This window comes from Aeromicrobium sp. SORGH_AS_0981 (assembly GCF_031453195.1).
GTDB lineage: Bacteria > Actinomycetota > Actinomycetes > Propionibacteriales > Nocardioidaceae > Aeromicrobium.
Genome location: NZ_JAVIZD010000001.1, coordinates 1,622,551 through 1,849,288 on the forward strand (window position 1 = coordinate 1,622,551; position 226,738 = coordinate 1,849,288).

General features: G+C 72.1%; 214 protein-coding genes, 4 tRNA genes and 4 pseudogenes (1 of these 222 cut by a window edge). 165 read left to right on the forward strand and 57 right to left on the reverse strand.

Features of this window, described 5'->3' with window-relative positions; all coding sequences use genetic code 11:
• The 3 genes in view from QE370_RS08330 to QE370_RS08340 are tightly spaced (each overlapping or abutting the next) and all read right to left on the reverse strand, a layout consistent with a single transcriptional unit that may run on beyond the window.
• A protein-coding gene (locus QE370_RS08330) for a Na+/H+ antiporter subunit D (protein WP_286689977.1) crosses the window boundary here: on the reverse strand, positions 1 to 1,443 show its 5' portion. Its footprint begins 165 nt before the window's first position; 1,443 of the gene's 1,608 nt are visible here — the first part of the coding sequence; its start codon is at positions 1,441 to 1,443; the stop codon falls past the left edge of the window.
• Positions 1,440 to 1,859 (reverse strand): Na(+)/H(+) antiporter subunit C, encoded by a 420-nt coding sequence (locus QE370_RS08335; protein ID WP_067854384.1) that lies wholly within the window; start codon positions 1,857 to 1,859, stop codon positions 1,440 to 1,442. Before QE370_RS08335 ends, QE370_RS08330 begins: the two co-directional genes overlap by 4 nt.
• Positions 1,856 to 4,768 (reverse strand): Na+/H+ antiporter subunit A, encoded by a 2,913-nt coding sequence (locus tag QE370_RS08340; RefSeq protein ID WP_309634074.1) that lies wholly within the window; start codon positions 4,766 to 4,768, stop codon positions 1,856 to 1,858. The genes QE370_RS08335 and QE370_RS08340 overlap by 4 nt, the downstream gene beginning before the upstream one ends.
• An 88-nt stretch (positions 4,769 to 4,856) precedes the next feature.
• Between QE370_RS08340 and QE370_RS08345 the strand changes: the two genes are divergently transcribed.
• From QE370_RS08345 to QE370_RS08390, 10 genes are all read left to right on the forward strand, one after another.
• Positions 4,857 to 5,924, forward strand: a complete 1,068-nt coding sequence (locus tag QE370_RS08345; RefSeq protein ID WP_309634075.1) for a zinc-dependent metalloprotease — start codon at positions 4,857 to 4,859, stop codon at positions 5,922 to 5,924.
• 12 nt (positions 5,925 to 5,936) lie between these two features.
• Positions 5,937 to 6,872 (forward strand): tRNA lysidine(34) synthetase TilS, encoded by a 936-nt coding sequence (tilS, locus tag QE370_RS08350; RefSeq protein WP_309634076.1) that lies wholly within the window; start codon positions 5,937 to 5,939, stop codon positions 6,870 to 6,872.
• An 85-nt stretch (positions 6,873 to 6,957) separates the two neighbouring features.
• Complete coding sequence (gene hpt / locus QE370_RS08355) at positions 6,958 to 7,515, forward strand: hypoxanthine phosphoribosyltransferase (protein ID WP_253027098.1); 558 nt, start codon at positions 6,958 to 6,960, stop codon at positions 7,513 to 7,515.
• Between the two features lie 181 nt (positions 7,516 to 7,696).
• Positions 7,697 to 9,739, forward strand: coding sequence for an ATP-dependent zinc metalloprotease FtsH (ftsH, locus tag QE370_RS08360; protein WP_253027097.1), 2,043 nt, complete (start codon positions 7,697 to 7,699; stop codon positions 9,737 to 9,739).
• 103 nt (positions 9,740 to 9,842) lie between these two features.
• On the forward strand, positions 9,843 to 10,418 hold the full coding sequence (gene folE / locus QE370_RS08365; RefSeq protein ID WP_067854402.1) for a GTP cyclohydrolase I FolE: 576 nt from the start codon (positions 9,843 to 9,845) through the stop codon (positions 10,416 to 10,418).
• A gap of 13 nt (positions 10,419 to 10,431) precedes the next feature.
• Positions 10,432 to 11,325 (forward strand): dihydropteroate synthase, encoded by an 894-nt coding sequence (gene folP, locus QE370_RS08370; RefSeq protein WP_396127811.1) that lies wholly within the window; start codon positions 10,432 to 10,434, stop codon positions 11,323 to 11,325.
• Positions 11,315 to 11,764: a nuclear transport factor 2 family protein gene (locus tag QE370_RS08375; protein ID WP_253027096.1), complete on the forward strand. Its 450-nt coding sequence runs from the start codon at positions 11,315 to 11,317 to the stop codon at positions 11,762 to 11,764. The genes folP and QE370_RS08375 overlap by 11 nt, the downstream gene beginning before the upstream one ends.
• An 11-nt stretch (positions 11,765 to 11,775) precedes the next feature.
• On the forward strand, positions 11,776 to 12,153 hold the full coding sequence (gene folB, locus QE370_RS08380) for a dihydroneopterin aldolase (protein WP_253027095.1): 378 nt from the start codon (positions 11,776 to 11,778) through the stop codon (positions 12,151 to 12,153).
• Entirely contained in the window at positions 12,150 to 12,713 is a 564-nt protein-coding gene (gene folK / locus QE370_RS08385) for a 2-amino-4-hydroxy-6-hydroxymethyldihydropteridine diphosphokinase (RefSeq protein ID WP_067854409.1), read from the forward strand. Before folB ends, folK begins: the two co-directional genes overlap by 4 nt.
• Entirely contained in the window at positions 12,713 to 13,201 is a 489-nt protein-coding gene (locus tag QE370_RS08390; protein ID WP_253027094.1) for a DUF3180 family protein, read from the forward strand. The genes folK and QE370_RS08390 overlap by 1 nt, the downstream gene beginning before the upstream one ends.
• Here QE370_RS08390 and QE370_RS08395 read toward each other — a convergent pair.
• The 3 genes from QE370_RS08395 to ilvA all read right to left on the reverse strand — a co-directional run bounded on the left by QE370_RS08395 (position 13,198) and on the right by ilvA (position 17,404).
• Entirely contained in the window at positions 13,198 to 14,202 is a 1,005-nt protein-coding gene (locus tag QE370_RS08395; RefSeq protein WP_309634077.1) for an IS481 family transposase, read from the reverse strand. The genes QE370_RS08390 and QE370_RS08395 overlap by 4 nt on opposite strands.
• A gap of 203 nt (positions 14,203 to 14,405) precedes the next feature.
• Positions 14,406 to 16,082, reverse strand: coding sequence for a DUF885 domain-containing protein (locus tag QE370_RS08400; RefSeq protein WP_309634078.1), 1,677 nt, complete (start codon positions 16,080 to 16,082; stop codon positions 14,406 to 14,408).
• Between the two features lie 32 nt (positions 16,083 to 16,114).
• Complete coding sequence (gene ilvA / locus QE370_RS08405; RefSeq protein ID WP_309634079.1) at positions 16,115 to 17,404, reverse strand: threonine ammonia-lyase IlvA; 1,290 nt, start codon at positions 17,402 to 17,404, stop codon at positions 16,115 to 16,117.
• 172 nt (positions 17,405 to 17,576) lie between these two features.
• Between ilvA and QE370_RS08410 the strand changes: the two genes are divergently transcribed.
• The 4 genes from QE370_RS08410 to QE370_RS08425 are packed head-to-tail and all read left to right on the forward strand — an operon-like array spanning position 17,577 to position 20,573.
• Positions 17,577 to 18,485 (forward strand): DUF2520 domain-containing protein, encoded by a 909-nt coding sequence (locus QE370_RS08410; RefSeq protein ID WP_309634080.1) that lies wholly within the window; start codon positions 17,577 to 17,579, stop codon positions 18,483 to 18,485.
• Positions 18,482 to 19,330 carry a pantoate--beta-alanine ligase gene (gene panC / locus QE370_RS08415; protein ID WP_309634081.1) on the forward strand — a complete coding sequence of 283 codons (849 nt, stop codon included), beginning with the start codon at positions 18,482 to 18,484 and terminating at the stop codon, positions 19,328 to 19,330. The genes QE370_RS08410 and panC overlap by 4 nt, the downstream gene beginning before the upstream one ends.
• A 2-nt stretch (positions 19,331 to 19,332) precedes the next feature.
• The gene (panD, locus tag QE370_RS08420; RefSeq protein ID WP_253021694.1) at positions 19,333 to 19,800 is read left to right on the forward strand and encodes an aspartate 1-decarboxylase; all 468 of its coding nucleotides are present in this window, start codon (positions 19,333 to 19,335) and stop codon (positions 19,798 to 19,800) included.
• Positions 19,797 to 20,573 (forward strand): type III pantothenate kinase, encoded by a 777-nt coding sequence (locus tag QE370_RS08425; RefSeq protein WP_253021696.1) that lies wholly within the window; start codon positions 19,797 to 19,799, stop codon positions 20,571 to 20,573. Before panD ends, QE370_RS08425 begins: the two co-directional genes overlap by 4 nt.
• A 795-nt stretch (positions 20,574 to 21,368) precedes the next feature.
• Here the strand turns inward: QE370_RS08425 and QE370_RS18190 are convergent.
• A pseudogene (locus QE370_RS18190) lies at positions 21,369 to 22,400 on the reverse strand (DUF222 domain-containing protein); the annotation flags it as partial.
• A gap of 154 nt (positions 22,401 to 22,554) precedes the next feature.
• Here QE370_RS18190 and QE370_RS08435 point away from each other — a divergent pair.
• The 3 genes from QE370_RS08435 to QE370_RS08445 all read left to right on the forward strand — a co-directional run bounded on the left by QE370_RS08435 (position 22,555) and on the right by QE370_RS08445 (position 23,957).
• Complete coding sequence (locus QE370_RS08435) at positions 22,555 to 23,346, forward strand: TetR/AcrR family transcriptional regulator C-terminal domain-containing protein (protein WP_309634083.1); 792 nt, start codon at positions 22,555 to 22,557, stop codon at positions 23,344 to 23,346.
• Between the two features lie 143 nt (positions 23,347 to 23,489).
• Positions 23,490 to 23,663: a CsbD family protein gene (locus QE370_RS08440; protein WP_309634084.1), complete on the forward strand. Its 174-nt coding sequence runs from the start codon at positions 23,490 to 23,492 to the stop codon at positions 23,661 to 23,663.
• 120 nt (positions 23,664 to 23,783) lie between these two features.
• Positions 23,784 to 23,957 carry a CsbD family protein gene (locus QE370_RS08445; RefSeq protein ID WP_309634085.1) on the forward strand — a complete coding sequence of 58 codons (174 nt, stop codon included), beginning with the start codon at positions 23,784 to 23,786 and terminating at the stop codon, positions 23,955 to 23,957.
• A 99-nt stretch (positions 23,958 to 24,056) separates the two neighbouring features.
• Here the strand turns inward: QE370_RS08445 and nhaA are convergent, their stop codons facing one another.
• Positions 24,057 to 25,889 carry a Na+/H+ antiporter NhaA gene (gene nhaA / locus QE370_RS08450; protein ID WP_309634086.1) on the reverse strand — a complete coding sequence of 611 codons (1,833 nt, stop codon included), beginning with the start codon at positions 25,887 to 25,889 and terminating at the stop codon, positions 24,057 to 24,059.
• A 108-nt stretch (positions 25,890 to 25,997) separates the two neighbouring features.
• Between nhaA and QE370_RS08455 the strand changes: the two genes are divergently transcribed.
• The gene (locus QE370_RS08455) at positions 25,998 to 26,840 is read left to right on the forward strand and encodes a hypothetical protein (protein ID WP_309634087.1); all 843 of its coding nucleotides are present in this window, start codon (positions 25,998 to 26,000) and stop codon (positions 26,838 to 26,840) included.
• An 85-nt stretch (positions 26,841 to 26,925) separates the two neighbouring features.
• Positions 26,926 to 28,455, forward strand: a complete 1,530-nt coding sequence (lysS, locus tag QE370_RS08460) for a lysine--tRNA ligase (protein WP_309634088.1) — start codon at positions 26,926 to 26,928, stop codon at positions 28,453 to 28,455.
• A gap of 6 nt (positions 28,456 to 28,461) precedes the next feature.
• Here lysS and QE370_RS08465 read toward each other — a convergent pair whose 3' ends face one another.
• Positions 28,462 to 29,391, reverse strand: coding sequence for a TauD/TfdA family dioxygenase (locus tag QE370_RS08465; protein WP_309634089.1), 930 nt, complete (start codon positions 29,389 to 29,391; stop codon positions 28,462 to 28,464).
• Between the two features lie 152 nt (positions 29,392 to 29,543).
• Here QE370_RS08465 and QE370_RS08470 point away from each other — a divergent pair, with 152 nt between their 5' ends.
• Positions 29,544 to 30,038, forward strand: coding sequence for a hypothetical protein (locus QE370_RS08470; RefSeq protein ID WP_309634090.1), 495 nt, complete (start codon positions 29,544 to 29,546; stop codon positions 30,036 to 30,038).
• 120 nt (positions 30,039 to 30,158) lie between these two features.
• On the opposite strand, the gene QE370_RS08475 is transcribed toward QE370_RS08470, so the two are convergent.
• Positions 30,159 to 31,805 (reverse strand): putative PEP-binding protein, encoded by a 1,647-nt coding sequence (locus QE370_RS08475; protein ID WP_309634091.1) that lies wholly within the window; start codon positions 31,803 to 31,805, stop codon positions 30,159 to 30,161.
• A 145-nt stretch (positions 31,806 to 31,950) separates the two neighbouring features.
• Here QE370_RS08475 and QE370_RS08480 point away from each other — a divergent pair, with 145 nt between their 5' ends.
• From QE370_RS08480 to QE370_RS08535, 12 genes are all read left to right on the forward strand, one after another.
• Positions 31,951 to 32,742: a DeoR/GlpR family DNA-binding transcription regulator gene (locus tag QE370_RS08480; protein ID WP_309634092.1), complete on the forward strand. Its 792-nt coding sequence runs from the start codon at positions 31,951 to 31,953 to the stop codon at positions 32,740 to 32,742.
• The gene (locus QE370_RS08485) at positions 32,739 to 33,707 is read left to right on the forward strand and encodes a 1-phosphofructokinase family hexose kinase (protein ID WP_309634093.1); all 969 of its coding nucleotides are present in this window, start codon (positions 32,739 to 32,741) and stop codon (positions 33,705 to 33,707) included. Before QE370_RS08480 ends, QE370_RS08485 begins: the two co-directional genes overlap by 4 nt.
• Positions 33,708 to 33,792: 85 nt before the next feature.
• Positions 33,793 to 35,838: a fructose-specific PTS transporter subunit EIIC gene (locus QE370_RS08490; RefSeq protein WP_309634094.1), complete on the forward strand. Its 2,046-nt coding sequence runs from the start codon at positions 33,793 to 33,795 to the stop codon at positions 35,836 to 35,838.
• Between the two features lie 27 nt (positions 35,839 to 35,865).
• Entirely contained in the window at positions 35,866 to 36,123 is a 258-nt protein-coding gene (locus tag QE370_RS08495) for an HPr family phosphocarrier protein (RefSeq protein ID WP_309634095.1), read from the forward strand.
• Between the two features lie 222 nt (positions 36,124 to 36,345).
• On the forward strand, positions 36,346 to 38,859 hold the full coding sequence (locus tag QE370_RS08500; protein ID WP_253026947.1) for an ATP-dependent Clp protease ATP-binding subunit: 2,514 nt from the start codon (positions 36,346 to 36,348) through the stop codon (positions 38,857 to 38,859).
• A gap of 109 nt (positions 38,860 to 38,968) precedes the next feature.
• Entirely contained in the window at positions 38,969 to 39,271 is a 303-nt protein-coding gene (locus QE370_RS08505; RefSeq protein WP_067854467.1) for a hypothetical protein, read from the forward strand.
• A gap of 364 nt (positions 39,272 to 39,635) precedes the next feature.
• Positions 39,636 to 40,058, forward strand: a complete 423-nt coding sequence (locus tag QE370_RS08510; RefSeq protein WP_253026946.1) for a hypothetical protein — start codon at positions 39,636 to 39,638, stop codon at positions 40,056 to 40,058.
• 6 nt (positions 40,059 to 40,064) lie between these two features.
• Positions 40,065 to 40,247: a hypothetical protein gene (locus QE370_RS08515; RefSeq protein ID WP_253026945.1), complete on the forward strand. Its 183-nt coding sequence runs from the start codon at positions 40,065 to 40,067 to the stop codon at positions 40,245 to 40,247.
• Between the two features lie 194 nt (positions 40,248 to 40,441).
• Positions 40,442 to 40,714, forward strand: a complete 273-nt coding sequence (locus QE370_RS08520; protein ID WP_309634096.1) for a hypothetical protein — start codon at positions 40,442 to 40,444, stop codon at positions 40,712 to 40,714.
• A gap of 124 nt (positions 40,715 to 40,838) precedes the next feature.
• Entirely contained in the window at positions 40,839 to 41,252 is a 414-nt protein-coding gene (locus QE370_RS08525) for a hypothetical protein (protein ID WP_253026943.1), read from the forward strand.
• A 419-nt stretch (positions 41,253 to 41,671) separates the two neighbouring features.
• Positions 41,672 to 42,208, forward strand: coding sequence for a hypothetical protein (locus QE370_RS08530; RefSeq protein WP_253026942.1), 537 nt, complete (start codon positions 41,672 to 41,674; stop codon positions 42,206 to 42,208).
• Between the two features lie 419 nt (positions 42,209 to 42,627).
• Positions 42,628 to 43,101, forward strand: coding sequence for a hypothetical protein (locus QE370_RS08535; protein WP_309634097.1), 474 nt, complete (start codon positions 42,628 to 42,630; stop codon positions 43,099 to 43,101).
• A gap of 41 nt (positions 43,102 to 43,142) precedes the next feature.
• Here QE370_RS08535 and QE370_RS08540 read toward each other — a convergent pair whose 3' ends face one another.
• Positions 43,143 to 44,042, reverse strand: a complete 900-nt coding sequence (locus QE370_RS08540; protein ID WP_309634098.1) for an A/G-specific adenine glycosylase — start codon at positions 44,040 to 44,042, stop codon at positions 43,143 to 43,145.
• Between the two features lie 47 nt (positions 44,043 to 44,089).
• Between QE370_RS08540 and QE370_RS08545 the strand changes: the two genes are divergently transcribed.
• On the forward strand, positions 44,090 to 44,854 hold the full coding sequence (locus tag QE370_RS08545) for a hypothetical protein (RefSeq protein WP_309634099.1): 765 nt from the start codon (positions 44,090 to 44,092) through the stop codon (positions 44,852 to 44,854).
• Between the two features lie 509 nt (positions 44,855 to 45,363).
• Here QE370_RS08545 and disA read toward each other — a convergent pair.
• The 4 genes from disA to QE370_RS08565 all read right to left on the reverse strand — a co-directional run bounded on the left by disA (position 45,364) and on the right by QE370_RS08565 (position 49,510).
• Positions 45,364 to 46,431 carry a DNA integrity scanning diadenylate cyclase DisA gene (gene disA, locus QE370_RS08550; protein ID WP_309634100.1) on the reverse strand — a complete coding sequence of 356 codons (1,068 nt, stop codon included), beginning with the start codon at positions 46,429 to 46,431 and terminating at the stop codon, positions 45,364 to 45,366.
• Between the two features lie 29 nt (positions 46,432 to 46,460).
• Positions 46,461 to 47,861, reverse strand: a complete 1,401-nt coding sequence (gene radA, locus QE370_RS08555; protein WP_309634101.1) for a DNA repair protein RadA — start codon at positions 47,859 to 47,861, stop codon at positions 46,461 to 46,463.
• A gap of 172 nt (positions 47,862 to 48,033) precedes the next feature.
• Entirely contained in the window at positions 48,034 to 48,672 is a 639-nt protein-coding gene (locus QE370_RS08560) for a VOC family protein (RefSeq protein WP_286689726.1), read from the reverse strand.
• Between the two features lie 79 nt (positions 48,673 to 48,751).
• Entirely contained in the window at positions 48,752 to 49,510 is a 759-nt protein-coding gene (locus QE370_RS08565; RefSeq protein WP_253026524.1) for a hypothetical protein, read from the reverse strand.
• A 62-nt stretch (positions 49,511 to 49,572) separates the two neighbouring features.
• Between QE370_RS08565 and QE370_RS08570 the strand changes: the two genes are divergently transcribed.
• From QE370_RS08570 to QE370_RS08580, 3 genes are all read left to right on the forward strand, one after another.
• On the forward strand, positions 49,573 to 50,484 hold the full coding sequence (locus tag QE370_RS08570; RefSeq protein ID WP_309634102.1) for a Ppx/GppA family phosphatase: 912 nt from the start codon (positions 49,573 to 49,575) through the stop codon (positions 50,482 to 50,484).
• A gap of 2 nt (positions 50,485 to 50,486) precedes the next feature.
• Complete coding sequence (locus QE370_RS08575; protein WP_309634103.1) at positions 50,487 to 51,272, forward strand: sugar phosphate isomerase/epimerase; 786 nt, start codon at positions 50,487 to 50,489, stop codon at positions 51,270 to 51,272.
• A 128-nt stretch (positions 51,273 to 51,400) separates the two neighbouring features.
• Positions 51,401 to 52,048, forward strand: a complete 648-nt coding sequence (locus tag QE370_RS08580; RefSeq protein WP_309634104.1) for a LysE family translocator — start codon at positions 51,401 to 51,403, stop codon at positions 52,046 to 52,048.
• A gap of 12 nt (positions 52,049 to 52,060) precedes the next feature.
• Here the strand turns inward: QE370_RS08580 and QE370_RS08585 are convergent, their stop codons facing one another.
• On the reverse strand, positions 52,061 to 53,014 hold the full coding sequence (locus tag QE370_RS08585; RefSeq protein WP_253026532.1) for a bile acid:sodium symporter family protein: 954 nt from the start codon (positions 53,012 to 53,014) through the stop codon (positions 52,061 to 52,063).
• 57 nt (positions 53,015 to 53,071) lie between these two features.
• Here QE370_RS08585 and proC point away from each other — a divergent pair, with 57 nt between their 5' ends.
• The 6 genes from proC (at position 53,072) to QE370_RS08615 (ending at position 58,059) form a co-directional block, all read left to right on the forward strand.
• Positions 53,072 to 53,929: a pyrroline-5-carboxylate reductase gene (proC, locus tag QE370_RS08590; protein WP_253026534.1), complete on the forward strand. Its 858-nt coding sequence runs from the start codon at positions 53,072 to 53,074 to the stop codon at positions 53,927 to 53,929.
• Between the two features lie 9 nt (positions 53,930 to 53,938).
• Positions 53,939 to 55,171: an acetoin utilization protein AcuC gene (locus QE370_RS08595; protein WP_253026536.1), complete on the forward strand. Its 1,233-nt coding sequence runs from the start codon at positions 53,939 to 53,941 to the stop codon at positions 55,169 to 55,171.
• Between the two features lie 184 nt (positions 55,172 to 55,355).
• Positions 55,356 to 55,541, forward strand: coding sequence for a helix-turn-helix domain-containing protein (locus QE370_RS08600; RefSeq protein ID WP_067861267.1), 186 nt, complete (start codon positions 55,356 to 55,358; stop codon positions 55,539 to 55,541).
• A gap of 66 nt (positions 55,542 to 55,607) precedes the next feature.
• Positions 55,608 to 55,709, forward strand: coding sequence for a 30S ribosomal protein bS22 (locus tag QE370_RS08605; RefSeq protein WP_012359487.1), 102 nt, complete (start codon positions 55,608 to 55,610; stop codon positions 55,707 to 55,709).
• A gap of 5 nt (positions 55,710 to 55,714) precedes the next feature.
• On the forward strand, positions 55,715 to 56,704 hold the full coding sequence (locus QE370_RS08610) for an NAD-dependent epimerase/dehydratase family protein (RefSeq protein WP_253026538.1): 990 nt from the start codon (positions 55,715 to 55,717) through the stop codon (positions 56,702 to 56,704).
• Positions 56,701 to 58,059 (forward strand): 1-acyl-sn-glycerol-3-phosphate acyltransferase, encoded by a 1,359-nt coding sequence (locus QE370_RS08615; protein WP_309634105.1) that lies wholly within the window; start codon positions 56,701 to 56,703, stop codon positions 58,057 to 58,059. Before QE370_RS08610 ends, QE370_RS08615 begins: the two co-directional genes overlap by 4 nt.
• 67 nt (positions 58,060 to 58,126) lie before the next feature.
• Here QE370_RS08615 and QE370_RS08620 read toward each other — a convergent pair whose 3' ends face one another.
• The 3 genes from QE370_RS08620 to QE370_RS08630 form a co-directional block, all read right to left on the reverse strand.
• Complete coding sequence (locus QE370_RS08620; protein ID WP_309634106.1) at positions 58,127 to 59,224, reverse strand: DUF5667 domain-containing protein; 1,098 nt, start codon at positions 59,222 to 59,224, stop codon at positions 58,127 to 58,129.
• A gap of 100 nt (positions 59,225 to 59,324) precedes the next feature.
• Complete coding sequence (locus tag QE370_RS08625) at positions 59,325 to 60,023, reverse strand: sigma-70 family RNA polymerase sigma factor (RefSeq protein WP_253027476.1); 699 nt, start codon at positions 60,021 to 60,023, stop codon at positions 59,325 to 59,327.
• 96 nt (positions 60,024 to 60,119) lie between these two features.
• Positions 60,120 to 61,001, reverse strand: coding sequence for an HAD family phosphatase (locus tag QE370_RS08630; RefSeq protein WP_067854522.1), 882 nt, complete (start codon positions 60,999 to 61,001; stop codon positions 60,120 to 60,122).
• A gap of 157 nt (positions 61,002 to 61,158) precedes the next feature.
• Between QE370_RS08630 and QE370_RS08635 the strand changes: the two genes are divergently transcribed.
• The 7 genes from QE370_RS08635 to hemB all read left to right on the forward strand — a co-directional run bounded on the left by QE370_RS08635 (position 61,159) and on the right by hemB (position 68,882).
• Positions 61,159 to 62,727 (forward strand): AMP-binding protein, encoded by a 1,569-nt coding sequence (locus QE370_RS08635; RefSeq protein ID WP_253026312.1) that lies wholly within the window; start codon positions 61,159 to 61,161, stop codon positions 62,725 to 62,727.
• On the forward strand, positions 62,724 to 63,062 hold the full coding sequence (locus tag QE370_RS08640; RefSeq protein ID WP_309634107.1) for a glutaredoxin family protein: 339 nt from the start codon (positions 62,724 to 62,726) through the stop codon (positions 63,060 to 63,062). The genes QE370_RS08635 and QE370_RS08640 overlap by 4 nt, the downstream gene beginning before the upstream one ends.
• Before the next feature lie 182 nt (positions 63,063 to 63,244).
• A complete protein-coding gene (locus QE370_RS08645; RefSeq protein ID WP_253026310.1) occupies positions 63,245 to 63,934 on the forward strand; it encodes a redox-sensing transcriptional repressor Rex in 690 nt (229 codons plus the stop codon).
• Positions 63,931 to 65,241: a glutamyl-tRNA reductase gene (locus QE370_RS08650; RefSeq protein ID WP_253026308.1), complete on the forward strand. Its 1,311-nt coding sequence runs from the start codon at positions 63,931 to 63,933 to the stop codon at positions 65,239 to 65,241. Before QE370_RS08645 ends, QE370_RS08650 begins: the two co-directional genes overlap by 4 nt.
• The gene (gene hemC, locus QE370_RS08655) at positions 65,238 to 66,197 is read left to right on the forward strand and encodes a hydroxymethylbilane synthase (protein ID WP_253026306.1); all 960 of its coding nucleotides are present in this window, start codon (positions 65,238 to 65,240) and stop codon (positions 66,195 to 66,197) included. Before QE370_RS08650 ends, hemC begins: the two co-directional genes overlap by 4 nt.
• On the forward strand, positions 66,194 to 67,867 hold the full coding sequence (locus QE370_RS08660; RefSeq protein ID WP_253026304.1) for a bifunctional uroporphyrinogen-III C-methyltransferase/uroporphyrinogen-III synthase: 1,674 nt from the start codon (positions 66,194 to 66,196) through the stop codon (positions 67,865 to 67,867). Before hemC ends, QE370_RS08660 begins: the two co-directional genes overlap by 4 nt.
• A 1-nt stretch (position 67,868) precedes the next feature.
• A complete protein-coding gene (gene hemB / locus QE370_RS08665; RefSeq protein WP_309634108.1) occupies positions 67,869 to 68,882 on the forward strand; it encodes a porphobilinogen synthase in 1,014 nt (337 codons plus the stop codon).
• 574 nt (positions 68,883 to 69,456) lie between these two features.
• Here the strand turns inward: hemB and QE370_RS08670 are convergent.
• Positions 69,457 to 70,704: a lytic transglycosylase domain-containing protein gene (locus QE370_RS08670; RefSeq protein WP_253026300.1), complete on the reverse strand. Its 1,248-nt coding sequence runs from the start codon at positions 70,702 to 70,704 to the stop codon at positions 69,457 to 69,459.
• A 212-nt stretch (positions 70,705 to 70,916) separates the two neighbouring features.
• Here QE370_RS08670 and hemL point away from each other — a divergent pair, with 212 nt between their 5' ends.
• From hemL to QE370_RS08705, 7 genes are all read left to right on the forward strand, one after another.
• Complete coding sequence (hemL, locus tag QE370_RS08675) at positions 70,917 to 72,230, forward strand: glutamate-1-semialdehyde 2,1-aminomutase (RefSeq protein ID WP_309634109.1); 1,314 nt, start codon at positions 70,917 to 70,919, stop codon at positions 72,228 to 72,230.
• A gap of 40 nt (positions 72,231 to 72,270) precedes the next feature.
• On the forward strand, positions 72,271 to 72,927 hold the full coding sequence (locus QE370_RS08680) for a histidine phosphatase family protein (protein ID WP_067854547.1): 657 nt from the start codon (positions 72,271 to 72,273) through the stop codon (positions 72,925 to 72,927).
• 3 nt (positions 72,928 to 72,930) lie between these two features.
• Complete coding sequence (locus QE370_RS08685; RefSeq protein WP_309634110.1) at positions 72,931 to 73,515, forward strand: TlpA disulfide reductase family protein; 585 nt, start codon at positions 72,931 to 72,933, stop codon at positions 73,513 to 73,515.
• Complete coding sequence (locus tag QE370_RS08690) at positions 73,512 to 74,258, forward strand: cytochrome c biogenesis protein CcdA (RefSeq protein ID WP_309634111.1); 747 nt, start codon at positions 73,512 to 73,514, stop codon at positions 74,256 to 74,258. Before QE370_RS08685 ends, QE370_RS08690 begins: the two co-directional genes overlap by 4 nt.
• Positions 74,258 to 75,946, forward strand: a complete 1,689-nt coding sequence (locus tag QE370_RS08695) for a cytochrome c biogenesis protein ResB (RefSeq protein WP_309634112.1) — start codon at positions 74,258 to 74,260, stop codon at positions 75,944 to 75,946. Before QE370_RS08690 ends, QE370_RS08695 begins: the two co-directional genes overlap by 1 nt.
• Positions 75,943 to 76,875, forward strand: coding sequence for a c-type cytochrome biogenesis protein CcsB (gene ccsB, locus QE370_RS08700; protein WP_253026978.1), 933 nt, complete (start codon positions 75,943 to 75,945; stop codon positions 76,873 to 76,875). Before QE370_RS08695 ends, ccsB begins: the two co-directional genes overlap by 4 nt.
• A gap of 151 nt (positions 76,876 to 77,026) precedes the next feature.
• The gene (locus tag QE370_RS08705; protein ID WP_309634113.1) at positions 77,027 to 77,962 is read left to right on the forward strand and encodes a DUF559 domain-containing protein; all 936 of its coding nucleotides are present in this window, start codon (positions 77,027 to 77,029) and stop codon (positions 77,960 to 77,962) included.
• Positions 77,963 to 78,060: 98 nt separating this feature from the next.
• On the opposite strand, the gene QE370_RS08710 is transcribed toward QE370_RS08705, so the two are convergent.
• Entirely contained in the window at positions 78,061 to 78,336 is a 276-nt protein-coding gene (locus QE370_RS08710; protein WP_067854565.1) for a PLD nuclease N-terminal domain-containing protein, read from the reverse strand.
• A 122-nt stretch (positions 78,337 to 78,458) separates the two neighbouring features.
• Between QE370_RS08710 and QE370_RS08715 the strand changes: the two genes are divergently transcribed.
• A complete protein-coding gene (locus tag QE370_RS08715) occupies positions 78,459 to 78,725 on the forward strand; it encodes a DUF4229 domain-containing protein (RefSeq protein WP_067854568.1) in 267 nt (88 codons plus the stop codon).
• On the forward strand, positions 78,706 to 79,791 hold the full coding sequence (locus tag QE370_RS08720; protein ID WP_253026980.1) for a PLP-dependent cysteine synthase family protein: 1,086 nt from the start codon (positions 78,706 to 78,708) through the stop codon (positions 79,789 to 79,791). Before QE370_RS08715 ends, QE370_RS08720 begins: the two co-directional genes overlap by 20 nt.
• A 6-nt stretch (positions 79,792 to 79,797) precedes the next feature.
• Here QE370_RS08720 and QE370_RS08725 read toward each other — a convergent pair whose 3' ends face one another.
• Complete coding sequence (locus QE370_RS08725) at positions 79,798 to 80,313, reverse strand: metallophosphoesterase family protein (RefSeq protein ID WP_309634114.1); 516 nt, start codon at positions 80,311 to 80,313, stop codon at positions 79,798 to 79,800.
• A complete protein-coding gene (locus QE370_RS08730) occupies positions 80,310 to 81,200 on the reverse strand; it encodes a 1,4-dihydroxy-2-naphthoate polyprenyltransferase (protein WP_309634115.1) in 891 nt (296 codons plus the stop codon). Before QE370_RS08730 ends, QE370_RS08725 begins: the two co-directional genes overlap by 4 nt.
• Before the next feature lie 49 nt (positions 81,201 to 81,249).
• Between QE370_RS08730 and QE370_RS08735 the strand changes: the two genes are divergently transcribed.
• Together QE370_RS08735 and QE370_RS08740 are read left to right on the forward strand one after the other, a co-directional pair.
• Complete coding sequence (locus QE370_RS08735; RefSeq protein WP_309634116.1) at positions 81,250 to 81,456, forward strand: hypothetical protein; 207 nt, start codon at positions 81,250 to 81,252, stop codon at positions 81,454 to 81,456.
• Complete coding sequence (locus QE370_RS08740) at positions 81,438 to 82,499, forward strand: AMP-binding protein (protein ID WP_309634117.1); 1,062 nt, start codon at positions 81,438 to 81,440, stop codon at positions 82,497 to 82,499. Before QE370_RS08735 ends, QE370_RS08740 begins: the two co-directional genes overlap by 19 nt.
• Before the next feature lie 115 nt (positions 82,500 to 82,614).
• Here QE370_RS08740 and QE370_RS08745 read toward each other — a convergent pair whose 3' ends face one another.
• Positions 82,615 to 83,268, reverse strand: coding sequence for an SDR family oxidoreductase (locus tag QE370_RS08745; protein ID WP_253026985.1), 654 nt, complete (start codon positions 83,266 to 83,268; stop codon positions 82,615 to 82,617).
• Positions 83,269 to 83,394: 126 nt separating this feature from the next.
• On the opposite strand from QE370_RS08745, the gene QE370_RS08750 reads away from it, so the two are divergent.
• From QE370_RS08750 to QE370_RS08775, 6 genes are all read left to right on the forward strand, one after another.
• Positions 83,395 to 84,324, forward strand: coding sequence for an o-succinylbenzoate synthase (locus QE370_RS08750; RefSeq protein ID WP_396127832.1), 930 nt, complete (start codon positions 83,395 to 83,397; stop codon positions 84,322 to 84,324).
• Positions 84,321 to 85,922 carry a 2-succinyl-5-enolpyruvyl-6-hydroxy-3-cyclohexene-1-carboxylic-acid synthase gene (gene menD, locus QE370_RS08755; protein ID WP_309634119.1) on the forward strand — a complete coding sequence of 534 codons (1,602 nt, stop codon included), beginning with the start codon at positions 84,321 to 84,323 and terminating at the stop codon, positions 85,920 to 85,922. The genes QE370_RS08750 and menD overlap by 4 nt, the downstream gene beginning before the upstream one ends.
• Before the next feature lie 95 nt (positions 85,923 to 86,017).
• Positions 86,018 to 87,646, forward strand: a complete 1,629-nt coding sequence (locus QE370_RS08760; RefSeq protein WP_309634120.1) for a GMC family oxidoreductase N-terminal domain-containing protein — start codon at positions 86,018 to 86,020, stop codon at positions 87,644 to 87,646.
• Positions 87,643 to 89,187, forward strand: coding sequence for an aldehyde dehydrogenase family protein (locus QE370_RS08765; protein WP_309634121.1), 1,545 nt, complete (start codon positions 87,643 to 87,645; stop codon positions 89,185 to 89,187). Before QE370_RS08760 ends, QE370_RS08765 begins: the two co-directional genes overlap by 4 nt.
• Before the next feature lie 161 nt (positions 89,188 to 89,348).
• Positions 89,349 to 89,555 (forward strand): hypothetical protein, encoded by a 207-nt coding sequence (locus tag QE370_RS08770; RefSeq protein WP_309634122.1) that lies wholly within the window; start codon positions 89,349 to 89,351, stop codon positions 89,553 to 89,555.
• Between the two features lie 43 nt (positions 89,556 to 89,598).
• Positions 89,599 to 92,463 carry an AAA family ATPase gene (locus QE370_RS08775; protein ID WP_309634123.1) on the forward strand — a complete coding sequence of 955 codons (2,865 nt, stop codon included), beginning with the start codon at positions 89,599 to 89,601 and terminating at the stop codon, positions 92,461 to 92,463.
• A 3-nt stretch (positions 92,464 to 92,466) separates the two neighbouring features.
• Here the strand turns inward: QE370_RS08775 and QE370_RS08780 are convergent, their stop codons facing one another.
• Positions 92,467 to 93,735 carry an isochorismate synthase MenF gene (locus QE370_RS08780; RefSeq protein ID WP_253026652.1) on the reverse strand — a complete coding sequence of 423 codons (1,269 nt, stop codon included), beginning with the start codon at positions 93,733 to 93,735 and terminating at the stop codon, positions 92,467 to 92,469.
• A gap of 32 nt (positions 93,736 to 93,767) precedes the next feature.
• Here QE370_RS08780 and QE370_RS08785 point away from each other — a divergent pair, with 32 nt between their 5' ends.
• From QE370_RS08785 to QE370_RS08870, 18 genes are all read left to right on the forward strand, one after another.
• Entirely contained in the window at positions 93,768 to 94,460 is a 693-nt protein-coding gene (locus tag QE370_RS08785) for a demethylmenaquinone methyltransferase (RefSeq protein WP_067854595.1), read from the forward strand.
• A gap of 453 nt (positions 94,461 to 94,913) precedes the next feature.
• Positions 94,914 to 96,143 (forward strand): MFS transporter, encoded by a 1,230-nt coding sequence (locus QE370_RS08790; protein ID WP_309634124.1) that lies wholly within the window; start codon positions 94,914 to 94,916, stop codon positions 96,141 to 96,143.
• Positions 96,144 to 96,253: 110 nt separating this feature from the next.
• Complete coding sequence (locus tag QE370_RS08795) at positions 96,254 to 96,628, forward strand: helix-turn-helix transcriptional regulator (RefSeq protein ID WP_253026648.1); 375 nt, start codon at positions 96,254 to 96,256, stop codon at positions 96,626 to 96,628.
• Between the two features lie 164 nt (positions 96,629 to 96,792).
• Positions 96,793 to 97,152, forward strand: a complete 360-nt coding sequence (locus tag QE370_RS08800; RefSeq protein WP_067861288.1) for an NADH-quinone oxidoreductase subunit A — start codon at positions 96,793 to 96,795, stop codon at positions 97,150 to 97,152.
• The gene (locus tag QE370_RS08805) at positions 97,152 to 97,706 is read left to right on the forward strand and encodes an NADH-quinone oxidoreductase subunit B family protein (RefSeq protein WP_253026646.1); all 555 of its coding nucleotides are present in this window, start codon (positions 97,152 to 97,154) and stop codon (positions 97,704 to 97,706) included. Before QE370_RS08800 ends, QE370_RS08805 begins: the two co-directional genes overlap by 1 nt.
• The gene (locus tag QE370_RS08810) at positions 97,706 to 98,476 is read left to right on the forward strand and encodes an NADH-quinone oxidoreductase subunit C (protein ID WP_309634125.1); all 771 of its coding nucleotides are present in this window, start codon (positions 97,706 to 97,708) and stop codon (positions 98,474 to 98,476) included. The genes QE370_RS08805 and QE370_RS08810 overlap by 1 nt, the downstream gene beginning before the upstream one ends.
• Before the next feature lie 166 nt (positions 98,477 to 98,642).
• Complete coding sequence (locus QE370_RS08815; RefSeq protein WP_309634126.1) at positions 98,643 to 99,980, forward strand: NADH-quinone oxidoreductase subunit D; 1,338 nt, start codon at positions 98,643 to 98,645, stop codon at positions 99,978 to 99,980.
• Complete coding sequence (gene nuoE / locus QE370_RS08820) at positions 99,977 to 100,813, forward strand: NADH-quinone oxidoreductase subunit NuoE (RefSeq protein WP_309634127.1); 837 nt, start codon at positions 99,977 to 99,979, stop codon at positions 100,811 to 100,813. The genes QE370_RS08815 and nuoE overlap by 4 nt, the downstream gene beginning before the upstream one ends.
• The gene (gene nuoF / locus QE370_RS08825; protein WP_309634128.1) at positions 100,806 to 102,116 is read left to right on the forward strand and encodes an NADH-quinone oxidoreductase subunit NuoF; all 1,311 of its coding nucleotides are present in this window, start codon (positions 100,806 to 100,808) and stop codon (positions 102,114 to 102,116) included. Before nuoE ends, nuoF begins: the two co-directional genes overlap by 8 nt.
• The gene (locus tag QE370_RS08830; protein ID WP_309634129.1) at positions 102,113 to 104,608 is read left to right on the forward strand and encodes an NADH-quinone oxidoreductase subunit G; all 2,496 of its coding nucleotides are present in this window, start codon (positions 102,113 to 102,115) and stop codon (positions 104,606 to 104,608) included. Before nuoF ends, QE370_RS08830 begins: the two co-directional genes overlap by 4 nt.
• Positions 104,605 to 105,858, forward strand: a complete 1,254-nt coding sequence (nuoH, locus tag QE370_RS08835) for an NADH-quinone oxidoreductase subunit NuoH (protein ID WP_309634130.1) — start codon at positions 104,605 to 104,607, stop codon at positions 105,856 to 105,858. The genes QE370_RS08830 and nuoH overlap by 4 nt, the downstream gene beginning before the upstream one ends.
• Positions 105,855 to 106,445: an NADH-quinone oxidoreductase subunit NuoI gene (gene nuoI, locus QE370_RS08840; RefSeq protein ID WP_309634131.1), complete on the forward strand. Its 591-nt coding sequence runs from the start codon at positions 105,855 to 105,857 to the stop codon at positions 106,443 to 106,445. Before nuoH ends, nuoI begins: the two co-directional genes overlap by 4 nt.
• Complete coding sequence (locus QE370_RS08845; RefSeq protein WP_309634132.1) at positions 106,442 to 107,323, forward strand: NADH-quinone oxidoreductase subunit J; 882 nt, start codon at positions 106,442 to 106,444, stop codon at positions 107,321 to 107,323. The genes nuoI and QE370_RS08845 overlap by 4 nt, the downstream gene beginning before the upstream one ends.
• A complete protein-coding gene (nuoK, locus tag QE370_RS08850; protein ID WP_083516221.1) occupies positions 107,320 to 107,613 on the forward strand; it encodes an NADH-quinone oxidoreductase subunit NuoK in 294 nt (97 codons plus the stop codon). Before QE370_RS08845 ends, nuoK begins: the two co-directional genes overlap by 4 nt.
• A gap of 9 nt (positions 107,614 to 107,622) precedes the next feature.
• On the forward strand, positions 107,623 to 109,518 hold the full coding sequence (gene nuoL / locus QE370_RS08855) for an NADH-quinone oxidoreductase subunit L (protein WP_309634133.1): 1,896 nt from the start codon (positions 107,623 to 107,625) through the stop codon (positions 109,516 to 109,518).
• Positions 109,515 to 111,095 (forward strand): NADH-quinone oxidoreductase subunit M, encoded by a 1,581-nt coding sequence (locus QE370_RS08860; protein ID WP_309634134.1) that lies wholly within the window; start codon positions 109,515 to 109,517, stop codon positions 111,093 to 111,095. Before nuoL ends, QE370_RS08860 begins: the two co-directional genes overlap by 4 nt.
• The gene (gene nuoN, locus QE370_RS08865; RefSeq protein WP_309634135.1) at positions 111,095 to 112,705 is read left to right on the forward strand and encodes an NADH-quinone oxidoreductase subunit NuoN; all 1,611 of its coding nucleotides are present in this window, start codon (positions 111,095 to 111,097) and stop codon (positions 112,703 to 112,705) included. Before QE370_RS08860 ends, nuoN begins: the two co-directional genes overlap by 1 nt.
• A 25-nt stretch (positions 112,706 to 112,730) precedes the next feature.
• Positions 112,731 to 113,717 carry a polyprenyl synthetase family protein gene (locus QE370_RS08870; RefSeq protein ID WP_309634136.1) on the forward strand — a complete coding sequence of 329 codons (987 nt, stop codon included), beginning with the start codon at positions 112,731 to 112,733 and terminating at the stop codon, positions 113,715 to 113,717.
• A 24-nt stretch (positions 113,718 to 113,741) separates the two neighbouring features.
• Here QE370_RS08870 and rarD read toward each other — a convergent pair whose 3' ends face one another.
• Entirely contained in the window at positions 113,742 to 114,653 is a 912-nt protein-coding gene (gene rarD, locus QE370_RS08875; protein WP_309634137.1) for an EamA family transporter RarD, read from the reverse strand.
• A gap of 124 nt (positions 114,654 to 114,777) precedes the next feature.
• On the opposite strand from rarD, the gene QE370_RS08880 reads away from it, so the two are divergent.
• From QE370_RS08880 to QE370_RS08895, 4 genes are all read left to right on the forward strand, one after another.
• Positions 114,778 to 115,362 carry a class I SAM-dependent methyltransferase gene (locus tag QE370_RS08880; RefSeq protein ID WP_309634138.1) on the forward strand — a complete coding sequence of 195 codons (585 nt, stop codon included), beginning with the start codon at positions 114,778 to 114,780 and terminating at the stop codon, positions 115,360 to 115,362.
• An 18-nt stretch (positions 115,363 to 115,380) separates the two neighbouring features.
• A complete protein-coding gene (locus tag QE370_RS08885) occupies positions 115,381 to 116,109 on the forward strand; it encodes a TIGR02206 family membrane protein (RefSeq protein ID WP_309634139.1) in 729 nt (242 codons plus the stop codon).
• A gap of 81 nt (positions 116,110 to 116,190) precedes the next feature.
• A complete protein-coding gene (locus tag QE370_RS08890; RefSeq protein WP_253026024.1) occupies positions 116,191 to 116,550 on the forward strand; it encodes a hypothetical protein in 360 nt (119 codons plus the stop codon).
• A gap of 125 nt (positions 116,551 to 116,675) precedes the next feature.
• Entirely contained in the window at positions 116,676 to 117,044 is a 369-nt protein-coding gene (locus QE370_RS08895) for a hypothetical protein (RefSeq protein WP_309634140.1), read from the forward strand.
• 19 nt (positions 117,045 to 117,063) lie between these two features.
• On the opposite strand, the gene QE370_RS08900 is transcribed toward QE370_RS08895, so the two are convergent.
• From QE370_RS08900 to QE370_RS08910, 3 genes are all read right to left on the reverse strand, one after another.
• Positions 117,064 to 117,555, reverse strand: coding sequence for a YajQ family cyclic di-GMP-binding protein (locus QE370_RS08900; protein ID WP_253026026.1), 492 nt, complete (start codon positions 117,553 to 117,555; stop codon positions 117,064 to 117,066).
• A 93-nt stretch (positions 117,556 to 117,648) separates the two neighbouring features.
• The gene (locus QE370_RS08905; RefSeq protein WP_309634141.1) at positions 117,649 to 118,134 is read right to left on the reverse strand and encodes an SRPBCC domain-containing protein; all 486 of its coding nucleotides are present in this window, start codon (positions 118,132 to 118,134) and stop codon (positions 117,649 to 117,651) included.
• 1 nt (position 118,135) lies between these two features.
• Positions 118,136 to 118,510: a helix-turn-helix transcriptional regulator gene (locus QE370_RS08910; protein ID WP_253026030.1), complete on the reverse strand. Its 375-nt coding sequence runs from the start codon at positions 118,508 to 118,510 to the stop codon at positions 118,136 to 118,138.
• 126 nt (positions 118,511 to 118,636) lie between these two features.
• Between QE370_RS08910 and QE370_RS08915 the strand changes: the two genes are divergently transcribed.
• A tRNA-Tyr gene (locus QE370_RS08915) sits at positions 118,637 to 118,718 on the forward strand.
• 90 nt (positions 118,719 to 118,808) lie between these two features.
• Here the strand turns inward: QE370_RS08915 and QE370_RS08920 are convergent.
• Positions 118,809 to 119,675 carry an alpha/beta hydrolase gene (locus tag QE370_RS08920; RefSeq protein ID WP_309634142.1) on the reverse strand — a complete coding sequence of 289 codons (867 nt, stop codon included), beginning with the start codon at positions 119,673 to 119,675 and terminating at the stop codon, positions 118,809 to 118,811.
• Between the two features lie 55 nt (positions 119,676 to 119,730).
• Here QE370_RS08920 and QE370_RS08925 point away from each other — a divergent pair, with 55 nt between their 5' ends.
• Together QE370_RS08925 and QE370_RS08930 are read left to right on the forward strand one after the other, a co-directional pair.
• Positions 119,731 to 120,096: a MerR family transcriptional regulator gene (locus QE370_RS08925; protein WP_253026034.1), complete on the forward strand. Its 366-nt coding sequence runs from the start codon at positions 119,731 to 119,733 to the stop codon at positions 120,094 to 120,096.
• A gap of 65 nt (positions 120,097 to 120,161) precedes the next feature.
• On the forward strand, positions 120,162 to 121,766 hold the full coding sequence (locus tag QE370_RS08930; protein ID WP_309634143.1) for a RecQ family ATP-dependent DNA helicase: 1,605 nt from the start codon (positions 120,162 to 120,164) through the stop codon (positions 121,764 to 121,766).
• Positions 121,767 to 121,845: 79 nt separating this feature from the next.
• On the opposite strand, the gene QE370_RS08935 is transcribed toward QE370_RS08930, so the two are convergent.
• On the reverse strand, positions 121,846 to 123,267 hold the full coding sequence (locus tag QE370_RS08935) for an AMP-binding protein (protein WP_309634144.1): 1,422 nt from the start codon (positions 123,265 to 123,267) through the stop codon (positions 121,846 to 121,848).
• A 173-nt stretch (positions 123,268 to 123,440) separates the two neighbouring features.
• Between QE370_RS08935 and QE370_RS08940 the strand changes: the two genes are divergently transcribed.
• The 5 genes from QE370_RS08940 to QE370_RS08960 all read left to right on the forward strand — a co-directional run bounded on the left by QE370_RS08940 (position 123,441) and on the right by QE370_RS08960 (position 128,969).
• Positions 123,441 to 124,574, forward strand: a complete 1,134-nt coding sequence (locus QE370_RS08940) for a hypothetical protein (RefSeq protein ID WP_309634145.1) — start codon at positions 123,441 to 123,443, stop codon at positions 124,572 to 124,574.
• On the forward strand, positions 124,571 to 124,711 hold the full coding sequence (locus QE370_RS08945) for a helix-turn-helix domain-containing protein (RefSeq protein ID WP_309635249.1): 141 nt from the start codon (positions 124,571 to 124,573) through the stop codon (positions 124,709 to 124,711). Before QE370_RS08940 ends, QE370_RS08945 begins: the two co-directional genes overlap by 4 nt.
• Positions 124,712 to 124,883: 172 nt before the next feature.
• On the forward strand, positions 124,884 to 126,740 hold the full coding sequence (locus QE370_RS08950; RefSeq protein ID WP_309634146.1) for a DUF3556 domain-containing protein: 1,857 nt from the start codon (positions 124,884 to 124,886) through the stop codon (positions 126,738 to 126,740).
• Complete coding sequence (locus QE370_RS08955) at positions 126,737 to 128,149, forward strand: NAD(P)/FAD-dependent oxidoreductase (RefSeq protein WP_309634147.1); 1,413 nt, start codon at positions 126,737 to 126,739, stop codon at positions 128,147 to 128,149. The genes QE370_RS08950 and QE370_RS08955 overlap by 4 nt, the downstream gene beginning before the upstream one ends.
• A 49-nt stretch (positions 128,150 to 128,198) precedes the next feature.
• Positions 128,199 to 128,969, forward strand: coding sequence for a glucose 1-dehydrogenase (locus tag QE370_RS08960; RefSeq protein WP_309634148.1), 771 nt, complete (start codon positions 128,199 to 128,201; stop codon positions 128,967 to 128,969).
• A 78-nt stretch (positions 128,970 to 129,047) separates the two neighbouring features.
• Here the strand turns inward: QE370_RS08960 and ald are convergent, their stop codons facing one another.
• Positions 129,048 to 130,163, reverse strand: coding sequence for an alanine dehydrogenase (gene ald, locus QE370_RS08965; protein ID WP_309634149.1), 1,116 nt, complete (start codon positions 130,161 to 130,163; stop codon positions 129,048 to 129,050).
• 114 nt (positions 130,164 to 130,277) lie between these two features.
• Here ald and QE370_RS08970 point away from each other — a divergent pair, with 114 nt between their 5' ends.
• From QE370_RS08970 to QE370_RS08980, 3 genes are all read left to right on the forward strand, one after another.
• Positions 130,278 to 130,811 (forward strand): Lrp/AsnC family transcriptional regulator, encoded by a 534-nt coding sequence (locus tag QE370_RS08970; RefSeq protein ID WP_253026050.1) that lies wholly within the window; start codon positions 130,278 to 130,280, stop codon positions 130,809 to 130,811.
• 153 nt (positions 130,812 to 130,964) lie between these two features.
• Positions 130,965 to 131,357, forward strand: a complete 393-nt coding sequence (locus QE370_RS08975; protein WP_253026052.1) for a hypothetical protein — start codon at positions 130,965 to 130,967, stop codon at positions 131,355 to 131,357.
• A 239-nt stretch (positions 131,358 to 131,596) separates the two neighbouring features.
• Positions 131,597 to 131,800 (forward strand): DUF4177 domain-containing protein, encoded by a 204-nt coding sequence (locus tag QE370_RS08980; protein WP_067861297.1) that lies wholly within the window; start codon positions 131,597 to 131,599, stop codon positions 131,798 to 131,800.
• A 60-nt stretch (positions 131,801 to 131,860) separates the two neighbouring features.
• Here QE370_RS08980 and QE370_RS08985 read toward each other — a convergent pair whose 3' ends face one another.
• The 4 genes from QE370_RS08985 to gabT all read right to left on the reverse strand — a co-directional run bounded on the left by QE370_RS08985 (position 131,861) and on the right by gabT (position 136,251).
• On the reverse strand, positions 131,861 to 132,103 hold the full coding sequence (locus QE370_RS08985; protein ID WP_253026056.1) for a hypothetical protein: 243 nt from the start codon (positions 132,101 to 132,103) through the stop codon (positions 131,861 to 131,863).
• Positions 132,104 to 132,143: 40 nt separating this feature from the next.
• On the reverse strand, positions 132,144 to 133,559 hold the full coding sequence (locus QE370_RS08990) for an NAD-dependent succinate-semialdehyde dehydrogenase (RefSeq protein WP_309635250.1): 1,416 nt from the start codon (positions 133,557 to 133,559) through the stop codon (positions 132,144 to 132,146).
• Between the two features lie 86 nt (positions 133,560 to 133,645).
• A complete protein-coding gene (locus QE370_RS08995) occupies positions 133,646 to 134,890 on the reverse strand; it encodes a Glu/Leu/Phe/Val dehydrogenase (protein WP_309634150.1) in 1,245 nt (414 codons plus the stop codon).
• A 23-nt stretch (positions 134,891 to 134,913) separates the two neighbouring features.
• Positions 134,914 to 136,251, reverse strand: a complete 1,338-nt coding sequence (gene gabT, locus QE370_RS09000; RefSeq protein ID WP_309634151.1) for a 4-aminobutyrate--2-oxoglutarate transaminase — start codon at positions 136,249 to 136,251, stop codon at positions 134,914 to 134,916.
• Positions 136,252 to 136,392: 141 nt separating this feature from the next.
• On the opposite strand from gabT, the gene QE370_RS09005 reads away from it, so the two are divergent.
• On the forward strand, positions 136,393 to 137,292 hold the full coding sequence (locus QE370_RS09005; RefSeq protein ID WP_309634152.1) for a LysR family transcriptional regulator: 900 nt from the start codon (positions 136,393 to 136,395) through the stop codon (positions 137,290 to 137,292).
• Here the strand turns inward: QE370_RS09005 and QE370_RS09010 are convergent.
• Together QE370_RS09010 and QE370_RS09015 are read right to left on the reverse strand one after the other, a co-directional pair.
• Positions 137,276 to 137,953, reverse strand: a complete 678-nt coding sequence (locus QE370_RS09010) for a cache domain-containing protein (protein ID WP_309634153.1) — start codon at positions 137,951 to 137,953, stop codon at positions 137,276 to 137,278. The two genes, QE370_RS09005 and QE370_RS09010, sit on opposite strands and share 17 nt — an antisense overlap.
• A gap of 4 nt (positions 137,954 to 137,957) precedes the next feature.
• Positions 137,958 to 138,701 carry a FadR/GntR family transcriptional regulator gene (locus QE370_RS09015; protein ID WP_067854672.1) on the reverse strand — a complete coding sequence of 248 codons (744 nt, stop codon included), beginning with the start codon at positions 138,699 to 138,701 and terminating at the stop codon, positions 137,958 to 137,960.
• Positions 138,702 to 138,885: 184 nt separating this feature from the next.
• Between QE370_RS09015 and QE370_RS09020 the strand changes: the two genes are divergently transcribed.
• The 11 genes and pseudogenes from QE370_RS09020 to QE370_RS09070 all read left to right on the forward strand — a co-directional run bounded on the left by QE370_RS09020 (position 138,886) and on the right by QE370_RS09070 (position 147,096).
• On the forward strand, positions 138,886 to 139,917 hold the full coding sequence (locus QE370_RS09020) for an ABC transporter ATP-binding protein (RefSeq protein WP_309634154.1): 1,032 nt from the start codon (positions 138,886 to 138,888) through the stop codon (positions 139,915 to 139,917).
• Between the two features lie 34 nt (positions 139,918 to 139,951).
• A complete protein-coding gene (locus QE370_RS09025; RefSeq protein ID WP_309634155.1) occupies positions 139,952 to 141,127 on the forward strand; it encodes an ABC transporter substrate-binding protein in 1,176 nt (391 codons plus the stop codon).
• A gap of 1 nt (position 141,128) precedes the next feature.
• Positions 141,129 to 142,049, forward strand: coding sequence for an ABC transporter permease (locus QE370_RS09030; protein WP_253027058.1), 921 nt, complete (start codon positions 141,129 to 141,131; stop codon positions 142,047 to 142,049).
• Between the two features lie 9 nt (positions 142,050 to 142,058).
• Positions 142,059 to 142,859 (forward strand): ABC transporter permease, encoded by an 801-nt coding sequence (locus QE370_RS09035; protein ID WP_309634156.1) that lies wholly within the window; start codon positions 142,059 to 142,061, stop codon positions 142,857 to 142,859.
• An 85-nt stretch (positions 142,860 to 142,944) separates the two neighbouring features.
• Positions 142,945 to 143,400: pseudogene (locus QE370_RS09040) on the forward strand (aldehyde dehydrogenase family protein); the annotation flags it as partial.
• 103 nt (positions 143,401 to 143,503) lie between these two features.
• Positions 143,504 to 144,292 (forward strand): aldehyde dehydrogenase family protein, encoded by a 789-nt coding sequence (locus QE370_RS09045; RefSeq protein ID WP_309635251.1) that lies wholly within the window; start codon positions 143,504 to 143,506, stop codon positions 144,290 to 144,292.
• A 148-nt stretch (positions 144,293 to 144,440) separates the two neighbouring features.
• A complete protein-coding gene (locus QE370_RS09050) occupies positions 144,441 to 145,472 on the forward strand; it encodes a quinone-dependent dihydroorotate dehydrogenase (protein ID WP_309634157.1) in 1,032 nt (343 codons plus the stop codon).
• Positions 145,473 to 145,545: 73 nt separating this feature from the next.
• Positions 145,546 to 145,618, forward strand: a tRNA-Thr gene (locus QE370_RS09055).
• A gap of 27 nt (positions 145,619 to 145,645) precedes the next feature.
• A tRNA-Met gene (locus tag QE370_RS09060) sits at positions 145,646 to 145,719 on the forward strand.
• A 44-nt stretch (positions 145,720 to 145,763) separates the two neighbouring features.
• Entirely contained in the window at positions 145,764 to 145,934 is a 171-nt protein-coding gene (gene rpmG, locus QE370_RS09065) for a 50S ribosomal protein L33 (RefSeq protein WP_055964149.1), read from the forward strand.
• Between the two features lie 136 nt (positions 145,935 to 146,070).
• Complete coding sequence (locus QE370_RS09070) at positions 146,071 to 147,096, forward strand: UDP-N-acetylmuramate dehydrogenase (RefSeq protein WP_309634158.1); 1,026 nt, start codon at positions 146,071 to 146,073, stop codon at positions 147,094 to 147,096.
• Between the two features lie 95 nt (positions 147,097 to 147,191).
• On the opposite strand, the gene QE370_RS09075 is transcribed toward QE370_RS09070, so the two are convergent.
• Genes QE370_RS09075 through QE370_RS09090 form a run of 4 tightly spaced genes read right to left on the reverse strand, consistent with a single transcriptional unit; the run spans position 147,192 to position 150,471 of the window.
• Positions 147,192 to 147,503, reverse strand: coding sequence for a hypothetical protein (locus QE370_RS09075; protein WP_309634159.1), 312 nt, complete (start codon positions 147,501 to 147,503; stop codon positions 147,192 to 147,194).
• Complete coding sequence (locus QE370_RS09080; RefSeq protein WP_253025272.1) at positions 147,500 to 148,510, reverse strand: adenosine deaminase; 1,011 nt, start codon at positions 148,508 to 148,510, stop codon at positions 147,500 to 147,502. Before QE370_RS09080 ends, QE370_RS09075 begins: the two co-directional genes overlap by 4 nt.
• On the reverse strand, positions 148,507 to 149,004 hold the full coding sequence (locus tag QE370_RS09085; RefSeq protein WP_253025270.1) for a hypothetical protein: 498 nt from the start codon (positions 149,002 to 149,004) through the stop codon (positions 148,507 to 148,509). Before QE370_RS09085 ends, QE370_RS09080 begins: the two co-directional genes overlap by 4 nt.
• A gap of 27 nt (positions 149,005 to 149,031) precedes the next feature.
• On the reverse strand, positions 149,032 to 150,471 hold the full coding sequence (locus QE370_RS09090) for an NAD-dependent malic enzyme (protein ID WP_253025268.1): 1,440 nt from the start codon (positions 150,469 to 150,471) through the stop codon (positions 149,032 to 149,034).
• A gap of 855 nt (positions 150,472 to 151,326) precedes the next feature.
• Here QE370_RS09090 and QE370_RS09095 point away from each other — a divergent pair.
• The 22 genes and pseudogenes from QE370_RS09095 to QE370_RS09195 all read left to right on the forward strand — a co-directional run bounded on the left by QE370_RS09095 (position 151,327) and on the right by QE370_RS09195 (position 176,051).
• Positions 151,327 to 151,402: transfer RNA gene (locus QE370_RS09095), tRNA-Trp, on the forward strand.
• Between the two features lie 45 nt (positions 151,403 to 151,447).
• Positions 151,448 to 151,669, forward strand: coding sequence for a preprotein translocase subunit SecE (secE, locus tag QE370_RS09100; protein ID WP_067854707.1), 222 nt, complete (start codon positions 151,448 to 151,450; stop codon positions 151,667 to 151,669).
• A 30-nt stretch (positions 151,670 to 151,699) separates the two neighbouring features.
• Positions 151,700 to 152,524 (forward strand): transcription termination/antitermination protein NusG, encoded by an 825-nt coding sequence (gene nusG / locus QE370_RS09105; RefSeq protein ID WP_253025266.1) that lies wholly within the window; start codon positions 151,700 to 151,702, stop codon positions 152,522 to 152,524.
• Between the two features lie 73 nt (positions 152,525 to 152,597).
• Positions 152,598 to 153,026 (forward strand): 50S ribosomal protein L11, encoded by a 429-nt coding sequence (gene rplK / locus QE370_RS09110; protein WP_067854713.1) that lies wholly within the window; start codon positions 152,598 to 152,600, stop codon positions 153,024 to 153,026.
• Positions 153,027 to 153,108: 82 nt separating this feature from the next.
• Positions 153,109 to 153,825, forward strand: coding sequence for a 50S ribosomal protein L1 (gene rplA, locus QE370_RS09115; protein WP_067854716.1), 717 nt, complete (start codon positions 153,109 to 153,111; stop codon positions 153,823 to 153,825).
• 121 nt (positions 153,826 to 153,946) lie between these two features.
• On the forward strand, positions 153,947 to 154,765 hold the full coding sequence (locus tag QE370_RS09120) for an LppX_LprAFG lipoprotein (protein WP_309634160.1): 819 nt from the start codon (positions 153,947 to 153,949) through the stop codon (positions 154,763 to 154,765).
• Positions 154,766 to 154,998: 233 nt separating this feature from the next.
• The gene (rplJ, locus tag QE370_RS09125; protein ID WP_253025262.1) at positions 154,999 to 155,604 is read left to right on the forward strand and encodes a 50S ribosomal protein L10; all 606 of its coding nucleotides are present in this window, start codon (positions 154,999 to 155,001) and stop codon (positions 155,602 to 155,604) included.
• A 56-nt stretch (positions 155,605 to 155,660) separates the two neighbouring features.
• Positions 155,661 to 156,056, forward strand: coding sequence for a 50S ribosomal protein L7/L12 (rplL, locus tag QE370_RS09130; protein WP_253025260.1), 396 nt, complete (start codon positions 155,661 to 155,663; stop codon positions 156,054 to 156,056).
• Positions 156,057 to 156,879: 823 nt separating this feature from the next.
• Entirely contained in the window at positions 156,880 to 157,839 is a 960-nt protein-coding gene (locus QE370_RS09135) for an ABC transporter ATP-binding protein (protein WP_067854749.1), read from the forward strand.
• Between the two features lie 53 nt (positions 157,840 to 157,892).
• Positions 157,893 to 158,612, forward strand: coding sequence for an ABC transporter permease (locus QE370_RS09140; protein WP_083516566.1), 720 nt, complete (start codon positions 157,893 to 157,895; stop codon positions 158,610 to 158,612).
• A gap of 2 nt (positions 158,613 to 158,614) precedes the next feature.
• Positions 158,615 to 159,445 (forward strand): ABC transporter permease, encoded by an 831-nt coding sequence (locus tag QE370_RS09145; RefSeq protein ID WP_067854755.1) that lies wholly within the window; start codon positions 158,615 to 158,617, stop codon positions 159,443 to 159,445.
• Between the two features lies 1 nt (position 159,446).
• Positions 159,447 to 160,910: an MCE family protein gene (locus tag QE370_RS09150; protein WP_309634161.1), complete on the forward strand. Its 1,464-nt coding sequence runs from the start codon at positions 159,447 to 159,449 to the stop codon at positions 160,908 to 160,910.
• 37 nt (positions 160,911 to 160,947) lie between these two features.
• Positions 160,948 to 162,051: an MCE family protein gene (locus QE370_RS09155; RefSeq protein ID WP_253025256.1), complete on the forward strand. Its 1,104-nt coding sequence runs from the start codon at positions 160,948 to 160,950 to the stop codon at positions 162,049 to 162,051.
• Entirely contained in the window at positions 162,048 to 162,998 is a 951-nt protein-coding gene (locus tag QE370_RS09160) for an MCE family protein (RefSeq protein ID WP_309634162.1), read from the forward strand. The genes QE370_RS09155 and QE370_RS09160 overlap by 4 nt, the downstream gene beginning before the upstream one ends.
• Positions 162,995 to 164,170, forward strand: a complete 1,176-nt coding sequence (locus QE370_RS09165; RefSeq protein ID WP_309634163.1) for an MCE family protein — start codon at positions 162,995 to 162,997, stop codon at positions 164,168 to 164,170. The genes QE370_RS09160 and QE370_RS09165 overlap by 4 nt, the downstream gene beginning before the upstream one ends.
• A pseudogene (locus tag QE370_RS18195) lies at positions 164,167 to 164,454 on the forward strand (MlaD family protein); the annotation flags it as partial. The gene QE370_RS09165 and the pseudogene QE370_RS18195, both read left to right, overlap by 4 nt.
• A gap of 49 nt (positions 164,455 to 164,503) precedes the next feature.
• Positions 164,504 to 165,643 carry an MCE family protein gene (locus QE370_RS09170; protein ID WP_309634164.1) on the forward strand — a complete coding sequence of 380 codons (1,140 nt, stop codon included), beginning with the start codon at positions 164,504 to 164,506 and terminating at the stop codon, positions 165,641 to 165,643.
• Complete coding sequence (locus QE370_RS09175) at positions 165,640 to 166,854, forward strand: MlaD family protein (RefSeq protein WP_309634165.1); 1,215 nt, start codon at positions 165,640 to 165,642, stop codon at positions 166,852 to 166,854. Before QE370_RS09170 ends, QE370_RS09175 begins: the two co-directional genes overlap by 4 nt.
• The gene (locus QE370_RS09180) at positions 166,824 to 167,420 is read left to right on the forward strand and encodes a hypothetical protein (RefSeq protein ID WP_309634166.1); all 597 of its coding nucleotides are present in this window, start codon (positions 166,824 to 166,826) and stop codon (positions 167,418 to 167,420) included. The genes QE370_RS09175 and QE370_RS09180 overlap by 31 nt, the downstream gene beginning before the upstream one ends.
• Complete coding sequence (locus tag QE370_RS09185) at positions 167,417 to 168,304, forward strand: hypothetical protein (protein WP_309634167.1); 888 nt, start codon at positions 167,417 to 167,419, stop codon at positions 168,302 to 168,304. The genes QE370_RS09180 and QE370_RS09185 overlap by 4 nt, the downstream gene beginning before the upstream one ends.
• Before the next feature lie 326 nt (positions 168,305 to 168,630).
• The gene (rpoB, locus tag QE370_RS09190) at positions 168,631 to 172,116 is read left to right on the forward strand and encodes a DNA-directed RNA polymerase subunit beta (protein WP_309634168.1); all 3,486 of its coding nucleotides are present in this window, start codon (positions 168,631 to 168,633) and stop codon (positions 172,114 to 172,116) included.
• An 88-nt stretch (positions 172,117 to 172,204) separates the two neighbouring features.
• A pseudogene (locus QE370_RS09195) lies at positions 172,205 to 176,051 on the forward strand (DNA-directed RNA polymerase subunit beta').
• 523 nt (positions 176,052 to 176,574) lie between these two features.
• Here the strand turns inward: QE370_RS09195 and QE370_RS09200 are convergent.
• A complete protein-coding gene (locus QE370_RS09200; protein WP_309634169.1) occupies positions 176,575 to 177,657 on the reverse strand; it encodes an acyltransferase family protein in 1,083 nt (360 codons plus the stop codon).
• Positions 177,658 to 177,696: 39 nt separating this feature from the next.
• Here QE370_RS09200 and QE370_RS09205 point away from each other — a divergent pair, with 39 nt between their 5' ends.
• Positions 177,697 to 178,191 (forward strand): NUDIX domain-containing protein, encoded by a 495-nt coding sequence (locus QE370_RS09205; RefSeq protein ID WP_309634170.1) that lies wholly within the window; start codon positions 177,697 to 177,699, stop codon positions 178,189 to 178,191.
• Between the two features lie 7 nt (positions 178,192 to 178,198).
• Here QE370_RS09205 and QE370_RS09210 read toward each other — a convergent pair whose 3' ends face one another.
• Positions 178,199 to 179,320, reverse strand: a complete 1,122-nt coding sequence (locus QE370_RS09210) for a hypothetical protein (protein WP_253024105.1) — start codon at positions 179,318 to 179,320, stop codon at positions 178,199 to 178,201.
• A 164-nt stretch (positions 179,321 to 179,484) separates the two neighbouring features.
• Between QE370_RS09210 and QE370_RS09215 the strand changes: the two genes are divergently transcribed.
• From QE370_RS09215 to QE370_RS09230, 4 genes are all read left to right on the forward strand, one after another.
• Positions 179,485 to 180,225, forward strand: a complete 741-nt coding sequence (locus QE370_RS09215) for a GntR family transcriptional regulator (RefSeq protein ID WP_309634171.1) — start codon at positions 179,485 to 179,487, stop codon at positions 180,223 to 180,225.
• Between the two features lie 10 nt (positions 180,226 to 180,235).
• A complete protein-coding gene (locus tag QE370_RS09220) occupies positions 180,236 to 181,543 on the forward strand; it encodes a hydroxyacid-oxoacid transhydrogenase (RefSeq protein WP_309634172.1) in 1,308 nt (435 codons plus the stop codon).
• Positions 181,540 to 184,398 carry an FAD-linked oxidase C-terminal domain-containing protein gene (locus tag QE370_RS09225; RefSeq protein ID WP_309634173.1) on the forward strand — a complete coding sequence of 953 codons (2,859 nt, stop codon included), beginning with the start codon at positions 181,540 to 181,542 and terminating at the stop codon, positions 184,396 to 184,398. Before QE370_RS09220 ends, QE370_RS09225 begins: the two co-directional genes overlap by 4 nt.
• Before the next feature lie 842 nt (positions 184,399 to 185,240).
• Entirely contained in the window at positions 185,241 to 185,642 is a 402-nt protein-coding gene (locus QE370_RS09230) for a DUF3151 domain-containing protein (RefSeq protein ID WP_309634174.1), read from the forward strand.
• A gap of 27 nt (positions 185,643 to 185,669) precedes the next feature.
• On the opposite strand, the gene QE370_RS09235 is transcribed toward QE370_RS09230, so the two are convergent.
• Complete coding sequence (locus tag QE370_RS09235) at positions 185,670 to 186,584, reverse strand: diacylglycerol kinase family protein (RefSeq protein WP_309634175.1); 915 nt, start codon at positions 186,582 to 186,584, stop codon at positions 185,670 to 185,672.
• Between the two features lie 211 nt (positions 186,585 to 186,795).
• Here QE370_RS09235 and QE370_RS09240 point away from each other — a divergent pair, with 211 nt between their 5' ends.
• The 11 genes from QE370_RS09240 to QE370_RS09290 all read left to right on the forward strand — a co-directional run bounded on the left by QE370_RS09240 (position 186,796) and on the right by QE370_RS09290 (position 198,602).
• Positions 186,796 to 188,079, forward strand: coding sequence for an adenylosuccinate synthase (locus QE370_RS09240; protein WP_253024094.1), 1,284 nt, complete (start codon positions 186,796 to 186,798; stop codon positions 188,077 to 188,079).
• Positions 188,080 to 188,215: 136 nt separating this feature from the next.
• Entirely contained in the window at positions 188,216 to 188,728 is a 513-nt protein-coding gene (locus QE370_RS09245; protein ID WP_309634176.1) for a hypothetical protein, read from the forward strand.
• 149 nt (positions 188,729 to 188,877) lie between these two features.
• A complete protein-coding gene (locus QE370_RS09250; RefSeq protein ID WP_309634177.1) occupies positions 188,878 to 189,180 on the forward strand; it encodes a hypothetical protein in 303 nt (100 codons plus the stop codon).
• Positions 189,181 to 189,412: 232 nt separating this feature from the next.
• On the forward strand, positions 189,413 to 190,468 hold the full coding sequence (locus QE370_RS09255; protein ID WP_309634178.1) for a hypothetical protein: 1,056 nt from the start codon (positions 189,413 to 189,415) through the stop codon (positions 190,466 to 190,468).
• Positions 190,465 to 191,187: a hypothetical protein gene (locus tag QE370_RS09260; protein WP_309634179.1), complete on the forward strand. Its 723-nt coding sequence runs from the start codon at positions 190,465 to 190,467 to the stop codon at positions 191,185 to 191,187. The genes QE370_RS09255 and QE370_RS09260 overlap by 4 nt, the downstream gene beginning before the upstream one ends.
• A gap of 166 nt (positions 191,188 to 191,353) precedes the next feature.
• Positions 191,354 to 191,875: a hypothetical protein gene (locus QE370_RS09265; RefSeq protein WP_309634180.1), complete on the forward strand. Its 522-nt coding sequence runs from the start codon at positions 191,354 to 191,356 to the stop codon at positions 191,873 to 191,875.
• A 33-nt stretch (positions 191,876 to 191,908) separates the two neighbouring features.
• The gene (purD, locus tag QE370_RS09270) at positions 191,909 to 193,180 is read left to right on the forward strand and encodes a phosphoribosylamine--glycine ligase (RefSeq protein WP_253024093.1); all 1,272 of its coding nucleotides are present in this window, start codon (positions 191,909 to 191,911) and stop codon (positions 193,178 to 193,180) included.
• Complete coding sequence (locus QE370_RS09275) at positions 193,180 to 193,935, forward strand: DUF6891 domain-containing protein (RefSeq protein WP_309634181.1); 756 nt, start codon at positions 193,180 to 193,182, stop codon at positions 193,933 to 193,935. The genes purD and QE370_RS09275 overlap by 1 nt, the downstream gene beginning before the upstream one ends.
• A gap of 39 nt (positions 193,936 to 193,974) precedes the next feature.
• Positions 193,975 to 195,441, forward strand: coding sequence for an adenylosuccinate lyase (purB, locus tag QE370_RS09280; RefSeq protein ID WP_309634182.1), 1,467 nt, complete (start codon positions 193,975 to 193,977; stop codon positions 195,439 to 195,441).
• 642 nt (positions 195,442 to 196,083) lie between these two features.
• Positions 196,084 to 196,947 carry a phosphoribosylaminoimidazolesuccinocarboxamide synthase gene (locus QE370_RS09285; protein WP_253024090.1) on the forward strand — a complete coding sequence of 288 codons (864 nt, stop codon included), beginning with the start codon at positions 196,084 to 196,086 and terminating at the stop codon, positions 196,945 to 196,947.
• Positions 196,948 to 197,033: 86 nt separating this feature from the next.
• Entirely contained in the window at positions 197,034 to 198,602 is a 1,569-nt protein-coding gene (locus tag QE370_RS09290; RefSeq protein WP_253024089.1) for a long-chain fatty acid--CoA ligase, read from the forward strand.
• 79 nt (positions 198,603 to 198,681) lie between these two features.
• Here QE370_RS09290 and QE370_RS09295 read toward each other — a convergent pair whose 3' ends face one another.
• Positions 198,682 to 199,407, reverse strand: a complete 726-nt coding sequence (locus tag QE370_RS09295; RefSeq protein WP_253024088.1) for a CPBP family intramembrane glutamic endopeptidase — start codon at positions 199,405 to 199,407, stop codon at positions 198,682 to 198,684.
• 7 nt (positions 199,408 to 199,414) lie between these two features.
• Positions 199,415 to 200,272 carry an NAD(P)-dependent oxidoreductase gene (locus tag QE370_RS09300; RefSeq protein ID WP_309634183.1) on the reverse strand — a complete coding sequence of 286 codons (858 nt, stop codon included), beginning with the start codon at positions 200,270 to 200,272 and terminating at the stop codon, positions 199,415 to 199,417.
• 89 nt (positions 200,273 to 200,361) lie between these two features.
• Between QE370_RS09300 and purS the strand changes: the two genes are divergently transcribed.
• The 8 genes from purS (at position 200,362) to QE370_RS09340 (ending at position 207,702) form a co-directional block, all read left to right on the forward strand.
• Positions 200,362 to 200,604 carry a phosphoribosylformylglycinamidine synthase subunit PurS gene (gene purS, locus QE370_RS09305; protein ID WP_067854807.1) on the forward strand — a complete coding sequence of 81 codons (243 nt, stop codon included), beginning with the start codon at positions 200,362 to 200,364 and terminating at the stop codon, positions 200,602 to 200,604.
• A 10-nt stretch (positions 200,605 to 200,614) separates the two neighbouring features.
• Entirely contained in the window at positions 200,615 to 201,286 is a 672-nt protein-coding gene (gene purQ / locus QE370_RS09310; protein WP_253024086.1) for a phosphoribosylformylglycinamidine synthase subunit PurQ, read from the forward strand.
• A 1-nt stretch (position 201,287) separates the two neighbouring features.
• Positions 201,288 to 201,506, forward strand: coding sequence for an SCO4848 family membrane protein (locus QE370_RS09315; protein WP_253024085.1), 219 nt, complete (start codon positions 201,288 to 201,290; stop codon positions 201,504 to 201,506).
• 45 nt (positions 201,507 to 201,551) lie between these two features.
• On the forward strand, positions 201,552 to 202,103 hold the full coding sequence (locus tag QE370_RS09320; RefSeq protein ID WP_253024083.1) for an NYN domain-containing protein: 552 nt from the start codon (positions 201,552 to 201,554) through the stop codon (positions 202,101 to 202,103).
• Between the two features lie 199 nt (positions 202,104 to 202,302).
• Complete coding sequence (locus QE370_RS09325; RefSeq protein ID WP_309634184.1) at positions 202,303 to 203,793, forward strand: DEAD/DEAH box helicase; 1,491 nt, start codon at positions 202,303 to 202,305, stop codon at positions 203,791 to 203,793.
• 61 nt (positions 203,794 to 203,854) lie between these two features.
• On the forward strand, positions 203,855 to 205,072 hold the full coding sequence (locus tag QE370_RS09330) for an Nramp family divalent metal transporter (protein WP_309634185.1): 1,218 nt from the start codon (positions 203,855 to 203,857) through the stop codon (positions 205,070 to 205,072).
• Positions 205,073 to 205,726: 654 nt separating this feature from the next.
• Positions 205,727 to 206,806 (forward strand): alpha/beta hydrolase, encoded by a 1,080-nt coding sequence (locus QE370_RS09335; protein ID WP_309634186.1) that lies wholly within the window; start codon positions 205,727 to 205,729, stop codon positions 206,804 to 206,806.
• A gap of 32 nt (positions 206,807 to 206,838) precedes the next feature.
• Entirely contained in the window at positions 206,839 to 207,702 is an 864-nt protein-coding gene (locus QE370_RS09340) for a DNA-formamidopyrimidine glycosylase family protein (RefSeq protein WP_309634187.1), read from the forward strand.
• A gap of 58 nt (positions 207,703 to 207,760) precedes the next feature.
• Here the strand turns inward: QE370_RS09340 and QE370_RS09345 are convergent, their stop codons facing one another.
• Genes QE370_RS09345 through eat form a run of 4 tightly spaced genes read right to left on the reverse strand, consistent with a single transcriptional unit; the run spans position 207,761 to position 212,254 of the window.
• Positions 207,761 to 208,600: an EamA family transporter gene (locus QE370_RS09345; RefSeq protein WP_309634188.1), complete on the reverse strand. Its 840-nt coding sequence runs from the start codon at positions 208,598 to 208,600 to the stop codon at positions 207,761 to 207,763.
• A 29-nt stretch (positions 208,601 to 208,629) separates the two neighbouring features.
• Positions 208,630 to 209,421, reverse strand: a complete 792-nt coding sequence (gene eutC / locus QE370_RS09350) for an ethanolamine ammonia-lyase subunit EutC (RefSeq protein WP_309634189.1) — start codon at positions 209,419 to 209,421, stop codon at positions 208,630 to 208,632.
• On the reverse strand, positions 209,418 to 210,827 hold the full coding sequence (locus QE370_RS09355) for an ethanolamine ammonia-lyase subunit EutB (protein ID WP_309634190.1): 1,410 nt from the start codon (positions 210,825 to 210,827) through the stop codon (positions 209,418 to 209,420). The genes eutC and QE370_RS09355 overlap by 4 nt, the downstream gene beginning before the upstream one ends.
• The gene (eat, locus tag QE370_RS09360) at positions 210,824 to 212,254 is read right to left on the reverse strand and encodes an ethanolamine permease (protein ID WP_309634191.1); all 1,431 of its coding nucleotides are present in this window, start codon (positions 212,252 to 212,254) and stop codon (positions 210,824 to 210,826) included. Before eat ends, QE370_RS09355 begins: the two co-directional genes overlap by 4 nt.
• Positions 212,255 to 212,379: 125 nt before the next feature.
• On the opposite strand from eat, the gene QE370_RS09365 reads away from it, so the two are divergent.
• Together QE370_RS09365 and QE370_RS09370 are read left to right on the forward strand one after the other, a co-directional pair.
• Positions 212,380 to 213,021 (forward strand): hypothetical protein, encoded by a 642-nt coding sequence (locus tag QE370_RS09365; protein WP_253025180.1) that lies wholly within the window; start codon positions 212,380 to 212,382, stop codon positions 213,019 to 213,021.
• Between the two features lie 28 nt (positions 213,022 to 213,049).
• Complete coding sequence (locus tag QE370_RS09370; RefSeq protein WP_309634192.1) at positions 213,050 to 214,075, forward strand: glycerophosphodiester phosphodiesterase family protein; 1,026 nt, start codon at positions 213,050 to 213,052, stop codon at positions 214,073 to 214,075.
• A 3-nt stretch (positions 214,076 to 214,078) separates the two neighbouring features.
• On the opposite strand, the gene QE370_RS09375 is transcribed toward QE370_RS09370, so the two are convergent.
• Together QE370_RS09375 and QE370_RS09380 are read right to left on the reverse strand one after the other, a co-directional pair.
• Entirely contained in the window at positions 214,079 to 214,411 is a 333-nt protein-coding gene (locus QE370_RS09375; protein ID WP_309634193.1) for a hypothetical protein, read from the reverse strand.
• On the reverse strand, positions 214,408 to 215,697 hold the full coding sequence (locus QE370_RS09380) for a PspC domain-containing protein (protein WP_309634194.1): 1,290 nt from the start codon (positions 215,695 to 215,697) through the stop codon (positions 214,408 to 214,410). The genes QE370_RS09375 and QE370_RS09380 overlap by 4 nt, the downstream gene beginning before the upstream one ends.
• Before the next feature lie 134 nt (positions 215,698 to 215,831).
• Between QE370_RS09380 and QE370_RS09385 the strand changes: the two genes are divergently transcribed.
• Together QE370_RS09385 and QE370_RS09390 are read left to right on the forward strand one after the other, a co-directional pair.
• Positions 215,832 to 217,082 (forward strand): PspC domain-containing protein, encoded by a 1,251-nt coding sequence (locus tag QE370_RS09385; protein ID WP_309634195.1) that lies wholly within the window; start codon positions 215,832 to 215,834, stop codon positions 217,080 to 217,082.
• A complete protein-coding gene (locus QE370_RS09390) occupies positions 217,079 to 217,726 on the forward strand; it encodes a response regulator transcription factor (protein ID WP_067854841.1) in 648 nt (215 codons plus the stop codon). The genes QE370_RS09385 and QE370_RS09390 overlap by 4 nt, the downstream gene beginning before the upstream one ends.
• A 9-nt stretch (positions 217,727 to 217,735) precedes the next feature.
• Here the strand turns inward: QE370_RS09390 and QE370_RS09395 are convergent, their stop codons facing one another.
• Positions 217,736 to 218,152, reverse strand: a complete 417-nt coding sequence (locus tag QE370_RS09395; protein WP_309634196.1) for a hypothetical protein — start codon at positions 218,150 to 218,152, stop codon at positions 217,736 to 217,738.
• Positions 218,153 to 218,230: 78 nt separating this feature from the next.
• On the opposite strand from QE370_RS09395, the gene QE370_RS09400 reads away from it, so the two are divergent.
• Entirely contained in the window at positions 218,231 to 219,949 is a 1,719-nt protein-coding gene (locus QE370_RS09400) for a sodium:proton antiporter (protein ID WP_253025186.1), read from the forward strand.
• 59 nt (positions 219,950 to 220,008) lie between these two features.
• Positions 220,009 to 221,442 carry a glucose-6-phosphate dehydrogenase gene (zwf, locus tag QE370_RS09405; protein WP_309634197.1) on the forward strand — a complete coding sequence of 478 codons (1,434 nt, stop codon included), beginning with the start codon at positions 220,009 to 220,011 and terminating at the stop codon, positions 221,440 to 221,442.
• 642 nt (positions 221,443 to 222,084) lie between these two features.
• On the opposite strand, the gene QE370_RS09410 is transcribed toward zwf, so the two are convergent.
• On the reverse strand, positions 222,085 to 222,528 hold the full coding sequence (locus tag QE370_RS09410) for a GNAT family N-acetyltransferase (protein WP_253025189.1): 444 nt from the start codon (positions 222,526 to 222,528) through the stop codon (positions 222,085 to 222,087).
• Positions 222,525 to 222,881 (reverse strand): GntR family transcriptional regulator, encoded by a 357-nt coding sequence (locus tag QE370_RS09415; RefSeq protein WP_309634198.1) that lies wholly within the window; start codon positions 222,879 to 222,881, stop codon positions 222,525 to 222,527. Before QE370_RS09415 ends, QE370_RS09410 begins: the two co-directional genes overlap by 4 nt.
• Before the next feature lie 131 nt (positions 222,882 to 223,012).
• Here QE370_RS09415 and pcrA point away from each other — a divergent pair, with 131 nt between their 5' ends.
• Positions 223,013 to 225,400 (forward strand): DNA helicase PcrA, encoded by a 2,388-nt coding sequence (gene pcrA / locus QE370_RS09420; RefSeq protein ID WP_309634199.1) that lies wholly within the window; start codon positions 223,013 to 223,015, stop codon positions 225,398 to 225,400.
• Positions 225,401 to 225,472: 72 nt separating this feature from the next.
• Here pcrA and QE370_RS09425 read toward each other — a convergent pair whose 3' ends face one another.
• Positions 225,473 to 226,252 (reverse strand): peptidoglycan DD-metalloendopeptidase family protein, encoded by a 780-nt coding sequence (locus tag QE370_RS09425; protein WP_253025195.1) that lies wholly within the window; start codon positions 226,250 to 226,252, stop codon positions 225,473 to 225,475.
• A 162-nt stretch (positions 226,253 to 226,414) separates the two neighbouring features.
• Here QE370_RS09425 and QE370_RS09430 point away from each other — a divergent pair, with 162 nt between their 5' ends.
• A complete protein-coding gene (locus QE370_RS09430) occupies positions 226,415 to 226,681 on the forward strand; it encodes a hypothetical protein (RefSeq protein WP_253025197.1) in 267 nt (88 codons plus the stop codon).
• Positions 226,682 to 226,738 lie beyond the last annotated feature (57 nt).

The following is a 226,738-nucleotide window of genomic DNA, read 5'->3' on the forward strand; positions in this document are numbered from 1 at the left end:
CTCCTCGGCGACGCGCGCCCACGACGACGTCTGCTGCGTGCGGGTGGACACGTCGCCACCGCCGTGCAGGGCGCCGTGCGACCAGACGTCGGAGCCGTCGTCGACCACCGACTGCGCGAGGTCGTCGTCGACCGGCTGCCAGAAGGCCCGGTTCCAGACCTTGGCGACCGCGTACAGCGTCAGGAGGCTCACCGCGACGCTGGCCACGACGGCCGTCACGGCCAGCCAGTCGCCCGCCTCGATGCCCGCCCGCCCGAGCGCGACCTTGCCGAGGAAGCCGGAGAACGGCGGGATGCCGGCCAGGTTCATGGCGGGCACGAAGAAGGCGACGGCGAGGATCGGCGCCGACCGGGCGAGACCACCGAGCCGGTCGAGGTTCGTCGTGCCCGTGCGGTACTCCACGAGCCCGGCCAGCAGGAACAGCGCCGTCTGCACGGTGATGTGGTGCGCGATGTAGTAGACCGCGCCCGACAGCGCGAGCTCCGAGCCGAGGGCCACTCCGAGCAGCATGTAGCCGATGTGGCTCACCAGGGTGAAGGACAGGATGCGCTTGATGTCGGTCTGCGCGACCGCGCCGAGGATGCCGACGACCATCGTCAGGATCGCCATGGTCAGCAGCAACGGTCGCAAGGAGTCGTCGGGGAACAGCAGCGTCTGGGTCCGGACGATCGCGTACACGCCGACCTTGGTCAGCAGGCCCGCGAAGACGGCGGTGACCGGTGCCGGCGCGGTCGGGTAGGAGTCGGGCAGCCAGGCCGACAGCGGGAACACGGCCGCCTTGATGCAGAACACGGTGAGCAGCAGCAGCTGCAGCAGGTGCGCGACCGCGGGGTCGAGGTCGCCGAGCCGCTGCGACAGCTGGGCGAAGTTCACGGTGCCGACCGCGGCGTAGATGCAGGCGATCGCGATGAGGAAGATGATCGACGACAGCAGGCTGACCACGATGTAGACCGTGCCGGCGCGGATCCGTGCCTCCGTGCCGCCGAGCGTGATGAGCACGTAGCTGGCCGCGAGCAGCACCTCGAACCCGACGAACAGGTTGAACAGGTCGGCCGACAGGAACGCGTTCGACACCCCCGCGCTCAGCACGAGGTACGTCGGGTGGAACACCGACAGCGGCGTGTCGCGGCCGTACTCGACGATGCCCTGCCCGAAGGAGTAGAGCAGCACGGCGAGGGTCACCACGGACGAGACGAGCAGCATCAGCGCCGACAGCCGGTCGGCGACGAGGGTGATGCCGATCTCGGGTCCCCAGCCGGCGACGGTCAGCGCCTGCGGACCCTGGGTGTCGGCGCGGTAGAGCAGCACCGACGCGGTGGCGACCACGGCCGTCAGGACGGCGACGCTGACGATGCGCTGGGCGCGCGCGGACCGACCGAGCACGAGGCACAGCCCCGCGCCGAGCAGCGGGAGGAGCACGGGCAGGACGACGAGCTGGGTCATGCGTCGGCACCTTCCTCGTCGGGGACGTCGGTCTCGGGCTCGTCGAAGGAGCTCGACGTCTCGTCGGCCTCCGCGCGCCGCCGGATCAGGTCGTCCTCGACGTCGTCCTTCACGTCGTCGTTGCCCGACAGCTGCCACGAGCGGTAGGCCAGCGCCAGCCCGAACGCGCTCACGCCGAGGGTGATGACGATCGCCGTGAGGGCCATGGCCTGGGGGAGCGGGTCGGTGATGCCGCCGCGGCCGACGATGGGCGGTGCGCCGCTGGGGCCCGAGGCCACGAGGAACAGCAGGTTGACGCCGTTGCCGACCATGACGAAGCCGACCAGGATCCGGCTGAGGCTGCGCTCGAGCATGAGCGTGGTGCCGCAGCCGACGAGGACGACGATGGCGAGCACGAGGGCGAGGTCGACGGTCATGCGGGCGCCCCTCCCCGCGAGGGAGCGCTGGTGCACTCCTCGGACAGGCCGGAGTCGGTGTGTCCTTGCTCGCCGTGGCGGTCGATCCCGCCGCCCAGGCTGCGCAGGACGTCGAGCGCCAGGCCGACGACCACGAGGTAGACGCCGACGTCGAACGCGACCGAGGTGACCACGTGCACGTCGCCGAGCAGCGGCACCGGGACGTCGAAGACGCCGCTCTGGAAGGTGTTCGCGCCCACGAGCACCGGCACGATCCCCGACAGCGCCGCGACGGCCAGTCCCGACCCGAGCACCACGCCGGCGTCGACGGGCGCCGCGGCGTCGAGCTCGCGACGCCCGCCGGCGAGGTAGCGCACCGCGAGCGCGAGGCCCGCGACCAGGCCGCCGGCGAAGCCGCCACCGGGCGTGTAGTGGCCCGTGAACATCAGGTAGACCGAGAAGATCATCAGCACCGGGAACACGGCGCGGGCCACCACCTCGAACACGACGGAGCGGCGCACGTCCTCCAGGGCCACGGCGCCGGGCAGCCAGCCCTGGCGCTCGTCGCTCGGTCCGGGCCGGGCGCGACGCGTCTCGCGGTGGGACTGCGCGCGGTCGGTGATGAGGAAGATGAGGCTCGCGATGCCGGTGGCGGCCACGACGAGCACGGCCAGCTCGCCGAAGGTGTCCCACACGCGGATGTCGACGAGGGTGATGTTGACGATGTTCTCGCCGCCGCCGAACTCGTAGGCCGGCCCCTCGAAGGCACGACCGATGGGCGATGCGGTCCGGGCGTTGGCGGCGACGACCGCGTAGGCGCCGACGGCGAGCCCCGCGGTCGCGCCGATCACGATGCGCACGCGTCGGGTGACGGTGAAGGGACGGTCGGAGAAGAACGGGGTGAAGCGACGCAGCACGAGCACGAACGTCACGAGCGCGAAGGTCTCGACGAGCACCTGGGTGAGCGCGAGGTCGGGGGCGCCGTGCAGCACGAACAGCAGGGCCGTGCCGTAGCCGGTCACGCCGAGCAGGAGCACGGCTCGCAGCCGGCGGCGCGAGCGCACGGTCAGCAGGGCCGCGGCGCACACGAGCGCCACCGTCGCGACCCGCAGGGCGTCGTCGGGGCCGAACGTGCTGCCGTCGCCGACGGAGACGTCGGGCGTGCCCCACGCTCGCACGGCGGCCGTGCCCGGGACGACCACGAGCACCACGAGGACGATGCCCAGGTAGAACGGGAGGGATCCGCGCTGCGTGAAGCCGGTGACCTCGATGCTCGCGCGGTCGACCCCGCGCACGATCGCGTGGTAGCTGCGCTCGGCGTCGGGCAGGTGCAGCCGCTCGACGAGGGTCGTCTGCAGCCGTGCGACGGGGCGGCGCAGCAGCCAGAGGGCGAGACCGCCGACCACCACGACGACCGACAGCCAGAGGGCCGGGGTGAACCCGTGCCAGAGCGTCAGGACGGGCGCGTGCGCGCCCTCGCCGAACGCGTCGCTGTAGGACTCGATGCGTGGGGTGAGCACCCCGCCCGCGAAGCCTGCCGCCAGGCCGAGGACGGACAGGACGACCGGCGAGGCCTGGAACATCGCTCCGGGCGGGTTCAGCGTCGGGGCCGCGACCTGCTTGGTGCCGAACGTGCCCCACACGAACCGCGCGGTGTAGGCGACGGTCAGCACCGACCCCACCACCAGACCGGCGAGGGCGAGGGTGCCCCAGGCGCCGATGCCGGCGTCGTCCCCGAGGTCGACGAACGCCGCGAGCGCGGCCTCCTTCGTGGTGAACCCGAGGAGCGGGGGCAGGCCCGCCATCGACGCGGCGGCCAGCACGGTGGCCACGAAGAGGACGGGCAGGGAGCGGGCGAGGCCGGTGAGCTCGCGCAGGTCGCGCGTGCCGACGCTGCGGTCGACCACGCCCACCACGAGGAACAGGGTCGACTTGAACAGCGCGTGGCCGAGGACGAGCGACAGTCCGGCGAACGCCGCCGCGCGGGTGCCGGCGCCTGCGACGGCCACCAGGAAGCCGAGCTGGCTGACCGTGCCGTAGGCGAGGAGCAGCTTGATGTCGTGCTGGCGCAGCGCCCGCAGGCCGCCGATGATCATCGTGACGATGCCGAGCGTCAGCAGCACGGGACGCCAGCCCGGGGTGTCGGCGAACGCGGGCGCCAGGAGAAGGACGAGGAACACGCCGGCCTTCACCATGGCCGCGGCGTGCAGGTAGGCGCTGACGGGGGTGGGTGCAGCCATGGCCCCCGGGAGCCAGAAGTGGAACGGTGCCAGCGCCGACTTGCTGAGCGCGGCGACGAGGAGCAGCGCCACGGCGGCGGTGACGGCCGGCCCGGACGGCGGGTCGGCGACGACCTCGCTCAGGCGGGGGGTGCCGGTCTGCGCGTGCAGCACGAACAGGCCGACGAGCATCGAGAGCCCGCCGAACGTGGTGACGAGGAGGGCGTTCATCGCGGCCCGACGGTTCGCGCGGCGCTCGGGGTTGTGGCCGATGAGCAGGTACGACAGGACGGTCGTGAGCTCCCAGAACACGAACAGCACGTACATGTTGTCCGACAGGACGAGCCCGAGCATGGCGCCCGCGAACGCCGTCAGGACGCCGGAGAAGCGCCAGATCTCGGGGTCGCCGTGGCGGAAGTACCAGCCGCAGTACAGGAGGACGAGCGCGCCGACGCCGGTGACGACCAGCGACATGATCGCGGTGAGCGGGTCGAGCACGAGGTCGACGTCGACACCCAGGCTGGGGATCCAGGACCACCGCTCGACGACCGGCGCACCACCGTCGGTGACGTCGAGCGCCCGGGGCAGCAGCCACAGGAACGAGGCGGCCGGGACGAGGGCCAGCACGACGAACGCGCGGCGGTCGAGCAGCCGGGTGAGGGCGGGGGCCCCCGCTGCGGCGACGAGGTGCAGCGCGAGAAGCCCGATCATTGCCGCCATCCTATCGGGCGGCCCCGTGGGACGGCACGTCGTACCGTGGGCGCATGAGCGAGCGTCAGCGAGTGAACGACATGGCGGCATGATCGACTGGCGCGTCGCGCGGAGCACGGCGACGACCCTCACCCGGCCCGGCCCCGACCTCTCGGCCGCGGAGGCCGACGACGTGGTCGCCGAGCTGCGCGAGGCGGCGGCGCGGTCGGAGGGTCCGGTGCGTGACTTCTCCGACCTGCACGCCCCCGACACGGTGCAGGCGCAGGCGCCGGTCCTCGTCGTCGACCGTCCCCGCTGGATCGAGGCCAACCTGGCCACGTTCGAGGTGCTGATGGACCCGGTCGTGGCCCGGCTCGAGCAGGGTCGCTCCGGCGGGGCGGGCCCGGTCGGCGGGCTGACGCGCGCCGTCGGGAGCCGGGTCAGCGGGGCGGAGGTCGGGGGCCTCGTCGCGCTCCTCTCGGGCAAGGTGCTGGGCCAGTTCGACCCGTTCTGGACCGGACCGCGCGGCGAGGGCGGCCGTCTCCTGCTCGTGGCGCCCAACATCGTCCAGGTCGAGCGCAGCCTCGACGTCGACCCGCACGACTTCCGGCTGTGGGTCTGCCTGCACGAGGAGACGCACCGGGTGCAGTTCACCGCCGTGCCGTGGATGCGCGACCACCTCCGCACGCTGATCGACGAGCTGACGGAGGCGACCGACCTCGACTCCGAGGCGCTGCAGCGCTTCCTCACCGACGGGCTCCCGGAGCTGGTCAAGGTCGTGCGCGGCACCTCGGAGGCCTCGCTGGCCGAGGTGTTCCAGAACGAGCGGCAGAAGGCCGTCGTCGACCGCATCACGGGTGTCATGTCGCTGCTCGAGGGCCACGCCGACGTCGTCATGGACGGGGTCGGCCCCGACGTCATCCCGACCGTCGCCACCATCCGTCGCCGGTTCGACTCGCGGCGCAAGGGCGGCAACGGCGTCGACCGGCTCCTGCGCCGGCTCCTCGGCCTGGAGGGCAAGATGCGTCAGTACCGCGACGGTGCGGTGTTCGTGCGCCAGGTGACCGACCAGGTGGGCCTCGCGGGGTTCAACGCGGTGTGGGAGAGGCCCGAGAACCTGCCCGACCGCGCCGAGATCACCGACCCGGACGCCTGGGTCCGGCGCGTCCACGGCTGACGGGGTCGCCGGGTGAGGCTGCTCGACGCCGAGGCCCGTGGTCGTGCGGGGGTCCGGGCCGTGCTCGCCGACCTCGACGCTGCCGTGCCGGTCGTGCTCGGGGTCTCCGGTGGTGCCGACTCGTTGGCGCTCGCCGCGTGCGCGGCCTTCGTGGCCGACCGCGACCGTCGCCCCGTGCGTGGCATCGTGGTCGACCACGGCCTGCAGGCCGCGTCGGACGAGGTCGCCGACCGCGCCGCCGACCAGGTCCGCGGGCTCGGTCTGCCGGCCGAGGTGGTCCAGGTGGTCGTCGGGTCCGACGGGGGACCCGAGGGTGCCGCGCGCTCGGCGCGACGCGCCGCCCTCCGGGACGCCGCGGGTCCTGAGGGGGTCGTGCTCCTCGCGCACACGCTCGACGACCAGGCCGAGACGGTCCTGCTCGGGCTCGGTCGGGGGTCGGGCCCGCGCTCGCTGGCGGGGATGGCGGCGGTCGACGGGCCGTGGCGCCGGCCCTTCCTCGGCCTGCGCCGTGCCGACACCGAGGCCGTCTGCACCGCGCACGACCTGCGCTGGTGGGACGACCCGCACAACCGCGACCCCTCGCTCCGGCGGGTGCGGGTGCGTCACGAGGTGCTGCCGCTGCTCGACGACGTCCTCGGTGGCGGCGTCGCCGAGGCGCTCGCGCGCACCGCCGGACAGCTGCGCGACGACACCGCTCTGCTCGACGCGCTCGCCGGCGAGGTCGCCGACCCGGCCGACGTCGCGACGCTGGCCGCGCTGCCGCCGGCGCTGCGCTCGCGCGTGCTGCGCCGGCTGGCCCTGGAGCTCGGGGCGCGGCCGGGCGAGCTCGCCGCGAGCCACCTCGCCGCCCTCGACCGGCTCGTCACCGACTGGCGCGGGCAGGACCGTGTCGAGCTGCCCGGTCACGTCGCGGTCCGCCGAGCCGACGGGCGCCTGCGCGGGCCCTGACGGTCCGTCCCGCGAGGCTGCTCGACGCAAGGACGGGGGAGGGGGCTGGGCCCCTCGGTGGCCGCTCCTGTGGCAGGCTGGCGTCGTGGACCTCCAGCACGTCGAGTCCGACCTCGACCTCGACCAGACCCTGTTCACCGAGGACCAGATCATCGGGCGTCTCCAGGAGATCGCCCGGGAGGTCGAGGCCGACTACGAGGGCCGCGACCTGCTCCTGGTCGGCGTGCTCAAGGGCGCGGTCATGGTGATGGCCGACCTCGCCCGCAGCTTCGACCGGCACGTCGAGATGGACTGGATGGCGGTCTCCTCCTATGGGTCCGGCACCACGTCGTCGGGGGTCGTGCGCATCCTCAAGGACCTCGACGCCGACATCTCCGGTCGCCACGTCCTCATCGTCGAGGACATCATCGACACCGGCCTGACCCTGTCGTGGCTCGTCACCAACCTGCGCTCGCGGGGCCCGGCGTCGGTGGAGATCGCGACCCTCCTGCGCAAGCCCGACGCCCTGCAGATGGAGGTCGACGTCAAGTACGTCGGCTTCGACATCCCCAACGCCTTCGTCGTGGGCTACGGCCTCGACTACGCCGAGCGCTACCGCAACCTGCGCAGCATCGGCACGCTCGCCCCGCACGTCTACTCCTGACCAGGGAGCGCGCTGCGCGGAGCGGCGGACGTACCGCGGGAACGTCGGGGGTGTCCACGACGTTGCAGGAGTGGGAGATCGGCGGGTCGGGATTCCCCCCGGCGTGTACGGTTCCCTGTGTCGGCGGGGGAGTCCGCCGACCGAGCACACGAGGAGGAGTGGCCCGTCTGCGGGCCGTGCCATGAACGCCAAGCGCCTGTTCCGCGGTCCCTGGGTGTGGATCGTCCTCATCCTCGTCCTCGTCGTCGTCACCCTCCAGCTGTCCGGTCGCGCCGACGGCTACAAGGAGGTCCGCACGGCCTCGATGGTCGGCTACCTCGACGACGGCCGGATCAGCGAGGTCACGTTCGTCCAGGGCGACCAGGACATCCAGGCCACGCTCGACGACGGCACCAAGGTGCGCGCCAAGTTCCTCGACGGCCAGGGCGAGCGCCTCATCGAGAAGGCCGAGGCGCAGGTCGCGGCCAAGAAGCTCAAGACCTTCGACGTCAAGGTCCCGACGACCGGCTTCCTGACCTACCTGGCCAGCTCGATCCTGCCGATCCTGCTGCTCGTCGGCATCTTCCTGTTCTTCATGTCCCGCTTCCAGGGCGGCGGCGGTGGCGTCATGAAGTTCGCCAAGTCGCGCGCCAAGCTGATCACGAAGGACACCCCGCAGACCACGTTCGCCGACGTCGCCGGCTGCGACGAGGCCATCGAGGAGCTCGGCGAGATCAAGGAGTTCCTGCAGGAGCCCGCCAAGTTCCAGGCGGTCGGCGCCAAGATCCCCAAGGGCGTGCTGCTCTACGGCCCGCCCGGCACCGGCAAGACGCTGCTCGCGCGCGCGGTGGCCGGCGAGGCCGGCGTGCCGTTCTACTCGATCTCCGGCTCCGACTTCGTCGAGATGTTCGTCGGTGTCGGCGCCAGCCGCGTCCGCGACCTCTTCGAGCAGGCCAAGGAGAACGCGCCCGCGATCGTCTTCATCGACGAGATCGACGCCGTCGGACGCCACCGCGGCACCGGCATGGGCGGCGGCCACGACGAGCGCGAGCAGACCCTCAACCAGCTCCTCGTCGAGATGGACGGCTTCGACGTGCGCGGCGGCGTCATCCTCATCGCGGCGACGAACCGTCCCGACGTGCTCGACCCGGCGCTCCTGCGTCCCGGTCGCTTCGACCGGCAGATCGGCGTCGAGGCGCCCGACCTCAAGGGTCGCGAGACGATCCTCAAGGTCCACGCGCGCGGCAAGCCGATCGGCCCCGGCGTCGACCTGTCCAGCGTCGCACGCCGGACCCCCGGCTTCAGCGGCGCCGACCTCGCGAACGTGCTCAACGAGGCCGCGCTGCTCACGGCCCGCAGCAACCAGAAGGTCATCACCGACGCCGCGCTCGACGAGGCGATCGACCGGGTCATGGCCGGCCCGCAGAAGCGCACGCGCCTCATGAACGAGCACGAGCGGCTCGTCACGGCGTACCACGAGGGCGGCCACGCGCTCGTGGCCGCGGCGCTCCCGCAGAGCGACCCGGTGCACAAGATCACGATCCTCCCGCGCGGCCGGGCCCTCGGCTACACGATGGTGCTGCCCGACGAGGACAAGTACAGCCAGACGCGTGCCGAGCTGCAGGACAAGCTGGCCTACATGCTCGGCGGTCGCGCGGCCGAGGAGCTGGTCTTCCACAACCCGACCACCGGTGCCGGCAACGACATCGAGAAGGCCACGGGTCTGGCCCGCGCGATGGTGACGCAGTACGGCATGAGCGAGCGCGTCGGCGCGATCAAGCTCGGCAGCGACAACAGCCAGCCGTTCCTCGGCGGCGGCATGGGCATGGGCCACTCGCGGGACTACTCCGAGCGGGTCGCCGCGATCGTCGACGAGGAGGTCAGCTCCCTCATCGCGCACGCGCACCAGGAGGCCTTCGACATCCTCGAGGACAACCGCGACGTCCTCGACGCCCTCGTGCTCGAGCTGATGGAGAAGGAGACGCTCGACAAGGCCGAGGTCGCCCGGATCTTCGAGCCGCTGCGCCGTCGCGAGGTGCGTCCGGCCTGGACCGGCTCCGACACCCGTCAGCCCTCGGACCGGCCGCCGGTGGAGGCGCCCGAGGCCACGCGTCTCAAGGACGCCGAGCCCGACACCGGCATCGTCGTCGGGCCCGACTCCGGCCCCGACGCGCCCCCGCCGGCCGACCCGGCCCAGCCCACCGATCCCGGCCCGCAGGGGCCGGTCGGTCCCGGCACCGCCTGAGCGTGCGCCCCGACCGGCGCGACGGCATGATCGACGGGCGGGCGCACCGGGCGCCCACCGCACCGGCGCGGCCGGGCCGCGGTACCTCGACAGGAGAACTGGCATGACGGTGGATCTGGCGCGGGCCGAGGCAGCGGTGCGCGAGCTGCTCCTCGCGGTGGGCGAGGACCCCGACCGCGACGGGCTCAAGGAGACGCCGGCCCGGGTCGCCCGGTCCTACAACGAGCTCCTCGCCGGCCTCGACCAGGACCCGCGCGAGGTCCTGACCGCCACGTTCGACGTCGGTCACGACGAGCTGGTGCTCGTGAAGGACATCGAGCTCTGGTCGATGTGCGAGCACCACCTCGTGCCGTTCACCGGCGTCGCCCACGTCGGCTACATCCCGCGGGCGGACGGCTTCGTGACCGGGCTGTCCAAGCTGGCGCGCCTCGTCGACGTCTTCGCCCGTCGCCCGCAGGTGCAGGAGCGGCTCACCACGCAGATCGCCGACGCGCTCACCGACGTGCTCGAGCCGCGCGGCGTCATCGTCGTCATCGAGGCCGAGCACCTCTGCATGGCCATGCGCGGCGTCCGCAAGGGCGGGGCGCGCACGGTCACGAGCGCCGTCCGCGGCCAGCTGCGCGACCCCGCCACCCGCGCCGAGGCGATGGGCCTGATCACCGCGGGGACGCGCCGGTGACGGAGCCCGTCCCATGACGCCCCCGAGCCCGCACGGCCCGACCCTGGACGGCCCCGCCGTGCTGGAGCCGATCGGGCGCTGCCGGGTCATGGGCGTCGTCAACGTCACGCCCGACTCCTTCTCCGACGGCGGACGCTGGTTCGACCCCGCCCGCGCCGTGCAGCACGGCCGCGAGCTGGTCGCGGCGGGCGCCGACGTCGTCGACGTGGGCGGGGAGTCCACCCGGCCCGGCGCGGTGCGCGTCGACCTCGACGAGGAGCTGCGCCGCGTCGTCCCGGTCGTGCGTGCCCTCGCCGAGGAGGGGCACGCCGTGTCCGTGGACACGATGCGGGCGGCGGTGGCCGAGGCCGCGCTCGACGCCGGAGCGGCCCTGGTCAACGACGTCTCGGGCGGTCGTGCCGACCCCGCCATGGTCCCCCTGGTGGCCGAGCGCGACGCGCCCCTCGTGCTCATGCACTGGCGCGGGCACTCCGACCGGATGCAGGACCTCACGCACTACGACGACGTCGTGGCCGACGTGCTGCACGAGCTGCGCGACCGGATCGACGACGCCCTCGCCGCCGGGGTCGACGCGGAGCGGATCGTCGTCGACCCGGGGCTGGGCTTCTCCAAGACCGGCGCCCAGAACTGGACGGTGCTCGGCGACCTCGCCGCGTTCGTCGGGCTGGGGCATCCGGTGCTCGTGGCCGCGAGCCGCAAGCGCTTCCTCGGCGAGCTGCTGGCCGACCCCGACGGGACGCTGCGTCCCACCGAGGGCCGCGAGTCCGCCACCCTCGCGCTGACCACCCTCGCCGCCCTGCACGGCGCGTGGGCGGTGCGCGTCCACGAGGTCGCCGCCTCGGTCGACGCTGTGCGCGTCGTCGCCCGCGTCGCCCAGGAGCAGGACGGGGCCGACCATGGCGAGTGAGGTGCTCGTGCGGCACCGCGCGTTCTACGACGCGATCGAGTCCGGCGACGTCGACCTGATGGCGTCGCTCTGGGTCGACTCGCCCAGCGTCACCTGCGTGCACCCCGGCGCCGAGGCGCTCGAGGGCACCGAGACGGTGCTGAGGTCGTGGACGCTCCTGATGGCCAACGTCGAGTACATCCAGTTCTTCCTGACCGACGTCCAGGTCGCGTGGCCGCTCGGCCCGAACGCCGACCTCGCCGTCGTCACCTGCACCGAGAACATCCTGTCGGGCGAGGGCACCGAGTCGCCCGAGCAGTTCGCGGGCGGCAAGGCCGTCTGCACGTCCGTGCTCGTCCGCTCCGGCGGCGACTGGCGGTTCTGGTCGCGGCACGCGTCGCCCGTGCTCGACATCGACCCCGAGGCCCCGCAGGAGCCCGGGATGACCGACCCGGCCTGAGGAGGCACCCGATGACCTGTCCGGAGGGACTCGATCGCATCGACCTGACCGGCGTGACCGCGTTCGGGCACCACGGCGTGCTCGAGCACGAGCGCGCGTTCGGCCAGACCTTCGTCGTCGACGTGAGCCTGGGCCTCGACCTCGGCGCGGCGGGTCGCAGCGACGACCTGACGGCCACCGTCAGCTACGCCGACGTCGCCGACCACGTGCTCGCGGTGCTCACGGGGGAGCCGGTGGACCTGATTGAGACGCTTGCGCTCCGTATGGTGGACTGGTGTCTGGCACGCCCGTCCGTCGAGTGGGCGAGCGTGACCGTGCACAAGCCCCAAGCGCCCATCGCGGTGACGTTCTCCGACGTCAGCGTGACGATAGAGCGGAGCCACCAGTGACCGAATCGCCCACGCCCTACGTGCTGGACGCCGACACCATGACGGGCGGGATGCGTCCCATCCGCCAGGCCGTCATCTCGATCGGCTCCAACCTCGGGGATCGTCTGAACCGGCTGCAGGGCGCCGTCTCCGCGCTCGAGGACACGCCCGAGGTGCAGGTCGTCTCCGTCTCCTCCGTCTACGAGACGCAGCCCGTCGGCGCCCCGGAGGGCTCCGGACCGTTCCTCAACGCGGTCGTCCTCATCGACACGACCCTCACGGTGCACACGCTGCTGGACCGCGCGCACGCGATCGAGGACGCCTTCGGCCGCGAGCGCTCCGAGCCGGGCGCCCCGCGCACCCTCGACGTCGACCTCGTGGTCGTCGGCGACCGGGTCGCCGACGACGAGACCCTCACCCTCCCGCACCCGCGCGCGCACGAGCGCGCGTTCGTGCTGCTGCCGTGGCTCGAGATCGACCCCGAGGGCGAGATCCCGGGACAGGGCTTCGTGGCCGACCTCGTCGGCGACGTCGACACGACCGGCGTCGTCCGGCGAGAGGACCTCGAGATCCTTCTGTGATGACCGAGGGACGGACGACCGCCGTCCACGTCGCTGCCCTCGTGGCCCTCGGGCTGCTGGTGGGCTCGGCCATCAGGCCGGTGTCGGTGCGTCTCGGTGCCTCGCCGCCTCGCCCGGGCTGGCTCGTCACGCTGCTGCTCCTCGGCCTCGCCGTCATCGTCGCGCTGATCGCGTGGAGCACCTGGCAGAGCCTGCACCGGCGCAAGGAGCGCATGACGTCGCAGCACGCCATGACCCTGCTGGCCCTCGCGAAGGCCTGCTGCATCGTCGGTGGGCTGTCGCTGGGCGCCTACGGTGGCGTCGCGCTCTCGTTCGTCCGTGACTGGGACACGATGTTCGGGCAGGACCGCGTCCTCCAGGGCGCCGCAGCCGCCGTCGCGGGCCTGCTGCTCCTCGTCGCCGCGCTCGTCCTCGAGCGCGCCCTCCACCTCCCCCAGCCCGACGACGAGGACGACGACGCGCCCCCCGGCGCCGCCACGCCGGCCTAGCTGTGATGTCCAGGCAGGTTGTTGGCGATCCTGCTGATGGGTGGCAGTGCTCCGATGGCTGAGTGGGGCCGGTGGTGATTGTAGTAGTGGATCCAGCCGGGCAGGGCGGCTCGGCGTTCGGTCTCTGAGCTGTAGAAGCGGGCGTAGGCCCACCCCTCGGCCAGGGTGCGGTGGAAGCGCTCGATCTTGCCGTTGGTCTGGGGCCGGTAGGGCCGTGTCCGTTTCGGGGTGATCCCGAGGTCTGTGCAGGCCTGTGTCCAGGCGTGAGCGCGGTAGCAGCTGCCGTTGTCGGACAACACTCGTTCGACGGTGACACCGCGCTCGGCGAACCAGGCAACGGCCCGGCGCAGGACACCGATCGCGGTGACGGCTTTCTCATCGGTGCAGACCTCGACATAGGCGACGCGGGAGTGGTCGTCGATGACGGTGTGCAGGAACGCCGTCCCGATGAGCGGTTCGTGGGTTTTGCTGCGTGGTGCCCCGGTGCGCAGCACGGTCGCCGCCCGGTTGCGGTCACCCTGGGCCTTGCCGACGTAGCGCCAGCCGCCGCCGTCGGGAATGTTGCCGAACTTGGTGACGTCGACATGGATCAGCGATCCCGGGTGCGGGTGCTCATAGCGGCGGATCGGCTCACCGGTGACCCGGTCGATGTGACTGAGCCGGTTCATCCGACACCGCACCAGGACCGCGTGGACGGTCGAGGGCGCGAGGCCGAGCCGGCCACCGATCTGCACCGGCCCGAGGCGCTGTCGCCACCGCAGGGAGACGATCTGGCGCTTCACCCGCTCGGATGTGCGATGCGGACACGTCCGCGGACGACTGGACCGGTCGAGCATCCCAGCCGGCCCCTCGCAGCGGAACCTGTTCGCCCACTTGCGGGCCGTGACGGTCGAGACCATGAACATCTTCGCCGCGTCAGCGGGCCTCCAACCGTCCTCCACGATCAACCGAGCCAGCCGGAGCCGAGCACGAGGAGTCAGAGCAGCGTTAGCGTGGACCACGAAGGCCTCCTGGGAAGAGAACGGAACCTAGACAGCTCCACTCTCACCCCGGAGGCCTTCACCTATCCAGAGAAACAACGTCCCTGGACATCACACCTAGCCGTCCCCGTCCTCGTGTTCTGTTGACTTGATGACGGAAACGTGACGAGCTTTCGTCGAGAACTCCACAGATCGCGGGGAGGTCGCGGGGACGTGGCGCGCCGTCAGGCCAGCGCGGACCGGAGGGTGTCGAGGCCGACGGAGCCGAGGCTGAGGGCGCGGCGGTGGAAGGTGCGCAGGTCGGGGCCGTGGGTCGCGACCCAGGCGTCGCGCACCTGCTCCCAGATCCGCTGCCCGACCTTGTAGCTCGGGGCCTGGCCGGGCCAGCCGAGGTAGCGGTTGACCTCGAAGCGGACGAACGGCTCGTTCATGTTCACGTGCTGCGCCATGAAGTTGAAGGCGTACTCGGCCGTCCAGGGGCCCTGGCCGTCCGGACGGGGCAGCTCCAGGTGGACGCCGAGGTCGAGCACCACGCGGGCCGCGCGCATCCGCTGGCCGTCGAGCATGCCGAGCCGGTCGGCGGGCGCGTCGAGGTAGCCGAGGTCGGCCATCAGACGCTCCGCGTACAGCGCCCAGCCCTCCCCGTGGCCCGACGTCCACAGCGCGCCACGGCGCCACGCGTTCAGCTCGGCCGCGTTCCAGGCCGCGTACCCGCACTGGAGGTGGTGGCCCGGGACGCCCTCGTGGTAGACGGTCGTCAGCTCGCGCCACGTGTCGAACTCGGTCACGCCCTCCGGCACGCTCCACCACATCCGACCCGGCCGGGCGAAGTCGTCGCTCGGTGGCGTGTAGTAGATCCCGCCCTCCTGCGTGGGGGCGATGCGGCACTCGAGGGTGCGCATGACCTCGGGGACGTCGAAGTGGGTGCGGCCGAGCTCCTCGACGGCGCGGTCGCTCGTCTCCTGCATCCACGCCTGCAGGGCGTCGGTGCCGACCAGCCGGTGCTCCGGCGACGACTCGAGGTGCGCCACCGCCTCCGCGACCGTGGCACCCGGCAGCACCTCGCGGGCGACGGCCTCCTGCTCGCGCACCATCCGCTCGAGCTCCTCCAGGCCCCAGGCATAGGTCTCGTCGAGGTCGACCTCGGCGCCCAGGAACCCGCGCGACGCGAGGGCGTAGCGGTCGCGACCGCACGCGTCGCGCTCTCGCGCCGCCGGCAGCAGCTCCTCGCGCAGGAAGCCCGCCAGGTCCGCGTACGCCGCGCGGGCGCCGTCCGCCCCGCGCCGCACGTCGGCGAGCAGGGCGTCCGGCAGCCCAGCTCCTGCCGCCGACGCGGCGAGGGCGTCGAAGAACGCGCCGGCCGCGGCCTGGCGGCGGGCCTGCTCGGCGACCTCGACCACCTGGCGACGCGCCGGGGTGTCGTCCGCGCGCACACCCTCGCGCAGCGACTCGACGTAGCCCGCCAGCGCCGCCGGCACGCGGGACAGACGCGTCGCCACGTGCGACCAGTCGTCGACGCCGTCGCGCGGCATCAGGTCGAACACGTCGCGCACGCCCTGGACCGGCGACGCGATGACGTTCAGGTCGCTGCGCCACGAGCCCGCCGCGTGCTCCTCCAGCGTCAGGTCGAGCACCCGCACCAGCTCCGCGTGCGTGACCGTGTCGACCGCGTCGACGACCGGCACGTCGTCGAGCCGGCGTCGGGCGGCGCGCGCGGCGTCGGCGAACGCGGCGTGCCCGTCGGGGGAGAGGTCGGTGTACTCGCCCTCGCGACCGGGTCGTCCGAGGGACACGTGCCACTCCGGCTGCAGCGCGAGCATCGTGTCGAGCCACTCCTCGGCGACGGCGTCGACCGCCGACGGTGTCCGCGCAGCCGGGCCCTCGTGCGTGGTGTCGGTCATCGGTCGTCCTCTCCTCGGGGTCGTGCTCTCGGTCAGAGCAGGAAGCGGAACAGCGGGCTCTCGCTCTCGATCCGCTCGATGCGCGGGGGTGCGGCGTCCATGCGCTCCAGCAGGCCCGCGAGGTCCTCGGCGCGGCTCAGCTCCACGCCGACCAGCGCGGGTCCGGTCTCGCGGTTGGAGTGCTTGACGTACTCGAACAGCGTGATGTCGTCGTCGGGGCCGAGCACCTCGTCGAGGAAGCGGCGCAGCGCGCCCGGCTCCTGCGGGAACTCGACCAGGAAGTAGTGCTTGCGGCCCTCGTGGACGAGCGCCCGCTCGACGACGTCCGCGTAGCGGCTCACGTCGTTGTTGCCGCCGGAGAGGATGCACAGCACGCGCGACCCGGGCTCCACCTCCAGCACCCCACCGAGCGAGGCGGTCGCCAGGGCGCCCGCGGGCTCGGCGATGATGCCGTCGCTCTGGTACAGGTCGAGCATCTCGCTGCAGATACGGCCCTCCGGGACCGAGAGCATGGTCGGCGCCGACCCGGCCACCGTGTCGAACGTGTGCCGACCGACCCGCCGTACGGCCGCGCCGTCGACGAAGGTGTCGATCGTCTGGAGGGTCACCGGCTCGCCGGCCTCGAGTGCCGCGGCCATCGACGTCGCGCCCGCGGGCTCCACGCCCACCACGCGCACGTGGGGGTGCCGCTCGCGCAACCACGCGACGCTGCCGGCGAGCAGGCCGCCCCCGCCGACAGGGACCACGACGACGTCGGGGAGCGGCTCGCCCAGTGCGGTGAGCTGGTCGAACGCCTCGCGCAGCACCGTGCCCTGGCCTGCGATCGTGCGCGGGTCGTCGAACGCCGGCACGAGCGTCGCGCCCTGCAGCGCCTCGTCGGCGGCCGCGGCCGACACGTCGTCGTACGTCTCGCCGTCGAGGATCATCTCGATCGCGTCGCCGCCGATCGACGCGATCCGGTCGCGCTTCTGGCGCGGCGTCGTGCGCGGCAGGTGCACGCGGCCGCGGACGCCGAGCGCCGCGCACGCGAAGGCCACGCCCTGGGCGTGGTTGCCGGCACTCGCCGTCACCACGCCCGCCGCGCGGGCCGGCGCGTCGAGCTGGGCGATGAGGTTGTAGGCGCCCCGCGCCTTGTAGGAGCGGACCACCTGGAGGTCCTCGCGCTTCAGCCACACGTGCGCGCCGGTCCGCTCGCTGAGCCGGACGCTGCGCTCGACGGGCGTGGTGGAGACGACCCCGGCGAGGCGCTCGGCGGCGGCGTCGACGTCGTCGGCCGTCACCCGGGCCGCGGTCTCGCGGGGGTGTGCTGCGTCCGTGCTCATGCAGCCTGTCTACCCGACTGCCCGGCGACGCACCGCAGCACCCGTGCAGGCCGGCCCGGGCCGTGTGACCCGGGACACCTCCCGCCCCCTGTGCGGCCTGCGCGCCCGGTCGTAGACTGAGGCCGTCAACAGTCTGGTACCCGCTCGCGGGACTGGAACGAGAGGCACCACCATGACGCACCCCCGTCCGCACGCACCCGCGCGCCCGCACACCTACGGTGTCGTCGGCGCCGGCCGCGTCGGCTCCGTCGTCGCCGCGCGCCTGCACGCCGCCGGTCGCTCCGTCGTCGGCATCAGCGCCCGCTCACAGGCGTCCCTGCTGCGGGCCCGCACGCTCGTCCCCGAGGTGCCGGTACGGACCGCGGCCGACGTCGCCGCCGACTGCGACGTGCTCGTCCTGGCCGTCCCCGACGATGCGCTCGTGGCGGTCTGCGAGGAGCTGTCGACGGTCCTGCGACCCGGCCAGGTCGTCGTGCACACCAGCGGACGGCACGGGCTCGACGCGCTCAGCGCCGCCACACGCGTCGGCGCCCGCGCGGTCGCCCTGCACCCGGCCATGACGTTCACCGGCTCGGCCGTCGACCTCGGCCGCGGGTGCGCGATGGGCCTGACCGCCGCCGACGCCGAGCGAGAGCTGGCCGAGGACCTCGCCGCGGTCCTGGGCGGCACGCCCGTGTGGATCGACGACGCCGACCGCGTGCGCTACCACGCCGCGCTCAGCCACGGCGCGAACCACCTCGTCACCCTCGTCGCGCAGGCGCGCGACCTGCTCCAGGGCATCGGTGCGGGCGCCGAGGCGGCGACCATCCTGCGTCCACTCCTCGAGGCCGCCCTCGACAACGCGCTCGACCTCGGCGACGCCGCGCTCACCGGCCCGATCGCGCGCGGTGACGTCACCACGGTCCGCGCCCACGTCGACGCGCTCGCCGCGGAGCCGTCGTCGACCCGCGACGCCTACGTGGCCATGGCACACGCCACCACCGAGCGGGCAGCCGCCGACGGTCGCCTCGACCCGGCCACCGCCGCCGTCCTCGACGCCGCGCTCGACGAGCGGCCCCGCGTGACCGGGCCCGTGCGGTGACGCCCGTCGTCGCCCGCACCCGGGCCGAGCTGCGCACGGCGCTCGCCGACGCCGGCCGCGTCGCGTTCGTGCCGACGATGGGCGCCCTGCACGACGGCCACGCCCGCCTCATGCGGCACGCCCGCCCCCTCGGCGACACGCTGGTCGTCTCGATCTTCGTGAACCCCACGCAGTTCGGGCCGGGCGAGGACCTCGAGGCCTACCCCCGCACCCTCGACGCCGACCTGCGGGTCTGCGCGCAGGAGGGCGTCGACGTGGTGTTCGCGCCCGACGTCGACGAGGTCTACCCCGGGGGGCTGGACGACGCCGTCACGCTCGACCCCGGCCCGCTCGGGCAGGTGCTCGAGGGCGCGGCCCGACCGACCCACTTCCGCGGGGTGCTGACCGTCGTCGCGAAGCTGTTCGCGCTGGTGCGCCCCGACGTCGCCGTCTTCGGCGACAAGGACTTCCAGCAGCTCGCGCTCGTGCGCCGCATGGTGCGCGACCTCGTGCTCGACGTCGAGGTCGTCGGCCACCCGGTCGTCCGCGAGGCCGACGGCCTGGCGCTCAGCTCGCGCAACGCGTACCTGACGCCCGAGCAGCACGACCACGCCCTGGCCCTGTCCCGCGCCCTGCGGGCCGGGGTCGAGCAGGCGACGGTCGGCGCTGACGCCGTGCTGAAGGCCGCCCGCGAGGTGCTGGACGCCGCCGACGGCGTCGACGTCGACTACCTCGTCGTCACCGACCCGTTGCTCGGTGCCGTCGACGACACGTACGAGGGGGAGGCGCGGATCCTGGTGGCAGCCAGGGTCGGCACCACGCGCCTGCTCGACAACCAGCCCGTGGTGCTCAGAAAGGGACCCTGACCATGCTCCGCACGATGATGACGTCGAAGATCCACCGCGCGACGATCACGCAGGCCGACCTGCACTACGTCGGCTCGGTGACCGTCGACGCCGACCTGCTCGACGCCGCCAACCTGCTCCCCGGCGAGCTCGTGCACATCGTCGACATCGACAACGGCGCCCGGCTCGTGACCTACACGATCGCCGGCGAGCGCGGTTCGGGCGTCATCGGCATCAACGGTGCCGCCGCCCGCCTGGTGCACCCCGGCGACCTGGTGATCCTCATCGCCTACGGGCAGATGGAGGACGCGGAGGCGCGCGAGTTCCAGCCGAGCGTCGTGTTCGTCGACTCCGAGAACCGCGTGATCGGCACGGGCTCCGACCCGGCCGAGGCGCTGCCGGGGTCCGGTCTCGTCCGCGGTGACGTCGTGGAGAACCCGCTGGTGTCGCACGGCGGGGCCGCGGGGTCGCAGGCGGTGGGGGCTCGGTGACCCTGCTGGCGCTCGACGTCGGCAACAGCCAGTCCGTCATCGGCGCGTTCGACGGCGACCGTCTCGTCGAGCACTGGACCGTGTCGTCGCAGACGCAGCGGACCGCCGACGAGTGGCACCTGCTGGCGCACGGGTTCGTGCGCGCCGCTGGTCTGGCCGACGTGGAGGCGGTGGCGATGTGCTGCACCGTGCCGTCGATCCAGGTCGAGCTCAAGGCGATGCTCGAGCGCTACTACGCGGGCCTGCCGGTCTCGATCGTCGGCCCCGGTGTGAAGACGGGCATCCCCATCCACACCGACAACCCGCGGGAGGTGGGTGCCGACCGCATCGTCAACGCCCTCGCCGCGGCCGAGGTGTACGGCGGGCCGGCCGTCGTGGTCGACATGAACGGCACCGCGACGATCTTCGACGTCGTCGACGAGCGGAACCGCTACGTGGGGGGCGCGATCGCGCCGGCGGTCGAGCTGTCGCTGGAGGCCCTGGCTCGCCGCGGCGCGCAGCTGCGCGCCGTCGAGCTGGCGGTCCCGCGCGACGTCATCGGCAAGAACACCGTCGAGGCGGTGCAGTCGGGCGCGGTGTACGGCTTCGCGGGGCTGGTGGACGGCATGGTCGACCGCATCATCGAGTCGCTGGGGGCGGACCCCGACGACGTCGCGGTGATCGCGACCGGCGCCTACGCCGACGTCGTCCTGGACCACTGCACCAGCATCACGACGCGCGACCCGTGGCTGACCCTCACCGGTCTGCGTCTGGTGCACGAGAAGAACCACTGACCCCCCAGCGGAGGTCTCGCTGGTCGAGTGGGCCGACCGGCGACGCAGGAGCTCGGTCGGGCGTATCGAGACCACTCTGGGCGGTCGCTGGGGGTTGGCTCGCGCTGAGCCGTTGCCGGGTGGTCTCGATATGTCCGGACCACGCTCGTTCCTCGCGGGTCCTGACGACTCGACCAGCGGATCGTGTCGCTGGTGGCGGGGGCTCGGTCGGGCGTGTCGAGACCGCTCTGGGCGGTCGCTGGGGGTTGGCTCGCGCTGAGCCGTTGCCGGGTGGTCTCGATACGTCCGGACCACGCTCGTTCCTCGCGGGTCCTGACGACTCGACCAGCGGACCGTGTCGCTGGCGACGGGGGTTCGGTCGGGCGTATCGAGACCACTCTCAGCGGACGCTGGGGATGGGGTCGCGCCGATCCGTTCCCGGATGGTCTCGAGTAGTCCGAGCCTCGCAAGCTCGCTCGGACTACTCGACCAGCGGCAGGTCGCGTGGTGGGCGGGTGAGGGTCGCCAGCGGTGATTGCGTTGCCAGGTGGTGGCGCCGGGTGGTCTCCACTCGACGTGGCCGTCGTCGGGGTTGATGCGGCCGGTCCAGCCCTGGTCGTGGACGCGATGATGGTGGAAGGTGCACAGGAGTGCGCCGTCGCGGATGTCGGTGGTGCCGGAGAGGGAGTAGGGCGTGAGGTGGTGCGCTTCGCACCATCTCGCGTCGCGGTCGCAGCCGGGTGCGGTGCAGCCACCGTCCCGGCGTTCCATCGCTCGTCTCGATGACTGGTTGAAGTACCGGTTCGCCGATCCGAGGTCCAGAGGCAGTGACCTGCCGTTGAGGGCCATGGGCACGAGCTGGGCGGTACACGCGAGCCGGCGGGCCTGCTCGGCGGAGATCCGGGTGCCGTCGGAGAGTCCGGCGGCCTTGAGGCCGCCCATCAGCGTGCTCAGGTCGAGGTTGACGGTGACGACGGCGCTGACGCCGCCGTTGGAGGGCAGCCGGTCCGCGGGCAGCAGCTCGACCAACGCGGCGAAGGCATGCCCGAGCCGCTGCGGGTAGGACTGGCCGAATCCCACGTCGTCGTGCTCGCCGGTGGCGGCGTTGACGGTGCCGACGCTCTGGTGGGGTGCGGCGAGGGCGTCGAGGGCGGTCTTGAGCATGGTGGCCTGTGCCTCGGGGAGGGTGAACCGTCCGGTGTGGGTGCCGTCGCGGTTGTCCCACATCGAGAAGCTGGTCTTGGCGCGGGCGGCTGCCTCCTGGCGACGGAGCTGCTCGTCCTCGTCGGCATCGACGTCGTCCTCGGAGGTCTTGTAGGTCTCGGTGATCCGCCGAGCCCGTGCTCGCAGGTCCTTGAGGGTGAGCTTCTGCGCGTCCTTGAGCAGGGTGCGTTCGCAGGTGTCGCGCTGATCTTCGGTGACGTCCTCGGGCAACCACGAGAGTGCCTGGGAGATGACGTCGGCCTGCTTGGCCGAGATGTCACCGCCGGCCAGTGCGGCCTCGGTGTGGCTGGTCTGTTCCTCGATCCGGTTCGCCGTGTTCACCAGCGCGTCGGCACCCGTGCGATCGCCGCCGAAGTCGATGGAGATCGTCGACCCGGTCGAGGTCGCCGTGGTGCCGGCGCGACCCCCGTCGCGCGCAGCCTGCCGAGCCTTGTCGAGGACCCGCGCGGCGGCCATCTTGTGCGCTGCGACCTGGGACTCCAGACGTCCGAGCTCGGCCAGCAGGCGCCGCACCTCCGCCGGGGTCAAGGCGTCCCAGGCGCTGGTCGCCAGGCCACCGAAGACCTCCCGGGCCGTCTGCACGCACGCGTCGACCGGATGGGTCTCGTGCGCGGTGACGGCCATGCTTCCCCCTGAGGTCGTACCCGGATTCTATCGAACAGAATCGGCATGAAGCAAGTACGTGTTCGATAAAACATCGAGAGTGTGGAGGTTGTCGACGTCGTCGCGGAGCCTGCCTCGGCTCGTCGTCCGGCGGCCCGCGTGGCAGCATGCCGCCATGCCTCCCCCGACGTCGCAGCGTGGCCGCCTGAGCCGACGCAGGATCGCCGAGGAGGCGCTCGCGCTGATCGACGACGAGGGTGTGGGCGCCGCCTCGATGCGGGCGATCGGCAAGCGGCTCGGCGTCGAGGCGATGAGCCTGTACAAGCACGTCGGCACGCGCGACGACCTCCTCGACGCCGTCGTCGACCTGGTGGTCGCCGAGCTGGACGCCGACCCCGAGGTGCTGCGGACGGCCGAGCACGGTTGGCGCGACTACCTGGAGCGCCTCGCGCGCGGCGTGCGCCGCTACGCCCTGGCCCATCCCCACGCCTTCCCGGTCGTGGCCACGCGGCCGTCGCAGGCTCCGTGGATCAACCCGCCGCTGCGGTCGCTGGCGTGGATCGAGTCGGTCCTCGAGGCGCTGGAGGCGGAGGGCTTCGACGACGAGGAGGTCGTGTTCGCCTACCGGTCGTTCAACAGCTTCCTGCTCGGCTACCTGCTCATGGAGACGGGCGCGCGCACGCTGCGCGACCCGAAGGACGGCGACGGGTCGTTCGCTGCGGGGGCCGACGCGTCCGAGGCGGTCCCCGGTGGGCTGTCCCCGACCCGCGACGCCGACCAGCAGGACGCCGTGGCGGAGGCGTCGACGCCCGAGCAGGTGATCGACCCCGCGGGCATGGTCGACGAGCAGGCCTATCCGACGATCCACCGCCACGCCGCCCGGCTCGCCGCCGACCGCTACGCCGAGGAGTTCGAGCGCGCGCTGGCCGAGATGCTCGACGGGATCGCCTCGCGCCTGGCGCAGTGACGTCGCGCGGCCCGTGTCCACGCGCCGCAGCACGTCGTGACCGACGTCTCACCGGCTCACGTTGCGGCCTCCGCCTTACGGCGTAAGGTTTACAACGTAAGCCGAACAGATCGGCTCCCCACCCACCGACTCAGGAGGACGACATGAGCTTCATCGACAAGGCCAAGAACACCGCCGAGAAGGTTGCCGGCGAGGTCAAGGAGGCCGTGGGCAAGGCCACCGACGACAAGGACCTGCAGGCCGAGGGCAAGAAGGACCAGACGAAGGGCTCGCTCAAGAACACGGGCGAGGACATCAAGGACGCCTTCACGAAGTGAGCGGCCCGCGGGTACTGAGAACTCTCTGAGGAGTTCGGCGTCACCGTCACCTCGAGTTGCCGCCCCCCGCAGCCGCCGTAGCGTTTCAGTTGTCACCCCACCGATCCAAGGAGGATCACCATGAGCTTCATCGACAAGGCGAAGAACACCGCTGAGAAGGTCACCGGCGAGGTCAAGGAGGCCGTGGGCAAGGCCACCGACAACAAGGACCTCGAGGCCGAGGGCCAGAAGGACCAGACCAAGGGTTCGCTGAAGAACACCGGCGAGGACATCAAGGACGCCTTCAAGAAGTGACGTCCCCCTCGCACGCACTGCGAGAAGCCCGGTCGACCGCGTGAGCGGTGACCGGGCTTCTTCGCGTCCCGGGCCTGCGACGCGCAGGACCTGAGGGCATCAGGGCGTGGGGCGACGAGCGTCGAGCGCGGCGATGAGGGTCGGCGCGTCCCACTGACCGTCGTACCGCTCGGTGCCGATGAAGAACGTCGGCGTCGCCGCGACGTCCATCAGGTCGGCGTCGTCCTCGTCCTCGCGCACCCGCCGCAGCACGTCGTCGGCGTCGAGGTCGGCCTCGAACCGTACGAGGTTGAGCCCGATCTCGTCGGCGTAGCGCAGGAGGTCGAGCCGCTCGAGCTGGTCCTGGTGGGCCCAGAGCAGCCGCGCGTAGTCGAAGTGCCGGCCCTGGAGGTGCGCCGCCTCGTAGGCGCGGGCTGCGAGCTCGGCGTGCGGGTGGTGCTGGTGGAGCGGCAGGTGCCGCCACACCCAGACGACGTCGCGGCCGAAGTGCTCGATGACCTCGTCGACCATGCCGGTGGCTCGGCTGCAGAACGGGCACTCGAAGTCGCCGTACTCGACGAGCACGAGCGGTGCGTCGGCCGGCCCCTTGTAGTGGTCGCGGCGCGGGTCGAACGGGCGCAGCAGCACGGTGCCCGGCGGGACGACGGGACGCCGGGCGTCGAGCGCGCGCAGCACGGCCGCGCCGAGCACGAAGGCGAGCACCGACGCAGCGAGCACGCCGACCCTGGCCTCGTCCTGCGCGGCAGGGTCGTCGATGGCGATGCCGACGATGAGCAGCGAGATGGTGAAGCCGATGCCCGACAGCGCGGCGCCGCCCGCGACCCTGCCGATCGTCAGGCCTGGGGCGAGCACGCCGAGCCTGAACCGCTGCGCGAGCAGGGTGGCCCCGGTGATGCCCACGAGCTTGCCCACGACGAGGCCGGCGACCACGCCCCAGAACAGCGACGACGACATCGAGCGCCGCAGCGTCTCGGCGTCGAGCACGACCCCGGCGTTCGCCAGCGCGAAGACGGGCAGGATCACGTACGCCACGTACGGCGCGAACGAGCGCTGCAGCCGCTCGTTGATCGAGATCGACTCGCGCAGCTGGCGCCCCGCTGCGGCCGCGTAGGCCGGGTTCGGCGACTGGCGGAAGGCGCGGGTCAGCTCCACCACCCGCTCCACGTCGTTCTGGCGCGGTGCGGCGACGGGGATGAGCAGCGCGACGGCCACGCCGGCGAGGGTGGCGTGCACACCGGCCTCGTGCAGCCCGAACCAGACGACGACCGACAGCACCGCGTACAGCGGCCCGCGGCCGGACGGCATGAGCCGGACGAGGGCGATGAGCCCGAGCGCGACGAGCGCCACGAGCAGCGGCGCGACGTGCAGCTCGTCGGTGTAGAAGACGGCGATCGCGGTGAGCGCACCGATGTCGTCGACGACGGCGAGGGTCAGGAGGAAGACGCGCAGCCGCGAGGGGTGCTGCGGCCGGATGATCGCGAGCGCGCCCACCAGGAAGGCCGTGTCGGTCGAGATGACGACGCCCCACGCGTGCGCCTGTCCGGAGTCGCGCGCGATGAGCAGGAACACCAGGGCCGGCACGACGAGGCCCGCGAGGGCGGCCGTCGCCGGCACGATCGCGCGGGAGCGGTCGGTCAGCTCGCCGATGGTCAGCTCCCGCTTCACCTCCAGCCCCACCGCGAAGAAGAAGAACGCCATGAGCGCGTCGTTGACCAGGTGGTAGAGGTCGAGCCCCATCGACCACCCGCCGACCGCGACGCGCGCGTCGGTGTGCCAGAACGCGTCGTAGCCGCTGCCGAGGTTCGCCCACACGATCGCGGCGAGCGTCGCGACCAGCAGCAGCGCCGCGCCGACCTGCTCGGTCTCGGCGTCGGCGAGACCACGCCGCAGCCGGGTGGCGCGGGACTCGGTGAGGGTGTCGGGGTCGCTCACGGGCTCATCCTTCCAGGGCGTCGGGGGATCACGCCCGGACGAGGGACCCCCGGGCCCCAACGTCTGCCACCTCTCGTCCATTCCTCGACCCGAGTCCATGGTGGTGGGATGCTGTCGACCGTGACGTGGAGACCAAGCTGGTGGGTGTGGGTCGGCGCGGTCGTCGTGGCCGCAGTTGTGGCTGGTTGTGGCGGAGGCTCAAGGCCGACGCAGGCTCCTCCCGAGATCGACCTGGCCGAAGCTGTCCGTGCGACCGTGAGCGACGGTCCGGTCCACTACCTCCTGCAGACGGGGTCGATGCGCTTCGACGGCAGCGGCGACTTCGACGTGTCCCGAGGTGATTGGCATGCGGAGCACAACCTGGGACTGGTCGACACCGCAAGGGGAACCTTCGTCCTCAAGATCATCATGCGCACCGTGGACGAGGGAACGTTCTTCTCGGCAGGTGATCTGACCGACGGTTGCTGGACGAGGTTGGGTGGCCGCGAGTATCGCGACGGGCCGGCAGTCGGTGCGCTCCTGGACGATCTCAAGCCGGTCGGCAGGTCCCGGGGGGCCGCCGTCGCCGTCGACGTGCCCCTCGAGAGCCTGTTGACCGCGCTCGTTGCTGGCGCGCCGTCGCGGGAGTCGCTCGGGACGGCAGTGGCGGCGTCGACCAACGACGGCGGGCTCCTGGTCCCGGGGACCGTACGGGTGGTCGACGGCAAGGTCACCACGTTGGTCGTCGACATGCAGGTGGCCGCGAGAGTCGCCGAGCGGGTCGGCTTCGAGGTCCCCGACCCGGCGCAGGACCTGGTCGGCTCGCTGGAGGACCTGGAGTCCCTCATGACGGTAACCGTGAGTCTTCGTCCGTCGAACGCTCCTTTGGAGCTGCGCGCGCCCTTGGAGCAGGACAGGATCGAAGCAGGTTGCGACCCCGGAGATCGTACGCTCGGGTCCGCGACCCCCTGAGTCCTCCTGCTGCCCGTCGCCCTGCCGCGGAGACGGTCGAAGCCGCCTCCGGCGACCGGTCGTTTCCCGACTAAGGTGTGCTCTCGTGAGCGACTCCGTCGAGAACCCTGCAGCGCCCCCTGGTGAGAACGCGGTCGACGACCTGCCCGAGCAGCTGCGGATCCGCCGCGAGAAGCGTCAGCAGCTCATCGACGCGGGCATCGAGCCCTACCCGGTCGACCTGGGGATCACGCACACGATCACGCAGGTGCGCGACGCGTACGACGCCGAGGCGCTCGGCCCCGACCACCACTCCGGCGACGTCGTCACGGTCGCCGGACGCGTCATCTTCCGGCGGGGCACGGGCAAGCTGGTGTTCGTGTCGCTGCGCGAGGGCGACGGCACCGCCCTGCAGGCCATGGTCTCCCTCGACGGCGTGGGGGAGGAGTCGCTCGACCGCTTCAAGCAGCTCGTCGACATCGGCGACCACCTCGCGGTGACGGGTGAGGTCATCACGTCCCGCCGCGGCGAGCTGAGCGTGCAGGCGTCGTCGTGGGCGATCGCCGCCAAGACGCTGCGTCCGCTGCCCAACGAGCACAAGCCGCTGTCGGACGAGGCACGCAGCCGCATGCGCTACGTCGACCTCATCGTCCGTCCCGAGGCCCGCGAGACGGTGCGCGTGAAGGCGAAGGTGCTGCAGTCGCTGCGCCGCACGCTCGACGAGCGTGGCTACGTCGAGGTCGAGACGCCCGTGCTGCAGCACACCAACGGCGGCGCCGCCGCGCGCCCCTTCCTCACCCACGTCAACGCCTTCGACGAGGACGCGCTGCTGCGCATCGCCCTCGAGCTGCATCTCAAGCGCTCGCTCGTGGGCGGCATCGACCGGGTGTACGAGATCGGCAAGACGTTCCGCAACGAGGGCGTCGACAACACCCACAACCCCGAGTTCATGATGCTCGAGGCGTACGAGGCGTACGGCTCCTACGACACGATGGCCGAGCTGACGCGCGACCTCGTCGTCGACGCCGCGCGGGCGGTGGGCAGGACGGTGGTGCCTGGACGCGATGGCACCGACATCGACCTCGAGGCGCCCTGGCGGCGCGCGACCATCCACGAGCTCGTGGGCGAGGCGGTCGGCGAGACCGTCGACGTCGACACGTCGCAGGAGACGCTGACGGCGCACGCCGCCCGCCTCGACGTCGCCCTGCAGGACCACTGGGGCCCCGGCGAGATCGTGCTCGAGCTGTTCGAGAAGCTCGTCGAGCACACCCTGGTCCAGCCGACGTTCGTCTGCGACTACCCCGAGGCCGTGCGACCGCTCGCCAAGAAGCACCGCAGCACCCCGGGCCTCGTGGAGGCGTGGGACCTCATCATCAACGGCGTCGAGCTGGCGCCCGCGTACACCGAGCTCAACGACCCGGTCATCCAGCGTGAGCGCCTCGAGGAGCAGGCGCGCCTGGCGGCCGCGGGCGACCCCGAGGCGATGGACGTCGACGAGGACTTCCTGCGGTCGCTGGAGTTCGGCATGCCCCCGGCGGGCGGCCTGGGCCTCGGCGTCGACCGCCTGGTGATGCTGCTGCAGGGCGTCGGCATCCGCGAGGCGATCCTCTTCCCGATCTCGCGACGCGAGGTCTGAGCCCGGTCAGGCCGAGTAGGCCGACGCGTCGCCCTGGCGCAGCGTGGAGCGCACGCCGTCGGTGCTCACCGGGACGGTCCCGGCGACCGTGATGCGGTGCATGACGCGGTGGTGGTCGTCGTAGTCGGCGACCGCGTAGTGTTGCGTCGCGCGGTTGTCCCAGATCGCGACGTCGCCCGGCTGCCAGCTCCAGCGGGCGGTGTTCTCGAGCCGGGTCACCTCGCGCTGCAGCAGCTCGAAGACGTCGGCGGAGTCGCGGGTGGAGAGGCCGACGAGCCGCTTGACGAACTGGCCGAGGAGCAGCGAGCGCTCGCCGGTCTCGGGGTGCACGTGGACGACGGGGTGCTCGGCCTCGAACAGGCGCGAACCGAACTCCTCGCGGTAGGCCTCCTCGCGGACGTCGATGCCGCCGATGCGCTGCTCGTCGACGTCGGCGGCGTAGTCGTAGCGGTTGGTGTGCACGGCCCACAGCCGGTCGGCCATCGCCCGGAGCGCCGGGTGCAGGTCGGCGTAGGCGGCTGCGGTGTTGGCCCAGACGGTGGTGCCGCCGTACGGCGGGAGGGTCACCGCGCGCAGCACGCTGATGGCGGGCACGCGGTCGACGAAGGTCACGTCGGTGTGCCAGGCGTTGGCCTTGCCGTGCGAGGAGTCGATGGGCAGGACCGCGTTGGCCGCGCCGCGCACGGTCGGGTGCGGCGACGTCGGCGTGCCGAGCAGGGCTGCGAACGCGTGGTGGTCGGCGTCGTCGAGGTGGTGCTGCCCGCGGACGAACACGACCTTGTGACGCAGGAGGGCGGCGCGGACGTCGGCGACCTCGTCGTCGGTGAGGTCGCCGCCGAGCCGCACGCCCTCGACGATCGCGCCGATCCGGCCGCCGACCTGCCGCACGACGACGTGCGAGCAGCGGAGCGTGGGGTCAGGTGCGGTGAGGGTCATGGTCGACTCCGGTGCTGCGGTGGACGGGACCCCTCCACGGTGCGCCCCGGCGACGTCGAGTGGGGCACGTCCCGCTCCGTGGGACGTCGGTCGGCGTGCGGAGCCGTGCGCTACACGCCACGATGTGGGCGTTTCCGAGGTGAGGAGTTCCCGTGAGGTCGTTCAAGGACCTGAGCTTCGGTGCCCTGGCCCTTCGCGGCATCCTGGCCTGGCTTGCGTTCGCGGTGGGCTTGGTCGTCGCCGGCTTCGGAGACACGCAGGGCGTGCTGTGGATCACCGTCGTCGGACTCCTCGTACTCGTGCCGGCGGGGGCGATCTTCGCGCTCTGCATCTACTACGCGGTGGCCGGCCCGTTGCAGCTCGGCCGACCGCTTCCGCCCCGCCGGGACGGCAGTCGCGCGACGCCGGAGGAGGACGCCGCCGAGCGTGAGGACCTGAGGGCGACCCTGCAGGGCGGGGCGCGACGCACCCTCATCGTGCTGCCGGTGTTCATCGCCGGCGTCGTGCTCATGGTCCTCGGCCAGGAGCTGCCGAACGCCACGCTCTCCGCGGTCGGCCCGTGGGTGCTCGGCGTGGGACTCGTCCTCGGAACCCTGGCGGGAGCGTCGTCCACGGTGCCGATCATGCGGCACCTCTGGCGCCGCTGACCCGCTCGTCCACTCACCCCGGCTCCTCCTCACTCACCTGCGGATGTTTCCGAGGGTGAGTGAGGGACAACCGGGGTGAGCTGCTGATTCCCATCACGTGATGGGAATCAGCAGTGCGCGTCAGGCGTCCAGGACGGCGGCGACGGCCTCACGGGCGGAGGCGGGGTCGGCGGCGGCGAGGGCGGCTCGCGCGGCCTGTTGGCACTGCTCGAGGGTCACCGACGCGAGCCGTGCGCCCACAGGCCGCACGGCCGACGCCGCGCAGGACAGGGAGGTGACGCCGAGACCCACGAGCACGCAGGCGAGGGCCGGGTCGGCGGCGGCCTCGCCGCACACGCCCACCGGCTTGCCGGTGCGCTCGCCGGCGCGGGCCACGGCCTCGACGAGCACGAGGAGGCCGGGCTGCCACGGGTCGGTCAGGTCGCCCAGCTCGGCCGACATGCGGTCGGCCGCGAACGTGTACTGGCTCAGGTCGTTCGTGCCGATCGACACGAAGTCGACGTGCTCCAGCACCCGCTCCGCGAGCAGCGCGGCCGACGGCGTCTCGATCATCACGCCGGGCGTCAGTGCTCGCGCGCGGCACTCCGCGGCGAACGCGGCAGCCTCCGACGGCACTGACACCATCGGCGCCATGACCCAGACGGTCGCGTCCGACGCCTGCGAGGCAGCGGCCACCGCGTCGAGCTGGTGCGCGAGCAGGTCCGGCAGACGACGGCCGACGCGCAGGCCGCGGACGCCGAGCGCCGGGTTGGCCTCGGTGCCCATGTCGGCGAAGGCGAGCGGCTTGTCCGAACCGGCGTCGAGCGTGCGCACGACGACCTTGCCCGACCCCGCCGCGGCCAGGACGGCGCCGTAGACGTCGGTCTGCTCCTGCACGGTCGGCTCGGACGGACGGTCGAGGAAGCTCAGCTCGGTGCGGTAGAGGCCGAATCCCTCGACCGGCTCCTGCGCGGCACGCTCGGCGCCCTTGGCGTCCTGCACGTTGGCGAGCACCTGCACGGCGTGCCCGTCGGCGGTGCGGCCCGGGCCCTCCCAGGCGGCGCTCGCGGCGCGGCGCTCGGCGTCGGCCTCGGCGCGCGAGGCGGCAGCGGCGGGATCGGGCGACAGCACGACCTCGCCCGTGCCGCCGTCGACGAGCGCGGTGTCGGGCAGCTCGTCAGGGAGGTCGCTCACCCCGACGACGCAGGGGATGCCGAGCTGACGCGCGATGATCGCCGTGTGGCTCGTGGGGCCGCCCAGCCGGACGGCGATGCCGACCACGAGGGCCGGGTCGAGGCCGGCGGTGTCGGCCGGGGCGAGGTCGTCGGCGAGGAGCACCGACGGCTCCGACGGCACGCCGACGCCGGGCTCGGGCTGGCCGAGCAGCTCGGCCACCACGCGGTCGCGCACGTCGCGCAGGTCGGTGACGCGCTCGGCCATGAGCCCGCCGGCGGCCGTGAACATGGCGACGAGCTCGTCGACGGCGCGCGACGTCGCGGTGGCCGGGCCGTGTCCCCCCTTCGCGTGCTTGGCGACGAGGGCCGCGAGGCCGCGGTCCTGCACGAGGGCGGCCGTGGCGCTCAGGACCTCCGAGGCGGACCCGCTGGCGAGGGCAGCGCGCTCCTGCAGGCGGCCGGCGACGGTGGCCGCCGCGGCGGCGAAGAGCTCGGCCGTGTCGTCGCGCGCGGGCTCGTCGGAGGGGACGTGCGGACGGTCGCCGGGCACCAGCACGGCGCCGTGCCCGACGCCGGCGACCACGGGGGTCCCGGTGAGGGTGACCGCCGTCATGGAAATCTGTGGGGATGTGCCCGACATGCTTGACATGGCCCGAGACTATCGCGTAGAACAGCAGACATCAACATCAAATCCACACAAATCCACACAACGCGGTGACGCAGGACACCCTGCACCCCCCTGCACCGTGTCGTGGGACGTGGACCGGACCCCAGGAGCACTCGTGTACGCCGCCGAACGCCGCGCACTCCTCGCCGCCCGCCTCAGCGAGCACGGCCGAGTGAGCGTCGTCGACGCCGCGGACGAGCTCGGGGTGTCCGGCGAGACCATCCGCCGCGACCTCGACGTGCTGCAGCGCCACGGCCTGGCCCGTCGTGTGCACGGCGGCGCCGTCGCCCGCACCGTGGCCCAGGCCGCGGAGCTCGCCGTCACGGACCGTGCCACCCAGCACGCGCCGGAGAAGGAGGCGATCGCGCAGGCCGCGCTCGCGCTCCTGCCCGACACCGACGGCTGGGTCGCCTTCGACGCCGGAACGAGCACCGCCGCCCTCGTCGACGCGCTGCCCGCCGACGCCGCGTTCGACGCCGTGACGCACGGCATCGACGTCGCCGGCCGGCTCGCGCGGCACGAGGGTGTCTCGCTGCTCGTGGTGGGTGGGCGCGTCCGCCCGACGACGGCCGCCGCGGTCGGCGCCGACACCGTCGCCGCCTACGGGCGCATGCGTCCCGACGTCGCCTTCATCGGTGCCAACGGCATCGGCCTCGAGCGCGGGCTCACGACGCCCGACGTCGAGGAGGCGGCGGTCAAGCGGGCGCTCGTGGCCGCGGCCCGTCGCGTGGTCGTGCTCGCCGACTCCTCGAAGATCGACACCGAGTACGCCATGAGCTTCGCCTCCATCGACGAGCTCGACGTGGTCGTCACCGACAAGGGCGTCACGCGTGAGCAGGTCTCGCGGCTCGAGCGCGCCGGCCTCGAGGTCGTGGTCGCATGATCGTCACGCTCACCGCGCACCCCGCGATCGACCGACTGGTCTGCCTCGACGGACCGCTCGAGCGCGGCGCCGTGCTGCGCACGTCGGCGTCCACCGACCAGCCGGGCGGCAAGGGCATCAACGTGGCCCGCGTGGTGCAGGCGGCCGGCGTCGACGTGCGGGCCGTGGTCCCGGCCGCCCCGGGCGACCCCGTCGTCACGTCGCTCGCGCCCACCGGCCTCGCCGTCGTGCAGGTCCCGATCGCGGGCGCCACGCGCGTCAACCTCACCCTCGCCGAGCCCGATGGCACCACCACCAAGCTCAATGCGCCCGGCACGCCGCTCGACGCCGAGGAGCGCGAAGCCCTCGTGGCGGCGCTCGTCGACGCCGCCCGTGGCGCGTCGTGGGTCGCGCTGTGCGGCTCGCTGCCCCCGGGCGTGCCCGCCGACCTCTACGCCGGTCTGGTGCCGCGGCTGCGGGCCGTCGGCGCCACGGTCGCGGTCGACACGTCGGGCGCGGCGCTCGCGGCCGCGCTGGCCGACCCGTCGACGGCGCCCGACCTGGTCAAGCCCAACGGGCACGAGCTCGTCGAGCTCATCGGCGGCGACGGTGACGCGATCGAGGCCGACCCCGAGCTCGCCGCGCACGAGGCGCAGCGCCTGCGCGCCGAGCGCGGTCCGGCCGAGGTGCTGCTGACGCTCGGCGCCACCGGCGCCGTCCTCGCCACCGCCCGCGGCACCTGGTTCTGCGCCACGCCGCCGGTCACGCCGCGCAGCACCGTCGGCGCGGGCGACTCCTCGCTCGCCGGGCTGCTCCTGGCCCGCGAGGCCGGCGCCGACGACGCCACCGCGCTCGCCGCGGCCGTCGCCCACGGCAGCGCGGCCGCCTCCCTCGACGGCTCCACGCCCCCGACTCCGGCCGACGTCGCCGCCCTCGAGCCCATGCAGGCCCGACGCCTCGACGCCGTCGCCCACCCGACCCCCTGAGCAAGCACCACCCCAGCACGACAGCACCGCACCGAGCACCACCGCAGCACCCCCACCCCCGCACCGCCCAGAGAGAAGAACGACCATGTCCCGCTTGATCACCCCCGCCCTGGTGGCGCTCGACGCCGACCTCGGGGCCGACGCGTCGTCCGTCGTCGCCGCGCTCGCAGGTCGCGTCGCCGACGCCGGCCGCGCGTCCTCCGCCGACGCCCTCGCCGCTGACGTGATGGCCCGCGAGGCCACCTCCGCCACGGGCCTGCCCGGCGGCATCGCCATCCCGCACTGCCGGTCCGAGGCCGTCACGGAGGCCACGCTCGCCTTCGCGCGCCTCGAGCCCCGCGCCGACTTCGGTGCGCCCGACGGCGGCGCCGACCTCGTCTTCCTCATCGCCGCCCCCGCCGGCGGCGACTCCGACCACCTGAAGCTGCTCTCGACCCTCGCCCGCGCGCTCGTGCGCAGCGAGTTCACCGACGCCCTGCGCGCCGCGTCGTCCGACGACGAGGTCGTCGCGCTGGTCGAGGACGTCGTGTCCCCCCAGCCGGTCGCGACCCCCGCTGCGGAGGGAGCAGCGGAGGTCGCGCCCTCCGCCGCGTCCGCCGAGGGCAGCCCCGTGCGCATCGTCGCCGTGACGGCCTGCCCCACGGGCATCGCGCACACCTACATGGCCGCCGACTCGCTCGTGCAGGCCGGCGAGCGCGCGGGCGTGGACCTGCAGGTCGAGACGCAGGGCTCGTCGGGCGCCCGTCCGCTGAGCTCGGCCACCATCGCCGGTGCCGACGCGGTCATCTTCGCGACCGACGTGGGCGTCAAGGACGCGTCGCGCTTCGCGGGCAAGCCGGTCATCGTGAGCGGCGTCAAGCGCGCCATCAACGAGCCCGACACGATGGTCTCCGAAGCCGTCGCCGCAGCGGCCGACCCGAGCGCCAAGCGCGTCGACGGCGTCGCCGCGGCCCAGGCCGACGAGTCGTCGTCGCACCAGGGCATCGGCCTGAAGCTGCGCCAGTGGCTGCTCACCGGCGTCAGCTACATGATCCCGTTCGTGGCGGCCGGCGGTCTGCTGATCGCCCTCGGCTTCCTGCTCGCGGGCTACGACATCACGGGCGAGGGCAACAAGATCGCGCTCGAGAACACGATCTTCAACCTGCCCGCGGCCGGCGAGCACGCGCTCTTCGGCAGCGCGCTCGCCACCTACTTCGGCGCGCTGCTGTTCTCGCTGGGCGCCTGGGCGTTCGGCTTCCTCGTCCCCGCCCTCGCCGGCTACATCGCCTACGCGATCGCCGACCGTCCCGGCATCGCGCCCGGCTTCGTGATGGGCTTCCTGGCCAACCAGATCGGTGCAGGCTTCCTCGGCGGCATCGTCGGCGGCATCCTGGCCGGCCTCATCGCCCACCAGATCGCCAAGCAGGAGGCCCCGCGCTGGCTGGCCGGGCTCATGCCGGTCGTCATCATCCCGCTCGTCACCACGCTGGTCAGCGGCCTGCTGATGCTGATGGTCCTCGGCAAGCCGATCGCCGACTTCTCGGCCGGCCTCACCGACAAGCTCAACGGCATGACGGGCGGCTCGCTGATCCTCCTGGGCGTCATCCTCGGCGCGATGATGGGCTTCGACCTCGGTGGTCCGGTCAACAAGGCCGCCTACGTCTTCGCCACCACCGGCCTCACCGCCGACGCCATCGCGGCGGGCGGCGCCGAGGTGAAGATCATGGCCGCGGTCATGATCGCCGGCATGGTCCCGCCGCTCGCCATGGCGCTGTCGACGGCCGTCCGCTCGACCCTCTACACGGAGGCCGAGAAGGAGAACGGCAAGGCAGCCTGGCTGCTGGGCGCCGCCTTCATCTCCGAGGGTGCGATCCCGTTCGCCGCGGCCGACCCGCTGCGCGTGATCCCGTCGATGATGCTCGGCTCGGCCACGGCCGGTGCGATCTCCATGGGCGCGGGCGTCACGCTCGCCGCGCCCCACGGCGGCATCTTCGTCCTCTTCGCGGTCGACCACGTGCTGTGGTTCCTGGTCGCGCTCGTGGTCGGCACGCTCGTCAGCGCTGCGTCTGTCACGCTGCTGAAGTCGCTGCGTGTCGAGAAGGACAGCAGCGAGTTCGAGCACGTGTACACCCGCGTCCCCGTCGACGCCTGACCCAACGCACTCCTGAAGGGACCCACCATGCCCAGCAAGACCGTGACCGTCGGCTCGTCCGTCGGCCTGCACGCCCGACCGGCCGCCACCATCGCGGCCGCCGCTGCCGACCAGTCCTCGCCCGTCACCCTCGCGGTGGCCGGCGGTGAGCCGGTCGACGCGGGCTCGGCGCTGCTCATCATGACCCTGGGCGCCGCCCAGGGCACCGAGATCGTCGTGGAGAGCGACGACCAGGCCGCGGTCGACGCCGTCGCCGCCCTGGTCGAGGCCGACCTCGACGCCTGACGGCACCGCCGTCCCGGACCAGGGGCCCGCGCCGCAGCTGCCACTGCGACGCGGGCCCCTCGCACGTCCGTCGAACGACCCGGCACGAGGCCAGTTACGCCCAGGGTGAACAACGGAACAGCGCACCCCGTGTTCCAGTTGTGTGACGTACGTGGACGTCGCGCAGTGCGGCGAGGCGGCCGCACCTAGACTGAAGAGAACACACCCGATCAAGGGGGCCACATGTTCGAGAGGTTCACCGACCGCGCCCGTCGCGTCGTCGTGCTCGCCCAGGAAGAGGCGCGCATGCTCAGCCACAACTACATCGGCACGGAGCACATCCTCCTCGGCCTCATCCACGAGGGTGAGGGCGTCGCCGCCAAGGCCCTGGAGAGCCTCGACATCTCGCTCGAGGCCGTCCGCGGGCAGGTCGAGGACATCATCGGCCAGGGCCAGCAGGCACCGAGCGGGCACATCCCGTTCACGCCGCGGGCCAAGAAGGTCCTCGAGCTCAGCCTGCGCGAGGCGCTCCAGCTCGGCCACAACTACATCGGCACCGAGCACATCCTGCTCGGCCTGATCCGCGAGGGCGAGGGCGTCGCCGCCCAGGTCCTCGTGAAGCTCGGCGCCGACCTCAACCGCGTCCGCCAGCAGGTCATCCAGCTGGTCTCCGGCTTCCAGGGCAAGGAGGCCGAGACCTCCGGCGCCCCCGCCGAGGCCGCGCCCAGCACCTCCGCCGTGCTCGACCAGTTCGGTCGCAACCTCACCCAGGCCGCCCGCGAGGGCAAGCTCGACCCGGTCATCGGTCGTGAGAACCAGATCGAGCGCGTCATGCAGGTCCTCAGCCGTCGCACCAAGAACAACCCGGTGCTGATCGGCGAGCCCGGCGTCGGCAAGACGACCGTCGTCGAGGGTCTCGCCCAGGACATCGTCAAGGGCGACGTCCCCGAGACGCTCAAGGACAAGCAGATCTACACGCTCGACCTCGGCGCGCTCGTCGCCGGGTCGCGCTACCGCGGCGACTTCGAGGAGCGCCTGAAGAAGGTGCTCAAGGAGATCCGCACCCGCGGCGACATCATCCTGTTCATCGACGAGATCCACACGCTCGTCGGTGCGGGTGCCGCCGAGGGCGCGATCGACGCCGCCAGCATCCTCAAGCCGATGCTGGCCCGCGGTGAGCTGCAGACCATCGGCGCCACCACGCTCGACGAGTTCCGCAAGCACTTCGAGAAGGACGCGGCGCTCGAGCGTCGGTTCCAGCCCATCCAGGTGCCGGAGCCGTCGATCGCGCACACGATCGACATGCTCAAGGGCCTGCGCGACCGCTACGAGGCGCACCACCGCGTCACCATCACCGACGACGCGCTGGTCGCGGCGGCCACCCTGGCCGACCGCTACGTCTCCGACCGGTTCCTGCCGGACAAGGCGATCGACCTCATCGACGAGGCGGGCTCGCGGTTGCGCATCCGCCGGATGACGGCTCCGCCGGACCTCAAGGAGTTCGACGAGAAGATCGCCGACGTCCGCCGCCGCAAGGAGGGCGCCATCGACGCGCAGGACTTCGAGGCCGCTGCCTCCCTGCGCGACGAGGAGAAGAAGCTCATCCTCGCCAAGGCCGACCGCGAGAAGGCCTGGAAGGCCGGCGACATGGACGTCGTGGCCGTCGTCGACGAGGAGCTCGTCGCCGAGGTCCTGGCGCTCGCCACCGGCATCCCGATCGTCAAGCTGACCGAGGAGGAGTCCGGCCGCCTGCTCAACATGGAGGCCGAGCTCGGCAAGCGCGTCATCGGCCAGAACGAGGCCATCAAGGCGCTCAGCCGGGCCATCCGTCGCACGCGGGCGGGCCTGAAGGACCCGCGTCGTCCGGGCGGGTCGTTCATCTTCGCCGGGCCCTCGGGCGTCGGCAAGACGTGGCTCTCCAAGGCGCTCGCGAACTTCCTGTTCGGCGACGACGACGCGCTGATCCAGCTCGACATGAGCGAGTACAGCGAGAAGCACACGGTGGCGCGGCTGTTCGGTGCGCCTCCCGGCTACGTCGGCTACGAGGAGGGCGGCCAGCTCACCGAGAAGGTGCGCCGCAAGCCGTTCAGCGTCGTGCTGTTCGACGAGGTCGAGAAGGCCCACCCGGACATCTTCAACTCGTTGCTGCAGATCCTGGAGGAAGGTCGCCTGACCGACTCCCAGGGCCGCGTCGTCGACTTCAAGAACACCGTGATCATCATGACCACGAACCTGGGGTCGCGTGACATCGGCAAGGGCGTCTCGCTCGGCTTCGCCGACGCCGGCAACACGGTCGGCTCGTACGACCGGATGAAGGCGAAGGTGTCGGAGGAGCTCAAGCAGCACTTCCGTCCGGAGTTCCTGAACCGTGTCGACGAGATCGTCGTGTTCCCGCCGCTGACGCAGGACGAGATCATCCAGATGGTCGACCTCATGGTCGGCAACCTGGAGACCCGTCTGAAGGACAAGGACATGGGCATCGAGCTCACGCCCGCGGCCAAGGACCTGCTCGCCCGTCGTGGCTTCGACCCCGTGCTCGGTGCGCGCCCGCTGCGGCGCACCATCCAGCGCGAGATCGAGGACACCCTCGCCGAGAAGCTCCTCTTCGGTGAGCTGCGCGCCGGCGAGATCGTCCTGGTCGACGTCGAGGGTGAGGGCGTGGACGCGGTGTTCACCTTCCGCGGCACGCCCAAGGCCGACCTGGAGCTGACCGAGGGCCACGACCCGCTCGCGGTCGAGGCCGGCACCTCCGAGTAGCAGCCAGCACGAGCAGTCCGCACGTCCGACAAGGCCCACCACCCCGACGGGTGGTGGGCCTTCGTCGTTCGACTGGACGGCGACCTCGAACCAGGACAGTCTTCTCGGCATGAGCCCCAAGGCACGCAACCTCCTGGTCGTCGGCGCAGTCCTGATCCTTCTCGGCGTCCTCGCCTTCGCCCTCCAGCCGGGCGAGCCGAAGGCCGTCTGCACCTCCGAGAACGGCCCGACGTCGGGCTTCGTCGACGCCGAGCAGGACTGCCCGATCTCCCAGGAGAGCTGGAACGAGATCGCCGACTACCGCTCCTCCCCGAAGCCCTTCCGCATCGCCGGCCTCGTCCTCGTCGTCGCCGGCGTCGGCACGTTGGTCGCCGCCGGCCTCTCCGCCCGCCGCTCCCGCACGACGGAGTAGTCCCTACGGTTCGGAACGTCATCGCCCCTTTCGCGCCGCGAAAGGGGCGATGACGTTCCGGAACGCCTGACAGGCGATGGCGGTCATCGCGCCGGGAGAATCGTACGTAAGCTCCCGATACTTCCAAGATTTTGCCGCGCGAGGCACGTGAATGCTGAAGGATCTCGTCGTCATCAAGAAAGGGAGTGACGATGGTCGGTGAGTTGAGGGTGGCGGAACCAGTCGAACTCGGAGCCCCGAAGCAGGTCGGAGGGCAAGGATGAATCGTCGCGAACGCACGGCGGTGCTCGCCGCCGGCCAGTGGCTACCATGCGAAAAGGTCAACTCAGCCCGGTGACCGGGCGCTTCCTGCAGGAGAATCCCGATGACCGACGGCGCATCCGACCTGTTCCTGCAGCCCCTGGGGCTTTTCGCGGAAGAGCCCGGCTCGGATCGGTGGAGGGCGGAAGCCCTTCTGCAGTCGCCGGCGTTGGCGCTCGCTGTGCGTGACCGAGTGATCAGGTACCTGGACGGCTGTCCTGTGTTCTTGGCGTGGACGGAACATACTCGGGACGAGATCGGGAGTCGTTTTGTTGTGCCAGGCGGCTCGGCGATTGCCTCGGACGGCCAGTACTACTGGCGTCTCGACGCCACTGCATACATCCGTGAGTACGGGATCACGGTGCCTCCAGTAGCCCTGGAAGACTTCGCGGAACGCAACTGGCTGCCGCCTGACTTCGACGAGGCGTCATACCTCCGCATCTACGCGGAACTGGAGACGAAGCTCGTCCGTTCCTTCGACTTCTGAGGCCACGTGCTGACGCTTTTCATCGATGACATCGACGCGCACCACTTTCCGCCCTCGGCAGCCTTCTCAGAGGCGCTGCGGGTGGCGACAGGCGCAGAAGCGACGGACCGGCTCGAAGCGGCCGAGATCGACGATGCGTGGTGGCTCAGCCTGGCACGGACCGACAGCGACGGGGCGCCGACCGAGTGAGGTGCCGACATCACCAAGCTTCAACGCGACGTCGGGCGCTCACCGCCGCCTGGGCCACTCTGGCAGGGGTGAGCGGTGCGGGCGTGAACGAGCCACGGCGAACGGCGGGAGCGGCGTCGACGTGAACTGCCGATGTGTCGTCCCAGGTCCTCCAGACGGTTCAAAGCCTGTCCAGCGAGAATCGAGTGTCATCCATGAAGCGGCGCGTTCTTGTTCTCCCCCAGGACTTTCCGGACTACTCGCGGGAGGTGGAGGCGAAAGGTGTGTTCTGGGACGCCGCAGTGGAACGGGGAGGCGAGTGCTTCAGCGTGGTCTTCTACGATCCGATCCGGTTGCAGCAGGACGTGGGCGGAGAGGTGGCCGAGCGGTCGGCCTTCGCGGTGAGTCGACTGCTGGTCATCCCGTCAGTCACGGAGCAACACATGCGCGACGCCCTCGACGCGGCTCCGGAAGAGTTCTTTCACTAGGGATCCAGCGTCGTGTCGCGAGCGCCTCCACGTTGCGCCCTGGTTCGCCTCCGCAGTCGACAGGGAGCGCCGAGGGCGTCGTCCATGGTCTGATGAGCTCGAGGAAAGGTGACGCTCGATGTACATGCCGGACCTGTCGCCGTACCGCTACGCACGGTCGGACTCGCCCATGCTGGCGGTCGGGTGGCTCGCCGACGCACACACCTTCGACCGCGGCGACGTCCCTGCCCACGTCGTCGAGCGGCTGATCGACCTGGCGTTCGAGATGCCCCACCTGATGCGCGGATGCCACTACTGCCCCTTCTGCGACGAGGAGTCGCCGATCCGCATCGACGTGCCCCGGCATCCCACCCCGTTGTACCTGGGGATGAGCGAGATCCACGTGCGGAGCGTGTCAGGTGTCGTGTACTCGGCGCCTTCGCTTGTCCTGCACTACATCGAGCGTCACCGGTACCGCCCACCGGAGGAGTTCGTTCGGGCCGTCGAGGAGAGGGGCGGGCATGAGCGCCGGGGCGCCGACGTACGGAGCGTGGAGTGATGGTTCGACCCCATCTGATCCTGATCGGGTAATGGCGTCGCGAGGAAGGTAGAGGCTCGCCCGCAGATCATCGATGGCCATCGCCTCAGAGCTACGTCGATGAAACGTGGGACGAGGTGGAGCGGGATCAGGTCCACGAGTACCTCACGCCGAGGCTTCGTCGTACGCGCCTGCATGGGTTTCTCACCATGTCGCGTCTGTGGCGTCTCCAACGGCTCCCTCGAGCTGAGCGATGCGGTGTACGTCTGGCCCGAGGGCCTGGCCCACTACGTCCGCGACCACGGTGTTCGACCACCTGAACCATTCGTCACACACGTCCTCTCCACGATCGAAGAGCTTGAGATGGCCGGGCGCGACGAATCGTGGTGGCGTGGTCAGATCGGTTCAGGGGAAACGTAGAGCGCGCACGCCGCGGTCGGATGGACCTGGGCGAGATCGTCGTCGACGGCGTGCGGCCGGTCGCAAGCGCATCGCAGCGGGGCGTGCGCGCGCCCGCGATGGTCGTCCGGTCGAAGAGCAGACTCGGCCCAAGCGAACAGCGTCCACGATCGCGGTACGTAACTATCCTGGGACGAACGAGAGGAGGGCCGCCAGCGATGATCGCCCACTACCCGGGGGCGACCTTCCAGGTCTGGGAGTACACCCCCAGCCACGCATCGCTTCTGATCCGTAGTCCGCGAGGGGTGGCTCGACCGTTCAACATCGATCTTATCTTTCGCGGTGTGGACTACATGGCCCTTCCTCACCTCATGAGGGGCCTTTCCGTGGATCGGCTGGGGGACCGAGAGGACCTGCGGCTTCCGACGCTGCCTCGGCTCGATCGCGCCAGCAGCGTCTTCGTGTTGTCGTCTGACGGCCTTGACCACGTCGTCGTGGCGGTTTCCGTCGATGTGAACGAGAACGACGACGATATCTTCACGAGCGTTCTGAAGTGGGGGCGTCTCGGCGAGGACTGAAAGGATCGTATGGAGGGTCGGCGCGCCCGGGCGGCCAGCGAGCGTGCGAGACTGACGACCCCGAACCTCTGCGCCCGGCCTGGACTCTCCATGAAACGAAGTGCTCGCACAAGCGCTTGGCACGACATGCTCGTCGCGGCACTGGGCGGAGAGGACCCGGCCGCTATGACGTGTCCTCGAGACGGTCGCGCCGGACTCCAGGTTCTCTGTGAGGTCGTCCTTCCCGACCGTGGTCTCGGGTACTGCGTCATCCGCTGTACCCACTGCTCGCACGGTGCGTGGCTGAGCCGGGTGGCGCCAGCGCCCTCGCTCATCTCGCGGACGCCCGCGAGCGAGTGGCCGCCGACGACGTTCGCTGAGTAGCCGTGCGGCCACGCGGAAGAGGCCGCGTCATGCGCGGCGCAGTGGAGGGGTGCTCAATGAGCCGCTACGAGCTTCGCCTTCTCCAGTGGAGCTGGGGGCTCATGGTCGATCTCGAGATGTCTGTACATGTCGCGGACGCCAAGCCCCCCGGTGCCATCCCTGCGGCCCCACAAGTCTGGCTCGTGGTGAACGTTGCAAGCGGGTGGGAAGGTGACACACCGCAGTTACTGGTAGGACTTCGCCGCGTAGTGCCAAGATTTCGGGCTGCAGTTGCGGCCGACGGAGGAGAGCTGGTTTTTGTCCTTCATCACCTCTGGTATCCGTTGACAGATGTCCAGGAGGGCGCGATCGAGCTTGCGGTGGCGGGCTGGGCGGTCGAAGAGCTCGAGCCTGCTGAGGACCCGGCCACGGTTGAGTATGACCGCGCAGCACATCGATACGTGATCAACTTCGACGAAGGCATGTGGGAGGCCGAGTCGTCGCGTTGTCGTCAACGCAAACGTGAACGCGCGGGTTCAGGGATGACGTGAGACGCCGCAGAGTTGTCGTCTGCCTCTCCCTGGGTCGCCCGTTACAAGGTGAAGGTCCCGTTGGGGTGGACCTGGGCGAGGCCCTCGTCCAGGAGCGCGTCGAGGCAGCGCTCGCGCTGCGCGGCGTCGTCCCAGACCGCGTCGAGCGCCGCCTTCGGCACCGGGTCGGTCGCGTCGCGCAGCACCGCGAGGAGGCGGCCGCGGCACTGGCGGTCGGTGCCGGCCCACGCCTGGCCGCGGCGCGGGGGGCCGTCGTGGTCGGGGCGGCCGAGCGCGAGCCAGCGGCAGCGGTCGGCGACGGGGCAGACGTCGCAGCGGGGGGCTCGGGCGGTGCACACGAGGGCACCGAGCTCCATCGTCGCGGCCGCCCACCGGTGCGCGTCGTCGGTGGGCAGCAGCGCCTGCGCCAGCCGCCGCTCGGCGGCCGTGACCGACGTCGACGGGTACGCCTGACCGAGGACGACCCGCGCCAGCACGCGTCGGACGTTCGTGTCCATCACGGCATGCCGTTGGCCGAACGCGAACGAGGCGACCGCCGCGGCCGTGTACTCGCCGACACCGGGCAGCGCGAGCAGCGCGACGTGGTCGTCGGGCACCCGTCCGTCGTGCTCGGTCGTGATCGCGACCGCGGCCGCGTGGAGGCGCAGCGCGCGTCGTGGGTAGCCGAGCCGGCCCCACGCCCGCACGGCCTCGCTCGACGGCTCCGCGGCGAGGTCGGCGGGCGTCGGCCACCGTGCCATCCATGCCTCGAAGACGGGGAGCACTCGCACGACCGGGGTCTGCTGCAGCATCAGCTCCGACACGAGCACCGGCCACGGCTCGGGGAGCACCTCGGCCGTCCCGCGCCAGGGCAGGTCGCGGGCGTGGTCGTCGAACCAGCCGACGACGGCGTCGTGCAGTCCGGCGAGGTCGTCGGGGAGGGGAGCGGACGGGGGCGGCATGGCGCGTCGATCCTCGCACGCGCGTCCATGCGAACTACCCTCGGAGCGTGAGCACGCGACCGACCCGCCGTCCGTTGCCGCGGGCGATCTACTGGCGTCGTCGCTTCCTCCTCCTCGCCGTCGTGCTGCTCGTGGTCTGGCTCGTGGTGAAGCTGTGGCCCGGCGGCTCGGACGACTCCCGTCCTGCCGCAGCGCCCTCCCCGAGCGCCTCGGCCAGCGGGTCGGCCACGGCCTCGCCGACGCCCAGCCCGACACCGTCACGGTCGGCGCAGAGCGACGCCCAGGTGACCCTGACGGCCACCAGCACCGCCTGCACGCCGGAGTCGGTGCGGATGACGCCCACGGTGCCCGAGGACCAGTCGGCACGGCAGGCCGTGCGCGTCGAGCTGCTCATCTCCACCACCGCCAAGAAGGGCTGCACGCTCGACCCGGGCGACACCGACCTCATCGCCGTGATCAAGAGTGGCGACACCGCCGTGTGGGACTCCACGGTCTGCAAGACCGCCCTGCTCGACGAGCCGGTGGCGCTCAGCCCCGGGTGGGCGACGGCGGCGTCGGCGCGGTGGTCGGGCCGCGGCTCCGGGCCCGCCTGCTCGCCGCGCGAGGGCTGGGCGTCGCCGGGCACCTACACGCTGCGCATCGGCACGCTCGGTGGCGAGCCGGGGGCCACGACGTTCAAGCTCGTCCAGCCGAAGCCCAAGCCCAAGCCGAGCCCCAGCCCGACGCCCAGCGCCAGCGCGTCGGCGAAGCCGTCGGCGAAGCCGTCCGCCTCGGCCAGCCCCACTCCGAGCGCGTCGCCGAGCCGGGACTGAGTCGGGCCCTCCGCGTGCCTGGGCCGGTGCGGCTGGCGCGGTGTCCGGTCTCCGAAAGGGCTTCGACCGGCAGCGGGCCTGGAGGTGGCTCCGGCTCTCGGGGCCTGGTCGGGGCTCCCGTGTGTTGCACGATTCTTCGCTTCTGCTGTCTCGGGCCGGAGTTCTGCGGTGGCGCGTCCGGGCGGTGGATCGTGCGCGAGGTCGAACGCTTCTGCGTTCGCGACGGGATCACGTAGCAAAGGCAGAAGCGTCGGACCCCGGTGCACGAACGCAGAATCTAGCGTCCATCCCCAGCACGAACCCGCAGCCCGAGACCCCGGACCAGCGCCGCCGCCAGCTGCCCGGTCGAGGCCCTTTCGGAGGCCACCCCCAGCGAAGGCCGAGGCAGCGCACCAGAGAGCCCAGACCCCCTGCGGCAGCGCACGGGCGAGTCGCGACGACGGCAGCCGCGGGACCCGACCCGCGCCCCGAGCGCAAGCCGGTCCGACGTCAGCGTCAGACGTCGAACGTCAGACGTAGCGCTCGAGGATGCTGGACTCCGCGAGACGCGACAGGCCGTCGCGGACCCCGCGGGCGCGCAGGTCGCCGACGCCCTCGACGGTCTGCAGGTCGTCGATGCTGGCCGCCAGCAGCTTCTGCAGCGTGCCGAAGTGGTCGATGAGGCGGTCGATGACCGTCTGCGGCAGTCGGGGCACGCGGGCGAGCAGCCGGTAGCCGCGCGGTGCGAGCGGGTGGTCGAGGGAGTCGCCGGCGCCGATGCGCAGCGCCGTCGCCACGCTCGTGAGGTCGACGAGCTCGGTGGAGTCGATCTCGGCGAGGTCCTGCAGGACGGTGCTGACCGCCCGGCCCCGACGCCCCGACGGCATGTAGTCGCGGATGACGAGCTCGCGCTCGGCGTCGACCCCGCTGATCAGCTCCTCCAGCTGCAGGGCGAGCAGACGGCCGTCGGTGCCGAGCTCGAGCACGTACTGGTCGATCTCCGCGGCGATCCGGCTGACCATCTCCAGGCGCTGCGCGACGGCCGCGACGTCGCGGACCGTGACGAGGTCCTCGATCTCCAGCGCCGACAGCGCGTCGGACACCTCGTCGAGGCGGCTGCGGTACCGCTCGAGGGTGGCGATGGCCTGGTTGGCGCGACCGATGATGGCGCCGGCGTCCTCGAGCACGTGGCGGGTGCCGTCGAGGTAGAGGGCGATGATGTGCATCGACGCCGACACCGAGATGACCGGCAGACCGGTCTGGCGGGCGACGCGGTCGGCGGTGCGGTGCCGCGTGCCGGACTCGTCGGTGGCGATGGACGGGTCGGGCATGAGGTGCACGGCGGCCTGCAGGATCCGCTGCGCGCCGGAGTCGAGGATGATGGCGCCGTCCATCTTGGCCAGCTCGCGCAGACCGGTGGCCGTGAAGGGCACGTCGAGCGCGAACCCGCCCGTGCTGACCGCCTCGACGACCTTGTCCTGGCCGAGCACGATGAGCGCGCCGGTGCGGCCGCGCAGGATGCGCTCGAGGCCCTCGCGCAGCGAGGTGCCGGGCGCGATCGCCGCGAGGACGGTGCGCAGGTCTGGTCGAGGGGCCACGGGCGACAGTGTAGGGGGAGGGTCCAGGTTCAGGACGGCTCGACGCGTCCGCGGGCGCTCGGCAGGGCCAGCACGGCCGCCACGACGTCGGCCACCTGGGTGATGCGCAGCGACGCGGGAACGTCGTCGAGCCCCTCGGAGCGGGCCGGGACGATGGCGGCCGTGAACCCGAGCCGCGCGGCCTCCCGCAGCCGCTCGGCGGTGTGCCGCACGGGCCGCACCTCACCGGCGAGCCCGACCTCGCCCAGGACGACGAGTCCCGCGGGTGCGACGCGGTCGGCCTGGGCGGAGGCTGCCGCGACCAGGACCGCGAGGTCGACGGACGGCTCGACGAGACGCGCGCCGCCGACGGAGGCGGTGTAGACGTCGTGGCGCGAGAGGTTGACGCCGCAGTGCCGGGTGAGCACGGCGAGGATCATGGCCACGCGCGAGGAGTCGAGGCCGCTGGAGGTGCGGCGCGGCGACGGCGCGTTGGTCTCGACCGCCAGGGCCTGCACCTCGGCGAGCAGCGGACGCCGCCCCTCCATCGTCACCGTGACGCACGTGCCGGGGACGGGCTGCTCGTGCCGGCTGACGAACAGGCCCGTCGGGTCGGGCACCTCGACCAGACCCGAGTCGGCGAGGTCGAAGCAGCCGATCTCGTCGACGGGACCGAACCGGTTCTTCACCGCCCGCAGGAGCCGCAGGCGCGACGCGCGGTCGCCCTCGAACTGCAGGACGACGTCGACGAGGTGCTCCAGGACCCGGGGCCCGGCGACGGCACCGTCCTTCGTGACGTGGCCGACGAGCAGGGTCGCGATGCCCTCGCTCTTCGCGCGCTGGATGACCGCGGACGCGACCTCGCGCACCTGGGTGACGCCGCCGGGGACGCCGTCGACGTCGGCCGAGCCGATGGTCTGCACGGAGTCGACCACCAGCAGGCTCGGCCGCACCTGCTCGACGTGGGTGAGCAGCGCGCCGAGGTCGGTCTCGGCGGCGAGGTACAGCTCGTCGTGGACCGCGCCGGTGCGCTCGGCACGCAGCCGCACCTGGCCGGCCGACTCCTCGCCCGAGACGTAGAGGGTGCGCCGGCCCTGCCGTGCCCACCGGGCGGCGAGCTCGAGCAGCAGCGTGGACTTGCCGACCCCCGGCTCGCCGGCCAGGAGCAGCACGCCGCCGGGCGTGACCCCGCCGCCGAGGACGCGGTCGAGCTCACCGATGCCCGACGAGACCGCCCGCGACGACTCGACCTCGACCTGCGTGATGGGGCGCGCGGGGGTGACGGTGGCGGCGGGCGCGGTCCGCCCGGCACGGGCCGACGGCGACGCGACGTCGACCGTGCCCCAGGCCTGGCACTCGCCGCACCGGCCCACCCACTTGCTGGTGGTCCAGCCGCACTCGGCGCAGGCGTAGACGGGCTTGGCGACCTTGGGCGCCTTCGCGGTGGGCATGCGTCCCACCCTAGGTGCGACGTCCGACAGCGGAGCCGTTCCCTCCCCAGGCGCTAGGTGAGGCGCTGAATGCCGTCCGGCGGTCGCCTACGCGCGTCATCGGGGCGGCTCGACGCGCGTGACCTACCGCCCGGGGGGGAGACGCGCGTGACCTACCGCCGGGGGGCGGGGCTCAGACGCGGACGACGCCGCCGGGCGTCTCGAAGGAGACGCTCATGATGCCGGGCAGGCCGTGCGGCGCGACCCACTCGACCGCGATCTCCTCGAGCGCGTCCACGGCGGGCTCGCCGAGCCAGTCGGACAGGCGGTGGGGCGAGCCGGCCATCTCGATGGCGGTGAGCGCGATCTCCGACGGCGCCATCTGCGACGGGTGCTCCTCCGGCGGCACGTCCCAGCACGTGACGTACGGCAGCTGCGGGTCGGCCTTCATCCCGCTCGTGCCGATCTGGCGCCACTCCAGGTTGAAGCCGTCGGGGCGACGGCGGTTGCCGGGCACCGCGTGGCGACCGATGCGACGCTCCACCTCGGTCATGTCGTCGACCGACACGCACCAGGCCATCCAGCCTCCACCGGCCTCCGAGCGCTGCCGGACGACCTGCCCGAACGCCGCCTTGTCGGCGGCGGGGTGGTCGAGGACCTCCACGACCTCCACGTACTGACGGTTGCGGAGCGGGAGCACCATGTTGCGGGTGCCGAAGCGCGGGTGCGCGCCGCCGTCGAGGAACGTCGCGCCGAGAGCCGCGGAGAGCTCGGCCACGGTGGCGTCGAGGCCAGCGGGGCCGGCGGCGTACGAGAGGTGGTCGAGGTGCATGGGCCATTCTTGCCAGACGGCCCACGTCTCCCGACGACCGGGGTCCACCAGGGCGAGGTGCGAGGTCGTCATCGCCGGCTCACCTCCGGGCCGCCGCGGTCGCGGGGTGGACGTTCGGGGCACCCGCTGCGAGGTGGTCCTCGCACTGGCGCTCGAGCTCGGCGTAGCCGGCCTCGCCCATGAGGGCGACGAGCTCGGCGCGGTTGCTGACGTAGACCGGCTCTTGGCCCACGTGCGCCTCGGTATTGGAGGAGCAGTACCAGTCGAGGTCGTGGCCGCCCGGTCCCCAGCCGGCGCGGACGTACTCGCCGATCTGCACCTCCGAGTAGCTGGTGCCGTCGCCGCGCTCGACGTCGCGGAACTGACGGCGCAGCGGCAGCTGCCAGCACACGTCGGGCTTGAGGGTCAGGGGCTCGACGCCCTCCTCGAGCGCGAGGCCGTGCAGCGCGCAGCCGTAGCCGCCCGCGAAGCCGCGGGGGTTGTGGAAGACGCACGCGCCGTCGAGGGCGCGCGTCTTGCGGTCGCCGTCGTCGTCGACCTCGGTCCAGGCACCCTGCAGGGGCTGCGGGCCGTCGGGGTGGCGGTACCAGCGCTCGGGCGTCAGGCGCTCGACGGCGCCGGCCACCCGCGTCTCGTCGTCGGCGTCGGCGAAGTGCGCGCCGAGGGTGCAGCAGCCGGCGTCGGGGCTGCTCGCGTAGATGCCCGCGCAGCCGGCACCGAAGATGCACGTCCAGCGCGACGTCAGCCACGTCAGGTCGCAGCGGAACACCTCGTCGACGTCGTCCGGGTTCGCGAACTCGACCCACGTCCGCGGGAGTCCCAGGTCGACCTCAGGCATGCCTCCACTGTACGAACCGCCGGGGGAGCCCGGCCCGACGGGCGGCGTGGGAGGATGGACGCATGCGCATGGGCGTCCTCGACATCGGGTCGAACACCGGGCACCTGCTCATCGTCGACGCGTACCGCGGCGGACCCCCGCTGCCGGCGTACTCCTTCAAGGAGCCGCTGCGTCTGGCCGAGCAGCTCGGTGACGACAACTGCGTCACCGACGACGGTGTCGCCCGCCTGGTCAAGTACGTGGGCGAGGCGAAGGCCGAGGCGCTGGAGCGTGGCTGCTCGAGCATCGTCGCGTTCGCGACGTCCGCCGTGCGCGACGCCGACAACGCCGACGCCGTCCTGGCCGCCGTCCACACCGCCACGGGCGTCGACCTCCGGGTGCTCCCCGGAGAGGACGAGGCCCGCCTGACGTTCCTCGCCGTGCGTCGCTGGTTCGGCTGGTCCGCCGGTCGGCTCGGCGTGTTCGACATCGGCGGCGGCTCCCTCGAGCTGGCCGTGGGTGCCGACGAGGAGCCGACGGTCGCGCGCTCCGTGCCGCTCGGCGCGGGCCGCCTCACCCGCGAGTGGCTCGCCGAGGGTCGCGGGCACGACGAGCTGCGGCTGCACGCCCGCTCGGTCATCGCCGACGTCGCGGGACCGTTGCTGCGCGGCGGCCACTTCGACCGCGCGGTGGCCACGAGCAAGACGTTCCGGTCGCTCGCACGCATGTGCGGGGCTGCGCCGTCCAACGAGGGCCAGTACGTGCGCCGCGTGCTGCGCCGCGCCGACCTGCGTCCGCTGATCTCGGAGATCGTGCACCTCGACGTCGAGGAGATCGCGCAGCTGCCCGGCGTCTCCCACGACCGCGCGCACCAGATGGTCGCGGGTGCCGTGGTGGCGGAGGCGGCGATGGACCTGTTCGGCGTCGAGGAGCTCGAGATCTGCCCCTGGGCGCTGCGCGAGGGCGTGCTCCTCGAGCACCTGGCGCACCTCTGAGCATGGCCGCCCCCCTGCGCGTCTCCCTCTCGACGTCCTCGGTGTACCCGGGCACGACGGCGAGCGGCTTCGAGGCGGCGTCGCGGCTCGGCTACGACGGCGTCGAGGTGATGGTCGGCATCGACGAGGTCAGCACCGACGCCGACGCGTGCTTGTCGCTGTCGGAGTTCCACGAGGTGCCGGTGGTCTCGGTGCACGCGCCGACGCTCCTGCTCACGCAGCGGGTCTGGGGCACCGACCCCTGGGGCAAGCTGCAGCGCAGCGCCGAGATGGCGCACACCGTCGGCGCGTCGGTCGTCGTCGTGCACCCGCCGTTCCGGTGGCAGCGCGAGTACGCGAAGGGGTTCGTCGAGGGCATCGCGGACCTCGAGGACGAGCACGACCTGGTGTTCGCCGTCGAGAACATGTACCCGTGGCGCACGGGCAAGCGGGAGTTCCACGCCTACCTGCCCGACTGGAACCCGGTCGGCGAGGACTACGCGCACGTCACGCTCGACCTGTCCCACAGCGCCACCGCGGCCGACGACCCCGTCGCGATGGCCCGCGAGCTGGGGGAGCGGCTCGCGCACGTGCACCTCGCCGACAGCACGGGCTCGCCGAAGGACGAGCACCTCGTGCCCGGTCGGGGCACGCAGCCGTGCGCGGAGTTCCTGCGCGAGGTGGCCGCGTCGTCGTTCACCGGTGAGGTCGTGGTCGAGGTCAGCACCCGCAAGGCGGTCGACCTGCAGGAGCGCGAGGCCGACCTGCTCGAGGCGCTCGCGTTCGCCCGCGAGCACGCCGCCCGCTGACCCGCCACCCCGCTGAGTGTGACGTTCCCGGGGCGGATCGGTCGTTCCCACCCCCGAAACGTCACACTCAGCGGGGTGGGGAGGAAAAGGGCGTGGAGGCGGAGGCTGCGGTCGGGCAGGATGCGGGCATGATCACCCTCGACCAGCTGCTCGCCTTCGGCGTCGCGGCGCTCGTCCTCATCGCGATCCCGGGCCCGAGCGTCGTGTTCGTCATCGGTCGTGCGCTCGCCTACGGTCGTTCGGTCGCCCTCGTGACCGTCCTCGGGAACTCCCTCGGCCTGCTCGTCATCGTGCTGCTCGTCACCGCGGGCCTGTCGGTGCTGCTGGAGCGGTCGATCCTGGCGTTCACCGCGGTCAAGCTGGCCGGCGCGGCCTACCTGGTGTGGCTCGGCGTGCAGGCAGTCCGCCACCGCAAGCAGCTCTCGATGACCGACGTCGACGGCACCGCGACCCGCGCGCCGCTGCCGCTCCCGACGGCCCTGCGCCAGGGGTTCGTGGTGGGGCTCACCAACCCGAAGGCGTTCATGATCTTCGCCGCCGTGCTGCCCCAGTTCGTCGACCGCGGTGCCGGTCACGTCCCGGTGCAGATGCTGCTGCTCGGACTCGTCGCCTTCGCGATCGGCCTGGTCAGCGACGGCGTGTGGGCGGTCGTGGCCAGCGCCCTGCGCTCCTGGTTCGCCCGCTCGCCCCGCCGCGGCGAGGCCGTCGGCGCACTGGGTGGCGCGTCGATGGTCGGGCTCGGCGTGGCGCTGGCGGTGACGGGCCACCGGAAGTAGGACGTCCTCGACCTACGTCGTCGGTGCCGACCTCCCCAACCGTCCGGCCAGCACCGAGCCGACCACGAGCTGCATCTGGTGGTAGATCATCAGCGGCAGCACCACGAAGGCCACGACGTCGCTCGGGAAGAGCACCGTGGCCATCGGCAACCCGCTCGCGAGGCTCTTGTTGCTCCCGCAGAACAGCAGCGCCACCCGGTCGCCGCGGTCGAACCCGACCAGCCGGCCCCACGCGGTGCACCACCCGAGTCCCAGGGCGAGGAGCGCGGCCGCCAGCACGGCCACGACGGCGAAGTCGTGCAGCGGGACGGCCGACCAGATGCCGGCCTCGGTGCCCTCGCTGAACGCGACGTAGACGATCAGCAGGATGGTCGACCGGTCGAAACGCTTGAGGCCCGTGTCGTGACGCTCGACCCAGGCCCCCACGAGCGGTCGCAGCAGCTGTCCGAGCGCGAAGGGGGCCAGCAGCTGCAGCACGATCCGCAGCACCGAGCCCGCGTCGACGCGCGCCTCGCCGCCCATCAGGAGCGCCACGAGCAGCGGCGTCATCAGCACGCCCAGCAGGTTCGACGTCGACGCGCTGACGACCGCCGCCGCGACGTTGCCGCCCGCGAGCCGCGTGTAGACCACGCAGCCCTGCACGGTCGACGGCACGAGCGTCAGCAGCAGCAGCCCGGCGGCGAGCTGCGGGGCGAGCCAGGAATCCGGGAGCAGCCGCGTGCCGAGACCGAGCACCGGGAACACCACGAACGTGACGCTGAGGATGCTCAGCTGCAGCCGCCAGTGCTTGAGGTTGCGCACCGTCTCGGCCGTCGAGAGTCGCGCGCCGTACAGGAAGAAGAGCAGCCCGATGCCCACGGTCGAGACGGTGCGCACGACCTCGAACGTCGTGCCGGTGGCCGGCAGGAACGAGCCGAGGGCCGCGGCGCCGAGCAGGAGCACGAGGAACGGGTCGAGGCGGCGCACGGCCCCGACGGTACGCCCGCACCCGCCGGCGACCGCGGCGCGGCCTAGGGTGGCGCCATGAGCGGCACGACGACGGACGCCCAGCCCGACGGCACCCAGCCCGAGGGGACCGATCCCGACCGCATCGCCATCCTGGGCGGCGGGGTGATGGGCGAGACGCTGCTGTCGGCGTTCGTCGCGTCGGGCCGACGTCCCGGCGACCTCGTCGTGAGCGAGAAGCTCGAGGAGCGCGCCGCCGACCTGCGCGCCCGCTACGGCGTGCAGACCACCGACCCCGCGACGGCGGTCCAGCGGGCCGCCGTCGTGCTCGTGGTCGTCAAGCCGCAGGACGTCGCGGCGCTCGTGCAGGCGATCGCCCCGCACGTCGACCCGTCCGCCACCGTGCTGTCCCTCGCGGCCGGCGTGCGGATCGCCACCTACGAGGACGCCCTGGCCGACGGCGTCGCGGTGGCCCGCGCGATGCCCAACACCCCCGCCGTCGTCGGGGAGGGCATGTTCGGCGTCTCGCCCGGACGCGCCTGCGACGAGGAGCGTCTGGCCGCCGCGGTCGGGCTGCTCGAGACGGGTGGCCGCGTGGCGGTCGTGCCGGAGGAGCAGCAGGACGCCGTCACCGCCGTGTCCGGCTCTGGCCCGGCGTACGTGTTCTACCTGGCCGAGGCGATGATCGACGCCGGCGTCGACGCCGGGCTCGACCGCGACACCGCGCGCACCCTGACCGAGCAGACCCTGCGGGGTGCTGCGGCACTGCTCGCCGACTCCGACGACGAGCCCGCCGAGCTGAGGCGCCGGGTCACGTCGCCGAACGGCACGACGCACGCCGCGATCACCACGTTCGACGAGCACGGGGTCGACGAGGGCCTGCGCGCGGGCGTGCGGGCGGCGGCGCGACGCTCGGCCGAGCTGTCGGGGTCGTAGGCTTCGACCATGCCGGACCGCGCCCCGCACGGACCCGCCGACGAGGCGGAGCAGACCCCTGGCCAGGCCACAGGGGGGCCCTGCCTCGTCTTCGACGACCGTCTCACCGGCTACGACTTCGGTGCCGCGCACCCGATGGCGCCGGTGCGCGTCGACCTGACGATGGTGCTCGCGGGCGAGCTCGGCGTGCTCGACCACCTCGAGGTCGTCGGTGCCGAGCCGGCCACCGACGAGGAGCTGTGCACCGTGCACACGCCCGTCTACGTCGAGAAGGTGCGCAAGCTGTCGGTGCACCCCACCCACGCCGACCCCAGCGTCGGGCTGGGCACCGAGGACAACCCCGTCTTCGGCGGCATGCACGACGCCAGCGCCCTGATCGCCGGCGCCACGCTGGAGGCCGTGCGGCGCGTGTGGACCGGCCAGAACACGCACGCCGTCAACGTCTCGGGCGGCCTGCACCACGCCATGCCCGGCTCGGCCAGCGGGTTCTGCATCTACAACGACCTCGGCGTCGGCATCGCCTGGCTGCTGGCCCAGGGTGCGCAGAAGGTCGTCTACCTCGACGTCGACGCGCACCACGGCGACGGCGTCCAGGCGATGTTCTACGACGACCCGCGCGTGCTGACCATCTCGATCCACGAGGGCCCGCAGTCGCTGTTCCCCGGGACCGGCTGGTCGACCGAGACGGGTGCGGAGGGGGCCGAGGGCACGGCGGTCAACGTCCCGCTGCCGCCCGGCACGTCCGACGCCGGCTGGCTGCGCGCGTTCCACGCGGTCGTGCCCGACGTGATCCGCGAGTTCGGCCCGGAGATCATCATCAGCCAGCACGGCTGCGACTCCCACATGGACGACCCGCTCACGAACCTCATGCTCAGCGTCGACGGGCAGCGCGCGTCGTACCTCGCCATCCGCGACCTCGCGCGGGAGGTGTGCGGCGGCCGGTGGGTCGCCACCGGTGGCGGGGGCTACGCCGTGACCGAGGTCGTGCCGCGGGCGTGGACGCACCTGCTGGGCATCGTCGCCGACCACGACGTCGACCCCGAGGCCGCGACGTCGCAGGGCTGGCGCGACCACGTCGAGCGGCTGCGGGGCGTGCGCGCGCCGCAGCGGATGACCGACGGCCGCTCGGCCTCGTTCCGTGCCTGGGAGATGGGCTACGACCCGGCCAGCTGGCTCGACCGCAACATCCTCGCGGCACGCACCGACACCTTCCCGCTGCTCGGTCTCGACCCGCACCTCTGAGCGTCGGGGGGCCGGCACGCGGTCCTGGACCCGGGTCGGACGTCCCGATCACACAGGTCTCGTGGAACTCGTTCCGTCTCGGCTATCCCTGGAGCCCCAGGAGGCACTACGCTGCGAGCACGAGCCGCGCCGACTCCCGGAGGGGAAGCCGGGGGTGCGCGGTGCCCTGGAAGAGGTGAGGACCATGACTGCAGGAACGACCTTCCTGACCGTCGCGGAGGTCGCTGCGCAGATGCGCGTCTCCAAGATGACCGTGTACCGGCTCGTCCACAACGGCGAGCTGGAGGCCCTGCGCGTGGGCCGGAGCTTCCGCGTGCCCGAGCAGGCGGTGCGCGAGTACCTCCAGAAGTCGTTCTACGAGGCCGGCTGAGTCGGTCCGTCCACCGTCGCGTAGGCTGGTCCTCCGCCAGTACCGCACCGAGTAGAGGTTTGTTTCGTGGGTTCAGTCATCAAGAAGCGTCGTAAGCGGATGTCGAAGAAGAAGCACCGCAAGATGCTCAAGCGCACCCGCGTCCAGCGCCGCAAGCTCGGCAAGTAGGCCCCATGGGGCGGGTCGTCCTCGTCACGGGGGTCTCCGGGACCCTCGCGTCGCGCGTCTCGCGACACCTGGCCGAGCTCGGCGCGTCCGCCGGCATCGACCGGGTGGTCGGGATCGACCTGCGTCCCCCCGTCGGTGACCTCGGCGGGGTCAAGTTCGTCCGCGCTGACATCCGCACCCCGGTGGTGGCCAAGGTCATCGCCGTCGAGGACGTCGACACCGTCGTCCACCTCGACCTCGCCCCCGCGAGCCACCGCTTCGGCGGCGGTGGCGGCGTGAAGGAGCGCAACGTCATCGGGACGATGCAGCTCCTCGCCGCGTGCCAGCGGTCCGCGACCGTCGCCAAGCTGGTCGTCGGCTCGTCCGCGGCCGTGTACGGCTCCTCGTCGCGCGACCCCGCGCTGTTCCGCGAGTCCGACTCCGCCCGCGGTGGCGTCCGCACCGGGTTCCCGAAGGACGTCGTCGAGGCCGAGTCGTACGTGCGCGGCTTCAGCCGACGTCGGCCCGAGATCCTCATCACGACCCTGCGGGCCGCGCAGACCCTGCACCCGCAGATCGAGAGCCCGCTGCACAGCTACCTGCGCAACCCGCTGCTGCCGGCGGTGCTCGGGTTCGACCCGCGCCTGCAGTTCCTGTCGCTGCACGACGCGCTGAACATCATCGCCGAGGCGGTGACGAAGGACCGTCCGGGCACCTTCAACGCGGCGGGGCCCGGGGTCCTGCTGCTGTCCCAGATCGCCCGCCGGCTCGGCAAGCCCACCGTCCCGTTGCCCGCGATCGGCTTCGGTGCCGCCGCCGCGCGGGTCGTGCGCAGCATGGGCGGGGAGATCTCGCCCGACCTGCACCGTCTGCTCATGCACGGTCGGGCCGTCGACATCTCCGCCCTGCGCGACATCTTCGGCTACGAGCCGACGGCCACCACCGAGGAGGTGTTCGAGGAGTTCCGGGCCGCGCAGCGTCCCGGGGTCCTGGCACGTCTGGGAGGTCACGGATGAACGACGAACGTCGCACCATCGGCACCGACGGCGCCGCGGGCCGGGGCACGCGCGGGGGTTCGCCGTCGTCGGGCGCACGCTCCCTCGCGGGCGGCAAGGCGGCGCCGCGCAAGCCCGTCCGGAAGGCTGCGGCGTCGTCGACGACCGAGAGCAGCGCCACCAAGCCCGCCCGCACAGCCAAGCCCGAGATCCCCACCACGCCCGCGGTCGAGCCGAGCACGCCGGCGCGCGAGAAGCCGCGCAAGACGGCGGCGAAGAAGAGCGACGCGGGTCGCCCCAAGACCCCGACGTCGACCACCGGCGGCTCGCCGTCACGGCCCCGCCGGTCGACGACCGCCCCGGGGCCCGACGCGGCACCGCACCTGCGCGCCGTCACGGAGGAGGACGCCGCCGCTGCTGCGGCGGCCGCGGCCGAGGAGGCCGCGCGCGAGACGCGCACCGCGTCGGGTCGAGCCACCCTGCCGGGCCTGCCCGTCGAGGAGGTGCTCGTGGCCGTCGTCCAGGCGGCGCAGCGGATCCTCGGCAGCGACTGGGAGCACCGGCTGGCCGTGGCGGTCGCAGCGCTGCGCAAGCGTCTCTCGGGCGACTTCGAGGTCGACGACTTCGGCTTCGACCCGCAGCTCGCCGAGGTCCTGACGGCCGCGTTCGAGCCCATCGCGGAGAAGTGGTTCCGGCTCGAGGTCCGCGGCGCGGAGAACATCCCGAGCGAGGGTGGGGCGCTGCTCGTCGCCAACCACTCCGGCACGGTGCCGATCGACGGACTCATGACGGGCTACGCGGTCAAGCGTCACGGGGGTCGCGACCTGCGTCCGCTGGGTGCCGACCTCGTGTTCGCCCTCCCGTTCGTCGGCCAGGTCGCCCGACGCGCCGGCGCCACGCTCGCGTGCACGCAGGACGCCGAGCGTCTGCTGGGCTCCGGCGAGATCGCCGGGGTGTGGCCCGAGGGCTTCAAGGGCATCGGCAAGCCCTTCGCCGAGCGGTACAAGCTCCAGCGCTTCGGCCGCGGCGGGTTCGTGTCGTCGGCGCTGCGGGCCCAGGTCCCGATCGTGCCCGTCTCGATCGTCGGGGCCGAGGAGATCTACCCGCTGGTCGGCAACGTGCCGTCGCTGGCGCGTCTCCTGGGGCTGCCGTACCTGCCCATCACGCCGTTCTTCCCGCTGCTCGGACCGCTCGGGATGATCCCGCTGCCCAGCAAGTGGATCATCGAGTTCGGCGAGCCGATCCGCACCGACGCCTACGAGCCCGACGCGGCCGACGACCCGATGCTGCTCTTCAACGTCACCGACCAGGTGCGCGAGACGATCCAGCAGACGCTCTACCAGCTGCTCGTCGAGCGGGGCAACGCCTTCTTCTGAGCAGGGGTGCCGCGGGGACGCGTACCTGTCGCTCCCGCTGAGGGCAGGCGCCCTGCTGGGTGTGCGGCTACTTCTTGGGGCCGAGCAGACCGCCGAGCAGGCCGGGCACGAGGCCCTCCTGGTCGTCGTCGCCCAGGAGACCGTCCAGCAGCGGGTCGGTGACGGTGCCGACGCCCTTGCGCGGCGTCGCGGTGGGCGTCGGTGCCGGCAGGGTCGGCACCTGCACGAGCGGCGGCGCGGTGGACGGGGTGACCGTCGACGGCGCGGTGGAGCCAGCAGCGGCCGACGGCGACGGTGCGGCGGTGGAGCGGCCGGCCGAGGCCTCGCGTCGCGACCCGGAACCGGAGTCGGCCGGGGCGAGCACCGAGCGGACGACGCCGACGAGCGAGCCGAGGTCGGCGCTGCCACAGCTAGCGCAGAGTCGGCTGGCCTGCCCGGCGAGGTCGGTGACCGCGGCGGCGGCGGCGGAGAACGACTCCGACGCGTCGGCGGGCACGTCGGCCGCCATGGTCGTGAGGTCGACGGCCGAGGCGGCGGCGAAGTCGTTGACGGTGGTGATCGAGGCCGTCGAGCCGTCGGTGTCGTAGGCGTCGAACAGCGAGGCCGAGCCCTGCTCGGCCTGCGTGCTGAACTCGTCGAGCAGGGCCGGGACCTGGGCACGGGCGGCGGGGGAGCCGTCGGCGATCACGGCACGGACCTCGTGCAGGCGCTCGGCCGCGAGCTCGAGACGCTGGGTGCCGCGTGCCTCGTCGGAGCGGTGCAGCGCGAGCTCGACGTCCTCGACCGTCCGCTTGACGGGGTAGAGCACGTCGCCCGGGAGGGCGGAGGCGCTGCTGGCCACGAGGCCGACGACGCCGAGGGACGACACGGCCGCGACCGCTGCGGTGGCGAGGCGTCGACGCGCGCGCGACGGGGCGGTGGTCGGTGCGTCGGCGCCGGCCGTGCGACGCGAGGCGCCCGGCGCGGGGACGAGGACGGTCTGGCCCTCGGCCATCAGACGCTCGCGCAGCGCCGAGGCGAACTCGGGGCGGGGAGCGACGGTGGCCGATGCGCGGAGGGTCTGCGCGGTGCGGACGAGCTCGGCGACCTGGCCCGTGCCGTGCGCACCGGACTCCCACGCGTCGTGGAAGTCCTGGGCGTCGTCGCGGCCCGGTCGGCGGATCATCGCGTCGTCCTGTCTGTGGTCGTGGTGGTACGAGGTCCAACGACCATGAAGACGTGCGGGTTACGGGAACGTGACGCGGTGCGCGCGAGGATTCTCGGACTCATCGCGCGTCCTCAGGCATCTTCTTCGCGAGGTTGCGCACCGCGCGCAGCTGCAGCTGCTTGATCGCACCCTCGGTGCGGCCGAGCGCGGCGGCGGTCTGGGCGATGCTCATGCCCTGGATGAACCGCATGAGGACGCACTCGCGCTGCTCCGTCGGCAGCTCGGCCACGGCGGCGAACAGCATCTCGTTGGAGAGCAGCGCCATCACGTCGTCCTCGGTGCTCGGGGCGCTCTGCGGGCCCTCCGGGACGTCGTCGGAGACGATCTCGAGCCGCGCGCGACCGGACTTGAAGTGGTCGACGACCAGGTTGCGGGCGATGGTGGTGAGCCAGGCGCCGAAGTCCTTGCCCTGCCAGCTGAACCGCTGGATGGCCCGCAGCCCGCGCACGAACGTCTCGCTCGTGAGGTCCTCGGCCAGGGTCTGGGAGCCGACGCGGTAGTAGATGAACCGGTAGATGCCGGTGACGTAGTGGTCGTAGAGCTGGCCGAAGGCGTCGACGTCGCCCTCGCGGGCGAGGTCGACGAGGGCGCGCAGCCGCAGGGCCTCCGGGTCGCCGTCGGGATCCACGGGGCCGCCGGAGAACGCCGCGTGCGTCGCGGGCGCCGGCTCGGCCAGCGCCATGGCCAGGCGCAGGTCGTCAGGCGTCAGCAGGGCGAGCCGCAGCGCGGCGCGCAGTGCTCCCGTCCAACCCTCCATGATCCCTCCCGAAGATCTGAACGATCTTAAGCACCCGGGGAGGTTCCTGTCAGGAGTTCTCAGGTAACGGGCCGGCCAACACGACGCCGAGGCGCGTCAGCGCGACCGACGCAGCGTGCGGACCGCCTGCCAGGCGGCGGCTCCCGCGACGGCGACCCCGGCGGCGCGCGTGCCGGCGAGCGCGACCTTGCGCCCGGTGCGGTAGTCGCGCACGTCCCAGCCCTGCGCCTTCGCGTGGGCGCGGAGCCGCGGGTCGGGGTTGATCGCACAGGGGTGGCCCACCAGCGAGAGCATCGGCAGGTCGTTGCTGGAGTCGGAGTAGGCGTAGCAGCGCTCGAGGTCGAGGCCCTCGCGCTCGGCGATCGCCCGCACGGCGACGGCCTTGCCCTCGCCGTGCAGCAGCTCGCCGACCAGCTCGCCGGTGTAGGTGCCGTCGACGTGCTCGGCCACGGTGCCGAGAGCGCCGGTGAGGCCGAGGCGTCGGGCGATGACCGCGGCGATCTCGATGGGCGCGGCGGTCACGAGCCAGACCCGCTGCCCGGCGTCGAGGTGCTGCTGGGCCAGTGCGCGGGTGCCGGGCCAGATCTTGTGCGCCATGTGCTCGTCGAAGATCTGCTCGCCGATCTCCTCCAGCTCGGACACGTCGTGTCCCGCGATGAACGCGAGCGCCGAGGAGCGGGCCTTCGCGATGTGCTCGGGGTCCTCGACGCCGGCCAGGCGGAAGTAGACCTGCTGCCACGCGGCCTTGACGATGTCGCCCGTGGTGAAGAAGTCGCGCTGGTGCAGCCCGCGCGCGAAGTGGTAGATCGACGCGCCCTGCATGATCGTGTTGTCGACGTCGAAGAAGGCCGCGGCGTCGGGGTCGGGATCGGGGGCGAGCCAGTGCTCGACCTCGCTCGCGGCCGCCGCCGCCTGGCCGGCGAGCACCGACCGCGACCGCAGGTTCGGCCCCGGCCGGGGGACCCGCTGGCTGGACATGACCCGAACCTATCGGGTTCCTCGTCCCCTCCCCACGTTTTGTGGACTCGATGACGGAATCGGGCGCGAAAACCGACGTCAGGTCCACAAAACGCGGGGAGGGGGAGGGGGCGGGAGAGGGGCGCGGGGGGCTGGCCGTCTGTGGTTGACTCGCATCGTGACCTCCTCGAACGTGTCCGCGCTGGTCAGCGCCGCCGCGCGACGCTCGCCCGAGGCCGTGGCCCTCGTCCAGCACCGCGGCGGGCGGCAGGAGCGCACGTGGGCGCAGCTCGACGCCGACGTCGACGCCGCCTCCCGCGCGCTGAGCGGCGTCGGCCTGCGCGCCGGGCACCGTGTCGCGCTCGTCATGGCCAACCGGATCGACCTCGCCGTCGCCTACTTCGGGATCCTGCGCGGCGGGATGGTCGCCGTGCCCGTCAACCCGCGATCGACCGAGCGCGAGATCGGCCGCATGCTGGCCGACTCCGGCGCGCGGGTCGTGCTGTGCGACGAGAGCGCCGTGGAGCAGGTGCGTGCCGCGGTGGCCGACCTCGACGTCCTGGTCGTCGTCGACGGCACCCCGCGGCGCGAGGGCGAGGTCGCGTTCGACCGTCTCCTGCGCGACGCCCCCGACGTGGAGCCGGCCGCGCCCCGCGACGAGGAGGCGCCGGCGGTGGTGCTCTACACCTCCGGCACGAGCGGCAGGCCGAGGGGCGCGATCCTCACGCACCGTGCCCTGCTCGCCAACATCGAGCAGACCGCGGCGGTCGAGCCCCCGATCGTCACGCCCGACGACGTCGTGCTCGGCCTGCTGCCCATGTTCCACATCTACGGGCTGAACGCCGTGCTCGGCCAGGCCGTGCGGCAGGGCGCGCGGGTCGTCATGGTCGACGGCTTCGACCCGGCCGGCCTGCTGCGCACGATCCGCGACGAGGGCGTCACGAACGTGGCCCTCGCCCCTCCGGTCGTCGCCGCGTGGGCGGGTCGTGCCGACCTGCGCGAGCACCTGGCCGGGGTCAAGCACGTGCTGAGCGGTGCCTCCACGCTCGACCCCGAGCTCGCCGCGGAGTTCGCGGCGTCGTCGGGGCACGTCGTCGAGCAGGGCTACGGGCTCACCGAGACGGCCCCCGTCATCACGGCGACGCTCGCGTCGGGCCGCCCGGACGGCGTGCCGCCGCGGCCCGGCTCCGTCGGACGTCCGCTGCCGGGCGTCGAGCTGCGCCTCGTCGACACCAGCGGTCAGGACGCCGAGCCCGGTGACCCGGCCGAGGTGTGGGTGCGTGGACGCAACCTCTTCTCCGGCTACTGGCCCGACGGGTCCGACGGCCCGCGCGACGACGGCTGGTACCCGACGGGCGACATCGGGTACCTCGACGACGCCGGCGACCTGACGCTGGTCGACCGGGTCCGCGAGCTCGTGATCGTGTCGGGGTTCAACGTCTACCCGGCCGAGGTCGAGCTCGTCGTCGCCGAGCTCGACGACGTCGCCGAGGTGGCGGTGGTCGGTCTCCCGGACGAGCAGACGGGCGAGGCGGTCGTGGCGTTCGTCGTCGCGACGGACGGTGCAGCGACCGACGGGCTCGAGGCCCGCGTGCTGGAGCACTGCTCCACGCGGCTGGCGCGGTTCAAGCAGCCGCGGCAGGTCGTGGTGGTCGAGGGTCTGCCGCACTCCGCCACCGGCAAGGTCGCCAAGGGTCGGCTGCGGGCGCTGGCGCGCAGCCAGGACCTCGGCCTGCAGGCGCGATGAGCCTGTTCCGTCGCCGCCCCGGGTCGCCCGACGACCCGCAGGCCGCCCCTGCGCCGCCGGGGTCCGGCGCCCCCGTGCCGCACGCGCACGACGCCCGCGTGGTCGTCTACAGCCGCGCGGGCTGCCACCTGTGCGAGACCGCCGAGGCGGTGGTCGAGCGGGTCTGCGCCGAGCAGGGCAGCGACTGGGCGCGGGTCGACGTCGACACCGATCCCGAGCTCGTCCGTCTCTTCCACGCGATGGTGCCGGTGGTGTTCGTCGACGGCCGTCAGCACGACTTCTTCCGGGTGACGCCGGCCCGGCTGGTCGGGGCGCTCGAGCGCCCGGCTCCCTGAGCGGCGAGCGGGCGTGGCGGGCGAGGCGCGCCGGTGAGGCGCGGCGCCGTACTACCACGTCGCGTGTGAGGAATCCCACCCACCCCCGTCGTCGATTTTGTTCCGTCGTTCACAAGCTCGTAAACTGATCCGTGCGCTGCCCGCCCACGTCGGGTGAATCCTTTGCGGCGCGATGGAGCACCGTGACCCTTCTGCGCGAGACCCCGGCCGGGACCCCCGATCCCGCGGCGGCATCGGCGACCCGCGACGTCCCTGACGCGACGCTCGCCCGCCTGCCGCTGTACCTGCGGGTGCTGCAGACGTTCGCCGACGCGGGCGCCGCGACCTGCTCGTCGGTCGAGCTCGCCGAGGCGGCGGGCGTGAACCCCGCGAAGGTGCGCAAGGACCTCTCCCACCTCGGCTCTTACGGCACCCGCGGCGTCGGCTACGACGTCGAGTACCTGCAGTACCAGATCGCGCGGGGCCTCGGGCAGACGCAGACGTGGGACGTCGTCATCGTCGGTGCCGGCAACCTCGGCTCGGCCCTCTCGACCTACGGCGGCTTCGCGCCGCGCGGCATCCGCGTGGCGGCCGTCCTCGACACCGACCCGTCCCGCGTCGGCAGCACGGTCGGCGACGTCGAGGTGCGTCCGCTCGACGTGCTCGACGCCGTCGTCGCGGAGCACGCCATCGCGATCGCCGTGGTCGCGGTGCCCGGCGAGGCCGCGCAGGACGTCGCCGACCGCCTGGTCGCCGCCGGTGTCACGAGCATCCTCAACTTCGCACCTGCCGTGCTGCAGGTGCCGCCCCACGTGCAGGTGCGCAAGGTCGACCTCTCGGTCGAGCTGCAGATCCTCGCGTACCACGAGCAGCGGAAGGCGGAGAAGCCATGAGCGTGTTGGTGGTGGGTATGTCCCACCGGTCGGCCCCGATCGACGTGCTGGAGCGCGCGTCGCTCGACACCGACGCGGCGGTGAAGCTCGCGCACCGGGCGCTGGAGACCGCGTCGGTCACGGAGGCCGCCGTCATCTCCACGTGCAACCGGGTCGAGGTGTACGTGGAGGCCGACCGTTTCCACAACGCCCTGGAGGACGTCTCGCACCTGCTGGCCGAGCACGCGGGGCTCGGGCGCGAGGACCTCGTGTCGCACGCGTACGTGCACTACGACGACTCCGCGGTCGCGCACCTGTTCTCGGTGGCGGCGGGGATGGACTCGATGATCCTCGGCGAGAGCCAGATCCTGGGCCAGGTGCGTCAGGCGCTGCACACGGGGCAGGCGGAGTCGACGGTCGGCTCGGCGCTGAACGCGCTGTTCCAGCAGGCGCTGCGGATCGGCAAGCGGGGGCACGCGGAGACCGGGATCGACCGGTTGGCGCCGTCGACCGTGACGGCCGGCCTCGACGCCGTGGGCGACGTGGTGCTCGAGCCCGACACCCGGTTCCTGGTGGCCGGTGCGGGCACGATGGCCAGCCTCGCCGTCCGCACGCTCGTGGAGCGGGGTGTCGAGCCGCGCCGCATCATGGTCGCGAACCGCACGTTTCAGCGCGCCTACGAGCTGGTCGCCACGTTCGGCGTGAGCGCCGTCCGCTGGGAGGCGCTCGACGTCGAGCTGGCGGCCGCCGACGTCGTCATCAGCTGTACCGGCGCGGCCGGCTCGGTCTTCGAGACCGACCGGGTCGCCGCTGCCCTCGCCCGGGGTGGTCGCCGGTCCGAGGAGATGGTGTTCGTCGACCTGGCGCTGCCGCGTGACGTGGCCCCCGGCGTGGGCGAGCTCGACGGGGTGACGGTCATCGACCTGGTCACGCTCGCCGCGCGCTCGGAGAACGCCGAGCTGGCCGGTGACGTCGACCAGGTGCGCGCGATCGTCGCCGACGAGGTGCGCAGCTTCCTGGCCGCCAAGGCCCAGTCGCGTGTGACGCCGACCGTGAAGGCGCTGCGCAGCATGGCCACCGAGGTGGTCGAGGCCGAGACGGCGCGCCTGCTGGGCCGTCTCGACGGTCTCGGGCCGGAGCAGGTCGAGCAGGTCCGGATCGCGCTGAAGCGGGTCGCGGACAAGCTGATCCACGCGCCGACGGTGCGCGTCCAGCAGCTCGTGGACGGTCCTGCCGGGCTCACGTACGCCGACGCGCTGTCGGACCTCTTCGCGCTCGACCCGGCCACGGTCGACGCCGTCACCCAGGTGAAGGGAGGCAAGGGATGAGCGACCGCGCCCCCCTGCGTCTCGGCACCCGTGCCAGCGCCCTCGCCACCACCCAGTCGGGGCAGGTGGCCGCCCGCATCACCGAGCTGACCGGCGTCGAGGTCCAGCTCGTGACGGTCAGTACCGAGGGCGACCGGAACCAGGCCCCCCTCACCCAGATCGGCGGCACGGGCGTGTTCGTCGCGGCCCTGCGCGAGGCGGTGCTGGAGGGTCGCGTCGACCTCGCGGTGCACTCGCTCAAGGACCTGCCGACGACGCCCGACCCGGCTCTGACCCTCGCGGCCGTCACGTCGCGGGAAGACCCGCGCGACGTGCTCGTCGCGCGCGACGGTCTCACCCTCGGCGAGCTGCCGCACGGCTCCCGGGTGGGCACCGGCTCGCCGCGTCGCGCCGCACAGCTCAACGCGCTGGGGCTCGGCGTCGAGATCGTGCCCGTGCGTGGCAACGTCGACACCCGCATCGGCAAGGTCACGTCGGGCGAGCTCGACGCCGTCGTCCTGGCCCGTGCCGGGCTCCTGCGTCTGGGGCGTGAGGACGAGGCCACCGAGGTGCTCGACCCGATCCAGGTGCTCCCGGCCCCGGGCCAGGGCGCCCTGGCCTGCGAGTGTCGCGCCGACGACGCCGAGACCGCTACGATCCTCGCCGTGCTCGACGACCCGGACACCCGGGCCGCCGTCACCGCCGAACGTTCCCTGCTCTCCGCGCTGGAGGCAGGGTGCAGCGCACCCGTCGGTGCGCTCGCCGACGTCGTCTGGGGAGACGACGGCGACGAGCTGTGGCTGCGCGCCGTGGTCGGAGACCCCTCCGGCTCACCCACCATCCGCCTGTCCGCCTCCGGCCCGCTCAGCGAGCCGGCAGCGGTCGGCGAACGTCTCGCTGCCGAGATGCTCGCCGAAGGTGCGTCCGAGCTGATGGCCGACACCCCGTCCGGCACATCGATCGGATCCACCTCATGACCACCCGGCAGTCCAGGAAGAAGACCGACACCGTGACACCACCCACCACCGCCACCGTCGAGGCACCCGCGAAGCAGGACACCGCCCCCAAGCGGAGCCCGAAGCCGCTGGGGCACGTCAGCTTCGTCGGCACCGGTCCGGGCGACGCCAGCCTGCTGACCGTCCGCGCGGCCGAGCTCATCGCCGAGGCCGACGTCGCCATCATCGAGCAGCCCGAACAGGCTGCCCTCGTGCCCGAGGGCGTCGAGGTCGTGGACGGCGGCGTCGGTGAGGACGGCACCGCCCTCACCCACGCCGCGCGCGCCCGCCTCGTCGTCCGGCACGCCAAGACCGGCGCGCACGTCGTGCGTCTCGTCAGCGGCGACCCGTTCACGTACGCCACGGCGCCCGAGGAGGCGGCCGCGTGCGCGAAGGCCGGCATCGCCTTCGAGATCGTGCCCGGCGTCTCGTCCGTCACCGGCGTCCCCGCCTACGCGGGCGTGCCGCTGACGAACAAGGCGCACCGCCAGTACCGCGTGGTCAGCGTCGGCGACGCCACCATCACGTGGGCCGACCACGCCGGCACCGACACGCTCGTGCTGCTGTCCGCGGTCGCGCGCATCGGTGAGGCCGCTGCCGGCCTGATCGAGGCGGGACGCTCCCCGGAGACGCCCGTCGCCATGACCCGCGTCGGCACCACGACCGAGCAGACGACCGTCGTGTCGACGCTCGCCGACATCGCCGTCGACGCGAAGGCCGCGGCCATGACGTCGCCGGCGATCACCGTCGTCGGTGAGGTCGTCGCGATGCGCGAGGCGCTGTCGTGGTTCGAGACGAAGCCGCTGTACGGCTGGCGCGTGCTCGTGCCGCGCACCAAGGAGCAGTCGGCCGGCCTGGCCGCACGCCTGCGCTCCTACGGCGCGGTGTCGGAGGAGGTGCCGACGATCTCCGTCGAGCCGCCCCGCAACCCGCAGCAGATGGACAAGGCCGTCCGCGGGCTCGTCGAGGGCCGCTACGAGTGGGTCGCGTTCACCAGCGCGAACGCCGTGAAGGCCGTGCGCGAGAAGTTCGAGGAGTACGGCCTCGACGCGCGCGCGTTCTCGGGCCTGAAGATCGCCGCCGTCGGCGAGAAGACCGCCGAGGCGATCAGCACGTGGGGCATCCGCGCCGACCTCGTGCCGACCGGCGAGCAGTCGGCTCGCGGCCTGGTCGAGGAGTGGCCGCCGTTCGACGAGCTGCTCGACCCGATCAACCGGGTGTTCCTGCCGCGCGCCGACATCGCCACTGAGACGCTCGTGGCCGGTCTGCAGGAGCTCGGCTGGGAGGTCGACGACGTGACCGCCTACCGCACCGTCCGGGCGGCGCCGCCGCCGGCGCCGACGCGTGAGGCGATCAAGACCGGCAAGTTCGACGCGGTGCTGTTCACGTCGAGCTCGACGGTGCGCAACCTGGTCGGCATCGCGGGCAAGCCGCACGCGTCGACGATCATCGCGTGCATCGGCCCGGCCACGGCGCAGACGGCGGAGGAGCACGGCCTGCGGGTCGACGTCCTCGCCGAGCAGCCGTCGGCGGACGTCCTCGCGGACGCGCTCGCCGAGTTCGGTGCCGCCCGTCGTCTCGCCTTCCTGGAGGCGGGGGAGCCGGTGCTGAAGCCGTCGCAGAAGAAGCCGTCGTCGCGGCGCAAGGCCTGACGTGACGTCCCAGGACGGACCGTCGCTGGGTCGTCGGACGCTGGGCCGACCGCCCGTCCACCGACCGCGCCGTCTCCGCACGACGCCCGCCATGCGGGCGCTCGTGCGCGAGACGCGCACGGAGCCGTCGCAGCTGGTCCTGCCGATGTTCGTGGGGGAGGGGCTCACCGAGCCCAAGCCCATCGCGAGCATGCCGGGCGTCGTGCAGCACACGCGTGCGTCGGCCCGTGAGGCGGTGCGCGAGGCGGCCGGTCTGGGCCTGGGCGGCGTCATGCTGTTCGGCGTCCCCGAGCACAAGGACGCGGTCGGCTCGGGGGCGCTCGACCCGGACGGCATCCTCAACGTCGCCCTGGCGGATGCCCGTGACGAGGTCGGCGACGACCTGCTCGTCATGGCCGACCTGTGCCTCGACGAGTTCACCGACCACGGCCACTGCGGCGTGCTCGACGACCAGGGGCGCGTCGACAACGACGCGACGCTGGAGATCTACGGTCGGATGGGTGTCGTGCAGGCCGAGTCGGGCGCCCACCTCGTCGGCCCGAGCGGCATGATGGACGGCCAGGTCGCGGTGGTGCGCGAGGCGCTCGACGGCGCGGGGCACACCGACGTCGCGATCCTCGCCTACGCCGCGAAGTACGCGTCGGCGTTCTACGGACCGTTCCGCGAGGCGGTCGACTCCTCCTTGCAGGGCGACCGCAAGACGTACCAGCAGGACCCGGGCAACGCCCGCGAGGCGCTGCGCGAGACCCTGCTCGACGTCGCCGAGGGCGCCGACATCGTCATGGTGAAGCCGGCGCTCGCCTACCTCGACCTCGTCGCGTCGATCCGCGCCGCCGTCGACCTCCCCGTCGCCGCCTACACCGTGTCGGGCGAGTACGCCATGGTCGAGGCCGCGGCCGAGAAGGGGTGGATCGACCGCGAGCGCACCGTCTCGGAGACGATCACCTCCATCCGCCGCGCGGGCGCCGACATCGTCCTCACCTACTGGGCCGCGGAGATCGCCCGCCGCGCCTGAGCGTTCGGCTCGGTCGGCCGGTGCGTTGGCGTGGCTTCCCGGTCGGGCGGGGCTGCGTCGGCGCGGCTTCGAGTGGGTGTGGTCTCCGCAAGGGCCTCGACGGGCGGCTGGGCGGGCGCCGGTCCGGGGTCTCGGGCTGCGGGTTGCGTTCGGGGTGGAGGCACGATTCTGCGTTCTCGCCCCCTGAACGGTAGGTGTGCCACCATCCACCCCAAGGTCACCCACGATTCTTCCTTCGTGCGCTGAAGCCTGAACGCTTCTGCGTTCGCGACGGGATCCCGTAGGAAACGCAGAAGGCTTGGCCCTCCGACGCACGAACGCGGGATCGTGCGTCCCACGTGGGCCACAGCCCGAGAACCCGACCCAGCGCGCACCCAGCCGCCCGGTCGAGGCCCCTGTCGGAGACCACACCCAGCGTCAGCCGCGCCAGCGCAGCCTCACGTCGACGAGAAGCCGCGCCAGCGCAGCCTCACCCCAACGAGAAGCCACGCCGACGCACCCATGGGGATTTCCGGGAGGCCCCTCGACGCGACGAACCCCCGACCACCGGCCGGGGGTTCGTCGTCGGGGCGGGTCAGCCCTTCGTGTACTTGTCCATGCAGGCCTTGAAGCGGGCCGCGTGGGTGTCGACCGGGAGCAGGGAGACCTCGACGGCGCAGCGCAGGTTCGCCTCGGTGGCGCTGAGCAGGTCGGTCACCGGCTTCGTGATGGGCGCGAGGGGGGTGTCCTTCACGGCACCCTGCACCGCACCGCCGACGGTCGAGCCGCCACCGGAACCGCCGGTGGAGCCGCCGCCCGTGCCGCCGGAGCCGCCCGAGCCGCCCGTCGAGCCGCCGCCGGACGAACCGCCCGAGGAGCCTCCCGAGCCTCCGGTGGAGCCGCCGGACGTGCCGCCCGAGGACCCGCCGGAGGAGCTGCCGCCGCGCGGCTTCTTCGTCGACTCCTGGACCTTCTGCTCCTGCTTGGCCGCGTCACGACGCTGGGCGGGGGTCAGGGTCTGGTCGAACGAGCGGCTGGTCAGCACCGAGCCGGTCGACGTGCCGTTCGGGGTGGCGGTGAAGTCGCCGCTCGCGTACGCCTTGCTGATGCCCAGCACCAGGTCGACGTACTCCGAGGAGTTGTTGTACCGGCGCACCGCTGCGGCGGCGCCGTCCTGCGTGGAGAGGTCGCCGCTGCCGGAGCAGAGGTAGATGGCGGCCGCCGTGGCGGCGTCGTTGATGTTCTGCGGGTCCTTCTTGCCGTCACCGTCGGCATCGACGCCCACCGAGCGCCACGTGCCGGGGATGAACTGCATCGGACCGACCGCGCGGTCGTAGACGGCGTCGTCGTCGAGCCCGCCGTTGTCGGTGTCGCGGATCTCGGCGATGCCGTCGCGGCCGTCGAGCGGGATCCCGTAGATGCCCGGCTTGGCCACGCCCTTCGCGTCGAGCGCGTTGCCGCCGGTACGACCGTGGTTGGACTCGACCCGCCCGATCGCGGCGACGAGGTGCCACGGCAGGTTGCAGGACGGGTCGGCCTTGCCCAGCAGCTCCTCCGCACGGCGGTACGCCGACAGCGCGGCCGTCGGGATGCCGTTGGTCGACAGCGTCGCCAGCGTGCCGCTGGCGCCGGCGCGGGAGTCGACGCCCGGCGGCGCTGCCTGCACGCTCGCCGGCTGCTCGAACGCCGTGGCCGGCACGTCGGGGATGTCGTCGGCGCTCACCCGGTCGCTGGCCGTGGCCAGACCCGTGTTGCTGATCGCCGCTCCCCAGGCGACCACCAGCAGACTCATCGGCACCAGGGCGCTGGCCTTCTGCCAGCGGCTGAGCTTCCGTGCTCCCATACGTCTCGTGTCCCTCCCGCGACCGCCGTGGCGGCGGTCACAGTAACCAGATGTTACCGGCCACCACTCCCTCGTGGATGTGGCCTGCATCTCATCAACGACGGATGTGTCCCTCAGGTTACGTCCGCGTGGCTCGTACGGCACGCCTGACCGACGGCAGGAGCCCCCTGCCGCCGTCCCGGCGCTGGGCCCGACCCGGGACAATGGGGACCATGTCCTCCACCCCGCAGTCCCAGCAGTGGTTCGACCGCGCCGTCCAGGTGTCGCCGGGTGGCGTGAACTCCCCGGTGCGCGCCTTCCGAGCCGTCGGCGGGACGCCGCGCTTCATGACGTCGGCCCAGGGCGCCTGGCTGCACGACGCGGACGGCACGCGCTACCTCGACCTCGTCGGCTCCTGGGGACCGATGCTGCTCGGGCACGCGCACCCGGAGGTCATCGCCGCGGTCGCCGAGGCGGCCGGCCGTGGCACGTCGTTCGGCACGCCCAGCCCGCCGGAGGTGGAGCTCGCCGAGGAGATCGTCGCCCGGACGCCGGTCGACCTCGTCCGCATGGTCACGTCGGGCACCGAGGCCACGATGTCGGCGATCCGCCTCGCCCGCGGGTTCACCGGTCGCACCCGGGTCGTGAAGTTCGCCGGCTGCTACCACGGTCACGTCGACTCCCTGCTCGCCGAGGCGGGGTCGGGTGTCGTCACGCTCGGCCTGCCCGGCTCACCGGGCATCCCGGCGCACGTCACGGCCGACACGATCGTCCTGCCCTACAACGACCGCGACGCCGTCACCGCGGCGTTCGCCGAGCACGGCGACGAGATCGCCTGCGTCATCACCGAGGCCGCGGCGGGCAACATGGGCGTCGTCTCCCCGTTGCCCGGCTTCAACCAGTTCCTCTCCGAGACGTGCGTCGCGCACGGGGCGCTGCTCGTCAGCGACGAGGTCATGACCGGCTTCCGCGTGACCCGCTCCGGGCACTGGGGGCTCGACGGCGCCCACGAGGGCTGGCGACCCGACCTCCTCACCTTCGGCAAGGTCATGGGCGGCGGGTTCCCCGCAGCCGCGTTCGGCGGGCGCGCCGACGTCATGGCCCTCCTCGCGCCGAGCGGTCCGGTGTACCAGGCGGGCACCCTCGCCGGGAACCCCGTCGCCTCCACCGCGGGGCTCGCCACGCTGCGCCTCGCCGACGATGCGGCCTACGCCCGCCTCGACGACTGGTCGGCCCAGGCCCGGACGCTGGTGTCGTCCGCGCTCGACGACGCGGGCGTGCCGCACGTCGTGCAGAACGTCGGCAGCATGTTCAGCGTCGTGTGGGGCCTGACCGAGCCCGTGCACGACTTCGCCGGCGTGCAGCGCCAGGAGACGCACCGCTACACCGCCTTCTTCCACGCCATGCTCGACGCGGGTGTGTACCTGCCGCCGAGCGCCTACGAGTCGTGGTTCGTCTCGGCGGCTCACGACGACGAGGCACTCACTAGGATGGCCGAGGCCCTGCCCGCCGCCGCGCGTGCCGCTGCGGCGGCCACCCCGGCCTGACCGAGCCCGACGGCACACCGTCCACCGCGAGGAAATCCCCATGAGCGAACGCACCATCGTCCACCTGATGCGCCACGGCGAGGTGCACAACCCGCAGGGCGTCCTCTACGGACGGCTCCCGGAGTTCTACCTGTCCGACCTCGGGCACCAGATGGCCGAGCGCGCCGCCGACCACCTGTCGACGAACGAGATCGTGCACCTGGTCTCCTCCCCGCTCGAGCGCGCCCAGCAGACCGTGGCCCCGCTGGCCAAGCTGCTCGAGGCTCCGGTCACCACCGACGACCGCGTCATCGAGGCCGACAACCTGTTCGAGGGCCGCACGGTCGGCGCCGAGCCGAAGGCGCTCCTGCACCCCAAGAACTGGTGGCTGCTGCGCAACCCGTTCCGCCCGTCGTGGGGCGAGCCGTACCGCGAGATCGCCGCGCGCATGCAGGCTGCCGTCGCCGACGCCCGCGACGCCGCCCGCGGGCACGAGGCCGTCATCGTGTCCCACCAGCTCCCCGTGTGGATCGCGCGACAGGCCTACGAGAAGAAGTCGTTCGTGCACGACCCGCGCACCCGCCAGTGCTCGCTCGCGAGCCTGACCAGCCTCACCTTCGACGGCGACCGCTACGTCGGCTTCACGTACGCCGAGCCCGCCGGCGACCTCCTGCCCGACGCCCTGAAGGCCGGCAAGAAGTTCGTCGGAGGCGCCTGAGCCGTGAGCCGTTCCCTGCGCCGACGCGGCGCCGCCGTCCTCCTCGCCCTGGCCCTCGTCGTGCTCGCGGCGTGCTCCGGCCGTGGCACGGAGGGGTCCACCGGCGGCTACGTCAGCGCCAGCCGCTTCGTCACGTCGGTCCCCGTCGAGGACCGCACCGACGCGCCGGTGCTGGAGGGCGAGGACCTCGAGGGCAAGAGCATCAGCTCGGCCGACTTCGCCGGCAAGACCCTCGTGGTCAACGTCTGGGGCTCCTGGTGCCCACCGTGCCGCAAAGAGGCGCCGGTGCTGGAGGAGGTGGCCCAGCAGTACGCCGACCGCGGCGTGCAGTTCCTGGGTCTCAACGTGCGCGACCAGACCGCTGCCGCCCGTGCCTTCGAGGAGCGGATCGGCACGACCTACCCGAGCATCGTCGACTCCGACGGTCGCCAGCAGCTCGGCTTCGCCGACAGCCTCCCGTCGCAGGCCATCCCCACCACGTGGGTCATCGACGCGAAGGGCCGGGTGGCCGCCCGCGTCATCGACCCCGAGCTGCGTGCCTCGACGCTGTCCGGCGTCCTCGACGACGTCCTGGCGAGCACCTCGTGACCGACTGGTTCGCCGACACCGTGCTGTCGGGGTCGCTGCTGCTGGCCGTGCCCATCGCCGTGCTGGCAGGGCTCGTGTCGTTCTTCTCCCCGTGCGTGCTGCCCCTGCTGCCCGGCTACCTCTCCTACGTCAGCGGGGTCGGTGTGCAGGACCTCGAGACGAAGGGTCGGTCGAGGCTGCTGCTCGGGTCGGTGCTGTTCGTGCTCGGGTTCACGGTGGTGTTCGTGACCGGTGGCGCCCTGTTCGGGGCGCTCGGGCAGGAGCTCTACGACTACCGACGCACCATGTCGGTGGTGCTGGGCATCGTGGTGATCGTGCTCGGACTCGTCTTCAGCGGCGTGCTGCCGATCCTGCAGCGCGACGTGCGGGTGCACGCCGTGCCCGCGGTGGGCGTCGCGGTCGCGCCGCTGCTCGGCCTGTTCTTCGGCCTCGGCTGGCTGCCCTGCATCGGCCCGACGCTCGGCGCGGTGCTGACCCTCGCGAACAACTCCGGCACGCTCGAGCGAGGGGCGTTCCTGACCTTCGTCTACTGCCTCGGGCTCGGCGTCCCGTTCGTGCTCGCGGCGCTCGGCTTCGGCCGGTTCATGCACGCCGTCCGGTGGGCGCGCCGTCACCAGCAGACCCTCCAGCGGGTCGGTGGTGGCCTGCTCGTCGTGGTCGGCGTCCTGCTCGTCACGGGCGTGTGGGACGCGGTCGTCGTGCAGCTCCAGACGTGGGCCGGCGGCTACGGGGCGGCGATCTGATGGCCCGCTCCCGCAAGGACCGCGCGCCCGCGGAGCTCGCCCCGGCGCTCGGACCGGTCGAGACGCTGCGGTGGGCGTGGCGCCAGCTGACGTCGATGCGCACGGCGCTCCTGCTCCTGCTGCTGCTCGCCATCGCGGCGGTCCCGGGATCGGTCGTGCCGCAGCGTGGTGTCGACGCCCGCGCGGTCGAGGCGTTCCAGGCCCGCCACCCCGACCTCTCGCCGTGGCTGGAGCGGCTCGGCGTCTTCCACACCTACACGTCGCCGTGGTTCAGCGCGGTGTACGTGCTGCTGATGGTCTCGCTCATCGGCTGCATCCTGCCGCGCACGAAGGTCTACCTGAAGTCGGTGCGCGCGCGTCCGCCGCGGGCCCCCCGCAACTTCGACCGGCTGCCGGCGTCGGCCACCTTCGAGACCGACGCCGAGGTCGAGGAGGTGCTCGCCGTCGCGCGGGGTGCGCTGCGCGGTCCGCGACTCCTGCCGAGCCGCGTCGACGTGGTCCGCGACGACGCATCGGGCACCGGCGGGGGTGCCGGGCCGGGGGCGGCATCGGGCACCGGCGGGGGTGCCGGGCCGGGGGCGGCATCGAGCACCGGCGAGGTGCGGGCCGAGCGCGGCTACCTGAGGGAGCTCGGCAACCTGGTCTTCCACACGAGCATCGTCGCGGTGCTGGTGGGCGTGGCCGCGGGTGCGCTGTGGGGCTACCGCGGTGCCGCGATCGTCACGCAGGGCGAGGGCTTCGCCAACGTCCTCACGCAGTACGACGAGTTCGCGTCCGGCGCCCTGTTCGACACGAACGACCTGCCGCCCTTCTCGCTGCAGCTCGACAAGATGGTCGCCCGCTTCTGGACGACGGGTCCGCAGCGGGGGGCGCCGCGCCTGTTCGAGGCGTCGGGCACGTACCGCGAGGGCGTCGACGGTCGCGAGAAGCCGTACGAGATCCGCGTGAACCACCCGTTGAACGTCGGCGGCACGTCGGTCTTCCTCGTCGGCCAGGGCTACGCACCGGTCGTGAAGATCACCGACGCGAAGGGCGACGTCGTGTTCGACGGTGCGGTGCCCTTCCTGCCGGCCGACGGCACCTACACGTCCAACGGCGTCATCAAGGTGCCCGACGCGCGGCCCGAGCAGCTCGGCTTCCAGGGCTTCTTCCTGCCGACGGCGGTCACGAACGGCAGCGAGGAGGCGTCGGTGTCGGCGTTCCCGGGGGCGGTCAACCCGCTGCTCGGCCTGTTCGTCTTCCACGGCGACCTCGGGGTCGACGACGGGCTGCCGCAGTCGGTGTACGTCCTCGACCAGGACAAGCTCGAGCAGTACAAGAACGCCGACGGGTCGAACTTCCGGGTGAGCCTGAGTCCGGGGCAGGAGGCCGACCTGCCGGACGGCGGCACGATCGAGTTCACCGACCTGACGCTGTTCGCGCGGTTCCAGATCGCGTCGACGCCGCTCGTCTGGCTGCCGCTCGGTGGCATCAGCATCGGCATCGTCGGACTGGTGCTGTCGCTGGCCGTGCGGCCGCGGCGCACCTGGGTCCGTGCACGTCGGGTGGGTTCGCGTACCGTGGTGGAGGTCGCCGCTCTCGACCGCGTGCCGCGCGACGACCTCGGCACGAGCCTCGAGGACCTGCTGGCGCAGCTGCGCAGCGGCCTCGGCGACCTACCGGACGACCCGGAGAAGGAGCCCCGATGAACCTCGCCGACTACACGCAGGTGTCGAACTTTGCCGTCACCTCCGGCATGATCGTCGTGGCGCTGGCGTTCCTCGCGTACGTGGCCGAGTGGGGCTTCGCCCGCCAGGTCGTCAAGGAGGAGCAGCCGGTGGCCGTCGCCGCCGGGGGTGTGCCCGTCGAGCCGGTCGAGCAGGAGACGGCGAGCCGGTCCGACGTCCTGCGCTCGGTCGCCTACTCGCTGACCGTGCTGGGCACGGTGGTGCTCGGGCTCGCGATGGTCACGCGCGGGCTCGCGTCGCAGCGGGTGCCGTGGGGCAACATGTACGAGTTCGGCGTGGGCGGCGCGTTCATCGCGCTGCTCGTGTACGTCGTCGTCGCGCGTGTCTCGCCGATCGAGTGGGTCGGCGGCATCGTCACGGGCTTCGCGCTGGCGGTGCTGGGCCTGGCGGTCTCGACCTACGTCGAGCCGGGTCCGCTCGTGCCGGCGCTGCACTCGTACTGGCTCGTCATCCACGTGGCGGCGGTGATGATCGCGGGTGCGTTCTTCCTGCTCGGCACGGCGGCGTCGGTCATGTACCTGGTGCGCCAGCGGGCGGAGGACAACGGCACGGTCGGTCCGCGCCTGTCGCGCTTCCCGTCGGCGGCGGTCATGGACCGGCTCGCGTACCGCGTGATCGCGGTCGGCTTCCCGCTCTGGACCTTCGGCGCCCTCATCGCCGGCCCGATCTGGGCGCACTACGCGTGGGGCCGCTACTGGGGCTGGGACCCCAAGGAGGTCTGGGCCTTCATCACCTGGGTCGTCTACGCCGGCTACCTCCACGCCCGCGCCACCGCGGGCTGGAAGGGCAAGCGCGCCGCGATGATCGCGATCGTCGGCTTCGCCACCTTCGTCACGAGCTACTACATCGTCAACCTCTTCGGCTCCGGCCTCCACTCCTACGCGAAGTAGCGCGACCCGGCCCATCCAGCCCTCCCCGCGTTTTGCGGACTTGACGACGATCTGACGCGAGTTTTCCGTCCCGAAGTCCACATAACGCGTGGGCGGTGGGGGTTGTGGATGGGCGGAGGCGTGCTGCCGCGGGCTCCAGCAGCATGCCGGGATGGCGCGCGCGATCCCTGAGCAGCTCCTGCGACGACCTTTCGCCGTCACGCAGGCCGAGGCGCTGGGGTACCCGCGTGCGGCCCTGCGTCGTGCCTGCTGGGTCCGGTTGTTCCGTGGCGTCTACGTGCACGCCGACGTCGAGCGGACACCGCTGGTGTGGGCCGCGGCAGCACTACTCACGGTCAGCGGCCGCGCGGGTGCGGTGGTCACGCACCGCACGGCCGCCGTCCTCTGGGGCTTCACGGCCCGCGGCTGGGCAGGTGCGCCGTGGGAGCTGTCGGTCCGTGGACCCACGCAGAACGACCAGGCCGACGTCCGGTTGCACCGGCGGATCGGCGACCTCGACGTCGAGCACCGACCTGGACCGGTGCCAGTCTCCGGGCCGGAACGCACGGTCGTCGACTGCGCGCTGCGGGCCAGCCTGGTCGAGTGCGTCCAGCTCATGGAGCACATGGTGCGAGCGGGCCACACGACCCGCGACCGGTTGTTCTGGTACCTGGACCGATGCCACCTCCACGGGGTCGTCGCTGCACGGGAGGCGTTCGAGTACGTGCGAGAGCGGTCGGAGTCGCCGCGTGAGACCTGGCTGCGCCTGCTGCTCGTCCTTGCGGGCCTGCCCGAGCCCGACGTCAACGTCGAGGTGCGCGGCCCCGACGGCACCTTCGTCGCACGGGTCGACCTGTTGTTCTCGGCCTGGAAGGTCGTGGTCGAGTACGACGGCCGCCACCACGAGACCGATGCGCAGCAGTGGGCGCGCGACCGGCGACGTCGTGAAGCGCTCGAGGCGCTGGGCTACCGCGTCATCGTCGTCGCGGCCGTCGACGCGCGCTTGCCGCGGGACGTCGTGCGTCGGGTGCACCGTGCGCTCGTCGACCGCGGTTACGACGGCCCGCGACCCTGGTTCTCCGCGTCGTGGACCGCACTCTTCGCATGAGCCCGGCGTCCAGCTCGACTCCGCGCTTCGTGGACTTCACGACGAAAAGCCGGCGAGCAACCGTCATCAGGTCCACAAAACGCGGGGAAGGGGAGTGGTTAGAGGCCGCGGAGGTAGTCGGGGTCGTCGTCGGGGCCGCGGGTGGGGGGACGGCCGCCGGGCCAGCCGTAGCCGGAGTCGCGCGGGGGGCGACCCTTGCGCGACTGCGTGCCCAGGAACATCCACGCGAGGGGGCCGACGAACGGCAGCAGGATGACGACGAACCACGCGGGCTTCGGCAGTCCGCGAACCTGCTGGCGCGGTGTGGCCAGGAGGTCGAAGAAGGCGTAGACGAGCAGCACGACGGCGACGATCGCGATCAGTGCCTTGCCCATGGCGCCACCGTACCTGCGGCCCTCAACCCGCGCCGCCCGACCGTCGCGGACGCGACGACGACCGCCGGAGGCCTGCAACGGGTGCCGACGAGGGGCTTCCCGGCGCCGACTAGGCTCGACGCATGAAGGCGTTCTGGAGGTACACGCTCGCGCGGCTCAGCGTCCTGGCCGTCACCTACCTGCTGCTGTGGGGCATCGGGCGCACCTTCCTGGAGTTCGACGAGCTGACCAACCTGCTCGTGCTGCTCGCCGCCATGATCATCTCCTCCGTCATCTCGATCTTCCTGCTCGCCGGTATGCGCGAGCAGGTCGCGCTCCAGCTGCAGGAACGCGCCGAACGCATGACGTCGCGCATCGAGGAGTCCCGCAGTGCCGAAGACGTCGACTGAGGTCCGCGCCTGGATCGACGAGGCGATCCGCCGCGTCGAGGCCGACGCCAACCGCAGCGCCGACACGCACCTGCACGCGCTGCCCGTCGCCACCCCCGACGTCGACCTGTACCTGAAGGACGAGTCGGTGCACCCCACCGGCAGCCTGAAGCACCGGCTGGCCCGGTCGCTGTTCCTGCACGCCCTGTGCAACGGGTGGATCGGCCCGGGCTCGACGGTGGTCGAGGCCTCGAGCGGGTCGACGGCTGTCAGCGAGGCCTACTTCGCCCGTCTCGTCGGGCTGCCGTTCGTCGCCGTCATGCCGGCCGCGACGAGCGCGGAGAAGGTCGCGCTCATCGAGTGGTACGGCGGCCGCTGCCACTTCGTCGAGAACGCGGCCGACGTGTACGACGAGGCGCGCCGGGTGGCCGAGGAGTGCGACGGCCACTACATGGACCAGTTCACGTACGCCGAGCGGGCGACGGACTGGCGCGGCAACAACAACATCGCGGAGTCGATCTTCGAGCAGATGTCGGCCGAACGGCACCCGGTGCCCGCGTGGGTGGTCGTGAGCGCGGGCACGGGCGGCACGTCCGCGACCATCGGCCGCTACCTGCGCTACCGGCGTCACCCCACGTCGCTGCTCGTCGCCGACCCCGAGAACTCCGCGTTCCTCGACGGCTGGGAGCAGGACACGTCCGACGTCGTGACGGGGGTGTCGTCGCGGATCGAGGGCATCGGCCGGCCGCGGGTGGAGCCGTCGTTCGTCGGTGGCGTCATCGACGACATGCTGCGCGTGCCCGACGCCGCGTCGATCGCGACGATGCGCTGGACGAGCGACCGGCTGGGCCGTCTGGTGGGTGGCTCGACCGGCACGAACGTGTGGGCGTCGCTGACCGTGGCGACGCGGATGCGCGCGGCGGGGGAGAGCGGCAGCATCGTCACGCTCCTGTGCGACGCGGGGGAGCGCTACCTCAGCACCTACTACGACGACGCGTGGCTGGCGCAGCGAGGCATCGACCTCGCGCCGTGGACGCAGCGGCTGGCCGAGTACGACGCGACCGGCCTGCTGCCGGACGTCGACTGAGCCGGGTCAGCTGACCTCCACGAGCGTCCAGGACGCGACGGCCCCGTCGGCGAGCACCAGCCGGCCGACGGTCCCGTGCGGCTGACGTCGCTTGTCGGTCGGCGAGCCGGGGTTGAGGATCCGGGGGCCGGCCTCGTCGGTCTCGTCCCACGGGATGTGCGAGTGCCCGAACACGACGACGTCGGCGTCGGGGAAGCGTCGCCGCATCCGTCGGACGCGACCCTGCTTCTGGCCGGCGTCGTGGATCATCGCGACCCGGACGCCCGCGAGGTCGAGCTCGAGGGTCTCGGGCGCACCCCAGGCTGCGACGTCGGGCCCGTCGTTGTTGCCCAGCACGACGTGCACCGGCGCGAGGGTCGCGAGCTCCTCGAGCACGGACGGCTGGCAGACGTCGCCGGCGTGCAGGACGAGGTCGACGTCGCGCAGCTCCTCGGCCACCCGCTCGGGCATGCCCTTCCAGAACCTGGGGGCGTGGGTGTCGGAGACGACGCCCACCACGAGCCTGCCCCGGTCGGAGGTCATCGGCCGAGGACGAGCCCGAGGGCGAGCCCGGCCGACCAGAGCAGCTCGGCGACACCGGTGGCCTTCAGCACGGGCACCAGCGCGGGTCCGCGGGCGTCCGAGAGCACCGCCCGCAGGGCGGGGACGGCGGGCAGCAGACCGGGCAGGGCGAGCAGGGCCCAGGGCGTGGCGCCCACGGTGAGTGCGACGGCGAGCGCGGCGCTGAGCCCGACGAGTGCGGCGTAGAACTGCCGCGAGCGGGCGTCGCCGAGGACGACGGCGAGCGTCCGCTTGCCCGCCTCGACGTCGGTGGGGATGTCGCGCAGGTTGTTGGCCACGAGGATCGCGCAGGCGAGCGCGCCGACGCCGACGGCTGCCGCCCAGGCCTCCCACGGCAGCCCCTCGACCTGCACGTAGACGGTGCCGAGGACGGCGACCAGCCCGAAGAACAGGAACACGCTCACCTCGCCGAGCGCGCGGTAGCCGTAGGGGTTCGGGCCGCCGGTGTAAGTCCAGGCCGCGCCGAGGGCGGCGACGCCGACGAGCAGCAGCCACCACGTCGTCGTGGCCGCGAGGGCCAGGCCCAGCAGGGCGCCGAGGCCGAGGAAACCGAGGGCCGCCGCCTTGACCGCGGCGGGCCGGGCCAGCCCCGACCCGACCAGCCGCAGCGGACCGACGCGGTCGTCGTCGGTGCCACGGATGCCGTCAGAGTAGTCGTTGGCGTAGTTCACGCCGATCTGCAGCGCGAGGGACACACCCAGGGCGAGCAGCGCCTTGCCCCAGACCACGTCGGCCACGTACGCCGCCACGCCGGTGCCGGCCAGCACGGGGGCGACGGCGGCGGGAAGGGTGCGGGGGCGGGCCCCCTCGACCCACTGCGAGAGGGTCGCGCTGCTGCGGTCGGTCACGATGCTCCTAGGGTTCAGCGGACAGTGTGCCAGCGCCTAGGGTGGGGGGATGACGCAGCCGCCGTTCCCGTTCGTCCTGGTGCTGCTGACCGGCATCTTCGTGTGGCTGGCGGTGACGTCCGACAGCGGCTGGCTGCCGCTCGCCGCCGGGTTCGGGGCCCTCGTGACGGGCGCGGCCGCGCTCTACCAGTCGCGTCCGGTGCGCGACCCGCTCGACGAGGAGCCGGAGACCGAGGAGTGGGAGCCGGGCTCCTGACCGGGTCGGCGTCGTTGCGCCCGGTGTCGGGCTCGGCGCGCGACGTGCTCGACCTGCTGCGTCCCTGGGTGGCCGGCGACGACGTCGAGCCGCTCGTCGTGCGCACGTCGGGCAGCACCGGCGAGCCGAAGGACGTGCGACTGTCGCGCACTGCGGTGCTGGCGTCGGCGCGGGCCACGCACGCCCGTCTCGGCGGACCCGGCCAGTGGCTGCTGGCGCTGCCTGTCACCGGGGTCGGCGGCCTGCAGGTGCTGGTCCGCTCCCTCCTCGCGGACCAGGAGCCGGTGCTCCTCGACGACCACGACGACCTCGTCGACGCACTGCGCGAGCTCGACGGCCCCCGCACCTACGCGTCGCTCGTGCCCACCCAGCTGCACCGCCTGGCGTCGGCGGGTCGGCTCGACGCGCTGGCGGCGCTCGACGCGGTGCTGGTCGGCGGTGCCGCGCTGGACCCGACGCTGCGCGCGCAGGCCACGTCGGCGGGCGTGCGGGTCGTGCGCACCTACGGGATGAGCGAGACCAGCGGAGGATGCGTGTACGACGGCGTCCCGCTCGACGGCGTGCGCGTGCGGGTGGTCGACGCACGCGACGGCGTGGGTCGGGTGCAGCTGGCGGGGCCGGTGCTCTTCGACGGCTACGGCGACGTCGCGCGCACCGACGAGTGGTTCGACACCGCCGACCTCGGCATTGTCGGCCCCGACGGCGTGCTCAGCGTCGTGGGTCGCGCCGACGACGTCGTCGTGAGCGGTGGGGCGAACGTGCCCCTGCCCGCGGTCGAGCGGGCGCTGCGCGCGCTGCCGGAGGTGCACGACGCGGCCGTCGCCGGCGTGCCCGACGACGAGTGGGGCACCCGGGTGGTGGCCGTGGTGGTCCCGGCCGACGCCACCTGCCTCGACGCGGTGTCCGCCGACCGCCTCCGCGACACGCTCGAGGAGCAGGGACTGCCGCGCCGGTGGGCGCCGCGCGACGTCACCCTCGTCGACAGCGTCCCGCTCCTGCCGAACGGCAAGGTCGACCGCCTCGCCGTCCGCCGCCTCTTCTGACCGTTTGCGTGGGGCCCCACGTAAACGTGCGGATCCGGCGCATGGTTGCGGTGGGGGGAGCTGGTTTGGGTGGGGCCCCACGTAAACGTGCGGATCCGGCGCCCCGGGGAGGGGGTCAGGCGGAGGCGACGGCCTCGTCGACGGGGGTCTCGCCGGTGACGAGGTCCCACTGGCGGCCGATGCCGGCGCCGGTGTGGAGGATCTCGGCGAGCACGGCGGCGACGTCGGCCCGCGGGACTTCGCCGCGGGCCACGGAGTCGCCCAGCGTGACCGTGCCTCGGGCGGGGTCGTCGGTGAGCTTGCCGGGGCGGACGATCGTCCAGTCCAGGCCGCTCTCGCGCAGCGCGACGTCGGCGTCGCGCTTGGCCTCGACGTAGGCGCGCCACACGTCGTCGGTGTCCTCGGGCAGCGGCAGGTCGACGCCGATCGCGGAGACCTGCACGAAGCGACGGATGCCCGCGATCCGGGCGCCCTCGACCGACTTCAGCGAGCCCTCGAGGTCGACGGCGCGCTTGCGGCCGATGTTGCCGTCCGGTCCGCCACCGGCGGCGAAGACGACCGCGTCGCAGCCGTCGAACACGGACGCGAACGCGTCGGCGTCCTGCTGCTCGATGTCGAGCCGGCGGGCCGTGGCCCCCCGCTGCTCGACGTCGCTCGTGTGCGCGTCGTTGCGGATGAGCGCGACGACGTCGTGGTCGCGTGCGCGGAGCTGCTCGATGAGGTGGAGGGCGATCTGTCCGTGGCCCCCGACGATGGCGATGGTCGACATGCGTCCACCGTTGCACGGCGCACCTGACGTCGCAGTGCGGCCCGGCGTGGTTGTGCGCGACCTCACCCACGGGCCCCGACGCTGCCGCGCCGCTACCCTCGGCAGGTGCACACGTTCGCGATCGGGATGCCCGTCCGGTTCCGTGGCATCCACCGACGCGAGGGCCTCCTGGTGCGCGGCGCCGCCGGCTGGGGCGAGTTCAGCCCGTTCCTCGACTACGACGACGAGGAGTGCGTGCCGTGGCTGCGAGCCGCGCTCGAGGCCGCCCACGACGGCTGGCCCGAGCCTGTCCGCGACCGCGTGCCCGTGAACGCGACCGTGCCTGCCGTGGGCCCCGAGCAGGCGGCGCAGATCGTGCGTGCCTCGGGCGCCTCGACCGCCAAGGTCAAGGTGGCCGAGCGCGGCCAGGCGCTGGCCGACGACGTCGCACGCGTCGAGGCCGTCCGTGACGTCCTGGGCAGCGACGGTCGGGTGCGGGTCGACGCCAACGGCGGCTGGTCCGTCGACGACGCGGTCGCGGCCGTGAAGGCTCTGGACGCCGTCGGCACGCTCGAGTACGTCGAGCAGCCGTGCGCCTCGGTGGAGGAGCTCGCGCTGCTCCGCCGCCGGGTCGACGTGCCCGTGGCCGCCGACGAGTCGATCCGACGCGCCGCCGACCCCTACCGCGTCCGCGACCTCGAGGCCGCCGACGTCGCCGTGCTGAAGGTGCAGCCGCTCGGCGGAGTGCGCGCCTGCCTGCGCGTGGCCGAGGAGATCGGCCTGCCCGTCGTCGTCTCCAGCGCCGTCGAGTCGTCGGTGGGCCTGGCCGCGGGCGTCGCGCTCGCGGCGGCCCTGCCCGAGCTGCCGTACGCGTGCGGCCTCGGCACGACCTCGCTGCTGGGCGGCGACGTCACGAGCACCCCGCTGGACGCCGTCGACGGCTGGCTGCCCGTGCGTCCGGTCGAGGTCGACGAGGACGCGCTGGCCGCGGTCGCCGCCGACGCCGCGACCGACGCCGCCTGGCGCGCCAGGCTCGAGCGCGTCGACGCGCTGCGCCGGGGGGCGGTCGCGCGATGAGCGAGCAACGGTCGATCGGCGTGGCGCGCAGGTTGCTGCACACCCTGCTCGGCCACCACGTCACCGACGTCGTCCTGGCGCCCGGCTCGCGGTCGGCGCCCCTGGCGCTCGCGTTCCATGCAGCCGAGCAGGCGGGACGCATCCGCCTGCACGTGCGGGTGGACGAGCGCGAGGCCGGCTTCCTCGCCCTCGGCCTCGCGAGGACGTCGCACCGCGTGGTGCCCGTGGTGACCACCTCCGGCACTGCGGTGGCGAACCTGCACCCGGCGATGCTCGAGGCGCTGCACGCCGGCGTCGGGGTGCTGGCCGTGACCGCCGACCGTCCGGCCAGGCTGCGGGGCACGGGCGCCAACCAGACCACGGTGCAACCGGGCATCTTCCCGGGGGTCGCGTACACGGACCGCGTGAAGGGTCTGCTCGGCGTCGCCCGGCCCGATGCGCCAGGCCACCTGAACCTCGAGCTCGACGAGCCGTTGGTCGAGTCGGTCGACTGGTCGCTCGACCGCGACCCCGATGCCTTGATGCTCGGCCGGGTCGCCTCCTGGCGCGAGTCCGGTGTCCTGACGACCCTCGACGCCGGCCCCCGCACCGTGGTCCTCGCCGGCGACGACTCCGGCGCGCGTGCGCGAGTGGTCGCCCGCGAGGCGGGCTGGCCCCTGCTCGCCGAGCCGACGTCGGGCTCCCGGACGGGTGGTGCGCTGTCGACCTACCGGCTGCTCCTCGGTCACGAGCCCCTGGCCGCGCGGGTCGAGCGCGTCGTGTCGTTCGGCCACCCGACGCTGAGCCGTCCGGTCACGCGGTTGCTGGCGCGCGCCGACGTCGACGTCGTGCACGTCGGCACGCAGGCGACCTTCCCGGTGCCGGCCGGTCCTCGCGTCACGTTCGTCGACGACGTCGCGGCCGGCAGCGTCGCCGACCCCGGCTGGCTGCAGGACTGGACGGACGCCGACGCCCGCGTGCAGCGGGCCGTCGACGCCCTGCTCGCGGACCACCCCGACAGCGGCCTTGCCGTCGCGCGCGCCGTCGCCGAGGCGCTCCCACCCGGCGGCCTGCTCGTCGTCGGCGCCTCCCAGCCGATCCGCGACCTCGACGTCGTCGCGCGGCCCTGGACCGTGGGGGAGCGGCGCTACGTCGTGGCCAACCGTGGCCTCGCCGGCATCGACGGGACGGTGTCGACGGCGGTCGGCGCGGCCCTCGCCCGCGACTCGAGCCGGTCCCTGGCGCTGATGGGCGACCTGACCTTCCTGCACGGCAGCAACGGCCTGCTGGTCGGGCCCGACGAGCCACGGCCCGACCTCACGGTCGTCGTGGTCAACGACGACGGCGGCGCGATCTTCTCGACGCTGGAGCAGGGCGGTCCGGAGCACGCCGACGCGTTCGAGCGCGTGTTCGCCACACCCACCGGCGCCGACCTGGGGGCCCTCTGCGCGGGCTACCGCGTGCCGCACCGACGCGTCGAGCCGGCCGGGCTCGCGGCCGCCCTCGCCTCGCCGACCGGAGGGCTGGAGGTGGTCGAGGTGGTGCTGCGACGCGACGACCGGCGCGCCCTCGACGCCGCCCTGCGCGCGACGACGGCGGCGGCGCTCGCCGACGACTGAGTGCCGACGGCACCGCGCCGACCGAGCGCGTCCAGCAGTCGAGAAACCGTGACAGTCCTGGTGGCAACGACCACACCAGCGGTACGGTGAGTGGCGTGCGTCACGTGCGCGCCGACGAGAGGACGGGCATGGGGATCGAGACCTTCGACTACGTGGTGATCGGGTCGGGCAGCGGCGGCGGCGTGGTCGCCGCACGACTCACGGAGGACCCCGACGTCCGCGTCCTGCTCCTCGAGGCCGGGCCGATGGACGACGACGACATGATCCACCTGCCGGCCGGGTTCTCGACGCTGTTCAAGACGTCGTGGGACTGGGGCTACCAGACCACCCCGCAGAAGCACCTCGGCAACCGTCGCGCCGACTGGCCGCGCATGAAGGCGCTCGGCGGCTGCACGTCGATGAACGCGATGATCTACATCCGCGGCAACCACGCCGACTACGACGAGTGGCGCGACGCCTACGGCGCCGACGGCTGGGGCTACGACGACGTGCTGCCCTACTTCGTGCGGTCGGAGGGCAACCAGCGCCTGCGCAACTCCTTCCACGGCAACGACGGCCCCCTGCACGTCGAGGACCGCCGCCACGACCACGAGCTCAGCCACGCGTTCGTCGAGTCGGCCGTCGCGAACGGCATGAAGCGCACCGACGACTTCAACGGCGCGGAGCAGGAGGGCGCCGGGCTCTACCAGGTCACGTGCCGCAAGGGCCGACGCTGGTCGGTCGCCGACGCGTACATCCGTCCCGCCCTGTCGCGCCCGAACCTGGTGCTGCGCACCGAGGCGTTCGTGACGTCGATCGACCTCGAGGGCGCGAAGGGCGCCAAGCGCGCCGTCGGCGTCACCTACCGGCGGGGCGCGTTCACCGAGACGGTGCGCGTCAACGCCGAGGTCGTCCTCGCGGGTGGAGCCATCAACAGCCCCCAGCTCCTCATGCTGTCGGGCATCGGCCCCACCGCGCACCTCAAGGACCACGGCATCGACGTCCAGGTCGACCTGCCTGGCGTCGGGCAGAACCTGCAGGACCACCCGGTCTCCGGCGTCCTCGCGCACACCCAGGGCACGACCGACATCGCCGCGTCGCTCAACCTGCCCCAGCTGCTCAAGGCCCAGAAGCTGGGTCGGGGGCCACTCACGTCGAACGTCGCCGAGGCCGGGGCGTTCTTCACCTCGCGCGACGACCTCGACCTGCCCGACCTGCAGTTCCACTTCGCGCCCACCGGCTTCTGGGACAACGGCCTGCACGAGCCCACGCAGCCGGCCCTCACCCTCGCCGCGACCCTGGTGCGCGTGCAGAGCCGCGGCCACGTGCGGCTGCGGTCGGCCGACCCGAGCTGGAAGCCGGAGATCGAGGCCGGCTACCTCGACGACCGCGCCGACCTCGAGGCGCTCGCCGCCGGCATCCGCCGCGCCTGCGAGATCCTCAAGGACGGTCCCTTGGCCCGGTACGTGAAGGCGCCGTGGGAGCCCGCGTCGCTCGACCCCACCGACGACCAGGTGTACGCCTCGATCAACCGGCTCTGCCAGACGCTCTACCACCCCGTCGCCACGTGCGCGATGGGCACCGGCGACGAGAGCGTCGTCGACCCGCAGCTGCGCGTGCGCGGCGTCGAGGGTCTGCGCGTCGCCGACGCGTCCGTCATGCCCGCGGTCCCGCGCGGCAACACCAACGCCCCCACGATCATGGTCGGCGAGAAGGCCGCCGACCTGCTGAAGGAGTCCCGATGACCTCGACGTACGACCGCCACCCGTCCCCGCCGCCCACCTCCGCCTCGGTCCCGGCCGACGGCGTCGAGACCTTCGAGTCGCTCGACCCGGCCACCGGGGACCTCGTCGGCGTGCACCCCGTCGCCGGTCCGGAGGACGTCGCCCTCGCGGTCGAGCGTGCGCGCGACGCCGCCGCCTGGTGGGGCAACCTCACCTTCGACGAGCGCGCGGAGCACCTGCTCACGTGGCGCAGCGTCATCACGCGCCGGATCGCGCAGCTGTCGGAGCTGTCGCACCGCGAGACCGGCAAGCCGATCCCCGACGCCCAGCTCGAGATCGCGCTCGCCATCGACCACGTCGCGTGGGCCGCCAAGCACGCCAAGAAGGTGCTCGGCCCGCAGCGCGTGGCCTCCGGCCTCGTCATGGCCAACCAGAAGTCGACGGTGGAGTACAAGCCGCTCGGCGTCGTCGGCGTCATCGGCCCGTGGAACTACCCGGTCTTCACCCCGATGGGCTCGATCGCCTACGCGCTCGCGGCGGGCAACACGGTGGTGTTCAAGCCGAGCGAGTACACGCCCGGCGTCGGCGTGTGGCTCGCCGAGACGTTCGCCGAGGTCGTCGGCGGCATCCCCGTGCTGCAGGCGATCACGGGCCTGGGCGCCACGGGCGCCGCGCTGTGCACCTCCGGTGTCGACAAGCTGGCGTTCACCGGCTCGACGGCCACCGGCAAGAAGGTCATGGCGGCGTGCGCCGAACGGCTCACGCCGGTCGTCATCGAGGCGGGCGGCAAGGACTCGCTCATCGTCGACGAGGACGCCAACATCGCCAAGGCCGCCGAGGCGGCACTGTGGGGCGGCATGTCCAACGCGGGCCAGACGTGCATCGGCACCGAACGCGTCTACGTGCACGAGAAGGTCTTCGACGCGTTCGTCGCCGAGATCACCGAGCAGGCCAGGGGGCTGCGCGCCGGCACCGACGCGGGCGCCAAGATCGGGCCGATCACCATGCCGTCGCAGGTCGACGTCATCCGCGGTCACGTCCAGGACGCGCTCGACCGCGGCGCCACGGCCGTCGTCGGCGGTGCCGACGCGGTGGGCGAGCGGTTCGTGCAGCCGACGATCCTCACCCACGTGCCCGAGACGTCGACGGCCATCACCGAGGAGACGTTCGGGCCCACGCTCGCCGTGAACCCGGTGCGCGACATGGACGAGGCGGTCCGTCTCACCAACGCGGGCAAGTACGGGCTCGCGGGCGCGGTGTTCTCCAAGCGCAACGGCGTGGAGATCGCGCGCCGGATCCGTTCGGGCATGACCTCGGTCAACGGCATCATCACGTTCGCGGGGGTCCCCGGGCTCCCGTTCGGCGGTGTCGGGGAGTCGGGCTTCGGCCGCATCCACGGCCCCGACGGGCTCAAGGAGTTCACCTACGCCAAGGCGATCACGCAGCAGCGCTACGCCCCCCTGCTGAACCTCACGTCGTTCAAGCGGGCCGCGAAGGACGAGAAGGGCCTGAACCTGGTCGTCACGCTGCTGCACGGCGGCAAGAAGACGCTCAAGCCGTAGTCCGGATGGTGCCCGACGGGCCCGCACCCCTCTCGCGAGAGCCGGGTGCGGGCCCGTCGGCGTCCGGACCTGAGGTAGCGGATAGGGCATCCGCCCGATGTGGCGCCCTACCTCAGACGGCGACGGTGGAGTCGTCCCCGAGCCGCAGAAGAGGTACCGCCATGATCCTCGACCCGCTGGGCTACGTGCCCACCGAGATCGCCCTCCGCACGACGATCGCGCGCAACGCGTTCGCCGCCCAGCCGCGCCGTCCCCGCCGTCCCCGCCGTCCCCGCCGTACCCACCGCCGCCTCGTGCAGTGGACGGTCCCCACGTTCCCCGACGGAGCCCGGACGAGCGCACGACGCCACGCCGACGGCAGCGCGTGACACCACGAGCCGACGGTCGGTGCGCGACGGCATGATGGACGTCGTGCAGAGTCCGATCGTCGGCCGCGACGCCGTCCTCGACGAGCTCGCCGAGGCGCTGGGCCTGGACGGCTCGACCCCCGGCCGTGCCGTGCTGCTCGGCGGCGACGCCGGCATCGGCAAGACGCGCGTCGTCGACGAGACGGTCGAGCGGGCGCGGTCGGCCGGCGTCCGCGTCCTCGTCGGGCACTGCCTCGACCTGGGCGAGCACGTGCCGGCCTTCCAGCCCGTGGTCGACGCGCTCGCCGGTCTCGACGCGACGCCCTCGGCCGACGACGTCGTGGGGCTCGGCGAGCTCGCGACGTCGCTGCCGGCCCTCGAGGTGCTCCGCTCCGGCGGGGTGGGGGAGGACGACGGCGACCGGCTGCGTGCCGACGTCGTCGCTGCGGTCGCGCACACGCTCGAGCACCTCGCGGCCGCGGGCCCCGTGCTGCTCGTCCTCGAGGACCTGCACTGGGCCGACGCCTCCACACGGCACCTCGTCCGCTACCTGCTCGGCCGCAGGTTCGTCCGCCCGGTCGGGCTCCTGCTCTCCTTCCGCAGCGACGACCTGCACCGTCGGCACCCGCTGCGTCCCGCCCTGGCCGAGTGGACCAGGCTGCCGTCGGTGCAGCGCATCGACCTCGCGCCGCTCGACGACGCGGCGATGTCGGACCTGCTGAGGGGCCGGACCTCCCGCGACCTCAGCGCGGACGGCGTCGACACGATCCTGGCTCGTGCCGAGGGCAACGCCTTCTACGCCGAGGAGCTGCTCGACGCCGGTCTCGCCGGCGGGTCGCTGCCGGAGAACCTGGCCGACCTCCTGCTGGTGCGGGTGGACCGGCTGCACGACGACGCCCGGGCGGTCGTGCGAGCCGTGGCGTGCGCGGGCGGTCCCGTGGCCGACGTTCTCCTACGACGGGCAGTCGAGACCGAGGGTCCGGTCGACGACGCCCTGCGGGAGGCCGTCGACCTCAAGGTGCTGGTACCCGTGGGGGAGGCCCTGCGGTTCCGTCACGCCCTGCTGGCCGAGGCCGTGCTCGACGACCTGCTGCCGGGAGAGCGTCGGCGCGTGCATGCGGCGTTCCTGCGAGCATTGGAGTCCGACCCCGGCCCGGTCGCGGCCGCCACCGTCGCGCTGCACGCGCACGGCGCGGGCGATCCGGCCCTCGCCTTCGAGGCCGACCTGCGTGCGGCCGACGAGGCCCGCCGGGTCGGGGGTCACGACGAGGCTGCGGGGCACCTGCAGCGTGCGCTCGGCGTCGTCGACCACGCGCCCGAGGGGCACGACGTCGTCGGTCTCGTGATGCTGACCGCCGACACCCTGCTCGCCTCCGGCCGGTTGCGGACGGCGGGTGCGCTGCTCGCCGACCACCTGGAGCACGAACCGCGAGGCGAGGGTCGCGCGCGGCTGCTGTACACGCAGGGGCAGATCACCTACCTCGGCGGGACCGACGCCGAGGCCGACGCGGCGAGCCGTGCCGCGCTCGCGGCCGCCGAGGACGCCTCGGTGGCCGTCAGGGCGCGGGTGGAGTCGTTGCGCGCCCAGGTGGCCTCCACGCTGGGCCTGCTCGAGGAGTCGGTCGAGCGTGCCGAGACCGCACTGCGGCTGGCCGAGGAGGCCGGCGACGACCCGACGGTGGCCGAGGCCCAGACGACGCTGCTGCGGGTCCTCGCCCGCACCGGTGCCGACGCCACGGGTACGCGGGACGGCTACCTCGAGCTGGCCGAGGCGGCGCGCGCCCGCGGCGACGTGCACGGAGAGCTGCGGGCGTGGCACCACCTGGCCTTCTCGCACTTCAACGCCGGCGAGCTCGAGCGCGCCGACCACTACTTCCGGGTGTGCCTCGAGCGGGGCCGCGCCACGGGCCGGTCCTGGGCTCCCTACGGATTCGACGGCCGCTTCTTCGCCGCGCTCGTGGCCTACCTGCGGGGCGACTGGGAGGAGGTCGCGGTCCTCGCCCACGACCTCCGGGGCCCGACGCGACTCGCCCGCGCCTGCCTGCAGGCGGTCGGGATGCTCGTGGCGGCAGGGCGCGGGACGCCCCTGCCGACGGACGTCGTCACGTCGGTGCGAGCGCGCTGGGACCTCGACCTCGCCCTCGCCGTGCACAGCGGCACCGCCCTCGTCCACGCCGCAGCCGACGCGCACGGCGCGATGCAGGCCCACGACGAGCTGGTCACGACGCTCGACGCGGTCTGGCGCGACCACCTCGGTCCGCAGCGGCTGCGCCTCGGCGGGCTGCTGGTGGGGCGTCTGGCCGGCGCAGCGCCCACGAGCGGCGCCGCCGACCGTCGGCGCTTCCTCGAAGCTGCCGACGCCGCCCTGGCCGCGGCCCAGGAGGCGGCCGCCCTGGCGCCGCAGCTGGGCCCGGAGGGCAGGACGTGGCTGGTGCGTCTGCAGGCCGAGCGACTGCGCCTGCGGTGGCTGGCCGGTGTCGACGCCGACCGCGAGTCGCTCGAGGACCTCTGGCGGCGCGCGGTCGAGGGCTTCGGCGCGTACGGCGAGGTCTACGAGCGGGCTCGCTCCCAGGTCCGGCTCGCGCAGGTGCTGCTGACGTCGGGGAGGCGCCAGGACGCGGTGTCGCTCGTGGAGGATGCGACCGCCACGGCGCGCCGGCTCGGGGCGCAGCCCCTGCTCGACGAGGCGGCGGCGCTGGTGCCGTTGCGGCCCGACGTCCGTGCCGAGGCGCAGGCCGTCGCGCTCACGCCGCGCGAGCGCGAGGTGCTGTCACTCGTGGCCGAGGGGCGGACCAACGGCGAGGTCGCGGCACGCCTGTTCATCAGCACCAAGACCGCCTCGGTCCACGTCTCCCACATCCTCGCCAAGCTCGGCGCGTCGTCGCGCACGGAGGCGGCGGCGGTGGCGCGTCGCGACGGGCTGCTCTGAGCCTCAGGCCAGGGCGTCGCGGACGGGGACGAGCTTGGCCTGGCTCTCGGCCAGCTCGTCGGCCGGCACCGAGTCGGCGACGATGCCGCAGCCCGCGAACAGACGCACGCGGCGACCGTCGTCCTCCAGCTGCGCCGACCGCAGGCCGATGCCCCACTCGCCGTCGCCCTCGGCCCCGATCCAGCCGACCGGTCCCGCGTAGCGTCCGCGGTCGAGACCCTCGATCTCGGCGATGAGCGCGACGGCGGCGTCGGTCGGGGTGCCGCCGACCGCGGCCGACGGGTGCAGCGCGGCCACGAGGTTCAGCGCGCTCGCGTCGCCGCGCAGCACGGCCGTCACGTCGGTGGCCAGGTGCATCACGTTCGGCAGGTGCAGCACGAACGGCGCGTCGGGCACGTTGGTGCTCGAGCAGTGCGGGGCCAGCGCCTCGGCGACCGACCGGACCGCGTACTCGTGCTCCTCGAGGTCCTTGCTGGAGCGGGCCAGCGACGCGGCGAGTGCGAGGTCGCGCGTGTCGTCGCCCGTGCGGCGGATCGTGCCGGCCAGGACGCGCGACGTCACCAGCCCGCGCTCGAGACGTACCAGCATCTCCGGCGTGGAGCCGAAGAAGCCGTCGACGTGGAACGTCCAGCAGCCGGGGTAGTCGCGGGCCAGCCGGCGCAGCGGGGAGCGGACGTCGAGCGGCGCGTCGAGCTCGGCGACGAGGTCGCGGGCGAGCACGACCTTGTCGAGCTGCCCGGCGGAGATGCGGCGCACGGCCTCGGCCACCACGTCCTGCCAGGCGTCGCTGTCGACCGACCCGTCGACGAGCTCCACGCCGCACGGGTGCTGCGGCGGGTCGGCGGGCGTGAGGGACGGCGGGGAGGAGATCGACGTGCCCACGACCGTGACCCAGCTGCGCCCGTCGCGGCGACCGACGACCACCTCGGGCACGACGAGGCTGCTGCCGCGACCGTCGTCGGCGAACGCGAAGCTCCCGAACGCCACGAGTCCGCTGCCGGGCACGTGCACCTCGTCGCGCGTGACGCTGTGCCGCGTGACCTCGCGCCACCAGCGGTGCGCGCGGTCGAACCGGTCGGGTCCGTCGACGGACAGCGACGCCGCGCGGCCCCAGCCCACGAGCCCGTCGCCGTGGTGCACCCAGGCGACCGCGTCGGAGTCGCGGCGCAGCAGCGCGAGCAGCGGCCCGGGGTCGTCGACCTCGACGGTGCGGGCGACGAGCGGCGACGGCAGGGGGCTCGCCGCAGCGGCCACGGGGGGAGGGCTCGTCACCCGATCGAGCCTACTCGTGGGACGCTTGCGGGGTGAGCCGAGCCGGACTGGACAAGGAGCCCCGCGACGTCGCGCGCATGTTCGACACCGTCGCCCAGCGCTACGACGTGACGAACGACGTGCTGTCCCTCGGCCAGGACCGACGGTGGCGTCGCAAGGTCGTCGACCTCGTCGCCCCGAAGCCGGGCGAGCGCATCCTCGACCTCGCCGCCGGCACCGGGACGTCCAGCGAACCGTTCCGCGAGGCGGGCGCCACGGTCGTGCCCTGCGACTTCTCCCTCGGCATGCTGCAGGAGGGTCGCCGCCGGTTCGCGCACCTGCCGTTCGTCGCCGGCGACGGCATGCGCCTGCCGTTCGCCGACGCGTCCTTCGACGCGGTGACGATCTCCTTCGGCCTGCGCAACATCCACGACCCGCTGCAGGGTCTGCGCGAGCTGCGACGGGTGACCCGACCGGGCGGTCGGATCGTCGTGTGCGAGTTCTCGACGCCCACGTGGGAGCCGTTCGCGGCGGTCTACTCGAACTACCTGATGCGTGCGCTGCCGTCGATCGCGCGCCGCACGTCGTCGAACCCGGAGTCGTACGTGTACCTGGCGGAGTCGATCCGGGCCTGGCCCGACCAGAAGGGCCTCGCCCTGCGCATGGTCGAGGCGGGGTGGGGCCGTGTGGAGTGGCACAACCTCTCCGGCGGCATCGTCGCGCTGCACCACTCCTTCCGCCCCTGAGTCTCGCCCCTCCCGTGCGCTGCCTGCGGGTGGTCACGACCGGCTGGTGCGCTGCCGCAGGGAGTCTTCGGTCGCCGGTGCGCGCTTCCTGCGGGGTGGGCGGTAGGTGACGCGTGGATACGGGGCCGCTTTCCGCGCGTCATCTACCTCTGGGCGTGGGGATACGCGCGCTACCTACCGCCCACTCAAGGCGCACCCCGAGAACCCGAGCGACGCCGTTCCCAGCCGCCCGGTCGAGGCCCTTTCGGAGGCCACGACCGGCCGACAGCCGCGGCAGTGACGTAGCACGCTCAGATCACCTGCGGCAGCGCGCCAGCAAGATCACGACCACCACAGGCAGCGCACCGGGGGTCGAGACGGCCCGCGGCCAGCACAGCGCACGATCGGGGACCGTCCCGCACACACCCGCACCACTTCACTTGCACATGTGCGCGGATGTGCACACAATGAACTGTGCTGACGACGCTGCGCCACCACCCGCGCTACGCCCGACTCTTCGCCGCCCAGCTGAGCGGGCTGCTCGGCACGGGTGTGCTGACCGTCGCGCTGGCCCTGCTCGCCGCCGACCTGGCGGGACCGCGGGCGGCCGGGGTGCTGGCGACGGCGATGACGGTCAAGATCGTCGCCTACGTCGTGCTGTCGCCCTGGATCGCGCGGCTGACCGCCGGCTGGGCGCCGGTGCGCGTGCTCGTCGGCGCCGACGTCGTGCGCGTCGCGGTCGCCGCGTCGCTGCCGCTCGTGGACGCCACCTGGCAGGTCTACGTGCTCGTCCTGGTGCTGCAGGCGGCGTCCGCCGGGTTCACGCCCGCCTACCAGGCCCTCCTTCCCCGGGTGCTGCCCGAGGAGGGTGACTACCGGCAGGCGCTGTCGCTGTCGCGGGTCGCGTACGACGCCGAGGCGGTGGTGAGTCCCGCGGTCGCGGCGCTGGCGCTCGTGCTGGTCGACGCCCGCTCGCTGTTCCTGCTGTCCGCCGTCGGGTTCGTCGGCTCGCTCGCCTGGGTGCTGGCCGCACGACCGCCCGCCGCGGCCGCCCCCGCGGGGGAGCGGGAGGAGCGCAGCGGCGGGTTCGTGGCGTTCGTGCGGGTGCCCGACCTGCGCCGGCTGCTCCTGCTCGACCTCGTCGCGGCCTGCGCCTACGCGTCGGCGCTCGTCCTCACGGCGACCCTGGTGGCCGACGTCGGCTGGGGCGAGCCCGAGGTCGGCGTCGTGCTCGCCGTGTTCGGAGCCGGCTCGGTGGTCGGTGCGGTGCTCGTCTCGCGCTGGACGGGGGAGCCGTGGGCGCCGATGTGCTGGGGCGCGGGCGTGGTGACCCTGGCGCTGCTCGTCGCCGCGACGGTCGGTGGCGGGGGTGCGGGGCTCGTCGTCACGTGGGCCGTCCTCGGCCTGGGGTCGTCGCTCGTCCTCACGCCGTCGGGCCAGGTGCTGAGGGCGCAGGGAGAGGGTCGACGGCTCACGCTCCTGTTCGCCGGGCACTTCGCCTGGTCGCACGCCTGCTACCTGCTCACGTACCCGCTCGCCGGGATCGTGGCCGTGCAGGCGTCGCCCCGGCTGGCCCTCGCCGCCCTGGGCGGCCTGGCCGCAGTCGCCCTCGTCGGCGCGCTGCGCCCCCATCACGCCCACTCCCGCCTGTTTGCGTGGGGCCCCACGCAAACAGGCTCCGCCCACCGCAAGCATGCGGCCTGAGTGCGCGCTTGCGTGGGGCCCCACGCAAACGCGCACGGGTGGCGGCCCTGACGAGGGGCGCGACCGGCGCGCCGACCCCTGCGCGACCCCGGCTGCGCCACAATGACGACGTGAGCGACGGCGGCAGGGGCGGACGGGCGATCGAGCCTGCGCCCAGCCTGCGTCACGACGTCGAGCCCACGGCCGAGCGGCTGGCCGAGGCGTCGGAGGTGTTCGGCCTGCTGTCCGACCGCACCCGACTCCACCTCCTGTGGGTGCTGGCCCGCCAGGACGCCGACGTCACCACCCTCGCCGACACGGTCGGCGCGAGCCGGACGTCGGTCAGCCAGCACCTCGCGAAGCTGCGTCTCGCCGGGCTCGTCGAGGCGCACCGCGAGGGCCGCCGGGTGCGGTACACCCTCGTCGGCGGGCACCTGCGTCGCCTCCTCCTCGAGGCTCTCGGACACGCCGACCACGTCGTCACGGGCGAGCCGCACCACGTCTGACCTGCGTCGACACCATCCCACCGGACGCCGCACCCCGACTTAGTGTGACCTCAGTTACACACGCCCCTCGGCGGGCGTAGAGTGAGGCGCAGGTCACGTTGTGAAGTAGTTCACAAGGTCACGACCTCGGGAAGACCCCACGCCCACACATGCTGGAGGTGACGGTGAACGAGTACACACCCGTCCTCGTCCTGGGTGCCCTCGCGGCCGGCTTCGCCGTGTTCAGCATCGCGATCGCGCCGCTCACCGGACCGAAGCGGTACAACCGCGCCAAGCTCGACCGCTACGAGTCCGGCATCGAGCCCAGCCCGCTCCCCGACGGCGGCGGCAAGGTCAGCGTCAAGTACTTCTTCACCGCGATGATGTTCATCGTCTTCGACATCGAGATCGTCTTCCTCTACCCCTTCGCCGTCGCCTTCGACCAGATGAGCTGGTTCGCCGTCTTCGCGATCCTGCTCTTCCTCGTCAACGTCACGATCGCCTACGCCTACGAGTGGCGTCGCGGTGGAATGGAGTGGACCTGATGGGTCTCGAGGAGAAGCTGCCCAGCGGCGTCCTGCTCTCGACGGTCGAGGGCCTCGCCGGCTACATGCGCAAGGCGTCGTTCTGGCCCGCCACGTTCGGGCTCGCCTGCTGCGCCATCGAGATGATGACGTTCGGCGCCCCCCGGTTCGACTCCTCCCGGTTCGGCATGGAGGTCTTCCGTCCCAGCCCCCGCCAGGCCGACCTGATGATCGTCGCCGGCCGCGTGAGCAACAAGATGGCGCCCGTCCTGCGCCAGATCTACGACCAGATGGCCGAGCCCAAGTACGTGCTCGCCATGGGCGTCTGCGCCAGCTCCGGCGGCATGTTCAACAACTACGCGATCGTGCAAGGCGTCGACCACGTCGTCCCCGTCGACATGTACCTCCCCGGCTGCCCGCCCCGCCCCGAGATGCTCATCGATGCCATCCTCAAGCTGCACGACAAGATCCAGCACACCAAGCTCGGCGCGCACCGTCTCGAGGAGATCCGTGCCGACGAGGCCGCCGCCCTCGACGCCGCGCCGACGTCGGCCATGAAGGGCCTGATGCGCTGATGGCCGACGACAAGACCCGCACCGTCGACGACCACACCACCACGCAGGACCGCTCGCACGACCCCGTCCCCGACGGCAACGCACCCGTCGTCCCCGCCGGCACCGACACCTTCGAGGTCGTCGACGTGCGCCAGGGCATGTTCGGCGTCCACGGCACCGGCGACACGAGCGGCTACGGCGGCATCACCCGCCCCGTCGCGATGCCGCCCGCCTCCCAGCCGCCCTTCGGCCCCGGCGACGGACCCGGCTGGTTCGACGACGTGCACGACCGACTCGTCGCGCTCTCCGACGGCACCGACGCCGTCGAGCGCGTCGTGGTCGACCGCGGCGAGATCACCTTCGTCGTCCGCCGCGAGACGCTGCTCGACGTCGTCCGGCACCTGCGCGACGACGCGGCGCTGCGCTACGAGCTGTGCAGCAGCCTCTCCGCCGTGCACTTCCCGCACGAGACCGGCCGCGAGCTGCACGTCGTGCTCCACCTGCTCTCCATGACGCACCGGCGCCGCATCCGCGTCGAGACCACGTGCCCCGACGCCGACCCGCACGTGCCGAGCGTCGTCCCCGTCTACCCGACCGCCGACTGGCAGGAGCGGGAGGCCTACGACATGTTCGGCATCGTCTTCGACGGCCACCCCGCCCTCACCCGCATCCTCATGCCCGACGACTGGCAGGGCCACCCCCAGCGCAAGGACTATCCCCTCGGCGGCATCCCGGTCGAGTACAAGGGCGGCACGGTCCCGAGCCCCGATCAGCGCAGGAGCTACTCGTGAGTGGCTTCCAGTGTCGGTGCGGAGTGGTCTCGATACGTCCGACCGCGCTCCTTCGTCGCCGCTCGGACTACTCGACCAGCGGGATCCTTCGCTGGTCGAGTAGTCCCCGTTGCGAGGCACGAGTATCGAGACCACTCCGCAACGGCTCAGCGCTCGGGAGGACGCGATGACCGACACCACCCACGACGCCTACGCCGGCACGAGCGAGTCGACGTCCGGACCCGTCTTCACCGTCACCGGTCAGGACTGGGACACCGTCGACGCGTCCGCCGTCGACGGCGACCGGATCGTCGTCAACATGGGGCCCCAGCACCCGTCGACGCACGGCGTGCTGCGACTCATCCTCGAGATCGACGGCGAGACGGTGAAGGACGCCCGACCCGGGATCGGCTACCTGCACACCGGCATCGAGAAGAACATGGAGTACCGCACCTGGACGCAGGGCGTGACGTTCTGCACCCGCATGGACTACGTGGCGCCGTTCAGCAACGAGGCCGCCTACGTCGCCGCCGTGGAGCGGCTGCTGGGCGTCGAGGACGACGTGCCCGAGCGGGCCCGGACCATCCGCGTGCTCATGCTCGAGCTCAACCGGATCAGCTCGCACCTCGTCTGCATCGCGACCGGCGGCATGGAGCTCGGTGCCCTCACGGTCATGACCTGCGGCTTCCGCGACCGCGAGCTCATCCTCGACCTCTTCGAGGCGATCTCGGGCCTGCGCATGAACCACGCCTACCTGCGACCCGGCGGCGTCGCGCAGGACCTGCCCGACGGCGTCGTCGAGCAGCTGCGCGACACCGTCGCCCTGCTGCGCAAGCGGCTCCCGGAGTACGCCGCGCTGTGCAACGCGAACCCGATCTTCAAGGGCCGGCTCAAGGGCGTCGGGCACCTCGAGCTCGACGGCTGCCTCGCCCTCGGCCTCACCGGACCCGTGCTGCGGGCCACCGGCTACGACTGGGACCTGCGACGCACGCAGCCGTACTGGGGCTACGACACCTACGACTTCGACGTCGTCACCTGGGACGAGCCCGACGCCTACGGCCGGTTCCGCGTGCGGCTGGAGGAGATGTGGCAGTCGCTGCGCATCGTCGAGCAGGCGATCGACCGGCTCGAGGACACCGCCGGCGCGCCCGTCATGGTCGACGACCCGAAGATCGCGTGGCCGGCCCGGCTCAGCGTCGGCAGCGACCGGCAGGGCAACTCCGCCGAGCACATCCGCCACATCATGGGCGAGTCGATGGAGGCGCTCATCCACCACTTCAAGCTCGTCACGGAGGGCTTCCGGGTCCCACCGGGCCAGGCCTACGCGGCGATCGAGGCCCCGCGCGGCGAGATCGGCTGCCACGCCGTCTCCGACGGCGGCACCCGCCCCTACCGGGTGCACTTCCGCGACCCGAGCTTCGTCAACCTGCAGGGCACGTCGATCATGAGCGAGGGCGGCATGTTGTCCGACGTCATCGTCGCCATCGCCAGCATCGACCCGGTCATGGGCGGGGTGGACCGATGAGCCAGGGCGTCACACCGCCGCTCGACGAGGCGACGATCGCGGAGCTGCGCGAGCTGATGGGCCGCTACCCGCAGGCGCGGTCGGCGCTGCTGCCGATGCTGCACCTCGTCCAGTCGGTGCAGGGCAGCGTCACGAGCGAGGGCGTCGAGACCTGCGCGCAGCTCCTCGGTCTGACCACGGCGGAGGTGTCCGGCGTGGCCACCTTCTACACGATGTACAAGCGGCGCACGATGGGCACGCACCACGTCGGCGTCTGCACCAACACCCTGTGCGCGGTGATGGGCGGCGACGCGATCTTCGAGCGGCTGAGCGACCACCTCGACGTCGGCAACGACGAGACGACCGCCGACGGCCAGGTCACCCTCGAGCGCATCGAGTGCAACGCCGCCTGCGACTACGCGCCGGTGCTGACGGTCAACTGGGAGTTCATGGACCACCAGACGCCGGAGTCGGCCGTCGACCTCGTCGACCGGCTGCGTGCGGGCGAGCCGGTGCAGGCCTCCCGTGGGGCCACCATCACCAGCTGGCGCGACGCCGAGCGCGTGCTGGCCGGCTTCGAGGACGGCCGTGCCGACGAGGGCCCGTCGGCGGGCGACGCCTCGCTCGCGGGCCTGCGGATCGCCCAGGAGCGCGGCTGGTCGGCACCCCCGGTCCCCACGGTGGCCGACGCCGGGACGCGGGACCACGGCCCCGCCGACGAGGTCGCGCGGTCGAAGGACACAGCGGAGGCGGAGGCCGACACGCGTCGGGCCGAGGACGAGACCGTCGCCGAGGAGTCGCCTGCCGACGTCCGCGGCGGAGGTTCGAAGGAGGGCGGGGAGTCCGATGACTGACACGCTGACGCCGGTGCTGAGCCGGGGCTGGGCCGACGAGCGCTCGTGGACGCGCGAGGCCTACGAGGCGCGCGACGGCTACAGCGCGCTGCGCACGGCCCTCGACATGGCGCCCGACGAGATCGTCACGCTCGTCAAGGACGCCGGGCTGCGTGGTCGCGGCGGCGCCGGGTTCCCCACGGGCATGAAGTGGAGCTTCATCCCGCAGGACAACCCCCACCCCAAGTACCTGGTGGTCAACGCCGACGAGTCCGAGCCGGGCACGTGCAAGGACATCCCGCTCATGATGGCCAACCCGCACGAGCTGATCGAGGGCGTCGTCATCGCGAGCCTCGCCATCGGCTCGGAGCAGGCGTTCGTCTACGTGCGCGGCGAGGTGCTGCACGTCGTGCGACGTCTGCGGGCCGCGTGCCGCGAGGCGTACGAGGCCGGCTACCTGGGGGCCGACGTGATGGGCTCCGGCCGGCGCGTCGACCTCGTCATCCACGCCGGCGCCGGCGCCTACATCTGCGGCGAGGAGACGGCGCTGCTCGACTCGCTCGAGGGTCGGCGCGGGCAGCCGCGGCTGCGGCCGCCGTTCCCCGCCGTCGAGGGTCTCTACGCCAGCCCCACGGTGATCAACAACGTCGAGTCGATCGCGTCGGTGCCGGCCATCGTCCGCGGCGGCGTCGACTGGTTCGCCTCAATGGGCACGGAGAAGTCCAAGGGCTTCACGCTCTACTCGCTGTCGGGCCACGTGCGACGCCCCGGCCAGTACGAGGCGCCGCTCGGCATCACCCTGCGCGAGCTGCTCGACCTCGGGGGCGGGCTCCGCGACGGGGCCGAGCTGAAGTTCTGGACGCCGGGCGGCTCCTCGACGCCGATCCTGACGGCCGAGCACCTCGACGTCCCGCTCGACTACGAGGGTGTCGGCGCCGCCGGCTCGATGCTCGGCACCAAGGCGCTGCAGGTCTTCGACCAGACGACGTCGGTCGTGCGGTGCGTGCTGCGCTGGACGGAGTTCTACAAGCACGAGTCCTGCGGCAAGTGCACGCCGTGCCGCGAGGGCACCTGGTGGCTGGTCCAGGTGCTGCAGCGCCTCGACGCGGGCCAGGGTCGTGAGGGTGACGTCGAGCTGCTGCTCGACCTCTGTGACAACATCCTCGGCCGGTCGTTCTGCGCCCTCGGCGACGGCGCGACCAGCCCGATCACCTCGGCCGTCCGGCACTTCCGCGACGAGTTCGAGGCGGGGATGCACACCCCGTCGGCGGAGCTGTTCCCGCCCGCCGCGTCGACGCTCTTCGCCGCGGAGGTGAGCGCATGACCGTCGAGGCGTCCCGCGAGACCCAGGCCCCGGTCGACCTCGTCACCCTGACCATCGACGACGTCGAGGTGAGCGTCCCGAAGGGCACGCTCGTCATCCGCGCCGCCGAGCTGGTGGGCACCGAGATCCCACGGTTCTGCGACCACCCGCTGCTCGAGCCGGTCGGCGCGTGCCGGCAGTGCCTCGTCGAGGTGCCCGACGCGGGCAACGGGCGCGGCTTCCCGAAGCCGCAGGCCTCCTGCACGCTCGAGGTGGCGCCCGGCATGGTCGTCCGGACGCAGGTGACGTCGCCGGTGGCCGAGAAGGCGCAGCACGGCACCATGGAGCTCCTGCTCGTCAACCACCCGCTCGACTGCCCGGTGTGCGACAAGGGCGGGGAGTGCCCGCTGCAGAACCAGGCGATGAGCCACGGACGGGGGGAGAGCCGCTTCACGGAGACCAAGCGGACGTTCCCCAAGCCGCTGGCCGTCTCCGAGCAGGTGCTGCTCGACCGCGAGCGCTGCGTGCTGTGCGCACGCTGCACGAGGTTCTCCGAGCAGGTCGCCGGCGACCCGTTCATCGCGCTCGTCGAGCGCGGCGCACGCCAGCAGGTCGGGATCGGGCCGTCCGTCGACGCCGAGGCGTTCGGCGACCGTGCCGGTGCTGACGGTGAGGGGGGCGGCGCGCAGCCGTTCCACTCCTACTTCTCGGGCAACACGATCCAGATCTGCCCCGTGGGTGCGCTCACCAGCGCCGACTACCGGTTCCGCTCGCGGCCCTTCGACCTCGTCTCGACGCCGAGCGTGGCCGAGCACGACGCCTGCGGTGCCGCGATCCGCGTCGACCACCGCCGGGGTGCCGTCATGCGGCGCCTCGCCGGCGACGACCCCGAGGTGAACGAGGAGTGGGTCACCGACAAGGACCGGTTCGCGTTCACGTGGAGCCGCCAGGACGACCGGCTGCGCACGCCGCTGGTGCGCGACCCCGACACCGGTGGGCTCGTGCCGACGTCGTGGCCCGGTGCCCTCGCCGCAGCCGCGGCGGGGCTGCGCGAGGCCGCGGGCAAGGTGGGCGTGCTGCCCGGCGGACGCCTCACCGCCGAGGACGCCTACGCCTACAGCGTGTTCGCCCGGGTCGCGCTGCGCACCAACGACATCGACTTCCGCACGCGTCCGCACTCGGCGGAGGAGTCGGCGTTCCTCGCCGCTCGTGTGGCCACCCGCCAGGACGTCGCCACGCGCGACCTCGAGTCGGCGTCGACCGTGCTGCTCGTCGGCCTGGAGCCCGAGGACGAGGCCGGCACGCTGTTCCTGAGGCTGCGCAAGGGCTCGCGGCACGGGGTGCGCGTCGTGGCGGTCGGCTCGCACACCACGCGCGGCCTCGCCAAGTGCGGTGGCGAGCTGCTGGCCGCCCGTCCTGGCGAGGAGGCCTCGACCGTCGACGCGATCCAGGACGGCGACGGCTCGGCCGACCTGGGTCTCGACCGCCGCTCCGTCGTGCTGCTGGGCGAGCGGCTCGCGTCGTCGCCCGGTGCGTTCAGCGCCGCGGTCCGCCTGGCCGAGCGCACCGGTGCCCGTCTCGCGTGGGTGCCCCGGCGTGCCGGCGACCGCGGCGCGGTGGAGACCGGGTGCCTCCCGACCCTGCTGCCCGGCGGCCGGCCGGTCGCCGACGCCGAGGCGCGAGCCGACCTCGCGGCGGCGTGGGGCGTGCGCTCCGTGCCCGCGAAGGCCGGCCGCGACACCACGGCGATCCTCCGGGCCGCGGCGAAGGGCCAGCTGCGTGCCCTCGTAATCGGCGGCGTGGAGCTCGACGACCTGCCCGACGCCGCCCTGGCGCGCGAGGCCCTGGCCGCCGCCGACTTCGTCGTGAGCCTCGAGGTGCGCGAGAGCGACGTGACCCGCGCCGCCGACGTCGTCCTGCCGGTGGCGCCACCGGTCGAGAAGTCGGGCACGTTCGTCACCTGGGAGGGCCGCCTGCGACCGTTCGGCACCGTGCTCGAGGTGCCCGGCTCGCTCACCGACGTCCGTGTGCTCGCGGGCGTCGCCGAGGAGCTCGGCGCGCCACTGGGCTTTCGCACCACGGCGGGCGCGATGCGCAGCATGCGCGACCTCGGCCCCTGGGACGGCGCCCCGGCGCCCGCCCCCGACGAGCGCGTCCCCGAGCCGTCGGCCCGCACGGAGGAGCAGCCCGCTGCCGGCGAGGTCGTGCTCGCCACCTGGCGCCAGCTCGTCGACGACGGACGGCTGCAGGACGGCCAGGACCGCTACCGCGCGACGGCTCGTCGCGCCGTGCTGAAGGCCTCGGCCGCGACGCTGGCCGCGGCCGGCGTCGAGCCGGGCGGCGTCGCCACGATCGCCACCGACCTCGGCAGCGCGTCGTTCCCCGCCGAGGTGGCCGACCTGCCCGACGGCGTCGTGTGGGCCCCCGGCAACAACGGCGTCCACCTGCGCGGCACCCTGGGCGCCGACCACGGCTCCACCGTCCGTCTGCTGGCGGGAGGCGACCCGCGATGAGCGAGGCGTTCGGCAACGAGGCGTTCTGGGTGGTGGCGCTGAAGGCGCTGCTGGTCTTCGTGGTCCTGGTGGTCTACACGCTGTTCAACATCTGGTTCGAGCGCCGCGTGGTGGCGCGCATGCAGCACCGTGTGGGCCCCAACGTGCACGGGCCCTTCGGGCTCCTGCAGTCGCTGGCCGACGGCGTGAAGCTGGCGCTCAAGGAGGACATCGTCGTCAAGGCGGCCGACAAGGTCGTCTACGTGCTGGCGCCGATCATCGCCACCATCCCCGCCTTCCTGGCCTGGGCGGTCATCCCGTTCGGGCCGGAGGTGCGGATCCCGTTCACCGACACCGTCACGCCGCTGCAGCTCACCGACATGCCGGTCGCCGTGCTGTACGTCCTGGCGGTCACCTCGATCGGCGTCTACGGGATCGTGCTCGCCGGCTGGTCGTCGGGCTCGACCTACTCCCTCCTCGGCGGCCTGCGCTCGAGCGCCCAGGTCATCTCCTACGAGGTGGCGATGGGCCTGAGCTTCGTCACCGTCTTCCTCTACGCGGGCACGATGTCGACGAGCGAGATCGTCGCCGCCCAGGAGGACGTCTGGTACGTCCTGCCGCTGCTGCCGTCGTTCATCATCTACGTGATCGCGATGGTCGGGGAGACGAACCGCGCCCCGTTCGACCTGCCGGAGGCCGAGGGCGAGCTGGTCGGCGGCTTCCACACCGAGTACTCGTCGTTGAAGTTCGCGCTGTTCTTCCTGGCCGAGTACATCAACATGGTCACGGTCTCCGCGATCGCGACGACGCTGTTCCTGGGCGGCTGGCGCGCCCCGTTCGGCATCGGCACGCTGTGGCCGGGCGCGAACGAGGGCTACTGGCCGGTGCTCTGGTTCCTCGGCAAGACGCTGGGCTTCATCTTCCTGTTCGTCTGGCTGCGCGGCACCCTGCCCCGCATGCGCTACGACCAGTTCATGGCCTTCGGCTGGAAGGTGCTCATCCCGATCTCGCTGGTCTGGATCGTCGCGGTCATCGTCGTCCGCAAGGGCATGACCGACGGCACCTTCGACCAGCGCACGCTGTTCGTCGCGGCCGGCGTGGCCGCCGCGGTGCTGCTGGTGAGCCTGATCCTGCCCGAGCGGAAGTCGTCCGACCCCGGGCTGACGACCGAGGTCGACGCGCCTGCGCCGACCGACGACGGTGGCGGCTCCTACCCGACGCCGCCGATGCCCGACCAGACCTGGAACCAGAAGGAGGGCGTCCGACGATGAGCGACACCAAGGGCGGAGGCAGCCTGAAGGAGACGCTGTGGGACCCGATCGCCGGCTTCGGCGTCACGTTCCGCACGATGTTTCGCAAGCCCGTCACGGAGCAGTACCCCTTCGAGAAGAAGCCCACGGCGCCCCGGTTCCACGGCCGGCACCAGCTGAACCGCTGGCCCGACGGGCTCGAGAAGTGCGTGGGCTGCGAGCTGTGCGCCTGGGCGTGCCCGGCCGACGCGATCTACGTCGAGGGCGCCTCGAACGGCACCTCCGACGGCACCGACGGGGGAGGGGAGCGCTTCAGCCCGGGGGAGCGGTACGGCCGCGTCTACCAGATCAACTACCTGCGCTGCATCCTCTGCGGGCTGTGCATCGAGGCGTGCCCGACGCGCGCCTTGACGATGACCAACGAGTACGAGCTGGCCGACGACAACCGCGCCGACCTCATCTACGAGAAGTCCGACCTGCTGGCGCCGCTGCTGCCCGGGATGGTCGAGCCGCCGCACGCCATGCTCATCAGCGACGACCACCACGACTACTACGCGGGCAAGACGCTCCCGGTGGTCGAGGTCACGCACGGGGAGGCGACCGAGTGACCGCGTTCTGGATCGTCGCGCCCGTCGTGGTGGTGGCGGCCCTGGGGCTGCTGTTCGCCCGCAAGGCCGTGCACGCCGCGCTCAGCGTGGCCGTCGTGATGGTGGGGCTGGCGGTGCTGTACGCGGCGCAGGGCGCCCCGTTCCTGTTCGCGGTGCAGATCATCGTCTACACCGGCGCGATCATGATGCTGTTCCTCTTCGTGCTGATGCTGGTCGGCGTCGAGTCGCGGGAGTCGTTGACCGAGACGATCCGCGGCCAGCGGCTGGCGGCCACGGTGGCCGGTCTCGGCTTCGGGTTCGTGCTCGTGACGGCGGTCGGGCAGACGACGCTGGGGCCGGTGACGGGTCTGCGCTCGGCGAACGAGGACGGCAACGTCTACGGGCTGGCCGCGCTGATGTTCGGTCCGTACGTGGTGGCGATGCAGCTCACCGCGGCCCTGCTGGTGACGGCGGTGCTCGGGGCCATGGTGCTGGCCCACCGCGAGGCACTCACGCCGCGGCGCCGCCAGGCCGAGATCGCGCGCGACCGCATGGCGGAGTACGCGGCGACCGGCCGCCACCCCGGCAACCCGCCGACGCCTGGCGTGTTCGCCCGCCACAACGCGGTCGACACCCCCGCCCCGCTGCCCGACGGCAGCCCGGCGGCGGACTCGGTGTCGCCGAGCATCGTGGCGCGCGGGCAGCTGCGCGACGGGTTCGACGACGACATCCACGTGGTCTCGCGCCAGCTCCGTCGCGAGGACGACGAGGACGAGCCCCGGCGGGGGTCCGGGGCCGTGGGCCGGGACGGTGGGCCCCGGCGGGGGTCCGGGGCCGTGGGCCGGGACGGTGAGCGCCGGCGGGGGTCCGGGGCCGTGGGCCGGGAGGAGAACGAGTGAACGAGTACCTGACCCTCTCGATGATCCTCTTCACCATCGGTGCGGTGGGCGTGCTGGTGCGCCGCAACGCGATCGTCGTGTTCATGTGCGTCGAGCTGATGCTGAACGCGACGAACCTCGCGCTCGTCACGTTCTCGCGCCAGCACGGCACCCTCGACGGCCAGATCGCGGCGTTCTTCGTCATGGTCGTCGCGGCCGCCGAGGTCGTGGTGGGGCTGGCGATCATCGTGTCCATCTACAGCACGCGTCGCACGACCTCGGTCGACGACGCGAGCCTGCTGAAGCTCTAGGGGGCGGGCGTGCTCGATCTCGTCTGGCTGGTCGTCGTGGTGCCGCTCGTGAGCGGTCTCGGCCTGCTCGTGTGGGGCAAGGAGGGTGACCGGGTCGGCCACCTGGTCGGCACGGTCGCGTCGGCGGTCTCGTTCGTGATCGGCCTGGTGGCGTTCGTGCAGCTGCTCGGTCGTCCCGAGGACGACCGGTCGGTGGCCGGCACGTTGTTCACGTGGATCTCGTCGGGGCCGTTCCACGTCGACATGGCGTACCGGTTCGACCCGTTGTCGGCGTTGTTCGTGCTGCTGGTCACCGGGGTGGGCACGCTCATCCACGTCTACTCGATCGGCTACATGGCGCACGACGAGCGTCGTCGTCGCTTCTTCGCGTACCTGAACCTCTTCGTGGCCGCCATGCTCACGCTCGTGCTGGCCGACGACTACCTGGTGCTCTTCCTCGGCTGGGAGGGCGTGGGGCTGGCGTCGTACCTGCTCATCGGGTTCTGGCAGCACAAGCCGTCGGCGGCTGCGGCGGCCAAGAAGGCGTTCGTGCTGAACCGGGTGGGCGACGTCGGCATGGCGCTGGCGATCATGCTGATGTTCGCCCAGCTCGGGACGTCGTCGATCCAGGCGGTGAACGCGACGGTCGCGGGGCAGGCGAGCGAGTCGGTGGCGACGGCGCTGGGGCTGCTCCTGCTGCTGGGCGCGTGCGGCAAGTCGGCCCAGGTGCCGCTGCAGGCGTGGCTCCTCGACGCGATGGAGGGCCCGACGCCGGTGTCGGCGCTCATCCACGCGGCCACGATGGTCACCGCCGGTGTCTACCTGGTGGTGCGCAGCAACGGCATCTTCGACGCGGCGCCGGTCGCGCAGACGGCGGTGGTGGTGGTCGGCCTGGTCACGCTGCTCGCCGGTGCGTGGATCGGCTGCACGAAGGACGACATCAAGAAGGCGCTCGCCGGGTCCACGATGAGCCAGATCGGCTACATGATGCTGGCGGCCGGGCTGGGGCCCGCGGGCTACGCGTTCGCGATCTTCCACCTGGTCACGCACGGCTTCTTCAAGGCCAACATGTTCCTCGGTGCCGGCTCGGTCATGCACGGGATGACTGGGCCGGACGGAGAGGGCGACGTCGACATGCGGCACTACGGTGCGCTGCGCCGGGCCATGCCGGTCACGTTCGCCACCTTCGGGCTCGGCTACCTGGCGATCATCGGCTTCCCCGGCTTCTCGGGCTTCTTCTCCAAGGACAGGATCATCGAGGCGGCGTTCGGGGAGTCGTTCTGGGTCGGTCTGGCCGCCCTGCTCGGCGCGGGCGTGACGGCGTTCTACATGACGCGTCTCATGGTCATGACGTTCACGTCGCCGAAGCGCTGGCTCGACGACGTGCACCCTCACGAGTCGCCGCGCGTGATGACGGTGCCGCTCGTGGTGCTCGCGGCCCTGTCGGTCCTCGGTGGCGTGCTCGTGCTCGGCGGCTGGATCGAGCACTGGCTCGAGCCGGTGGTCGGGCACACCGAGCACCACGAGCTCGCGGTGCCCGCCTGGGGCATGTCGATCATCGTCACGGCGGTGGTCGCGGTCGGCGTCGCGCTCGCCTGGTCCACGTACACGCGCTCGCCGATCGCCGGGACCGCGCCCGCCGACGCCGACGTCTCGGTGCTCACCCGCGCCGGCCGGCACGAGCTCTACGGCAACGCGGTCAACGACACGCTCGTGGTGCGGCCCACGCGGCACCTCACGCGGGTGCTGGTCTTCCTCGACGCGCGACTCGTCGACGGCCTCGTCCGCGGTCTCGCCGACCGACTCGGTGACACGTCCCAGTTCCTGCGCACGCCCCAGACGGGCTACGTCCGCAGCTACGCCCTCAGCATCCTCGTCGGCTCGCTCGTCGTGGTGCTCGCACTCCTGGCGGTGACGCTCGCATGATCCTGTCCGTCCTCGCCGCCACCCCGCTCGTCGGTGCGCTGGTCGTCACGCTGATGCCGCGCACGGCCGCCGCCGCCCGGACGGTCAAGGTCGTCGCGCTGGCGGCGTCGCTCGTCGCGCTCGCGCTCGCGCTGTACGTCACGGCACGCTTCGACGTCGCCGCGGGCGGCTACCAGCTGACCGAGCAGCACGAGTGGATCGGCCCGCTCGGGGTGCACTACGCGCTCGGGGTCAACGGCATCGGGCTCACGCTCGTGCTCCTCACGACGGTGCTCGTGCCGATCGTCCTGCTGGCCGCGTGGGCGGACCGCCTGCCCGCAGCCCGCAGCGTCAACTCCTACCTCGCCTGGATGCTCGTCCTGGAGGCGCTCGCGATCGGCGTCTTCTGCGCCACCGACGCCTTCCTGTTCTACGTGCTCTTCGAGGCCACGCTGATCCCGATCTACTTCCTCATCGGGTCCTACGGCGGCGCGGGTCGCACCTACGCCGCCGTGAAGTTCCTCATCTACAACCTGGTCGGTGGCCTGCTCATGCTCGCCTCGATCGTCGGCCTCTACGTCGTCACCGCCCGTGCCGGCGACCCGACCTACCTGCTGTCGGACCTGTCGGGGCTCGACGTCGGCACGACCACGGAGCGGCTCCTGTTCCTGGGGTTCATGGCGGCGTTCGCGATCAAGGCGCCGCTGTTCCCGTTCCACACGTGGCTGCCCGACGCCGCCGGCACCGCCACGCCCGCGACGTCGGTGCTGATGGTCAGCATCATCGACAAGGTCGGCACGTTCGGGATGCTGCGGTGGTGCCTGGAGCTGTTCCCGGGGGCGTCGGAGTGGGCCAGCCCCGTCGTCATCACGCTCGCGGTCGTCAGCATCCTCTACGGGGCGCTGCTCGCGATCGGCCAGGACGACGTCCGCCGGCTGGTGGCGTTCACGTCGGTGTCGCACTTCGGCTTCATCATCCTCGGCATCTTCACCTTCACCCACACGGCGACGGCCGGGTCGACGCTCTACATGTTCAACCACGGGCTCTCGACCGCGGCGCTGTTCCTCGTGACCGGCATGATGGTCGCCCGTCGCGGCTCGGCCAGCATCAGCGACTTCGGCGGCGTGCAGAAGGTGGCGCCGGTGCTGTCGGGCATCCTCCTGCTGGCCGGCCTGTCGAGCCTGTCGCTGCCAGGGCTGGCGCCGTTCGTGAGCGAGTTCATGGTGCTGGCGGGCACGTTCACGCGCTCGGTGCCGGCGGCGGTGCTGGCCACGCTCGGCATCGTGCTCGCGGCGTTGTACATCCTGATCATGTACCAGCGGACCATGACCGGTCCGCTGCAGCCGGAGGTCGAGCACCTGCGTGACCTCGACCACCGCGAGGTGGCGGCGCTGGCGCCGGCGGTCGTGCTGATCGTCGGGCTCGGCTTCTTCCCGCAGCCGCTGCTCGACCTCGTGAACCCGGCCGTGGACGAGGTGGTGAGCCACGTGGGCGTCGGGGACCCGGCGCCCCGCACCCCGGCTGACCTCGACGGCATCTCGTTCTCCGGCTCCTACGCACCGATGAGCGAGCTCACCGACACGGAGGGTGGTCACTGATGGCGACGTTGCTGCTGGCCGACCGGCCCGACATCGCCGCACCCACGATCGAGTGGTCGCTACTGTCCCCGCTGCTCGTCGTCGCGGGTGTCGCGATGGTCGCCGTGCTCGTGGAGACGTTCTGGCCGCGGGGCACCCGGTTCACCGCGCAGGCGGTGCTCGCCGGCCTGGGCCTGCTCGCCGCGCTGCTCGACACCGTCCGCGTGTACGTCTCGCTCGACCGCGTCGACGGCGACGTCGTCGGCCGCGGCACCCCCGTGGCCGAGGGCGCGGTGACCGTCGACGGGCCCGGCGTGCTCACGTGGGGCCTGCTCCTCGTGTTCGCTCTGCTCAGCCTCGCCCTGTTCGCCGAGCGTCGGCTCGACGGCGGGCTCAGCGCCTTCACGGGTCGCGCGGTCGACCCGCCGGGGTCGGGCGGCGAGGCGGAGGCGACGCGGCTGCGCCTGGAGCACACCGAGACCTTCCCGCTGCTGCTGTTCGCGCTCGCGGGCATGATGCTGTTCGCCTCGGCGAACGACCTCGTCACCATGTTCGTCGGCCTGGAGGTCATGAGCCTCCCGCTGTACCTCCTCTGCGGGCTGGCCCGGCGTCGGCGGCTCATCAGCCAGGAGGCGTCGCTCAAGTACTTCCTGCTCGGCGCGTTCTCCTCGGTGTTCTTCCTCTACGGCGTGGCGCTCGCGTACGGCTACGCGGGCAGCTTCCGCCTGGCCGACATCGACACGGCGGTGACCAGCCGGACCGGCGGCGAGCACCTGCTGCTCGCGGCGATCGGCCTGATCAGCGTCGGCATGCTGTTCAAGGTCGGCGCCGTCCCCTTCCACCAGTGGACGCCCGACGTCTACCAAGGGGCGCCGACACCGGTGACGGCCTTCATGGCCGCAGGCACCAAGGCGGCGGCCTTCGTCGCGTTCATGCGCGTGCTGTTCGTCGCGTTCGGCGGGGCGTCGTGGGACTGGCGGCCGTTGCTGTGGGTCGTGGCCCTGCTCACGATGGTGGTCGGCTCGCTGGTCGCGATCGCGCAGACCGACGTCAAGCGGATGCTCGCCTACTCCTCCGTCGCGCACGCCGGGTTCCTCCTGGTCGGCCTCGCCGGCGCCTACGTGGCCGACTCCGAGCGGATCACGTCGGTCTCCGGGCTGCTGTTCTACCTCGGCGTCTACGGCGTCTCGTCGATCGGCGCGTTCGCGGTGGTGACGGTCGTGCGTGACGCGGGCGGTGAGACCACCCACCTGTCGCGCTGGGCGGGGCTGGGCAAGGAGTCGCCGTTCCTGGCCGGGTCGTTCGCGCTGTTCATGCTGTCGTTCGCGGGGATCCCGCTCACCGGCGGCTTCATCGGCAAGTGGAGCGTGTTCAGCGCGGCGTGGTCGGGCGGCTACGGCGCCCTGGTGGTCGCGGGCGTCCTGACGAGTGCCGTGGCGGCCTACTTCTACGTGCGCGTGATCGTGCTGATGTTCTTCACCGACCCCGTCGGCGACGGCCCGACCGTGGCACTTCCCAGCGTCTTGACTACGGTGGTCATCGCAGCAGCCGCTGCGGGCACGCTGGTCCTGGGCATCCTCCCAGGACCGGTGCTCGACCTCGCTCAGCACGCGGGAACCTTCGTGCGCTGAGCCGACTGTGACCAGGAGCCGGGACGTGTCGCTGGGATTCTCGTTCGACGAGCCGGAGCTCGAGGAGCGCGTGCGCCGTGGCGTCGAGGCTGTCGAGGCACGGCTCGCCGCGGCCGTCGACAGTCCCGACCCGTTCATCGCGGAGGCCGCCGCCCACCTCGTGAACGCCGGGGGCAAGCGCTTCCGTCCGCTGCTCGTCGTGCTGGCGTCGCAGCTGGGCGACGCCGACCACCCCGACGTCGTTCCGTCGGCGCTCGTCGTCGAGCTGACCCACCTGGCCACGCTGTACCACGACGACGTGATGGACGAGGCTCCGCTGCGTCGAGGTGCTCCGAGCGCGAACGACCGCTGGGGCAACTCGCTGGCGATCCTCGTGGGCGACTACCTGTTCGCGCAGGCGTCGGAGCTGGTGTCGACCCTGGGCACCGAGGCCGTGCGCATCCAGGCCGAGACCTTCTCGCGTCTCGTCCGGGGGCAGATCCGCGAGACCGTGGGTCCGGCCGAGGGCGAGGACGCCCTGCAGCACTACCTCGACGTGGTGGCCGACAAGACCGGGTCGCTGATCGCCACGTCGGCCCGCTTCGGCGCGCGCGCGTCGCGTGCGGGCGACGACGTCGAGGCGGCGCTGACCGAATTCGGCGAGCGGATCGGGGTCGCGTTCCAGCTGAGCGACGACGTGCTCGACATCGCGAGCGACAGCGACGACTCGGGCAAGACGCCGGGCACCGACCTGCGCGAGGGCGTGCCGACCCTGCCGACGCTGCTCGCGCTGCGCGGCGACGACCCGGCCGACGCGCAGCTGCGCGAGCGGCTGTCCGGCCCGATCGAGGACGAGACGGTCGTCGCGGAGGTGCTCGCCGCGCTGCGGGTGCACCCGGCGATGGCGCAGGCGCGTGCGTACGTGCAGGCCGAGGCCGACGCGGCCCGCGCCCTGCTGGCCGACCTGCCCGACGTGCCGGCCCGCCGCGCCCTCGAGGCGCTGTGCGACAGCCTGGCCGACCGCGTCGCCTGACCGCCGCGTCGCCCGGGGTCCCGCTCAGGCGGTGACGACCGGCCGCGGTGCTCGGCGTCGGCTCGAGATCGCGTCGACCGTGAAGATGACGAGCGCCGCCCAGACGAGCGCGAAGCCGATCCAGCGCGCCGTGCTCATGGCCTCGTGGAACACGAACAGCCCGAGCAGGAACTGGATGAACGGGCCGAGGTACTGCAGCAGGCCGATCGTCGTGAGCGAGAGCCGGGTGGCGGCGGCGGCGAACATCAGCAGCGGGATGGCCGTGACGACGCCGGTGCCCGCCAGCAGGGCGGCGTTGCCGACCCCGGCGTGCCCGAACGTGAGGTCGCTGCGCAGCTGCAGGACGACGAGGAACGCGAGCGCGAACGGCGCGAGGATCAGCGTCTCCATGCCGAGGCCCTCGAACGCCCCGAGCGACGCCCGCTTCTTGAGGAACCCGTAGGTGGCGAACGAGCCGGCGACGAGCAGCGCGATCCACGGCAGTCGTCCGTAGTCGACGGTGAGGACGACGACGGCGACGAACCCGATGCCGACGGCCATCCACTGCGCGGGCCGCAGCGTCTCCTTGAGCACCAGCACGCCGAGCAGCACGGTGACGAGCGGGTTGATGAAGTAGCCGAGCGACGTCTCGATGACGTGCCCGTTCGTGACGCCCCAGATGAACCCGCCCCAGTTCAGGGCGATGGTCACCGACGCGAGCGCGAGGAAGAGCATGAGCGTGCGGTCGCGGGCGATGTCGCGGAAGCGGCCCCAGCGTCGGGTGACGCCGATGAGCACGAGCACGAACGCCAGCGACCAGACGATGCGGTGCGCGAGCACCTCCAGCGGTCCCGCCGGCTCCAGCAGCGGCCAGTAGAGCGGGAAGAGCCCCCAGCAGAGGTACGCCCCGATCCCGTACGGCAGCCCGCTCCCGGTCCGCTCCTCCACCTCCGCCACCAGCGCAGCCTAGTCACCCTTGGGGTTGGGCCCCACCCGGTGGGTGACCCCCCACCCCAGCGCTGAGGTGGGACGAACCCCTGGGGGTGGGACGACGGGGGCGAGCCTGCGCGACCATGGACCCATGCCGACGCCGCGCTGGTTCACCGACACCGACGAGAACCACTCCACGTGGTACCGCGACCGCTTCCGCGACCTCGCGGCGGAGGGGGCCGACCTGGAGGGGGAGGCGCGTCTCGTCGACGCGCTGGCGCCGCGCGGCTCCCGTGTGCTCGACGCCGGCTGCGGGGCCGGTCGCCTGGGCGGAGCGCTGCACCACCGCGGCCACGACGTCACCGGCGTCGACGCCGACGAGGTGCTCGTCGCCGAGGCCCGCGCCAGGCGTCCTGGCCCGACCTGGCTGGTCGCCGACCTGCTCGACGTCGACCTCGGCGCGGCGTTCGACGTCGTCGTCACGGCGGGCAACGTGATGGTCTTCCTCGCGCCCGGCACGGAGCAGCGGGTGGTCGCGAACCTCGCCCGCCACGTGGCCGACGACGGTGCGCTCGTGCTCGGCTTCCGGCTCGACCGCCACTACGGCCTCGCCGACCTCGACGACCACCTCGCGGCCGCCGGGTTCGCGGTGGAGCAACGCTTCTCCACGTGGGACCTGCGGCCGCTCGGCGAGGGCGCCGACTTCGCGGTCACGATCGCCCGCCGCGCCACCTGACCGGGCTACGCTGCGCGCGTGGACATCGACGGCACCACGCTGCTGGCCTCGGGCGACTTCCAGGCGTACGGCACGAGCCACCTGGTCGTCCTCGCGCTGTTCGCGATCGGCCTGGTCCCGGTGGTGCTCCTCGGGCGTCGGGTTCGTGGCACGACCGCGGAGGCGACGACGAGCCGGGTGCTGGCGCTCGGCATCGTGGCCGTCACCGTCCCGCTGCAGGTGCTGCAGCTCCTGCCCGACGAGTGGAACCCGCGCACGTCCCTGCCGTTCCAGCTGTGCGATCTCGCGTGGATGTTCGCGGTGCACGCGCTGTGGACGCGCTCGCTCCTGACCTCCACCGTCACCTACTTGTGGGGGCTCACGCTGACGACGCAGGGCATGGCCACGCCCGACCTGTCGTCGAACTGGCCCGAGCCGCGCTTCATCATGTTCTGGGCCATGCACGTGCTGATCGTGTGGGCGGCGGTGTACCTCGTCGTCGGACTGCGCGTGCTGCCGACGTGGGCGACCTACCGCCGCACGGTGGTGGTCACGTTGGTCTGGGCGGCGTCGGTGATGACCTACAACGCGCTGATGGACACCAACTACGGCTATCTCAACGGCAAGCCGAACCGGGCGTCGCTGCTCGACGTGCTCCCGGCGTGGCCCTGGTACGTGGCGGTCGAGATCGTCGTGGTCGCCGCTGTCTGGGCGCTGCTGGTGTGGCCGTGGACGCGAGGGAGGGTGGCCGCTCGGGCGGCTGCGTGAGAACGCTCTCATCCGTTCGTCATGCGGTTCTCACGGTTCGTCGGTTCGATGAGGGCCATCCACCGAACGAAGGAGCTCTCCATGACGACCCTGCGCGCCCTCGCCGCGACCACCACTGCCCTCGTCCTCGCGCTCGGCGTGAGCGCCTGCGGCTCGGACGACGATGACGACGACGTCCGTCCCGCCGCGACGTCGGCCCCGGCGGCCACGGCCGACGCCTCGACCTCCGCCGCACCGCTCGACGGACCGGTCGACGACGCCGCCCTGCGCAGCGAGCTGGAGAAGATCGCGCTCGACGAGGTCGGCGAGGGCCGGGTCACCGACGTCGAGTACAGCGACGACCGCGACCACGCCTACGAGGTCGAGGTCGACCTCGGCAACGACGACGACGTCACCGTCGAGATCGCCGAGGACAAGTCGGTCGTGCGCGTCGACCGCTGACACCCGCGTCGCACCCCGCGCAGCAGAGCGCCCCCGTCGGACCTGGTCCGGCGGGGGCGTCGTGTCGTGCCGAGACCACGGAAAGTCGTTGGGTCGATCGTCGGCCGGGTCCCTAGGGTCGACGCATGGACGAGCACGCCGACTCCGCCGAGACGATCGACGCCGCCGTGGGGTGCGCCCATTGCGGCCGTGAGGTCGACCCCACGGCAGACCTGGCGATCACGATCGTGGTGGGTCGGTCCGAGCGCCTGGACGCCGAGGGGGAGCGCTGCTTCCGACACGAGCAGGTGCTGACGTTCTGCGACCTCGAGCATGCCAACGCCCACCTCGCCGACCACTCCCTGCGGGACGAGTGGCCGGACAGCGAGATGCTCGAGCCGCACGACAACGACCTTGGGGCGTTCGGCTGCTTCCTGCTCGCCGTGACCCTCCTGGTGCTGCTCGCCGTCGGCGCGGTGGTCACCCTTCGCTGGCTCTGGGACGTCGTGACCTGACGGGCCCGGCCGCAGGGCGTCAGCGGTAGTTGACGAACTGCAGCGGGAAGTCGAGATCGGCACCCTTGAGCAGTGCGATGACCTCCTGCAGGTCGTCGCGCTTCTTGCTGGTGACGCGCAGCTCGTCGCCCTGCACCTGCACCTTGACGCCCTTCGGGCCCTCGTCGCGGATCAGCTTGGAGACCTTCTTGGCCTGCTCGGTGCTGATGCCCTGGCTGAAGCTGCCGTTGATCTTGACGTCCTTGCCGCTCTGGCGCGGGTCGCCGGTCTCGAGCGCCTTGAGGCTGATGCCGCGCTTGATGAGCTTCTCCTTGAACACCTCGAGGACGGCGAGGGCCCGCTCGTCGGCGTTGGCCGTGATCTCGATGCCCTCCTCGCCCTTCCACTCCAGCAGGGCCCCGGTGTTCTTGAAGTCGTAGCGCGTGGAGATCTCCTTCATCGCCTGGTTGAGCGCGTTGTCGGCCTCCTGGCGATCGAGCTTGCTGACGATGTCGAACGAGGAGTCGGCCACGGGTTCTCTCCTGGTGGGTGTCGGGACGGCGAAGGGGTGGGACCCGCAGGTCCCACCCCTCAGCCTAGGCGCTCGTCCGCGCCCGGTCGTCGCTCAGGCGGCGAGCAGCACGTCGATCTGGTCGATCGCCAGGCGGCTGCCCTCCTCGACGCCCATGTCGATGACCTGCTGCAGTGCCTCGAGCGTCGCGTAGGTCGACGTGTCGACGGCGCGCGTGCCGCCGTCGATCGGCTCGAAGCGGTAGGTGTTGGTCGAGACCGGCATGCCCTCGACGGGCTGGAGGTCGTCGTCGGCGAACCCGTCGCGGAAGTCGAAGCCGTGCGGGGCGTCGACGGCGGTCACCTCCCACCAGCCGCCGAAGCGCTGTCCCTCGGGGCCGGTCATGTAGTAGGTGATCCTGCCGCCCTCGCTGAGGTCGTGGTCGACGAACGTGGCGGGGAAGGAGGGCGGTCCCCACACCCGCTCGAGCTGGCGCGGGTCGGCGTAGATGCCGAACACCCGCTCGACGGGTGCGGCGAACTCCGCGGTGATGGTCAGCGTGCGCTGGTCCAGGTCCTTCTGGACGTCGGTGACGGGCATGTCAGGTCTCCTCAGGGGTGGGTGCGGTGGCGTGCTGGGGGTCGTCGGGCGGGCTGAGCAGGAGGTCGTCGATGCGGGCGACGCGTCCGCGCCACACGTGCTCGAGCTCGTCGAGCAGCGTGCCGACGGACCGGACGGCCTCGACGTCGCCGCTCGCGAGCGCCTCGCGGCCGACCCGTCGCTTGGTGACGAGACCGGCGCGCTCGAGCACCGCGACGTGCTTCTGCACGGCCGCGAAGCTCATGGGGTAGCGCTCGGCGAGGGTGCTCACGGAGTGCTCGCCGGCCAGGACGCGGCGCAGGATGTCGCGTCGGGTCCGGTCGGCCAGGGCGTGGAAGAGGGCGTCGGCCCGGTCCTCGTCCTGCTCGCTGCTCATGACCACAATCTACAACCATATGGTTGTAGGTTGTCAACCCCTCGGCAGGACGGATCCGGTTGGGCCGCGGCGTGCCGCCTGCGGTATGGTTTCTCGTCGTTGCCCACCTCGGTGGTCGACACCCTTGGCAGGTTGCCCGAGCGGCCAAAGGGAGCTGACTGTAAATCAGCCGGCATTGCCTTCAGAGGTTCGAATCCTCTACCTGCCACAGCGCCAGACGCTGGAACCGACGGCCCCGTCGGGCGAGAGCCCGCCGGGGCCGTCGGGTTCTCCGGGCCCTTCCGCGACGCCGGTGCGGTCATCCGACCTGATCGAGCCAGCGCCTGAGGTCGGCGGCGAGGAGGTCCGGCGCCTCGAGCGGCACCAGGTGGCCCGCTCCGTCGACCGTGAGCACGTCGACGGTGCCCGGGAGCCGGTGCGCGAGCTCGGTCGCCTGCGCCAGCGGGATCCACGGGTCGTGCTCGCCCCACCCGACGCGCACCGGGCAGCGCGTCCGGCCGAGCCGCTCGGCGACCGGCCGCGTGTGGGCGGGGTCCAGCTGCGCGACCTGCGCGTAGAAGGCGCGCTGGCCGTGCGGGGTGGTCCACGGGGCGACGAGCTCGTCCACCTGTCGCGCGTCGAGCGACCCGGCGACGGCGCCCGCGACGTACTCGCGCACCAGTGCCGCGTGGAGCGTCCCGGGCAGGGCGGCGAACACGTCCTCGTGCGTCGCGACCAGCCGGAAGAACGGCGAGCCCCACGGGTCGAGCGTGACGACGTCGAGCAGGTACAGCGACGCGAGCACCGACCCCTCGAGCAGGTGGGCACCGAGGGCGACAGCGCCCCCGACGTCGTGGGCGACGACGTGCGGGGCCCTCAGGTCCCAGTGCCGCAGGAGCGCCGCGAGCCGACGTCGCTGTGCCTCGAGGTCGACCACCGGGTCCTGCCCGGGGGGACCCGTGGGGATCGAGGCGCCGTAGCCGGGCATGTCCCACAGCAGCACGCGGTGCGTCGCCGCGAGCGTGTGCGCGACGGGCGCCCACACCGCTGCCGACCACGGGGTGCCGTGGCACAGGACGACGTCGCCGACGGGCTCGCCCCGTGACGGCTCGAGGACGTAGGTGGCGATGCGGACCCCGTCGAGGTCGACGTACCGCGGTGCAGGAAGACGGCCGGGAGGGGACATGCGTCGCACGCTAGGACTTCAGGTCGACCTGAAGTCAAGGTGGCACGATGGTCCCGTGAGAGTCGGAGCAGCCGCCGAGCGGGTCGGCGTCGCAGCCCACGTCCTGCGGCACTGGGAGGACGAGGGCGTTGTCGTGCCCGACCGCACGCCTGCCGGGCACCGCGTCTACACCGACGAGCACCTGCACCGTCTCGAGATCGTCCGGTCGTGCCAGCGCGTCGGCCTGCGCCTGTGGCAGATCCGGCTGGTCCTGCACCGCGACGCGCAGGGGCGGGACGACGTCATCGCGCAGCACCTCGAGCACCTGCGGCGCCAGAGGGCCGAGCTCGACGCGGCCGAGGCCTTCCTCACCCACGTGCTCACCTGCGAGCACGACCTGATGAGCCGGTGCGAGCGCTGCTCGGCCTATCCGCGCGCCTGACGCCGGCGGGTCGCTGACGTCGGCGTCGAGGGGCGGGCCCGCCCGACCCGACCTACCGTCGACCCATGACGGGGACGACGCCTTGCACGCACGACGACATCGCCCGCCAGTTCGGCGTGGAGCACCTCGAGGACTGGCAGGCCGACGCGATCGACGCGGTGTGCTCGGGGTGTGACACGGTCGTGCTCGCCCCGACCGGGTCGGGCAAGTCGCTGGTCTACCTCGTCGCCGGACGGTGCGCGGGCGGCTGGACGCTCGTGGTGTCGCCGCTGCTGGCGCTGCAGGCCGACCAGCAGGCGCACGCCGAGCAGGCCGAGGGGATCCGCGCCGAGCGCCTCGACGGTTCGGTGCGGGGGCGGAGGCGTCAGGCGCTGCTCGACGACGTCGCGGGCTGCTCCGTCGACTACCTCTACCTCTCGCCCGAGCAGCTGGCCAACGACGAGGTCGCCGACGCGCTCGCTGCCTGCCCTCCCGGGCTGGTCGTGGTGGACGAGGCGCACTGCGTGTCGGAGTGGGGGCACGACTTCCGGCCCGACTACCTCCGCCTGGGCGACCTCGTCTCGCGGCTCGACGAGACGGGCGGGGACGGCCCCGACGGTGAGGGTGCGGGCCGACCGGTTCGCCTGGCGCTGACCGCCACGGCCGCGCCGCCCGTGCTCGAGTCGATCTCCGGGCGGCTCGGCATGCACGACCCGACCCTGGTCTCGACGTCGATCGTGCGGCCCACGCTCGAGCTGCGCGTGCGCCAGGCGAGCGACGACGACGCGGTGCGCCGCCAGGTGCTGGAGTGCGTCGGCGAGGGCGTGGCCCTCGTCTACACCCGGACGCGCCGCGCGGCGGAGGAGGTCGCTGACCTGCTGGTCGCCGAGGGGCGCAACGCCGTGGCCTACCACGCGGGCCTGTCGCGCAGACGTCGTCAGGAGGTGCAGGACGCCTTCTTCGCCGACGAGGTCGAGGTGGTCGTGGCGACCTCGGCGTTCGGCATGGGCATCGACAAGCCGGACGTCCGATGGGTCGTGCACGCCGGTGCCCCGGCGTCCGTCGACACCTACGTGCAGGAGGCCGGACGCGCGGGCCGCGACGGGGAGCCCGCCGTCGCCACGCTCGTGCACCGGCCGGAGGACCGTGCGCTCGGACGCTTCTTCGCCGCCGCGGTGCCGAAGCGGGGCACGGTCTCGAAGGTGCTGCGGGCGGCGCGCGACGTCGGCACCGACCCGCGTGACGTCGCGGAGTCTGCCGGGGTCGGTCGAGCCACGGCGGCGCGGGTGCTCAACCTCCTCGACCTGGACGAGGCCCTCGACGTTGTCACCGCGAGTCAGCTGGTCGAGCGCGCGGAGGAACGGCGCCGCCTGGAGGAGTCGCGGGTGGAGATGGTGCGCGAGTACGCCGAGACCCGCCGCTGCCGCTGGTCGTGGGTCGCCGGGTACTTCGGCCAGCAGGCCGACGACTGCGGTGTGTGCGACCGCTGCCTGGAGGGCGTCGTCGAGTCGGCGGACGTGGGCACCCATGGCGCCCACCTGGAGCACCCGACGTTCGGCCCGGGCGCGGTGGTCGACGCCGACGCCGAGCACCTCACGGTCCTGTTCGACCACGAGGGCTACAAGACCCTCTCGCGTGACTTCGTCGAGAAGTTCCACCTCCTCGACGAGCCGGAGGCAGAGCCAGCGTAGACAGTCCCCGCGTTTCGGAACGTCATCGTCCGTTCCGGGCGGGGACGGGGGTGATGGTGTTCCGAAGCGCGGGGACTGCTCAGTCGCGGAGGGCGGTCTTGAGCAGCTTGCCGACGGAGTTCTTGGGCAGCGAGTCGTGCAGCACGACCGAGCGCGGGACCTTGTAGCGCGCGAGCGAGGCGAGACAGTGCTGACGGAGCTCCTCGGGGGTGGTCGACGTGCCTGGGCGTAGGGCCACGTGGGCCACCGGCACCTCGCCCAGCACGTCGTCGGGCTGCCCGGTGACCGCCGCCTCGAGGACGGCGGGGTGCTCATAGAGGACGTCCTCGATCTCCTTGGGGTAGATGTTCTCGCCGCCGCGGATGATCATGTCCTTCACGCGGTCGACGAGTCGGAGGTAGCCGTCCTCGTCGAGCACGCCGATGTCGCCGGTGTGCAGCCACCCGTCCTTCAGCACCTTCGCGGTCTCTTCGGGACGACCGAGGTAGCCGCGCATGACGATGTCGCCCTTGATGACGACCTCGCCGCGTTCACCCGGGCCAACGCGTCGCCCATCCACCGACTCGATCTCGACCTCGACCCCCGGGAGGGCCGTGCCGACCGTGCCCACCTTGCGTGAGCCGTGGAGGGGATTGATCGTGGCGGCGACGCTGCATTCCGACAGTCCGTATCCTTCGACGAGGGTCACGCCGAAGCGCTGCTCGAAGCGGGCGATGAGGTCGGCGGGCATGGGCGCGGCGCCGCAGACCACGAACCGCAGTGAAGACGTGTCGACGGCGCGGGTCGTCGCTGCCTCGATGAGCGCGTACATGGTCGGCACGGCCGAGAAGTACGTGGGCCGTTCGCGCTCGACAAGCTCCCAGAACGTCGGTGCGTCGAAGCGTGGCGCGACCACCACAGAGCCGCCGGCGGCCAGGGCGGAGAGCACGCCGACGATCAGCCCGTTGCAGTGGAACAGGGGCAGCACCAGGAGGCTGCGGTCGTCCTCGCTGAGCTCCAGGTGCGCGACGATCGACATGACCATTGCGGACACGTTGGCGTGGTCGAGCACGCATCCCTTCGGCCGGCCAGTGGTGCCCGAGGTGTAGACGATGAACGCGAAGTCGTCGGGGGAGCTCTTGTGGTGCTTGGGTGTGGTGACGTCCGACGGGGGCATCCAGACGTCCTCCACAGGGAGGTGCGCAACTCCGGATGTCGCACCGAAGCGGGCTCCGCGCTCGTCCGCGACGAGCACCCGGGCCCCGGAGTCTTCCAGTTGGTAGCCGACCTCGGCATCGGTCAAGGCGGGATTGACGGGGGTCAGTGCAGCACCGAGCCGCCAGGCAGCGAACATCGTCGTGACGATCTCGGCCCGGTTCGGCAGCATGACCGCGACGACGTCGCCGACGCCCACACCGAGCCGGCTCAGGTGTGCGGCTGTGGCCGCGACGGCCGCCTCGAGGTCAGCGTTGTCGAGTCGTCGCTCGCCGTCGACCAGGCACGCGCTCTCCGGGTCGCTCATCGAGCGCGAAGACGGGATGGTGGCCAGGTCGCCCGTCGAGTGCGTGGACGTCTGCTGAGAGGTTGGGAGAGGGTTCACTCTGCCGACCATAGAAGTGAGGGCCCGCGGACTCTTGGTGCTACGGATACAAAGATCTCCTCCCGTCTGGGTCGGGCGTCCACTACGATTCCCCCGTGCCACTCACCGAAGACGGGCCCGGTCCGACCACCGACGACCTCGCCGGCGTGGCAGTGATCGGTGCCGAGCTCAACGACGACCTTGCTGCTCTTGTCGGGGGCATGCGGACCGAGCTGGCTGGCCGGATCAGCGAGCTCGATGGCGACCCGGTGCTGCTGGAGCTGCTCGGCGCGAGCATTGAAGGCAACGTCGACACGATCCTGCACGCACTGCAGCACCACATCGAACCAGATCGTTTCGAGCCACCTACGGCCGCGTACGAGTATGCGCGACGTCTCGCGCAGCGTGGCGTTCCGGTGAATGCGCTGGTGCGGGCCTATCGGCTCGGTCAGCAGTTTCTCCTGCAGCGGGCCTTTGAGGTCGGCTCTCGACTGCTCGAGCCGGTCCAGCTGGCGAGGTCGTACGCGGTGGTCGTCGACACGGTGTTTGCGTACATCGACTGGATCTCTCAGCGTGTGGTAACGGTGTACGAGAACGAGCGCGAGGCGTGGCTGGCCAATCAGCGCAACGAGCGCGAGTCCCGCGTCCGGAGCCTGCTCGCGGGTGACCTGCGCGACCTCGACGGGGCCGAGCGGCTGCTCGGTTACCGGTTGAGCGGCCGCCACGTGGCGGCTGTGTCGTGGCTCTCCGATGCCGCGACCTCCGATCAGCTGACGCGTTCGGGCCGGGCGCTGCGCATGCTCGCACGCCACCTGGGGTCGCCGCAGGCACCTCTTGTCGTCGGGCAGGACGAGAACACGACGTGGGCGTGGATCCAGGTGCCTGCGGGCGTGACGGCGTCGGCCCACCTCGCCACGTGGTCCTTCGATCAGACCCCCGCGCCGGCCATCGCGTTGAGCAGCGTGCACGAGGGGCTCGACGGCTTCCGGGTCGGGCACGAAGAGGCGCTGAGAGTGCAGCGGGTGGCACTGCTCGGCGACGGTCCACGTCGCCAGGTGCTCAGCCACGACGAGCCGGGGACGGCGCTCGCCACACTGCTCTCCGCCGACATCGAAGCGACTCGCCACTTCGTACGTCGGGTGTGCTCGGCGGCCTCGCGGTCGAGGGCGAGACGGCCGAGCGGCATCGCAGGACGTTGCACGTGTTCCTGCGCCACAACAGCTCGTACACCGCCACGGCCGAGGCGATGACGATGCACAAGAACTCGATTCGATACCGCGTGGCCACCGCCGAGAAGCTGCTCGGACGCGCGATCCGTGACGACCGACTCGAGCTCGAGGTGGCGCTCGGCCTGGCCGAGCGACTGGGCTCCGCCGTGCTCGTCTGATCTGTCGGTCGTTCGTACCAAACGTACAAAAGCGCTCCTCGGTTTCGGCTGTCCGCGCCGTAGTCCGGTCTGATGTGACCTACGTAACGTCCGTCGGGCGCGTCGAGTGACGTCGCTCCGCGGGACAGGCCTTCGAGCCGCCTGCGGACCCTCACAGTCCGAAGGAACCGCCATGGGCTTCACGACAGGCAACTTCCCTCCGGTCGACCTCGAGACGTTCACCGACAAGCCCTTGCAGGAACGCGTGAAAACGCTTGCGCTGCACTGGGTCGAGTACGGGTTCGGGTCGCCGAAGATGATCCCCACCACCTACGTGCTGAAGCTGGTGTTCCTCTACATCGGCCTCGGACTCACGCTCGTGACCCTGACGTCCGGCGTTGGGGCACCCTGGGACATCGGCGCTTGGTGGAACGAGCCGATCGTCTACCAGAAGCTGATCCTCTGGACGATGTTCCTCGAGACGCTCGGCGTGGCCGGCTCGTGGGGTCCGATCGCCGGCAAGTTCAAGCCGATGACCGGCGGCGTGCTGTTCTGGGCGCGACCCGACACGATCCGCATGCCCCCGTGGCCCGACAAGGTGCCGGGCACAGCGGGCGACCGCAGGACCGTCCTCGACGTCGCTCTCTACGCGGCGCTGCTTGCCTCCCTCGTCGTGCCGGTGGTGCTCCGCGGCACGGACGTCCCGGCGCTGACGGCCGTGCTGCCAGCGAACACGAGCGGCCTGGTCGACCCGACGCTCATGCTGATCCCGATCGCGCTCACGATCGTCCTCGGCCTGCGTGACAAGACGATCTTCATCGCCGCGCGCGCCGAGCAGTACGGACCCGCTCTTGTCGCTTTCGCACTCGTGCCCATCCTTGGTGGCGCCGACGGCAACGCGTTCGTCGACATGATCGTGCTGCTGAAGCTGCTTCTCGTCTCGGTGTGGATCGGCGCGGGCGCCTCCAAGCTCGGCGTGCACTTCGCCAACGTCGTGCCGCCGATGGTGTCGAACAGCCCCTGTGTTCCCGGCCGGGCGATCCGCCGCGCGCACTACCGGAACTTCCCCGAGGACATTCGCCCGTCGGGGCTGGCCAAGGGACTTGCCCACGTGGGCGGCACGCTCGTGGAGATCGCGGTCCCGCTTGCGCTGCTGCTCACGACCAACGCGACGATCGCCCTCGTGGGCGCTGCGATCATGGTCTGCTTCCACGCCTTCATCATCTCGACGTTTCCCCTCGCTGTGCCGCTCGAGTGGAACCTGATCTTCGGCTTCGCCGCCGTCTTCCTGTTCGTCGGCTTCCCGAACGCCGACGGCTACGGCGTGGCCGACGCGAGCAGCCCGTGGCTCGTCGTGACCGCCGTCGTGGCGCTGCTCTTCTTCCCCGTGCTCGGCAACCTGCGTCCCGATCTGGTCGCGTTCACGCCGTCGATGCGCCAGTACGCCGGCAACTGGGCATCGGCGCTCTGGGCCTTCCAGCCCGGATGCGAGGACAAGCTCAACCTCATCACCCGACCGACGAACAACCAGGTGCAGCAGCTCGAGGCCATGGGCTACCCGCCCGCGGTTGCGGAGATCACGATGCAGCAGACGATCGCCTGGCGCTCGATGCACAGCCAGGGTCGCGGTCTGTTCTCCGTGCTGCAGAAGCACGTGCGCGACCTCGATCGCGCTACGGTCCGAGAGGGCGAGTTCGCCTGCAACTCCGTCATCGGCTTCAACTTCGGCGATGGGCACCTCCACAACTGGAGACTCATCGAGGCCATCCAGCGACGGTGCAACTTCGCGCCCGGCGAGTTCGTCGTGGCCTGGGTCGAATCCCAGCCCATCCACCGCTCGACACAGCAGTACATGGTGATCGACGCGGCGCTCGGCATCATCGAGCGCGGCAGCTGGAACGTGCACGACGCCGTCAAGGAGCAGCCGTGGCTGCCGAACGGCCCGATCCCGCTCAACGTCACCTGGACGAAGACCGACGGCGAAGGCAACCCGGTGCGCGCCAGCCAGGCCGCGGGATCGCCATCGGCGGGGGAGAGGACGACGGCGTGACACGAGCCGTCGTGGTCGGCAGCGGGCCCAACGGGCTCGCTGCCGCCCTCACCCTCGCTGCCGCCCGCGTGGAGGTCACCGTCTACGAGGCCGCGTCCACGCCGGGCGGTGGCGCCCGGTCGGGCGAGCTCACACTCCCCGATCTGCTGCACGACGAGTGCTCAGGATTCCACCCGTTCGCGACCGACTCCGTCTTCGCCCGCGCCTTCGACCTCGAGTCGCAGGGACTGCGCTGGGCGTGGCCGGAGGTGCAGTACGCGCACCCGCTCGATGGAGGCCGCGGCGCCTCGGCCGTGCGGTCGGTCGGAGAGACTGCCGAGGCGCTCGGTGACGATGAGCGACGGTGGCGAGCCTTCATGGGCCCGGTCGACCGGCGTTTCGACACGATCGCCGAGGAGTTCCTGCAGCCCCTCGCGCACGTGCCCCGCCACCCCCTGCACCTGGCACGGCTCGGTGTGCGAGCGCCCGCCCCGGCAGCGGTGACGGCTCGGCTCTTCCGCACCGAGGAGGGCAGGGCGCTCTGGGCCGGGCTCGCAGCCCACGGGTTCACGTCGTTCTCGACCCCGCTGTCGTCCGCCATCGGAACGGCGCTCGGTGCCGCCGCACACCACTACGGGTGGCCGGTCGCCCAAGGCGGGTCGCGCTCGATCGTCCAGGCCGCCGTCGGTCTCTTCGAGTCGCTCGGTGGTCGGGTCGAGCTGAACTCCCCGGTGCACGACCTCCGCGACCTAGGGCCAGCCGACGTCACCATGCTCGACACCGCGCCTTCCGCCGCGGCGCGCATCGGCGCGCACGTGCTCCCCGACGCCACTCGCCGGGCCTACCGACGCTTCCGGCACGGCCCAGCGGCGTTCCAGCTCGCACTCGCTGTCGAGGGCGGCCTGCCCTGGGAGTACCAGCCGGCGCGACGGGCGGGCACGGTGCACGTATCGGGAAGCTACGCGGAGACGGCGTTGGCCGAGCGCCTGGTGAGCCGGGGCCAGATGCCCGAGCGGCCCTTCGTCCTGCTAGGCCAGCAGCACGTCGCCGACCCCGCCCGCGGACGCGACGGCCTGGTCCCCGTCGACTGCTACGCACACGTGCCCGCCGGGTACACCGGTGACGCCACCGCGGCGATCCTGGGCCAGGTCGAGCGGTTCGCCCCGGGCGCGCGCGAGCGAATTGTCGCGGTCGTGCCCCGATCGCCCCGCGACATCGAGCGGCACAACCCCAACTTCGTGGGCGGCGACATCGTCACCGGACTGAAGTCGCCCGTCCAGCTGCTGCTCGGGCCCCGCAAGCGGCTCGACCCCTACGCCACCGGTGCTCCTGGCGTGTACCTCTGTTCCGCAGCCGTGCCGCCGGGCCCGGGCGCCCACGGCGTCGGCGGCCACCTCGCGGCGCTCTCGGCGTTGCGTCGCCTCTCCTGATCCAGCTCTCCTCCCCGTCACGTACCCACCGAGAAGAAGGAAGTCCAGCATGCACATCACCCTCCAGGACAAGGTTGCGATCGTCACCGGCGCAGGCACCGGCATCGGCGAGGCCATCGCACGACACCTCGCCGAGGCCGGCGCACGCGTCGTGGTCTCCGACATCGACCTCGCTGCCGCCCAGCGCGTCGCCGACTCCCTGGCCGATGCGCTCGCGGTGCGCGCCGACGTGACGCAGGAAAAGGAGGTCGAGGCGCTGGTCGCCGCTGCCGTGGACGCGTTCGGCCGTATCGACGTCGTGGTCCCGAACGCTGGCATCGCCACCACGGTCCCGGTCGTAGGCACGTCGTTCGCGGACTGGCGCAAGGTCCTCGACGTCAACCTCGACGGCGTGTTCCTGACCATCCGCCACGCGCTGCCCGTCATGGTCGAGGGCGGCGGGGGCACCATCGTCAACATCTCCTCAATCACGTCGCTGCGCGGGTCCGCGCTCGTCGCGAGCTACGCGGCGGCGAAGGCCGCGGTGACCAACCTGACCAAGACAGTCGCGGCCGAGATGAGAACCCACGGGATCCGCGCCAACGCGGTGCAGCCCGGATTCATCGACACCGCGCTGGTCACGAGCCACCAGGGCGCGTTCGAGGACGCGCTCGGGCTCGAGCCGGGCGGGTTCGACGAGCTGATGGTCACCAAGCAGACGCGGTACGGGACGGCCGAGGAGGTCGCGGCGGCCGTGACGTTCCTGGCGAGCGACGCCTCCAGCTGGTGCAACGGATCGACCCTCGTCCTCGACGGCGGCTTCACGTCCGCCCTGCTCTGACCGCCGCCCCGACGCGGAACGTCATCGCCCTTTCTCACGACGAGAAAGGGCGATGACGTTCCGCATCGTGGGGACGTGTCAGGCCAGGACGTCCGCGAGCGACGCCGGAGTGAGACCTTGCGCCTCGGCGACGGGGGCGTTGGTGACCGACCCGGCGTGGGTGTTGAGGCCCTTGGCCAGGCTCGCGTCGGCGCGCAGGGCGTCGCGCCAGCCCCGGTCGGCGAGCGCGACCGTGTACGGCAGCGTCGCGTTGGTGAGCGCGTAGGTCGACGTGTGGGGGACGGCACCGGGCATGTTCGCGACGCAGTAGAACGTCGAGCCGTGCACCGTGAAGGTGGGGTCGTCGTGCGTGGTCGGGCGCGTGTCCTCGAAGCAGCCGCCCTGGTCGACGGCGATGTCGACGAGCACCGACCCCGGCTTCATCTGCGCGACGAGGTCGTTGCTGACCAGCTTCGGGGCGGCCGCACCGGCGACCAGGACCGCGCCGATGACGAGGTCGGCCTGGCGGACCTGCTCCTCCAGCACGTACGTCGAGGACGCGAGCCCGTGCACCTGGTTGTTGTAGCGCCAGAACGACATGCGCAGCTTCTCGAGGTCGGTGTCGAGGAGGGTGACGTCGGCGCCCATGCCGAGCGCGATGTTGGCGGCGTTCTGGCCGGAGACGCCCGCGCCGACGATCACGACCTTGGCGTTGGCGACGCCGCCCACGCCGCCCAGCAGCACGCCGCGTCCGCCCTGCGCCTTGAGCAGCGAGTGCGCGCCGACCTGCGGGGCGAGGCACCCGGCCACCTCCGACATCGGGTACAGCAGCGGGAGGCCGCCGCTCGGCAGCTGGACGGTCTCGTAGGCGATGCCGGTGGTGCCGGCCTCGACGAGCGCCTCGGTGAGGGGACGGTCGGCTGCGAGGTGCAGGTAGGTGAAGAGGGTCAGGTCGTCGCGCAGCAGCGGGTACTCCGACGCGATGGGCTCCTTGACCTTGAGCACCATCTCGGCCTCGCCCCAGACGTCCTCCGCGCGGTCGAGGAGGCGTGCGCCCGCCCGCTCGTACTCCTCGTCGGTGATCGACGAGCCAAGACCTGCGCCCTTCTGCACAAGCACGTCGTGCCCGTGGGCCACGAGCTCGTGGACGCCCACGGGCGTGAGGGCCACGCGGTACTCGTGGTTCTTGACTTCCTTCGGCACTCCGACGCGCATGGCACTCCTTCGACGATCGACTGGTGGTGACCATCCTGGGGATTCCTGTCCCGGGTCGGAGAAAAGTCCGCACGATCGTCGAGATGGGGCGCCGGTGCCGACTATCGTTCGTCCATGGCTGGTGTCTCGGGCGGTCCGTCGAACGGCTCGGGCACGAGCGCGACCGGCGCGCGCGCCGTCACGCTCGACGACATCGACCGTCGGCTCCTCGACGTGCTCGCCGATGACGCCCGCGTTCCGAACAACGTGCTCGCCGAGCGGGTCGGCATCGCGCCCTCGACGTGCTCGCTGCGTCTGCGCCGCCTGGTGTCGAGCGGGGTGGTCCGCGGCTTCCACGCCGACCTCGACCCGGCTGCCGTCGGCCGGCCGATCCAGGCGATGATCGCCGTGCGGTTGCAGCCGGCGGCCCGCGCCGACATCGGGACGGTCGCGCCCCGGCTCGCCGCCCTCCCCGGCGTGCTCAACGTCTTCTTCCTCTCCGGCGACGACGACTTCCTCATCCAGGTGGCGCTCCCGTCGCCGGACGCCCTGCGCGCCTTCGTCATCGACCACCTCAGCGCCTCGCGGGAGTTCACGTCGACCGAGACGAGCCTGGTGTTCGAGCACGTGCGCGGGTCGGCGTCGACGTGGGACGTCCGTCCCGTCTGAGCTCCTGGATCTTGTCGGTCGACGTGAGTTTGGTCTGCCATCACACTGGACCATGGGACTGCGCGCGATGTGCTTGAAGTCGCAGAGGATGTCGGGGCGGGCGACGACCGCTGCGCGACGATGTCCGTTCAATCAGCCGATGGTGCAACCGTCATGGCGAGCGAAGCCGTCGGGGGATACAAGACCTTGACGCTCGACTCACCGACGTTCACGGCGAGCGACTCTCAGGGGAGGTTCACGGCGCAGGTCCGTTACGCCAACTCCAAGCTTCCCGTCCAGTTCCACTTCAGGCTCTCGAGCGGTCTGAGAGCGGTGGCTGTCGGTGGTGTGACCGCCGTGGGAAGGAGAACACCGGTGAACTGCACCTACGACAAGCGGGGCGTAGGAGCGGGTTACGAGTTCCACTGGAGCTGCTCGAGTCACAGCAAGAACACGAAGTACGACTGGCGAGGGACGTATGCCTTCGACGTCAACGTCGGCGGTAGGACGGGAAGGGCCGTCGTGGCCAACCGCTTCGGATACGTCGTGACGACGGTACGAGGGTAGAGTCGTCGATGCTCAGCTGGCCGACTGGACGGTAAGGGTTGCCACGGGTCCCGCGAGGGAGAAGGTTCCAGAAGTAGACCCCGGGCCTCCGCCAGCCATCCGTCCCATCGACTGGGCCGAAACGCGCACCCCGGGATTCGCCGGACCTTCGTCCGTTCGGCCACGCTCGGACCCCTGGCGGCGGTAGACATCCGCTGAGGACCGCGACCGTCGCGCTCCCGCGACGAGAGGTGTCGACGATGAACTACGTGGTCCTGCAGGTGACGCTCAAGGAGAAGCTGCTCAGCTCGAGGTCGGGGAACCTCGCCGAGCTCGAGAACGCGATCAACGCGCAGGCCGCGAAGGGCTACCGCCTGCACACGATCACCACCGCCTCCGCCGCGAGCGGTGGTTTCGGTGGTGGCGACCGCATCCAGGCGACGATGGTGTTCGAGAAGCTCTGATCGCGGCGTCGGTCCGCCGGTCCGACTCGTCGGCCTGCAGTCGGACGTCCGCCGACCCGCCTACCCGCCGCGCTGCTGGGTGGCGACGGTGAGCGACTCCGCCTCGTCCTCCAGCACGTGGTCGTCCGGGTCGTCGCCGACCCGGTCGCGCAGGTCGGCGGCGGAGACGATCTCGAGGGCTCCCTCGTCGTCGCCTCCGTCCACGACCCTGACCTCGCCCTCGACGAGGCCGAGGAAGCAGTCCGGCGACGCGGCGAGGAGGTTGCGGAGGTGGCGTGGGGTGACGGTCTGCGGTGCGCTCATGCCTGCATCGTTCCCCGCCACGCCGGCGTGAATCGTCGGGTCAGCCCGGCCAGTCGACGCTGAGGTACTGCGTCTCGGTGTACGCCGCCAGGCCCTCGCGGGCGCCCTCGCGGCCGAGGCCGCTCTGCTTCACGCCGCCGAACGGGGCGGAGGGGTCGGAGACGAGTCCGCGGTTCACGCCGACCATGCCGGCGTCGAACGCCTCGCCGAGGCGGATCGCGCGCTGCAGGTCGCGGGAGAAGACGTAGGAGGCCAGCCCCATCTCGCTCGCGTTCACGAGGGCGAGCAGCTCCTCGTCGGTGCGCCACGTGACGATCGGCGCGACCGGACCGAACAGCTCGTGGTCGAGGATCGCGGCGTCGGCGGGGACGTCGACCAGCACGGTCGGCGCGAAGAAGTGGCCCGGTGCGTCGGGGACGGGTGCCTGGTGGCTGATCCGGGCCCCGGCGACCACGGCGTCGGCGACCACGTCGGCGAGCGTCTCGACGGCGGCCGCGGAGATCAGCGGACCGACCGCCGCGCCCGACCGAGCGGGGCCGACCGTCAGCTGCTCGACCTCGGCGCCGAGGCGCTCGACGAACGCGTCGACGACGTCGGCGTGCACGTAGAAGCGGTTGGCGGCCGTGCAGGCCTGCCCGCCGCCGCGGAACTTGGCGACCATCGCCCCGGCCACGGCAGCCTCGAGGTCGGCGTCGTCGGCCACGACGAACGGCGCGTTGCCGCCCAGCTCCATCGAGGCGTTGACGACACGCTCGGCCGCCTGCCCCAGCAGGATCGAGCCCACCCGGGTGGATCCCGTGAACGAGATCTTGCGGACGCGCGGGTCGGCCAGCCAGTGGCCGACGACGCCTGCCGCGTCGGTGGTGGGGACGACGTTGACGACGCCGTCGGGCACGCCGGCCTCCGCGAGCAGACGGGCGACCGCCAGCGCGGTCAGCGGCGTCTCGGCCGCCGGCTTGAGCACGACGGTGCAGCCGGCGGCGAGCGCCGGCGCGATCTTCCGGGTGGCCATCGCCGCGGGGAAGTTCCAGGGCGTCACGAGCGCAGCCACGCCGACCGGGCGGTGCGTGACGATCGTGCGCGTCCCGCCGGCGGGGGAGGAGCCGTAGTCGCCGTGCGGGCGGACCGCCTCTTCCGCGAACCAGCGGAAGAACTCGGCCGCGTACACGACCTCGTCGCGCGCGTCGGCGAGCGACTTCCCGTTCTCACGGACGATCAGCGCGGCGAGGCGGTCGACGTCGCGGTGCATCAGCTCGAAGGCACGGTGCAGCACGACCGACCGCTCGCGCGGCGCCGTGCGGCGCCAGGTGACGAGGGCGGCCTCCGCCGCGTCGACCGCGGCCGTCGCGTCGGCGAGGTCGCCGTCGGACACCTGCGCCACGACCGTCAGGTCGGCCGGGTCGACGACGTCGAAGGTGCCGTTGCCGCCCGTGCGCCACTGCCCGGCGACCAGCACGCCGCTGCCGGGGTCGATGAGGTGCAGGTCGAGGCCGGACAGGTCGGGCTGGGAGAGGTCGGGCTCGGGCAGGCCAGTACGGAAGCTCACGGGTAGAGGCCTCTCTGGAGGTGGGCGTCGGCGACGCGCTTGACGGCCAGGCTCGTGGCGGCCGCGCGCAGCGTCAGGTCGAGGGACCGGGAGTGCTCGAGCACGTGCTGCCAGGCCGCGGTCATCCGGTCGGCGAGGCGTCCCTCGACCTCCTCCTCGGTCCACCAGTACGCCTGGTTGGCCTGCACCCACTCGAAGTAGGAGACGATCACGCCACCCGCGTTCGCGAGGATGTCGGGCACGACCACGACGCCGCGCTCGGCGAGCACCGCGTCGGCCTCGGCCGTCGTCGGGCCGTTGGCCCCCTCGACGACGAGCCGCGCCCGGACGCGCTCGGCATTGCCGCCGTGGATCACGCCCTCGACCGCGGCCGGCACCAGCAGGTCGACGTCGAGCTCCAGCAGCTCGGCGTTCTCGATCGGCTCGGCACCGGTGAACCCGACGACGGACCCCGTCGCGTCGACGTGCGCCTCGAGCGCGGCGACGTCGAGCCCGTCGGCGTGCTGCACGCCGCCGTACTGGTCGCTCACCGCACGCACGGTCACGCCGGCGTCGGCGAGGAAGCGGGCAGCCCCCCGCCCGACCTTGCCGAAGCCCTGCACGGCGGCCGTCGCGGCACGGGGGTCGAGGCCGACGTGGGCGAGCGCCTGCAGCGCCACGATGACCACCCCGCGCGACGTGGCCGACGCTCGCCCGAGCGACCCGCCCAGGCTGATCGGCTTGCCGGTCACGACGCCGAGCACGGTGTGGCCGAAGTTCACCGAGTAGGTGTCCATCATCCAGGCCATGGTCTGCTCGTCCGTGCCGACGTCGGGGGCCGGGATGTCGTGCGCCGGACCGATCAGCGGGGCGATCTCCGACGTGTAGCGCCGCGTGACGCGCTCCAGCTCCGCTGCCGAGTAGTGCCGCGGGTCGATGGCCACGCCGCCCTTCGCGCCGCCGTACGGCACGTCGAGCAGCGCGCACTTCCACGTCATCCACATGGCGAGCGCACGCACCTCGTCGAGGTTCACGTCGGGCGCGTACCGCAGGCCGCCCTTGCCGGGGCCGCGGGAGTAGTTGTGCTGCACGCGGTGGCCGGTGATGACCTCGACGCTGCCGTCGTCGCGGCGCAGCGGGATGCTCACCGTGATCTCGCGGCGCGGGGCGGCGAGCAGCTCGTACATGCCCTCGTCGAGGCCGAGCAGGTCGATCGCCTCGCGCAGCTGCGAGCGGGCGTCGTCGAGCGGGTTTCCGGTCACGGGGGGCTCCTGGGTCGAGGTGGTCACTGGGCCGCGCCCACCAGCGTGGAGGCGAAGGCCGCCTCGAGCACGTCGAGCCCCTCGCCGAGCAGCGTGTCGTCGATCGCGAGCGGCGGCAGGAGGCGAAGCACGTTGCCGTAGGTGCCGCAGGTGAGCACGATGACGCCCTCGGCGTGCGCCGCCGCCGACACCGCGCGTGCGAGGTCGGGGTCGGGCTCGGTGGTCCCCGGGCGGACGAGCTCGACGGCGATCATCGCTCCGCGTCCGCGCACGTCGCCCACCCGTGCGTCGCGCGCCTGCAGGGAGTGCAGGCGCTCCTTCAGGAGCGCCTCCATCGCACGGGCCCGCTCGACCAGGCCGTCCTGCTCGACGGTCTCGATCGCGGCGAGCGCCGCCGCGCACGCCAGGGGGTTGCCGCCGTACGTGCCGCCGAGGCCGCCGGCGTGCGGTGCGTCCATGATCTCGGCGCGGCCGGTCACGGCCGAGAGCGGCAGGCCGCCCGCGATGCCCTTGGCGGTCACGACGAGGTCGGGCACGACCCCCTCGCGGTCGCAGGCGAAGAGGTCGCCCGTGCGGGCGAAACCGGTCTGCACCTCGTCGGCCACGAAGACGACGCCGTTCTCGCGGCACCAGCCGGCCAGGGCGGGCAGGAAGCCGGGGGCGGGCTCGATGAAGCCGCCCTCGCCCTGGATGGGCTCGACGACGACCGCGGCCACGTTGACCGCGCCGACCTGCTTCTCGACCACGTCGAGCGCGCGTGCCGCGGCGGTCGCACCGTCGAGGCCGCCGTCGCGGAAGGGGTACGACAGCGGTGCCCGGTACACCTCGGAGGCGAACGGCCCGAAGCCCTGCTTGTACGGCATCGACTTCGCCGTCATGGCCATCGTCAGGTTCGTCCGCCCGTGGTAGGCGTGGTCGAAGACGACCACCGCCTGGCGGCCGGTGTGCGCGCGGGCGATCTTCACCGCGTTCTCGACGGCCTCGGCGCCGGAGTTGAACAGCGCGGAGCGCTTCTCGTGGTCGCCGGGGGTGAGCCGGTTGAGGGTCTCCGCCACGGCGACGTAGCCCTCGTAGGGCGTCACCATGAAGCACGTGTGGGTGAACGCCGCGACCTGCTCCTGGACGGCCGCGACCACGCGGGGCGCGCTGTTGCCGACCGTCGTCACGGCGATGCCCGATCCGAGGTCGATGAGGCTGTTGCCGTCGACGTCGACGACGACGCCCCCGCCGGCCTGGGCCGCGAAGACCGGCATCGTCGTGCCTACGCCGCCCGCGACGGCCGCGCTCTTGCGGGCCATCAGCTCCCGCGACCGCGGTCCGGGGAGCGGGGTGGTGAGGTGACGTCTCTGGGGCACGGACATGGCGGGTCCTCTCGCGGTCGGCCTGACGGGTCCAGGCGTGCTGCCGTGTGGTGTGGCGTGCCCAGTCTCGACCGGTGCTACCCATGCCGTCCAATGCCGATCGACGATCATATCCATGCCTGCCGCGCATAGGATGGCGTCATGGAGCTGCGGACGCTGGCGTCCTTCGTCGCCGTGGTCGACGCGGGCACCGTGAGCGCGGCCGCCGAGCGGGTGCGCGTCACGCAGCCCGCCCTCTCGCGCCAGCTCCGCCAGCTCGAGCGCGAGCTCGGCGTCGACCTGTTCGAGCGGGTGGCCGGACGGCTCGTGCTGTCCGCCGCCGGACGCAGCCTCCTGCCGCTGGCCCGCGACGTGCTGGCCTCGGCGGAGACGCTGCGCACCGCCGCCCGCGTGCAGGCCGAGGGCGGCCTCGACCGGGTCACCATCGCCGCGCCGGCGACGACACTCGCCGACGTCGTCTCGCCGTTCCTCGCCAGCCTGCGCGACGACGACCCCACGCCCTCCGTGGTCGAGACGGCCGCGCTCGACGTCGACGACGCGATGCGCCGAGGTGCCGACCTCGTGGTCACCACCCGCCGCCCGCGCCGTCCGCTCCGCTGCGCGGCGCTGCCCGAGCTGCCCGTCTGGGCGTACGTGCGGGCCGACCACGCGTGGGCCGACCGCGGCAGCGTGGGGCTGGCGGAGCTGCTCGAGCACGACGTCGTCACCGTCCCGCCGACGTTCGCCGCCCGTCAGGTGCTCGACACGGCCGTCGAGCGCGAGCAGCGCTGGCCCGTCTCGCTGGTGGAGGCCAGCAGCGGGACGGTCGCGCAGGCGCTGGCGGCGGCCGGGCGCGGCGTCGCCGTCGTGTCCGACGACGTCCGGTACGGCCTGCGGGGCCTGCGCGTGCGCTCCGGCGGGGCGGACCTCGCGGTGCGGCTGTTCGTCGCCTGGTCGTCCACGCACCCGGCCGAGGCGTCGCTGGCCGCGCTGGCCGACCGGTTGCGCACGTTCGTCGTCGCCGCCTACCCCGCCGATACGAGGGTCACGCCAGCACGGTGAAGGGCAGGCCCTCGCACGGCACGTGCGTGGCGAACGCGTCGCGGTCGACGGGCTCGCCCGCGAACAGGTGGACCTGCGAGGACAGCACGACGCGGTCGTGGTCGTTGACGAGCGTGGCGTGCGCGGCGCGGAACGTGTCGAGCAGCGTGCGCTCGACCGTCTCGGCGAGCACGTCGGCGCCCATGACGCCGAGCATGCGACCGTCGCGCTCGACGGGGATGGTCGTGGTGAGCATGAACTCGTCCGTGCAGACGTAGTCGATGTAGGGGCCCGTCACGTGCGACGTGTGGGTGCGCTGCGGCGTGCGGAACCACTCCTGGCGGCTGTAGTCGGTCGACTGCACGAGGGCGATCGAGTCGGGGATGCGGCCCTGGTCGTCGCCCTGCCACCAGGCCAGCAGGTACTCCTCGTCGGTCAGCAGGCCGGGGGAGACGACGAACCCGGCGCCGACGGTGTGCGCGTCGGCGAGCACCTCGAGCGCGTGCGGACGGACGGCCTCGAGGACCTGCGCCGCGGAGACGTCGTCGTCGAACAGGGGCGCGAGCGCGTCGCCGCTCTCGCGCAGGCTGTGCAGCAGCGGGTGGAACAGCGCCTCGACGGCCTCGACGCACGCGCCGGGACCGGTCGCGGCGGGCGTGGGGGCAGGGGTGCGGTCGGTCATCGGCTCACCTGATCCTCGCGTGCAGCTCGGCGAGCTCGCCGAGCAGTCGTCGGACGCGTCGGCGCACGAGCGCCCGCGCCTCGTTGCCGTCGTGGGCGGCGATCGCGGCCAGGAGGGCCGCGTGGTGCTCGCGCAGCTCCGCCTGCCGGTCGGGGTCGCGCAGCCCGAGCCGCAGCAGCGCCCCGAGCTCCATCTCCAGGCGCATCACCTCGCGGGCGAGGTGCGCGGAGTGCGAGAGCGCGGCGACGGCGAGGTGCAGCTCGGTGTCGGCGGCGCGCAAGGTGGTCGCGTCGGTCGTGCCCGGGTCGGGCAGGATCTCGCGGAGGTCCTCGACCTCCTCGACGTTCGCGCGCTCCGCGGCGAGCTCGGCGCAGCCGCTGAGGACCGTCGCGTAGTGGATGCCGTGGTCGGCGATGTCGACGCGGGTCATCGCCGCGACGCGGCGCTCCAGCATCTCGTCGGCCGCTCCGACCGGACGGGTGACGAAGGAGCCGCCGCCGCGTCCCCGCGTCGTCGTGACGAGTCCTTGTGCACGCAGCGACACGAGCGCCTCGCGGGCGGTGACGGTGGCGACGCCCAGCATCGCCGCCAGCTCCGACTCGCTCGGCAGACGCTCGCCGTCCTCCAGGATCCCCGAGCGGATGGCCTGGGCGAGGCGCTGCTCGACGCGCACGGCGCGCCCCAGGTCGCCGATGGGCGCGAACACGGCCGTGCGCGCTCGGGTCGAGCGGCGTCGGACGGCGGCCATGCATCTCCTCGGGTCGACGTCCAGGCTCGGTGGGCGCGGGACGACGGTGGCACCTGTTTACCGGATGGTGACAGAAAGCTGTTTACATTTAACATCTGAAGCCATAGGTTTCTCGACGCGGACAGGGCCCACCCCCCTCCCGCCCCGGCGCGCACGGCGTCGGGACGCCCGCCGAAGGAGACCGATGAGCAGCACCGGCGCCACCCCCGCGATCCGCCTGACCGGCCTGCAGAAGCACTTCGGCGACGTGCGGGCCGTCGACGGCGTCGACCTCGAGATCGCCGACGGCGAGTTCTTCTCGATGCTCGGACCGTCCGGGTCGGGCAAGACCACGGTGCTGCGTCTCGTGGCCGGCTTCGAGCAGCCGACCGGCGGGACGGTGGAGCTCGCCGGCCGCGACGTCACCGGCACGGCACCCTTCGAGCGCGACGTCAACACCGTCTTCCAGGACTACGCGCTCTTCCCGCACATGAGCGTCCTCGAGAACGTCGCGTACGGGCTGCGCGTGCGCGGGGTCGGCAAGGCCGAGCGTCGCAGCCGTGCCCTCGAGGCCCTCGCGACCGTGCGTCTCGACCACGTCGCCGACCGTCGACCGACCCAGCTCTCCGGCGGGCAGCGCCAGCGCGTCGCCCTCGCCCGTGCGGTCGTCGTCCGTCCCAAGGTCCTGCTGCTCGACGAGCCCCTCGGCGCCCTCGACCTCAAGCTCCGCGAGCAGATGCAGGTCGAGCTCAAGCAGCTCCAGCGCGAGCTCGGCATCACCTTCGTCTTCGTGACGCACGACCAGGAGGAGGCGCTCACGCTGAGCGACCGGGTCGCCGTGTTCAACGACGGCCGCATCGTGCAGCTCGGCAGTCCCCAGGAGGTCTACGAGCGGCCCGTCGACGCCTACGTCGCGTCGTTCGTCGGCACCTCGAACCTGTTCGACCCCGAGGTCGCGCGCGCCGTCCTCGGCCGCGACGGCCGCTACGCGCTGCGTCCGGAGAAGATCCACCTCGCCGCCGAGCCCGACGCCGGCGCCGCGACTCCGGAGCACGACCGCGTCCGCGGCGTCGTCGCCGAGACCATCTACCTCGGCATCGGCCGCCGCGTCGTCGTCGACACCGAGCACGGGGCCCGCCTCGTGATCCTCGAGCCCTCGACGGCGCCCGCCGCCGTCGAGCGCGGCGACCAGGTCGTCGCCTCCTGGCGTCACGCCGACCTCGTGACGCTCGCCTGACCCCACCACACCCATCGAAGAGGACGGAACCGAGATGATCCCCACGACCAGGAGAGGACGCGTCGGCGCACTCGCCGCCGCCGTCACCTGCAGCCTCGCCCTCGCCGCCTGTGGCGGGGGAGGCGACGACGACGCCGCCACCGGCGCGCCGACGAAGCTCGGGAAGAACGAGGGTCAGGTCTCGATCCTCGCGTGGCCCGGCTACGTCGAGGACGGCAGCAACGACCCCGACGCCGACTGGGTCACCGACTTCGAGAAGGAGACCGGCTGCAAGGTCACCAGCAAGGTCTACGGCACGTCCGACGAGGCGTTCAACCTCGCCAAGTCCGGCGACTACGACGTCGTCGCGGCGTCCGGCGACCTCACGCTGCGCATGGTCGCCGCCAAGGCCGCGGCCGAGGTCAACACCGACCTCGTCCCCAACTACGCCAAGGTCTTCGACTTCCTGAAGGACCAGGAGTGGAACACCGTGGACGGCAAGAACTACGGCGTGCCGCACGGCTACGGCGCCAACCTCCTCATGTACAACAGCGACGTCGTGAAGGACGAGCCCACGTCCTGGGACGTCGTGTTCGAGAAGGGCTCGCAGTACAAGGGCAAGGTCACCGCCTACGACTCGCCCATCTACATCGCCGACGCCGCCATGTACCTCATGGCCAAGCAGCCGGAGCTGAAGATCGAGAACCCGTACGCCCTCGACGAGAAGCAGCTCGCCGCGGCGGTCGACCTCCTCAAGGAGCAGCGCGCCAACGTCGGCGAGTACTGGTCGGACTACCTGAAGGAGGCGTCGGCGTTCAAGACCGGCGACTCGGTCGTCGGCACCACCTGGCAGGTCATCGCGAACACGATCGACCAGGAGAACGTCAGGACGACGGTGCCCGAGGAGGGCGTCACCGGTTGGAACGACACCTGGATGATCGCCGCCAAGGCGAAGCACCCGAACTGCGCCTACGCGTGGCTCAACCACATCGAGGACCCGAAGACGAACGCGCAGGCCACCGAGTACTTCGGCGAGTCGCCGAACTCCGAGGAGGCCTGCGAGTTCGCCAGCGAGGGCTTCTGCGAGACGTACCACGCCGGTGACAAGGCCTACTCGGACAAGATCTGGTACTGGCGCACGCCCATCGAGCAGTGCCTCGACGGTCGCACCGACGTGAAGTGCACCGACTACTCGGACTGGACCAAGGCCTGGACCGAGATCAAGGGCTGACGTGACCCAGCCGAACACGCCCGCGGTGGCCGCTCCGTCCCCTTCCGGGGTCGGGGCGGCCACCCGCCGGGCCTCCTCCTTCCTCGCCACCCGGCCACGACTGCGGCTCGGCCTGTTCCTCTCCGCGCCGCTCACCTGGCTCGTGCTGGTGTACGTGGTCGCGCTCGCGGCCCTGCTCGTCACCGCGCTCTGGTCGGTCGACGCGTTCACGGGCGAGATCGACCGCGGACTCACGCTCGACAACCTGCGCGAGGTCGCGACCGAGTCGCTCTACCGGACGGTCACCCTCCGCACGCTCGGCGTCGCGGCGCTCGTGACCGTCATCGACGTCGCGATCGCGCTGCCCATCGCCTTCTTCATGGCCAAGGTCGCGTCGCCGCGAGCCCGACGGCTGCTCGTCGTCGCGGTGCTGACGCCGCTGTGGGCCAGCTACCTGGTCAAGGCGTTCGCGTGGCGCTCACTGCTCAGCGAGGGCGGTCTCGTCGACTGGGTGCTCGACCCGTTCGGCGCGCACAGCCCCGGCTACGGGCTCACGGCCGTCGTCATGACGCAGGCCTACATCTGGCTGCCGTACGTCATCCTGCCGATCTTCGCGGGCATGGAGCGCGTCCCCGACTCGCTGCTCGAGGCCGCGGGCGACCTCGGCGCCTCGGCCGGCACGACGGTCCGCACGGTCGTCATGCCGCTGCTGCTGCCCGCGATCGTCGCCGGCTCGATCTTCAGCTTCTCGCTGACGCTGGGCGACTACATCAGCGTCAACATCGTCGGCGGCGCGAACCAGATGCTCGGCAACCTCGTCTACACGAACGTCGGCGCGGCCAACAACCTGCCGCTCGCCGCCGCCATCGCGCTCGTGCCCATCGTCATCATGCTCGGGTACCTTGCGGCGGTCCGTCGCACGGGCGCCCTGGACAACCTCTAGGAGCGCGTCGTGACCCTCAGCCCGATCTCGCGCCGAGCCCTGCTCGCCGTCACCGCTCTCGTGCTCGTCCTCATGTACGCACCGCTGCTCGTCGTGGTCGCGAACTCCTTCAACCCCGACCCGTCGATGACGTGGCCGCCCGACGGCTTCACCACCGAGTGGTGGGTGCGGGCGTTCCACAGCGCCGGTGCCCGGGACGCGGTGCTGACGAGCGTCGAGGTGGCGCTCGCGTCGACGGCGGTCGCGCTGGTGCTGGGCACCCTCATGGCGTTCGCGCTGCAGCGCTTCCGGTTCTTCGGGCGCAACACCGTGAACCTGCTGGTGATCCTGCCGATCGCGCTGCCCGGCATCGTCACGGGCGTCGCGCTCAACAACGCCTTCCGCGGCATCCTCGCCATCGAGCTCGGCGTCGCGACCCTGGTGGTCGCGCACGCGACCTTCTGCATCGTCACCGTGTTCAACAACGTCGTCGCCCGGCTGCGGCGGATGGGCGGCAACCTCGAGGAGGCCTCGGCCGACCTCGGCGCGGGGCTCTGGACCACCTTCCGGCTGGTCACGTTCCCGCAGCTGCGCTCGGCGCTGCTCGCCGGCGGCCTGCTCGCGTTCGCGCTCAGCTTCGACGAGATCATCGTGACGACGTTCACCGCGGGCCCCGGCACCACGACGCTGCCGATCTGGATCCTCAACAACCTGTTCCGGCCCAACCAGGCGCCGGTCGTGGCCGTCGTCGCGGTCGTGCTCATCGTCGTGTCCGTCGTGCCGATCTGGATCGCGCAACGCATCGCCGGCGAGGCCGAGACCGTGCGATGAGCGCATGCGTCGTCACCGGGCCGACCTCCGGCCCCTCCCGTAACGTCGGCCGTGCCGACACCGTCACCCCCTCGAAGGAGCACCGATGAGCCTGTACGCCGTCACGAACCCCGCCACCGGCGAGGTCGTCAAGGAGTACCCCACCGCCACCGACGCCGACATCGAGGCCGCACTCGCGTCGGCCCACGAGGCCTACCGCGGCTGGTCGAAGAGCTCGACGGTGGCCGAGCGCGCCGCGCTCGTGCGTCGCGTCGGCGAGCTGCACGCCGAGCGACGCCAGGAGCTGGCCGAGATCGCTCAGCGCGAGATGGGCAAGCCGCTCGAGGAGTGCCTGGGCGAGGTCGACTTCTGCACGGCCATCTACGAGTTCTACGCCGACAACGCCGAGCGCTTCCTGGCCGACGAGCCGCTCGAGCTGCTCGAGGGCGAGGGCTCGGCCGTGGTCAAGCGCAGCGCCGTCGGGGTGCTGCTCGGGATCATGCCCTGGAACTTCCCGACCTACCAGATCGCCCGCTTCGCCGGCCCGAACCTGGCGCTCGGCAACACGATCGTGCTCAAGCACGCGCCGCAGTGCCCGGAGTCGGCCGAGGCGCTGCAGACGATCTTTCCTCGACGCCGGCTTCCCCGAGGGCGCCTACGTCAACATCTACGCGACCAACGAGCAGATCGAGGAGGTCATCGGCGACAAGCGCGTCCAGGGCGTGTCCCTGACCGGCTCCGAGCGGGCGGGCGCCGCCGTCGCCGCGATCGCCGGACGCCACCTCAAGAAGGTCGTGCTGGAGCTCGGCGGGTCCGACCCCTTCATCGTGCTGGGCGCCGACGACCTCGACGCCACCGTCGAGCAGGCCGTGAACGCGCGGCTCGACAACACCGGCCAGGCCTGCAACGCGGGCAAGCGGTTCATCGTCGTCGAGGACCTCTACGACTCCTTCCTGGAGAAGTTCACCGCCAAGATCCTCGAGGCGGCCGACGGCATCGCCCCGCTCTCGTCGAAGGCGGCCGCCGAGCGGCTCGCCGAGCAGGTCGACCGCGCCGTCGAGCAGGGGGCCCACCTCGAGAGCCGCGGCGAGCGCGACGGCGCGTTCTTCCCGCCCGGCGTGCTCACGGGCGTGAAGCCCGGCGACGACGCCTTCCACGAGGAGCTGTTCGGACCGGTCGGCATCGTGTTCAAGGTCGGCTCGGAGGACGAGGCGGTCGAGCTCGCGAACGACACGCCCTTCGGCCTGGGCTCCTACGTCTTCACCGACGACGCCGACCAGGCGCAGCGCGTCGCCGACCGCATCGAGGCGGGCATGGTGTTCGTCAACGGCGTCGGCGCCGAGGGCGCCGAGCTGCCGTTCGGTGGCGTCAAGCGGTCCGGGTTCGGGCGCGAGCTCGGACGCTTCGGCATCGACGAGTTCGTCAACAAGAAGATGATCCGCACCATCGCCTGATCTCGCCCTGCGAGACACCAGGGTCGCCGCGCGTCATGAGGCGCGTCCGGCGGCGTCTCCTGGGTGCGTCGGTCCCGCTCCTCAACAGGGAGGGCGGGACCGACGTCGTCGTGGGGGTCGAGCCGGGACCGGCACTAGGCTGACGGTCGTGGTCTACGACGCGCTGTTCTCGACGGTCTTCGCCCGCATGGACCCGGAGGTCGCGCACGAGCAGGCCTTCCGGGCCATCCGCCTCGGGGGTCGGCTCGCGCGACCGCTCACGGCGGTGCCGCCCGCGCCGCGCACGGTCATGGGGCTGACGTTCCCGCACGCCTTCGGCCTGGCCGCCGGCTTCGACAAGAACGCCCGCGCGGTGCCCGGGCTGCTCGGTCTCGGGTTCGGCCACGTCGAGGTCGGCACCGTGACCGCCCGCCCCCAGCCCGGCAACCCACGTCCCCGGCTCTTCCGGCTCGTCGACGACCGCGCCGTCATCAACCGGATGGGCTTCAACAACGACGGCGCCGCCGTCGTCGCGGCCCGGCTGCACCGTCTGCGGCGCACCGCGGTCGGGGCCGACGCCGTCATCGGCGTCAACATCGGCAAGACGAAGGTCGTGCCGGCCGAGGAGGCCGTCGCCGACTACGTCGAGAGCGCGCGGCTGCTCGCGCCCTACGCGAGCTACCTGGTCGTCAACGTCTCGAGCCCCAACACGCCGGGGCTGCGCGACCTGCAGTCGGTCGACGCGCTGCGCCCCATCCTGGCTGCCGTGCGCGACGTCACCGAGCGTCTCCCGCAGGGTCGGCGCGTGCCGCTGGTCGTCAAGATCGCCCCCGACCTCGCCGACGCCGACGTCGACGCGGTGGCCGACCTCGCGCTCGAGCTGGGGCTCGACGGCATCAGTGCCACGAACACGACCATCGAGCGTCCCGCCTCGCTGCTGGCCGACCGCGCGACGGTCGACGCGGCGGGGGCGGGCGGCCTGTCCGGGCCCGTGCTGGCCGGCCGGGCCACCGAGGTGCTGCGCCGCCTGCGCGACCGCGTGGGGGAGCAGGTGGCGCTCGTCGGCGTGGGCGGGGTGACCACGCCCGACGACGTCCGCGACCGGCTCGCCGCGGGTGCCGACCTCGTGCAGGCGTACACCGGCTTCATCTACGGCGGACCGCTCTGGCCGGCGCGTCTCGCGCGCGCTTGCAGGCCCTGAGGGCGTCACGGCCGAGGGGGGTACCCCCGATTTCGTCCTGCACGGGACTACCTGTAGTGTTGCTTCTCGGCTTGCCCCTTTAGCTCAGTCGGCAGAGCGTTTCCATGGTAAGGAAAAGGTCTACGGTTCGATTCCGTAAAGGGGCTCTGAGAGACGAGAACTCGTCCCTCCGTGGCTGGGTAGCTCAGGTGGTTAGAGCACACGACTCATAATCGTGGTGTCGCGGGTTCGAGTCCCGCCCCAGCTACCGCATCCCGGCAGCACCACCCCCAGACCAGAAGAGGCAGACCCGTGGCGAGCAAGAGCTCCGACGTTCGACCCAAGATCACCTTGGCTTGCACCGAGTGCAAGGAGCGCAACTACATCACCAAGAAGAACCGTCGCAACGATCCCGATCGTCTCGACCTCAAGAAGTTCTGCCCGCGCTGCAAGACCCACCAGGTCCACCGCGAGACCCGCTGAACCTCGTTCCTCCCGAGACCCCCGACCGCCCAGGTCGGGGGTCTCGTGCGTTCCCCGCGTCTCGGAACGTCATGGCCCGTTTCACGGTGAGGAACGGGCCATGACGTTCCGAAACGGGGAGAAGTAGGCTCGACGCATGGAGCTCGCCGACGTCACCACGCTGCGCCTGGGCGGTCCCGCTCGCGACGTCGTGGAGGTGACGACGGAGGCCGAGCTGGTCGACGCCGTGCGCGCCGCCGACGCCGCCGGGACGCCGCTGCTGCTCGTGGCGGGCGGCAGCAACCTGGTCGTCGACGACTCCGGGTTCGACGGCACGGTCGTGCTCGTGCGCACCCGCGGCGTCCAGGTCGAGGCCGACGCGTGCAGCGGTGCGCAGGTCGTCGTGCAGGCGGGCGAGCCCTGGGACGACCTCGTCGCCCTCGCGGTCGAGTCGGGCTGGGTCGGCATGGAGGCCCTGTCGGGCATCCCGGGCTCCACGGGTGCGACCCCCGTGCAGAACGTCGGCGCGTACGGCCAGGAGGTCGCGCAGACGATCGCCTGGGTGCGGGTGTACGACCGCACCGAGCAGAAGGTGCGCACGATCTTCGCCGTCGACTGCGGCTTCGGCTACCGGCACAGCCGGTTCAAGGCCGAGCCGGGACGCTACGTCGTCCTGGCCGTCGCCTTCCAGCTGCGCCTCGGCGACCTCTCGGCCCCGATCGCCTACGCCGAGCTCGCCACGCGGCTCGGCGTCGACGTCGGCGACCGTGCCCCGCTCGCCGACGTGCGCCGCACGGTGCTCGCCCTGCGTGGCTCCAAGGGCATGGTGCTCGACGCCGACGACCCCGACACCTGGAGCGCGGGATCGTTCTTCACCAACCCGGTGCTCGACGCCGAGACGGCCCAGCGGCTCCCCGAGGCGGCGCCCCGGTTCCCGCAGCCCGACGGCAGCGTCAAGACGAGCGCGGCGTGGCTGATCCAGGCCGCCGGGTTCGAGCGCGGTCATGCGACGGCGGACGGCCGCGCCAGCCTCTCCACCAAGCACACGCTGGCCCTGACCAACCGCGGCGGGGCCTCCAGCGCCGACGTCCTCTCCCTCGCCCGTGAGGTCCGCGACGGCGTGCGCGCCGCGTTCGGCGTCACCCTGGTGCCCGAGCCGGTGCTCGTGGGCTGCAGCCTCTGAGACCTGCCCCCGCCTTCGGCGGGACCCGGTCGTGGACGCAGCGTCGTCGGGGCGGGCGCACGACACGGGAGGATCCTCGACGCCTCGACCACCCCTCAGTAGCCGGTGTCGCGGCGTAGTGCCACCAGCTCGACGGCCGCCCAGCCGACGAGGGAGAGCACGACGAGGCCGAGGACCGTCGTCGCCACCGCACCCAGGACGGCTCCGGCGCGGGCACGCCTCGTCCCGGTCCAGCGTCCCGGCTCGCGCTCGACGTCGCGCAGCACGCCGGCGCCCAGGTACCAGGCCCAGGGTCCGAGCAGCAGCGGCACCACGAGCAGGCCGCCGACGACCGACGCGAGCCCCGTCGCGTAGGCCCGCTCGGCAGCAGGGTGCCGCTCGGCGGGGCCGGGCTCCTGCGGGCTCACGACGTCCTCCACCGCTCGATGCCCGCGAGCGCCTCGGCCTTGAGGTCGTCGGGGGCGTGGGAGCGGCGGACCGACATCGCCGCGAGGGTCGCGAGCTCGTCGTCGCTGAAGTCCTGCGCGGCGCGCAGCACGTTGTACTGGCCTGCCAGGCGCGAGCCGAACAGCAGCGGGTCGTCGGCACCCAGCGCGACGTCGACGCCGGCCTCGACGAGCGTGCGCACCGGCACCTCCTCGAGCGTGGCGTAGACGCCCAGCGAGACGTTCGACGTCGGGCACACCTCGAGCGCGACCCCTGCGTCGGCGACGCGCGACAGCACCGCGGGGTCCTCGCTGGAGCGGACCCCGTGCCCGATCCGGGTGGGGTGGAGGTGGTCGAGGCACTGTGTCACGTGCGCGGGGCCCAGCAGCTCGCCCCCGTGCGGCACGAGCGACAGGCCCGCTCGCTCCGCGATGGAGAACGCGGGAGCGAAGGCGGCCGTGTCGCCGCGACGCTCGTCGTTGGAGAGCCCGAAGCCCACGACGCCGCGGCCGGCGTACTGGGCGGCCAGCCGGGCCAGCGTCCGCGCGTCGAGCGGGTGTCGCGTGCGGTTGGCCGCGACGACGACGGCCACGTGCGTGCCGGTCCGCTCGGTCGCGTCACGGGCCGCGTCGATGACGAGGTCGGTGAACGCCGTGATGCCCCCGAACCGGGCCCCGTACCCCGACGGGTCGACCTGGATCTCGGTCCACACCGAGCCGTCACGCGCGTCGTCCTCCGCGGCCTCGAGCACGAGCCGGCGGACGTCGGCCTCGGTGCGCAGGACCGAGCGGGCCACGTCGTAGAGCCGCTGGAAGCGGAACCAGCCCTTCTCGTCGGTGGCCACGAGCTGCGGCGGCCACTCCTCGACGAGCGCGGGCGGGAGACGGATGCCGTCGCGGTCGGCGAGCTCGACCAGCGTGGCGTGCCGCATCGACCCGGTGAAGTGCAGGTGCAGGTGCGCCTTCGGGAGGGTGGCGACGGGCCTCACGCGGCGAGCGCCTCGTCGAGGGACGAACGGGCCCCGCCGGACTCGAGCCCGGCGCGCACGCGGTCGACGCTGGAGCGGCGCACGAGCACGTGGAACAGCATGGACGGCACGCCGGCCACGACGGCCAGCACGAACGGCCAGGGCCCCTGGTCCAGGCTGAACGCCAGGGCGATCCCGAGGATCACCGGCACCTCCGTGACGACGAACCGCAGCATCATCAGCGTCTGGTACGCGGCGACGGAGCGTCGGCGTGCCTCCGCCTCTCCGAGCCCGGGCGGGAGAGGGGCGGCGCGGTAGCCGACGACCTGCGCCAGGGCGAACGCCGCGGCGACGAGCGCCAGCACGCCCAGGGCGACCGGCAGCGACAGCTCGCCCTCCGTCGGCGGCAGCACCACGAGCACGGCGACCAGCATCACCACGGGCGACGTGCAGAGCGCGAGCGCGAGCACGCGCACGGTCCGGCCGGGCGACGGGACGGCGTTCGCGGCACTCATGGAGCCACGGTAGCCGTCCCGCGCCGCTCAGGCCTCGTGCGCCTTCTCCACCGCGCGGGCGGCCTTCTCCACCGCGTCGGCCACCCGGTGGTGGACCTCCGGGTGGAACACGCTCGGGACGATGTAGTCGGCGTTGAGCTCGTCGTCCTCGACGCACGCGGCGATGGCCTCCGAGGCCGCGAGCAGCACCGGCACCTCGATGCCGTGGCTGTGCGCATCGAGCAGACCGCGGAAGATGCCCGGGAACGCGAGCACGTTGTTGATCTGGTTGGGGTAGTCCGAGCGTCCGGTGGCCACGACCCGCGCGTGCTGGCGGGCCAGCGACGGGTCGATCTCCGGGTCGGGGTTCGCCAGGGCGAACACGACGGCGTCGTCGGCCATGGTCTCGACGTCGGCGGCGTCGATGAGCCGCGGCGCGCTGACGCCGATGAAGACGTCGGCGTCGCGCAGGGCGTCCTTGAGCGTCCCCGTCACCCCGCGGGGGTTCGTGTTCTCGCCGATCCAGCAGAGGGTCGGGTCGGTGTCGCCGCGCTCGGTCGAGACGATGCCGTCGACGTCGCACACGACGACGTCGCTCAGGCCGGCGCCGAGCAGCAGCCGCAGGATGGCGGTGCCGGCGGCGCCTGCGCCGACGAGCACCACGCGGACGTCCTCGAGCGACTTCTCGACCACGCGCAGGGCGTTCCGCAGGGCCGCGAGCACGACGATGGCGGTGCCGTGCTGGTCGTCGTGGAAGACCGGGATGTCCAGACGCTGACGCAGCCGCTCCTCGATCTCGAAGCAGCGGGGCGCCGAGATGTCCTCGAGGTTCACGCCCGCGAAGCCGGGGGCGACGGCGGCGACGATCTCGACGATCTGGTCGACGTCCTGCGTGTCGAGGCACAGCGGCCAGGCGTCGATGCCGCCGAAGGTCTTGAACAGGGCGGCCTTGCCCTCCATGACCGGCAGGGCGGCGTGCGGGCCGATGTTGCCGAGACCGAGCACGGCCGACCCGTCGGTGACGACGGCGACGCTGTTGCGCTTGATGGTGAGCCGGCGGGCGTCCTCGCGGTCGGCGGCGATCGCCTGACAGATGCGCGCGACGCCGGGCGTGTAGACCATCGACAGGTCGTCGCGGTTGCGCAGGGCGTGCTTCGACGCGGTCTCGATGACGCCGCCGAGGTGCATGAGGAACGTGCGGTCGGAGACCTTCTTGACCTCGACGTCGGGGATCGCGCGCAGCGCGTCGGTGATGCGGTCGGCATGGTGCGTGTCGCCGGCCGCGATCGTGAGGTCGATGCGCAGCGCGTCGCCGCGCGACGCCGCGACGTCGAGCGCGGTCACGACGCCGCCGCTCTGCTCGACCGTGGTCGTGAGGTGGCCGACGGCGGTGCCGCCGGCGGGCACCTCCAGGCGGACGGTGATGGAGTGGGACACGTTCGGCGCGGGGGAGGCCCCGACCGCGCTCTCGGTCGTCGAGTGGGTCACGATCCCCAGTCATACGCCCGCCCGCCGGTTACCGGCCAGTCGCGCACATTGTGTTCACGCGGGGGCGTGACGTCGTCGGCGCGTCGGTGGCGGGGGTCGTGGCCCTGCTGGTGCGCTGCTCGCCGTCGGCGCGACGTCGCCGCTGCGCCGCCTCGGCGCACGCTGGGCTCGGTCTCCGCAAGGGCCTCGACCGGCGGGTGGGTGGGGTCGGCCGGGGGTCTCGGGGCGTGGGTGAGCCTCGGGGTGACGCACGCTTCTTCCTTCGTGCGTGATCCGCGCAGGATTCTTCGTTCGTGCGTGGCGGCGGTGGATCTGCCACGTTCTGAACCCGTGTGAGGTGGAGGATCCACCGCCACTCACCTCACGACGGGCAGAGATCCTTCCTTCGCGTGGCACGGTCCACGTGAAGGAAGAATGCTTGCCCACGCGCGCAGCGTGGGGTTGGGGGGACGCCACGGTTCTTCGTTCGTGCGCGAAGGGCCGGACGATGCTGCGTTCGTTTCCGGATCCCGTCACCGACGCAGCATCGATCACACCCGTCCACGCGAACGCAGAACCCCGCGTCACCCCCAGACCCCCGACCGACCCCCACCCAGCCGCCGGTCGAGGCCCATCCGGGGGCGGAGCGCAGCACCAGCCGAGGCAGCGCAGCAGCAGGACGAGACCCACCGCACGCGGCGCACCAGCGACGTCGACGAAGTCGCGGGCAGCGCACCGCCCCGTCCGTCCCGAGGCGGTTCGACTCCGCCGCCTCCCACCCCGTACACTGGTCGGACCGGTGAGAAAGTCACGCTGTCTCGTCATGCCCTCGTCCCTGCCTGCAGGACGGGCGTGGTCGGCCAGGGTCACCGGCATACGGCACTAGCTCAACTGGCAGAGCATCGGTCTCCAAAACCGAAGGTTGGGGGTTCAAGTCCCTCGTGCCGTGCCAGCACGACGCACCACCAGACCAGCACGATCCAACGAAGGGAACACCGTGAGCGAGAGCCACGAGACGTCGGCCACGAAGGAGCGGCGCACCTCCCCGCTGACCTTCTACCGCCAGGTCGTCGCGGAGCTGCGCAAGGTCGTGTGGCCCACGCGACCGCAGGTCGTCAACTACTTCTTCGTCGTGCTCGTCTTCGTCCTGATCATGATGGCGTTCGTCGCCGGCCTGGACTACGGGTTCGGCAAGGCGATGTTCGCCGTCTTCGCGTGAACCCCAGACGCACACCCGCAGAGGAACCTTGTGACTGAACAGTCCCCCGAGACGAGCCCCGTCGAGGTCGAGGAGCTCTCCGACGTCGAGGCCGCCGACGAGGCGCCCGAGGTCGAGGAGACCACCGACGACCTCGACACGCTCGACGCACCCGACGAGACGGTCGACGCCGACCAGGCCGACGAGGCCGAGGTCGACGCCGACCTCGAGGCCGACGCCCCGGTCGACGCCGCCCCCGTCGACGCGCTGGCGGAGTTCCGCGAGCGCCTGCACAGCCAGTTCGGTGACTGGTACGTCGTGCACACCTACTCCGGCATGGAGAAGCGGGTCAAGGCGAACCTCGAGAACCGCATCACCTCCCTGAACGCCGAGGACTACATCTTCGAGATCGTGGTCCCGACGGAGGAGGTCGCCGAGATCAAGAACGGCCAGCGCAAGCTCGTCAAGCGCACCGTCCTCCCCGGCTACGTCCTGGTCCGCATGGACCTCACCGACGAGTCGTGGGGCGTCGTGCGCCACACGCCGTCGGTCACGGGCTTCGTGGGCAACTCCCACCAGCCCGTGCCCCTCAGCCTCGCCGAGGTGGAGCAGATGCTCGCCCCGGCGGTGGAGGCCGAGGTCGCCCAGCAGGCGGCCGACGCCCCCGAGCAGCAGCAGACGGCCTCGTCCCCCAAGGTCGAGTTCGCCGACTTCGCGACGGGCGACTCCGTCATGGTCGTCGACGGTCCGTTCGCCACGCTGCACGCGACCATCACGGAGATCAACCTCGACGCTCAGCGGGTCAAGGCCCTGGTCGAGATCTTCGGTCGCGAGACCCCGGTCGAGCTGAGCTTCACCCAGATCCAGAAGGTGTGACCGTGACGTCGGCCCGGCCGACGTCCGCCTCCTCGACCCGCACCACCCATCCACCAGAAGGACCCGAAGAAGAATGCCTCCCAAGAAGAAGGTCGCAGCGCTCGTCAAGGTGCAGCTGCAGGCCGGCCAGGCCAACCCCGCGCCGCCCGTCGGCACGGCGCTCGGCCCGCACGGCGTCAACATCATGGAGTTCTGCAAGGCGTACAACGCCGCCACGGAGTCCATGCGCGGCAACGTCGTCCCCGTCGAGATCACGATCTACGAGGACCGTTCGTTCACGTTCGTCACGAAGACGCCGCCCGCGGCCGAGCTGATCAAGAAGGCCGCCGGCCTCGCGAAGGGCTCGCCCGTCCCGCACAAGGACAAGGTCGGCAAGCTCAGCAAGGACCAGATCCGCGAGATCGCCACGACGAAGCTCCCGGACCTGAACGCGAACGACATCGACCAGGCCATGAAGATCGTCGAGGGAACCGCCCGCTCCATGGGCGTCACCACCGACTGACCACCCCACCCGACCAGCAGCACGTGGCAGGGCCAGCTGGGCCCGCGAGACCACACCTGGTGCACACCGAAGGAAGCCAGACATGACACAGCGCAGCAAGGCGTACCGCGCGGTCGCCGAGAAGATCGACCGCGACGCCCTCTACACCCCCCTCCAGGCCACGACGCTGGCCAAGGAGTCGGGCAGCAAGAACTACGACTCCACCGTCGACGTCTCCGTGCGTCTCGGGGTCGACCCCCGCAAGGCCGACCAGATGGTGCGCGGCACCGTCAACCTGCCCCACGGCACCGGCAAGACCGCCCGGGTCCTGGTCTTCGCCACCGGCGCCAACGCCGACGCCGCCCGTGAGGCCGGCGCCGACCACGTGGGTGCCGACGAGCTCGTGGAGCAGGTGAACGGCGGCTGGCTCGACTTCGACGCCGTCGTCGCCACGCCCGACATGATGGGCAAGGTCGGTCGCCTCGGCCGCGTCCTCGGCCCGCGCAACCTGATGCCGAACCCCAAGACCGGCACGGTGACCGTCGACGTCGCCAAGGCCGTCAGCGACATCAAGGGCGGCAAGGTGCAGTTCCGCGTCGACCGTCACGCGAACCTGCACTTCGTCATCGGCAAGGCCTCGTTCTCCGCCGAGCAGCTCGCCGAGAACTACGGCGCCGCCATCGAGGAGATCCTGCGTCTCAAGCCGGCCAGCTCCAAGGGCCGCTACCTGAAGAAGATCACGGTCTCCACGACCCAGGGTCCGGGCGTGCCGGTCGACCCGTCGCACCTGCGCAACTTCGCGGCGGCCGACGAGGCCTGAGCCTGCGTCGTCCCACCCAGGACCCCCTCCGCCGACGGCGGAGGGGGTCCTGTGCGTCGAAGGGGCCGGGCTCACGCAGTCACGTCGCGCACCCGCTCGAGGCGGCAGGTACGCTCCGAACATGAACCTTCGCCTCAAGAAGACCACCGCGGCGCTGGCCCTCGTGCTCGCCGCCGGCACCACCCTCGCCGCGTGCGGCGGTGACGACTCCTCCCAGGCGAAGGGCGACTCGTCCTCGGTGGGCGAGAAGGCGTCGACCACGCTCACGAAGGACAACTTCTTCACCGAGGTCTCCCAGGCCCAGCAGGACGCGAAGACCAGCCACGTCGAGATGGACTTCGGCGTGAGCGGCCAGGAGATCAAGGCCAGCGGCGACGTCGCGGTCGCGAAGGACGTCGCCGACACGAAGATGGCGATGAAGATGTCCGCCGGCGCGCAGGGCGACATCGAGATGCGCCTCGTCGACGGCGTGTTCTACATGAACATGGGCCCGATGACGCAGAACAAGTTCGCGAAGATCGACCTCAACGACACGAGCAACCCGATCGGCAAGCAGTTCAGCGGCCTGCTGGACAGCGTCGACCCCTCCAAGCAGATCGAGCAGCTGCAGGGCTCGATCACCAGCTTCGAGCAGAAGGGCGCCGCCCAGAAGATCGACGGCGTCGAGGCGAAGCCGTACGTCGTCGGCGTCGACTCCCAGAAGATCGTCTCCCAGCTGGGCGCGGCCGGCGCGGGCGCGTCGTCGCAGCTGCCGAAGGAGATCGTCTACACGATGTGGATCGGCCCCGACAACCTCCCGCGTCGCATCAACCTGGACCTCTCCGGGACGAAGATGACGATGGACTACAGCAAGTGGGGCGAGGACGTCTCCATCGAGGCGCCCGCACAGGACCAGATCTCCGACGTGGACCTCGGCCAGATGGGCGCCGGCTCCATGTGAGTCCCTGGGTGCCTCTCGCCGAGCCCCCGTCGCACCGGATTTGGTGCTGCGGGGGCTCGCGCGTAGACTGGACCAGCCGAAGACCGCTGGTCGGGTCCCACCTGGGTCCCGTGAAGTGCCTCGAACGAGGCGGCCCGCGCAGGTGTCCTCATGGTGGTGGGTTCCCAGAGCCTCCCGACGTGCGCATCCCTGCCTGGCGTCGGTCGTAGGCAACGACCACCTGAAGGAGACCCATGGCAAACGCGGAGAAGGTCGCCGCCGTCGCCGAGCTCACGCAGAGCCTGCGCGAGTCGGACGGCATCGTCCTCACCGAGTACCGCGGTCTCACCGTGAAGCAGCTGCAGGAACTGCGGCGCTCGCTCGGTGAGGGTGCGAGCTATGCCGTCGCCAAGAACACGCTGACCAAGATCGCGGCCCGCGAGGCCGGGGTCGAGCTGTCCGAGGACCTGCTGACGGGTCCGACCGCCATCGCCTTCATCAAGGGCGATGTCGTCGAGGCGGCGAAGGGTCTGCGTGACTTCGCGAAGGCCAACACCACCCTCGTCATCAAGGGAGGCTTCCTCGACGGGAAGGCTCTCGACGCCGACGAGGTCAAGAAGCTGGCGGACCTCGAGTCGCGCGAGGTCCTCCTCGCCAAGCTCGCGGGCGCGATGAAGGGCAGCCTTCAGAACGCCGTGTCGCTCTTCAACGCCCCCCTCGCCCAGACGGCTCGCCTCGTGGCGGCCCTCGAGGCGAAGAAGGCCGAGGAGGCGCCCGCCGCCGACACTGCCGACGAGGCCCCCGTGGCCGAGACGGCGCCCGAGGTCGAGGCTTCCGCCGAGACCGACTCCGAGGGCTGAACGCCCGATTCACATCGGGACCCCCTCGGGGTCTCACCAACGAAAGGACGCCAATCATGGCGAAGCTCAGCACCGACGAGCTGCTCGACGCATTCAAGGAACTGACCCTCATCGAGCTCTCCGAGTTCGTGAAGGCCTTCGAGGAGACCTTCGAGGTCACCGCTGCTGCCCCCGTGGCCGTGGCCGCTGCCGGCGCCCCCGCGGCCGCCGGTGGCGACGCCGGTGACGCCGCCGCCGAGCAGGACGAGTTCGACGTCGTCCTCGAGTCGGCCGGCGACAAGAAGATCCAGGTCATCAAGGAGGTGCGCGGTCTCACGAGCCTCGGCCTGAAGGAGGCCAAGGACCTCGTGGAGGGCGCTCCGAAGCCCGTCCTGGAGAAGGTCAACAAGGAGGCCGCCGAGAAGGCCAAGGAGGCCCTCGAGGCCGCCGGCGCCACGGTCACCCTCAAGTGATCTGAGGCTGTCAGCCTGACGTCCGCAGCGACGTCGACGAGGACCCCCGTCGTCCCGGGACACCGGGTGCGGCGGGGGTCCTTCGCGTCGGGCCGGCAGGGTCCCTCGTCCCGGACGTCTCCGGGTCGTCCCGCACGCGAACGCAGAACACCGCCCCCAAGCCACAGTGCCGCAGATCCCCGCGTCGTCGGCGCGAGCGCGGTCCCCGGTGGAAGGGGAGGACGGTCCAGCGCCTCCACGCCCAGGCTCCACGATCCTGCGTCCGTGCGTCCCGGGCCGAACGCACCGACGTCCGCGACGGGATCCCGCAGCGGACGCAGCATCCTTCGGGCCTCAGCGCACGAACGCAGACTCGTGCGAGCGACGCGGGCCACGGTCCGAGAGGCTGGTTCACGCCGCGCCGCCCCGCCGACGCCTTGTGGGAGGGTCCGGACCGGCGCATCCGCACGACCACACGCGTCCACACCACGGCTCGCCCAGCTCCACGAGAACCCACACCACCGCGGGTGCAGAGCGACGACGGGCACCCTGTGCCTCCGCGGGGCACGGGCCGAAAGTCCCTCCCCGGACGTCTCGCCGCAGCCGCGTGACGGCGCGACCGGCGAGTCATGACGGTGGCGTCCACGTGACGGATGCCACCTTTGTCACCCCGAGTTGCATGAGGTACGGTCGCTGAGACCTGCGACACGTTACTGACGAGTCAACTCATGAGGGAGTTCTCGTAACCGGCGTCGCACAGTGTCGTTACAATAGGTGGTCCGGGTCACATCGACCCGGACCCCGTGGTGAGTGTCCGGGTCGCGCTGGAGTGGAGGAGGGGTCCGTGGGCGTCGAGGTCAAGGTCGAGAACCTGACGAAGAGCTTCGGGTCGCAGCTGATCTGGGGAGACGTCTCGTTGACGCTGCCCGCGGGTGAGATCTCGGTGATGCTGGGTCCGTCGGGTACCGGCAAGTCGGTGTTCCTGAAGTCGCTGATCGGTCTGCTGAAGCCCGACGAGGGCCACATCTGGATCGAGGGCGTCGACATCGCCACGTGCAAGGAGAAGGACCTCTACGAGATCCGCAAGCTGTTCGGCGTGCTGTTCCAGGACGGCGCCATGTTCGGCTCGATGAACCTCTTCGACAACTGCGCGTTCCCGCTGCGCGAGCACACCCGCAAGTCCGAGTCCGAGATCCGCCAGATCGTCATGGACAAGATGGACATCGTGGGTCTGGCCGGCGCGGAGATGAAGCTCCCCGGCGAGATCTCCGGCGGCATGCGCAAGCGCGCCGGCCTGGCGCGTGCGCTCGTCCTGGAGCCGGAGATCCTGCTCATCGACGAGCCCGACTCCGGTCTCGACCCGGTGCGCACGGCCTACATCAACCAGCTCTTCATCGACCTGAACGCGCAGATCGACGCGACGTTCCTCATCGTCACGCACGACATCAACTCCACGCGCACCGTCCCCGACAACATCGGCCTGCTCTACCACAAGCACCTGGCGATGTTCGGCCCGCGCGAGATGCTCCTGTCCTCGACCGAGCCGGTCGTGGCCCAGTTCCTCAACGCCCAGCGCGTCGGCCCGATCGGCATGTCCGAGGAGAAGGACGCCGCCGAGCTGGCCGCGGAGGCCGAGCTCGACATGCCGCCGCTGCCGCCGATCCCGCGCCAGCTCGAGCCCTCCGACGGTCGTCCGCGCGCGGGTCAGCGCGAGCCGGGTGCCTGGTGCCGCGAGCACGGCATCACCCCGCCCCCCGGCTCGTTCGAGGAGAACATGAGCCTCGCGCCGGGTGCCACGGCGTGAGCGCAACGAAGCTGACGGCCCCCGCGCGCGTCGCGGGTGGGCTGTTCGCCTTCATGCTCGACGTGACCGTCGCGCTGTTCCGGCGTCCGTTCCAGCTCAAGGAGTTCCTGACGCAGGCGTGGTTCATCGTCACGGTGACGATCGTGCCCACCGCCCTCGTCTCGATCCCGTTCGGCGCGGTCATCGCGCTGCAGGTCGGCGGACTCATCAAGCAGTTCGGCGCCCAGTCGTTCACCGGCTCCGCGGCGGTGCTCGCGGTCGTCCGCGAGGCCGGCCCGATCGCCACCGCCCTGCTGATCGCCGGTGCCGCCGGCTCGGCCATCGCCGCCGACTTCGGCTCGCGCAAGATCCGCGAGGAGCTCGACGCGATGATGGTGCTCGGCATCGACCCGATCCAGCGTCTCGTGGTGCCGCGCGTGCTCGCCTGCATGCTCATCGCCGTCTTCCTGAACGGGCTGGTGACCATCGTCGGCGTGGCGGGCGGCTACGTCTTCAACGTCGTCCTGCAGGACGGCACACCAGGGGCGTACCTGGCGTCGTTCACGGCGCTGGCGCAGCTGCCCGACATCTACCAAGGCATGGTCAAGGCCGTCATCTTCGGCTACATCGCCGCGATCGTGGCCTCCTACAAGGGCATGAACGCGAAGGGCGGACCGAAGGGCGTGGGCGACGCGGTGAACGAGGCCGTGGTGATCACGTTCCTCCTGCTGTTCATCGTGAACTTCTTCGTCTCGGCCATCTACATCCAGCTCGTGCCGCCGAAGGGGATGTGAGCATGGCGACCAAGGTCAGCGCGCTCTACGAGCGCCCCGCAGCCGCCCTGGAGGGCATGGGCACGCAGCTGCTCTTCTACCTGCGCGTCCTGCGCGCGGTGCCGTTCACCATCAAGAACTACAGCCGCGAGATCCTGCGGCTGCTGGCCGAGGTCACGCTCGGCTCCGGCGCCCTGGCCGTCATCGGCGGCACCGTCGGCGTGATCGTGGCCATGTGCTTCTTCACCGGCACCGAGGTCGGCATCCAGGGCTTCGCCGCGCTCGACCAGCTCGGCACGTCGGCCCTGTCGGGCTTCGTCTCGGCCTACTTCAACACCCGCGAGATCGCGCCGATCGTGGCCGGCATCGCCCTGGCCGCGACCGTGGGCTGCGGCTTCACCGCCCAGCTGGGTGCCATGCGGATCTCCGAGGAGGTCGACGCGCTCGAGGTCATGGCCGTGCCGTCGATGCAGTTCCTCGTCACGACCCGCGTGCTCGCCGGCCTCATCGCCGTCATCCCGCTGTACGTGGTGGGCCTGCTCTCCTCCTACTTCGCGACCCGGCTCACCATCACCCAGTTCCTGGGCCAGAGCACCGGCACCTACGACCACTACTTCCAGACGTTCCTGCCCCCGGGCGACGTCCTGTGGTCCTTCGGCAAGGTGCTGATCTTCGCCGTCGTCGTCATCCTCATCCACTGCTACTACGGCTACTACGCCTCCGGCGGACCCGCCGGCGTCGGCGTGGCCGTGGGACGCGCCGTCCGTACCTCGATCGTCGCGGTCAACGTCGTCGACCTGCTCGCCTCCATGGCGATCTGGGGCACGACCGTCACCGTCAGATTGGCGGGTTGACATGGCTGCCACACCCCTCGCCGAGCGCCCCACGAGCCTCAAGCTCCTCGGTGCTGCGCTGCTCGCGATCATGCTGTTCTTCATCTGGCTGACGTTCGCGTTCTTCTCCAAGACCTTCGTGGCCACCGACGACGTCACCGTCGACACCGGCACCGCCGGTCTCAACCTGCCCGAGAACGCCGACGTGAAGCTGCGCGGCATGATCGTCGGAGAGGTGCGCAAGGTCGAGCCGCACGACGGCGGGGTGCGCATCGTGCTCGGCATGAAGCCCGACCTCATCGACGAGGTGCCGGCCGACGTCACGGCCGAGATCGTCCCGAAGACGCTGTTCGGCGAGAAGTACATCGCCCTCATCCCCGCCGACGACGCCGGTCCGGAGAAGCTCAAGGCCGGCGACATGATCGCGCGCGCCGAGGTGCCGATCGAGGTCGAGCAGCTGCTCAACGACCTCTACCCGCTGCTGCAGGCGGTCGAGCCCGCCGAGCTGTCCTCGACGCTGACCGCGGTCTCGCAGGCCCTGGAGGGTCGCGGCGAGAAGCTCGGCCAGACGCTGGTCCAGGCCAACGAGTACCTGACCGCCCTGAACCCCGACGTCCCGACGCTCGTCACGGACCTCACCAAGCTCGGCAAGGTCTCCGACGGCTACGCCGCGCAGATGCCGACCCTCGGCCGGCTGCTGCGCAACGCGGTCGTCACCGGCAACACGGTGGTCGCCAAGCGCACCCAGCTCGCCGCGTTCTACAGCGAGGGCACCCGCCTGGCGAACACGCTGACCGACTTCACGAAGGCCAACGGCGACAACCTCGAGGTCCTGGCCAAGCAGAACCGGGTCATCCTCGGCGTCACCGCCGAGTACGCCAGCAGCTTCCCGTGCTTCACCGGCGGCATGGCCACCGTGCTGCCGAAGCTGAACAGCGTGCTGCGCAACAACACGGTGCACATCGACCTCGAGACGCTGCCGCAGCAGCCGACCTACTTCGGCTTCGACGAGAACGCCCGCATCCCCAGCAACCGGCAGATCGAGCAGGCCCCGCAGGCCGACCCGAGCAAGGTCGAGTACATCGACGCGCCCGACAAGAAGCGCGGGAAGCTGCCCAACACCATCGGCGCCGTCTGCGAGGACCTCAAGATCTTCAAGCAGAACGCCGACGACCCGTCGAAGTGGCCCTACAGCAAGTCCGACCCGTTCGAGGTGTCCCCGGAGGTGTTCAAGCTGATCGGCGTGCGCAACAGCCACAACGGCAAGTTCGGCACCGAGGCCGACTACCAGCGCGCTGCGGTGTCCAGCCTCGACGAGGCCGGCTTCTTCAACCCCAGCCTGGCCGACACCGACACGCCCCAGCAGCGGGCCGAGGCGCGCAGCCTCGCCGCCGCGATGGCCGGCGTCGACGAGGACCAGGTCCCCGACGCCGCCTCGCTGCTGCTCAGCCCGATCCTTCGGGGCACGGAGGTGAAGGCGCCGTGAACCGCCGTCAGCCCGTCCGCGCCGAGGAGGTGAGCCGATGAGCAGGATGCTCGACAAGGAGTCGATCAGCGCGATCGTCAAGCTCGCGGTGTTCTTCGTCGTCACCGGCACCGCCACAGCCATGCTCATGCTCACGCTGAGCAACGGCAGCCTCGGTGCCAGCAACGAGTACAAGGCCGTGTTCTCCGACGTCACCGGCGTCGCGAAGGGCGACGACGTGCGCATCGCCGGCGTCTCGGTCGGCTCGGTCAAGTCGGTCAAGATCCACGACACCGACGAGGCCATCGTGACGTTCTCGGTGCGCTCGACCACGCCGTTGACGAAGGACACGATCGCCCAGCTGCGCTTCCGCAACCTCGTCGGCCAGCGCTACCTGGCGCTGTTCCAGGGTGGCGACGGCGACACGTCGCGGCTCGCGCCCGGGTCGACGATCCCGCAGGACCGCACGGAGGAGGCGCTCGACCTCAACGTGCTGCTCAACGGGTTCAAGCCGGTGTTCCAGGCGCTCTCGCCGGAGGACACCAACAAGTTCGCCTTCGAGATCGTCCAGACGCTGCAGGGCGAGTCCGGCAACGTGCAGAACCTCCTGGCCCGCACCGCGTCGCTCACCAGCACGCTCGCCGACCGCGACCAGCTGATCGGCGACGTCGTCGTGAACCTCTCCGACGTGCTCGACACGATCGGCAGCCGCGACCAGCAGCTGACGGCGACCATCGACACGCTGCAGCAGTTCATCACCGGGCTCAAGGGCGACCGTGAGGCCATCCTCGGCTCGCTGGACTCCATCTCCGACCTCACGACGGAGACCTCGAACCTGCTCGTCGAGGGCCGCCCGGACCTGACGGCCGACGTCAAGCAGCTGCGCCGGCTGACCGGCAACCTGTCGAAGAAGCGCAACCTCGACACCCTGGAGTCGGCGCTGCAGATCCTGCCGATCAAGATGGAGAAGCTCGGCAACCTGGCGTCGAACGGCAGCCTGTTCAACTTCTACGTCTGCGAGCTCAACGTCGACGTCAGCCAGCTGACCGGCACGCCGCTCGACGGTCTGCTCGACGGCCTCGTGAAGCAGCTCGGCTCGCTCAAGGCCGGTGGCGACCGCTGCCGTACCGGCGGCAACGAGTACGGGAAGGCCGCGTCATGAAGCCGTTCCGCGAGCGCAACCCCGTCATCATCGGCTTCATCGGCTTCGCCGTGATCGCGATGCTGCTGGTGGCCGCCTTCCGTGCCGACCGCCTGCCCATCATCGGCGCGGGCGACACCTACCACGCCGAGTTCTCCGAGATCGGCGGCCTGAAGTCCGGCAACGAGGTCCGTGTCGCGGGCGTCCCCGTCGGCAAGGTCCGCGACATCGAGCTCGACGGCAACAAGGTCAAGGTGACGTTCAAGGTCGACAAGGGCACCCGCCTCGGCCGCGAGACCGCCGCCGAGATCCGCATCCGCACGCTGCTCGGTGCGCAGTTCCTCGCGCTGCAGCCGTCGGGCTCGGGTCGCCTCGAGAAGGGCGGCACGATCCCGGAGTCGCGCACCACGCCGCCCTACGACGTCGTGCAGGCGTTCTCCGACCTCAGCACCACCACCGAGGCGCTCGACGTCGACCAGATCTCGCAGGCGCTGGAGACCCTCTCCGACGTCGCCGCGCAGACGCCGGAGGAGTTCCGCGGCGCCATCCGCGGCGTCTCCGACCTCTCCCGCAACCTCGCGGCGCGCGACGAGCAGATCAACACCCTGCTGAAGAACCTCAAGAAGGTCACCGGCGTCATCAACGCCCGCGACGACCAGCTCGTCGCGCTCGTGAAGGACTCCTCGGTGCTCTTCGACGCGATCAGCGCACGGCGCGAGGCGATCCACCGCCTCCTCGTCTCGACGCAGGAGATCTCCGCCCAGCTGACCGGACTGGTCAAGGACACGGAGGCCGACCTGCAGCCGGCGCTGCGCCAGCTGCGCACGGTCACCACGATGCTGGCCCGCAACGAGCAGAGCCTCGACCGCGCCCTCACCGTCATGCCCGGCTTCCTGCGGGTCTTCGCCAACGCGCTCGGCAACGGGCCCTGGTTCGACACGTACGTCAAGATCGGAGGGGCAGGATGAGCAGGCTCGCCGGTGCCGCACGCATCCTCACGGTGCTCGTCGCCCTCGTGCTCGTCGTCGGGCTCGTGATCGTCTTCGGGCAGCGCGACGCGAAGAAGACCATCACGGTCGACTTCACCCAGACCAACTCGCTCTACGAGGGGTCCGACGTCCGGATCCTCGGCGTCGCCGTCGGCACCGTCGACAAGCTCGTGCCCCGCGGCAAGACGGTGCGCGCGACCATCTCCTACGACGCCTCGGTCAAGCTGCCCGACGACGTGAAGGCCGTCGTGGTCTCCCCGTCGATCGTCGGCGACCGGTTCGTCCAGCTCGCCCCGGCCTACGACGGGGGCGCGGTCCTCAAGGACGGTGCGCGCCTCGGCGTGAGCCGCACGGCGGTCCCGGTCGAGCTCGACCAGGTCTACAAGTCCCTCGACGACCTCTCGGTGGCGCTCGGCCCCGACGGCGCCAACCGCAACGGTGCCGTCAGCGACCTCGTCCGCGACACCGCGAAGCAGCTCGACGGCCAGGGTGCCCAGGTCAACGAGACGCTGCGCAACTTCGGCAAGCTCAGCCAGACGCTCTCCGACAACAAGGACGAGCTGTTCGGCAGCATGCGCGAGGTCGACCAGTTCGTCCAGCTCCTGCAGACCAACGACCAGTCGGTGCGCGACTTCTTCGACAGCACCGCCCAGGTCTCGACCGTCCTGGCGGGCGAGCGCGAGGACCTGCAGGCCACCATCAAGGCCCTCGGCGACGCACTGATCGAGGTCCGCCGACTGGTGCGCGAGAACCGCTCGGAGCTGCGGGGCAACGTCAAGCAGCTGTCGACGGTCGCCCGCGTGCTCGGCGACCACCAGAAGGACCTCGAGCAGTTCACGATCAGCGCGCCGACGGCCCTGTCGAACGTCGCCCTCGCCTACAACGGCAACACGGGCACGCTTGACAACCACGCCGACGTGCTGCAGCTGCTGCTGGGGGCCGTGGAGGACCCGGGCGACCTGCTGTGCAACATCAGCGAGAACCTGCCGATCGACGTCAAGGAGCCGTGCGACGTCCTGGGCGGCGTGCTCGACGATCTCCTCAAGCCGATCACCGGCGGACTCCCGCTGCCGCGCGCCGCCGTGGCCAACGCGCCGTCGCCGGACCGCACCGACACGTCGCTGTCGCAGATGCTGGGGGTGGAGCGATGAGCCTGCGCCGACGCGGCCTGCGAGCCGCTGCCGTGACCGCCGGGAGCGCCGTGCTCCTGTCGGGCTGCGGCTTCTCGCCCTACGAGCTGCCGCTGCCCGGTGGCGCGGACCTCGGGTCCGACCCGTACACCGTGACCGTCCAGTTCCGCGACGTCCTCGACCTGGTGCCGCAGAGCGCCGTGCGGGTCAACGACATCGCGGTCGGCAAGGTGACCAAGATCCGCCTCGACGGCTGGACCGCCACCGCGACGCTCGAGATCAACCGGGACGTCAAGCTGCCCGACAACGCCGAGGCCGCAGATCCGCCAGACCAGCCTGCTGGGCGAGAAGTTCGTGTCGCTGGCTCCGCCGTCCACGGGGGGCGAGGGCACGCTCGGCAACGGCGACCGCATCCCGCTCGACCGCTCGGGGCGCAACCCCGACATCGAGGAGGTGCTGGGCGCGGCCTCGCTGCTCTTCAACGGCGGTGGTCTCGAGAAGACCAACACCATCGTCAAGGAGCTCAACAAGACGCTCGACGGCAACGAGCCCGAGGTCAAGCAGCTGCTGCAGAGCACGACGACCTTCATCGGCCAGCTCGACGAGAACAAGGGCGAGATCCTGACCGCCCTCGAGAAGGTCGACAACCTGGCCAAGGCCACGAAGGCGCAGGAAGGTGCGATCACCCAGGCGCTCGACGAGCTGCCGGAGGCGTTGCGCACCCTCGACGCGCAGCGTGACGACCTGGTCGGCCTGCTGCAGTCGCTGGACCGGCTGAGCGACACCGCGACGGGCGTCATCCGACGCTCCAAGGACGACACGCTGGCCGTGCTGCGCGACCTCGAGCCCACGTTGCGTGAGCTCGCGAACGCCGGCGACGACCTCGCCACGGCGAGCCAGCTGATCTTCACCTACCCGTTCACCGACGCGATCGCCGGCGGCTCGCCGGCGCGTGCCAGCAGCCCCTGCACGGCCTACGACCCCGCGGTCCCGGCCACCCAGAACAACGCCCTGCTGCGCAAGCAGGTCGCCGAGGGCGCCTGCTACGGCGACTTCATGAACCTCGACATCAACCTGTCGCTGAACACCGGGCAGCTCACGAACCTCGTGGAGGGCCTGCTGTCGCTCGGCAACACGCTCGGCTCCCCGAGGTCGACCGGGTCCTCGAGCCCGGCCTCGAGCGGGTCGGGGGCCGGCGCGGCCGGCGCTCCCGCCAACCAGCTCGTCGAGCTGGTCGAGGGCCTGACCAGCCAGGGCGACACCGGCCTGCCGTCGCTGCCGGGCACCTCCGGCGGCACCGGCTCGCAGCCGTCCCCGTCGGCCAGCCCGTCCGCGTCGGCCTCGACGTCGTCGCGCGGCGGGTCCTCCTCCGGCGGTGGAGGCGGTATCTGTTCCCTGCTCGGCAACTGCCGGGTCACGACGACGAGTGAGCTGATGGCCACGCAGACCGAGGACGTCGCGCGGCTGGTGCTCGGACCGGTGGTGCAGCGATGATCACTCGCCTGACCAAGATCCAGCTGGTGATCTTCGCGATCATCGTCGCCGTCGGCGCGACGTTCGTCGGCGGCAAGTACGCCCAGCTCGACCGCCTGTTCGTCGACCGGACCTTCCCGGTCACGGCCGACTTCGCCGACTCCGGCGGCATCTTCGCCGGCGCCGAGGTGACCTACCGCGGTATCGCGGTCGGCAAGGTGAAGCAGCTGAAGTTCACCGAGGACGGCGTGGACGTGGTGCTCGACATCAACAAGGACGCGCCGAAGATCTCCTCCGACGTCGTGGCCACCGTGGCCAACAAGTCGGCCATCGGCGAGCAGTACGTCGACCTGTCCCCTCGTACCAACGAGGCGCCGTACCTGAAGGCGGGCACCACCATCCCGCGCTCGGACACGCGCATCCCGATCGACACCACGACGCTCCTGCTCAACCTGAACTCCTTCGTCTCCAGCATCGACACCCGCAGCCTCAAGACCGTCGTCGACGAGCTCGGCACCGCGTTCGAGGGCACCGGACCCGACCTCGAGCGCATCCTCGACACGTCCTCGGAGTTCATCACCGCGGCACAGGAGAACCTCGGCGTGACGCAGCGACTCATCCGCAGCTCCTCGGGCGTCCTGCAGACGCAGATCGACAAGCAGCCCCAGCTCGAGACCTTCGCCAAGAACCTGGCGCTGCTCTCGGACACGCTCGTCGAGTCCGACGGCGACCTGCGGCGTCTGGTCGACGAGGGACCGTCGGCGGCGAAGACCGTCAACGACACGGTCGCCGAGAACGCCGCGCAGCTGCGGACGATCTTCGCCGACCTGCGCAGCGCGACCGAGCCGCTGGCCCGCAACTCCAAGAGCCTCAAGGCGCTCGCCATCATCTACCCGTACGTGCTCGAGGGCACGTTCAGCGTCGTCGCGCCGAGCAAGAGCACGGAGGGTGAGTGGGACGCCCGCTTCGGCCTCGTGATCACGAATCCGACCGACACGAGCAACCCCAAGCCGTGCGACGAGGACGACAACGGGCAGCGACCGCGGCGTGAGCCGATCGAGATCTACGACATGCAGTTCGACGTGGACGCCGGCTGTATCGTCAAGGACAAGGTCCCGCGCGGGCCCGACAAGACCGTGATCAACCGTGATCGGGCCGCCGTGGGAACCGGGGCCGACGCCTCCGGAAAGGACTCGTGGACGTGGCTGCTGCTCGGACCGGCGATCCGCTGACCACGCGCAGGAGCTCCACCCCCCTCGTCGTCATCGCCGTCCTCGGCGTGCTCGTCGGCGTGGCCGGGCTGCTCGTGCCGCGGTTCGTGGGAGGTGGCGAGGACGCCGAGCGCGACGCCGTCGTGGCACGCGTCAACGACTTCGCGACGACGTACAACACGTACGACGTCGCCGACCTCGCGAGCTACCAGGAGCGGATGAAGCCGCTGCTGACGCCGGCGTACGACAAGGAGTTCGTGCGCGTCACGAACGCGGTCTTCGGTGCCCTGGAGTCCAAGGACCAGAAGAGCGGCGACGCCAACGTGCTCGCCGTCGCCGTCGACTCGATCGACAAGGACTCCGCCATCGCGATCGTCGCCGTCGACGCGTCGATCACGACGTCGTCCGACGAGACCGCCGTGCAGCGCCGGTTCCGCTGGAAGGTCACGCTGTCCAAGTCCGACGGCGACTGGCGGGTCAGCCAGTTCGACACGGTGGTGCCGCTCGACGCGTCCACCGATCCGGGCTCGGGTGGCGCGACGCCGTCGCCGTCGGCCTCGCCGTCCGCATCGCAGGAGGGTCAGTGAGCACGCCCGAGGGACCGAAGAAGCGCCGCAGGATCGCGGGGGAGTCGACCCCGGGTGCGGCCCGGCCGTCCGTCCCGGCGAAGAAGGTCGTACGTCGTCCGGTGGCACGCCCGGGCGCGCCGGTCGAGCCCGAGCCGACCCCGGTCGACGAGTCGACCGTCGAGGAGCAGGAAGTCGCGCAGCCCACGCCCCCGGCGGCCCCGCGCGTCGCGCCCCGCGTGGGACGGCGCACCGGTGCCACGGCCGACGCCGCCGCGTCGACCCCGATGCCCACGCCGGCTGCGGACGAGCGGACGGACGACCCGGCCGCCGAGCCCCCGGAGTCGGGCTCCGGCACGGGGACGGACGTCGAGTCGGGCGACGCCGGTGGCGGCGCAGGTCGCCGCGCCCTCGACCCGGCGCGCATCGTCCTGGTCGGGGTGGCCGTGCTGGCGGTCGTCTTCGGTGCGTTCTTCGGCTACCGCGGTGTGGCGGACTGGCGCGAGACCCACGGTGTCGACGGCGCCCACGACAAGGCCGCCGAGGCGGCTGCCTCCGCCGCGGAGACGATCTTCACCTACCGCTACGACCGGATCCAGCAGTACCTCGACGACTCCAGCGACGTGATGACCCCGTCGTTCGCCAAGGACTTCGAGAGCATCTCCCCGGCCCTGCGCGACCTCGCCCCGCAGCGCAAGATCCAGGTCCAGGCCACCACGCGCGACTCCGCCGCGATGTCGTGCGGCGACGACTGCCGTCGCGACCGCGCCACCGTGCTGGTCTTCGTCGACCAGGCACGTCTGGCCGACGGGTCGGAGGTGCCGACGGTCTTCGGCAACCGGGTGGAGATGACGATGGTCGAGCGCGACGGACGCTGGCTCGTCGACGACATCAAGGCGCTCTGAGCCGGCGCGTCGGACCTGCGCGGAGGGGCCGGTCGGGTGCTCCGGCGGGGCGCTGCGGAGGCCGCCGACCCCGTCGGACCGCCGCCTGGACACCCGGCAGATCCTGCAATTGCAGGCTTTTCGGCCCGTGGGCGCGTGGAGCGGCCGAATACTTTGGCCCATCTCAGGCTGGTTGTCAAGGACCAGGCTTGCGCGCGTGTGGACGGAAGGGCTAGACTGAATCTTCGCGCCCGCCTCGTCGCCCTCGTTGCCCCTTGACTGGGGGCGTCAGTCATGCGCACAAGTCCATCACGTGACACCCTTGCGAGCCTCTGGAAGGACCCCTCTTGGCCGCCTCGCGCACCGTCGCCGCACCTGCCCAGAACAACAGTGCCACCAACGCACCCCGCCGCATCTCCTTCGCCAAGATCTCCGAACCGCTCGAGGTTCCCGAGCTCCTGGCCCTGCAGACCGACAGCTTCGACTGGCTGATCGGCAGCGAGAAGTGGAAGGCCGAGGTCGAGGACGCCCTCGCTGCCGGCCGCACCGACGTCTCCACCAAGTCCGGCCTGGAGGAGATCTTCGAGGAGATCTCCCCGATCGAGGACTTCTCCGAGACGATGAGCCTGTCGTTCCGCGACCACCGCTTCGAGCCCCCGAAGTACTCGGTCGAGGACTGCAAGGACCGCGACGTCACCTACGCCGCGCCCCTATTCGTCACCGCCGAGTTCATGAACAACGAGACCGGCGAGATCAAGAGCCAGACGGTCTTCATGGGCGAGTTCCCGCTCATGACCCCCAAGGGCACCTTCGTCATCAACGGCACCGAGCGCGTCGTCGTCAGCCAGCTGGTCCGCAGCCCCGGCGTCTACTTCGAGCGCACGCCCGACAAGACGTCGGACAAGGACATCTACACGGCCAAGGTCATCCCCTCGCGCGGCGCGTGGCTGGAGTTCGAGGTCGACAAGCGTGACCTCGTCGGCGTCCGTCTGGACCGCAAGCGCAAGCAGAGCGTCACCGTCCTGCTCAAGGCGCTCGGCTTCACCGAGGCGCAGATCCTCGAGGAGTTCGGCCAGTACGAGTCCATCCGCCTGACCCTGGAGAAGGACAACGTCCAGACCCAGGACGAGGCGCTGCTCGACATCTACCGCAAGCTGCGTCCGGGCGAGCCGCCGTCGCGCGAGGCCGCCCAGAACCTGCTCGACAACTACTACTTCAACACGAAGCGGTACGACCTGGCCAAGGTCGGTCGTCACAAGGTCAACAAGAAGCTCGGCGCCGACGAGGCGTTCGACCAGCAGACGCTGACCATCGACGACGTCGTCGCCACCATCAAGTACGTCGTGGCTCTGCACGCCGGCGAGACCGAGCTGGAGATGCCCGCGGGCACCACCCTCGTCGAGGCCGACGACATCGACCACTTCGGCAACCGTCGCATCCGCACGGTCGGCGAGCTGATCCAGAACCAGCTGCGCACCGGCCTGGCGCGCATGGAGCGGGTCGTGCGTGAGCGCATGACGACGCAGGACGTCGAGGCCATCACGCCGCAGACGCTCATCAACATCCGTCCGGTCGTGGCGGCGCTGAAGGAGTTCTTCGGCACCAGCCAGCTGTCGCAGTTCATGGACCAGAACAACCCGCTCGCGGGTCTGACGCACAAGCGTCGCCTGAACGCGCTCGGCCCCGGTGGTCTGTCGCGTGAGCGCGCCGGCTACGAGGTCCGCGACGTGCACCCGTCGCACTACGGCCGCATGTGCCCGATCGAGACGCCTGAGGGTCCGAACATCGGTCTGATCGGCTCGCTCGCCTCCTACGGTCGCATCAACGCGTTCGGCTTCATCGAGTCGCCGTACCGCAAGGTCGTCGACGGCCGGGTCACCGAGCAGATCGACTACCTCACGGCCACCGACGAGGACCGGTTCATCGTCGCCCAGGCGAACTCGCCGCTCACCGAGGACGGCACGTTCGTCGACGACGCGGTGCTCGTGCGCCAGCGTGGTGGTGAGGCCGAGCTCCGCCCGGCCGCCGAGGTCGACTACATGGACGTCTCGCCGCGCCAGATGGTCTCGGTCGCGACCGCGCTCATCCCGTTCCTCGAGCACGACGACGCCAACCGCGCCCTCATGGGTGCCAACATGCAGCGCCAGGCGGTCCCGCTGGTGCGCAACGACGCCCCGCTCGTCGGCACCGGCATGGAGTTCCGCGCCGCCGTCGACGCCGGCGACGTCACCGTCGCCAAGAAGGCGGGTGTGGTCAAGGAGGTCTCGGCCGACCTGGTCGAGATCATGGAGGACGAGGGCACGTACACGACGTACCGCCTCGCCAAGTTCCGCCGCTCCAACCACGGCACCTGCACGAACCAGCGCCCCCTCGTCGCCGAGGGTCAGCGCGTCGAGGTCGGCACCCCGCTGGCCGACGGTCCGTGCACCGACGAGGGCGAGATGGCGCTGGGCACCAACCTGCTCGTCGCCTTCATGCCCTGGCAGGGCCACAACTACGAGGACGCGATCATCCTCAGCCAGCGTGTCGTGCAGGACGACCTGCTCACCTCGATCCACATCGAGGAGCACGAGGTCGACGCGCGCGACACCAAGCTGGGCCCGGAGGAGATCACCCGCGACATCCCGAACGTCAGCGAGGAGATGCTGGCCGACCTCGACGAGCGCGGCATCATCCGCATCGGCGCCGAGGTGGGCAACGGCGACATCCTCGTCGGCAAGGTGACGCCGAAGGGCGAGACCGAGCTGACGCCGGAGGAGCGCCTGCTGCGCGCCATCTTCGGTGAGAAGGCGCGCGAGGTCCGCGACACGTCGCTCAAGGTCCCGCACGGCGAGTCCGGCACCGTCATCGGCGTCCGCGTGTTCGACGCGGCCGACGGCGACGAGCTCAGCCCCGGCGTGAACCAGCTGGTCCGCGTCTACGTCGCCCAGAAGCGCAAGATCTCCGACGGTGACAAGCTCGCCGGCCGTCACGGCAACAAGGGCGTCATCTCCAAGATCCTGCCGATCGAGGACATGCCGTTCCTCGAGGACGGCACCGCCGTCGACATCGTGCTCAACCCGCTGGGCGTGCCCGGCCGCATGAACGTCGGCCAGGTGCTCGAGACCCACCTCGGGTGGGTGGCCAAGGCAGGCTGGGACATCGGCGACCTGAAGGACGAGTGGGCCGACCGCCTGCGCGCCATCGGTGCCGACCGCGCCCCGGCGAACTCCAACGTCGCGACGCCCGTCTTCGACGGTGCCCGCGAGGACGAGATCCAGGGCCTGCTGGCCTCGACGCTGCCCAACCGCGACGGCGACCGCATGGTCGGCCCCGACGGCAAGGCGGTCCTGTTCGACGGTCGTACCGGCGAGCAGTTCCCCCAGCCGATCAGCGTCGGCTACATGTACCTGCTGAAGCTGCACCACCTGGTCGACGACAAGATCCACGCCCGCTCGACCGGTCCGTACTCGATGATCACCCAGCAGCCGCTCGGCGGTAAGGCCCAGTTCGGTGGCCAGCGCTTCGGTGAGATGGAGGTCTGGGCCCTCGAGGCCTACGGTGCGGCGTACGCGCTGCAGGAGCTGCTGACGATCAAGTCCGACGACATCGTCGGGCGCGTCAAGGTCTACGAGGCGATCGTCAAGGGCGAGAACGTGCCCGAGCCGGGCATCCCCGAGTCCTTCAAGGTGCTCGTCAAGGAGATGCAGTCGCTGTGCCTCAACGTCGAGGTGCTGTCCAGCGACGGCTCCGCCGTCGAGATGCGCGACGCGGAGGAGGACCTCTTCCGCGCCGCCGAGGAGCTCGGCATCGACCTGTCGCGCCGCGAGCCCTCCAGCGTCGAAGAAGTGTGAGCCGGCGGGGCGCCGTCGCCACGACGGCGCCCCCACCCTCACTCCCCGCTCACCACTGAATTTCGAAAAGTAAGGGAAAGAAGACACCGTGCTCGACGTGAACTTCTTCGATCAGATCCGGATCGGTCTCGCGACCGCCGACGACATCCGCGGATGGTCCTACGGCGAGGTCAAGAAGCCGGAGACGATCAACTACCGCACGCTCAAGCCCGAGCGTGACGGCCTCTTCTGCGAGAAGATCTTCGGTCCCACCCGGGACTGGGAGTGCTACTGCGGCAAGTACAAGCGCGTGCGCTTCAAGGGCATCATCTGCGAGCGCTGCGGCGTCGAGGTGACCCGCTCCAAGGTGCGTCGCGAGCGCATGGGCCACATCGAGCTCGCCGCGCCGGTCACCCACATCTGGTACTTCAAGGGTGTCCCCAGCCGCCTCGGCTACCTGCTCGACCTCGCCCCGAAGGACCTCGAGAAGGTCATCTACTTCGCGGCGTACATGATCACGCACGTCGACGAGGAGGCGCGTCACCGCGACCTGTCCTCGCTCGAGTCGAAGATCGACCTCGAGGTCAAGCAGCTCGAGGCCCGTCGCGACGACGAGGTCAACCAGCGCCTGCAGAAGCTCGAGGAGGACCTCAAGGCCCTCGAGGACGAGGGTGCGAAGGCCGACGCCAAGCGCAAGGTCAAGGACGCCGCCGAGCGTGAGGCCAAGCAGCGTCGCGACCGCATCCAGCGCGAGATCGACCGGCTCACCGAGGTCTGGGACCGCTTCAAGAACCTCAAGGTCCAGGACCTCGAGGGCGACGAGATGCTCTACCGCGAGATGACGTACCGCTTCGGTGCGTACTTCGAGGGCTACATGGGCGCCGCTGCCATCCAGAAGCGTCTGCAGTCCTTCGACCTCGACGCCGAGGCGGAGTCGCTGCGCGAGATCATCGCCACCGGCAAGGGCCAGAAGAAGACCCGCGCCCTCAAGCGCCTCAAGGTCGTCTCGGCGTTCCTCGGCAGCAGCAACCACCCCGAGGGCATGGTCCTCGACGCCGTGCCGGTGATCCCGCCGGAGCTGCGTCCCATGGTCCAGCTCGACGGTGGCCGCTTCGCCACGTCGGACCTCAACGACCTGTACCGCCGCGTCATCAACCGCAACAACCGCCTCAAGCGACTGCTCGACCTCGGCGCGCCCGAGATCATCGTCAACAACGAGAAGCGGATGCTGCAGGAGGCCGTCGACTCGCTGTTCGACAACGGCCGTCGTGGTCGTCCCGTCACCGGCCCGGGCAACCGTCCGCTCAAGTCCATCTCGGACATGCTCAAGGGCAAGCAGGGTCGGTTCCGTCAGAACCTGCTCGGCAAGCGCGTCGACTACTCGGGCCGTTCGGTCATCGTCGTCGGCCCGCAGCTGAAGCTGCACCAGTGCGGTCTGCCCAAGCAGATGGCGATCGAGCTGTTCAAGCCGTTCGTCATGAAGCGTCTGGTCGACCTCAACCACGCCCAGAACATCAAGTCCGCCAAGCGGATGGTGGAGCGCGGCGTGCGCGCCGAGGTCTGGGACGTGCTCGAGGAGGTCATCACCGAGCACCCGGTGCTGCTGAACCGTGCACCCACCCTGCACCGTCTGGGCATCCAGGCGTTCGAGCCGCAGCTCATCGAGGGCAAGGCCATCCAGATCCACCCGCTCGTCTGCTCGGCCTTCAACGCCGACTTCGACGGTGACCAGATGGCCGTGCACCTGCCGCTGAGCGCCGAGGCGCAGGCCGAGGCCCGCATCCTCATGCTGAGCACGAACAACATCCTCAAGCCGTCCGACGGCCGTCCGGTCACCATGCCGACGCAGGACATGATCATCGGCCTGTACTTTCCTCACGCTCGAGCGTGAGGGGCACCCGGGCGAGGGTCGTGCGTTCAGCTCGGTCGCCGAGGCCGTCATGGCCTTCGACCGCAAGGAGATCACCCTCCAGAGCAAGGTGCGGATCCGCATCCCCGGCGCCGACGGTGTCGTCGCGTCGCGGGAGACCACCCTCGGTCGCGCGATCTTCAACCAGGCCCTGCCGGACGACTACGCGTACGTCAACTACCAGGTCGGCAAGAAGGAGCTCGGGGTCATCGTCAACGACCTCGCCGAGCGCTACTCCAAGATCGACGTGGGCGTCGCGCTCGACAACCTCAAGGAGACCGGTTTCCACTGGGCCACACGCTCGGGTGTCACCATCTCCATCGAGGACGTCGTCACGCCGGAGTCCAAGCAGGAGATCCTCACCAAGTACGAGGGTCAGGCGGCGAAGGTCCAGCAGCAGTTCGACCGCGGTCTCATCACCGAGGACGAGCGTCGTCAGGAGCTCATCGAGATCTGGACCCAGGCCACGGCCGAGGTGTCCGGCGAGATGGAGAAGAAGTTCACCGCGAACGCCGACAACCCGATCTGGATGATGGTCCACTCGGGTGCGCGAGGCAACATGATGCAGGTCCGTCAGATCGCGGCCATGCGTGGTCTCGTGGCGAACCCGAAGGGCGAGATCATCCCGCGCCCGATCAAGGCCAACTTCCGTGAGGGCCTGAGCGTCGTCGAGTACTTCATCGCGACGCACGGTGCCCGCAAGGGTCTGGCCGACACCGCCCTGCGCACCGCCGACTCCGGCTACCTGACGCGTCGACTCGTCGACGTCAGCCAGGACGTCATCATCCGCGAGGAGGACTGCGGCACCGAGCGTGGTCTGCCGAAGGTCATCGCGACCCGCCTGGACGACGGCACGTTCGTGCCGGCGGAGAACGTCGAGACCTCGGCGTACTCGCGCAGCGCGGCCACCGACATCACCCACCCGGAGACGGGTGAGGTGCTGGTGGAGGCCGGCGGCGACCTCGGCGACGTCGAGATCGGCCAGCTCGTGACCGCCGGCGTGGAGACCATCCGCGTCCGCACGGTCCTCACCTGCGAGGCGGCGGCCGGTACGTGCGCCAAGTGCTACGGCCGCTCGTTGGCCACCGGCAAGCTCGTCGACATCGGCGAGGCGGTCGGCACCATCGCCGCCCAGTCGATCGGTGAGCCCGGCACCCAGCTGACGATGCGTACCTTCCACACCGGTGGTGTGGCCGGTGACGACATCACGCACGGTCTGCCGCGCGTGGTCGAGCTCTTCGAGGCTCGTCAGCCCAAGGGTCGTGCGCCGATCACCGAGTCCGCCGGTCGCGTCGCGATCGACGACACGGACAAGACGCGCAAGCTCGTCGTCACCCCCGACGACGGCTCGGAGGTGCAGGAGTACCCCGTCAGCAAGCGTTCGCGCCTGCTCGTCGAGGACGGCTCGCACGTCGAGGTCGGCCAGCAGCTCACCCACGGAACGCCGGACCCGCAGGAGGTCCTGCGCATCCTCGGTGTCCGTCGGGCGCAGGAGCACCTCGTGGACGAGGTCCAGGAGGTCTACCGCAGCCAGGGCGTGGCGATCCACGACAAGCACATCGAGATCATCGTGCGGCAGATGCTGCGTCGGGTCACGGTCATCGAGCAGGGTGACTCCCACCTGATCCCCGGTGACCTCGCGGACCGGGCGACGTTCGAGTCGGAGAACCGACGCGTCGTCGCCGAGGGCGGCACCCCCGCCTCGGGCCGTCCGGTGCTCATGGGCATCACGAAGGCCTCGCTGGCCGTCGAGTCGTGGCTGTCGGCCGCCTCCTTCCAGGAGACGACCCGCGTCCTCACCGACGCCGCCATCCACGGCAAGTCGGACTCGCTGCGCGGTCTGAAGGAGAACATCATCATCGGCAAGCTCATCCCGGCGGGTACCGGTCTCGACCGGTACCGCAACATCCGGGTCGAGCCCACCGAGGAGGCCCGCCAGGCCGCCTACGCCGTCACGGGCTACGAGTCCTACGACTACGGCTTCGGCTCGCCCGACGGCCCCGCCGTCCAGCTGGAGGACTACGACTTCACGTCGTACGAGCCCTGACGGACTGAACGCACGACGGCCCCTGACCTGCTGGTCCGGGGCCGTCGTCGTGTATGGGTGCGGTCGTCGTGACGTCGCCGGTGCGCTGCCGCAGGGGATCTGGGGTTGCCGGTGCGCTGCCGCGGCTGGCGCGGGGGTGGTCTCCGCAAGGGCCTCGACCGGGCGGCCGGGCGGGCCCGTGGGCTGGGTCCTCGGGCTGTGGCCTTCGGTGGACACAAGAACCTGCCTTCGTGCGCTGGGACGTCAAGGATGCTGAGATTGGTACGGGCTCCCGTCGTGAACGCAGAAGCGTTCGGGCTTCAGCGCACGGAGGAAGAGTCGTGGGTGCGGCCGGGGGTGGGGTGGGCAGTGCTTCTCCCTTCTCGTGGCACGTGCCACGAGAAGGGAGAAGCACTGCCCCGTCCGCCCGCTCAGCGGTGGATCTACCACTTCTCCGGGCGCTCAGAAGGTGGCAGATCCACCGATGGGACGCGCAACGCAGAACCTCGCGTGAGACGAGCGCCGGACGCGGCGGCAGACGACCTCAGGCGGTGGGGGCGGGCGCCTTCGACGACTCCGTCTTGGGCTCGGGGTCGGGGCGGAACAGCCAGCGGAGGCGGGGCTCGAAGACGGGGCGGAAGACGGTGGCGACCAGCTGCGTCATGAGCAGGTTCGCGACGACGGTGGCCACGACCATGGTCAGCATCACGGCGGGCGCGCCGTACTTCTCGAGGGAGTCGAACACGCCGAACTGGTAGCGCAGCAGCAGGATCACGTAGCCGTGCAGCAGGTAGCAGTAGAACGTGCGACCGCCGAGGCGGGTCGTCCAGGACCGGCGGCGGGGGACGAGCGAGAGTGCGGCGAAGGTCAGCACCAGGCCGATGACGAGCAGCTCGGCGCGCTGCGTGATGCCCTCCAGGGGCGAGGCGCCGAGCGGGTCCTCGTCGTAGCGCTGCTTCCACAGCAGCCAGTCGAGCGTCCAGTTCGCCGAGTAGAGGTAGCAGATGACGAAGCTGCCGGCGAGCAGCAGCGCCGAGCCGACCCGGATGCGCGGGTCCGCGAGGCGCTCGAAGCGCTCGCGGCTCATGTGCAGGCCGATCACGTAGAACGGCAGGAAGCCGAGGATCTTCGGCAGCGCCAGCACGTTCGGCACCTCGATGAGACCGACCAGCAGCGAGATCGCGATCGACGTCGTGATCGGGTAGCGCAGCGCACGCCAGATCGGGGTGGTCAGCCGCCACACGAACAGCGCCGCCATGAACCAGCCCAGCCACTGCGGCGACAGGAACTTGTACGGCTCCGGCTCGCCCGTGTAGTGACGGGTGATCATCTGCATCGAGATCTCGATGATGAGGTACGGGACCACCAGGGTGCTGACGATGCGGCGCACCTGCCGCGCGTCGCCCATGTAGCGCCGAGCCGTGTAGCCGGAGATCAGGATGAAGAACGGCATGTGGAACGCGTAGATCCACACGTACACGCCCCGCGCCGAGTCCATCGCCACGAACTGCGTGAGGGAGTGCCCGATCACGACGAGCAGCATCACCCAGTACCGTGCGTTGTCGAGATAGGCCACACGCTCCTTCGGGGCGGCGGTCGTCACGGGCAGCGGGTCGAGGGCACTCATCGTCCACCGACTCTAGTGGAGCGCACCGAAGGGAGCCCGATGAACGAGCACCGCGAGACGCGCCGCACGCAGCGGCTCGGCGCGTACGGCGTCGTCGTCGCCGACGACGAGACCGGCGCGCCACGGCTGCTCCTCACCCGCATCTCCCCGTCCGGCTACCCGGCGGGCTGGTGGGCGCTGCCGGGCGGTGGCGTCGACCACGGCGAGTCGCCGCACGACGCCGTCGTGCGCGAGGTGCACGAGGAGACGGGGCTGACGGTGCTGGAGAAGCGCCTCGTCGACGTCCACCACGTGCACACCGTGGCGCCGGGCCGCGACGACCGCTTCGAGGACTACCACGGCGTCCACCTGCTCTACGCGGTCCGCGTCGCCGGTGTGGAGCCGGGAGCGCCGCTGCCCACCCCGCACGTCGTGGAGGTCGACGGGACCACCGACGTGGCCACCTGGCTGCCGCTCGACCAGGTCGACGACGGCGCGCGGCAGCTCCTCCCGGCCGTGCAGCACGCGCTGGTGCACCTCGCCGACTACCGCTGACGCGGGATCAGGAGCGCGGCGGCGTGTAGAACAGCATCGCGTAGCTGCCCCGCGCCGACAGCACGAAGGTCGCGCGGGCCACACCGCCGTCCTTGCCGCGGGCGGTGTAGGTCGTGCTGATCTCGTTGAGGTCCTCGACGACGTCCTTGGTCGGCGTACCGACGCTCGAGGCGAAGTCCTCCGCGATCGCGTCGGCCTCGCGCACGCGGTCGGCGACGACTGCGGCGAACCGGGGCCGCTCGCCGCTGAGCAGCAGGGTGCCGGTGGCTGGCACCCGCCACCGACCGTCGAGCAGGGGCGAGTCCCGCGGCGCGGACACGTCCATGCTCGGCCAGATCAGCCCCGACGTGTCCTTGCCCTCGACGTCGCGCGGCACCTGCGCCGTGGACGCCCGCGGCTCGAGCTGGCCGCTGCGCGGGTCGCCCACGTACTGGGCGCGCACCGTCATGACGGGCCGCTTCTTCGCCGCCGGGTAGCCCGTGCGGGTCGTGACGTCGCCGGGGTCGGCCGTGATCGTGATGCGGATGTCGCGCTGGTCGGCGGTCTTGCCCTCGGCGTCGACCGTGCAGCCCGTGATCCGACGGTCCTGCGACTGGCAGTACGTGGAGAGGTCGTCCTCGTCGAGCTTGGCGTCGGGGATGACGGCGTTCACCTGGGCGATCAGACGGCGCAGCACCTGCGTGGGTGAGCCGTCGACGCGCAGCAGCGAGATCGTGACGTCGGGGCGCGGGGCGTCGTCGATGAGCGAGAAGGTGTCGTCGCTGGGGCGGGTGGCCGGCGTCGTGGTCTCGGTGGGGGTCGGCTCGACGCCCTCGGGCAGCTCGCCGTCCTCCTCGCCCGACTGCTGCGCCGCCTTCGCGGCGTCGAGCTCGGGCTGGAACGCCTCGATCAGCGCAGCGCTGCGGTACCGCACCAGCGGCCCGAGCTGCGTCGCGCCCGACGGGACCTCGAGCCCGTAGATGATGGGGCTCTGCGGACCCGACTCGTGCTCGGTGACGTCGGCGTCCGACGCGCCGGCCGCCGAGGAGGAGGCGCCAGCGCTGGGCCGCGGATCGGCCTGGGTGCGCGTCTCGCAGGCACCCAGCGCGAGCACGCCGACGAGCAGGAGCGGGGTCGCGATCCGTCTCATGGGTCTCCTCGGGGAGGTCGTGCGGTCCCCGGGCCGGGGTGGTCGGTCGACCGGGCCGGGCGGACCGATCGGCCCCATCCTGCCGCAGCCGGACAAGGTCGTGCGGCACCGGGCGCGGTAGGTTGCGAGCACCGGACGGTCCGACGGGGCGAGGAGGCGCGGCGATGGCGGGACGGACGACGGCTGCCGAGCGCGTCTTCGCCCGACTGCGCGAGGACATCCTGACCGGCCGCCTCGAGCCGGGGTCGCAGCACTCGATCTACCGGCTGGCCGAGGAGCTCGGCACGTCGCGCACGCCCGTCCGCGAGGCGGTGCTGCGCCTCGCCGACGCCGGTCTGGTCGCCGTCGAGCGCAACCGCGGGGTGCGCGTGCGGGGCGTGACCGTGCAGGACGTGCTCGAGGTCTTCGAGCTGCGCCTGCTGCTCGAGGTGCCCGCCACCGCGTACGCCGCCCTGCACGCCGACGCATCACAGCGCGAGGAGCTGCGCGCCCTCCTGCGGGCCATGGCGGCCGACGCGGCCGCCGACGACGAGCGGGCCTTCGAGGAGCACGACCGGGCGCTCCACGCCGTGCTGCACGCGGCGAGCGGCAACTCTCGGCTGGGCGAGGAGGTGCTCGCCCTGCGTGCGTCGATCCAGGCGCGCGGCGCGGTCACCCTGCACCGCTCCCGCGGTGCCCACGAGATCCTCGAGGAGCACGAGCCGATCGTGCAGGCCGTGCTCGACGAGGACGCCGGCCGGGCGGCTGCGCTCATGCGCGAGCACCTCCAGCACACCGCGGAGCTGCTGGCGCGCCAGCTCGACCCCGCCGTCGACCTCGACGCCTGGCGCTCCCGAGCGCAGGCGCTCACCGCCAGTAGCATGCTACTGTCGTCGATGTCCTCGACACGTCTGGAACCGAGCTGACAGGAGCGGCATGTCCGGCTTCGCCCCCCACCACCCCGAGACCGTCTTCACCTACGGCGCCCCGCGCCTGAAGCTCGGTGTCGGCGCCCGGCACGAGCTCGGGCACGACCTCGCCGAGCTCGGCGCCCGCCGCGTCCTGCTCGTCACCGACGCCGGCGTCGCCGCGACCGGCCGACCGGCGGAGATCGCCGAGCGTCTGGCCGCCGACGGCCTCGACGTCGTCGTCTTCGACGGTGCCCGGGTCGAGCCCACCGACGGCAGCCTCGAGGACGCGGTCGCCTTCGCCCGCGACGCCGGCCCCGTCGACGCCGTCCTGGCCGTCGGCGGCGGCAGCAGCATCGACACCGCCAAGGCCGTCGCGCTCCTGCTCACCAACGACGGCGACCTGATGGACTACGTCAACGCGCCGGTCGGGAAGGGGCGTGCCCCGAGCCGGCCGCTCCTGCCGCTCGTCGCCGTGCCCACCACCACGGGGACCGGCAGCGAGAGCACGACCATCTGCGTGCTCGACGTCGTCGACCAGCACGTGAAGACCGGCATCTCGCACCCGCGGCTGCGCCCGGTGCTGGCCGTCGTCGACCCCGAGCTGACGCTCACCCAGCCCGCGTCGGTGACGGCCGCCTCGGGCCTGGACATCCTGTGCCACGCGCTCGAGAGCTACACCGCGCGCCCCTACACGTCGTACGAGGCCAAGCAGGCCGGCGAGCGGGTGCCCTACTGCGGCTCGAACCCGATCTCCGACGTCTGGTCCGAGCGCGCGCTCGCGCTCATGGCCGGCTCGTTCCGTCGCGCGGTCAGCCACGGTGACGACCTCGACGCGCGCACCGAGGTGGCCACGGCCGCCACGTTCGCCGGCCTGGGCTTCGGCAACGCGGGCGTGCACATCCCGCACGCCAACGCCTACCCGATCGCCGGCCAGGTGCGGGAGTTCCGGCCCGAGGGCTACCCGGGCGACGACGGCGCCTCCGGGCACGCGGGGCTCGTGCCGCACGGCATGGCCGTCTCGCTCACCGCGCCCGCCGCCTTCCGGTTCACCTTCGAGGCCGCACCCGAGCGCCACGTGCGCGCCGCGCGCCTGCTCGACCCCGACGCGAGCATGCCCGCGGACCCCGCCGACCTGCTCCCGCAGGTGCTCACCGCGATCATGCGCGACGTCGGCATCCCCGCCGGCCTCTCCGCCGTCGGCTTCGGCAGCAACGACCTCGACCCGCTCGTCGACGGCGCCATGAAGCAGCAGCGGCTCCTCGCCACCGCGCCCCGCGACGTCACCGAGGACGACGTCGCCGGCATCCTCGACGCCTCGCTCGAGCTGTGGTGAGCGTCGACACGGTCGGCCCCGACGTCGCCGCATCCCCGGCCGACGTCGTCGCCGAGCTCCGCCGCCGCGAGGTCGTCGACGTCGACGACTCCAGCACCACCCGCGCGCTCTACAGCACCGACGCGTCGCTCTACCGCGTCGTGCCGCAGGTCGTGGTCCGGCCACGGTCGGTCGAGGAGGTGCTCGCCGTCCTCGACGCGTCGCGCGCCACCGGGGTGCCCGTCACCTCACGCGGCGCCGGCACCTCCATCGCCGGCAACGCGGTCGGTACGGGCATCGTCGTCGACTTCGCCAAGCACCTGAACCGCGTGCACGAGGTCGACGTCGAGCGGCGCGTCGCGCGGGTCGACCCCGGCATCGTGCACGCCGCGCTGCAGAAGGTCGCCGCGCCGCAGGGGCTGCGCTTCGGCCCCGACCCGTCGACGCACACCCGCTGCACGGTCGGCGGCATGATCGGCAACAACGCCTGCGGCAACCGCGCCCTGGGGTACGGCCGCAGCTCCGACAACGTCGCGGCGCTCGACGTCGTCACCGGCACGGGGGAGCGGCTGACGATCGGACGCGACCTCGCCACGACGTCGCCGACGCTCGACCGGCTGCGCGACGTCGTCGCCGGCGACCTGGCGACCGTCCGCACCGAGCTCGGCCGCTTCGGCCGCCAGGTGTCGGGCTACAGCCTCGAGCACCTGCTCCCCGAGCGCGGCTTCGACGTCGCCTCGTTCATGGCCGGCACCGAGGGCACGCTGGGCGTCCTCCTCGGCGCCACCGTCGACCTCGTGCAGACCCCGCGGCACGTGCACCTCGTGGTGCTCGGCTACGGCTCGATGGCCGAGGCCGGCGACGACGTGCCCACGATGCTCCCGCACGGCCCGATCGCGTGCGAGGGCCTCGGCGCGCGGATCGTCGAGGTGTACCGCGCCGCCAAGGGTGCTGCCGGCGTGCCCGAGTACCCACGCGGCGGCGGCTTCCTCTACGTCGAGCTCGCGGGCGACGACCCCGCCGAGCTGGCGGCCCAGGCCGAGCGCGTCGTCGCGGACTCCGCGTCGCTGTCGCACCGGCACGTGACGTCGGTGGCCGAGCAGGCCGCGTTCTGGCGGATCCGCGAGGAGGGCGCCGGCCTGGCGTCGCGCATCTGGGACCGACCGGCCCTCTCCGGCTGGGAGGACGCGGCCGTGCCGCCCGAGCGGGTCGGGCAGTACCTGCGCGACTTCGACGCCCTGCTCCAGCAGCACGGCCTGAACGGTGAGCCGTACGGCCACCTCGGCGACGGCTGCGTGCACGTGCGGATCGACTTCCCGCTGTCGGAGCCCGGTGGGAAGGCCGGGTACCGCGCCTTCATCGAGGACGCCGCCCGCCTCGCCGCCTCGCACGGCGGCTCGTTCTCCGGCGAGCACGGCGACGGTCGCGCCCGGTCGGAGCTGCTGCCGCTGATGTACTCCGAGCAGGCCGTCGCGCTCTTCCGGGGCGTCAAGCACGTCCTCGACCCCGACAACCTGCTCAACCCCGGCGTGCTCGTCGACCCCGATCCCATCGACGGGTCGCTGCGCACCCAGGGTCGCGGCTGGGCGCCCGGCCTGCAGGGGTCGCGCCGCGGCCTGCGGCTGCTGCACGACGACGGCGACCTCGGCGCGGCCGTGCACCGGTGCACGGGCGTCGGCAAGTGCCTCGCCGACAACAAGGCGTCGCACGGCGTCATGTGTCCCTCGTTCCAGGCTACGCGGGACGAGAAGGACTCCACGCGCGGGCGCGCGCGGGTGCTCCAGGAGATGGTCGACGGGCGGCTGGTGACCGGCGGCTACCGCGCGCCGGAGGTGCACGAGGCGCTCGACCTCTGCCTGTCCTGCAAGGGCTGCCTCAACGACTGCCCGACGGGCATCGACATGGCGACCTACAAGTCCGAGGTGCTGCACCAGACCTACCGAGGTCGCGTGCGGCCGCGCAGCCACTACGTCCTCGGGAAGCTGCCGTTCTGGGCGCGGCTGACGTCGCCCGTCGCGGCGCTCGCGAACCTGGCGCTGCGCGTGCCGGGGCTCGCCCACGTCGCGCGCTGGGTGGCGGGCGTCGACCAGCGTCGCAGCCTGCCGTCGTTCGCGACGCGTCGGTTCAGCCGGGCCGCCCGGCCGGCCCTCGAGGCGTCCGCGGCGCGCACGGACCGGCCCCGGGTCGCGATCTGGGCGGACTCGTTCACGGAGTACTTCTCGACGTCGGGCGGCCACGCCGCGGTGCGGTTGCTCGAGTCGGCCGGGTACCGGGTCGAGGTCGTCCAGAAGCAGGCGTGCTGCGGACTCACGTGGATCACGACGGGACAGCTCGACACCGCCCGCTCGCTCGTCGAGCGCACCGTCGGGGTGCTGCACGAGTACGTCGCCGACGGGGTGCCGGTCGTCGGCCTCGAGCCGTCGTGCCTCGCGGTGCTGCGCTCCGACGCCGTGGAGCTCACCGACGACCCGCGCGCGGCCGAGGTCGCGCAGGGGGTCTTCACGCTCGCGGAGCTGCTCGCGCGGACCGAGGGCTGGCAGGCCCCCGACCTCAGCGGCACGGAGGTGGTCGTGCAGCCGCACTGCCACCAGTCGTCGGTGCTCGGCTTCGCGGCCGACCTCGACGTCCTCGGCCGTACCGGCGCGACCGTCACCCGGCTCTCCGGCTGCTGTGGGCTCGCCGGCAACTTCGGCGTCGAGCGCGGCCACTACGAGGTGTCCGTCGCGGTCGCCGAGCAGCAGCTCATGCCGGCGGTCCGCGCCATGGGCGAGGGCGCCGTCGTCCTCGCCGACGGCTTCTCGTGCCGCACCCAGCTCGACGACCTCGCCGACGTCCCGGCCCTCCACCTCGCGGAGCTCCTCGCGCCGGGGGAGTAGGGGGTCCGCTCGTCCTGCGGCTGCCGTCGGGATCTCGCTGCTGCGCGCTGCCGCAGGGGGTCTCGTCGTGCTGGTGCGCTGGCTTAGGGGGTCTGGGCTTGCCGCTGCGCTGCCTCGGCTTTCGTCGGGGGTGGTCTCCGCAAGGGCCTCGACCGGGCGGCTGGCGGCCGCGCTGGGTGGGGTTCTCGGGCTGTGGCCCGCGTAGGACGCAGAGATCTGCGTTCGTGGTCGGAGCGCCGAGGATGCTGCGTTTGCTCCGGGATCGCGGCGTGAACGCAGGAGCGTTCGACCTCGAACGCACGAAGGAAGAATCGTGGGTGACCTTGGGGTGGGGTGGGCAGCGCTTCTCCCTTCTCGTGGACCGTGCCACGAGAAGGGAGAAGCACTGCCACCCCTGCCCCGCCCAGCGGTTGATCCACCACCCTTCGAGCCCCGGGAAGGGTGGCAGATCCACCGCCAACGGCGATTCGGTGGCAGAACTACCGCTCAGGGGGCGAGAACGCAGAGTCGTGCGTCCACTCCGGGCGCGACCCGCAGCCTGAGACCCCGGACCAGCGCGCCTGCCAGCCGCCCGGTCGAGGCCCTTGCGGAGCGCAGGACGACTCGAAGCCGCGCCGACGCAGCCCCACCTCGAGTCGAAGCCGCACAGACGCAGCCCCACGTCGACTCCCACCCGCACCGACGCAGCCGCAGGTCGACGAGAAGCCGCGCCAGCGCAGCCGCAGGTCGACGAGAAGCCGCGTCGACGCAGCCCCACCTCGAGTCGAAGCACCGACGCAGCCGCAGGTCGAGACAGAAGCCGCGTCGACGCACTCCCCGGCACGGTGCGTAGGGTTCACGGCATGACGAACTTGCTGGGTGAGCCGCCGGAGACGTTCCTTCCCGAGGACCCGGGCGCGCAGGAGCTGGCGTCGGGCACGTCGGCGCGGACCGTGGCCTCGGAGCACCCCGACTCGGTGCTGGCGTGGGCGCTGCTGGCGCAGGAGGCCCTCGACGGGGGCGACGACCTGGAGGGCTACGCGTTCGCGCGCACGGCCTACCACCGCTCGCTCGACGCGCTGCGCCGCAACGGCTGGAAGGGCTTCGGGCCCGTGCCGTGGTCGCACGCGCCGAACCAGGGGTTCCTGCGCTCCCTCGCGGCGCTCGCGACCGGCTCCGAGCGGCTCGGCGACGATGCCGAGGCGCACCGCTGCCGCGAGTTCCTGCACGAGTCGAGCCCCGAGGCGTACGCGCAGCTCGTCTGAGCTGCTCGGGTCAGACCACCGGCGCGGTCAGTCCTCCAGCGGCGGGGGCGCGTCGGCGGGGGCGCGCAGCCTCAGCCGACCCGGCTCGACCACCCAGTGGTGCCGGGGGCTCGCGTCGCAGATCTCGCCGTCGAGGTTGGCCTGCAGCGCCTCGCCCTGCACCACGACCTCCCGACCCTTGAGGTAGACGACGTCGTCGCGCATCGGGTGGCGGCCGCGACGCAGGCGGTACGCGTACCCGAGACGCTTCCACCGGGCGTGCGCCCACACGACCGCGACGTCGAGGCTCCCGTCGAACGGGTCCGCTGCAGGGAGCAGCGGTGCGCCGCCCCCGACGTAGCGTCCGTTGCCGACGGCCACCTGGATGAGCCGGCGGGGAGAGTCGATGCGCTGCCCGTCGACGTGCACGGTGGCGTGGAAGCCCTTGCCGACCACGCCCGTGATCGCCGCGCCGATGGCGTATCCGACGGGGCCGAACGCCTTCTTCCACGGCGTCGCCTTCACGTTGGCCTCGGCGCCCAGACCCACGTGCGCGGCGTTGACCACCAGCCGGTCCTGACCGTCGCGGATCACGTCCGCAGACCGGGCCACGCAGTCGACGGCCTGACGTGCCGCCTCGACCGGGTCGTCGCTCAGGCCGAGGGTGCGCACGAAGTCGTTGCCGGTGCCGAGCGGGACGATCGCCACCTCGACGTCGTCGAAGAGGTCGAGGTCGTCGACCGCCGTGACGACGGCGTGGATGCTGCCGTCGCCACCGACCGCGACCACGACGCCGCCGCGTGCCGCGGACACCGCGTCCTGCAAGTCGTCGCGGTCCTCGGTGCGGCGCACCTCCAGCGGGGCGTGCGCGCGCAGCACGTCGAGTGCCTCCTCGAGGCGCGGGTCGTCGCTGCTGCCCGCCTGGGCGTTCACCACCGCCACCCACGGCCTGCTGTCGCTCATGGCGCTCCCTCTGCGTGCGGCCCCGAGTCCACCGCCGACGACGGTGCCACTGCGAGCCTAGGGCCCGGACGCTCCGGACGCACCGTCGTGGCCGTCGTGCATTGGCCCGAGGGGCGTCCGGCCCGATACGATGCGGCTGTCAGGCCCCGGACGCCCGGGGCTTGTCGCCTGTTCACCGCACAGCACGAACCAACCTCGAGGGGTGCATCGCATGCCCGCAGTCGTCATCGTCGGAGCCCAGTGGGGAGACGAGGGCAAGGGCAAGGCCACCGACCTGCTCGGCAGCCGCGTCGACTACGTCGTCAAGTTCAACGGCGGCAACAACGCCGGTCACACCGTCGTCATCGGCGACGAGAAGTACGCCCTGCACCTGCTGCCGAGCGGCATCCTCAGCCCCGGCTGCACGCCGATCATCGGCAACGGGGTCGTCATCGACCTGGACGTCCTGTTCGAGGAGATCGACGCGCTCGAGGCGCGCGGCATCGACACGAGCAAGCTGCGCGTGAGCGCCAACGCGCACCTCATCGCCGACTACAACCGCACCCTCGACAAGGTGACCGAGCGGTTCCTCGGCAGCCGCAAGATCGGCACCACCGGCCGAGGCATCGGACCGACCTACGCCGACAAGATGAACCGGCTCGGCGTGCGCGTGCAGGACCTCTTCGACGAGAAGATCCTGCGGGCCAAGGTCGAGGGCGCGCTCGAGCTGAAGAACCAGATGCTGACCAAGGTCTACAACCGTCGTGCGGTCAGCGTCGACGAGATCGTCGACCAGCTGCTCGTGCACGCCGAGCGGCTGCGCCCCATGGTCGCCGACACCGCCCTCGTGCTGCACGAGGCGCTCGACCGCGACGAGACGGTGCTGCTGGAGGCCGGCCAGGCCACGCTGCTCGACGTCGACCACGGCACCTACCCGTTCGTGACGTCGTCGTCGGCCACGACCGGTGGCGCGTGCACCGGCTCGGGCATCCCGCCGACGCGCATCACCCGCGTCATCGGCATCGTCAAGGCCTACGCCACGCGGGTGGGTGAGGGTCCGTTCCCGACCGAGCTCTTCGACGAGCACGGCGAGCGCCTGCGCACCAACGGCGGCGAGTTCGGCACCACGACCGGTCGCCCGCGCCGCTGCGGCTGGTACGACGCCCCCGTCGCGCGCTACGCGGCCCGCATCAACGGCGTCACCGACTTCGTGCTCACCAAGCTCGACGTGCTCACCGGCTGGGACCGCATCCCGGTCTGCGTGGCGTACGACGTCGACGGCGAGCGGGTCGACGAGATGCCCACCACGCAGACCGGCTTCCACCACGCGAAGCCGATCTACGAGTTCTTCGAGGGCTGGAGCGAGGACATCTCCGGCGCCCGCACCATGGACGACCTTCCGGCCGCGGCCCAGGCGTACGTCAGGGCCATCGAGAAGATGTCCGGCGCCCGCATCTCCGCGGTGGGCGTCGGCCCTGACCGCGAGGAGACCGTGGTCCTGCACGACCTGCTCTGACCCGGGGCCCGCCTCGGCGGTGGCCGGGCGTCGGTCGTCCGCCCCACCGGCGGCTCGGCACGTCGTCCCGGCGCCGTCCTGTGGATAGGGTGGGCGACCAGCTCAGCCGTGTCAGGCCCCGGGGGAGGACGTCGTCGTGAAGACCATCACGCGCACGATCGACAAGCGGCGGTGGTGGGGGCCGGTGGAGTTCGAGGTCTCGACCGAGCGGACCATGGCTCTTCTGCCCGACGGGGTGCAGGTGGAGCTGTGGTGTCCCTTGTGGCAGGAGGGCGGCCGGTTGCACGAGGTGGTCGCGTCGCTGAAGAAGGGGCTGCCGGTGCTGGTGGACGGCGAGCCGCGGGTCGTCCTGCGTCAGCCGGAGCGGAAGGTGTGGCGCCGGCGGGACCGCAAGATCATCCTCGAGGGTGACCCCGACCTGGTTCCTCCAGGGGTGTTCCTGAGGGCACGGTGGCAACAGGGGGTGGGACTTGAGACCAGCACCCAGCTAGGCGCAGCGCGAGACAGCCGGATGATCAGGCCGCCGGTCGACCTCGGGATCGGGTTTCCGTGGTACCCGAACCGGGTCGACAGGTCCCTCGACCCGGTGCTGATCGCGGTCTGGAGTGTCGCCGCCAACCGTCTCATCGAGGCCATGCACATCCTCTGACCTCGTGACGTCCCGCAGCGGTCCTGCGGACAGGGTCCAGGTGGACGGACGACCGGGTCCGGTCCCGATCTGCCGCGTCGCTCTTGCCAACGGGCCGCGCGATGCCTTGAGTGATGGACGAGGAGCGTCGACCGTGAACGGGGGCATCGATGGGCAGCGAGGACATCGGCATCGACCGGGGGGCGGTCAGCGCCGTCACGGGCGCTTTGACGGATGCGGGCGGGAGCTTCGACCAGATCGGCCGGACCCTGCCAGCCGTCGTGGACGCGGGGCTCGCGACCGAGGTGGTGGCGAGCATGCTGGCCACGCTCGGCGGGTGCGGCGCGCGGCTCGTCGGTGCGAACGCGTCCTTGGTGCTCACCGGTGAGCAGTGCATCGCCACGTACACCGGCGCCGACGTGGCGGCGGCGGAGCGCTTCCTCGTGACAGGAGGGCACCCGGATGCCCCGTGAGACGAGGATCGACGGAGAGCCGGGTCAGGTCCGGGCCGCAGCCACCTGGCTGCGCACCTCGATGGCCACGGAGGCGTCCACCTTCGCCGACGCCGTCTACGCACAGCGGTCGCGCACGGCCTCGGCGTGGTGGTCGGGGGCGGGTGACGTCTTCGCCCGCGAGGTCGGACGCGTCGGCGACGCGGCCGACCAGGTGTCGCGGACGGCGCTGACGTGCGCTGGCGAGCTGGACGTGCTCGCCACGGCGCTCGAGAGCTCGCGCGAGGAGATGGCGCGCGCCCGCGCGACTGCAACGGCCGGCGGGCTCGTGGTGAGCGGCACGGTGATCCACGACCCCGGGCCACCCCCACCCGACGTCCCGGCGCTGCCGGGTGATGCCACTCCAGACCAGCGGGCGGCTCACGCCGACGGCATCGCCGCGATCGACGCCTACGACGCGACGGTGGCGGCGTGGAACGAGGCGGTCGGCATCGCCGATGACGCTGACCGTCAGTGGCAGGCGGCGGTCGAGCAGCTGGGGGGTGCCTGGCAGCAGGCGGCCGGGCAGCTGGAGGCCCCGTTCGCCGTCCTGTTCGCCGGTGGTGCCGGCCAGGGCGAGACGAGTGCGTTCGGCCAGGCGGTGCAGCAGCTCCTCAGCAGCCAGTTCCTCAACATCTTCGGCCTCAACGACGGCTTCCCGATCATCCCGTTGGGCGTGGCGGCAGGGAAGATGCTCAGAATGGGGCGGATACTCCTCCCCGGTCGTTACGGCCGTACCGTGCTACCCATCTTTCAGACTGGTCTTGTTGGCAGAACGCTGTTGAAGAATCTCGAGACCAAGCCGGGGAGGGTGGGCGCGGCTGCCGCATGGTTGAAGAGCCCGGCGGGCGAGCTGCTCACTCGCCGCGTGGGGATCGCCGGCGGTGGGCTGGGCACTGTCATAGGGGCTTACGACCTGTACCAGCAGGGCAACCCGGTCGACGCCTTCGAGCGCGAGGGCGCCGGATACGTCGCCGACGTCGCCTCCACCGCCTTCTCGGCCTCCACGACCGCCTTCCTGGTGGCTCCCAACCCGGTCACCGGTGCCCTCGCTGTCGGGACGGGCGTGGTGTGGGCCGGCGCGGAGGTGGTGGACCACTGGGACGACATCACCGCATGGTCGTCCGACACGTGGGACGCGGCGACCGACACCGTCGACGACCTCACCGACGGTGCGGCCGACTTCGTCGCGGATCGCGTGGACGACCTGAAGAACACCGCCGGGGACGTCAAGGACTCGATCACCTCGCTCGGCGGGCTGCTCCGATGACGCGGTGGGAGCCGGAGACGCTCACCCTCACCGTCGACCACGCCCATCTCGTCGAGCTGGCCCGTCTCCACCGCGGCCTCGACCCCCTCGAGGGTGCATCGTCGGCACTGGTCGAGGCCGGGCTGGTCGGGCCGGACGGTGTGGACGAGCTCGCCGGGACTCTTGCTGCTGTGGCCGTCGGCCCGCTACGTGCCAGCGTGGTGGAGCGGTTCGACGGCGCCGCGTTGCGGCCGCTGTTCGTCGGTTGGGTCCCTGACGGCGACGCCTTCGTGGCCGGTCCAGACGCCGAGGGTCGTGTGGCCGTCACCGGCACCCGGCTGCGCGACGTGCCTGACCTCCTCGCCCGGTGGACCGGCCTCGACACCGCCGTCGACGTCGAGGGACGCATCCCCATGCAGACCACGACGTCCTTGGTGGATGCCCTCGTGTCCGGTGGTGAGGTCGCGGAGGGCAAGGCCGAGGGGCTCGAGGGCCTCGTCGCCGCCTGGCGCTCCGGCTGGCGGGCCACCGGTAACTGGGGCGACGCCGAAGCCGACGTCGGCCTCACGGTCGTCGACGCCGGCGACCGGGGGCTGTGGCGTGTGGTCCACGGCGGACGGCGCGACGTCGAGGAGGTCGACGTGGCTCTCGTCCCGGTCACGGTCGCCGTCGTGCTGGCCGGGCTCGGAGATGTGGTGACCGGCCGTCGCAGCCCGCCACGTGGAGGGAGTAGTCGATGACTCCGACCGCCTCCTGCTGCACGCACATAGGGGCCCGTGACGGTACCCCCACCCCGCCGAGGGGCCGTCATCGCTTGGAATGTCGGTCCGTGGTCGCGCTCGAACGCCCGGTTCAACGCCCCTGCTCACCTACGCTGGCTCCACGCCGACTGGAAGGCTCCTGCCGATGAAGCCACGCGTCCTCCGTCTCTACCGTCGCGCCGACTGGGGGCCGCTCGAGCTTCACGTCTCCGACGAGCGCACGGTGGCGCGCGTGCCGGGATCCGCCGACGTGGTCATCGATGTGCCCACGGCGCACGGGACGGCGCGGAAGGAGACTCTGGACCAGCTGCGTGAGGGGCTGCCGGTGCTGGTCGGTGGGGACGAGCGCATCACTCTCCGTCAGCCTGAGCGCTCGGCCCGCAGGCGCTCGTGTCGTCGGATCTTGGTCGAGGGCGACCCGAAACTCGTCGCCCCCGGTCTCTTCCTGCGTGCCCGCTGGTGGGGATCGATGGGACTCGAGACCGACCCCTCGATCGGTGCCGAGCAGGCGCAGCGCCTGGTACGCCCTCGCCCGGACCTGCTCAATGCGCCGTTCCTCTGGGGCGCGAGCCTCGCCGTGCCGGCGGTGGACCCCGCGGTGTCGCCCGAACTCCTCGCGCTCTGGGGCGCGGCCGAGTGGCACCTGATCGCAGCCGTGCACCTCTGATCTCGGCCACGCCGGGCGATAGGGTCGGGCAGCGTGAAGACTCTGGTGATCGGTACCGGCGGCCGCGAGCACGCCCTGGCCCTGGCCCTGTCCCGCGACCCGCAGGTCACCGAGGTGCACGCGGCGCCCGGCAACCCGGGCATCGCCGACGTCGCGACGCTGCACGACGTCGACCCGCTCGACGGTGACGCCGTCGCCGCGCTGGCCACGTCCATCGGAGCCGACCTCGTGGTCATCGGCCCGGAGGCTCCGCTCGTCGCCGGGGTCGCCGACGCCGTGCGCGACGCCGGGATCGCCTGCTTCGGGCCGAGCCGCGCCGCCGCGCAGCTCGAGGGCTCGAAGGCCTTCGCGAAGCAGGTGATGGCCGCCGCCGAGGTGCCCACCGCCATGGCGCACGTGTGCGAGACCGCCGAGGAGGTGGCCGCGGCGCTCGACGCCTTCGGTCCGCCCTACGTCGTCAAGGACGACGCGCTCGCCGCGGGCAAGGGCGTCGTCGTCACCGAGGACCGTCAGGAGGCCGTCGACCACGCGGCCGGCTGCGACCGGGTGGTCATCGAGGAGTTCCTCGACGGCCCGGAGGTGTCGCTGTTCGCCATCACCGACGGCGAGACCGTCCTGCCGCTGCAGCCCGCGCAGGACTTCAAGCGCGCCCTCGACGGCGACGCCGGACCCAACACCGGCGGCATGGGCGCCTACACGCCCCTCACCTGGGCGCCCGACGACCTGGTCGCCGACGTGACCCGCCGCGTGCTCGTGCCGACGGTGCAGGAGATGGCGCGCCGCGGCACGCCGTTCCAGGGCCTGCTCTACGCAGGTCTCGCCCTCACGTCGCGAGGGGTGCGCGTCGTCGAGTTCAACGCCCGCTTCGGAGACCCCGAGACGCAGGCGATCCTGGCCCTCCTGCGCACGCCGCTCGCGTCGCTGCTGCACGGGGCCGCGACCGGCACGCTCGACGCCGTCGGGCTGCCCGCATGGCACGACGGCACCGCCGTGACGGTGGTCATGTCCTCAGCCGGCTACCCGGCGTCGTCGCGGTCGGGCGACGTGATCCTCGGCGTCGGCGCCGCGAACGCGATCGAGGGCGTCGACGTCATCCACTCCGGCACCGCCGTCGACGACGGCGTCGAGGGTGGGGGCCGGCTCGTGACGAACGGCGGACGCGTGCTGGCGGTCACCGCCGTCGGCGAGGACCTCGAGCACGCCCGCGACCGGGCCTACGCCGGGGTCGACGCGATCTCCTTCGACGGGGCCCAGTTCCGCGGCGACATCGCGCTGGCGGCGCAGCGAGGGGAGATCGAGGTCTGATGTCGGGGTCGGGGCAGCGTCGAGGGTTCTGGTCGCGGCTGCGTGGCCGCAGCCCGCAGCCGGCCGCCTCGACCGCGCCGGCGCCGGCGGGAGGGCTCAACGACCAGCCGCCCGGCCTGGTCCTGCCGTCGTCGCTGCGCCTGCCCGCCGACGTCGAGGAGGCGCTGCGCGATCTGCTGTGGCAGGACGTGGTCCTGGGTCGGACCGAGGTCGAGGACCTGCTCGAGCTGCGCGAGGACGAGCTCGACGAGCTCGACGTCACCCCCGAGCAGGCCACCGAGGCCTTCCGGCACCTGGTGCGGGCCCGGCGCGAGCAGCAGGCGGCGTGGCCCGGCGACGTCACCCGCACCCCCCTCAGGGCCGCGTTCGACGACCTCGAGACCGCCGGCGTGCTGGCCCGACCCGACTTCACCTGCTGCGCCACCTGCGCGTCCGACGAGATCGGCGCCGAGCGCGACGACTCCCGCCGCTGGCGCGGCTACGTCTACTTCCACCAGCAGGACACCGAGACGCTGCTGGAGACCCGGCAGACCTACCTCGGCTACGGCGTCTTCCTCAGCGCGCACCTGCCGCGCGACGCGTGGGACGCGCTCGACTCCGCTCAGCAGGACGCCACCTACGCCGACCTCGTCACCACGCTCGTGCGCGACGACGTGCTGCCGGTGCTCGAGCGGCACGGTGTCCGCGCGTCGTGGGACGGCGACACCGGCACGCGGATCCTCCTCGAGGACGTCGACCACTACGTCGCCGTCTGACCCGGACGGCCGTCCGCCCACGGTGGACCGGGTGGGATGATGTGCGGCGTGACGACGCCCAACGTTCTGGCCCACCGCTACGCCTCGCCCGAGATCGCGCGCATCTGGTCGCCCGAGCACAAGATCGTGCTCGAGCGTCAGCTGTGGATCGCGGTGCTGAAGGCCCAGCGTGACCTCGGGGTCGAGACGCCGGACGGCGTGATCGAGGCCTACGAGGCCGTCGTGGACCAGGTGGACCTCGCGTCCATCGCCGAGCGCGAGCGCGTGACCCGGCACGACGTGAAGGCACGGATCGAGGAGTTCGCCGCGCTCGCGGGCAGCGAGCACATCCACAAGGGCATGACGTCGCGCGACCTGACGGAGAACGTCGAGCAGCTGCAGGTGCGGGCGTCGCTGCAGGTGCTGCGCTCGCGTGCCGTCGCGGCGCTCGCGCGGCTCGGACGACTCGCTGCCGAGCACGCCGAGCTCGTGATGGCGGGACGCAGCCACAACGTCGCGGCACAGGCCACGACCCTCGGCAAGCGGTTCGCGACCGTCGCCGACGAGCTGCTGACCGGTGTCGGCCGGCTCGACGACCTCCTCGCCCGCTACCCGCTGCGGGGCATCAAGGGTCCGGTCGGCACCGCGCAGGACCAGCTGGATCTTCTCGGCGGTGCACCCGGCGGGGGTGCCGGGCCGGGGGCGGCAGACGGCTTCGCGAAGCTCGCCGACCTGGAGCGTCGCGTCGCCGAGCACCTCGGCTTCGAGCGAGTGCTGACCAGCGTCGGCCAGGTGTACCCTCGCTCCCTCGACTACGACGTGGTCACGTCGCTCGCGCAGCTGGTGGCCGCGCCCTCGAACCTGGCGACCACGATCCGGCTCATGGCCGGCAACGAGCTCGTGACCGAGGGCTTCAAGCCCGGCCAGGTCGGCTCGAGCGCCATGCCGCACAAGATGAACACGCGCTCGTGCGAGCGGGTCAACGGTCTGGCCGTCATCGTCCGCGGCTACGTGTCGATGGTCGGTGAACTGGCTGGCGACCAGTGGAACGAGGGCGACGTGTCGTGCTCCGTCGTGCGCCGCGTGGCCCTGCCCGACGCGTTCTACGCCGCGGACGGCCTGTTCGAGACGTTCCTGACCGTCCTCGACGAGTTCGGGGTGTTCCCGGCGGTGGTGCAGCGCGAGCTCGACCGGTACCTGCCGTTCTTGGCGACGACCAAGGTGCTGATGTCCGCCGTCCGCGCCGGGGTGGGTCGCGAGGCGGCCCACGAGGCGATCAAGGAGCACGCGGTGGCCGTCGCGCTGGAGATGCGCGAGCAGGGCTCGGCGGGCAACGACCTCTTCGCGCGCCTCGCGGCCGACGAGCGACTCGCCCTCACCGAGGCCGACCTCGCCTCCCTCGTCGCCGCCCCCCTGGAGTTCACCGGCGCCGCCACCGCCCAGGTCGCGGCCGTCGTCGCCCAGGTCGACGAGCTGGTGTCCGCCGACCCGGCCGCCGCCGCGTACACGCCGGGCGCGATCCTCTGAGGTCCTGAGCTCGCTGGTGCGCTGCCGCGGGGGCTCTGTTCTTGCTGGTGCGCTGCCTGGGGGTCTCGTCCTGCTGGTGCGCTGCCTCGGCTGGCGCTGTGTCTGGTCTCCGCAAGGGCCTCGACCGGCGGCGGGCCTGGGGCCGGTCTCGGGTCTCGGGGTCTGGCCTGAGCTCACCTTTGGACGCACGATTCTTCGTTTCTGCGTTCTGGGGCCAAGGTTCTTCGTTTGCGTGTCCCATCGGTGGATCCCCAACCGCAGGAGCGCTCCTGCGGTTGGGGATCCACCGATAGAGGGCTGAGCGGCGGAAGGATTCTGCGTTCGCGACGGGATCCCGTCGCGTACGCAGAACCTTTGGCCGCCAGTGCACCAACGCAGCATCGTGCGTCCACCCCATGCTGAAGCCACAGCCCGAGACCCCAGACCAACGCGGATGCCAGCCGCCCGGTCGAGGCCCTTGCGGAGACCAGCCCGAGCGTGAGCCGAGGCAGCGCAGCAGCAGGTCGGGACCCCCGCAGGCAGCGCAGCCGCAGGACGAGGGAGAGCCCACGCCGACGCAGCCGACGCGCCCACCCACCCGAGGGACGAGACGTTCGGACGCCCGTGGGTGGGGGAGAGGGCGGACCTCCTAGGCTGTCGGTCGTGCCTCTCGACGTCCCCGGTGCCGTGCACCTGCACTCCGGCAAGGTCCGTGACCTCTACGAGCTCGAGTCGGGCCGGCTGCTGATGGTGGCGTCGGACCGGATCTCGGCGTACGACTTCGTGCTGAGCCCCGGCATCCCCGACAAGGGGGAGCTGCTGACGCGGATGTCGCTGTGGTGGTTCGACCAGCTGGCCGACGTCGTGCCCAACCACGTCGTGTCGACCCAGGTGCCCGAGCGGGTGCGGGGGCGGGCGCTCGTGGTCGAGAAGCTCGACATGTACCCCGTCGAGTGCGTCGTGCGCGGCTACCTGACCGGGTCGGGGCTGGCCGACTACCAGGCGACCGGCGAGGTGTGCGGCGTGCCGCTGCCCGACGGGCTCGTCGACGGGTCGCGCCTGCCGGAGCCGATCTTCACGCCCGCCACGAAGGCCGCCGTGGGCGACCACGACGAGAACATCGACTTCGACGCCGTCGTCGAGCTGGTCGGTGCCGAGGTGGCGGAGCGCCTGCGGTCGCTGACCCTCGAGGTGTATGCCCGCGCCGAACGGATCGCCCGCACGCGCGGCATCATCCTGGCCGACACGAAGCTGGAGTTCGGTGCCCGCCCCGACGGCACGATCGTGCTGGCCGACGAGGTGCTCACCCCCGACTCGTCGCGCTTCTGGCCGGCCGAGACGTACCAGCCCGGACGCCCGCAGCCGTCGTTCGACAAGCAGCCGGTGCGCGACTGGCTCACCTCGCCCGCCTCCGGGTGGGACAAGGCGTCCGACACGCCTCCGCCCAGCCTGCCGTCGGACGTCGTCGAGGCCACGCGCGAGCGGTACGTGCGGGCCTACGAGCAGCTCACCGGCTCCACCTTCTGAGACTGCCCGGGACTCGCGTACCGACGGTATCCGGGACGTGGGTAGGGTGGTGACGCCGCCCACACCCTCGTCTGAAGGAGCCCGCGATGGCCAACCTCGCCGCCCTGCTGGAGAAGTCCGCCTCGACGTACGCCGACCGCACCGCCATCGTCTTCGGTGACACCCGACTCTCGTACGCGCAGGTCAACGGCGCCGCGAACCAGGTGGCCAACCTGCTCGTCTCGCGCGGGGTGCAGCCGGGCGACAAGGTCGCGCTGTCGTGCCCCAACCTGCCGTACTTCACGATCATCTACTACGGCATCCTCAAGGCCGGCGCGACGGTGGTCCCGCTCAACGTCCTGCTGAAGGGCCGCGAGGTCGCCTACCACCTCGACGACTCCGACGCGGTCGCCTACTTCGCGTTCGAGGGCACCCCGGACCTCCCGATCGGCGAGGCCGCGTGGGAGGGCTTCCAGGCCGTCGAGGGCTGCAAGGACTTCTTCCTCATCAAGCTCGACTCCGCCGCGCCGGAGCCGATGGAGCCGCCGGAGTACTACGCCCCGCTCGTCGCGCAGCAGCCGCCGACGTTCGAGACGGTCGAGACCGACGACGACGACACCGCCGTCATCCTCTACACGTCGGGCACGACGGGCCAGCCGAAGGGCGCGGAGCTGCGCCACCGCAACATGCGCGACAACGCGCTCGCGGGGGCCGACCTGTTCGGCGCCGACGCCGACCGCCCCGACACCTACCTGTGCGTGCTTCCGCTGTTCCACTCCTTCGGCCAGACGTGCATCCAGAACGGCTCGATGGCCTTCGGCGGCACCGTGGTCATGCTGCCGCGCTTCGAGGCTCAGGCCGCCCTCGGCCTCATGCTGAAGGAGAAGGTCACCTACTTCGCGGGCGTGCCGACCATGTACTGGGGGCTGCTCGGCGCGCTGGACGAGACCGTCGACGTCGAGTCGATCGCGGCCAGCCTGCGTGTCGCCGCGGCCGGTGGCTCCGCCCTCCCGGTCGACATCCACCGCCAGTTCAAGGACCGCTTCGGCGTCACCATCCTCGAGGGGTACGGCCTGTCGGAGACCTCCCCGGTGGCCTCGTTCTCCGTGTACGGCCAGGAGCCGAAGGTCGGCTCCATCGGCGTGCCCATCCCGGGCGTGGAGATGAAGCTCATCGATGCGGAGTGGAACGACGTGTCCGACGACCTCGAGGAGGACGGCAAGACCGCCGTCGGCGAGATCGCCATCAAGGGCCACAACGTGATGAAGGGCTACTACGACCGTCCCGAGGCGACGGCCGAGGCCATCCGCGACGGCTGGTTCCGCTCCGGCGACCTCGGTCGCAAGGACGCCGACGGCTTCTACTACATCGTCGACCGCAGCAAGGACATGATCATCCGCGGCGGCTACAACGTGTACCCGCGTGAGCTCGAGGAGGTGCTGATCACGCACCCGGCCGTCTCGCTGGTCGCGGTCATCGGCGTGCCGCACGAGAGCCACGGCGAGGAGATCAAGGCCGTCGTCGTGAAGAACAAGGACCACGACGACGTGTCCGAGGCCGACCTCGTGGCCTGGGGCAAGGAGCAGTTCGCGGCGTACAAGTACCCGCGCATCGTGGAGTTCCGCGACGAGCTGCCCATGACGGCCACCGGCAAGATCCTCAAGCGCGAGATCTGAGGCTCGGCTCGACGCACCGAGGCCGGGTCCAGGGACACCCTGGGCCCGGCCTCGTCGTGTCCGCGCGGACCGCGTGCGGCTAGCGCAGCCCGAAGATCGGGGGCAGGGCGAGCAGCATCGTCAGCGACCACGTGCAGTGGGTGAGGACGGGCGCGAGGATGCCGCCCGACGCACGCCGCTGCAGGCCCACCACCACGCCGAGCAGGATCGCGGCGAACGCGAGCATGACGTTGCCGGTGGCGAGCGTCGCGGCGGTGTAGGCGACGGTCGTCCAGACGACCGGGTGCCGGGGGATCGCGGCGTACGCGGCGCCGCGGAAGAACAGCTCCTCGGCCACGCCGTTGACCGCGGTGATGACGACCAGCAGCGGCAGCGTCCCCTCCGTCGCGAACCCCAGGACCTTCTCGACCTGGTCGGACAGCACCGGGATCTCGCGCACCACGAGCGCCCCGACGACGAACAGGCCCGCGAGCGCCAGCCCGATGGCGATGGGCTGCACGACGGGGCGCACGAGGCCGTCCTCGTCGTCGGGGTCGTCGGTGGCGATGTGTCCCAGGTAGAGTCGGCCGGACGCGAAGGCGCCGACGGTCCAGACCGCCGCCAGCCCGAAGGTGAGCGGGTAGAACCACGGGCTGCCGGGCTCCACGCGCAGCGAGACGCCGAGCACCACGGCGCCGAGCACGACGAAGCCGGCGGTGACCCACTGGCGACGTCGGAACGCCGCCGGTGACATGCGGTGGTCGCGGGACACGACGTCCCAGAGCGAGCGGTCGAGCCAGCGGCGGCCCGGGTAGCGGCGCGTCACGACGGGCTCAGTCGCGAGGCTCGAAGCCGACGACGACGGCGGCCATGTCGTCGGCGCCGTGCCCGGCGGCGGACGCCGCGGCGAAGCGGTCGCGCACGGACTGCAGCAGCGAGGTGTCCATGACGTCGGCGCCGGCGTCGATCATCAGCGAGAGGTCCTTCAGGACGCCGTCGAGCTCGAACGACGGCGTCAGGTCGTCGTCGAGGATGGCGCGGCCCTTGAGGTGCGCGTAGGGGGTGTCGACGGCCGAGCCCTCGATCGCCTCGAGGAACAGGCCCGGGTCGACGCCCTGGACCCGAGCCAGCGTCAGTGCCTGGGCAGCGGCGGCGGTGACCGACGCGACCCAGGAGTTGCAGGCCAGCTTGAGCGCGCTGGCCGGGCCGGCGGTGTCCCCGACGACGAGGGTGCGCGCGCCGATCGCCTCGAGCACGGGTCGCGCGGTCGCGAGTGCGTCCTCGGGCCCGGAGGCGAGCACGGTCAGCGCTCCGTCGGCAGCGGGCTTCTTCGTGCCGAGGACGGGTGCGTCGACGAGCACCCGGCCGTGCCGCTCGGCGAGGTCGTGCAGCCGCCGCGCGGCCTCGGGACCGACGGTCGCGGTCTGCAGCCACACGGCGGACGGCGGCGACGCCGCCAGCGCCTGCTCCAGGACCTCCTGCACCGACGCCTCGTCGAACAGCGAGACGACGACCACGTCGGCGTCGGCGACCGCCTCGGCAGCGGTCGCGCCCACCTCAGCGCCGGCGTCCCGCAACGGCTCGGACTTCTCCGGGCTGCGGTTCCAGACGGTGGTCGCGAGCCCGGCTCGCAGGGTCGACGTGGCCATCCCGGCGCCCATGGCGCCCAGCCCGATCACACTCACGCGCATGCTCCGACCGTACGTCGGGCGACGCGGGTGCGCCGGGTGAAGGGGGCCGGAGTGCAGGGGTCGGCCCGGCACGCCGATAGGATGCCGCCATGGCCCGCATCATCGTCGACGTCATGCCCAAGCCCGAGATCCTCGACCCGCAGGGCAAGGCCGTCCATGGCGCCCTCCCGCGACTCGGGTTCGAGAGCGTCTCCGACGTGCGTCAGGGCAAGCGGTTCGAGCTGCAGGTGGCGCTGGCCGACGAGTCGACGCTCGCCGAGGTGCACCAGATCGCCGAGACGCTGCTGTCGAACCCGGTCATCGAGGACTTCACCGTCCGCGTCGAGGCGTGAGGACACCACCATGAAGATCGGCATCGTCACCTTCCCCGGCTCGCTCGACGACGTCGACGCGCAGCGCGCCGTACGCCTCGCGGGCGGCGAGCCGGTCGCGCTGTGGCACGGCGACCACGACCTCAAGGGCGTCGACGCGGTGATCCTGCCCGGCGGCTTCTCCTACGGCGACTACCTGCGCTGCGGCGCGATCGCCCGCTTCGCCCCGGTCATGACCGAGGTCGTCGCGGCCGCGCAGGGCGGCATGCCCGTGCTGGGCATCTGCAACGGCTTCCAGATCCTGTGCGAGTCGCACCTGCTTCCCGGTGCGCTGATCCGCAACGACCACCGCACGTTCGTCTGCCGCGACCAGGTGCTCGTCGTCGAGAACCCCGACACCGCCTGGACCAGCGACTACGCCGAGGGCCAGCGGATCACCATCCCGCTGAAGAACGGCGAGGGCGGCTTCATCGCCGACGAGCCGACGCTCGACCGGCTCGAGGGCGAGGGACAGGTCGTCTTCCGTTACGTCGGCTCGAACCCGAACGGGTCCCTGCGCGACATCGCCGGCATCACGAACGAGCGCGGCAACGTCGTCGGTCTCATGCCGCACCCCGAGCACGCCGTCGAGGACCTCTGCGGACCCGGCACCGACGGGCTCGCCTTCTTCACCTCCGCCGTCCGCCAGCTCACGTCGGTCTGACATGGCGCTGCCCGTCGGCTGGTCGGTCCTGCTCCTCGTGACCGCCGCCTGGAACCTGCTCATCTGGCCGCGCTTCTGGCAGCGGATCGCCAAGGACGACCGGTCCCGCGACGCCGACGGTCGCACGACGACGTTCTACCGCGTGCACGCCGTGCTGATCGGCGTCTCGCTGGCGCTGGGTCTCGCGGTCGGCGTGCTGGGCCTGCTCACCCTGCTCTGAGCCGCGTCCGCCCGAGCGAGCGCGCACTCGCACTAGGGTGGGCGTATGGAACGCCGCACCTACGTGCTCGTCGACGGCGAGAACATCGACGCGACCCTCGGCCAGTCGATCCTCGGACGTCGCCCGCACCCGCACGAGCGACCTCGCTGGGACCGTGTGCTGTCCTTCGTCGCCTCGGAGTGGGAGCAGCCCACGCAGGGCCTGTTCTTCATCGCCGCCAACGGCGAGGTGCCGATGTCGTTCGTGCAGGCGCTGACCGCCATGGACTTCCGCCCGGTGCTGCTCTCCGGCACCCCGGACCAGAAGGTCGTCGACATCGCCATCCAGCGCACGCTGGAGGCGCTCGCCGAGCGCGAGGACGACGTGGTCCTCGCCAGCAACGACGGCGACTTCGTGCCCCAGCTGGGCGCCCTCGTCGGCACCCGACGCACCGCGCTCCTGGCGTTCCGCGAGATGCGCAGCAGCGCCTTCGTGCCGCTCGTGGAGCGCGGCCTGGAGTTCTACGACCTGGAGTACGACGTGCGCGCCTTCAACGAGGAGCTGCCGCGGATCCGCGTCGTGCCGATCGACGAGTTCGACCCGTTGCAGTTCCTCTAGTCGTCGCCCCGCGGGCGGTCGTGACGGGGCGCACGCGGCGACGATGCGGGGTTCGGCTGGGTCGACTGCTAGGCTGGAGCCTTCCATGGGAGCCCCGGATCATCTTCGGTAGGGCCTCCCCCTTCCGCCCGAGCAGGCCGCGTCGCCTCGTCATGAGAGCGCCGCAGAGCGGCCCGGGCCCACGATGTCTGAGAGTTCTGTGAACCAGCCTGCTGGCGGCCCCGTGCTGCCCACCCGTCCGACCAACCCCACCACCCCCGTCGCCCCGACGTCCTCCGGCTTCGCCGACCTCGGCCTGCCGAAGACGCTCGTCAAGGCCCTCGCCCGCGAGGGCATCGTCGAGCCGACCCCGATCCAGCAGGCCGTGCTGCCGTCGGCGCTCGCCGGCCGCAACGTGCTCGGCCGCGCTCGCACCGGCTCGGGCAAGACGCTGTCGTTCGGCCTGCCCGTGCTCGACCAGCTCGCCGGCGGGACGCGTCGTCCCAAGGCGCCGCGCGGGCTCATCCTCGTGCCCACGCGTGAGCTGGCCACGCAGGTCCAGCGCGCCCTCGCGCCGCTGGCGGCCCCGCTGCACCTGCGGATCATGACGGTGCTCGGCGGCACCCCGATCAACAAGCAGATCCACCAGCTGCGCGACGGCGTCGACCTCGTCGTCGCGACGCCCGGCCGGCTCGCCGACCTCGTCGACCGCCGTGCCTGCACGCTCCAGCACGTCGAGATCACCGTCCTCGACGAGGCCGACCACCTCTGCGACCTCGGCTTCTTCAAGCCGGTCGACGCGCTCGTCGCGATGACGCCCTCGACCAGCCAGCGGCTGCTGCTCTCGGCGACGCTCGACGGCGACGTCGACCGTCTCGTGCGTCGTCACCTGCCGCAGCACGACCTGCACGAGATCGAGTCGGCGCAGGAGCCGGAGTCGCGCATGGAGCACCACGTGCTCGTGACGCCGCGCACCGAGAAGCTGGCCACGGCCTCGCGGCTGCTGGCCGACAACCCGCGCACCATCGTGTTCGCCCGCACCCGCCGGGGCGCCACGCGCCTGGCGCGTCAGCTCACGACCGCCGGCATCGAGGCCGTCGACCTGCACGGCGACCTCAACCAGGCCAAGCGCGAGCGCAACCTGGCGGCGTTCAGCAAGGGTGCGGCCGACGTCATCGTCGCGACCGACATCGCGGCGCGCGGCATCCACGTCGACGACGTGAAGCTGGTCGTGCACTACGACGCGCCGGCCGAGCACAAGGCCTACACGCACCGCTCGGGACGCACCGCCCGCGCGGGCGAGGCCGGCACCGTCGTCACGATGACGACGCGCGAGGACCTGCGCGACGTCATGGCGCTGCAGGCCAAGGCCGGCGTCACCGCCCGCCAGCACGACGCCGCGACCGCCCCGTCGCCGCTCACGCCCGAGGCCCTCGCGGCCAGCGGCACGCTCCCCGAGGCAGGCCCGACCGGTGGACGCGGCGGCCAGCGCTCCGGCGGTGCCCAGCGGTCGAGCGCCCAGCGGACCGGTGGTGGCCAGCGGTCGGGCGGTCAGCGCTCCGGTGGTGGCCAGCGGTCGGGCGGTCAGCGCTCCGGCGGCGGCCAGGGTCGCGGCACCGGCGGTGGGCAGGGTCGCCCCGCCGGACAGGGCGGCAACCGCAACCGCAACCGTCGTCGCAGCGGCGGCGGCCAGGCGCGTCCCGTCGCCTGACCTGATCGACCGGACCTCGTCGTCCGAGCGGCCCGAGCATCACCACGGCTACGCTGCGGGGATGCTCGGGCCGACGTCGTTGCGCCGCCGCGCCGTCCTCCTCGGACCGGCCTTCGTCGCCGCCGTCGCCTACGTCGACCCGGGCAACGTCGCCACGAACGTGACCGCGGGCGCCAGGTTCGGCTACGCGCTGGTGTGGGTGGTGGTGCTCGCCAACGTCATGGCCGTGCTCGTCCAGTACCTGTCCGCGAAGCTCGGCCTCGTCACCCGCACGTCGCTGGCGTCGCACCTCGGCGGCCGGCTGCGCCGTGGGCCGAGGATCGCGTTCTGGCTGCAGGCGGAGGCCGTGGCCGTGGCCACCGACCTCGCGGAGGTCGTTGGCGGGGCGATCGCGCTGTCGCTGCTGTTCGACCTGCCCCTCGTCCTCGGGGCCGTCGTGACCGCGGCCGTCTCGCTGCTGGTGCTGCGCATCGGCGACGTCCGCGGTCAGGGCGCCCTCGAGCGCACGATCCTGGGCTTCCTGGCGCTGATCGCCGTCGGCTTCGTGGCCGGACTGGTGGTGAACCCGCCGACGGCGGGCGACGTGGCCGATGGCCTCGTGCCGTCGTTCGACGGGGCGGAGAGCGTGCTGCTCGCGTCGGGCATCATCGGGGCCACCGTGATGCCGCACGTCATCTACCTCCACTCGGGCCTGACGTCGGGCCGGCTCGGCGGGCGGGGTCGCGGCTCGTCGGTGCGCGACCTGCTCAGCGCCACCCGCACCGACGTCGTGCTCGCGCTGGCGCTCGCCGGGATGCTGAACCTCTCGCTGCTGCTCGTGGCCGCCGCCGGTCTGCAGGGTCTTCCGGGGACCGACACGTTGACCGGTGTGCACGCGCTCGTGACGTCGGAGCTCGGCGCGGGCGTGGCGCTGCTCTTCGCGGTCGCACTGCTCGGGTCGGGGCTGGCCTCGACGGCGGTGGGAGCGGCCGCGGGCGCCGAGGTGATGCACGGCCTGCTGGGCGTCCGCGTGCCCCTGCTGGTGCGCCGCGTGGTCACGGTGGTGCCGGCCCTCGTCGTCCTCGCGCTCGGGGTCGAGCCGAGCCGCGCCCTCGTCGTCTCGCAGGTGGTGCTGTCGCTCGGCATCCCGTTCGCGCTCGTCCCGCTCGTCCGCCTCACCGCCGACCGCGCCGTGATGGGCGAGCACGTGAACCGCCCCGCCACCACGGCTGCCGCGTGCGCCGTCGCCGCCGTCGTCATCGCGCTGAACGTGTCGTTGCTGGTGCTGACGTTCGGGTGAGGCGCTGCCTGCGGTCGTCGTGACCTTGCTGGTGCGCTGCCGCAGGGAGTCTGGGGTTGCTGCTGCGCTGCCTCGGCCTTCGCAGGGGTGGTCTCCGCAAGGGGCCTCGACCGGGCGGTTGGCGACGGCGCTGGTCCGGGGTCTCGGGCTGCGGGTTGGTGCTGGGGTGGACGCACGTTTCTGCGTTCGTGTGTCGGAGGGCCAAGGCTTCTGCGTTTGTCACGGGATCCCGTCGTGAACGCAAAAGCGTTCGATCTCCGCGCGCGAACGCAGGGACTTTCGCGCCGACAGCCCACCATCGGTGGATCTTCAACCGCAGAACGCCTCCTGCGGTTGCAGATCCACCGATAGGACGCGCCAACGCAGAACGGTGCGTCAAGAACGCAGAGACGAAGAATCTTGCGTCGAGGGCGGGCTCAGCCAGACCCCGAGACCCGGAGCCGGCTGTGACCCGCTGCCGGTCGAGGCCCTTTTGGAGACCACCCCCAGCGCAAGCCGAGGCAGCGCACCGGCAAGGTCACGACCCCCTGCGGCAGCGCACCAGCACGATCACGACCACCGCAGCCAGCGCGCCAGCAGGACGAGACCCCCGCACCAGCAACCCCACCCCGCCAGCCCGGCGGGGGGAGCGCGCGTCTGGCATCATCCGGAACCATGCCCCTCCCGCTCGTCCCGCGACCGCACGTCCCGCACGACCTGGGCGCTGCGGTCGGGAACCTGCGCGACGTGGTGCAGGGGCGGCGGATCGCCGACCTGCGGACGACGCCGCGCACGCTGGTCAAGGTCACCGAGCACGCGAGCCTGTTCCGGTACGACCCGTACCCGGGCACGGAGCAGCACGGCGACCCGCTGCTGCTCGTGCCGCCGCTCGCGGCCCCCGCGCTCGCCTTCGACCTGCGCCGCGGGTGCAGCGTGGTCGAGTACTTCGTGCAGCAGGGACGGCCGGTGTACCTCGTCGACTACGGGCCGGTGAGCTTCGAGCACCGCGACCTCGGCATCGAGCACTGGACCGGGCGGCTGGTCCCGCAGGCCGTCCGGCACGTGCACGACGACGCCGGGGAGCGGCCCGTGCACCTGGCCGGCTGGTCCCTGGGCGGCATCTTCACGATCTTCACCGCGGCGTCCGACCCGACGCTCCCGCTCGCGTCGGCGACGGCCGTCGCGTCGCCGTTCGACCTGACGCAGGTGCCGCTGATCGCGATCACCCGCCCGGTCAACGCCGTGGCGAGCGGGCTGGTGAGCGCCGCGTACCGGACCCTCGGCGGCGTCCCCGCGCCGCTCACCCGGCTCGGGTTCCAGATCTCGGCGCTCGACAAGTACCTCACCAAGCCGCTGGCGATCCTTGCCCACGCCGACGACCGCGACTTCCTCGCGCAGCTGGAGGCCGTCGACCGCTTCACCGACAACATGTACGCCTACCCGGGACGCACCTTCGGCCAGCTGTACCACGTCGTCGTGCGCAGCAACGCGCTCGCGACGGGCGTGGTGGAGCTCGGCGGACGAGAGCTGCGGCTCGCCGACATCGACGTGCCCGTGCTCGTGGTGGCCGGGCTCGACGACACCCTCGCGCCGGTCGGGGCGGTGAGCCACCTCGTCGACCTGCTGAGGGGCGCGCCGGACGTCCAGCTCGTCCAGGCCCCCGGAGGCCACCTCGGGGTGCTCACCGGCCGCGCGGCCCGCCGCACCACCTGGCCGGCGATGGAGGGCTTCTACGCCCGCCACGACACGCCCTGACGTGCGAAGGGGTCTCGGACTACGCTCGTGACGTGCCCGAGATGCCGGAGGTCGACGCGCTCGCCGCGTTCCTGCGAGAGCGCGCCGTGGGTGCCGTCGTGGCCGACGTCGAGCTGGCGTCGTTCGCCGTGCTGAAGACCTACGACCCGCCGGTGTCGTCGTTGGCGGGTCTGCAGGTCACCGACGTGCGGCGCCACGGCAAGTTCCTCGACCTCGACGTCGACGGCCTGCACCTCGTCGTGCACCTCGCGAAGGCCGGCTGGCTGCGCTGGTCGGACCAGCTCACCGACAAGCGGCTGAAGATGGGCAACGGCCCGCTCGCCGCGCGGGTCCGGCTCGACCACGGCGACGGCCCGCACGTCGGGTTCGACCTGACGGAGGCCGGGACGCGCAAGGGCCTGGCCGTCTACGTCGTGCGCGACCCGCAGGACGTCGAGGGGATCGCGGCGCTCGGTCCGGACCCGATGGTCGACGGCTTCACCGTGGCCCCGCTGCTCGACGGCCGACGCATGCAGGTCAAGCGGTTCCTGCGCGACCAGAAGATCGTCGCCGGCATCGGCAACGCCTACAGCGACGAGATCCTGCACGCGGCCCGGCTGTCGCCGTTCGCGCTGGCGTCCGAGCTCGACGCCGAGCAGGTCGAGCGGCTCGACGTGGCGATCCGCACCGTCCTGGGCGAGGCGATGGCCGAGGCGCACGGCAAGCCCGCGTCGGAGCTGAAGGACGGCAAGCGCTCGCGGATGCGGGTGCACGGCCGCGCGGGCGAGGCGTGCCCCGTGTGCGGCGACACGATCGCCGAGGTGGTCTTCGCCGACTCCTCTCTGCAGTACTGCCCGACGTGCCAGACGGGCGGGAAGCCGCTGAAGGACCGCTCGACGAGCAAGTTCCTCAAGTAGCCCGCTCGACGGCTGCTCGGCCCAGTGTGGTCAGCCCAGTGCCGTCAGCCCGGTGCCGTCAGCCCAGGGCCACGAGCGTCACGGCCGACGCCGCCAGCGCGAGCCCGACGCCCTGCCAGGCCTGGATGCGCTCCTTGAGCACGAGCGTCGCGAGCAGGACGGTGGTGGCCGGGTAGAGCGAGGAGACCACCGACACCACCGACAGCAGGCCCTCGCGGGTCGCCAGCAGGAACGCCGTGGTCGCGGTGGCGCCCAGAGGTCCCATGACCACGGCGCGCCACGCGAGCCGGTCGCGGGGCACCCACGCCTCGCGCAGCGCCACGGCCAGCAGCACGACGACGACGGCGGCGGCGCCCTGCGCGACGGCCAGCGGCCACAGGCCCGCGTCGTCACGCACCTGGCCCAGGGCGACGAACAGCACGCCGAACCCGAGCCCCGCGAGGATGCCGTCGACCACCCCGCCGCGGTGCGCGGCCTGCGCCGCGGCGTCCTCCTCGACGACCCGGGACACGAGCGCGATGGCCGGGAACGCGACGACGATCCCGGCGAGGGCCAGCGCGCTCGGCCGGTCGCCGGTGACGAGTCCGACGGCCACGGGGAGCAGCGCGCACACGACGGCCGACAACGGGGCGACGACGCTCATCCGCCCGCCGGCGAGCCCGCGGTAGAGGAACGCGGCACCGACGCCCGACCCGGCCCCGCCGACGACGCCCCACACCCAGTCGGCCCCGACCGGGTCGCCGGCGATGAAGAGCGCCACGGCGACGGTGCAGACCGTCGACGACGTCTGGCCGACCACGGCCGTCTGCCACGGGCCCGAGCGCTTGGAGAAGAGCCCGCCGAGGAAGTCGGAGACCCCGTACGACAGGGCGGAGAGCAGGGAGAGGAGGACGGCCACGCGTGCACCCTAGTGGGACGGGACGGACTTCACGGTCCGGTGTCCAACGCCTCTGCCGTCGCGTCGTCGAGGGCCGAGGAGTCCTTGAGCGCGACCCCCGAGCGGCCCAGGCGTCGTGAGCCGTCGACCAGCGCGGCAGCCACCCGCGCCGCCGCCGCGTAGCCCAGGCCGTCGGGCGGATGGATGTTGGAGATGCAGTTGCGCTCGGCGTCGGTCCGCCCCGGACGAGGGTCGTGCGTCAGGTAGACCCCGAGGCTGTCGGCGACTGACAGACCGGGGCGCTCGCCGATGACGACGAGCAGCGTCTGCACCCCGAGCGCGGCGCCGACGTGGTCGCCGAGCGCGACCCGGGCCTGCGTGGCGACGACCGGTGCGGCGACGCGCAGCCCCGTGCCGAGCGCGTCGACGAGGGCCGTCACGAGCGCGACACCGTGCTCGGCGACCGCCCGCGGCGACAGGCCGTCGGCCAGCACGACGGCGACGTCGGCGTCGCCGCTCGCGTCGAGGCCGTCGAGCGACGCGGGACGTCGCCCGAGGTCGGGACGTCGGAGGTACTCGCCGCGACCCTCGGCCAGGCTGCGCACCCGACGCGTGGCACCGAGACCGAGCGCGTCGAGGCCCGGCACGAGCGCGTCGACGTCGAGCGGCTCGTGCACCGCGTCACGCGCGGCGGCGTGCGCGGCGCGGAACTCCAGCTCGCGCCGGGTCGGCAGGGAGCTGCCCGCCCGCCCCAGCCCGATCCGTGCCTGGGTGGTGCGGCGCAGCCCCGACCACGGGTCGCTCGCCGCGACGTCGGGCGAGCGGGCGTCGCCGCCGCTCACGAGCCGCTCGCGATCGACAGCAGGGGCGAGGCGTCGAGGTCGACGGGCAGCACGCGACCCTGCGGGTCGGCCATGCCGAGACCGGCGAGCCACGCCTCGAACTCCGGCGCCGGCCTGAGCCCGAGGACCTGCCGCACGTAGAGCGCGTCATGGAAGGACAGGCTCTGGTAGCCGAGCATCACGTCGTCGGCGCCGGGAACGGCGATGACGAACGCGGCGCCGGCCACGCCGAGCAGCGTCAGCAGCGTGTCCATGTCGTCGGAGTCGGCCTCGGCGTGGTTGGTGTAGCAGACGTCGACGCCCATGGGCAGGCCGAGCAGCTTGCCGCAGAAGTGGTCCTCGAGGCCGGCCCGCACGATCTGCTTGCCGTGGTAGAGGTACTCCGGCCCGATGAAGCCGACCACGGTGTTGACGAGCAGCGGGTCGAGGGCGCGGGCGAGTCCGTAGGCCCTGGTCTCGAGCGTCTGCTGGTCGACCGGACGACCGCCGGTGCCGAGGTGGGCGCCGGCCGAGAGGGCCGAGCCCTGGCCCGTCTCGAGGTACATCACCTGGTCGCCGACCGTGCCGCGTCCGAGGGAGCGACCCGCCTCGTTGGCCTCGAGGAGCATGCGGACGTCGACCCCGAACGACGCGTTGGCGCCCTCGGTGCCCGCTACCGACTGGAACACCAGGTCGACGGGCGCGCCCTGCTCGATCAGGTCGACCGTCGTCGTCACGTGCGACAGCACGCACGACTGCATCGGGATGTCGAAGCGCTGGCGCAGGTCGTCGAGGAGGTGCAGCAGCCGCGCCGTCGCCTGCGGCGAGTCCGTGGCGGGGTTGATGCCGATCACGGCGTCGCCGGAGCCCATGAGCAGGCCGTCGAGGGTCGCCGCCGCGATGCCGGCCGGGTCGTCGGTCGGGTGGTTGGGCTGCAGTCGTGTCGCGATGCGTCCCGGCAGGCCGATCGTCGTCCGGAAGGCCGACGTGACGCGCGCGGCCTGCGCGACCAGCACGAGGTCCTGGTTGCGCATCAGCTTCGAGACGGCCGCCACCATCTCCGGCGTGAGCCCCGGGGCGACCGCCGTGAGCGTGGCGGCCGCGTCGGGACGTGTCGCCGTCGCCAGCAGCCAGTCGCGGAACCCGCCCACGGTCAGGTGCGCCACCGGTGCGAAGGCCTCGGCGTCGTGGGTGTCGACGATGAGCCGGGTCACCTCGTCGCTCTCGTAGGGCACCACCTGCTCGTGCAGGAACGTGGCGAGCGGCTCGTCGGCGAGCGCCCACGCAGCCGCGGCGCGCTCCGCGTCGGACTCGGCCGCGCAGCCGGCCAGCTGGTCGCCCGAGCGGACCGGCGTGGCCTTGGCCATCAGGTCGACGAGACCGTCGAACGTGTAGGTCCGACCGCCGAGCGTGTGCCGCCGGATCACCCGAGGTCCTCCTCCGCGCGGGCCAGCGCGGCGAACTCCTCGTCGGGAGAGGCGGCCACCAGGTGGTGACGGCTGTAGAGGCCGAACCACGCCATGAAGGCCAGGAAGACGCCCACGCACCACGGCGCCGCGGTGCTGTCGACGAGGAAGGTCGCCACGACGGAGAGCGCCGCGACGACGAGCGCGAAGCCCGTCGTGAGCACGCCGCCCGGCGTCCGGTAGGGCCGTGGCATGTCGGGCTCGCGCACCCGGAGCACGACGTGGCTGACCATCATCAGCACGTAGCTGAGCGCCGCCCCGAACACCGCCATGTTGAGCAGCAGCGCGCCCTCGCCGGTCAGCGACAGGCCGAAGCCGATGACGCCCGGCACGACGAGCGCGAGCGTCGGCGTCTTGCGGCGGTTGGTCACCGAGAGCGACGTGGGCAGGTAGCCGGCACGGGACAGGGCGAAGAGCTGACGGGAGTACGCGTAGATGATCGAGAAGAAGCTGGCCACGAGCCCCGCCAGGCCGATGTAGTTCACGACCGTGGCGGCCGCGCCCCCGCCGAGGGCCTCCACCAGCGGGTTGCCCGACGACGCCATCGCCTCCGCGCCCCCGGTGCCCGGGACGAGCACGAGCACGAGCACGCACGTGAACAGCAGCACCGCCATCGCCGCGATGATGCCGCGCGGCACGTTCCGCTCGGCGTCGGCCGTCTCCTCGGCGGCCAGCGGCACGCCCTCGACCGCGAGGAAGAACCAGATCGCGAACGGGATCGCCGACCAGATGCCCAGGTAGCCGAACGGGAGGAGGTCGGAGGCGCCGGCGGCGCCGGTCGGCGCGATGTCGGTCAGGCGCGAGACGTCGAAGTCACCCAGGGCGGCCACGGCGAAGACCACGAGGCCCACGAGCGCGACCGAGGTGATGACGAACATGACCTTGAGCGCCTCGCCGACGCCGGCGAGGTGGATGCCGATGAACAGGGCGTAGACGGCCAGGTAGACCCACCAGCCGTCGGTGATGCCGAACAGGCCGAGCGACTCGACGTAGGCGCCGATGAAGGTGGCGATAGCCGCCGGGGCGATGGCGTACTCGATGAGGATGGCGGTCCCGGTGGCGAAGCCGCCCCACGGTCCGAGGGCGCGCCGGGCGAACGTGTAGCCGCCACCCGCCGCGGGCAGCGACGACGACAGCTCCGCCATGCCCAGCACGAGCGCCAGGTACATGGCGGCGACGACCACGGTCGCGATGGCGAGCCCACCGAAGCCGCCCTCGGCGAGGCCGAAGTTCCAGCCGGAGTAGTCGCCCGAGACGACGTAGCTGACGCCGAGCCCGGCGAGCAGGACCCAGCCCGCCGTGCCCCGTTGGAGCTGGCGCTTCTCGAGGTACTCCTGGGCGCTCGCGCCGGAGCCCGACGTCACCGGTGTCTCGTGCTGCTGTGTCATGGGTGCTCCCTCGTCCCGCGCCGCGCCGTGCGACCGGAGCACGACGCTAGTGAGGCCGTGTTGCCCGGATGTTGCCGCGCGCTTACGGACGAGGCCCAGGTGGGACCGACGTCTAGGCTGGGCTCATGGCGACGCAGGAGGGGCCCCGACGACGCAGCTGGCGCGACCGCACCAACCGCGCCGTGCACGGTGCGACCGCGCGGGTTGACGGCCAGACGGAGGACGCGGCGCGGCGGGCCGTGACCGTCATCGTCCCGACCGTGCGGCTGCTGCGCGTCCCCTCGCTCGTGCTCGCCCTCGCGCCCGCGCCCTTCCTCGTCGCCACGGTCGTCCTCGGGCTGGCCGCTGGCGGCGCCACGGGCACGGTGCTGGCCGTCGTCGCGCTGGTGGTGGCCCTGGCGCCGGTCGCGTTCGCGGTGCGGCGCCTGCGCCTGCTGCGTGCGGTCGAGGAGCCGGAGCAGCTGGCCACCGAGCTCGGCATCGCGGTGAGCCTGTCCGACCGGGTCGAGGAGGCCCGGGGAGCGCTCACCAGCATCGCCGGTGGCGGCGGGCTCCGGTTCGTCTCACGGCTCAAGGGCGTGTGGTCGGGCGTGGGCATGACGGGCCGCTGGATCGACGGCGTCGACGACCTCCCTCGAGCCCGCTGGTTCGTGCCGCCGAAGATCGGGACGACGGTGTCGATCACGATCGCGACGCTGTGGTCCGTGCCGATCTCGGCGCTGCTCGCGTTCTTCACCGCGGTCGCCGCCATCGCCGGGTCGCTCTGAGCCCCGGCCCGCTGGAGCCCTGAGCCTCGTGACCGGTCCGGCGTCCTGGCCACCCGTCCCCACGGTCATCGGGCACCGTGGCGTGCCCGGCCACCGGCTCGAGCACACGCGCGGGTCGTACCTGCTCGCGATCGAGCAAGGCGCCGACTACCTCGAGCCCGACGTCGTGGCCACCCGCGACGGTCACCTGGTCGTGCGGCACGAGAACGAGATCGGTCACACGACCGACGTCGCCGACCACCCGGAGCTCGCCGACCGGCGCACCACCAAGCGGGTCGACGGCGTGTGGACGAGCGGCTGGTTCACCGAGGACCTCACGCTCGCCGAGGTCAAGACGTTGCGGGTCCGCGAACGTCTTCCGCAGCTGCGGCCCCAGAACCTCGCCCTCGCCGGCACCGAGGAGGTGCTCACGCTCGAGGAGGTGGTCGACATCGCGCGGCAGGCACCCCGCCGGGTCGGGGTGTACGTGGAGACCAAGCACCCGAGCTACTTCCGCGAGCGCGGACTCGACCTCGACGACCTGCTGCTCGATGTGCTGGAGAGGGCCGACCTCAACCGCACCGACGCCGACGTGCCGGTCGTCGTCCAGTCGATGGAGACCGGGAACCTGCGCGGCCTGCGCCCGCGCACGCCGTTGACGCTCGTGCAGCTGATGGACCGCAAGGGCGCGCCCTGGGACCTCGAGTCAGCCGGCGACCCGCGCACCTACGCCGACCTGACCACCCCCGCGGCGTTGGCCGAGCTGGCCGAGCACGTCGACGGCATCGGCCCGAACAAGACCCTCGTGATCGCGCGGCGGACGGGCCACTGGCTCGACGGCGAGACCGGCCTCGTGGCTCGCGCCCACGCGGCCGGGCTGCTCGTGCACGTGTGGACGATGCGCGACGAGAACAACTTCCTGCCGGCGGACTTCCGCACCAGCGGCGACCGTGCCGCGGCCGGCGACGCCGCAGCGGAGTACCGGGCGTTCTTCGACGCCGGGGTCGACGGGGTCTTCTCCGACCACGCCGCCACGGCGGTCGCGGCCCGCCAGGCGTGGCTGGCGGGCCGGTAGGCCTCAGGCCTCGCCCGCGACCGGCTCCTCGGCCACGGGGCGGCCTCGTCGTGCGCGACGTCCGACGACGATGGTGGCCAGCAGCCCGAGCCCGCCGAGCACGATCAGGACGACGGCCACCAGCCGTCCCAGCTCGACGCCCTGGAGGTAGCCCTGGTCGTCGGCCAGCCACGAGCCGGCCGCGGCGAGGAACAGCAGCCCGAAGAACGTGTTGAACGGGTGCACACGGCGGCGAGGGGTGCGGATGGTCGCCGCGCTCGTCGGGTCGAGGTCGGTGTCGGAGGCGCTCATGGTGATCCTGTCGTCGGTCGTCGCGTCGTGGTCGGTGCTGCTCATCGCGCGTCCACCACCACGCGGCCGAGGGACTGGTCGACGACGATGGTCAGGGCGTCGGGGTGGGACCCGCCGGACGGTCCGACCCGCTGGCCGACGCCGCTGCGTCGGGAGTCGAGGATCTCGAGGTCCCCGGCGTCGACCGAGGCCCGCGCCACCACCGGGGTGCCCTCGGGCACCCAGACGGACGTCTCGCCGATCCCGGCCCGTACGTGGACCGTGCGTCCCACGAGGTCCTCGGGGTCGGAGACCCCGCCGAGGTCGAGCTCGAACCGGCCGACGCCGTGCTCGTAGTCGGACCGGACCTGCTCCGCCGACGTGGGACGCACGACCTGCTCACCCACCCGCAGGGTGGGCAGCACCGACGCGAGCGCGAGCAGCGGGAGGAGGGCCACGCCGAGGACGACGAGCGGTCCGCCGCCGCGGGTGAAGGTGCTCAGCACGAGCACCGCGCCGAGCGTCGTGAGCGCGAGCGCCACGTACGCGGGCCAGTCGGGGGCGACGGTGAGGCGCAGGACGGCGAGGGCGATCGCGGTGAGGGAGAGGCCCAGCAGCGTCGGGACCCAGCTGTAGGGCTCCCGCGGGGGACGCGGCGGCCGCACCGGTCGGCCCGGCGCTGCCGGCGGCGGGGTCGGGGGCGCGGGGGGACCGACGTCGAGACGTGCGGTCCCCTCGGGGCCACCCGGCCACTCGGCGGTCGAGGATGCGGCGCCGGGGGAGGAGTCCGGTGCCGGTGGCCGCCCATCGGGGTCGGGGGTGTCGTGGGTGTCCTCGGCGGCGCCGCGGCGCGCGAGCCAGACGACGAAGGCGACCGGCACGCCCACCACGACGAGCAGCCAGAACGGCCCGCTGCTGCCGAGCCCCCAGCCGCCGTCGCCGACGACGGCCAATAGCGCCAGGACGGCCGCGACGACCAGGCCGAGGTCGCGCACCTGGGCCTCGGCCGACCCGAGCGAGAACCAACGGCCCGCGATGCTGCGCGGCTCGTCGTCGGACGGGAGCAGCAGCCAGCCGGCGAGGTAGAGGATCAGGCCGGCGAGACCCACGAAGCAGAGCACGACGGCGAGCACCCGCACGAGGACGGGGTCGACGTCGAGGCGGCGGGCCACGCCGCCACACACCCCGGCGACCAGACGTTCGTCGGTGGAGCGACGCACGGACGACACGGAGTGCAGGCCGCGGCGCAGCCGCGCGTCGGTGCCGGCGCCGGCGTGGTCGTCAGCGTGGTCGTCGGTGCCCGGGTCGTCGCGGGTGCCGGTGGGTCCGCTGGACGGTGGTGTGGTGCTCATGACCCCATCGTCGGACGCGTGTCACGCCCACCACCATCGGGCGAGACCCTGGTCGGACCCTGGTGCCCGGACCGGGGTCGCACGAGGGTGCCACCTGGTGGCGTCGCGTCGCGCGCTCGTGTGACGATGCCGAGGTGAGCCAGTCCGTCGCGCCACCGCGCCCCGCACGCCGAGCCGTCCGCCCGGCCGACCGCCGGGTGGTCGGTGGGGTCGCCGCGGGCGTGGCCGAGCACCTCGACGTGCCGGTGCTGTGGGTGCGGGTCGGGTTCGTCGTGACCACGTGGCTGAACGGGGCCGGCGTCGTCGCCTACCTGCTGCTGTGGAGGTTCCTGCCGCTGCGTCGGCCCGAGCTGTCGCCCGGCCTGGAGTCGGCCACCCGGCGCGGTCTGCGTCCCGTCGGCAGTCCCGGACCGGTCGAGGTGCTGCAGACGGCGGCCGTCGTCGCCGTGGGTGCCGGTGTGCTGCTGCTCGTGCACGGCGGTGGTCCCTTCGGTCTGTCGCCCGTGCTGCCGCTGCTCGTCGTGGTGGTCGGCGTGGCCGTCGTGTGGCGGCAGATCGACGACGCGTCGTGGCAGTCGTGGTTCACGCGCACCACCGGCGCCGGCTTCGTGCTGCGCGTCGGGGCGGGCCTCGCCCTCGTCGGCTTCGGCGTCCTCTACCTCGTCACGCAGGAGCGGGGCCTGTCCGGCGTCGGCGACCTCGGCGTCGCGCTGCTCGTGGCCGTCCTCGGCTTCCTGCTGCTGCTCGGCCCGTGGATCGTCTCGCTCGTCACCGACCTCGGCAGCGAGCGGCGCGAGCGGATCCGCTCGCAGGAGCGCGCCGACGTCGCCGCCCACCTGCACGACTCGGTGCTGCAGACCCTGGCGCTCCTGCAGAAGAACGCGTCCGACCCTGCCGCCGTCGCGACCCTCGCCCGCCGCCAGGAGCGCGAGCTGCGGTCCTGGCTGTACGGCGAGGAGGAGCTGCCCGGTGACTCGTGGGCGGCGGCGCTGCGCGACGTGCGGGCCGACGTCGAGGAGACGCACCGGATCGCCGTCGAGCTGGTCGTCGTCGGGGACGTGCCGCTCGACGCCGACCTGGTCGCCGTCGTCCGCGCTGCACGCGAGGCGGTGGTGAACGCGGCCAAGCACGCCGGTGTCGACCGCGTCGACGTGTACGCCGAGGTTGGGCAGGGGGCCGTCGAGGTCTTCGTCCGCGACCGCGGCACGGGCTTCGACCCCGACGCGATCGCCGACGACCGGATGGGCGTGCGCGGATCGATCGTCGGTCGGGTCGAGAGCCGCGGCGGCACCGCCCGCGTCCGCAGCGGCCCCGACGGCACCGAGGTCGCGATCACCATGCCCCTGTCCGCCGACCCGGCCGCGAGCCCCGAGGAGCCCCGATGAGTCCCCTGCACGTCCTGGTGGTCGACGACCACGCCATGTTCCGCACGGGCGTGCGCGCCGAGCTCCAGAAGGACCCGGGCGTCGTCGTGGTGGGCGAGGCCGAGGACGTCGACACGGCCGTGCCCGCCGTGCTGGCCGCGCGTCCCGACGTGGTCCTGCTCGACGTGCACATGCCGGGCGGCGGCGGGGCCGAGGTGATCCGCCGCGTGCTGCCGCAGGCGCCCGAGGTGCGCTTCCTGGCCCTGTCGGTCAGCGATGCCGCGGAGGACGTCATCGGCGTCATCCGGGCCGGCGCCCGCGGGTACGTGACCAAGACGATCTCCGGTGCCGAGCTCGTCGACGCCCTGCACCGGGTGGCCTCCGGCGACGCGGTGTTCAGCCCACGGCTCGCCGGCTTCGTGCTCGACGCGTTCGCCGGCACCATCGAGGTCGCGCAGGTCGACGAGGACCTCGACCGCCTCACCGAGCGCGAGCGCGAGGTGATGCGCCTGATCGCCCGCGGCTACGCCTACAAGGAGGTCGCGAAGGAGCTCTTCATCTCCGTCAAGACCGTCGAGACCCACGTGTCGAGCGTGCTGCGCAAGCTGCAGCTCTCGAGCCGGCACGAGCTCACGAAGTGGGCGAGCGACCGGCGGCTGATCTGAGGTGCGGCGTCACCGAACGATGTCGGCCGCGTCCGCCGCGTTCACGGTCACGGCGACGGACCAGCGAACCCCGTCGGGGGCGTCCACGCGAATGGGGAGGTCGCCTGCTGGGTAGGGCTCGGTCGCCTCGTCCAGGCTCTGGCTGATCGATCCATCCCGCGAGGTGTTGGGGCACGGCTGTCCGGCCGTGCCGAGCGGTGTCGTGACCGTCAGCTCCTGGTCGCCGCTGCCGCCCGTGCAGGCCAGCTGCACGCTCACGACGCGCACCGGCTCGTTGGTCGTGGCTGTCTCGCTGACCGAGCCCGTGCCGTCGAAGCGCTCCCACACGCGCTCGCCGATCGTGGGGAAGGAGCGCGGCGGCTCAGGGTCCTGCGCGCAGGCTCCGAGCAGGAGACCGAGGAGGAGCAGGACGGCTGGGCGGCGCATGGTCGGATCGTAGGCCCTCGTCGCGGACCTGGTCCCGGGAACCGAGCACCATGGGACGCCGGTGCAACCATGGGGCGCATGGACCTCCTGCTCCTCGCCGTCGCCGGTGTCCTCGTCATCGTCACGGTCACGTCGGTCGCGGGGCGGATCGGGGTCGCGGCACCGCTGCTGCTCGTCGTCGCGGGCGTCGGCATCTCCTTCCTGCCCGGCGTGCCCCGCATCGAGGTGCCCCCCGAGGCGATCCTCGCGGGCGTGCTGCCGCCACTGCTGTACGCGGCGTCGGTGAACATGCCGGCCATGGACTTCCGGCGCGACTTCAAGGCCATCAGCGGTCTGTCGGTGGTGCTGGTCCTGGTGTCCGCGCTGTCGCTCGGCTGGCTGCTGCCGCGGCTCATTCCCGGCATCGGGTTCGCCGAGGCGTTCGCGCTCGGCGCGATCGTCAGCCCGACCGACGCCGTCGCGACGTCGATCGTCCGACGGACCGGGGTCGCGCCGCGGCTGGTCACCGTGCTCGACGGCGAGAGCCTGCTCAACGACGCGACAGCGCTCGTGCTCCTGCGCACCGCCGTGGCCGCCACCGGCGCCTCGGTGTCGTTCTGGCACGTCGGCCTCGACTTCGTGCAGGCCGTCGGGGTGGCCGTCGTCGTCGGGGTCCTGGTGGCGGTCGTCAGCCTGTTCGTCCGCTCGCTCGTCGAGGACGCCACCGTCGCCACCTCCATCTCGTTCGTGGTGCCGTTCCTCGCGTACGCGCCGTCGGAGCACCTGGGCGGGTCGGGCCTGGTCGCCGTGGTGGTCGCCGGGCTGGTGATCGGGTCGCGCTCGCTCGTGGAGCTGCGCGCCGACGACCGCATCGCCGAGGCCGTGAACTGGCGCACCATCGCGTTCCTCCTCGAGGGCGCGGTCTTCCTGGTGATGGGGCTGGAGCTGCGTCCCCTCCTCGCCGACTTCGACGACTCCGGCCAGCCGTGGAGCCGGCTCGCGGTCGTGACCGTCGCGACGCTCGCCGTGCTGTGGGTCGGACGCGCCCTCTGGGTGGCGCTGCTGCTGCTCGAGCTGCGCCGAGGTCGCCGCGCGGTGGCGCGGCACGCGCCGCGTCTGGCCTCGTTCCGGGAGTACCTCGCGTCGGAGCAGGCGCAGACGTTGTCGCGGCGACGTCGTGAGCGGGCCATGCAGCTTGTCAGACGTCGCGAGGCCGACGTCAGCTTCTACACGGAGCAGCCGCTGGGCGCCCGAGACGGTGTCGTGCTCGTGTGGGCGGGCATGCGGGGCGTCATCACGCTCGCGGCGGCGCAGACGCTCCCGCCCGAGACCGCCCAGCGCAGCCTGCTGGTGCTCGCCGCGTTCTGCGTCGCCGGCGCCTCGCTGCTGCTCCAGGGCGGGACGCTGACCTGGGTCGTGCGGTGGCTCGGTGCGGAGTCGGACCGGACGCCGCAGCGTCGGGCCCAGCTGAAGGCGCTCCTCGAGGCGATGGGGGAGGTCGCCGACGCCCGCTGCGCCGAGGCGGCCGAGGAGGGGCTCGACGGCCGACCGCTCGACCCGCTGGCCGTCGAGCAGGTCCGGCGTCGCCGGACCCCTGCCGCGGAGTGGGAGTGGGCGGGGGAGGACGGCGAGGACCGCGAGCGCCGGATCCGCGACTTCGTCCGCCTGCGTCGGGCCGTGCTGGAGGAGCAGCGCGAGGCGCTCCTCGACCTGCGGTCCGAGGGACGCTTCGACTCGCAGGTGCTCGACACCGTGCTCGGCCGTCTCGACGTCACCGAGTACGCCGCCACCCGTCGCGGTCCGCAGCCGCCGCGCTGAGGGAGGAGGACCCTCCCGAAGTTCATCCGGGCGCAACGCGACGGGTCTAGCCTCGGCCCATGAGCGACCCGCACCTGATCGTGCTCTTCGGCGCGACGGGGGACCTGGCCCGCCGCAAGCTGCTGCCTGGCATCCTGCACCTGCTGCGCTCGAGGCTGGCGGCGGACTCGCGGATCGTCGCCGTCTCGATGGACGACCTCGACGACGACGGGTTCCGTCGCTTCGCCCAGGACGCCTGCCGCGAGTTCGGGCGGCCGGTGCCGCAGGAGGAGTGGGACGCCTTCGCGCCCAAGCTGCACTACGTCAACGTCGCCGACGGGCCCGCGCGGCTCGCGGAGGTGGCGGGCCGGCTCGAGGAGGAGCTGGGCGGTGCGCCACGACGGCTGCACTACCTGAGCGTGCCGCCGAGGGCCGCGGTCGACGTCGTCCGCACCCTCGACGAGGCGGGTCTGGTCGAGCGGTCGCGGATCATCATGGAGAAGCCGTTCGGCACCGACCTCGAGAGCGCCCGGGCCCTGAACGCCCGCATCCACGAGGTGTTCGACGAGGAGCAGATCTTCCGCATCGACCACTTCCTCGGCAAGGAGGCCGCGCTCAACATCCTGGCCTTCCGGTTCGCGAACGGGCTGTTCGAGCCCATCTGGAACCGCACGTTCATCGACCACGTGCAGATCGACGTGCCGGAGACGCTGTCGGTGTCGGGTCGGGCTGGCTTCTACGAGGGCACGGGTGCGTTCAAGGACATGGTGGTGACCCACCTGTTCCAGATCCTCGCGTTCATGGCGATGGAGCCGCCCACGTCGCTGGACTCCAGCTCGATCAGCGAGGAGAAGAACAAGGTCTTCCGCTCGATGCTGCCGCTGCGTCCCTCCGACGTCGTGCGAGGCCAGTACCAGGGCTACCGCGAGGAGGAGGGCGTCTCCCACGACTCCGAGACGGAGACGTTCGTGGCGCTGCGTGCGCAGATCGACAACTGGCGCTGGGCGGGCGTGCCGTTCTACCTGCGCACCGGGAAGCAGATGGCCGAGGGCGCGCGGATCATCTCCATCGCCTTCCGCGAGCCGCCGAAGTCGATGTTCCCGTCCGGGTCGGGCGTCGGGCTATCGGGGCCGGACCACCTCACCTTCGACCTCGCCGACTCCTCCCGCCTGTCGCTGTCGTTCTACGGCAAGCGCCCCGGCCCCGGCCTGCGGCTGGACAAGCTGTCGATGCAGTTCGCGATGCAGGACACCGCACGGGCCGGAGAGGTGCTGGAGGCCTACGAGCGACTCATCCTCGACGCGATGAAGGGGGAGCGGACGCTGTTCACCACCGCCGAGGGCATCGAGCGGCTCTGGGAGGTCTCCCAGCCACTCCTCGACGACCCGCCTCCCGTCCGCCCCTACCCCGTCGGCACGTGGGGCCCCAACGCCGTCCACCAGCTCATCGCCCCCCGCACCTGGCGCCTCCCCTTCGAGCGCACCTGGCGCGACCCGAACGAGTCGGGGCAGTAGGGGGTAGGAGGAGGCAGCGGGGGGGCTCGTCCTGCTGGTGCGCTGCCTCGGCTCGCGCTGGGAGTGGTCTCCGCAAGGGGCCTCGACCGGGCGGCTGGCGGGCGCGCTGGTCTGGGGTCTCGGGCTGCGGGTCTCGCTCGGGGTGGACGCAGGATGCTGCGTTCGTGCGCCGAGGGTCCAAGGATTCTGCGTCTCCTACGGGATCTCGTCGAGAACGCAGAAGCGTTCGGGCTCGTGCACGCGAAGGAAGAATCGTGGCCGCGGTTTGCCGCGGGGAGTCGCACGATTCTTCCTTCTCGTGGACCGTTCCACGAGAAGGAAGCATCGTTGCCACACCTGGCCCCGTCGGCGGTGGATCTGCCACCTGTAGAGCGCTCAGAAGGTGGTAGATCCACCGATGGGACGCGCCAACGAAGAACCGTGGCCCGAGAACGCAGAAACGAAGAATCGTGCGTCACCCTGAGACCCAGACCAGACCCCGAGACCCGAAGCCAGCCCCAGGCCCGCTGCCGGTCGAGGCCCTTTCGGAGCCCATCCCCAGCGAGAGCCGAGGCAGCGCAGCGGCAAGCACAGACCCCCTGCGGCAGCGCACCAGCAAGGTCACGACCACCGCAGCCAGCGCACCAACCAGGTGACGCAGGCTCAGGACAGCTCACGCACCAGGTGCACGACGGGGAAGGGGCGGCCGAAGGCGTCGGTGGTGTGGGTGCGCAGGGTGCGGAAGCCGTGCGACGTGTAGAAGCCGAGGCCGTGCGCGTTGCCGGCGTACACCTCGACGCTGGTGGGGGCGACGTGGTCGAGCAGGAGGGTGCCGATGCCCGTGCCGTGCACCTCGGGCTCGACGTAGAGCAGCTCCAGGTGGGTGCCCCGGCACCCGGCGAGGCCGAGGGGGCGGCCGTCGCGCTCGGCGACCCACACGTCCATCGACGGGAGCAGCGCGTCGCGGAGGTAGGGGTGGGCGTCGGTGAAGTCGTGGTCGGCCATGAAGCCGTGGCTGGTCCGCGCCGCCCGCTCCCAGAGGTCCGTCAGCTCGTCGAGGTCGCGCTCGCGGGCGAGCCTGATGGTCACGTCGTGGAGGTCGCTCACGCGCCCCACACCTCCTCGACCAGGCGGACGACCTGGTCGCGGGAGAGGCCGGCGCGCCGCGCGTCCGCGACCACCCGCTCGACCGCCGCGCGGGTGGCGCCGTCGACGCCGACGGACGCCGTCACGAACGTGCCGCGTCGACCCTGGGTCTCGACGACCCCGTCGGCCTCCAGCTCGCGGTAGGCGCGGGCGACGGTGTTGACGGCCAGGCCCAGGTCCGCGGCGAGCGCGCGCACCGTCGGCAGCCGATGACCCGCGGGCAGCGAGCCCTCGGCGGCCGCCGCGGCCACCTGCCGCCGGACCTGCTCGAACGGCGGCTCCTGCGATGCTTGGTCCACGACGACGTCGATCACCCCGCCACCCTGCCAGCCGTGCGCATCCGGCGCGAGCCCGCGTGTCGAGGGGTGCGTCGTGCGACGAACTCGTCGTCCGTCCGGTCCGGCAGCGCGGCGCTGTCGGGGCCGCCGACTAGGCTGGACCGGTCATGACGTTGCCCTTTCCCGTGCCCGCCGGTGCCCGCCCCCCGTCGTCCTCGGACGGCTCCGACCCGAGCCCGGCGGCGGGGGCCCGCACCCGCCGCGCCGCCCGCTCCGACACGCTCCTGGAAGGGCTGAACGACGCCCAGCGGGCCGCGGTCTCCCACGAACCGGGGCCGGTGCTGGTGGTCGCGGGAGCCGGGTCGGGCAAGACCCGGGTGCTCACGCGGCGCATCGCCTGGCTGATCTCCGCCCGGGGCGCCCACCCGGGCTCGATCCTGGCGATCACCTTCACCAACAAGGCGGCGGCGGAGATGCGCGAGCGTGTCGCCGAGCTCGTCGGCGGCCCGTCACGTGCCATGTGGGTCAGCACCTTCCACTCCTCGTGCGTGCGCATCCTGCGCCGCGAGGCCAACCGGTTCGGCTACACGTCGACGTTCAGCATCTACGACGCCGCCGACTCCCGACGTCTCATGACGCTGGTCTGCAAGGACATGGGCCTGGACCCCAAGCAGGTCAACCCGCGCGCGGTGCTGCACTGGGTCTCGAACCTCAAGAACGAGCTCGTCGACCACGAGTCGGCCGGCGGCCGTGCCACGAACGGCACCGAGGAGCTCTACGCCGAGGCCTACCGGCTCTACCAGCAGCGGCTCCGGGCGGCCAACGCCATGGACTTCGACGACCTCATCATGCAGACCGTCCACCTGTTCCAGGCCTTCCCCGACGTGCGCGAGACGTACCGGCGGCGGTTCCGGCACGTGCTCGTCGACGAGTACCAGGACACCAACCACGCGCAGTACGCGCTCGTGCGGGAGCTGTGCGACCCCGAGACCGATCCCGACCTCGACCTCATGGTCGTCGGCGACTCCGACCAGTCCATCTACGCCTTCCGCGGCGCCAACATCCGCAACATCCTGGAGTTCGAGCAGGACTACCCGGCCGCGTCCACCGTCCTGCTGGAGCAGAACTACCGCTCGACGCAGACCATCCTCAACGCCGCCAACGCGGTCATCAGCCGCAACGAGGGCCGTAAGGACAAGAAGCTGTGGTCGGCGGCCGGCGACGGCGAGCGGGTGGTCGGCTACGTCGGCGACGACGAGCGCGACGAGGCGCAGTTCATCGCCGACGAGGTCGACCGGCTCACCGACGCCGGCGACGCGAAGCCGTCCGACGTCGCCATCTTCTACCGCACCAACGCCCAGTCCCGTGTGTTCGAGGAGGTCTTCATCCGCGTCGGGCTGCCCTACCGGGTGGTTGGCGGCGTGCGCTTCTACGAGCGCAAGGAGATCAAGGACGCTCTCGCGTACGTCCGGGCGCTGGTCAACCCGCGCGACACGGTGTCGCTGCGGCGCATCGTCAACGAGCCGAAGCGTGGCATCGGCGACGGCGCACAGGCCGCCGTCGAGCGGTTCGCCGCACGCGAGCAGATCTCCTTCTGGGACGCCCTGCAGCGCGCGGAGGAGTCCGGCGACCTCGCCCCCCGCTCCCTCAAGGCCGTGCAGGCGTTCGCCACCACGATGGCCGAGCTCCGCGAGCTCGCGCTCTCGGGCGAGCCGGCCGACGTCGTGCTCGAGGCCGCCCTCACCCGCAGCGGGTACCTCTCCGCGCTCGAGGACAGCAAGGACCCGCAGGACGAGACGCGCGTCGAGAACCTCGCCGAGCTCGTCGCCGTCGCGCGCGAGTACGTCGTCAACGCGTCCACGGTCTCCGACGAGGAGAGCGGCCGCGAGGAGGCCGACCTGACGAGCGGCTCCCTCGAGGCGTTCCTCGAGCAGGTCGCGCTCGTCGCCGACGCCGACTCGATCCCCGACGAGGGCGACGGCATGGTCACGCTGATGACGTTGCACACGGCGAAGGGGCTCGAGTTCCCCGTCGTCTTCCTCACGGGGCTCGAGGACGGTGTGTTCCCCCACCTGCGTGCGCTCGGAGACGCGACCGAGCTGCAGGAGGAGCGGCGCCTCGCCTACGTCGGCATCACGCGCGCCCGCGAGCGGCTCTACGTCACCCGCGCCATGAGCCGTGCGGCCTGGGGTGCGCCCTCGTACAACCCGGCGTCGCGGTTCCTCGACGAGATCCCGGCCCACCTGCTCGACTGGCGCCGTGAGGGCCAGTCGCCGACGGCGTGGACCCGCGCGCCCTCCATCGGCGGCGGTGGCGTCTCCAGCGGCGGCGGCCGCGGTCAGGCGTTCACGGCCAAGGCGGCCGCGGCCCGGTCGCAGCGCAAGCGCGCGGTGCCGTCGCTGACCCCCGGTGACCGGGTCACCCACGACAGCTTCGGCCTCGGCACCGTCGTCGCGCTCGACGGCCAGGGCGACAACGCGGTGGCCAGCGTCGACTTCGGCTCGCAGGGCGTCAAGCGCCTGCTGCTGCGCTACGCGCCGGTCGAGAAGCTGTAGCCGTCCGAGACGGTCGCACGACGGACGACGCCCCCGGCCGGTGGCCGGGGGCGTCGTGACGTCAGGTGCGGGCTACGGCGTGACGCCGTGCTCGCGCAGCGCGATCTCGGGGTCGATCGGCTCGCCGCCGCCGGGGCGCACCTCGAGGTGGAGGTGGGGGCCGGTCACGTTGCCGGTCGAGCCGGTGTAGCCGATCGTCTGACCGGCGCGCACGCGCTCACCCGGGGTCGCGACGATGCGGCTCTGGTGGCAGTACCAGATCTCGGTGCCGTCGTCGAGGGTGACGACGGTGCGGTTGCCGTAGGCGCCCGCGTAGCTCGTGTCGGTCACCGTGCCGGCCGCGACCGAGACGATCGTCGAGCCCGACGGGCCGGCGAAGTCGAGGCCGGTGTGCACGCGGGCCCACAGCGAGCTGGACTGGCCGAACCGCGCAGTCAGCGCGTAGCCGGTGACCGGCAGCACCCACTGGTTCGACTTGTACTCGTCGGCCACGTTCTGCGCCTTGTCGCGCAGCTCGCCGTCGACCTTCAGCTTCTGCGACGCCTGCTGCTCGGTCTGGCGGGCCAGCGTCGCCTCGTCGATCTCGGGCGTCACGTCGACGCCCTGCGACCCGGTGTAGCTGGCCGAGATCGTCTGGTAGCCGGAGTCGAGCGATCCCTGGTCGGCACGCGGGGACAGCGCTGCCGCGCCGATCCCGGCCATCACGAGGGCGACGGCACCCGCAGCGGCCGGCGTGAAGCGCAGGCTCGTCTTGCGACGGCGGGGACGGACAGCCGCCCGACGGCCGCCGACGGAGTCGCGCGGCGTCTGCTGCCTGACGTCGAGTCGACGTTTGGGCGCAGGTGATGACACGCAGAGACCTCCAGCGATGCACGGGCGGGACCTGTCGAGTCTAGAGGACAGGAGGTCATGGTCAAGGAGGAACCTCGACACCGACGAGGCCCTCCCCGTCGTTCCGGGCGTGTCGCGGGGGCGGTTGTGAGGAGGAACACCGCCGTGCGGCACGATCTCGGGATGCCGATCCCACGCGTCGTGGTCGCCGACCTGACCGGTGCCACCGAGGAGCTCGCGCTGCGCCACGCCCGGGCGGCGAGCGCGGACGGCGACGAGGTCGTCTACCTCGGCGCCAGCGAGCCCGTCGCGACGGCATGGGTGGTGCGCGCCGAGGACGCGGGACGGGTGGCCGTCGTCGCGGACGACGACGCCGCGCACGCGCTGGAGACCGCGCTCGCCGAGCTCGGGCTCGACGACGTCGCGCTCGTGGTGCTGCCACCGCACTGACCGGCCGGACAGGCGCGTGGCCGCCGTCACCCCTGCCAGGTGTGACGCACCCCGCCG

Coding starts and splice junctions, on each gene's coding strand:
- QE370_RS08435 (WP_309634083.1), top strand. CDS start 22,555: ATGCCTCCCCCGACGTCGCAGCGTGGCCGCCTGAGCCGACGCAGGATC.
- QE370_RS09205 (WP_309634170.1), top strand. CDS start 177,697: ATGAACGAGCACCGCGAGACGCGCCGCACGCAGCGGCTCGGCGCGTAC.
- QE370_RS08970 (WP_253026050.1), top strand. CDS start 130,278: ATGGCTGGTGTCTCGGGCGGTCCGTCGAACGGCTCGGGCACGAGCGCG.
- QE370_RS09430 (WP_253025197.1), top strand. CDS start 226,415: ATGCCGATCCCACGCGTCGTGGTCGCCGACCTGACCGGTGCCACCGAG.
- QE370_RS08535 (WP_309634097.1), top strand. CDS start 42,628: ATGAGCCGCTACGAGCTTCGCCTTCTCCAGTGGAGCTGGGGGCTCATG.
- QE370_RS08400 (WP_309634078.1), bottom strand. CDS start 16,082: ATGACCGACACCACGCACGAGGGCCCGGCTGCGCGGACACCGTCGGCG.
- QE370_RS08980 (WP_067861297.1), top strand. CDS start 131,597: ATGAACTACGTGGTCCTGCAGGTGACGCTCAAGGAGAAGCTGCTCAGC.
- QE370_RS08920 (WP_309634142.1), bottom strand. CDS start 119,675: ATGTCCCCTCCCGGCCGTCTTCCTGCACCGCGGTACGTCGACCTCGAC.
- QE370_RS08575 (WP_309634103.1), top strand. CDS start 50,487: ATGGCCGCCCCCCTGCGCGTCTCCCTCTCGACGTCCTCGGTGTACCCG.
- QE370_RS09145 (WP_067854755.1), top strand. CDS start 158,615: ATGGCGACCAAGGTCAGCGCGCTCTACGAGCGCCCCGCAGCCGCCCTG.
- QE370_RS08340 (WP_309634074.1), bottom strand. CDS start 4,768: ATGATCGGGCTTCTCGCGCTGCACCTCGTCGCCGCAGCGGGGGCCCCC.
- QE370_RS09230 (WP_309634174.1), top strand. CDS start 185,241: ATGACGAACTTGCTGGGTGAGCCGCCGGAGACGTTCCTTCCCGAGGAC.
- QE370_RS09365 (WP_253025180.1), top strand. CDS start 212,380: ATGGCGACGCAGGAGGGGCCCCGACGACGCAGCTGGCGCGACCGCACC.
- QE370_RS09020 (WP_309634154.1), top strand. CDS start 138,886: ATGAGCAGCACCGGCGCCACCCCCGCGATCCGCCTGACCGGCCTGCAG.
- QE370_RS08570 (WP_309634102.1), top strand. CDS start 49,573: ATGCGCATGGGCGTCCTCGACATCGGGTCGAACACCGGGCACCTGCTC.
- QE370_RS08625 (WP_253027476.1), bottom strand. CDS start 60,023: ATGGAGGGTTGGACGGGAGCACTGCGCGCCGCGCTGCGGCTCGCCCTG.
- QE370_RS08600 (WP_067861267.1), top strand. CDS start 55,356: ATGACTGCAGGAACGACCTTCCTGACCGTCGCGGAGGTCGCTGCGCAG.
- QE370_RS08505 (WP_067854467.1), top strand. CDS start 38,969: ATGAGCCCCAAGGCACGCAACCTCCTGGTCGTCGGCGCAGTCCTGATC.
- QE370_RS09250 (WP_309634177.1), top strand. CDS start 188,878: ATGGGCAGCGAGGACATCGGCATCGACCGGGGGGCGGTCAGCGCCGTC.
- ftsH (WP_253027097.1), top strand. CDS start 7,697: ATGAACGCCAAGCGCCTGTTCCGCGGTCCCTGGGTGTGGATCGTCCTC.
- QE370_RS08880 (WP_309634138.1), top strand. CDS start 114,778: ATGCCGACGCCGCGCTGGTTCACCGACACCGACGAGAACCACTCCACG.
- QE370_RS08620 (WP_309634106.1), bottom strand. CDS start 59,224: ATGATCCGCCGACCGGGCCGCGACGACGCCCAGGACTTCCACGACGCG.
- menD (WP_309634119.1), top strand. CDS start 84,321: ATGAGCGAGCAACGGTCGATCGGCGTGGCGCGCAGGTTGCTGCACACC.
- QE370_RS08890 (WP_253026024.1), top strand. CDS start 116,191: ATGACGACCCTGCGCGCCCTCGCCGCGACCACCACTGCCCTCGTCCTC.
- hemL (WP_309634109.1), top strand. CDS start 70,917: ATGTCCTCCACCCCGCAGTCCCAGCAGTGGTTCGACCGCGCCGTCCAG.
- QE370_RS08475 (WP_309634091.1), bottom strand. CDS start 31,805: ATGACGGCGGTCACCCTCACCGGGACCCCCGTGGTCGCCGGCGTCGGG.
- nuoN (WP_309634135.1), top strand. CDS start 111,095: ATGGCGACGTTGCTGCTGGCCGACCGGCCCGACATCGCCGCACCCACG.
- QE370_RS08910 (WP_253026030.1), bottom strand. CDS start 118,510: ATGAGCAGCGAGCAGGACGAGGACCGGGCCGACGCCCTCTTCCACGCC.
- ald (WP_309634149.1), bottom strand. CDS start 130,163: ATGCGCGTCGGAGTGCCGAAGGAAGTCAAGAACCACGAGTACCGCGTG.
- QE370_RS09005 (WP_309634152.1), top strand. CDS start 136,393: ATGGAGCTGCGGACGCTGGCGTCCTTCGTCGCCGTGGTCGACGCGGGC.
- rplL (WP_253025260.1), top strand. CDS start 155,661: ATGGCGAAGCTCAGCACCGACGAGCTGCTCGACGCATTCAAGGAACTG.
- QE370_RS09200 (WP_309634169.1), bottom strand. CDS start 177,657: ATGAGTGCCCTCGACCCGCTGCCCGTGACGACCGCCGCCCCGAAGGAG.
- QE370_RS09220 (WP_309634172.1), top strand. CDS start 180,236: ATGTCCGGCTTCGCCCCCCACCACCCCGAGACCGTCTTCACCTACGGC.
- QE370_RS08440 (WP_309634084.1), top strand. CDS start 23,490: ATGAGCTTCATCGACAAGGCCAAGAACACCGCCGAGAAGGTTGCCGGC.
- QE370_RS08905 (WP_309634141.1), bottom strand. CDS start 118,134: ATGCCCGTCACCGACGTCCAGAAGGACCTGGACCAGCGCACGCTGACC.
- QE370_RS09315 (WP_253024085.1), top strand. CDS start 201,288: ATGGCGCTGCCCGTCGGCTGGTCGGTCCTGCTCCTCGTGACCGCCGCC.
- QE370_RS08950 (WP_309634146.1), top strand. CDS start 124,884: ATGGGCTTCACGACAGGCAACTTCCCTCCGGTCGACCTCGAGACGTTC.
- QE370_RS08610 (WP_253026538.1), top strand. CDS start 55,715: ATGGGGCGGGTCGTCCTCGTCACGGGGGTCTCCGGGACCCTCGCGTCG.
- zwf (WP_309634197.1), top strand. CDS start 220,009: ATGAGCGACCCGCACCTGATCGTGCTCTTCGGCGCGACGGGGGACCTG.
- QE370_RS09330 (WP_309634185.1), top strand. CDS start 203,855: ATGCTCGGGCCGACGTCGTTGCGCCGCCGCGCCGTCCTCCTCGGACCG.
- QE370_RS08500 (WP_253026947.1), top strand. CDS start 36,346: ATGTTCGAGAGGTTCACCGACCGCGCCCGTCGCGTCGTCGTGCTCGCC.
- QE370_RS08745 (WP_253026985.1), bottom strand. CDS start 83,268: ATGTCGACCATCGCCATCGTCGGGGGCCACGGACAGATCGCCCTCCAC.
- QE370_RS08930 (WP_309634143.1), top strand. CDS start 120,162: ATGACGGGGACGACGCCTTGCACGCACGACGACATCGCCCGCCAGTTC.
- QE370_RS08445 (WP_309634085.1), top strand. CDS start 23,784: ATGAGCTTCATCGACAAGGCGAAGAACACCGCTGAGAAGGTCACCGGC.
- QE370_RS08660 (WP_253026304.1), top strand. CDS start 66,194: ATGACCACCCGGCAGTCCAGGAAGAAGACCGACACCGTGACACCACCC.
- QE370_RS08465 (WP_309634089.1), bottom strand. CDS start 29,391: ATGACCCTCACCGCACCTGACCCCACGCTCCGCTGCTCGCACGTCGTC.
- QE370_RS08960 (WP_309634148.1), top strand. CDS start 128,199: ATGCACATCACCCTCCAGGACAAGGTTGCGATCGTCACCGGCGCAGGC.
- QE370_RS08985 (WP_253026056.1), bottom strand. CDS start 132,103: ATGAGCGCACCGCAGACCGTCACCCCACGCCACCTCCGCAACCTCCTC.
- QE370_RS08710 (WP_067854565.1), bottom strand. CDS start 78,336: ATGGGCAAGGCACTGATCGCGATCGTCGCCGTCGTGCTGCTCGTCTAC.
- QE370_RS08455 (WP_309634087.1), top strand. CDS start 25,998: ATGCTGTCGACCGTGACGTGGAGACCAAGCTGGTGGGTGTGGGTCGGC.
- QE370_RS08580 (WP_309634104.1), top strand. CDS start 51,401: ATGATCACCCTCGACCAGCTGCTCGCCTTCGGCGTCGCGGCGCTCGTC.
- QE370_RS08860 (WP_309634134.1), top strand. CDS start 109,515: ATGATCCTGTCCGTCCTCGCCGCCACCCCGCTCGTCGGTGCGCTGGTC.
- QE370_RS08540 (WP_309634098.1), bottom strand. CDS start 44,042: ATGCCGCCCCCGTCCGCTCCCCTCCCCGACGACCTCGCCGGACTGCAC.
- QE370_RS09400 (WP_253025186.1), top strand. CDS start 218,231: ATGGACCTCCTGCTCCTCGCCGTCGCCGGTGTCCTCGTCATCGTCACG.
- QE370_RS08375 (WP_253027096.1), top strand. CDS start 11,315: ATGGCGAGTGAGGTGCTCGTGCGGCACCGCGCGTTCTACGACGCGATC.
- QE370_RS08715 (WP_067854568.1), top strand. CDS start 78,459: ATGAAGGCGTTCTGGAGGTACACGCTCGCGCGGCTCAGCGTCCTGGCC.
- QE370_RS08490 (WP_309634094.1), top strand. CDS start 33,793: ATGTCCCGCTTGATCACCCCCGCCCTGGTGGCGCTCGACGCCGACCTC.
- nuoE (WP_309634127.1), top strand. CDS start 99,977: ATGAGCCAGGGCGTCACACCGCCGCTCGACGAGGCGACGATCGCGGAG.
- QE370_RS08680 (WP_067854547.1), top strand. CDS start 72,271: ATGAGCGAACGCACCATCGTCCACCTGATGCGCCACGGCGAGGTGCAC.
- rplA (WP_067854716.1), top strand. CDS start 153,109: ATGACACAGCGCAGCAAGGCGTACCGCGCGGTCGCCGAGAAGATCGAC.
- QE370_RS08765 (WP_309634121.1), top strand. CDS start 87,643: ATGACCTCGACGTACGACCGCCACCCGTCCCCGCCGCCCACCTCCGCC.
- QE370_RS08525 (WP_253026943.1), top strand. CDS start 40,839: ATGCCGGACCTGTCGCCGTACCGCTACGCACGGTCGGACTCGCCCATG.
- QE370_RS08815 (WP_309634126.1), top strand. CDS start 98,643: ATGACCGACACCACCCACGACGCCTACGCCGGCACGAGCGAGTCGACG.
- QE370_RS08565 (WP_253026524.1), bottom strand. CDS start 49,510: ATGCCTGAGGTCGACCTGGGACTCCCGCGGACGTGGGTCGAGTTCGCG.
- QE370_RS08650 (WP_253026308.1), top strand. CDS start 63,931: ATGAGCGTGTTGGTGGTGGGTATGTCCCACCGGTCGGCCCCGATCGAC.
- QE370_RS08935 (WP_309634144.1), bottom strand. CDS start 123,267: ATGAGCGACCCGGAGAGCGCGTGCCTGGTCGACGGCGAGCGACGACTC.
- QE370_RS08975 (WP_253026052.1), top strand. CDS start 130,965: ATGGCGAGCGAAGCCGTCGGGGGATACAAGACCTTGACGCTCGACTCA.
- ccsB (WP_253026978.1), top strand. CDS start 75,943: ATGAACCTCGCCGACTACACGCAGGTGTCGAACTTTGCCGTCACCTCC.
- radA (WP_309634101.1), bottom strand. CDS start 47,861: ATGCCCACCGCGAAGGCGCCCAAGGTCGCCAAGCCCGTCTACGCCTGC.
- ilvA (WP_309634079.1), bottom strand. CDS start 17,404: ATGAGCACGGACGCAGCACACCCCCGCGAGACCGCGGCCCGGGTGACG.
- hemC (WP_253026306.1), top strand. CDS start 65,238: ATGAGCGACCGCGCCCCCCTGCGTCTCGGCACCCGTGCCAGCGCCCTC.
- QE370_RS08640 (WP_309634107.1), top strand. CDS start 62,724: ATGAGCCTGTTCCGTCGCCGCCCCGGGTCGCCCGACGACCCGCAGGCC.
- gabT (WP_309634151.1), bottom strand. CDS start 136,251: ATGTCCGTGCCCCAGAGACGTCACCTCACCACCCCGCTCCCCGGACCG.
- QE370_RS09265 (WP_309634180.1), top strand. CDS start 191,354: ATGAAGCCACGCGTCCTCCGTCTCTACCGTCGCGCCGACTGGGGGCCG.
- QE370_RS08520 (WP_309634096.1), top strand. CDS start 40,442: ATGAAGCGGCGCGTTCTTGTTCTCCCCCAGGACTTTCCGGACTACTCG.
- QE370_RS09155 (WP_253025256.1), top strand. CDS start 160,948: ATGAGCAGGATGCTCGACAAGGAGTCGATCAGCGCGATCGTCAAGCTC.
- nuoH (WP_309634130.1), top strand. CDS start 104,605: ATGAGCGAGGCGTTCGGCAACGAGGCGTTCTGGGTGGTGGCGCTGAAG.
- QE370_RS08560 (WP_286689726.1), bottom strand. CDS start 48,672: ATGCACCTCGACCACCTCTCGTACGCCGCCGGCCCCGCTGGCCTCGAC.
- rplJ (WP_253025262.1), top strand. CDS start 154,999: ATGGCAAACGCGGAGAAGGTCGCCGCCGTCGCCGAGCTCACGCAGAGC.
- QE370_RS08735 (WP_309634116.1), top strand. CDS start 81,250: ATGACGCAGCCGCCGTTCCCGTTCGTCCTGGTGCTGCTGACCGGCATC.
- QE370_RS09290 (WP_253024089.1), top strand. CDS start 197,034: ATGGCCAACCTCGCCGCCCTGCTGGAGAAGTCCGCCTCGACGTACGCC.
- QE370_RS09085 (WP_253025270.1), bottom strand. CDS start 149,004: ATGAGTGCCGCGAACGCCGTCCCGTCGCCCGGCCGGACCGTGCGCGTG.
- QE370_RS09025 (WP_309634155.1), top strand. CDS start 139,952: ATGATCCCCACGACCAGGAGAGGACGCGTCGGCGCACTCGCCGCCGCC.
- proC (WP_253026534.1), top strand. CDS start 53,072: ATGAGCGGCACGACGACGGACGCCCAGCCCGACGGCACCCAGCCCGAG.
- QE370_RS09380 (WP_309634194.1), bottom strand. CDS start 215,697: ATGAGCACCACACCACCGTCCAGCGGACCCACCGGCACCCGCGACGAC.
- QE370_RS09160 (WP_309634162.1), top strand. CDS start 162,048: ATGAAGCCGTTCCGCGAGCGCAACCCCGTCATCATCGGCTTCATCGGC.
- QE370_RS08945 (WP_309635249.1), top strand. CDS start 124,571: ATGACGATGCACAAGAACTCGATTCGATACCGCGTGGCCACCGCCGAG.
- QE370_RS09120 (WP_309634160.1), top strand. CDS start 153,947: ATGAACCTTCGCCTCAAGAAGACCACCGCGGCGCTGGCCCTCGTGCTC.
- QE370_RS08805 (WP_253026646.1), top strand. CDS start 97,152: ATGGGTCTCGAGGAGAAGCTGCCCAGCGGCGTCCTGCTCTCGACGGTC.
- QE370_RS08895 (WP_309634140.1), top strand. CDS start 116,676: ATGGACGAGCACGCCGACTCCGCCGAGACGATCGACGCCGCCGTGGGG.
- QE370_RS09015 (WP_067854672.1), bottom strand. CDS start 138,701: ATGGCCGCCGTCCGACGCCGCTCGACCCGAGCGCGCACGGCCGTGTTC.
- QE370_RS08810 (WP_309634125.1), top strand. CDS start 97,706: ATGGCCGACGACAAGACCCGCACCGTCGACGACCACACCACCACGCAG.
- panD (WP_253021694.1), top strand. CDS start 19,333: ATGCTCCGCACGATGATGACGTCGAAGATCCACCGCGCGACGATCACG.
- QE370_RS09235 (WP_309634175.1), bottom strand. CDS start 186,584: ATGAGCGACAGCAGGCCGTGGGTGGCGGTGGTGAACGCCCAGGCGGGC.
- QE370_RS09165 (WP_309634163.1), top strand. CDS start 162,995: ATGAGCAGGCTCGCCGGTGCCGCACGCATCCTCACGGTGCTCGTCGCC.
- purS (WP_067854807.1), top strand. CDS start 200,362: ATGGCCCGCATCATCGTCGACGTCATGCCCAAGCCCGAGATCCTCGAC.
- QE370_RS08345 (WP_309634075.1), top strand. CDS start 4,857: ATGATCGACTGGCGCGTCGCGCGGAGCACGGCGACGACCCTCACCCGG.
- QE370_RS09010 (WP_309634153.1), bottom strand. CDS start 137,953: ATGACCGACCGCACCCCTGCCCCCACGCCCGCCGCGACCGGTCCCGGC.
- QE370_RS08615 (WP_309634105.1), top strand. CDS start 56,701: ATGAACGACGAACGTCGCACCATCGGCACCGACGGCGCCGCGGGCCGG.
- QE370_RS08705 (WP_309634113.1), top strand. CDS start 77,027: ATGGCGCGCGCGATCCCTGAGCAGCTCCTGCGACGACCTTTCGCCGTC.
- QE370_RS08485 (WP_309634093.1), top strand. CDS start 32,739: ATGATCGTCACGCTCACCGCGCACCCCGCGATCGACCGACTGGTCTGC.
- QE370_RS09260 (WP_309634179.1), top strand. CDS start 190,465: ATGACGCGGTGGGAGCCGGAGACGCTCACCCTCACCGTCGACCACGCC.
- QE370_RS09140 (WP_083516566.1), top strand. CDS start 157,893: ATGCTCGACGTGACCGTCGCGCTGTTCCGGCGTCCGTTCCAGCTCAAG.
- nuoF (WP_309634128.1), top strand. CDS start 100,806: ATGACTGACACGCTGACGCCGGTGCTGAGCCGGGGCTGGGCCGACGAG.
- purQ (WP_253024086.1), top strand. CDS start 200,615: ATGAAGATCGGCATCGTCACCTTCCCCGGCTCGCTCGACGACGTCGAC.
- QE370_RS09300 (WP_309634183.1), bottom strand. CDS start 200,272: ATGCGCGTGAGTGTGATCGGGCTGGGCGCCATGGGCGCCGGGATGGCC.
- QE370_RS09390 (WP_067854841.1), top strand. CDS start 217,079: ATGAGTCCCCTGCACGTCCTGGTGGTCGACGACCACGCCATGTTCCGC.
- QE370_RS08595 (WP_253026536.1), top strand. CDS start 53,939: ATGCCGGACCGCGCCCCGCACGGACCCGCCGACGAGGCGGAGCAGACC.
- QE370_RS08495 (WP_309634095.1), top strand. CDS start 35,866: ATGCCCAGCAAGACCGTGACCGTCGGCTCGTCCGTCGGCCTGCACGCC.
- nuoI (WP_309634131.1), top strand. CDS start 105,855: ATGAGCGACACCAAGGGCGGAGGCAGCCTGAAGGAGACGCTGTGGGAC.
- QE370_RS09150 (WP_309634161.1), top strand. CDS start 159,447: ATGGCTGCCACACCCCTCGCCGAGCGCCCCACGAGCCTCAAGCTCCTC.
- QE370_RS08670 (WP_253026300.1), bottom strand. CDS start 70,704: ATGGGAGCACGGAAGCTCAGCCGCTGGCAGAAGGCCAGCGCCCTGGTG.
- eat (WP_309634191.1), bottom strand. CDS start 212,254: ATGACACAGCAGCACGAGACACCGGTGACGTCGGGCTCCGGCGCGAGC.
- QE370_RS09175 (WP_309634165.1), top strand. CDS start 165,640: ATGATCACTCGCCTGACCAAGATCCAGCTGGTGATCTTCGCGATCATC.
- QE370_RS09275 (WP_309634181.1), top strand. CDS start 193,180: ATGTCGGGGTCGGGGCAGCGTCGAGGGTTCTGGTCGCGGCTGCGTGGC.
- QE370_RS08510 (WP_253026946.1), top strand. CDS start 39,636: ATGACCGACGGCGCATCCGACCTGTTCCTGCAGCCCCTGGGGCTTTTC.
- QE370_RS08695 (WP_309634112.1), top strand. CDS start 74,258: ATGGCCCGCTCCCGCAAGGACCGCGCGCCCGCGGAGCTCGCCCCGGCG.
- QE370_RS09070 (WP_309634158.1), top strand. CDS start 146,071: ATGGAGCTCGCCGACGTCACCACGCTGCGCCTGGGCGGTCCCGCTCGC.
- QE370_RS08750 (WP_396127832.1), top strand. CDS start 83,395: ATGCCCGTCCGGTTCCGTGGCATCCACCGACGCGAGGGCCTCCTGGTG.
- pcrA (WP_309634199.1), top strand. CDS start 223,013: ATGACGTTGCCCTTTCCCGTGCCCGCCGGTGCCCGCCCCCCGTCGTCC.
- QE370_RS08410 (WP_309634080.1), top strand. CDS start 17,577: ATGACGCACCCCCGTCCGCACGCACCCGCGCGCCCGCACACCTACGGT.
- rplK (WP_067854713.1), top strand. CDS start 152,598: ATGCCTCCCAAGAAGAAGGTCGCAGCGCTCGTCAAGGTGCAGCTGCAG.
- QE370_RS09210 (WP_253024105.1), bottom strand. CDS start 179,320: ATGAGACGGATCGCGACCCCGCTCCTGCTCGTCGGCGTGCTCGCGCTG.
- QE370_RS09215 (WP_309634171.1), top strand. CDS start 179,485: ATGGCGGGACGGACGACGGCTGCCGAGCGCGTCTTCGCCCGACTGCGC.
- QE370_RS09320 (WP_253024083.1), top strand. CDS start 201,552: ATGGAACGCCGCACCTACGTGCTCGTCGACGGCGAGAACATCGACGCG.
- folE (WP_067854402.1), top strand. CDS start 9,843: ATGACGGTGGATCTGGCGCGGGCCGAGGCAGCGGTGCGCGAGCTGCTC.
- QE370_RS08530 (WP_253026942.1), top strand. CDS start 41,672: ATGGACCTGGGCGAGATCGTCGTCGACGGCGTGCGGCCGGTCGCAAGC.
- QE370_RS09375 (WP_309634193.1), bottom strand. CDS start 214,411: ATGAGCAGCACCGACCACGACGCGACGACCGACGACAGGATCACCATG.
- folP (WP_396127811.1), top strand. CDS start 10,432: ATGACGCCCCCGAGCCCGCACGGCCCGACCCTGGACGGCCCCGCCGTG.
- purB (WP_309634182.1), top strand. CDS start 193,975: ATGTGCGGCGTGACGACGCCCAACGTTCTGGCCCACCGCTACGCCTCG.
- QE370_RS08770 (WP_309634122.1), top strand. CDS start 89,349: ATGATCCTCGACCCGCTGGGCTACGTGCCCACCGAGATCGCCCTCCGC.
- QE370_RS09335 (WP_309634186.1), top strand. CDS start 205,727: ATGCCCCTCCCGCTCGTCCCGCGACCGCACGTCCCGCACGACCTGGGC.
- QE370_RS08390 (WP_253027094.1), top strand. CDS start 12,713: ATGACCGAGGGACGGACGACCGCCGTCCACGTCGCTGCCCTCGTGGCC.
- QE370_RS09395 (WP_309634196.1), bottom strand. CDS start 218,152: ATGCGCCGCCCAGCCGTCCTGCTCCTCCTCGGTCTCCTGCTCGGAGCC.
- QE370_RS08725 (WP_309634114.1), bottom strand. CDS start 80,313: ATGACCTCCGACCGGGGCAGGCTCGTGGTGGGCGTCGTCTCCGACACC.
- QE370_RS08335 (WP_067854384.1), bottom strand. CDS start 1,859: ATGACCGTCGACCTCGCCCTCGTGCTCGCCATCGTCGTCCTCGTCGGC.
- QE370_RS08630 (WP_067854522.1), bottom strand. CDS start 61,001: ATGTCCAGCCAGCGGGTCCCCCGGCCGGGGCCGAACCTGCGGTCGCGG.
- folB (WP_253027095.1), top strand. CDS start 11,776: ATGACCTGTCCGGAGGGACTCGATCGCATCGACCTGACCGGCGTGACC.
- QE370_RS09240 (WP_253024094.1), top strand. CDS start 186,796: ATGCCCGCAGTCGTCATCGTCGGAGCCCAGTGGGGAGACGAGGGCAAG.
- QE370_RS08830 (WP_309634129.1), top strand. CDS start 102,113: ATGACCGTCGAGGCGTCCCGCGAGACCCAGGCCCCGGTCGACCTCGTC.